Source organism: Dyadobacter frigoris, from assembly GCF_005280585.1.
Taxonomy (GTDB): domain Bacteria; phylum Bacteroidota; class Bacteroidia; order Cytophagales; family Spirosomataceae; genus Dyadobacter; species Dyadobacter frigoris.
Window position 1 is genome coordinate 1 of the sequence record NZ_SZVO01000010.1, and the last position, 230686, is coordinate 230686.

At 38.9% G+C, this 230686-nt stretch carries 210 protein-coding genes (1 of these 210 cut by a window edge); 110 read left to right on the forward strand and 100 right to left on the reverse strand.

Annotation, left to right across the window (positions count from 1 at the left end; translation table 11 throughout):
• The 5 genes from FDK13_RS20450 to FDK13_RS20470 all read left to right on the forward strand — a co-directional run.
• The coding region (locus tag FDK13_RS20450) for a transposase (RefSeq protein ID WP_137341878.1) at nucleotides 1–281 on the forward strand (281 nt) is incomplete at its 5' end.
• Between the two features lie 65 nt (nucleotides 282–346).
• Nucleotides 347–970, forward strand: a complete 624-nt coding sequence (locus FDK13_RS20455) for a DUF6134 family protein (RefSeq protein ID WP_137341879.1) — start codon at nucleotides 347–349, stop codon at nucleotides 968–970.
• Between the two features lie 198 nt (nucleotides 971–1168).
• The gene (locus FDK13_RS20460) at nucleotides 1169–1564 is read left to right on the forward strand and encodes a hypothetical protein (RefSeq protein WP_137341880.1); all 396 of its coding nucleotides are present in this window, start codon (nucleotides 1169–1171) and stop codon (nucleotides 1562–1564) included.
• A 91-nt stretch (nucleotides 1565–1655) separates the two neighbouring features.
• Nucleotides 1656–3224 carry a serine hydrolase domain-containing protein gene (locus FDK13_RS20465; RefSeq protein WP_137341881.1) on the forward strand — a complete coding sequence of 523 codons (1569 nt, stop codon included), beginning with the start codon at nucleotides 1656–1658 and terminating at the stop codon, nucleotides 3222–3224.
• Between the two features lie 3 nt (nucleotides 3225–3227).
• Nucleotides 3228–3593: a DUF1801 domain-containing protein gene (locus tag FDK13_RS20470; protein ID WP_137341882.1), complete on the forward strand. Its 366-nt coding sequence runs from the start codon at nucleotides 3228–3230 to the stop codon at nucleotides 3591–3593.
• Nucleotides 3594–3596: 3 nt separating this feature from the next.
• On the opposite strand, the gene FDK13_RS20475 is transcribed toward FDK13_RS20470, so the two are convergent.
• The 3 genes from FDK13_RS20475 to FDK13_RS20485 form a co-directional block, all read right to left on the reverse strand.
• Nucleotides 3597–5417: a M61 family metallopeptidase gene (locus tag FDK13_RS20475; protein ID WP_137341883.1), complete on the reverse strand. Its 1821-nt coding sequence runs from the start codon at nucleotides 5415–5417 to the stop codon at nucleotides 3597–3599.
• Between the two features lie 73 nt (nucleotides 5418–5490).
• A complete protein-coding gene (locus FDK13_RS20480; protein WP_137341884.1) occupies nucleotides 5491–6216 on the reverse strand; it encodes an esterase family protein in 726 nt (241 codons plus the stop codon).
• 36 nt (nucleotides 6217–6252) lie between these two features.
• Nucleotides 6253–6843, reverse strand: a complete 591-nt coding sequence (locus FDK13_RS20485) for a GDSL-type esterase/lipase family protein (protein WP_137341885.1) — start codon at nucleotides 6841–6843, stop codon at nucleotides 6253–6255.
• A gap of 329 nt (nucleotides 6844–7172) precedes the next feature.
• Here FDK13_RS20485 and FDK13_RS20490 point away from each other — a divergent pair, with 329 nt between their 5' ends.
• The 6 genes from FDK13_RS20490 to lspA are packed head-to-tail and all read left to right on the forward strand — an operon-like array spanning nucleotide 7173 to nucleotide 12993.
• Nucleotides 7173–8693: a glycosyltransferase family 39 protein gene (locus tag FDK13_RS20490; RefSeq protein ID WP_137341886.1), complete on the forward strand. Its 1521-nt coding sequence runs from the start codon at nucleotides 7173–7175 to the stop codon at nucleotides 8691–8693.
• A 28-nt stretch (nucleotides 8694–8721) separates the two neighbouring features.
• Complete coding sequence (locus FDK13_RS20495) at nucleotides 8722–9414, forward strand: 3-keto-disaccharide hydrolase (protein ID WP_137341887.1); 693 nt, start codon at nucleotides 8722–8724, stop codon at nucleotides 9412–9414.
• 28 nt (nucleotides 9415–9442) lie between these two features.
• A complete protein-coding gene (locus tag FDK13_RS20500) occupies nucleotides 9443–10510 on the forward strand; it encodes a winged helix DNA-binding domain-containing protein (RefSeq protein WP_137341888.1) in 1068 nt (355 codons plus the stop codon).
• Nucleotides 10511–10521: 11 nt separating this feature from the next.
• Nucleotides 10522–11535: a phosphotransferase enzyme family protein gene (locus FDK13_RS20505; protein WP_137341889.1), complete on the forward strand. Its 1014-nt coding sequence runs from the start codon at nucleotides 10522–10524 to the stop codon at nucleotides 11533–11535.
• Between the two features lie 35 nt (nucleotides 11536–11570).
• Nucleotides 11571–12476 (forward strand): alpha/beta hydrolase, encoded by a 906-nt coding sequence (locus FDK13_RS20510; RefSeq protein WP_137341890.1) that lies wholly within the window; start codon nucleotides 11571–11573, stop codon nucleotides 12474–12476.
• A gap of 16 nt (nucleotides 12477–12492) precedes the next feature.
• A complete protein-coding gene (gene lspA / locus FDK13_RS20515) occupies nucleotides 12493–12993 on the forward strand; it encodes a signal peptidase II (protein ID WP_137341891.1) in 501 nt (166 codons plus the stop codon).
• A gap of 16 nt (nucleotides 12994–13009) precedes the next feature.
• Here the strand turns inward: lspA and FDK13_RS20520 are convergent, their stop codons facing one another.
• Both FDK13_RS20520 and rluF read right to left on the reverse strand, forming a co-directional pair.
• Entirely contained in the window at nucleotides 13010–14260 is a 1251-nt protein-coding gene (locus FDK13_RS20520; protein WP_170982866.1) for a serine hydrolase, read from the reverse strand.
• A 782-nt stretch (nucleotides 14261–15042) separates the two neighbouring features.
• Complete coding sequence (gene rluF, locus FDK13_RS20525; RefSeq protein WP_137341892.1) at nucleotides 15043–15792, reverse strand: 23S rRNA pseudouridine(2604) synthase RluF; 750 nt, start codon at nucleotides 15790–15792, stop codon at nucleotides 15043–15045.
• A gap of 158 nt (nucleotides 15793–15950) precedes the next feature.
• Here rluF and FDK13_RS20530 point away from each other — a divergent pair, with 158 nt between their 5' ends.
• Both FDK13_RS20530 and FDK13_RS20535 read left to right on the forward strand, forming a co-directional pair.
• Complete coding sequence (locus FDK13_RS20530) at nucleotides 15951–17249, forward strand: acetylxylan esterase (protein ID WP_137342164.1); 1299 nt, start codon at nucleotides 15951–15953, stop codon at nucleotides 17247–17249.
• Nucleotides 17250–17304: 55 nt separating this feature from the next.
• Complete coding sequence (locus FDK13_RS20535; protein WP_137341893.1) at nucleotides 17305–18609, forward strand: Gfo/Idh/MocA family protein; 1305 nt, start codon at nucleotides 17305–17307, stop codon at nucleotides 18607–18609.
• A gap of 91 nt (nucleotides 18610–18700) precedes the next feature.
• On the opposite strand, the gene FDK13_RS20540 is transcribed toward FDK13_RS20535, so the two are convergent.
• Complete coding sequence (locus tag FDK13_RS20540; protein WP_090335811.1) at nucleotides 18701–19057, reverse strand: hypothetical protein; 357 nt, start codon at nucleotides 19055–19057, stop codon at nucleotides 18701–18703.
• 185 nt (nucleotides 19058–19242) lie between these two features.
• Entirely contained in the window at nucleotides 19243–19569 is a 327-nt protein-coding gene (locus tag FDK13_RS20545) for a tetratricopeptide repeat protein (protein WP_137341894.1), read from the reverse strand.
• A 173-nt stretch (nucleotides 19570–19742) separates the two neighbouring features.
• On the opposite strand from FDK13_RS20545, the gene FDK13_RS20550 reads away from it, so the two are divergent.
• From FDK13_RS20550 to FDK13_RS20590, 9 genes are all read left to right on the forward strand, one after another.
• Nucleotides 19743–20480, forward strand: a complete 738-nt coding sequence (locus tag FDK13_RS20550; RefSeq protein ID WP_137341895.1) for an electron transfer flavoprotein subunit beta/FixA family protein — start codon at nucleotides 19743–19745, stop codon at nucleotides 20478–20480.
• Between the two features lie 53 nt (nucleotides 20481–20533).
• The gene (locus tag FDK13_RS20555) at nucleotides 20534–21499 is read left to right on the forward strand and encodes an electron transfer flavoprotein subunit alpha/FixB family protein (protein ID WP_137341896.1); all 966 of its coding nucleotides are present in this window, start codon (nucleotides 20534–20536) and stop codon (nucleotides 21497–21499) included.
• Between the two features lie 275 nt (nucleotides 21500–21774).
• Nucleotides 21775–22374: a bifunctional nuclease family protein gene (locus tag FDK13_RS20560; RefSeq protein WP_137341897.1), complete on the forward strand. Its 600-nt coding sequence runs from the start codon at nucleotides 21775–21777 to the stop codon at nucleotides 22372–22374.
• A gap of 136 nt (nucleotides 22375–22510) precedes the next feature.
• Complete coding sequence (locus FDK13_RS20565) at nucleotides 22511–23395, forward strand: cell division protein FtsX (protein WP_137341898.1); 885 nt, start codon at nucleotides 22511–22513, stop codon at nucleotides 23393–23395.
• Between the two features lie 36 nt (nucleotides 23396–23431).
• Entirely contained in the window at nucleotides 23432–23647 is a 216-nt protein-coding gene (locus tag FDK13_RS20570; RefSeq protein WP_137341899.1) for a DUF3098 domain-containing protein, read from the forward strand.
• On the forward strand, nucleotides 23644–24423 hold the full coding sequence (locus FDK13_RS20575) for an undecaprenyl-diphosphate phosphatase (RefSeq protein ID WP_137341900.1): 780 nt from the start codon (nucleotides 23644–23646) through the stop codon (nucleotides 24421–24423). The genes FDK13_RS20570 and FDK13_RS20575 overlap by 4 nt, the downstream gene beginning before the upstream one ends.
• A 52-nt stretch (nucleotides 24424–24475) precedes the next feature.
• Nucleotides 24476–25177, forward strand: coding sequence for a tRNA pseudouridine(55) synthase TruB (truB, locus tag FDK13_RS20580; protein ID WP_137341901.1), 702 nt, complete (start codon nucleotides 24476–24478; stop codon nucleotides 25175–25177).
• Nucleotides 25174–26109 (forward strand): bifunctional riboflavin kinase/FAD synthetase, encoded by a 936-nt coding sequence (locus FDK13_RS20585; protein ID WP_137341902.1) that lies wholly within the window; start codon nucleotides 25174–25176, stop codon nucleotides 26107–26109. The genes truB and FDK13_RS20585 overlap by 4 nt, the downstream gene beginning before the upstream one ends.
• Nucleotides 26110–26255: 146 nt before the next feature.
• Nucleotides 26256–27599, forward strand: coding sequence for an amidohydrolase family protein (locus FDK13_RS20590; RefSeq protein WP_137341903.1), 1344 nt, complete (start codon nucleotides 26256–26258; stop codon nucleotides 27597–27599).
• A gap of 33 nt (nucleotides 27600–27632) precedes the next feature.
• Here FDK13_RS20590 and FDK13_RS20595 read toward each other — a convergent pair whose 3' ends face one another.
• The 4 genes from FDK13_RS20595 to FDK13_RS20610 form a co-directional block, all read right to left on the reverse strand.
• The gene (locus FDK13_RS20595) at nucleotides 27633–28196 is read right to left on the reverse strand and encodes a hypothetical protein (RefSeq protein ID WP_137341904.1); all 564 of its coding nucleotides are present in this window, start codon (nucleotides 28194–28196) and stop codon (nucleotides 27633–27635) included.
• A 225-nt stretch (nucleotides 28197–28421) separates the two neighbouring features.
• The gene (locus FDK13_RS20600) at nucleotides 28422–30116 is read right to left on the reverse strand and encodes a RagB/SusD family nutrient uptake outer membrane protein (protein ID WP_137341905.1); all 1695 of its coding nucleotides are present in this window, start codon (nucleotides 30114–30116) and stop codon (nucleotides 28422–28424) included.
• Nucleotides 30117–30126: 10 nt separating this feature from the next.
• Complete coding sequence (locus FDK13_RS20605) at nucleotides 30127–33189, reverse strand: SusC/RagA family TonB-linked outer membrane protein (RefSeq protein WP_229216139.1); 3063 nt, start codon at nucleotides 33187–33189, stop codon at nucleotides 30127–30129.
• A 403-nt stretch (nucleotides 33190–33592) separates the two neighbouring features.
• The gene (locus FDK13_RS20610) at nucleotides 33593–35296 is read right to left on the reverse strand and encodes a hypothetical protein (protein ID WP_137341906.1); all 1704 of its coding nucleotides are present in this window, start codon (nucleotides 35294–35296) and stop codon (nucleotides 33593–33595) included.
• Between the two features lie 83 nt (nucleotides 35297–35379).
• Here FDK13_RS20610 and FDK13_RS20615 point away from each other — a divergent pair, with 83 nt between their 5' ends.
• The 7 genes from FDK13_RS20615 (at nucleotide 35380) to FDK13_RS20645 (ending at nucleotide 42316) form a co-directional block, all read left to right on the forward strand.
• Nucleotides 35380–36390, forward strand: coding sequence for a hypothetical protein (locus tag FDK13_RS20615; protein ID WP_137341907.1), 1011 nt, complete (start codon nucleotides 35380–35382; stop codon nucleotides 36388–36390).
• Nucleotides 36390–37544, forward strand: a complete 1155-nt coding sequence (locus tag FDK13_RS20620; protein ID WP_137341908.1) for a glycosyltransferase family 4 protein — start codon at nucleotides 36390–36392, stop codon at nucleotides 37542–37544. Before FDK13_RS20615 ends, FDK13_RS20620 begins: the two co-directional genes overlap by 1 nt.
• Nucleotides 37545–37578: 34 nt before the next feature.
• Nucleotides 37579–38727 (forward strand): glycosyltransferase, encoded by a 1149-nt coding sequence (locus tag FDK13_RS20625; RefSeq protein WP_137341909.1) that lies wholly within the window; start codon nucleotides 37579–37581, stop codon nucleotides 38725–38727.
• Nucleotides 38728–38789: 62 nt separating this feature from the next.
• Nucleotides 38790–39716: a glycosyltransferase family 2 protein gene (locus FDK13_RS20630; RefSeq protein WP_137341910.1), complete on the forward strand. Its 927-nt coding sequence runs from the start codon at nucleotides 38790–38792 to the stop codon at nucleotides 39714–39716.
• Entirely contained in the window at nucleotides 39673–40239 is a 567-nt protein-coding gene (locus FDK13_RS20635; RefSeq protein ID WP_137341911.1) for a WcaF family extracellular polysaccharide biosynthesis acetyltransferase, read from the forward strand. The genes FDK13_RS20630 and FDK13_RS20635 overlap by 44 nt, the downstream gene beginning before the upstream one ends.
• Nucleotides 40236–40979, forward strand: coding sequence for a glycosyltransferase family 2 protein (locus FDK13_RS20640; RefSeq protein WP_137341912.1), 744 nt, complete (start codon nucleotides 40236–40238; stop codon nucleotides 40977–40979). The genes FDK13_RS20635 and FDK13_RS20640 overlap by 4 nt, the downstream gene beginning before the upstream one ends.
• A gap of 170 nt (nucleotides 40980–41149) precedes the next feature.
• Nucleotides 41150–42316, forward strand: a complete 1167-nt coding sequence (locus FDK13_RS20645) for an MraY family glycosyltransferase (RefSeq protein ID WP_137341913.1) — start codon at nucleotides 41150–41152, stop codon at nucleotides 42314–42316.
• A 102-nt stretch (nucleotides 42317–42418) separates the two neighbouring features.
• On the opposite strand, the gene FDK13_RS20650 is transcribed toward FDK13_RS20645, so the two are convergent.
• A complete protein-coding gene (locus tag FDK13_RS20650; RefSeq protein WP_137341914.1) occupies nucleotides 42419–44281 on the reverse strand; it encodes a glycoside hydrolase family 2 protein in 1863 nt (620 codons plus the stop codon).
• 255 nt (nucleotides 44282–44536) lie between these two features.
• Between FDK13_RS20650 and FDK13_RS20655 the strand changes: the two genes are divergently transcribed.
• The 3 genes from FDK13_RS20655 to FDK13_RS20665 all read left to right on the forward strand — a co-directional run bounded on the left by FDK13_RS20655 (nucleotide 44537) and on the right by FDK13_RS20665 (nucleotide 48937).
• Nucleotides 44537–45649, forward strand: coding sequence for a T9SS type A sorting domain-containing protein (locus FDK13_RS20655; protein WP_137341915.1), 1113 nt, complete (start codon nucleotides 44537–44539; stop codon nucleotides 45647–45649).
• Between the two features lie 152 nt (nucleotides 45650–45801).
• Nucleotides 45802–46284: a hypothetical protein gene (locus FDK13_RS20660; RefSeq protein ID WP_170982867.1), complete on the forward strand. Its 483-nt coding sequence runs from the start codon at nucleotides 45802–45804 to the stop codon at nucleotides 46282–46284.
• A gap of 175 nt (nucleotides 46285–46459) precedes the next feature.
• Nucleotides 46460–48937 carry a TonB-dependent receptor gene (locus FDK13_RS20665; RefSeq protein WP_137341917.1) on the forward strand — a complete coding sequence of 826 codons (2478 nt, stop codon included), beginning with the start codon at nucleotides 46460–46462 and terminating at the stop codon, nucleotides 48935–48937.
• A gap of 230 nt (nucleotides 48938–49167) precedes the next feature.
• Here the strand turns inward: FDK13_RS20665 and FDK13_RS20670 are convergent, their stop codons facing one another.
• The 3 genes from FDK13_RS20670 to FDK13_RS20680 form a co-directional block, all read right to left on the reverse strand.
• Complete coding sequence (locus tag FDK13_RS20670) at nucleotides 49168–50574, reverse strand: AcvB/VirJ family lysyl-phosphatidylglycerol hydrolase (protein ID WP_137341918.1); 1407 nt, start codon at nucleotides 50572–50574, stop codon at nucleotides 49168–49170.
• Between the two features lie 5 nt (nucleotides 50575–50579).
• A complete protein-coding gene (locus FDK13_RS20675) occupies nucleotides 50580–53183 on the reverse strand; it encodes a phosphatidylglycerol lysyltransferase domain-containing protein (protein ID WP_137341919.1) in 2604 nt (867 codons plus the stop codon).
• A gap of 92 nt (nucleotides 53184–53275) precedes the next feature.
• Complete coding sequence (locus FDK13_RS20680) at nucleotides 53276–54181, reverse strand: alpha/beta fold hydrolase (RefSeq protein WP_137341920.1); 906 nt, start codon at nucleotides 54179–54181, stop codon at nucleotides 53276–53278.
• Nucleotides 54182–54384: 203 nt separating this feature from the next.
• Here FDK13_RS20680 and epsC point away from each other — a divergent pair, with 203 nt between their 5' ends.
• Nucleotides 54385–55218: a serine O-acetyltransferase EpsC gene (gene epsC / locus FDK13_RS20685; protein ID WP_137341921.1), complete on the forward strand. Its 834-nt coding sequence runs from the start codon at nucleotides 54385–54387 to the stop codon at nucleotides 55216–55218.
• On the opposite strand, the gene FDK13_RS20690 is transcribed toward epsC, so the two are convergent.
• The 4 genes from FDK13_RS20690 to FDK13_RS20705 all read right to left on the reverse strand — a co-directional run bounded on the left by FDK13_RS20690 (nucleotide 55211) and on the right by FDK13_RS20705 (nucleotide 60333).
• Nucleotides 55211–55804, reverse strand: coding sequence for a TetR/AcrR family transcriptional regulator (locus FDK13_RS20690; RefSeq protein WP_137341922.1), 594 nt, complete (start codon nucleotides 55802–55804; stop codon nucleotides 55211–55213). The genes epsC and FDK13_RS20690 overlap by 8 nt on opposite strands.
• 213 nt (nucleotides 55805–56017) lie before the next feature.
• Complete coding sequence (ppk1, locus tag FDK13_RS20695) at nucleotides 56018–58117, reverse strand: polyphosphate kinase 1 (RefSeq protein ID WP_137341923.1); 2100 nt, start codon at nucleotides 58115–58117, stop codon at nucleotides 56018–56020.
• Nucleotides 58118–58343: 226 nt separating this feature from the next.
• Complete coding sequence (pyrE, locus tag FDK13_RS20700) at nucleotides 58344–58985, reverse strand: orotate phosphoribosyltransferase (RefSeq protein ID WP_137341924.1); 642 nt, start codon at nucleotides 58983–58985, stop codon at nucleotides 58344–58346.
• Nucleotide 58986: 1 nt separating this feature from the next.
• Entirely contained in the window at nucleotides 58987–60333 is a 1347-nt protein-coding gene (locus tag FDK13_RS20705; protein ID WP_445438712.1) for a hemolysin family protein, read from the reverse strand.
• A gap of 56 nt (nucleotides 60334–60389) precedes the next feature.
• Here FDK13_RS20705 and FDK13_RS20710 point away from each other — a divergent pair, with 56 nt between their 5' ends.
• Nucleotides 60390–61079: an NUDIX hydrolase gene (locus tag FDK13_RS20710; protein ID WP_137341926.1), complete on the forward strand. Its 690-nt coding sequence runs from the start codon at nucleotides 60390–60392 to the stop codon at nucleotides 61077–61079.
• Nucleotides 61080–61140: 61 nt separating this feature from the next.
• Complete coding sequence (locus FDK13_RS20715) at nucleotides 61141–61551, forward strand: DUF983 domain-containing protein (protein WP_137341927.1); 411 nt, start codon at nucleotides 61141–61143, stop codon at nucleotides 61549–61551.
• A gap of 85 nt (nucleotides 61552–61636) precedes the next feature.
• Here FDK13_RS20715 and coaD read toward each other — a convergent pair whose 3' ends face one another.
• The 4 genes from coaD to FDK13_RS20735 all read right to left on the reverse strand — a co-directional run bounded on the left by coaD (nucleotide 61637) and on the right by FDK13_RS20735 (nucleotide 64268).
• Nucleotides 61637–62122: a pantetheine-phosphate adenylyltransferase gene (gene coaD, locus FDK13_RS20720; RefSeq protein WP_137341928.1), complete on the reverse strand. Its 486-nt coding sequence runs from the start codon at nucleotides 62120–62122 to the stop codon at nucleotides 61637–61639.
• Nucleotides 62123–62242: 120 nt separating this feature from the next.
• A complete protein-coding gene (locus FDK13_RS20725) occupies nucleotides 62243–63148 on the reverse strand; it encodes a DUF3822 family protein (RefSeq protein ID WP_137341929.1) in 906 nt (301 codons plus the stop codon).
• 41 nt (nucleotides 63149–63189) lie between these two features.
• Complete coding sequence (locus tag FDK13_RS20730; RefSeq protein ID WP_137341930.1) at nucleotides 63190–63681, reverse strand: NUDIX domain-containing protein; 492 nt, start codon at nucleotides 63679–63681, stop codon at nucleotides 63190–63192.
• 146 nt (nucleotides 63682–63827) lie between these two features.
• Nucleotides 63828–64268: a CBS domain-containing protein gene (locus FDK13_RS20735; protein ID WP_137341931.1), complete on the reverse strand. Its 441-nt coding sequence runs from the start codon at nucleotides 64266–64268 to the stop codon at nucleotides 63828–63830.
• 140 nt (nucleotides 64269–64408) lie between these two features.
• Here FDK13_RS20735 and FDK13_RS20740 point away from each other — a divergent pair, with 140 nt between their 5' ends.
• Complete coding sequence (locus tag FDK13_RS20740; protein ID WP_137341932.1) at nucleotides 64409–65836, forward strand: ATP-dependent DNA helicase; 1428 nt, start codon at nucleotides 64409–64411, stop codon at nucleotides 65834–65836.
• A gap of 14 nt (nucleotides 65837–65850) precedes the next feature.
• Here the strand turns inward: FDK13_RS20740 and FDK13_RS20745 are convergent, their stop codons facing one another.
• Entirely contained in the window at nucleotides 65851–66804 is a 954-nt protein-coding gene (locus tag FDK13_RS20745) for an L-threonylcarbamoyladenylate synthase (protein WP_137341933.1), read from the reverse strand.
• 286 nt (nucleotides 66805–67090) lie between these two features.
• On the opposite strand from FDK13_RS20745, the gene FDK13_RS20750 reads away from it, so the two are divergent.
• Nucleotides 67091–68830, forward strand: coding sequence for a GMC family oxidoreductase (locus FDK13_RS20750; protein WP_137341934.1), 1740 nt, complete (start codon nucleotides 67091–67093; stop codon nucleotides 68828–68830).
• Between the two features lie 36 nt (nucleotides 68831–68866).
• Nucleotides 68867–69496 (forward strand): gluconate 2-dehydrogenase subunit 3 family protein, encoded by a 630-nt coding sequence (locus FDK13_RS20755; protein WP_137341935.1) that lies wholly within the window; start codon nucleotides 68867–68869, stop codon nucleotides 69494–69496.
• Between the two features lie 80 nt (nucleotides 69497–69576).
• On the opposite strand, the gene FDK13_RS20760 is transcribed toward FDK13_RS20755, so the two are convergent.
• The 5 genes from FDK13_RS20760 to folP all read right to left on the reverse strand — a co-directional run bounded on the left by FDK13_RS20760 (nucleotide 69577) and on the right by folP (nucleotide 75076).
• Nucleotides 69577–71190: an ABC-F family ATP-binding cassette domain-containing protein gene (locus FDK13_RS20760; protein WP_137341936.1), complete on the reverse strand. Its 1614-nt coding sequence runs from the start codon at nucleotides 71188–71190 to the stop codon at nucleotides 69577–69579.
• Nucleotides 71191–71362: 172 nt separating this feature from the next.
• On the reverse strand, nucleotides 71363–72631 hold the full coding sequence (locus FDK13_RS20765; protein ID WP_137341937.1) for a lactonase family protein: 1269 nt from the start codon (nucleotides 72629–72631) through the stop codon (nucleotides 71363–71365).
• 306 nt (nucleotides 72632–72937) lie between these two features.
• A complete protein-coding gene (rpsT, locus tag FDK13_RS20770; RefSeq protein ID WP_137341938.1) occupies nucleotides 72938–73201 on the reverse strand; it encodes a 30S ribosomal protein S20 in 264 nt (87 codons plus the stop codon).
• 183 nt (nucleotides 73202–73384) lie between these two features.
• A complete protein-coding gene (cdaA, locus tag FDK13_RS20775) occupies nucleotides 73385–74188 on the reverse strand; it encodes a diadenylate cyclase CdaA (protein ID WP_137341939.1) in 804 nt (267 codons plus the stop codon).
• A 24-nt stretch (nucleotides 74189–74212) separates the two neighbouring features.
• Entirely contained in the window at nucleotides 74213–75076 is an 864-nt protein-coding gene (folP, locus tag FDK13_RS20780) for a dihydropteroate synthase (RefSeq protein ID WP_137341940.1), read from the reverse strand.
• Between the two features lie 170 nt (nucleotides 75077–75246).
• Here folP and FDK13_RS20785 point away from each other — a divergent pair, with 170 nt between their 5' ends.
• The 3 genes from FDK13_RS20785 to FDK13_RS20795 all read left to right on the forward strand — a co-directional run bounded on the left by FDK13_RS20785 (nucleotide 75247) and on the right by FDK13_RS20795 (nucleotide 77508).
• A complete protein-coding gene (locus FDK13_RS20785; RefSeq protein WP_137341941.1) occupies nucleotides 75247–75792 on the forward strand; it encodes a DUF1599 domain-containing protein in 546 nt (181 codons plus the stop codon).
• Between the two features lie 39 nt (nucleotides 75793–75831).
• The gene (locus FDK13_RS20790) at nucleotides 75832–76926 is read left to right on the forward strand and encodes a BT_3928 family protein (RefSeq protein WP_137341942.1); all 1095 of its coding nucleotides are present in this window, start codon (nucleotides 75832–75834) and stop codon (nucleotides 76924–76926) included.
• A 78-nt stretch (nucleotides 76927–77004) separates the two neighbouring features.
• Nucleotides 77005–77508 carry a shikimate kinase gene (locus FDK13_RS20795; RefSeq protein WP_137341943.1) on the forward strand — a complete coding sequence of 168 codons (504 nt, stop codon included), beginning with the start codon at nucleotides 77005–77007 and terminating at the stop codon, nucleotides 77506–77508.
• Between the two features lie 55 nt (nucleotides 77509–77563).
• Here the strand turns inward: FDK13_RS20795 and FDK13_RS20800 are convergent, their stop codons facing one another.
• Both FDK13_RS20800 and FDK13_RS20805 read right to left on the reverse strand, forming a co-directional pair.
• Complete coding sequence (locus FDK13_RS20800; protein ID WP_137341944.1) at nucleotides 77564–79111, reverse strand: OmpP1/FadL family transporter; 1548 nt, start codon at nucleotides 79109–79111, stop codon at nucleotides 77564–77566.
• Between the two features lie 117 nt (nucleotides 79112–79228).
• Complete coding sequence (locus FDK13_RS20805) at nucleotides 79229–80578, reverse strand: hypothetical protein (RefSeq protein ID WP_137341945.1); 1350 nt, start codon at nucleotides 80576–80578, stop codon at nucleotides 79229–79231.
• Between the two features lie 191 nt (nucleotides 80579–80769).
• On the opposite strand from FDK13_RS20805, the gene proS reads away from it, so the two are divergent.
• Together proS and FDK13_RS20815 are read left to right on the forward strand one after the other, a co-directional pair.
• On the forward strand, nucleotides 80770–82245 hold the full coding sequence (gene proS, locus FDK13_RS20810) for a proline--tRNA ligase (protein WP_137341946.1): 1476 nt from the start codon (nucleotides 80770–80772) through the stop codon (nucleotides 82243–82245).
• Between the two features lie 64 nt (nucleotides 82246–82309).
• A complete protein-coding gene (locus FDK13_RS20815) occupies nucleotides 82310–82741 on the forward strand; it encodes an FKBP-type peptidyl-prolyl cis-trans isomerase (protein ID WP_137341947.1) in 432 nt (143 codons plus the stop codon).
• A 73-nt stretch (nucleotides 82742–82814) separates the two neighbouring features.
• On the opposite strand, the gene FDK13_RS20820 is transcribed toward FDK13_RS20815, so the two are convergent.
• The gene (locus FDK13_RS20820) at nucleotides 82815–83447 is read right to left on the reverse strand and encodes an AlbA family DNA-binding domain-containing protein (RefSeq protein WP_229216143.1); all 633 of its coding nucleotides are present in this window, start codon (nucleotides 83445–83447) and stop codon (nucleotides 82815–82817) included.
• The gene (dprA, locus tag FDK13_RS20825; protein WP_137341948.1) at nucleotides 83448–84587 is read right to left on the reverse strand and encodes a DNA-processing protein DprA; all 1140 of its coding nucleotides are present in this window, start codon (nucleotides 84585–84587) and stop codon (nucleotides 83448–83450) included. It abuts the gene before it with no gap.
• Nucleotides 84588–84733: 146 nt separating this feature from the next.
• Between dprA and FDK13_RS20830 the strand changes: the two genes are divergently transcribed.
• A complete protein-coding gene (locus FDK13_RS20830; RefSeq protein ID WP_137341949.1) occupies nucleotides 84734–86557 on the forward strand; it encodes an alpha-amylase family glycosyl hydrolase in 1824 nt (607 codons plus the stop codon).
• 50 nt (nucleotides 86558–86607) lie between these two features.
• Here the strand turns inward: FDK13_RS20830 and lepB (FDK13_RS20835) are convergent, their stop codons facing one another.
• The 8 genes from lepB (FDK13_RS20835) to FDK13_RS20870 form a co-directional block, all read right to left on the reverse strand.
• Entirely contained in the window at nucleotides 86608–87792 is a 1185-nt protein-coding gene (lepB, locus tag FDK13_RS20835; RefSeq protein WP_137341950.1) for a signal peptidase I, read from the reverse strand.
• A gap of 165 nt (nucleotides 87793–87957) precedes the next feature.
• Nucleotides 87958–89085, reverse strand: coding sequence for a signal peptidase I (gene lepB / locus FDK13_RS20840; RefSeq protein ID WP_137341951.1), 1128 nt, complete (start codon nucleotides 89083–89085; stop codon nucleotides 87958–87960).
• 35 nt (nucleotides 89086–89120) lie between these two features.
• Nucleotides 89121–89834, reverse strand: coding sequence for a 4-hydroxy-tetrahydrodipicolinate reductase (dapB, locus tag FDK13_RS20845; RefSeq protein WP_137341952.1), 714 nt, complete (start codon nucleotides 89832–89834; stop codon nucleotides 89121–89123).
• A gap of 34 nt (nucleotides 89835–89868) precedes the next feature.
• Complete coding sequence (locus tag FDK13_RS20850) at nucleotides 89869–90597, reverse strand: DUF5683 domain-containing protein (protein ID WP_137341953.1); 729 nt, start codon at nucleotides 90595–90597, stop codon at nucleotides 89869–89871.
• Entirely contained in the window at nucleotides 90594–91520 is a 927-nt protein-coding gene (locus FDK13_RS20855; RefSeq protein ID WP_137341954.1) for a ParB/RepB/Spo0J family partition protein, read from the reverse strand. Before FDK13_RS20855 ends, FDK13_RS20850 begins: the two co-directional genes overlap by 4 nt.
• A 33-nt stretch (nucleotides 91521–91553) precedes the next feature.
• Nucleotides 91554–92351 carry a ParA family protein gene (locus tag FDK13_RS20860; protein WP_137341955.1) on the reverse strand — a complete coding sequence of 266 codons (798 nt, stop codon included), beginning with the start codon at nucleotides 92349–92351 and terminating at the stop codon, nucleotides 91554–91556.
• A gap of 162 nt (nucleotides 92352–92513) precedes the next feature.
• Nucleotides 92514–93536: an SPASM domain-containing protein gene (locus FDK13_RS20865; protein WP_137341956.1), complete on the reverse strand. Its 1023-nt coding sequence runs from the start codon at nucleotides 93534–93536 to the stop codon at nucleotides 92514–92516.
• An 86-nt stretch (nucleotides 93537–93622) separates the two neighbouring features.
• Nucleotides 93623–94084: an Lrp/AsnC family transcriptional regulator gene (locus FDK13_RS20870; protein WP_137341957.1), complete on the reverse strand. Its 462-nt coding sequence runs from the start codon at nucleotides 94082–94084 to the stop codon at nucleotides 93623–93625.
• Nucleotides 94085–94269: 185 nt separating this feature from the next.
• Between FDK13_RS20870 and ald the strand changes: the two genes are divergently transcribed.
• Nucleotides 94270–95382 carry an alanine dehydrogenase gene (gene ald / locus FDK13_RS20875; RefSeq protein ID WP_137341958.1) on the forward strand — a complete coding sequence of 371 codons (1113 nt, stop codon included), beginning with the start codon at nucleotides 94270–94272 and terminating at the stop codon, nucleotides 95380–95382.
• Between the two features lie 54 nt (nucleotides 95383–95436).
• On the opposite strand, the gene FDK13_RS20880 is transcribed toward ald, so the two are convergent.
• Nucleotides 95437–95982: an outer membrane beta-barrel protein gene (locus FDK13_RS20880; protein ID WP_137341959.1), complete on the reverse strand. Its 546-nt coding sequence runs from the start codon at nucleotides 95980–95982 to the stop codon at nucleotides 95437–95439.
• 600 nt (nucleotides 95983–96582) lie between these two features.
• Here FDK13_RS20880 and FDK13_RS20885 point away from each other — a divergent pair.
• The 4 genes from FDK13_RS20885 to FDK13_RS20900 all read left to right on the forward strand — a co-directional run bounded on the left by FDK13_RS20885 (nucleotide 96583) and on the right by FDK13_RS20900 (nucleotide 100954).
• A complete protein-coding gene (locus FDK13_RS20885) occupies nucleotides 96583–98409 on the forward strand; it encodes a DEAD/DEAH box helicase (RefSeq protein WP_137341960.1) in 1827 nt (608 codons plus the stop codon).
• Between the two features lie 76 nt (nucleotides 98410–98485).
• Nucleotides 98486–99022, forward strand: coding sequence for a DinB family protein (locus FDK13_RS20890; RefSeq protein WP_137341961.1), 537 nt, complete (start codon nucleotides 98486–98488; stop codon nucleotides 99020–99022).
• A 106-nt stretch (nucleotides 99023–99128) separates the two neighbouring features.
• The gene (locus FDK13_RS20895) at nucleotides 99129–99974 is read left to right on the forward strand and encodes a sugar phosphate isomerase/epimerase family protein (protein ID WP_137341962.1); all 846 of its coding nucleotides are present in this window, start codon (nucleotides 99129–99131) and stop codon (nucleotides 99972–99974) included.
• Between the two features lie 65 nt (nucleotides 99975–100039).
• Entirely contained in the window at nucleotides 100040–100954 is a 915-nt protein-coding gene (locus FDK13_RS20900) for a sugar phosphate isomerase/epimerase family protein (protein ID WP_137341963.1), read from the forward strand.
• Nucleotides 100955–100958: 4 nt separating this feature from the next.
• On the opposite strand, the gene FDK13_RS20905 is transcribed toward FDK13_RS20900, so the two are convergent.
• Entirely contained in the window at nucleotides 100959–101993 is a 1035-nt protein-coding gene (locus tag FDK13_RS20905; protein ID WP_137341964.1) for a zinc dependent phospholipase C family protein, read from the reverse strand.
• A 340-nt stretch (nucleotides 101994–102333) separates the two neighbouring features.
• Here FDK13_RS20905 and FDK13_RS20910 point away from each other — a divergent pair, with 340 nt between their 5' ends.
• Entirely contained in the window at nucleotides 102334–102738 is a 405-nt protein-coding gene (locus FDK13_RS20910; protein ID WP_229216144.1) for a Dabb family protein, read from the forward strand.
• Between the two features lie 73 nt (nucleotides 102739–102811).
• Here the strand turns inward: FDK13_RS20910 and ung are convergent, their stop codons facing one another.
• Nucleotides 102812–103477, reverse strand: a complete 666-nt coding sequence (gene ung / locus FDK13_RS20915) for a uracil-DNA glycosylase (protein ID WP_137341965.1) — start codon at nucleotides 103475–103477, stop codon at nucleotides 102812–102814.
• A 148-nt stretch (nucleotides 103478–103625) separates the two neighbouring features.
• On the opposite strand from ung, the gene apaG reads away from it, so the two are divergent.
• Nucleotides 103626–104012, forward strand: a complete 387-nt coding sequence (gene apaG, locus FDK13_RS20920) for a Co2+/Mg2+ efflux facilitator ApaG/CorD (RefSeq protein WP_137341966.1) — start codon at nucleotides 103626–103628, stop codon at nucleotides 104010–104012.
• Nucleotides 104013–104070: 58 nt separating this feature from the next.
• The gene (locus FDK13_RS20925) at nucleotides 104071–104847 is read left to right on the forward strand and encodes an O-methyltransferase (protein WP_137341967.1); all 777 of its coding nucleotides are present in this window, start codon (nucleotides 104071–104073) and stop codon (nucleotides 104845–104847) included.
• A gap of 11 nt (nucleotides 104848–104858) precedes the next feature.
• Here the strand turns inward: FDK13_RS20925 and FDK13_RS20930 are convergent, their stop codons facing one another.
• On the reverse strand, nucleotides 104859–105944 hold the full coding sequence (locus tag FDK13_RS20930; RefSeq protein WP_137341968.1) for a zinc-binding metallopeptidase family protein: 1086 nt from the start codon (nucleotides 105942–105944) through the stop codon (nucleotides 104859–104861).
• A gap of 91 nt (nucleotides 105945–106035) precedes the next feature.
• On the opposite strand from FDK13_RS20930, the gene FDK13_RS20935 reads away from it, so the two are divergent.
• From FDK13_RS20935 to FDK13_RS20965, 7 genes are all read left to right on the forward strand, one after another.
• The gene (locus FDK13_RS20935) at nucleotides 106036–107004 is read left to right on the forward strand and encodes a DUF2157 domain-containing protein (RefSeq protein WP_137341969.1); all 969 of its coding nucleotides are present in this window, start codon (nucleotides 106036–106038) and stop codon (nucleotides 107002–107004) included.
• Entirely contained in the window at nucleotides 107001–108143 is a 1143-nt protein-coding gene (locus FDK13_RS20940; RefSeq protein ID WP_137341970.1) for a hypothetical protein, read from the forward strand. Before FDK13_RS20935 ends, FDK13_RS20940 begins: the two co-directional genes overlap by 4 nt.
• Nucleotides 108144–108200: 57 nt before the next feature.
• Nucleotides 108201–109193 carry a glycoside hydrolase family 43 protein gene (locus FDK13_RS20945; protein WP_137341971.1) on the forward strand — a complete coding sequence of 331 codons (993 nt, stop codon included), beginning with the start codon at nucleotides 108201–108203 and terminating at the stop codon, nucleotides 109191–109193.
• 454 nt (nucleotides 109194–109647) lie between these two features.
• The gene (locus tag FDK13_RS20950) at nucleotides 109648–110436 is read left to right on the forward strand and encodes an MlaE family ABC transporter permease (RefSeq protein WP_137341972.1); all 789 of its coding nucleotides are present in this window, start codon (nucleotides 109648–109650) and stop codon (nucleotides 110434–110436) included.
• A 6-nt stretch (nucleotides 110437–110442) separates the two neighbouring features.
• Complete coding sequence (locus FDK13_RS20955; RefSeq protein ID WP_137341973.1) at nucleotides 110443–111207, forward strand: ABC transporter ATP-binding protein; 765 nt, start codon at nucleotides 110443–110445, stop codon at nucleotides 111205–111207.
• A complete protein-coding gene (locus FDK13_RS20960) occupies nucleotides 111207–112235 on the forward strand; it encodes an MlaD family protein (RefSeq protein WP_137341974.1) in 1029 nt (342 codons plus the stop codon). The genes FDK13_RS20955 and FDK13_RS20960 overlap by 1 nt, the downstream gene beginning before the upstream one ends.
• Before the next feature lie 211 nt (nucleotides 112236–112446).
• Nucleotides 112447–112815, forward strand: coding sequence for an Hpt domain-containing protein (locus tag FDK13_RS20965; RefSeq protein ID WP_137341975.1), 369 nt, complete (start codon nucleotides 112447–112449; stop codon nucleotides 112813–112815).
• 80 nt (nucleotides 112816–112895) lie between these two features.
• On the opposite strand, the gene FDK13_RS20970 is transcribed toward FDK13_RS20965, so the two are convergent.
• Nucleotides 112896–114068, reverse strand: a complete 1173-nt coding sequence (locus FDK13_RS20970) for a glycosyltransferase family 2 protein (RefSeq protein ID WP_137341976.1) — start codon at nucleotides 114066–114068, stop codon at nucleotides 112896–112898.
• Nucleotides 114069–114071: 3 nt separating this feature from the next.
• The gene (locus FDK13_RS20975; protein WP_137341977.1) at nucleotides 114072–114989 is read right to left on the reverse strand and encodes a glycosyltransferase family 2 protein; all 918 of its coding nucleotides are present in this window, start codon (nucleotides 114987–114989) and stop codon (nucleotides 114072–114074) included.
• A 185-nt stretch (nucleotides 114990–115174) separates the two neighbouring features.
• On the opposite strand from FDK13_RS20975, the gene FDK13_RS20980 reads away from it, so the two are divergent.
• Genes FDK13_RS20980 through FDK13_RS21000 form a run of 5 tightly spaced genes read left to right on the forward strand, consistent with a single transcriptional unit; the run spans nucleotide 115175 to nucleotide 118948 of the window.
• Nucleotides 115175–115726, forward strand: coding sequence for a hypothetical protein (locus FDK13_RS20980; RefSeq protein ID WP_229216145.1), 552 nt, complete (start codon nucleotides 115175–115177; stop codon nucleotides 115724–115726).
• Entirely contained in the window at nucleotides 115723–116880 is a 1158-nt protein-coding gene (locus FDK13_RS20985; RefSeq protein ID WP_137341978.1) for a response regulator, read from the forward strand. The genes FDK13_RS20980 and FDK13_RS20985 overlap by 4 nt, the downstream gene beginning before the upstream one ends.
• Nucleotides 116881–116885: 5 nt before the next feature.
• The gene (locus FDK13_RS20990) at nucleotides 116886–117227 is read left to right on the forward strand and encodes an STAS domain-containing protein (RefSeq protein WP_137341979.1); all 342 of its coding nucleotides are present in this window, start codon (nucleotides 116886–116888) and stop codon (nucleotides 117225–117227) included.
• Nucleotides 117228–117797, forward strand: a complete 570-nt coding sequence (locus tag FDK13_RS20995; RefSeq protein ID WP_137341980.1) for an anti-sigma regulatory factor — start codon at nucleotides 117228–117230, stop codon at nucleotides 117795–117797.
• Nucleotides 117794–118948, forward strand: coding sequence for an acyltransferase family protein (locus FDK13_RS21000; protein ID WP_137341981.1), 1155 nt, complete (start codon nucleotides 117794–117796; stop codon nucleotides 118946–118948). The genes FDK13_RS20995 and FDK13_RS21000 overlap by 4 nt, the downstream gene beginning before the upstream one ends.
• On the opposite strand, the gene FDK13_RS21005 is transcribed toward FDK13_RS21000, so the two are convergent.
• On the reverse strand, nucleotides 118931–120289 hold the full coding sequence (locus FDK13_RS21005; RefSeq protein WP_137341982.1) for a lipopolysaccharide biosynthesis protein: 1359 nt from the start codon (nucleotides 120287–120289) through the stop codon (nucleotides 118931–118933). The two genes, FDK13_RS21000 and FDK13_RS21005, sit on opposite strands and share 18 nt — an antisense overlap.
• Nucleotides 120290–120462: 173 nt before the next feature.
• Between FDK13_RS21005 and FDK13_RS21010 the strand changes: the two genes are divergently transcribed.
• Genes FDK13_RS21010 through FDK13_RS21025 form a run of 4 tightly spaced genes read left to right on the forward strand, consistent with a single transcriptional unit; the run spans nucleotide 120463 to nucleotide 124611 of the window.
• Nucleotides 120463–122118: a glycosyltransferase family 39 protein gene (locus FDK13_RS21010; protein WP_137341983.1), complete on the forward strand. Its 1656-nt coding sequence runs from the start codon at nucleotides 120463–120465 to the stop codon at nucleotides 122116–122118.
• 50 nt (nucleotides 122119–122168) lie between these two features.
• Nucleotides 122169–123038: a glycosyltransferase family 2 protein gene (locus tag FDK13_RS21015; protein WP_137341984.1), complete on the forward strand. Its 870-nt coding sequence runs from the start codon at nucleotides 122169–122171 to the stop codon at nucleotides 123036–123038.
• A 12-nt stretch (nucleotides 123039–123050) separates the two neighbouring features.
• Nucleotides 123051–123827, forward strand: a complete 777-nt coding sequence (locus tag FDK13_RS21020) for a glycosyltransferase family A protein (RefSeq protein WP_137341985.1) — start codon at nucleotides 123051–123053, stop codon at nucleotides 123825–123827.
• Nucleotides 123828–123843: 16 nt separating this feature from the next.
• Entirely contained in the window at nucleotides 123844–124611 is a 768-nt protein-coding gene (locus tag FDK13_RS21025) for a glycosyltransferase (RefSeq protein WP_137341986.1), read from the forward strand.
• 49 nt (nucleotides 124612–124660) lie between these two features.
• Here the strand turns inward: FDK13_RS21025 and FDK13_RS21030 are convergent, their stop codons facing one another.
• Both FDK13_RS21030 and FDK13_RS21035 read right to left on the reverse strand, forming a co-directional pair.
• Nucleotides 124661–125845, reverse strand: a complete 1185-nt coding sequence (locus tag FDK13_RS21030; RefSeq protein ID WP_137341987.1) for a glycosyltransferase — start codon at nucleotides 125843–125845, stop codon at nucleotides 124661–124663.
• Nucleotides 125846–125898: 53 nt separating this feature from the next.
• Nucleotides 125899–126750 (reverse strand): beta-1,6-N-acetylglucosaminyltransferase, encoded by an 852-nt coding sequence (locus tag FDK13_RS21035; RefSeq protein WP_137341988.1) that lies wholly within the window; start codon nucleotides 126748–126750, stop codon nucleotides 125899–125901.
• Nucleotides 126751–126922: 172 nt separating this feature from the next.
• Here FDK13_RS21035 and FDK13_RS21040 point away from each other — a divergent pair, with 172 nt between their 5' ends.
• Nucleotides 126923–127987, forward strand: a complete 1065-nt coding sequence (locus FDK13_RS21040; RefSeq protein ID WP_137341989.1) for an acyltransferase family protein — start codon at nucleotides 126923–126925, stop codon at nucleotides 127985–127987.
• On the opposite strand, the gene FDK13_RS21045 is transcribed toward FDK13_RS21040, so the two are convergent.
• The 4 genes from FDK13_RS21045 to FDK13_RS21060 all read right to left on the reverse strand — a co-directional run bounded on the left by FDK13_RS21045 (nucleotide 127984) and on the right by FDK13_RS21060 (nucleotide 133674).
• Complete coding sequence (locus FDK13_RS21045) at nucleotides 127984–129492, reverse strand: O-antigen ligase family protein (RefSeq protein WP_137341990.1); 1509 nt, start codon at nucleotides 129490–129492, stop codon at nucleotides 127984–127986. The two genes, FDK13_RS21040 and FDK13_RS21045, sit on opposite strands and share 4 nt — an antisense overlap.
• Nucleotides 129493–129650: 158 nt before the next feature.
• The gene (locus FDK13_RS21050; RefSeq protein ID WP_137341991.1) at nucleotides 129651–130829 is read right to left on the reverse strand and encodes a glycosyltransferase; all 1179 of its coding nucleotides are present in this window, start codon (nucleotides 130827–130829) and stop codon (nucleotides 129651–129653) included.
• Nucleotides 130826–133006, reverse strand: a complete 2181-nt coding sequence (locus tag FDK13_RS21055) for an exopolysaccharide transport family protein (protein ID WP_137341992.1) — start codon at nucleotides 133004–133006, stop codon at nucleotides 130826–130828. The genes FDK13_RS21050 and FDK13_RS21055 overlap by 4 nt, the downstream gene beginning before the upstream one ends.
• Nucleotides 133003–133674 (reverse strand): TolC family protein, encoded by a 672-nt coding sequence (locus FDK13_RS21060; protein WP_229216146.1) that lies wholly within the window; start codon nucleotides 133672–133674, stop codon nucleotides 133003–133005. Before FDK13_RS21060 ends, FDK13_RS21055 begins: the two co-directional genes overlap by 4 nt.
• A 95-nt stretch (nucleotides 133675–133769) precedes the next feature.
• On the opposite strand from FDK13_RS21060, the gene FDK13_RS21065 reads away from it, so the two are divergent.
• Nucleotides 133770–134387 carry an acyltransferase gene (locus FDK13_RS21065; protein WP_137341994.1) on the forward strand — a complete coding sequence of 206 codons (618 nt, stop codon included), beginning with the start codon at nucleotides 133770–133772 and terminating at the stop codon, nucleotides 134385–134387.
• A gap of 46 nt (nucleotides 134388–134433) precedes the next feature.
• Here the strand turns inward: FDK13_RS21065 and FDK13_RS21070 are convergent, their stop codons facing one another.
• The 5 genes from FDK13_RS21070 to FDK13_RS21090 all read right to left on the reverse strand — a co-directional run bounded on the left by FDK13_RS21070 (nucleotide 134434) and on the right by FDK13_RS21090 (nucleotide 140359).
• The gene (locus FDK13_RS21070; protein WP_285544266.1) at nucleotides 134434–135657 is read right to left on the reverse strand and encodes a sugar transferase; all 1224 of its coding nucleotides are present in this window, start codon (nucleotides 135655–135657) and stop codon (nucleotides 134434–134436) included.
• A 20-nt stretch (nucleotides 135658–135677) separates the two neighbouring features.
• A complete protein-coding gene (locus tag FDK13_RS21075) occupies nucleotides 135678–136040 on the reverse strand; it encodes a response regulator transcription factor (protein WP_229216147.1) in 363 nt (120 codons plus the stop codon).
• A gap of 538 nt (nucleotides 136041–136578) precedes the next feature.
• The gene (locus FDK13_RS21080; protein WP_137341996.1) at nucleotides 136579–138927 is read right to left on the reverse strand and encodes a PAS domain-containing protein; all 2349 of its coding nucleotides are present in this window, start codon (nucleotides 138925–138927) and stop codon (nucleotides 136579–136581) included.
• A 42-nt stretch (nucleotides 138928–138969) separates the two neighbouring features.
• Nucleotides 138970–139554 (reverse strand): DUF4202 domain-containing protein, encoded by a 585-nt coding sequence (locus FDK13_RS21085; RefSeq protein ID WP_137341997.1) that lies wholly within the window; start codon nucleotides 139552–139554, stop codon nucleotides 138970–138972.
• Nucleotides 139555–139729: 175 nt separating this feature from the next.
• On the reverse strand, nucleotides 139730–140359 hold the full coding sequence (locus tag FDK13_RS21090) for a pyridoxamine 5'-phosphate oxidase family protein (RefSeq protein ID WP_137341998.1): 630 nt from the start codon (nucleotides 140357–140359) through the stop codon (nucleotides 139730–139732).
• Between the two features lie 77 nt (nucleotides 140360–140436).
• Between FDK13_RS21090 and pdxR the strand changes: the two genes are divergently transcribed.
• Together pdxR and FDK13_RS21100 are read left to right on the forward strand one after the other, a co-directional pair.
• The gene (gene pdxR / locus FDK13_RS21095; protein WP_137341999.1) at nucleotides 140437–141906 is read left to right on the forward strand and encodes a MocR-like pyridoxine biosynthesis transcription factor PdxR; all 1470 of its coding nucleotides are present in this window, start codon (nucleotides 140437–140439) and stop codon (nucleotides 141904–141906) included.
• A gap of 230 nt (nucleotides 141907–142136) precedes the next feature.
• Nucleotides 142137–142520, forward strand: a complete 384-nt coding sequence (locus tag FDK13_RS21100; RefSeq protein WP_137342000.1) for a nuclear transport factor 2 family protein — start codon at nucleotides 142137–142139, stop codon at nucleotides 142518–142520.
• 65 nt (nucleotides 142521–142585) lie between these two features.
• Here FDK13_RS21100 and FDK13_RS21105 read toward each other — a convergent pair whose 3' ends face one another.
• The 10 genes from FDK13_RS21105 to FDK13_RS21150 all read right to left on the reverse strand — a co-directional run bounded on the left by FDK13_RS21105 (nucleotide 142586) and on the right by FDK13_RS21150 (nucleotide 152874).
• Nucleotides 142586–143719: a glycoside hydrolase family 5 protein gene (locus FDK13_RS21105; protein WP_137342001.1), complete on the reverse strand. Its 1134-nt coding sequence runs from the start codon at nucleotides 143717–143719 to the stop codon at nucleotides 142586–142588.
• 171 nt (nucleotides 143720–143890) lie between these two features.
• Nucleotides 143891–145819 carry a M56 family metallopeptidase gene (locus FDK13_RS21110; protein ID WP_137342002.1) on the reverse strand — a complete coding sequence of 643 codons (1929 nt, stop codon included), beginning with the start codon at nucleotides 145817–145819 and terminating at the stop codon, nucleotides 143891–143893.
• 32 nt (nucleotides 145820–145851) lie between these two features.
• Complete coding sequence (locus FDK13_RS21115) at nucleotides 145852–146214, reverse strand: BlaI/MecI/CopY family transcriptional regulator (protein ID WP_137342003.1); 363 nt, start codon at nucleotides 146212–146214, stop codon at nucleotides 145852–145854.
• 149 nt (nucleotides 146215–146363) lie between these two features.
• Entirely contained in the window at nucleotides 146364–147479 is a 1116-nt protein-coding gene (locus FDK13_RS21120; protein ID WP_137342004.1) for a redoxin domain-containing protein, read from the reverse strand.
• Between the two features lie 90 nt (nucleotides 147480–147569).
• Nucleotides 147570–147767 (reverse strand): hypothetical protein, encoded by a 198-nt coding sequence (locus tag FDK13_RS21125; RefSeq protein WP_137342005.1) that lies wholly within the window; start codon nucleotides 147765–147767, stop codon nucleotides 147570–147572.
• Nucleotides 147768–148262: 495 nt separating this feature from the next.
• Nucleotides 148263–148844, reverse strand: coding sequence for a porin family protein (locus tag FDK13_RS21130; RefSeq protein WP_137342006.1), 582 nt, complete (start codon nucleotides 148842–148844; stop codon nucleotides 148263–148265).
• 149 nt (nucleotides 148845–148993) lie between these two features.
• A complete protein-coding gene (gene fabF / locus FDK13_RS21135) occupies nucleotides 148994–150256 on the reverse strand; it encodes a beta-ketoacyl-ACP synthase II (protein WP_137342007.1) in 1263 nt (420 codons plus the stop codon).
• A 164-nt stretch (nucleotides 150257–150420) separates the two neighbouring features.
• A complete protein-coding gene (locus tag FDK13_RS21140) occupies nucleotides 150421–150984 on the reverse strand; it encodes a TetR/AcrR family transcriptional regulator (RefSeq protein WP_137342008.1) in 564 nt (187 codons plus the stop codon).
• Nucleotides 150985–151026: 42 nt separating this feature from the next.
• Nucleotides 151027–152262, reverse strand: coding sequence for an alkaline phosphatase family protein (locus tag FDK13_RS21145; protein ID WP_137342009.1), 1236 nt, complete (start codon nucleotides 152260–152262; stop codon nucleotides 151027–151029).
• A gap of 228 nt (nucleotides 152263–152490) precedes the next feature.
• The gene (locus FDK13_RS21150) at nucleotides 152491–152874 is read right to left on the reverse strand and encodes a hypothetical protein (protein ID WP_137342010.1); all 384 of its coding nucleotides are present in this window, start codon (nucleotides 152872–152874) and stop codon (nucleotides 152491–152493) included.
• A gap of 137 nt (nucleotides 152875–153011) precedes the next feature.
• On the opposite strand from FDK13_RS21150, the gene FDK13_RS21155 reads away from it, so the two are divergent.
• From FDK13_RS21155 to FDK13_RS21180, 6 genes are all read left to right on the forward strand, one after another.
• Complete coding sequence (locus FDK13_RS21155) at nucleotides 153012–153686, forward strand: response regulator transcription factor (RefSeq protein ID WP_137342011.1); 675 nt, start codon at nucleotides 153012–153014, stop codon at nucleotides 153684–153686.
• A complete protein-coding gene (locus FDK13_RS21160) occupies nucleotides 153683–154969 on the forward strand; it encodes a sensor histidine kinase (RefSeq protein ID WP_170982868.1) in 1287 nt (428 codons plus the stop codon). The genes FDK13_RS21155 and FDK13_RS21160 overlap by 4 nt, the downstream gene beginning before the upstream one ends.
• A gap of 588 nt (nucleotides 154970–155557) precedes the next feature.
• On the forward strand, nucleotides 155558–155830 hold the full coding sequence (locus tag FDK13_RS21165) for a hypothetical protein (RefSeq protein ID WP_137342013.1): 273 nt from the start codon (nucleotides 155558–155560) through the stop codon (nucleotides 155828–155830).
• 61 nt (nucleotides 155831–155891) lie between these two features.
• A complete protein-coding gene (locus tag FDK13_RS21170) occupies nucleotides 155892–156185 on the forward strand; it encodes a hypothetical protein (RefSeq protein WP_137342014.1) in 294 nt (97 codons plus the stop codon).
• 51 nt (nucleotides 156186–156236) lie between these two features.
• Nucleotides 156237–156440, forward strand: coding sequence for a hypothetical protein (locus FDK13_RS21175; protein WP_137342015.1), 204 nt, complete (start codon nucleotides 156237–156239; stop codon nucleotides 156438–156440).
• 200 nt (nucleotides 156441–156640) lie between these two features.
• Nucleotides 156641–157237: a TetR/AcrR family transcriptional regulator gene (locus FDK13_RS21180; RefSeq protein ID WP_137342016.1), complete on the forward strand. Its 597-nt coding sequence runs from the start codon at nucleotides 156641–156643 to the stop codon at nucleotides 157235–157237.
• A 64-nt stretch (nucleotides 157238–157301) separates the two neighbouring features.
• Here FDK13_RS21180 and FDK13_RS21185 read toward each other — a convergent pair whose 3' ends face one another.
• Entirely contained in the window at nucleotides 157302–158480 is a 1179-nt protein-coding gene (locus tag FDK13_RS21185; protein ID WP_137342017.1) for a Gfo/Idh/MocA family protein, read from the reverse strand.
• A 243-nt stretch (nucleotides 158481–158723) separates the two neighbouring features.
• On the opposite strand from FDK13_RS21185, the gene FDK13_RS21190 reads away from it, so the two are divergent.
• Together FDK13_RS21190 and FDK13_RS21195 are read left to right on the forward strand one after the other, a co-directional pair.
• The gene (locus FDK13_RS21190; RefSeq protein ID WP_137342018.1) at nucleotides 158724–159983 is read left to right on the forward strand and encodes an Hsp70 family protein; all 1260 of its coding nucleotides are present in this window, start codon (nucleotides 158724–158726) and stop codon (nucleotides 159981–159983) included.
• A gap of 176 nt (nucleotides 159984–160159) precedes the next feature.
• Nucleotides 160160–160984, forward strand: a complete 825-nt coding sequence (locus FDK13_RS21195) for an FkbM family methyltransferase (protein WP_170982869.1) — start codon at nucleotides 160160–160162, stop codon at nucleotides 160982–160984.
• A gap of 97 nt (nucleotides 160985–161081) precedes the next feature.
• On the opposite strand, the gene FDK13_RS21200 is transcribed toward FDK13_RS21195, so the two are convergent.
• Together FDK13_RS21200 and FDK13_RS21205 are read right to left on the reverse strand one after the other, a co-directional pair.
• Nucleotides 161082–162824 carry a PQQ-dependent sugar dehydrogenase gene (locus tag FDK13_RS21200; RefSeq protein ID WP_137342020.1) on the reverse strand — a complete coding sequence of 581 codons (1743 nt, stop codon included), beginning with the start codon at nucleotides 162822–162824 and terminating at the stop codon, nucleotides 161082–161084.
• A gap of 205 nt (nucleotides 162825–163029) precedes the next feature.
• Nucleotides 163030–163335 carry a hypothetical protein gene (locus FDK13_RS21205; protein WP_137342021.1) on the reverse strand — a complete coding sequence of 102 codons (306 nt, stop codon included), beginning with the start codon at nucleotides 163333–163335 and terminating at the stop codon, nucleotides 163030–163032.
• 253 nt (nucleotides 163336–163588) lie between these two features.
• On the opposite strand from FDK13_RS21205, the gene FDK13_RS21210 reads away from it, so the two are divergent.
• From FDK13_RS21210 to FDK13_RS21225, 4 genes are all read left to right on the forward strand, one after another.
• Nucleotides 163589–168964, forward strand: a complete 5376-nt coding sequence (locus FDK13_RS21210; RefSeq protein WP_229216148.1) for a S8 family serine peptidase — start codon at nucleotides 163589–163591, stop codon at nucleotides 168962–168964.
• A 190-nt stretch (nucleotides 168965–169154) separates the two neighbouring features.
• Nucleotides 169155–169763, forward strand: coding sequence for an outer membrane beta-barrel protein (locus tag FDK13_RS21215; protein ID WP_137342023.1), 609 nt, complete (start codon nucleotides 169155–169157; stop codon nucleotides 169761–169763).
• A 111-nt stretch (nucleotides 169764–169874) separates the two neighbouring features.
• On the forward strand, nucleotides 169875–170267 hold the full coding sequence (locus FDK13_RS21220) for a glyoxalase (protein WP_137342024.1): 393 nt from the start codon (nucleotides 169875–169877) through the stop codon (nucleotides 170265–170267).
• Between the two features lie 255 nt (nucleotides 170268–170522).
• Nucleotides 170523–170882: a DUF488 domain-containing protein gene (locus tag FDK13_RS21225; RefSeq protein WP_137342025.1), complete on the forward strand. Its 360-nt coding sequence runs from the start codon at nucleotides 170523–170525 to the stop codon at nucleotides 170880–170882.
• Nucleotides 170883–171273: 391 nt separating this feature from the next.
• On the opposite strand, the gene FDK13_RS21230 is transcribed toward FDK13_RS21225, so the two are convergent.
• Together FDK13_RS21230 and FDK13_RS21235 are read right to left on the reverse strand one after the other, a co-directional pair.
• Nucleotides 171274–171747, reverse strand: a complete 474-nt coding sequence (locus FDK13_RS21230) for a Dps family protein (RefSeq protein WP_137342026.1) — start codon at nucleotides 171745–171747, stop codon at nucleotides 171274–171276.
• Nucleotides 171748–171894: 147 nt separating this feature from the next.
• Nucleotides 171895–173274, reverse strand: a complete 1380-nt coding sequence (locus tag FDK13_RS21235; protein WP_137342027.1) for a Gfo/Idh/MocA family protein — start codon at nucleotides 173272–173274, stop codon at nucleotides 171895–171897.
• Nucleotides 173275–173481: 207 nt separating this feature from the next.
• Between FDK13_RS21235 and FDK13_RS21240 the strand changes: the two genes are divergently transcribed.
• A complete protein-coding gene (locus tag FDK13_RS21240) occupies nucleotides 173482–173964 on the forward strand; it encodes a DinB family protein (RefSeq protein WP_137342028.1) in 483 nt (160 codons plus the stop codon).
• Between the two features lie 12 nt (nucleotides 173965–173976).
• Here the strand turns inward: FDK13_RS21240 and ku are convergent, their stop codons facing one another.
• Together ku and tnpA are read right to left on the reverse strand one after the other, a co-directional pair.
• Nucleotides 173977–174750, reverse strand: coding sequence for a non-homologous end joining protein Ku (gene ku, locus FDK13_RS21245; RefSeq protein ID WP_137342029.1), 774 nt, complete (start codon nucleotides 174748–174750; stop codon nucleotides 173977–173979).
• A gap of 167 nt (nucleotides 174751–174917) precedes the next feature.
• On the reverse strand, nucleotides 174918–175355 hold the full coding sequence (gene tnpA, locus FDK13_RS21250) for an IS200/IS605 family transposase (protein WP_137342030.1): 438 nt from the start codon (nucleotides 175353–175355) through the stop codon (nucleotides 174918–174920).
• A 186-nt stretch (nucleotides 175356–175541) separates the two neighbouring features.
• On the opposite strand from tnpA, the gene FDK13_RS21255 reads away from it, so the two are divergent.
• The 7 genes from FDK13_RS21255 to FDK13_RS21285 all read left to right on the forward strand — a co-directional run bounded on the left by FDK13_RS21255 (nucleotide 175542) and on the right by FDK13_RS21285 (nucleotide 185025).
• Complete coding sequence (locus tag FDK13_RS21255; RefSeq protein ID WP_137342031.1) at nucleotides 175542–175853, forward strand: hypothetical protein; 312 nt, start codon at nucleotides 175542–175544, stop codon at nucleotides 175851–175853.
• A gap of 211 nt (nucleotides 175854–176064) precedes the next feature.
• Entirely contained in the window at nucleotides 176065–176403 is a 339-nt protein-coding gene (locus FDK13_RS21260; protein ID WP_137342032.1) for an NIPSNAP family protein, read from the forward strand.
• 178 nt (nucleotides 176404–176581) lie between these two features.
• Nucleotides 176582–177430, forward strand: coding sequence for an aldo/keto reductase (locus FDK13_RS21265; RefSeq protein ID WP_137342033.1), 849 nt, complete (start codon nucleotides 176582–176584; stop codon nucleotides 177428–177430).
• A 406-nt stretch (nucleotides 177431–177836) separates the two neighbouring features.
• The gene (locus FDK13_RS21270; protein ID WP_137342034.1) at nucleotides 177837–178421 is read left to right on the forward strand and encodes an RNA polymerase sigma factor; all 585 of its coding nucleotides are present in this window, start codon (nucleotides 177837–177839) and stop codon (nucleotides 178419–178421) included.
• A gap of 98 nt (nucleotides 178422–178519) precedes the next feature.
• The gene (locus tag FDK13_RS21275; RefSeq protein WP_137342035.1) at nucleotides 178520–179500 is read left to right on the forward strand and encodes a FecR family protein; all 981 of its coding nucleotides are present in this window, start codon (nucleotides 178520–178522) and stop codon (nucleotides 179498–179500) included.
• A 208-nt stretch (nucleotides 179501–179708) separates the two neighbouring features.
• Nucleotides 179709–183227 carry a SusC/RagA family TonB-linked outer membrane protein gene (locus FDK13_RS21280; RefSeq protein ID WP_170982870.1) on the forward strand — a complete coding sequence of 1173 codons (3519 nt, stop codon included), beginning with the start codon at nucleotides 179709–179711 and terminating at the stop codon, nucleotides 183225–183227.
• A gap of 19 nt (nucleotides 183228–183246) precedes the next feature.
• Nucleotides 183247–185025 (forward strand): RagB/SusD family nutrient uptake outer membrane protein, encoded by a 1779-nt coding sequence (locus tag FDK13_RS21285; protein ID WP_137342037.1) that lies wholly within the window; start codon nucleotides 183247–183249, stop codon nucleotides 185023–185025.
• 64 nt (nucleotides 185026–185089) lie between these two features.
• Here the strand turns inward: FDK13_RS21285 and FDK13_RS21290 are convergent, their stop codons facing one another.
• On the reverse strand, nucleotides 185090–185386 hold the full coding sequence (locus tag FDK13_RS21290) for a hypothetical protein (protein WP_137342038.1): 297 nt from the start codon (nucleotides 185384–185386) through the stop codon (nucleotides 185090–185092).
• A gap of 672 nt (nucleotides 185387–186058) precedes the next feature.
• On the opposite strand from FDK13_RS21290, the gene tkt reads away from it, so the two are divergent.
• From tkt to zwf, 5 genes are all read left to right on the forward strand, one after another.
• A complete protein-coding gene (tkt, locus tag FDK13_RS21295; RefSeq protein ID WP_137342039.1) occupies nucleotides 186059–188071 on the forward strand; it encodes a transketolase in 2013 nt (670 codons plus the stop codon).
• Nucleotides 188072–188156: 85 nt separating this feature from the next.
• Nucleotides 188157–189257, forward strand: a complete 1101-nt coding sequence (tal, locus tag FDK13_RS21300) for a transaldolase (RefSeq protein WP_137342040.1) — start codon at nucleotides 188157–188159, stop codon at nucleotides 189255–189257.
• 10 nt (nucleotides 189258–189267) lie between these two features.
• Nucleotides 189268–189897, forward strand: coding sequence for an HAD family hydrolase (locus tag FDK13_RS21305; protein ID WP_137342041.1), 630 nt, complete (start codon nucleotides 189268–189270; stop codon nucleotides 189895–189897).
• Nucleotides 189894–191318, forward strand: coding sequence for an NADP-dependent phosphogluconate dehydrogenase (gene gnd, locus FDK13_RS21310; protein WP_137342042.1), 1425 nt, complete (start codon nucleotides 189894–189896; stop codon nucleotides 191316–191318). Before FDK13_RS21305 ends, gnd begins: the two co-directional genes overlap by 4 nt.
• A gap of 39 nt (nucleotides 191319–191357) precedes the next feature.
• A complete protein-coding gene (gene zwf / locus FDK13_RS21315; RefSeq protein WP_137342043.1) occupies nucleotides 191358–192872 on the forward strand; it encodes a glucose-6-phosphate dehydrogenase in 1515 nt (504 codons plus the stop codon).
• Between the two features lie 89 nt (nucleotides 192873–192961).
• Here the strand turns inward: zwf and FDK13_RS21320 are convergent, their stop codons facing one another.
• From FDK13_RS21320 to FDK13_RS21340, 5 genes are all read right to left on the reverse strand, one after another.
• Nucleotides 192962–193603, reverse strand: coding sequence for an HD domain-containing protein (locus FDK13_RS21320; RefSeq protein ID WP_137342044.1), 642 nt, complete (start codon nucleotides 193601–193603; stop codon nucleotides 192962–192964).
• A gap of 261 nt (nucleotides 193604–193864) precedes the next feature.
• Nucleotides 193865–194305, reverse strand: a complete 441-nt coding sequence (locus tag FDK13_RS21325) for a PepSY-like domain-containing protein (protein ID WP_137342045.1) — start codon at nucleotides 194303–194305, stop codon at nucleotides 193865–193867.
• Nucleotides 194306–194367: 62 nt separating this feature from the next.
• Nucleotides 194368–195198, reverse strand: coding sequence for an HAEPLYID family protein (locus tag FDK13_RS21330; RefSeq protein WP_137342046.1), 831 nt, complete (start codon nucleotides 195196–195198; stop codon nucleotides 194368–194370).
• Nucleotides 195199–195271: 73 nt separating this feature from the next.
• Nucleotides 195272–196537 (reverse strand): sensor histidine kinase, encoded by a 1266-nt coding sequence (locus tag FDK13_RS21335; protein ID WP_137342047.1) that lies wholly within the window; start codon nucleotides 196535–196537, stop codon nucleotides 195272–195274.
• Nucleotides 196534–197211 carry a response regulator transcription factor gene (locus FDK13_RS21340; RefSeq protein WP_137342048.1) on the reverse strand — a complete coding sequence of 226 codons (678 nt, stop codon included), beginning with the start codon at nucleotides 197209–197211 and terminating at the stop codon, nucleotides 196534–196536. The genes FDK13_RS21335 and FDK13_RS21340 overlap by 4 nt, the downstream gene beginning before the upstream one ends.
• A 459-nt stretch (nucleotides 197212–197670) precedes the next feature.
• Between FDK13_RS21340 and FDK13_RS21345 the strand changes: the two genes are divergently transcribed.
• Genes FDK13_RS21345 through FDK13_RS21360 form a run of 4 tightly spaced genes read left to right on the forward strand, consistent with a single transcriptional unit; the run spans nucleotide 197671 to nucleotide 203870 of the window.
• The gene (locus tag FDK13_RS21345; RefSeq protein WP_137342049.1) at nucleotides 197671–198939 is read left to right on the forward strand and encodes a TolC family protein; all 1269 of its coding nucleotides are present in this window, start codon (nucleotides 197671–197673) and stop codon (nucleotides 198937–198939) included.
• Nucleotides 198940–198951: 12 nt separating this feature from the next.
• Nucleotides 198952–200034, forward strand: a complete 1083-nt coding sequence (locus FDK13_RS21350; RefSeq protein WP_137342050.1) for an efflux RND transporter periplasmic adaptor subunit — start codon at nucleotides 198952–198954, stop codon at nucleotides 200032–200034.
• A 4-nt stretch (nucleotides 200035–200038) separates the two neighbouring features.
• Nucleotides 200039–203149: an efflux RND transporter permease subunit gene (locus tag FDK13_RS21355; RefSeq protein ID WP_137342051.1), complete on the forward strand. Its 3111-nt coding sequence runs from the start codon at nucleotides 200039–200041 to the stop codon at nucleotides 203147–203149.
• Nucleotides 203150–203171: 22 nt separating this feature from the next.
• Entirely contained in the window at nucleotides 203172–203870 is a 699-nt protein-coding gene (locus tag FDK13_RS21360) for a hypothetical protein (protein ID WP_137342052.1), read from the forward strand.
• 77 nt (nucleotides 203871–203947) lie between these two features.
• Here FDK13_RS21360 and FDK13_RS21365 read toward each other — a convergent pair whose 3' ends face one another.
• From FDK13_RS21365 to FDK13_RS21405, 9 genes are all read right to left on the reverse strand, one after another.
• Nucleotides 203948–205453 carry a hypothetical protein gene (locus tag FDK13_RS21365; protein ID WP_137342053.1) on the reverse strand — a complete coding sequence of 502 codons (1506 nt, stop codon included), beginning with the start codon at nucleotides 205451–205453 and terminating at the stop codon, nucleotides 203948–203950.
• A gap of 172 nt (nucleotides 205454–205625) precedes the next feature.
• Entirely contained in the window at nucleotides 205626–206207 is a 582-nt protein-coding gene (locus FDK13_RS21370) for a DUF4136 domain-containing protein (RefSeq protein WP_137342054.1), read from the reverse strand.
• A 106-nt stretch (nucleotides 206208–206313) separates the two neighbouring features.
• Complete coding sequence (locus FDK13_RS21375) at nucleotides 206314–207828, reverse strand: Do family serine endopeptidase (RefSeq protein ID WP_137342055.1); 1515 nt, start codon at nucleotides 207826–207828, stop codon at nucleotides 206314–206316.
• A 183-nt stretch (nucleotides 207829–208011) separates the two neighbouring features.
• The gene (locus FDK13_RS21380; RefSeq protein WP_137342056.1) at nucleotides 208012–208440 is read right to left on the reverse strand and encodes a hypothetical protein; all 429 of its coding nucleotides are present in this window, start codon (nucleotides 208438–208440) and stop codon (nucleotides 208012–208014) included.
• A gap of 198 nt (nucleotides 208441–208638) precedes the next feature.
• Nucleotides 208639–209034, reverse strand: a complete 396-nt coding sequence (locus tag FDK13_RS21385; protein ID WP_137342057.1) for a hypothetical protein — start codon at nucleotides 209032–209034, stop codon at nucleotides 208639–208641.
• A gap of 180 nt (nucleotides 209035–209214) precedes the next feature.
• Complete coding sequence (locus FDK13_RS21390) at nucleotides 209215–210468, reverse strand: sensor histidine kinase (RefSeq protein WP_137342058.1); 1254 nt, start codon at nucleotides 210466–210468, stop codon at nucleotides 209215–209217.
• Entirely contained in the window at nucleotides 210465–211142 is a 678-nt protein-coding gene (locus FDK13_RS21395; RefSeq protein WP_137342059.1) for a response regulator transcription factor, read from the reverse strand. Before FDK13_RS21395 ends, FDK13_RS21390 begins: the two co-directional genes overlap by 4 nt.
• A gap of 63 nt (nucleotides 211143–211205) precedes the next feature.
• On the reverse strand, nucleotides 211206–212051 hold the full coding sequence (locus FDK13_RS21400) for a ThuA domain-containing protein (protein ID WP_137342060.1): 846 nt from the start codon (nucleotides 212049–212051) through the stop codon (nucleotides 211206–211208).
• Between the two features lie 173 nt (nucleotides 212052–212224).
• Entirely contained in the window at nucleotides 212225–213130 is a 906-nt protein-coding gene (locus tag FDK13_RS21405) for a magnesium transporter CorA family protein (protein WP_137342061.1), read from the reverse strand.
• A gap of 207 nt (nucleotides 213131–213337) precedes the next feature.
• Here FDK13_RS21405 and adhP point away from each other — a divergent pair, with 207 nt between their 5' ends.
• Both adhP and FDK13_RS21415 read left to right on the forward strand, forming a co-directional pair.
• Entirely contained in the window at nucleotides 213338–214372 is a 1035-nt protein-coding gene (adhP, locus tag FDK13_RS21410; protein ID WP_137342062.1) for an alcohol dehydrogenase AdhP, read from the forward strand.
• A 201-nt stretch (nucleotides 214373–214573) separates the two neighbouring features.
• The gene (locus tag FDK13_RS21415; protein ID WP_137342063.1) at nucleotides 214574–215182 is read left to right on the forward strand and encodes a 2,3-bisphosphoglycerate-dependent phosphoglycerate mutase; all 609 of its coding nucleotides are present in this window, start codon (nucleotides 214574–214576) and stop codon (nucleotides 215180–215182) included.
• Nucleotides 215183–215331: 149 nt separating this feature from the next.
• Here FDK13_RS21415 and FDK13_RS21420 read toward each other — a convergent pair whose 3' ends face one another.
• Nucleotides 215332–217263 carry an AAA domain-containing protein gene (locus FDK13_RS21420; RefSeq protein ID WP_137342064.1) on the reverse strand — a complete coding sequence of 644 codons (1932 nt, stop codon included), beginning with the start codon at nucleotides 217261–217263 and terminating at the stop codon, nucleotides 215332–215334.
• 186 nt (nucleotides 217264–217449) lie between these two features.
• Between FDK13_RS21420 and FDK13_RS21425 the strand changes: the two genes are divergently transcribed.
• Together FDK13_RS21425 and FDK13_RS21430 are read left to right on the forward strand one after the other, a co-directional pair.
• Nucleotides 217450–218352: a helix-turn-helix domain-containing protein gene (locus tag FDK13_RS21425; RefSeq protein WP_374756109.1), complete on the forward strand. Its 903-nt coding sequence runs from the start codon at nucleotides 217450–217452 to the stop codon at nucleotides 218350–218352.
• A gap of 256 nt (nucleotides 218353–218608) precedes the next feature.
• Nucleotides 218609–219457, forward strand: a complete 849-nt coding sequence (locus FDK13_RS21430; RefSeq protein ID WP_137342065.1) for an oxidoreductase — start codon at nucleotides 218609–218611, stop codon at nucleotides 219455–219457.
• Nucleotides 219458–219616: 159 nt separating this feature from the next.
• On the opposite strand, the gene FDK13_RS21435 is transcribed toward FDK13_RS21430, so the two are convergent.
• Together FDK13_RS21435 and cysC are read right to left on the reverse strand one after the other, a co-directional pair.
• The gene (locus FDK13_RS21435) at nucleotides 219617–220444 is read right to left on the reverse strand and encodes a sulfotransferase family protein (RefSeq protein WP_137342066.1); all 828 of its coding nucleotides are present in this window, start codon (nucleotides 220442–220444) and stop codon (nucleotides 219617–219619) included.
• Entirely contained in the window at nucleotides 220434–221021 is a 588-nt protein-coding gene (gene cysC, locus FDK13_RS21440; RefSeq protein WP_137342067.1) for an adenylyl-sulfate kinase, read from the reverse strand. The genes FDK13_RS21435 and cysC overlap by 11 nt, the downstream gene beginning before the upstream one ends.
• 385 nt (nucleotides 221022–221406) lie before the next feature.
• Here cysC and FDK13_RS21445 point away from each other — a divergent pair, with 385 nt between their 5' ends.
• Nucleotides 221407–222765 (forward strand): acetyl-CoA hydrolase/transferase family protein, encoded by a 1359-nt coding sequence (locus FDK13_RS21445; RefSeq protein WP_510185854.1) that lies wholly within the window; start codon nucleotides 221407–221409, stop codon nucleotides 222763–222765.
• Between the two features lie 90 nt (nucleotides 222766–222855).
• On the opposite strand, the gene FDK13_RS21450 is transcribed toward FDK13_RS21445, so the two are convergent.
• Both FDK13_RS21450 and FDK13_RS21455 read right to left on the reverse strand, forming a co-directional pair.
• Nucleotides 222856–223380 (reverse strand): DUF4199 domain-containing protein, encoded by a 525-nt coding sequence (locus FDK13_RS21450; protein WP_137342069.1) that lies wholly within the window; start codon nucleotides 223378–223380, stop codon nucleotides 222856–222858.
• Nucleotides 223381–223497: 117 nt separating this feature from the next.
• Entirely contained in the window at nucleotides 223498–223974 is a 477-nt protein-coding gene (locus tag FDK13_RS21455; RefSeq protein WP_137342070.1) for a response regulator transcription factor, read from the reverse strand.
• Nucleotides 223975–224165: 191 nt separating this feature from the next.
• Here FDK13_RS21455 and FDK13_RS21460 point away from each other — a divergent pair, with 191 nt between their 5' ends.
• Nucleotides 224166–225353: an esterase gene (locus FDK13_RS21460; protein ID WP_137342071.1), complete on the forward strand. Its 1188-nt coding sequence runs from the start codon at nucleotides 224166–224168 to the stop codon at nucleotides 225351–225353.
• Between the two features lies 1 nt (nucleotide 225354).
• Here FDK13_RS21460 and FDK13_RS21465 read toward each other — a convergent pair whose 3' ends face one another.
• The 3 genes from FDK13_RS21465 to FDK13_RS21475 form a co-directional block, all read right to left on the reverse strand.
• Nucleotides 225355–225663, reverse strand: coding sequence for a DUF3817 domain-containing protein (locus tag FDK13_RS21465; RefSeq protein WP_137342072.1), 309 nt, complete (start codon nucleotides 225661–225663; stop codon nucleotides 225355–225357).
• Between the two features lie 2 nt (nucleotides 225664–225665).
• The gene (locus tag FDK13_RS21470; RefSeq protein WP_137342073.1) at nucleotides 225666–226130 is read right to left on the reverse strand and encodes a hypothetical protein; all 465 of its coding nucleotides are present in this window, start codon (nucleotides 226128–226130) and stop codon (nucleotides 225666–225668) included.
• Between the two features lie 70 nt (nucleotides 226131–226200).
• Nucleotides 226201–227115, reverse strand: coding sequence for a helix-turn-helix domain-containing protein (locus tag FDK13_RS21475; RefSeq protein WP_137342074.1), 915 nt, complete (start codon nucleotides 227113–227115; stop codon nucleotides 226201–226203).
• A 173-nt stretch (nucleotides 227116–227288) separates the two neighbouring features.
• Between FDK13_RS21475 and FDK13_RS21480 the strand changes: the two genes are divergently transcribed.
• The 3 genes from FDK13_RS21480 (at nucleotide 227289) to FDK13_RS21490 (ending at nucleotide 229890) form a co-directional block, all read left to right on the forward strand.
• Nucleotides 227289–228614, forward strand: a complete 1326-nt coding sequence (locus FDK13_RS21480) for a cytochrome P450 (RefSeq protein WP_137342075.1) — start codon at nucleotides 227289–227291, stop codon at nucleotides 228612–228614.
• 33 nt (nucleotides 228615–228647) lie between these two features.
• Nucleotides 228648–229280, forward strand: coding sequence for a YiiX/YebB-like N1pC/P60 family cysteine hydrolase (locus FDK13_RS21485; RefSeq protein WP_220417403.1), 633 nt, complete (start codon nucleotides 228648–228650; stop codon nucleotides 229278–229280).
• A gap of 169 nt (nucleotides 229281–229449) precedes the next feature.
• The gene (locus FDK13_RS21490; RefSeq protein ID WP_137342076.1) at nucleotides 229450–229890 is read left to right on the forward strand and encodes an SRPBCC family protein; all 441 of its coding nucleotides are present in this window, start codon (nucleotides 229450–229452) and stop codon (nucleotides 229888–229890) included.
• A gap of 70 nt (nucleotides 229891–229960) precedes the next feature.
• Here the strand turns inward: FDK13_RS21490 and FDK13_RS21495 are convergent, their stop codons facing one another.
• On the reverse strand, nucleotides 229961–230686 hold the 3' end of the coding sequence (locus tag FDK13_RS21495) for a glycosyltransferase family 117 protein (RefSeq protein WP_137342077.1). The gene runs 2253 nt beyond the window's last position; only the last 726 of its 2979 coding nucleotides appear in the window; its start codon lies off the right edge, out of view; it ends in the stop codon at nucleotides 229961–229963.

Below are 230686 nucleotides of genomic sequence, written 5' to 3' on the forward strand. Positions count from 1 at the left end.
CCGATGGCTATTGGGGTTACAAAAAATTAAAAGAGGTAATTGCCAAACACAATGTCGTTATTGAGTCCGATAAAAAGAAAGCAGCAAAGCTGTTTCCGTGGGTGAACCGAACCATTAGTAATGCCAAAAGAATGTTAAATGGGGTGCACCATAACTGTATAAATGCCAAATATGTTCAGAACTACCTCGACGAGTTTTGTTATAAGTTTAACCGAAGATATTTTGGCGATAAACTTTCAGATAGACTAATGATAGCGGCAATGGAAAGCACTTGGTATTAATACCGGATAGTCAAATAAATATAAGTTGTTCCCGTTTAGAATATTATCTTTTCAGACTCAGCATTATGATTTTTAAAACAAACTGTCCATTTACTTCAACCGCCTTTAAACAGCTCTTTATTGTATTAATCTGTTTTCTGACTGTTAATGCATATGGTCAGCAGTATAGAAATTATTCTGTAATCTGGCGGGGAAAAGAGGTCGGATTTTTAAAGGCAACGTCTCAATCCCAACCACAGGGACAATTTTATGCTACCGACAGCGAGATGAATATTAACATGTTGCTCACTTTCAAAATACAGTCTAACACGACAAACCTTTTTTCCAACGCTCAGCTAAAAGATGCTCAGGTGCAGCGTTTTGTAAATAAAAAGAAGAAACTGGCCGCCACAACCCGCTTTACGGATAACCATTATGAACTAAAAAAAGATGATGACGATGTCGTAAAATTCAAGAGCAATATTCCTGCGACAGTGACCTGGCTTTACTTCAATGAACCGATTCAGAAAAGCGAGATTTTTTCAGAAGTTTTCCAGACCTTTTTAAAATTCAAGGAAATTGCTGCATCTGTATATGAAACCACATTGCCTGATGGAGATATTATGACCTATACTTACAGATCAGGTGTATTGCAACGTGTAGAGATTGAGTCTGGCTATGGGGAATTCATTTTTAAGTTAAAAATTTAAAAGATTTACATTCTTCTGTCTATCAATCGGTTGGGTCTAACCCAGCCTTTTTTGTTTAAAACCAACTTAAATTTTAAGTAAATTATTTTTCTAAAAAAAAACAAAATCACTCAAAGAAGCGTTGTATAAGAACCACGAAATTATTCAATAAAGTAATGGAATGATTTTTTAATGGAAATAGTAAACCATCCAATCGTTATGAAAAAATTACTATTAAGCCTTTTTGTTGGGATAGTATTTCTGCATCTCAGTTGTTCAAGAGACAAGGAGCTTAGCAATGATGTTGAAGCTAAAAGCCAGGTTCAGATAAGAATCAGGAATACGAGTTTATTACCTTTTGAAAATATTGAAGTTAATACAAGTGGCGGAGTTAATGAATTTGGCACGGTTGCAGACAATCAATTATCTGATTATAAGACTTTTGATTTCGCTTATCGTTACAGTTTTGTTAAACTCAACATTAACGGCGAGCCGTACATTATTCAGCCGATAGACTACACCGGTGAACATAAGCTGGAAAGCGGCAAATACACTTACGAGATCCACCTTGATCCTGAGAGCAACCAGATTTTCATGAATTTGGCAAATGATTGATATGAATTGAGAAATTTCTTCTGGTAAAAAGATTACACAACTTGTGGATTGGCTTATCTTCACGAAGAAATTTTTACTCAATTACTATCACATGAAAAAATTTTTCCTGGCCTTATCCCTGCTGCTTACACATTTGACTTACAGTCAGCAAAAACTAAATTCAGAGATTGCACCTGCATCTTCTTATAAAACGTACCAGCCACCAATCTTTACGGATCCACAGCGGATTGCGAAAATAAAAGCGGCAATACCAACGCTCGAAAAAATATATAAGGAATACGCCGGGAAAAATAATTATCCGGGTATGGCTTTTGGATTAGTTGTGGATGATCAGGTTTTATATTCCGGAGGTTACGGTTATACCGATGTCGCTAATAAAACAAAAGCTTCAGGGAAATCACTTTTCAGAATTGCGTCCATGAGCAAAAGCGTGACGACAATGGCAATTCTAAAACTCCGCGACGAAGGCAAATTACGATTGGATGATCCCGCCTATTTATATATTCCGGAACTCAAATTGATGCCGCTGTTAACTTCGGATGCACCTGCTATTACTATAAGAAATCTTATGACGCACTCTGCTGGTTTTCCCGAAGACAATCCCTGGGGCGACCGCCAGCTTGATGGCAAAGACGAAGAACTTTTGGCTCTGATAAAAAGCGGAATTTCAGATTCTAACGTTCCGGGTGTACAATATGAATATAGCAATCTCGGTTTTGGAATGTTGGGAAAAATTATTGGTAACATTACAAAGATGCCTTATCAGCAGTATATCAACGAAAATATTTTCAAACCACTGGGTATGGACCATACCATTTGGGAATATACCAAGGCTCCGGCAGATTTGCTTGCACATGGCTATCGCTGGGAAGAAGGTAAATGGAAAGAGGAAGTTTTGCTGCACGACGGTACGTATGGCGCGATGGGTGGAATATTGACTTCCATTGAAGATTTCGGAAAGTATATGGCTTTTCATTTGTCGGCTTGGCCGGCTAAGAACGATAAAGAAACCGGCCCGGTAAAAAGAAGTTCGGTCCGGGAAATGCAGCAGCCCTGGACCTTCAACAATCTGAACTCAAAATTTAAATATCCCAACGGAAGAGAATGTTCTTTGGTAAGCAGCTATGGCTACGGACTAAGAACAAGCAGAGATTGTGAGGATCGCATTTTTACGGGACATACGGGAGGTTTGCCGGGTTTTGGAAGTCAATGGTGGATTATGCCTGAATATGGAATCGGGGTGATTGCAAATGGAAACCTGACCTATGCCAGCATGAATAATGCCAATTTTGCCGTGATGGACACACTTATTTCATTGGCTGGTTTAAAGCCACGAGAGCTGCCGGTTTCTCCTGTTTTAAAATTACGTAAAGATCAAATTGTTAAGCTATTGCCCGACTGGTCTAATACAGAAACAAGTAAAATATTCGCAGTAAATTTCTTTCCTGACCGCTCGGTTGAACTTAGAAAAAAAGCTTCGCAAGCATTATTTACTAAAATTGGTAAGGTAAAAAAAGTAACAGAACTGAAACCACAAAATCAACTTCGGGGAAATTTTCAGATTGAAGGCGAAAATGGTGTGATCGATATCTATTTTACCTTGACACCAGAAAATCCTGCGCTTATTCAGCAACTTGATGTAAAAGAGGTTTTAAAATGACCTATGAAAGAAATTGACAACTTTTATTTACAAAAAGAGGAGCCTGCCAAAAGCTGCCTGATGGCACTCCGGCAAATTATCCTGGATAGAGATAGAAATATTTCGGAAGCCTGGAAATACAGGATGCCCTTTTTCTGCTATAAAGGAAAGATGTTTTGCTATCTCTGGGTTGAAAAGAAAACCGGCTTGCCTTATCTCGGCATTGTAGAAGGAAACAAAATCGCTCATCCCGGATTAATTCAGGATGAGCGATCACGTATGAAAATTATGCGTTTTGATCCGTCTGGTGATTTGCCGTTAGAAACAATTCATGACATTCTGGATTGCGCTATATCACTCTATACGAGCGGATTAATTAAACTAAAATAATTATCACTTTACTTTACTCTCAATCCAACGTTTTCTTATTGCCAGTGCTCCGTCGCCCAAAGGCAAATCGGCTTTCTCATTTGGTACAACAATCAGTTTGGGATTTTCAGCAAGTTTGATCATGCCGAGGATCACATCTTTTCTATGAAGAAATTCCAGTTCTATCTCATCACCAGGTTTGTGAGCATCCAGAATAGCCTTGATATCAGCCTCTTTTTTCACCGATTTTCCATCAAGTTTCAGAATTTGGTCATCAATGTCAACTCCTCCTTTATACAATGGCGTTCCGATCGTTGTATTCGCTGAAATAACTAATTCTGAATTTTCCTTATAGCGCACATTCCCAATCCACGCTTGTCCTTCAAATTGTTTTTTAAGAAAAAATCCTGCTTTTTGAAGCAGCGGAGCATAATCATATGATTCGTGACCGTAAATATATTTCCTGAAAAAACCAGCGGCGAAAGCCTTGTCACCGGTAACAGACTCCAAAACTGCCTGTAAATCAGGAATTACATAAACATTTTCCGTTTTCCCCAGTTTAAGCCAAACTGCCTTCATGTAATCATCCAAAGTTAATTTCCGATTCAGTAATTCCAGTTCCAGTGCAAGGGCAATAGATGCGCCGTAAGGATAGTAAGAAGTGTAGGTGTTTGGATAATTTGTTTTGTCAACCGCAACGCCTGCGTCCACAAAAACGGCCATACAACTTGCATCCGCTGGTGATATACGTTTTGCGCCCGGTGTATTTTCCTTTGTATTGACCAAACCCGTCAATAACCCGTTTGCAAAATCTTCCACGGTAACAAAATCTCCTCTTTTCAAAAGTAGCTCGCCATAATATTGAGTGAAACCCTCCGCAAACCACAATTCCCGGCTCATATTACTTTTTTCGTAATTGAATGGTTCCAGACTTTTTGGACGGATTCTTTCAACATTCCAGGCATGAAAAAATTCATGAGAGAAAACGCCAAGTAAATTATTGGATCCGTCAAATTGTGTGGGCAAGGCAATCATCGTACTATTTCTATGCTCCATGCCGTCGCCTTTCACATAAGGATTGATACTTGCCAGAAAAGTATATTTCCCATAGTCAAAAGCAGGAAATTCACCATAAATGGCCTGAGCTTCCTGCGTTATTTTTTTGATTTTAGCAGCAAAAGTTGTTATTAGTGAATCATTTGAATCGACTTCCAAGGCTAATCTGAACTCATACGATTTCTTGTCAGGATTTGTCAAATTCCAGCTTTTGATAACCAGGGATCCTATCTTTACCGGAGAATCCATAAAATACTGAAGATTCGGTGCGGTAAATACATTAACCTTTTCCGTCGGTTTTAACTGTGTCGCAAATGTCCATTTTTTTCCTTCCGGCAGATTGAAGGTAACGTCCATCGGAGCATTTTCAAGTTCTTTGACCCACATAAAAGCAGCCGGCATATTGAGCTGGATACTGTTTTGATCAACTCCTGCGTAAGTTCCGTCCGGATAATTGGCAAACAAAGTATAGCGTACTTTGGCAAAACCGTTGGAGGTATTAACCTGATAAACATCACCATCAACCCGAAGAACGGATAGAGGTTTACCGGCCTGATCAAATCCTTTGACATCATAAACGTTTTTCCCGAATTCATGCGTTGCATATCTTCCTGGCGAAGAACGGCTCATCCGGAAAAGCAATTGATTCTGTGTTGCGCCAGTTACCGTAACATCAATCTGTGCCTCATGATGTGTGATGTTTGGGAAAGTGACATTATAACTGATTTTTTGGGCAGTGGCAGAATAAAAAGTAAAAAGGAGTGCAATAAAGCCAAGTGATCGATTCATATAATTGGGGTAAATGAATTTAAATATTACCCGAAGATCGAAAAAAAGGAGATTGAAACAACCTTAATGCCTCTTACAAGTATAATTTAACCATTTCACGCCAATAGCGCGGACGGTGTGCTTCTTCATCCCAGATAAAAAAATCATGTGCCACTTTCAGATTTTTCAGAGCCGAACTTAACTCCTTGTTATTTTCCAAAAATGAATCCTCCTGCCCTATTACCAGAATGATTTCGAGTTTTTTCAGCCTCCTGAGAATCCTTTTGTCGGATAACATTCCAATAAAACGGGTTGGCATATTGTAATAAATCGTATCACTGAAATAGCCATCGAAGAGATCTTTAAAAAAAGGAAGAGAAACGGTGAGGTCATAACGTGCACTCATACCCACCACTTTTGTAAATAAAGAAGGGTGGCGAAATGCAATGTTTACTGCATGATAACCGCCCAGACTGCAACCTGCGGAGATCAACTTTTTTTCTGGATTTATCTTATTAATAAAAGGTATTACCTCTTTAAGAATATAATTCTCGTAGTCCAGATGTCTTAAAATCCTGTCTTCGGGTGAACCATCAGAATAAAAACTTTCGTTGTCAATACTGTCAACACAGAAAACATGAAGTTCCCCTGCTTCTATTTTGGGACGCATTGCTTCAATTACCTTCCAGTTTTCAAAATCATAGAAACGTGCACTCCGTGTTGGAAAAAAAATGACGGGAACGCCACGACCTCCAAAAACCAAAATCTCCATTTCTTTGCCTAACATCGGGCTAAACCACTTATGATAAGCTCTTTCCATTACGTCCCCAAATTTTATTATGTTGAGTATTCTATTTTAAATAGCCAGTTGCCGCCTGATTTTTTCCTGCCAAGCAGAATATCCTTTGGGACTAAGATGCAGGCCATCTTCTTCAAAAAGGCTTGAATCAGGAAGTCCTTTTTCGTTTAACATCAGCGGAAAAATATCAATATAGTGCTGAAAATTATCAGTTTCAGTTTCCGCTTTTACAAGCCGGTTTGTCTCAATAATCTGTCCAAGAATTCCCCATCGCTGAACACTTGGTTTGATGGAAATAAAATAACAGGGGACACTTCCAAACTTATTACGGATTTGCCCGATTAATTGCCGATATGAAAGAAGCGCTTCTTCGGGGTGTCTTCCATCGCCAAGATCATTGTCTCCTGCATAAATAACAATCGTTTTAGCGGAAGTTAATGGCCCAATAATCCTGTCAAAAAACCAAACACAGGCCGCGAGGGTTGAACCACCAAAACCAAGATTAGCCGGTTTAAGATCTGCAAAATCCGCATATAAAGTTTCCCATAAAGTGATCGATGAGCTCCCGTAAAAAATCGTTTCCGGCTGGTAAGACAAACTTGATAATTCCTTTTCGACTCTTAAAACTTCCTCTTCGTACCAATGCATAAATCCGGTAAACTTTTAATATATAAATCAGTGTGAAAAGTAAGACAACAACTGAGCCAGAAACTTTTATTTTAAGTCAATACTTGCCACATTACCAAAGATATGTTTTTGATATTAACTCCATGTTAAGTTTATCGAATTAATTCGGCAATAATTTTAAAAATATCGTTAAAAAATTTTACGCATCTGAGAAAATATTTAACATCTGATTTTGAATTGCTGAACAGCTGGTAACGATGTTGACCAAATTGCGCTTTTAATGAAATATTCCTTTTTTTGATAAAAAGTAAAAACCTGTAAATTTCCTTCCACCTGAAATCGTTAAAATTTTGACAAAAAAAACACTTATTCTCTGCCTCTTTATAATCCTAAAATTTGTTCTCCAATATCTGGTCAGCGCTCCGGAATACGAACTGCACCGCGACGAGTTCCTGCATATTGATCAGGGCAAACATCTGGCCTGGGGTTATCTTTCGGTACCGCCTTTTACGTCCTGGGTATCTTATGTGATTTTACTTTTGGGCAATTCTGTATTCTGGATTAAGTTTTTCCCGGCACTTTTTGGCATTTTGACTTTAGTCATTGTTTGGAAAACTATTGAAGAACTTGGAGGTAATTTGTTCGCACTTATTTTAGGTGCTACGGCGGTTACGTTTTCTGTGATTTTAAGAATAAATATGCTCTACCAGCCCAATTCGGCTGATATACTTTTCTGGACCTTACTCTATTTTTCTTTGTTGAAATATATCAATTCAGATAATAGTAAATGGCTGTATGTGATGGGAATTGCACTGGGCTTGGGGCTTTTAAATAAATACAACATCATGTTTCTTGTGCTGGGATTGCTTCCGGCACTTGTATTGACAAGTCAGCGTAAAATATTCAAAAACAGACATTTGTATTTGGCGGCTGGTCTGGCAGTTTTGATTGTCTCTCCGAATTTAATCTGGCAATACCAGAATCATTTTCCGGTAATTCATCACATGAAATTGCTGACAAAAACGCAGCTTGTTAATGTAAACCGGGTGGATTTTATCAAAGAGCAGTTCCTGTTTTTTATGGGTTCCGTTTTCATTATTCTAGCTGCGTTCCTGTCATTTTTCACCCATGAACCATTCCGAAAATATCGGGTTTTCTTTTGGTCATTTGTTTTTACATTATCACTTTTTGTTTATCTGAGAGCTAAGGGATATTATGCAATTGGCTTGTATCCAATATTTTTGGCTTTTGGTTCAGTTTATCTTGAAAGAATATTTACAGCCAGACTTTTGTGGTTACGTTATGCTTCCATTCTATTTCTTCTACTTTTATTCCTGCCGATGTTACGAGTAGGATTTCCAGTAAAAAGCCCTTCCTATATTGCCGCGCATCCGGAAGTATACAAAGCACTAGGCCTCCTGCGTTGGGAAGACGGGAAAGATCATGAATTGCCGCAGGATTATGCAGATATGCAGGGTTGGAAAGAGCTTGCGGAAAAAGTGGATGCAGATTATGAAAAAATCAGTGACAAAAAACATACACTTGTACTTTGTGATAATTATGGTCAGGCGGGAGCGATTAATTTCTATTCAAAGTTTAAAAACATTCGAGCGGTAACGATGAACGCCGACTATATTGACTGGATTCCGCTTGATGAAGAAATTAAAAATATAATTCTCGTCCAGAATGCAGATGACGATGACAAGGAAAGAAAAAAGGAACAACCGCTTTTCCGGAAAATAGCGCTGACCGGTAAAATTGAAAATCAATATGCAAGAGAGCGGGGAACCAGCATATACATTTTACTTGACGCCAAAGTTTCTATCAATAAAATTCTGGAAGGCGATATTCGCGAAAATCGTTGGGATTGACATATCAATTAAATTATTCAAACAAATCATGAAAAAACATTTTCTACTGGCTATTTGTATTTTTATCGCCGCGCCATTGATTTCAAAAGCACAAAAAGCGAAAAATTTACTCAATGGAAAAGACCTAAGCGGATGGCATATCGATGTGCCTGAAATGGACAAAGACCCAAAAATGAAGTCCCCATTTATTATCAGAAATGGCCTTCTAGTTAGTATGGGAACGCCGGGTGGACATTTAATTACGAATGCCGACTATCAGAATTTCAGGTTAACATTCCAATATCGATTTGCGGGAAAACCAGGTAATTGCGGTGCATTGGTTTTCGTTTCTACACCGAGAGCTTTGTATGACATGTTTCCGAAATCAATAGAAGTGCAAATGATGCACGAAAATGCAGGTGATTTTTGGTGTATTCAGGAAGATATCACGACGCCCGATATGGAAAAAAGACGTGGTCCAAAAGCAAACTGGGGTGTTAATGGTGACAAGTTAAGAAGAATCCCAAACCTGACTGACGGCAGCGAAAAGCCACTTGGCGAATGGAACAGCATGACCATTGAATGTGTAAAAAATTCTATCAAGGTTTGGTTAAATGGTGATTTTATTAACTATGGATACAATGCGACGGCACAAAAAGGCCACATTGCATTACAGTCCGAAGGTGCAGAAGTTGAATTCAAGAAAGTGGAAGTGACACCCATCACCCAGCTTACCAAATGATCATTGAAAGAATCCGTTATTCTAAAAAATGACAACTCCCGAAATCATTCATGCACGACTTGTTAACCAACAAATCGCCGAAACGAAATTCTCCAAACCAGAGGAAATCGTAACGCACCTTGTTGCCATGCAAGCGCAGGAATATGCTATGGCGAAATGGGCAATTGGTTTACGATTACCGAATATTTTCGATGAAGATATTGAACAGGCATTCAACGAAGGCAGGATTCTGCGTACACATATCATGCGCCCGACCTGGCATTTTGTATCTTCTGCCGATATTCGCTGGATGATTTCACTTACCGTGCCAAGGGTAAATGCCGTTAATGCATTCATGTATCGTAAATGTGAATTGACCCCGAAAATTTTTAGTCAATGTAATGACATAATCGTGGCAAATCTGGAAGGAAACAAACATTTGACGAGGGCCACTTTAAAATCTGAATTGGAAAAGAAAATTGTAACCGGCGATGGTGTCAGATTAAGCTGCATCATGATGCAGGCCGAACTGGAAGGAATTATTTGCAGCGGCCCGAGAGATGGAAAACAATTCACGTATGCATTGATAGACGAACGGGTACCAAAAACCAGGCCTTTGACAAAAGAAGAATCTCTTGCAGAACTTGTCAAAAGATATTTTAAAAGTCGTGGTCCGGCTCAGATTGAAGACTTTGTGATGTGGTCCGGCTTAACGGTCAAGGACGCAAAAGCAGGAATTTCAATGCTTCCAAAAGATTTTGTCAAAGAAGAAATTGATGGAAAAAACTATATCTATTATCCCGTTCCCGCGGCATCCGGCAAAATACGATCTACCTTTCTAATGCCTGATTATGACGAATATGGAATGAGCTACAAAGATCGCAGTGCGATTTACAGTCTTCCTCCAAAAATTCTGGATAATCCAAAACTAAACATTCCATATAATCGGATGATTGTTGTGGACGGGCAAATTACTGGCAGTTGGAAACGTACGATTAAGGGCAAAGAAATAGCTATCGAACTCGATTTTTTTAAAAAGATAAATAAAAAACAAGAGCAAGCCGTACAACTCGCTGTCAAAAAATTCTGTTCTTTTGCAGGCAAGAACTACACCTAAAAATAATTGTCATGCTGCCTTTTCCTGTTTCTAACTCTACTTTATCTACAAAACATCTCGCCGATTTCCTTCAAAAAGAATATAAGTTTCGGTCAAAAACGGATTGTAAGCTTTTAAAAACAGGAATAAGCCATACGTATTTAGTAACCACGGAATCTGATAAATTTGTTTTTAGAATTTACAGTCTCAACTGGCGGACAAAAACTGAAATTCTTGAAGAAATACGCCTGATTAATCTTTTAAAAGACAATCATATTTCTGTCTCGTACCCGATTGCTGATCCTGATGGACATTATATTAAAGAGTTAAATGCGCCGGAAGGAATTCGTTTCGGTGTTCTATTTTCATATGCCAGAGGTGCAAAAGCACTTAATTATGCTGCTGAAATTCAGTTTAAAGTTGGAGAGACGATAGGAAAAATTCATTCGCTGACACAGAATTTTAACCTTGACCGGGTCACCTACACACCGGAAATTTTGCTTGAAAATTATTTTGATTACCTGAAATTATTTTTAAATACTGAACAGGAAGAAATGATTTACATGGCAGATTTGAAAGAAGTTTTGAAAGAATCATTAAGCAATATTGACAAGCAAAAAGTTAGATTTGGAGCAGTTCATACCGATATCTGGTTTGATAATATGCACCTTTTTGGTAATGACGAAATCACTATTTTCGACTTTGATTTCTGTGGAAACGGAATGCTTTGCCAGGATTTGGGGTATTATATCATGCAGCTTTATAATCTTGAAAAGGACGAAACGCAGTTCAACCTGAAACTTGAAAGTTTTCTAAAAGGTTATGAAAGTATCACCCGCCTTAGCGAGGAAGAAAAACTGATTATTCCTTATATAAGCACGTCCACTTATTTCTTTTTCCTGGGTATACAGTGTCAGCGTTATGACAATTGGTCCAACGTTTTCCTGAATGAAATTTATTTGTCACGTTTTATCAATCTGATCATCAAAAAGTGGTGTGATTATAATAAGATTTACATCAGAGACAAAGTTTCAAAATTATCTTAGAACCAACCTGATTCATGTATAATATGCACTTTCAAATGTCAAAAAAAGTAAAGCTAATCTTGCTTTTCATATGCAGTATCACGTCGGTAAAAGCTCAGATTCCTGAAAAAATAAAAAGCATATTTCCGGTAGGAACGGTCATGCATAACAATCTTGCTTATGCCGGTGATACTTTGAAAAGGCATAAACTGGATATTTATCTTCCCGTAAACGCAAAAGGAAATATTCCACTTGTCATCTGGATTCATGGAGGAGCCTGGAAGTTAAATGATAAGTTTGCGGATATGGGATATATGAAAAATACAGTTAAATCGTTCATCGATGAAGGCTATGCTTTTGCAAGTATTGACTACCGGTATAGTACAGACGCCATTTTTCCGGCCCAAATCCAGGATTGTAACCAGGCAATTTCCTGGCTTTACCAAAACGCCGGAAAATATGGAATTGATAGAAATAAATTTGCAGTGATAGGATTCTCTGCGGGCGGACATTTGGCATCTTTGCTTGCGCTTTCAAACAATAATCAAATCAAACAATTCACGTCTGACGGGAAACCGGTTCCTTTTAAAATTAAGGCGGTAATTGATTTTTACGGTCCATCTAATTTTACGGCGCTGATTCCAAAAATTGAAATAAATGATCCAACTGACGCTGTAACTTCGCTATTTGGTGCTACGATTTTGGAAAGACCGGATATTGCAACTTTGGCAAGCCCTACTACTTACGTAGACGCGAATGATCCACCGTTTATCATTTTTCACGGGGAAAAAGATGAGTCGGTTCCATACACGCAATCGGTTTTGCTGCGCTCCTATTTATTACGGGCCAAGGTAGCGAACGAGCTGACAATTGTGGCCAATGCGCCACATTATGGAGAAATGTTTGATGTGGAATCCAACAGAAAAAAGATTTCAGTTTTTCTTAAAACCTACTTAAAATAGTACTGCTGCCTTAGCAATGAACAAAAATCGGATTGTAACAAATAGTGCCATTTTGCTGACCCTGCTCGCAAACATAGGATGCGACCAGATATCTAAAAATATTGTACGAGAAAAAGTGGATTATTACGAAAGTATTAGTCTGATCAGTAATTATTTCACGCTTACAAAAGTTGAAAACGACGGCGCTTTTCTGAGTTTAGGAAGTGCCTTACCGGAAACGATCAAATTTATTCTACTTTCCGGCATTCCTGTCATGGCTCTTGCGTTTGGCGTGGGATATATGTTTTTAAGAAAAAATATATCTTTCATAAGTATGCTCGCTCTAAGTTTCGCAATCGGTGGCGGTATTGGAAATATTTACGATCGTGTGGTTCATGGCTCTGTAACAGATTTTCTACATATTGATTTAGGGATTGTCCAAACCGGTATTTTTAATATGGCCGATGTTTCTATCATGGTAGGCATGGGTTTGTTTTTTGTTCAATCCTTTTTTAACCGGCGCCGAACAATTTCCTAACAGATTGAAATATCCGTCAGTATTTCATTTTATACTTCGTTAAATCGGGAAGGTATTTTTTCTTTCTCTTTAATTCTGTTTCGTAAATGACTTGTCCCAGATTTTTCATGAACGGGTAACAAACTTCCTTGTACTCATATTTCCCGTCATTATAAATTTCGTCATCATTCGACTGTACGATTGCTGTTAGTAAAAATTCTACCTTATTCTTAAAATCGACGAAGTAAGAATTATCAATAATGAACCCGTAAGAATCGCCATACTTGTTAAAAATACGAATATCAGGATTGGGCGTTACAGTAGAGTCCGCACCATAAAATAAAAATTTAGCACTGGTTGTCCAATTTTCCTTCGGATCATATTTTGGATAATCACTTTCAGTTGGATACTTACTCATATAAGTATATATAAGATTATAATCATCCGGCATCAACTGAAACCGCTCTTTCAATGGAAAAACCTCAGGAAAAATAAGTTTCTTCATTACTTCCTGCTGATCGGTCATACTGAAAGCATTTCGATTGGTCATGTTGAAAGGCTTGTTCACCAAACGGTCTGAACTATCCAGATAGGCTTTCCCCATCACTAGATTACTCAGTTCAATTGGATAATTTGCCGGATCAAATTTTCCCGGTTGGTCGTAAACCATTTTTCCATTAGTATAAAAAGAAACAGGATTTGTGTGCCGGGAAGTGAGTTCCGTATCTTTCACCGCGTAACGATTTAAAATACGGCTTGTGGTCAAACCATAATCTTTCAATCGCTGATTCAATTCTGCTCTTCCTACAAACTCATACAAACGGTTATAAGCGTCATTATCACTTACTAACAGAACTTTCCTGATATAATGGGCTATCGAAGGCAAGCCATTTTGTGCAGTTGAGTCTTTTTCAACAGTCGTTTGTTTGTCAAAATCAGCACCGGTAATCATCGTGCTTTCTTTATTTAAACCGGAAATTTTCAGCTTGTTAATTTTTTCCAAAGCAAAAATCAATGTTGGCAATTTAACGGTGCTCGCAGGAAAAAAATAACGGTGATCGTCCAGATTGTAGCTGTATGTTTTGAAATGAGGAACATTGTCTTTGTCCCGATCAATTTGAGTGTACCGAATCTGAACCTGATTTCTTTGGGGATGATTTAAAATATGTGAAAACTTATCGGGATGGCTTCGGAGAAGCTTTTCCAGGTAAGTTGTATCTATTTTTTGTGCGTGTATTTTAATGCTTATTAATGAAAGCAGTGTTACAGAGAGTATCGTTTTTATCATTTAAGTATGTTGATTTATTTTGTTGAATATTGGCAGCGTGGAAAATAGAAATTATTCGCTCAATTTCCCTACAAATATTGCGGTGCCCTGCACCTCGAATAACCGATATCTCTCGTTCAATTCCTACAAATATTGCGGTGCGCTGCACCTTGGATAACGAATATTTCTTGTCCAATTTCCCTACAAATATTGCGGTGCGCTGCACCTTGGATAACGAGTATTTCTTGTCCAATTTCCCTACAAATATTGCGGTGCGCTGCACCTTGGATAACGGATATCTCTTGTTTAATTCCTACAAATATTGCGGTGCACTGCACCTTGGATAACGAATATTTCTCGTTCAATTCCTACAAATATTGCGGTGCGCCGCACCTTGGATAACGGATATTTCTCGTTCAATTCCTACAAATATTGCGGTGCGCTGCACCTTGGATAACGGATATTTCTTGTCCAATTCCTACAAATATTGCGGTGCGCCGCACCTCGAATAACTGATATCTCTTGTCCAATTTCTACAAATATTACGGTGCGCTGCACCTTGGATAACCGATATTTCTCGTTCAATTCCGACAAATATTGCGGTGCGCCGCACCTTGGATAATGGAAATTATTGGTCCCTTTTCTACAAATGTTGTGCGTTGAAACTTGAATATCTGAATTCTTCGTCCATTTTTCTATAAAAAGGTGCGGAGCACTGAAATATTTGCGGTCCGCCGCGCGGTAGAAACAAAGTACCAATGCAACGCACCGTAATATTTTTCTACCGACAACTGAAATCGAATTTATTCCTCATCCAATCCCTCAACATAAGATCCTTCCTCAGTCTTGGTAGAAGTTTCCACAGCATCATTGATAAATTTCAATTCCTCTGTCGTCAAATCCCGCCATTTCCCAACCGGTAAATTTCCCAACGTTACATTCATGATCCGGATGCGTTTTAATTTCGTTACGCTATATCCCAAATATTCACACATCCGCCGGATTTGTCTATTTAAACCCTGCGTAAGAATAATTGTAAAAACATAATTACTATCTTTCCTGACAAAACATTTTTTCGTAATCGTATCCAAAATCGGAATTCCATTACTCATTTTTTGAACAAAATCAGCCTTAATGGGTTTGTCAACCGTGACGACATATTCCTTTTCATGATTATTACCGGCACGCAGAATTTTGTTAACAATATCGCCGTCACTGGTCAGAAAGATTAAACCTTCGGACGGCTTATCCAGCCGGCCAATCGGGAAGATTCTTTCCTCATGGTTGATGTAATCGACGATATTACCCTTAATCTGTCGCTCAGTCGTACAAGTAATTCCAACAGGCTTATTAAAAGCAATATAGATTCCTGCTTTTTTAACTTTTAGAGGTTTCCCATCAACCAGCACTTCATCTTCATCAGTCGCCTTGTCGCCTAAAACTGCTGTTATGCCATTTAATGTCACACGGCCCTGCTCCACAAGTTTGTCCGCCTCACGGCGCGAACAAAAACCCGTTTCACTTATAAACTTATTTATTCGTATCAAACTAATACTTTATTGATGTTAAAACACGGATTCCATTACATTGATTTAAAGATTGCAAAAAAAATCCGGATTGAAATCAAAGAAATGGTCACTTTGGCTCTTTCTATACCAATACAATGAATTTATAATCTATATCCATGCGAAACGTCACTAATCCTGCATCCATGAAACCACGGTTTTATTATTTTGTCTGTTTCCTATGGCTGGCATTAGCCCCAGCTTTTTCACAACCTATCGAGCGCGCGACAAAAATAATTGTTGCCCCGGACCATGAAGACTGGACTTACAAAACCGGTGATAAAGTGAAATTTACAATTACAGTTTTAAAAAATGGAAATCCAGTAAAAAATGCTTCTGTTCGATACGAAATCGGACTTGAAAAAATGGAGCCGACGATTAAAGAAACCAAAACGGCCGCGAACGGAACAATTACGGTTGATGCCGGAACATTAAAAACACCAGGATTTTTAAGATGCGTTGCCTGGACAACCAATGGTGAAGGCGAATATCGCGGACTTGCAACAGCTGGTTTTGAGCCCGAAAATATTCAGCCAACAGTAACAAATCCTACTGATTTTGATACTTTTTGGGAAACAGCCAAAAAAGAACTGGCAACAATTCCTATGGATGCCAAAATGACTTTACTTCCGGAGCGCTGCACTGAAAAAGTAAATGTATATCACGTTAATTTACAGAATTTCAAGGTTGGTACCCGATTGTATGGAATTCTGAGCGTGCCTAAAAAGGAAGGGAAATATCCCGCTTTGCTGAAAGTACCGGGTGCCGGGGTTCGTGCTTATTATGGAGATCCGGTTACCGCCGAAAAAGATATTATCACCTTTGAAATCGGTATACATGGCATTTCGGTTATCATGGATCCGAGCGTCTACAACGATCTTGGCCTTGGTTCATTGAATGGTTATCCAAATTATAATCTGGATGATAAAGATCGTTTTTATTACAAACGTGTTTACATGGGCTGCGTCCGTGCAAACGATTTCCTGACAAGTTTACCTCAATATGACGGATCAAATCTGGCTGTTACGGGTGGAAGTCAGGGTGGCGCCCTGTCTATTATTACGGCTGGTTTGGACTCCCGCGTAAAATGGCTTGGTGCATTTTATCCTGCATTGAGTGATGTAACGGGTTACCTGAGCGGAAGAGCAGGCGGATGGCCTCATTATTTCGATAAAACAAGCGTTAAGGTAAACAACACCAAAGAGAAACTGGCAACTGTGGGTTATTATGATGTTGTCAATTTTGCAAGACGTGTGAAAGTACCAGGCTATTATATGTGGGGATACAATGATGAAACCTGCCCTCCTACTTCCATGTACTCGGCATATAATGTTACAACGGCACCAAAAGAATTGAAATTATATCTGGAAACCGGCCATTGGACTTATCCCGAAGAACGTGACGTAATGAATAACTGGCTAATCACTAAATTAAAAGGAAAATAGCCGGATTAAGCAATCATTCTCTCATTCAATCATTCTCTCATTCACTAATTAAAAAATGGATCGCAGGAAATTCATTGAACAATCCGTACTCGCGGGAGCAGCATTTTCTTCGCTTCCGCTTTTGACATCATTAAAAAGAACAACGCAGTATAAAACAGCCCTGATCGGTTCGGGCTGGTGGGGAACCAATATTCTCCGATGTGCAATTCAGGCCGGAGAATCCAAGGTCGTTGCGCTTTGTGATGTTGACGAAAACCAATTAAAAATTACTAATACGGAAGTAACAAAACTGACTCCGGACAAGCCTAAGCTTTATAAAGATTACCGGGAAATGCTTTTGAAAGAAAAACCGGAGATCGTGATCGTCGCCACACCTGATCATTGGCATGCGCTATGCTGTATTGCGGCTATTGAATCCGGGGCGCATGTGTATGTTGAAAAACCTATTTGTCATACCATTCAGGAAGGCAGAGCAATGGTGAATGCGACCAGAAAACATGGCCGGATCGTACAGGTTGGCACGCACAGACGGGTTTCTCCACATAATGTTTCAGGCATGGAATTTCTGAAATCAGGAAAAGCAGGAAAAATTGGTATGGCAAGAGCTTTTGTCCATTATGGAGGCGGCCCGGGCCAGAAAGTTGCAGATGAAGAAGTGCCGAAAGGACTTGACTGGGATATGTATTGTGGCCCGGCGCAAATGGTGCCTTATAACAAAACGATCCACCCGAAAGGATTCCGGAATTATTTGAATTTCGCCAACGGAACACTGGGCGACTGGGGAATTCATTGGCTGGATCAGGTCATGTGGTGGTCCGAGCAAAAATATCCGAAAAAGGTGTATTCAACCGGTGGCCGTGCTATTCGTCAGGACAATACCGACGCACCGGATCATCAGGTGGCAGTTTATGATTTTGATGGTTTCACTCTGGAATGGGAACACCGAAATTTTGGAGCAAATAATGCAGAGAAAACGCATCCGCAGCAAGCCGTCGGTGTTTATTTTTACGGAACAGAAGGCACATTTCACATGGGCTGGCTGGATGGCTGGACATTTTATCCTTCCAACCCTAATAAACCTATAATTCATCAGGATGCGCAATTGAATAAACCGGATGATCAGAATATTCAGCAATTGTGGACCAATTTCCTAAGTTCCATTAAAACAAATACGCCACCAATTTGTGAAATTGAGGTAGGCCAGCGTTCAACAAATCTGGCACTGTTGGGAATGTTGTCTTATAAACTTGGAAGAAGCATCGTTTGGGACGGAGAAAAGGAAATAATTCCCGGAGACGCTGAGGCAAATAAATTGTTGCGGAGAGATTATCGCGGAGAATGGAAATATCCGGAAGCCTGATAAGCTTCTGTTGCAACTCAACAAAAAAACCGGATTGAACGTTTAATAACTTTCAATCCGGTTTTTTAATTTCGATTCTGGCTTACAGCAATTAGTCAATTTTAATAACTTCTGCCGGAATGTTATATTGAGTAATTATTTCACGTGTAAAACGGACGTGACCACGTGGTGCCATTAGATACAATTTAGCACCTTTCATTCCTGCCAGTTCGCTCAAAAGTTTCCATTTTGAAACACTTCCCCGAAGCTGATCTGTTTTCATGGACACCTCAAGATAATGTCTGTTGAACATATTCACACCTGTAACATCCGGCGTAAATTTCTCATTATCTGCGGCTCTTTCATAAGATTTAGGTGTTTCGAAGCCTTCCATATTGGCTTGAATTTCCTTAAATCCATGAGCTTGAGCCCATTTTACAACAATGGGAATAAATGATTCCTTTTCCATAAATAACAATGAATGATTTCTTCCCCCGACCGACGGGGAAACTCAACGTAAAATATTAAAAACTAAACTGAGCAGAGTGAAAGCGTCGTAACCTATAATAGTCGCCAAACAAGCCACATTTCTTACCAATTAGGAAAAGTACTATTTTTTCGGCAGACTACAAAATTAATTTATCAGACTAAGTACTAATCATCCAGCTCATCCAGAAAAGAACGATAGGCTCTCAGAAGCTCCTGATGCGTTTTTGTATTGTTATTAAGTAACGCCAGATCAATTCCTTTCTGATATATTATTTCCGCTTTTTCTATTTTTCCTAACTCGGCAAAAAACGCAGCGGCCGGATAATAAGTCGCCAAATAATCGGGATGGTCTGTTAAAAGTTTATCAAAATATTTCTCAGCCTGACCTGAATCAGACTTTAAATATTCCAAAGCTAATGCATATATGTTGAACGGATCGTTAGGATCTTCCTCGTAAAAAGTGATCAGATTTTGAAGCAGTGCGTTTTTCATTTTAATATTGTTATGCTTGCATACTATTTAAGATTTTCTGTATATTCGCCATTATAAATTTATTCTTAAAAAATTATAAATAACGACGGTAAACGGCTTTTGGGAATTATCCGGGTAGCGTTTCAAGATAATTGCACCAATAGCTTTTGAATCAGTCATTTCCGCATTAAATCATGAAAATACTCGTATGTATTACCAACGTGCCGGATACGACGGCCAAAATAACTTTCATCGATAATGACACCAAACTTAATAAAGCCGGTGTACAATTTATAATCGGACCTTATGATGATTATGCACTGGCCCGCGCAGTAGAACTGAAAGAAAAGCTGGGAGGTTCAGTAACTGTCCTTCATGTGGGAGGAGCTGATGCCGATCCGCAGATCAGAAAAGCACTTGCAATCGGTGCCGATGATGCTATTCGTGTAGATTCCGATCCTATTGATTCTTATTTCGTAGCAAGCCAGATTGCGCATGTAGCGGGACAAAATAATTATGATCTTATATTAATGGGCCGGGAATCCATCGATTTTAATAGTGGTGTGGTGCATGGCCTTGTTGGAGAAATGTTGGGAATCCCCTCCTACTCTCCGGTAATGAAACTTGAAATTGAAGGAACAACGGCTACTTTGGCTAGAGAAATTGATGGTGGAAAAGAAACGCTTTCGGCTTCATTGCCATTGGTTTTAGGTTGCCAGGAGCCCATTTCTGAATGGAAAATCCCTAACATGCGTGGTATCATGACTGCGCGTACAAAACCTTTACTGGTGGTTGAGCCAGTTTCTGTTGAAGAATTCACTGTGCCGGAAAACTTTTCACTGCCGGCACCAAAAGGTGCATGTAAAATGATTCCGGCAGATCAAGCCGAAACACTTATCAAATTATTAAGAACAGAGGCAAAAGTTATTTAATCTTATTTTGACAAAGCAGAATTCAGCTTTTCAAATCTTAAAATTGATCAAAAATGTCAGTACTCATATTTGTAGAATTAGATAATGGCTCCGTGAAAAAAACTTCACTGGAAGCCGTTGCATATGGCGCAGAAGTCGCAAAAATGACGGGAACTACTGCCACCGTTTTGGCACTTGGCAAGGCCGACATATCTTCACTTGAACAAGCAGGAGCTTTTGGAGCATCCAAAGTTCTTCATGCTTCGGATGACAAATTAACGCATGAAAACAGTCTGGCTTACGCAGATGTGCTCGCACAAGCTGTAAAACAGGAAGACAGCAAAATTATTATTCTCGCAAAATCCGGACTTGGCGACGCTGTTGCGGCCAGAGCATCTGCTAAATTGAAAGCAGGTATCGTTTCCGGTGTTACGGAATTACCGGTAATTAACGGAGGTTTTACAGTGAAGAGAAGCATCTTTACAGGAAAAGCATTTTCTAATGTTGAGATAAAATCGGACATTAAAATTCTGGTTGTAAAGAAAAACGCTATTGAAGCAATTGAATCATCTGAAAAAGCAACGGTCGAAACTTTCTCCCCGGTTTTGCGTGATCAGGATTTCCAGGCAAGTGTTGGCACTATTGAAAAAGCAAGCTCAGAATTATCACTTACAGAGGCTGATATTATCGTTTCCGGTGGGCGCGGCATGAAAGGTCCGGAAAACTGGCAGCCGCTATTGGATCTGGCTAAGGCACTTGGTGCGGCAACAGGTTGCTCAAAACCGGTTTCGGATCTTGACTGGCGGCCACATCATGAACACATTGGGCAAACCGGAATTAAGGTAGCCCCCAACTTATATATTGCCTGCGGGATTTCCGGAGCGATCCAGCATCTTGCGGGAGTGAATGGTTCCAAATATATTGTTGTGATCAACAAAGATCCGGAAGCGCCATTTTTCAAAGCCGCAGATTATGGTATTGTTGGTGATGTTTTTGACATTTTACCCAAGCTTACAAAGGCAGTGGAAGACTTGAAATAACCAATTGTTTTCGGAGATAACCCGACTTGCATTTTTTTATGCAGGTCGGGTTATTTATTTTTGCATTCGATTACGTTTCCGTAACTTTGAAAATGTAAAAATAACTGTATTATTATTTTTGTAGACCACTGGCTGCTAAGCTTATATCTACAAAAAAACAGTTAAGCCTACATTTTCACTATCAGGAATCGAATCAGAAAGAATCTTAGTACCCATTGCGCAAAATCATCAGAACTGTTTAGAAAACCGTTGCGTTAGCCCATTAAAGTCCAAACGTGAAAAAAATTAAGTTAGAAATATTGGGGCTTTCCCCAAGCCAGTCTCAGGCAGGTTCCTTCGCTCTTGTTTTAGGCGAAGAATTAGGAAACCGCCGTCTTCCTATTATCATCGGCGTGTTCGAAGCGCAGGCCATTGCCGTCCAAATTGAGAACATTGTTCCAAACCGGCCAATGACGCATGACCTTTTCAAATCCTTTGCCGAAGGAATGAATTATACCTTGAAAGAAATCGTGATTTCAGATTTGAAAGAAGGTATTTTTTACGCCAAAATTGTTTGTAAAGACAGTTTACGTGAAGTTGAAATTGATGCACGCCCATCTGATGCAATTGCGATTGGATTGCGTTTTGATATTCCGATTTATACTTACGAAGCCATCTTGTCAGAAGCCGGAATCATTTCCAGTTCGCTGACAGAAGATGAAGAAGACGGGGATGAAGAAGCTGTGAAAGAAACTTTGCAGTCGCGCGGAAGCCTTATGGACCAGTTGAGAGATCTTTCCTTTGACGAACTTCAGCGTATGCTGGACGACGCACTTTCAAAAGAAGATTACGAGAAAGCTGCGAAAATCCGGGACGAAATGAGCAAGAGAAATTAACCAAATTCCTGCCGGAATAGTTAAAAATAGTTAAGACCCGGTTTTACCGGGTTCTTATGTGATATTAATCCTTATTTTTGCCATTAATACTTCGCAAGTAAGTTTTACAAACCTGATTCGCGTAATATTCCTTTTTATGTCTAAAAAAAAGAAGAAGATTGGTAGTTACCCTAACGCAATGATTGTGATGAGCCTTACGGCGGCATTATTTCTGATCGGCTTTTGCGGACTTCTGGTATTACAATCAAAAAAACTGGTTTCGATCATTCGTCAGAATATTGAAGTGCGGGTTTTCATTGACAAGGCGGTAACAAAGGCAGGTCAGGATTCATTACTTACCGTTTTGAAAAGCAAACCTTATGTACTTAATGCTCCGGAAGCTACAAATCCCATCACTTTTGTATCAAAAGAGGAAGCTGCAAAAGAGTTCATAGAAGGCACAAAGGAAGATTTCACTGCTTTTTTGGGAGAAAATCCATTGCGTGACAGTTACCGTGTAAAAATCGGTGAGGATTATTTTGAAGAGTCGAAATTACAGGCGATCAAAAAAGACATTGAGAAAGCCAACGGCGTTTATGAAGTTGTTTATCAGGAAGATCTTGCTGACAACATCAATCGTAACGTGACGAAAATTTATGCCGTACTGGCAAGTTTCGCACTAATTATGCTGATTATCATTGTCTTACTTGTTAACAATACGATTAAACTGGCAATTTATTCCCAGCGTTTTTTAATCAGAAGTATGCAGCTTGTTGGCGCTACGAACGGATTTATCCAGCGCCCGTATATTATCCGTGGTGCTATGCAAGGCACTATTGGCGGCATACTTGCAGGTGGATTACTAATTGGTTTACAGCAAATTGCGGTCCGCAATGTTGAAGGTCTTGCGATGTTGCAGGAATATGATAAGCTTGTTATTTTGATAGCTGTTGTACTTGGACTTGGTATACTCGTTGGCATTGCAAGCACATATCAATCGCTTGCCCGTTATTTGCGCATGGCTTTGGACGATTTATATTAATTGAATTATAAAACCTTACCTGTTAAAAAAATATTTATGAGCAACACAAAAAATAGTCTTCCTTTCGGAGCGTCAAATTACAAAATGATGCTGATCGGATTAGCCGTGATTTTAATAGGATTCGCGGTAATGAGCATGGATAAAGAAGAATTTGGTTTTGGTGCATTGGGTTTAACCGTTGGGCCTATCATTGTTGTGATTGGTTTTGTCGTTGAGTTCTGGGCCATTTTACGTAAACCAGCTAATTCATGACCATTTGGCAGGCTATTATTTTAGCAATTGTTGAAGGAATTACAGAATTCCTACCCGTTTCATCCACTGGCCACATGATCATCGCATCCTCCGTTATGGGGATCAGCCATCTGGACTTCACCAAAATGTTTACCGTTAATATTCAGTTCGGAGCTATTCTTTCCGTTGTGGTTTTATACTGGAAACGTTTTTTTCAATCCACTGATTTTTATTTCAAGCTTTTTGTAGCCTTTCTTCCGGCTGCCGTTCTTGGATTTTTATTGAACGATCTGATCGATTCAATGCTTGAAAATGTTGTTGTTGTAGCAATCTCACTTTTAGTTGGTGGAATTATTTTGATCTTTATTGACCGCATTGCAAACGATGAAACCAAAGAGAGAGAAATATCTTATTTTGATGCCTTGAAAATTGGCTTTTTTCAGTGTATTGCCATGATTCCGGGCGTTTCCAGATCTGCGTCCACTATTATTGGAGGAATGCTTCAGGGTCTTTCGCGCAAGCAGGCTGCTGAATTTTCATTTTTTCTTGCAGTACCAACAATGGCTGCGGCGGGCGGTTATAAGCTTTTAAAAACGTACGATACAATTCAGGCTTCTGATATCCAGACTTTATTGATTGGTAATGTGATCGCATTTATTGTAGCGATGCTGGCCATTAAATTTTTCATTAATTTCCTTACAAAATACGGTTTCAAAGTCTTTGGCTACTATCGTATCATTTTAGGAATTATTCTATTGGCATTATTGGCGTCGGGCTACAAACTTGACATCGTATAATTTTTTGTGACGAAAGATTGAGGAGATTATTTTAAGATAACATTAGCAAAGTTTGAGTAACGAGACGACCATACAAGACGAAGGAGAAGTTCTTTTGATTGACAAACCACTAAGATGGACATCGTTTGATGTTGTCAACAAAATAAAAAGAGCTTGTAAATATAATAAAATCGGTCATGCCGGCACGCTGGATCCTCTCGCGACCGGCTTGCTCATTTTATGTACAGGAAAGAAAACGAAGATTATTGATACCTATCAGGCGCAGGAAAAGGAATATACCGGCACTTTTGTTTTGGGTAAAACAACGCCTTCCGTTGATCTGGAAACGGAATTTGACGCAGAATTCCCAACCGATCATATTACTCCGGAAGTGCTTGAAACTGCCAGAAAAACTTTTCTCGGTCAAATCGAACAGATACCACCGATCTATTCTGCTGTTAAGGTGGATGGTGAACGGCTTTACAAAAAAGCTCGCCGTGGTGAAACTGCTGAAATTAAAAAACGCAGCGTGGAAATTTCACTTTTTGAAATTGACAGCACCAGTTTCCCAGCCATAGATTTCAGGATCATTTGTTCAAAAGGAACATATATTCGAAGTATTGTAAGAGATTTCGGTGTTGCGGCAGGAAGCGGAGCCTATCTGAGCATTTTATGTCGTACCAGAATCGGTGCCTTTGAACTAAAAGATGCTAAAAACCTGACCGATTTCATCTACCAGAAACGTGTTGAATTGAAGTTACCAGTTGACGAATGAACATATACCACAGCCTTGATTCCTTTCACAGATTGGAATGCGCAGTCGTAACCAGTGGCACTTTTGATGGCTTGCATATTGGCCATAAAAAAATACTTTCCCGGCTAAAAGAAATTAGTACTCAATGCGGCGGCGAATCTACCGTGCTCACTTTTTGGCCACATCCAAGAATGGTAGTTTCAGAAGATAGCCAGGATTTACAGTTACTTTCTACCATTGACGAAAAAATAGAATTATTTTCTCAAATGGGTATCCAGCATTTGGCGATCATTCCATTTACCAGAGCTTTTTCTGAATTGTCATCAGAAGATTTCATCCGTCAGATTCTCGTTGAGAAAATCGGGACAAAAAAGCTTGTTATTGGCTATGATCACCGGTTTGGAAGAAACCGGGAAGGAAGTTTTGAATTTCTTCAAAAAAATGCATCCGCTTATGGTTTTGAAGTAGAAGAAATTCCCCGTCAGGATATTGAAGATCTTGCGATCAGTTCTTCCAGAATTCGTCATTCTTTATTGTCGGGAAATGTAGATGAGGCAAAATATCTTTTGGGACGCCCCTACTCGATTACCGGTCTGGTTGTAAAAGGCAAGCAATTGGGAAGGACAATTGGATTTCCAACAGCCAATATTCAGCTTCACGAATCTTACAAGCTGATTCCGGCAAATGGCGTATATGTAATCAAAGCATATTACAATGGAGATGTTTATCAGGGAATGCTTAATATTGGCGTTCGCCCGACTGTTGACGGCACTTTCCGTACTATTGAAGCTAATCTTTTTGATTTTGACAAAGAAATTTACGGCGAAGATTTAACCATTGAATTGCTGCACTATCTTCGTTCGGAACAAAAATTCAATGGTCTCGATGCTTTGATCCAACAAATCAAGATTGACAAGCAGAATACAATCGCATTCTTTAATAATCAGAAATAAGAAAAGATAAATTTGTAAAAGAAAACCCTGAACCGGCTTTAACCTGCCGGTTCAGGGTTTTCTTTTGGTTGGAAATATATTCTGGTAAATTACAATTTCTCAGCTTTGGTATAATTATAATGCAGAGATTGAAAACTGAAAATATTATGAAACAACATTTTCAATACACATTGCTTTTGGCTCTGCTAGTGTTTACAATCAAATCGAAAGCGCAGCAAAACAAATTAATTCTGCTGAAAAACGTAAATCTGATCGACGGGACCGGATCTGTTTCAAAACCCAACGTGGATATTTTGATCAAAGACGGAAATATTGCGGCGATCCGGTCCGGATTGAAAGAACCGGCCGCAACTCAGATCGACTTAAAGGGAAAAACGATCATACCCGCCATCATCAGCGCCCACACGCATATTGGGACATTAAAAGGAAACACTTCAACAGCTGAAAACTATACCCGTGAAAATGTTCTCCGGCAATTAAAAAGATATCAGGATTATGGCGTAGGAACTATCCTGACGATGGGAACAGACAGGCCTTTAATTTTTGAAGGTTTAATCGATTCAATAAAAGCCGGATTGTTACCAGGTGCCAGATTATATTCTGCCGGTTATGGTTTTAATACACCGGAAAAAGCACCAGGCTCGTGGATGAATTTATTGTTGCGGCCAGAATCACCAGAACAGGTTCCTGCTCAAATTGAACAACTGGCAAAAGTTAAACCTACGGTTGTTAAGATCTGGGTTGATGATCACGGCGGAAAGGCCGATAAAATGAAGCCGGAAATTTATAAGGCAATTATTACTGAAGCTCATAAAAAAGGAATTCGTGTGGCCAGTCATTTATACAATCTTGAAGATGCACGTGATTTAACCGCTTCCGGTTTGGATATCATGGCGCACAGTATTCGTGATAAGGAAATTGATGCGGATCTGCTTAAATCTATAAAAGCCAAAGGTGTTGCTTATATCCCGACATTATCGTTGGATGAATATGCCTTTGTATATGCCAGAAAACCGGAATGGATTGAAGATCCGTTCTTTAAAGCATCTTTGGAACCTGGTGTTTATGAAATGATTATTAGCACGAAATACCAGGATCAGGTTAAGAATTCACCCGATTATGAAAGAAATATGACCGGCTTTAAAATGGCTTTGAAAAATTTAAAAAAGATCCACGACGCAGGAATTCTTGTTGCGCTGGGAACAGATTCCGGTGCATTTCCTATCCGCGCACAAGGTTTTTCAGAACATCTGGAAATGGAATTAATGGTTCAGGCTGGTCTTACGCCCATGCAGACTATTACTGCTGCGACCCTGAATTCCGCGAAAATTCTAAAAATCGATAACCTATATGGAACACTTGAAAAAGGAAAAAAAGCAGATTTCATTGTATTAACTGAAAGTCCGGAAAAGAATATTAAGAATACCAGAAAAATAGAATCTGTCTGGAAGGATGGAAGAAAAGTGAGTGACGGGCCTTTGAAAAAATAAATTCCTGTTTCAAAGATCAGTTCGTTGCAGATTTTACATTTTAATATAACCACCTCCATTTAATGAAGGACCAATCACAGTACCTCTGCCTCCATTAGCAACTATTGCCGCCTTGCTAAGCGTTTCGCTTATGCTCATAACTGTTTGCTGCAATAGCTTGAATTCTTCGGGACAACTGTTATCACCATAAAAGGCTCCTCCATAATCAAAATATAAAAATATAAACAGCTGGCTCTTAATACTTTTGTTAGTGTTTGAAATAATCCAATGCCCTTCCGTACTATATATATTTTTTACAATCCTTTCAGAAACTGCGCTTCTCAAATTACCATCATTTGCCAAACTATCTATTTTGCCCAAAGCATTAACTTTAAAGTAAAAAACACCCCATGTAGGTTTACATTCATTTTCCCTAGGGCTTAGAACATGTTTTTCCAGCCAGCCTTTCAGATCGTATCCTATTCCTTGTTCTCTAATTACTGGAAATTCAAAGTCTGCCTTTGGAATAGATTGACCCCATGAATTTGATAACAGAAGAAACAAGCATGGTAAAATGGTAATAATCCTGTGGATTGTAACGGTGTTTTTCTTTGTCATTTGGAATTTAATCTCGGTTTGATATATAATTTTATTATATATAATAAATATAAGTAATTTTAAATTTATTTAACAACTGTGACAATAAATAAATTTTAGAAATGAATAACTCACGAGATAATTCTGTCATCTATATTTAATCAAATCATATTTTACAAAAAAGAGCTCCCAGGAATCCCGGGAGCTCTTTTTTGTAAAATAAGTAGTACGAATCAATTTATCAGATTAATAACCCGTATTCTGCTGCATATATCCCGGCAAGTTGGAAGCGCCATCAATAGCAGTTTGCGGAATTGGAAAAATACGTTTGTGAACGTCCGTGCTTGTTTTCTCAGTCCACGTTCCTTCGTATTTGCCAAAACGTATCATATCCGTACGGCGAACCATTTCCCAGTATAATTCAAAACCTCTTTCGCGGAAAAGCAGATCAAGCGTAACTGAAGTCAAGACTGGCGGTGGCGTTGTAGCTGTTCTTGATGCTCTCACTGTGTTAACATCATCCAGTGCTGTTGCATCACCAGCGCTTTTACGCAATTTTGCTTCTGCACGCATCAGATAAATATCTGCCAGACGCAGGATAGAAATATCAGCTTCACCTTTGTTTCTACCTGTGTCAGAAACGCGGCTAAATTCATATTTCTCAACACGGTATCCTGAGCTGTATCCGCTACCAGCCGTTGTGAAGTCAATTTTCTCTGTAAAGATTACAGGCAAATCGTTACGATTACGACTTAGATTTGTCAATTTTCCTACTCTCAATTTTCCATCAGGGCATCTTAAAAATGCACCGTTTACACGGATAGCTCCGTATTGCTGGCCACGTAAAATTCCACGGTTAACTTTATAATCTGCATCTACCAAACAAGTGTCTGCCGGATTTGTGTACACTGACATGTTTTCTTTATAAAAACGTGGGTCGCGTTTTGGATCAACAGCCCCGTAAGCCTGTACCCAGCTTTGGTAAAAATCAGAAGTAATGGCAGGGCCGTCCGTACCGTTAGCTGCCGGAAAAGCTGCCAAAGGAAACTGATCTCCGGAGAGAGAGAAATAAGCCATACGGTTATGTCCGTTAAGGTCAGGACGCTGATCCACTGCAAAAATCAATTCAGTATTGTCGTGATTGGTATTTCCGAAAATCGAGAAATAATCCGCTGACAATTTTGATTCCCCCGAGCTGATAATACGCGAAGTATAATCAATAACCTTATCCATATCTGTACTTGCAAAGGTAAATTGCGGAGCATAAATATTGCGGTAAACTGCCGCATTAAGATAAAGTCTTGCAAGAAGTCCCCAAACCGCAGCTTTTGTCAATCTTCCTGGTCCAACAGTTGCCTTATTCTGTAAAAGTGGCTCAACAGCAAGCAATTCACTTTCTATGTAAGAAACAGCATCGGCACCACGAATAATTTTTGAGACAGTTCCCGGATCTTCCTTGACGAAAACGATACCAAACAAATCCAGCATCATCATCGAATAATAAGCTCTCATACCTCTTGCCTCAGCCAGGTAAAGTGCAGAAGTTGCATCCTTTGCCGTAGCCAAAGTTGTGATCGCGGTAATCGATCTTGAAATACTTTGAACGATATTATCCCAGGTAGTTTTAATGTTCGGGTCGGTACTTACTGATGTATGCGCGTGCATAGCCAGGTAGATCCCGTTATCGCCCCAGTCCGTTCCGCCGCGGTAAGGTAAAATTGCCTCATCGGTTGAAATTTCCTGTAAAGCGAAATAGTTGGTATGCTTGTGAAGTTCAGGCAAAAGCGCATATACGGGTGCAATAAGCCCGTTGGCAGTTTGCTCATCTGTAAGGGTGGAACCTAACGTTTCATCCAACACTTGTTCCTTTAAATCTGTACAGGCTGTTGTCATCAAAAACATCCCTGCAACTGTAAGTATGATAGGTAATTTCTTATTCATTGTCGTAAGATTAGAAACCAATATTTAAACCAAAAATCACCGTTTTTGCTTTTGGATAGCTCAGGTAATCGATACCGTAGGAAGTAATTCCATTGATTGACCGATCGTTGTTCACCTCCGGATCATAACCGTTGTATTTGGTAGACACAAACAGATTTTGGCCTGTTACTGATAAGCGGATCGAGTGAACCCAATTGTTGATTCCCAATGCCGTGGTATTGAAATTATAACCCAGCGCGAGGTTGTTCAATCTCAGGAATGAACCATTTTTAAGATAACGCGTAGAAACCGGAGCAGAATTATTCGTCGATTCGTTCGGATAAGCAATGGCTTCCGGCGTTACATTTAGTCCTTTGGATAATCTTAATTTATAAAAATTGGAGTTGGCCGTGTTATCATAAAGTTTGTTTCCTGATACGCCATTGAAGTTTGCAACCAGGTCAAATCCTTTGAAACCGATATTTCCGCTGAAATTATACATTTTGGTTGGAAGTGCAGAACCAGCCGCTACACGGTCTTTATCAGTAATAATTCCGTCACCATCCACGTCTTTGAAAGTACTGATTCCCTTGTCGTCAAATCCTGTGAATTCTTTCAAAAAGAAAGTACCAATCGGCTGTCCGCTGATATAACCGTTGATCGTTGCAGAAGTAAGTCCTGAACCTTGCGCAGCTCCGGAAGGAATTACTGAATAAGGAGAGTTTTTTACTTTGTTTTTGATAAACGTGATGTTACCGCTCAATCCAAAACGAATCCCGTTGCCAAGTGTCTTTCTATAAGCAAGATCGATTTCAGTTCCCTGGTTAACGATTTTCATATTTTCAACATTAGTCCAGAAAGTACCTGCTGGCTGAACCGGATCCGAAGGAATTACTTCCAAAAGAATTTTACCGGAAGTTTTGCTGAAATAATCAACCGATCCGCTCAATGCACCTTTGAAAAGAGCAAAGTCAATACCTAAATCCGTTTGAGAAGAAGTTTCCCACTGAATATTTGGGTTAGCAAGACGGGCATAAGTTGTTCCGCCAGGATAAGCACCTGTGTTAAACAATGGATAACTTGTTTTGTCTGTGATCGTTGAAGTAAAGAGAGCCTGGGTAATTTTGGAAGGAATCTCCTGATTACCTGTTTGTCCCCAACCTGCACGAAGTTTCAAGTCTGTAAAGGCAGATGATTTCAGGAATTTCTCCTCAGAAAGTCTCCATCCCAAAGAGAAGGATGGGAAAACTCCATATTTGTTGTTCGCTCCAAATTTGGAAGAACCGTCCGCCCGAACCGTCGCAGTTACCAGATATTTATCTTTAAAAGCATAATTAACTCTCGAAAAGAAGGATTGCAGCTCATTTAAAGTTGCAGTACCGGTTGGCCTGTTGACTGCCAGGGTAAGATCCTGACCAACACCTGGATTATAAATAGGTTCTACTCCACCGACAGGAAATTTATTGATGCTGTAAATTCTTCCTGTTAACGAAATTTTTTGATAAGAATGACCAACTAACGCAGAAAAATTATGATCCTTTTTGTCAAGCGTGTAGGTGATATAGTTTTCGATCAGCTTATTGCTGTTACGCACATCTCTAGTCTCCAACCGGCCAAGGTTTAAAGGAACAGTACTTGCCAGAGACTGCAAATCCCGCGTAGAAGTAGAATTATCGATACCAAAGTTCAGCTTGTAAACCAGACCTTTGATGATAGTCACCGATGGAGAAATGTTACCGATAAGACGATTTGTTGTAGTCAAATCTTTTTCAAGAGCAAGCGTAATAAGTGGGTTGGTTCCATCCACATATTGAAAAGGTGCTCCCTTGGCATCATAAGCCGGATAGGTAGGATTTGCAGAAATTGCACTTCCGACTATCCCCTCGGGTGGTCTTGAATTTTTTGTATTGGTAGCATTCAAATTGATATCAACACTAACCCGGTCATTAAGCAGTTTTTGATTCAGATTAATTCTTCCTGTGTAACGGTCAAGATTACTGTTCTTTAAAATCCCATCCTGTTTCTGCATACCCATGGAAGCATAATAGGTAAGCTTATCCGTTCCTCCACCCAGCGAAACATTATGATTTTGGGTAAAAGCAGTGCGCGAAATTTCCTTCTGCCAGTCTGTATCGGCTTTTCCATCGATCAGCGTTCCGCCTAATTTTGTCACCTCCGTGCGAAATTGATCAGCAGAGAAAATATCCAGAGGTCTGGCCATTTTTGAAATACCAAAACTGCCTGAATAGTTTACAGTTGCAACACCTGATTTTCCTTTTTTGGTAGTAATCAAAATTACACCGTTTGCACCTCTGGCACCATAAATCGCTGTTGCCGACGCATCTTTCAAAACATCAATCGATTCAATATCCTGAGGATTCAAAAAACTAAGCGGATTTGTTGCTCCACCCGTGCTGCTGTTATCCAGCGCAAGCCCGTCTACAACAAAAAGAGGCGTACTACCCGTACGAACACCACCTGGCCCACGAACCGTGATACTTACAGTTCCGCCTGGTTCACCTGTGGCGGATGTTACGTTAACACCTGCCACTTTCCCCTGGAAAAGCTGTTCTGGTGAATTGATAATCCCGGTATTAAATTCTCCCGATTTAAGTGATTTCACAGATCCTGTAATATCCTTTTTTGCTGTACTACCGTAACCAACCACGACAACTTCATTCAAATCCGCAGCTGATTCTTTGAGTGTAATATTGACAGTATTATTGGCTTCTGACAGCACAAAATCATTCAGCGACTGTTTTTCAAAACCGATGTAGCTGAATTCCAGATTGTATTTTTTCCCAACTTCCAGGGCAGTGAAAGAGAATTCTCCGTTCTCATTCGTAGTGGCGCCCTGCTTGTTGCCGCCGACATCTGTAACTAAAACAGTTACACCAGGCAAACCTTCATTTTTTGTTGTTATAACCTTTCCTTTTAGCGGAAGGTCTTTAACTGAAAGAGCGGTGATGTAGGAATAATTGTTTCCGTTGTGGACAGGCCCGGCATATGCACCAGGGCTCAAAACCATCATCGTTGAAAACGACAAAACGCAACAACACAAGCCCATTTTGCTGACTAATAGAGTTTGTCTCATAAGGTGAATTATTTGTTTTAAGATTAAGAAAATACTTTTTTAGAAGATTTAGGAACAATACCGGTGAGTAAGTTCTCCAAAACTACAAATTGTATTATTGATATAAAAAATATAAAATAGCATACACCTAATGCAAACGTTTGAAATTTTTTGCAAACGTTTGAAATAAATAAGGATTAATTAAAATAAAACCGGGACAAGGTTGATTTTAGGTTTAGGAGGGTTAATTCTGTATAAATATTCTTAAAATGCCGTCTTCTTTAACAGGCTGCAAAGCTGCAATGTTAATGTTACCTCATTGTTAATTAAATGTGAACAAGCTATTGTGAATGCCTGAAAAATACAAATGGCCACCCTTTTAAGGATGGCCATTAATAATTTACCTTGATTTTCTATTAAAATTTTACTGAATCCTACTATTATATACGTAATAATAAGCACCTTCATCCTTGTTAAAAATCTTCACCGGCTTAAAACCTTCAAGCTGTAAATCGGTAACCATATATTGATATTTGCCTGCCTTGAATTCGGCAATTGCTTCCTGCGTCTGCACACTGTGACTTGCCAGTTCTATCGAATCAAAGTAGATGTCATAATCGTACATTTTCCTTTTTTCCGTTGATACATACTTTAACAAAATACGGTACTGCGCATCATATTGCTTTTCATCTTCAAAGGCAAAAGCGTTTGCGATGATAGGAAGATTTTTTTCACTCAATTCAGCCGCGCCTTTATTTCCCAACAGAAAATTCAGCTTTTTGATCATTTTCAATGTATCAAGATTCTGTGCTTTTTCACGAAGAAGACAATCCTGTGTTTTTGGAATATAAAATTCCAGTTCAGGATTAAGAAGCATTTTTGTATCAGATGGCAAAGTCAAAATCCACTTCGAGGCGGTATGCATGTTGATTGTTGCGTGCACTCTTTTATGTTGTGCATAGGCTTCATTAAAATGAAACAGAGACATTATAATGACGAGTCCAATAGCAATTTTGAATCCTGTGGCCTTTCCCAATTCCACAACATAACTCAGGCCAAAACCGATAAGAAAAAGCGTAACCACACCAGCGGGTAAAACGTGCGTATCATAAATTTTTGACGAACGTAAAACGAGAAAGAGGAATAGAAACAGATTTCCGATTAGCACAAAGTAAATTATTTTTTTTGTTCTCAGCAGATTGTAAATACCAAGAACGCTTAATATTAAAATGATATAATTAACAGGCTCCGCAAAAAATATCTTCAAATATTCCATGTTGAAAAATGTTCCCATTGGCTTGTCATTCATTTTGGCAATAATCCCGCCAACAAATGATTTCATTACAACCAACGTATCCGTTATTATAAAAGGACAAAAAATAATGAATGAAACAAGGATCATGAGCAGCGAAAACAACACATTTTTAATTTTATTCTGTGCAACCAACAAGAAGATGGACATGACATAAAACGGAATAAAAAAGGCAAAAATGAGCCTCTGGGCCAAAATAAGACCAAAAAATATAGAACATATGGCTACCTCTTTTACAGTAACCGAATCGGTAAAGATAAGCCTTGCCATTAGTAAAATAAATAAGCTTCCCGAAATTGCCTCAGGCCGCAAAACTGGTAAATTGCCAAACAAAATTGTGCACGCGACAAGTACGACCGGTAAAAAAAGCCGCAGCGAGTCGGTTAATAAATAATGATTTCTTTTATGGATCAGCCGTATCGTAATGTACATAATATATCCCACAACAAAAATCTGAACGGCTCGTCCTAATAAGATATAAGGTTCACGATCCCACAGATATTTATACGCTTCCAGATCGAAGGATTCAAAAATGGAAACCAATCCGTGAATACTTCCGCTATTGGCAATAATTGACTTGAAACAGGCAGCTCCAAATACCACAAAATAAAATAACATACTGGGCGACGCTGGCCAATCTAACCCGCGCGGCGTATTTCCATACCACATCCAGACGCCGGAATCTGCTACAAAATTTTCATCTGTGGTATAATATCCATGAAATGGCGGAAAAATAACGCCCGAGATAAGGACTGATAATATAATTAAAGCCAGTAGTGTGTACGTAACAATTTTACGGTTTTTGGAAGAAATCATGCTGTGTATTTCAATAAAAAATCAAAAATGAAAAAGTAATTCTAAATTTGCATCTGCGAACATCGCAAAATTAGAATTACTTTATGCTAAAATTTATTTTCAGGTTTATTATTTTTTTAATAATCGTTGCCGGGGTCGCCGAAGCAGTGCTCCGTTTTGAATATGGTTTTTGCAATGCACCTCTATATGTTTCTGATCCTGACTTTGAATACATCTATGCCCCAAACCAAAATGTAAAGCGTTTTGGGAATGTTGTTCGTACCAACGAGTTTTCAATGCGCAATGATGCAATATCGCCAACCGATACTACGGTTGTATTGCTTGTGGGTGATTCGGTAATAAATGGTGGCAGTATGACGGACCAGGATAGTCTGGCTTCCGGATTTCTTGAAAAAAAGTTAACAACAGCGCTAAAAACACGGGTCCGTGTTCTAAATATTTCCGCCGGTTCCTGGGGGCCTGATAATATCGCAGCTTATCTCAAAAAGTTCGGGCTGTTCCATGCCAAACTTATTTGTCTGGTTACGAGCAGTCATGATGCACACGACATTATGGCTCACGAAAGCCAGGTTGGCATTGATCCAAACATGCCTGATAAACAATACAAGGTTGCCTTAATTGAACTTTGGGATCGTTACAAGTATCTTTATCCTTACTATATAGAGTATTACGCCGGAAAAATCCCCCTCTTTTTCTCAACGCAAAAAGAAATTGACCCGGTTGCGCAAAAGCCAAAAACGGATACTCTTGAAACAGAAAAACCGATTGATACCGGAATTCGTAAAACCGGAGTTGGTTTTAATCCTGGATATGAACAATTGAGAAAAATGGCTGAGGATAATAAAATTCCATTTTTCATTTATCTGCATCCCGAAATTTCAGAAGTTGACATGGGCCATTTTAATGACCAGGGTGATGAGATCATCAATTTTACCAAAGAAAAAAACGTCCGTTTAATTAACGAATTTGATTATCATCCATCGACAAAAATGTATCGAAAAATGGATGTTGTGCATTTCGATAATAAAGGACAGGTTTTTCTGACCAATAATCTTTATCCTATTATTCTGGGTTACCTTAAAAAAGACAAATAATGCGGGTTTTAATAATTCACAATCAATTATGGGCGCATTATAAGTCGAAACTTTTCAGTGAGGTTTACCAGAATATGTTGGCTACCAGTCCGGATAGCGAATTTCTGGTTGTACATATCGCTCTATACGAAGCGAGCCGCAGCGTAATGCAGGACGACGAGGTTGTAAAATATGATTATCCTTACCAGGTTTTGTTTCAAACCAGCCTCGACAATGTCAAATTTGGAGAAAGGCTGAAAGCATTGTTTAAAGCTTTTGACGAATTTAAACCGACTGTTTTAAATGTTACCGGATGGTTTGATTATGCCCAGATTTTGCTGATGATTTACGCCCGGATGAAAGGGGTCAAAATCGTGCTGTCGTCCGAATCTTCGTCAATGGATCATAACCGTTCAACATTGAAAGAAAAAATAAAGAGCTGGATTGTAAATCGGGCTGATGCTTTTTTTTGCTTTGGGAAATCATCGGCGGATTATCTTTTGACTTTGGGAGTGAAACAACCTCAGATTGCTGTCGCAAATGCCGCGGTTATTGATGAAGATGTTATAAAAACGAAGTTTGATCTGGCAAAAAATCTAAGTTTTGAAATAAATTCGTCAAAAAGTACACGGAGTTTCGTTTATGTTGGCAGGCTGGCGGAGGAAAAAAACCTGGAATTATTAATCAAAGCATTTATTGCTGTAAAGGAAAAAAGTAAAATTTCGTTTGACTGGAAACTACTTTTTGTGGGAGACGGTCCGGCAAAAGAAAAACTAACGAAAATATCCGGAGAATACTTGAAAAGCCAGATTATTGAATTTGCAGGAGGACATCCCTGGTATAAAGTGCCTGCCTGGCTGGCAAAAAGCGATGTATTGATTTTGCCTAGTAAATCAGAGCCATGGGGATTGGTTGTGAATGAAGCGATGGTTTGCGCTATGCCTGTAATCGTTTCTGAAAAATGCGGATGTGCCGAAGATTTGGTCAGAAACGGAATCAATGGCTTTTTATTTAACCCTGAAAGTCAGCCAGAACTTGAAACCGCTTTGCAGTTTTTCCTGAAAAATCCTGACAAAATTGATTCTATGGGAAAAGAATCATTAAAATTAATACAACCATTTTCATCAAAAACCGTAGCCAAAGCAATGGTAAACTGTTACAGAAATCTTCGTTAAATTTTTGTATGATTACTGTTAATTTATTGATAATATGCGAATTCTGAATATTTGTGCTTACACGTGGGCAATCGGCGGACCTGCAAGAATTATTTATGACCACACCAACGAAGTGCTGGCGCAAGGCCATCAGGTTGATATTTTAAGTCCAATGACACCCGGCGAAAAAATGTATCCCGTTCCGGAAGGCGCAAGGTTAATAGAATGTAAAAGAACAACGCCGATCAGTAATTTCTACCGGGAATTTTCGATCGAAATGTATGATTATCTCAAAAAGCATATTAACGAATATGATATCATTCATATGCACGGAATCTGGCATTTTGGGAGTTTAGCGCCGTTTTTAATTCCGCACAAAGCTGCATTGGTAATCACCATTCACGGTTTGCTCGATAAATGGGCTGTTGCACACAGCAAATGGAAAAAAGATCTGGTGACTTTACTTTACCAAAAAAGATTGCTGGGGAAAGCCGATTTAATTCAGATCAATAACAGAGATGAGGAAGAAGATGTGATCCGTTATCTGGGATACAGGCCTGCCAATATGGTCATCGTGCCGAACGGGATGAAAGTATCAGAATACATTAATTTGCCTGAAAAGGGCATTTTCCGCAAAAAAAATGGCATAGGTCCTTCCCAACAAATGATCTTGTTCATGGGGCGGCTCAACATAAAAAAAGGACTGGATTTGTTATTACCAGCTTTTCAGCAAATACATGAAAAACTGCCGAATGCAGCTCTTATTCTTGCGGGCCCCGACGATGGTTATCTATCAGAAACAGAGGAATTTATCAAAAAAAACAATTTATCAAAAAAAATAAAACTTGTCGGGATGTTGACCGATACCGTCAAAAAGGAGGCATTATCTGATGCAGATTTGTTTGTGCTCCCCTCCTATTCCGAAGGATTTTCGATTGCAGTTCTGGAAGCGATGACATCCAAAGTTCCGGCACTGGTTTCGGATCGCGTGGGTTTTGGAGATTATATTAAAAAATACAATGCCGCCTATCTTACTCCACTTACAAGTGCAGGTGTTGCCGATGGACTTCTTAAAATATTGCAAGATAAAAATTATGCGGATGAATTGAGAAAACAAGCCTTCACGATGGTGACAGATAACTTTGATATAAAAGTCGTGGCAAACCAATTATTGGAAGAGTACAAGAAAATTAAAAAAATGTAGTTATCTTTGACTATCTTATTAACATACACTAGCTGTACTATTTAACAATACCTGGACACCTTATGGTTGATTTATCCGTCATCATTTTAACGAATAATGAATCAAAACACATCGGGCGTTGTATCAAAAGCCTTCAGTTAATTACTAATAAAATCTTCATTGTAGATTCATTTTCAACTGATAACACGGTATCAATTGCAGAAGACCTAGGTGCTACCGTCATTCAGAACCCCTGGGTCTCCTACGCTTTTCAATTTAATTTCGGAATCCAAAACAATCCTTTTCAGACTAAATGGCTGATGCGGATGGATGCCGATGAATACATCACAGCCGAGCTTGCGGACGAATTAAAAACATCACTTTCAACAATTCCTGAAACTATTTCCGGTCTCTATGTAAAAAGACGGGTGTTTTTTATGGACCAGTGGATCAATCATGGCGGATATTACCCCATATGGCTGCTAAGGATCTGGCGTCACGGATTAGGCGTTTGCGAGGAATTATGGATGGATGAACACATCAAGTTAAGCAGCGGCACAACGGCTCAGCTTCAAAACGATATCGTTGATCATAATCTGAACAATCTGACCTGGTGGACACAGAAACATAATAATTATGCAATACGCGAAGTCATAGATTTATTGAATATTAAATATAACTTTGGGAATAAAGAAACCGTAACGCCGGATTTTTGGGGAAGCCAGGAACAACGGACTCGTTATCTTAAAATAAAGTATGCAAACCTGCCGCTGTTTACACGTCCGTTTTTATATTTTATTTTCAGGTTTATATTTAAAGGAGGATTTCTGGATGGTAAAAAAGGATTGATCTGGCATTTTTTGCAAGGGTTCTGGTACCGTTTTTTAGTGGATGCCAAGATATACGAAGTTTACCAAAGGGCTGGAAAGGAAAAAGAAAATATTGTTTCACATTTTAGGACAGAATATGGAAAAGACCTCCAGAGCCCAAACCAGTCTGTCAAAATATAATAACAGCTGGTATAAACCTGGTAGCATTTTAAAACAACTCGCCTGGCATGTTATTGGGAGGATATTTATAAATACCTATCTACCAATTCCAATGTTTGTAAAAGCATCGGTTTTAAGAGTGTTTGGAGCAAAAATTGGTAATAATGTAACGATCAAGCCAAAAGTAAATATAAAATATCCCTGGTTTCTGGAAATAGAGGATTATGTGTGGATTGGAGAAAATGTGTGGATCGACAACCTGACAACCGTTACTTTATGCAACAATTCCTGTCTATCTCAAGGAGCTATGCTGCTTACCGGAAACCATAACTATACAAAGAGTACGTTTGACCTGATTTTAGGGCCAATAAAAATTGAAAACGGAGCCTGGATTGGCGCAAAGGCGACAGTTTGTCCGGGAGTTACAGTTCATTCACATGCTGTTTTAACCGTTAATTCGGTGGCGACCAAAGATCTGGAAGCTTATGGTATTTATCAGGGAAACCCCTGTTTGTTTGTTAAAACGAGAAATCTGACAAATTGAAAGTAAGTATAATTACTGTTGTATATAACGGAGCTGCAACCATCAGGCATTGCATAGAATCAGTATTGAGCCAAAATTTCGATTCCATTGAATACATTATCGTTGACGGGAAGTCGAATGATGGAAGTATGGAAATTATTGAATCTTTTGGTTCGAAAATTGCTAAGCTCATCAGTGAGCCGGATAAAGGAATTTATGATGCGATGAATAAAGGCATAAAACTTGCAACCGGCGATGTTATTGGCCTATTGAATGCTGATGATTTTTATGCGGATAAAACCATAATATCGGAAGTGGCCCAGGCGATGAGCCAAACGAATGCCGACGGCTGTTATGGTGATCTGAATTATGTTGACGGACAAAACGAAGCTGTAATCAAGAGAAACTGGGTTTCGGGGGAATACAAAAAGAATTCTTTTTTAATGGGCTGGATGCCACCCCACCCTGCCTTTTTCGTAAAAAAGAAATGTTATGACCAGTATGGTGACTTTCGCCTCGATATGGGGAGTGCTGCAGACTATGAAATAATGTTACGCTTTATATTCAAGAATGGAATAAAATTAACTTATATTCCTAAGGTTTTAGTAAAAATGAGAACCGGGGGAGTAAGCAACAGTACTCTAAATAATCGTATTGAGGCTAATAAAAACGATAGGAAAGCCTGGCAGGTCAATGGTCTTAAACCAAGGTTTTTCACTTTGTGGCTTAAACCAGTCAGAAAGATTGTTCAGTTTATTTGAAATGAGGAAATTGGCCTAATAAACGCACACGAAATAAATGAATAAACCTTTAAATAACTATTTTGACTTTCAGGGAGTTAGATTATCAATTTTCCTGAAAATTCGTCAAATTTGAAAATAATCTGATTGAAATATTTAATATCTCATCCGGTCATTCAACAACTATCGTCATGGAACTACAATTACCAACCTATATATTAAGTGAAGGAATCTTCAACAACATGATACACCATGATGTTTATCAGTGTATTCTCTCCTTTCTGATAGCCTGTTTTTTGTCCATTATTTCGATTCCAATCATAATAAACCTTTCAAATCTTCTTCACCTTACTGCAAAACCTGGTTTCAGAAGTTCGCATGAGACGGAAACGCCAACTTTGGGTGGAATTGCTATCTTTGCTTCAACGTTAATATCTTACTTTCTTTGGCCGCATTCCGAAAACATTGTTGATTCCAATCTGATCAGCCTTTCCATGACCGGTGTAATCATTCTGTTTTTCCTGGGTCTTAAAGATGATATTCTGGCTCTTGATTCAACAAAAAAATTGCTTGTCCAGATTTGTGCATCACTGATTTTGGTGGCGATGGGAAATTTCAAAATCGATAACTTTTATGGCATTTTCGGGATTCACCATATTCCCTATTTTGTAAGTATTCCACTTACAGTTTTCGTATTTATTGCCATTATTAATGCCATTAACCTGATTGACGGGATTGACGGTCTGGCTGGCGGAATTAGTTTAATTGCCGGGATCGGTTTCGGGATCTGGTTTATTCTCAACAATCACTTCTCTTTTGGATGTCTGGCTTTTGCTATGTCAGGCTCTTTATTAGGGTTTTTGAGATTCAATTTCTCCAAAACAAGTAAAATTTTTATGGGTGACACCGGCTCGCTCATCATTGGATATTTACTATCAATATTTGCTGTCGAATTTTTATCACTTAATGTTAGCTACCAGAACGACAGCACTGCCTATTTCAATGCGCCAATCATTGTTATGGTTTTGTTGATCGTTCCGATTTTTGATACGCTTCGTGTATTTATTGTACGGATAGTAAAAGGTGGCTCGCCTTTTGTAGCCGATAGAAATCACATGCACCACATTCTGATTGATTCCGGCCTGAATCACTTCTGGGCCTCTTTTACGCTTTGGACGATTACCATTATTAATACAGCCTTATTCTTTACATTCCATGGGGATATTTCCAATACTGCTTCCCTGTACATTTATATCGGGATGTTTATCGCTTACATGGTCATTGCCTATTATTTAAAAAGAAGAGCTGTCACGATAAAGGAGAAAAAAAAATTCCTTAATCATCCATCCCTACATTAGAATAGTTAATAATTTAAAAATCAGACATTGACTTTTAGAGCAATATTACAACAAAGCCGCCCTGATATTCAGAGCGGCTTTGTTGTTAAGAATCATTTTATATCAAGGATTTGAATTACCCCAGGCAGGATTATATAGTTTTTTGTGAATCTGCATCAGTTTCGCCTCCGGCATTTTAATCACCTTGCGGTCGTAAGTCATTAAACCGTTCGTTTCAATTTCTACATCAGTTGTTTGTGTGTAAACTGCGGCAGATAATCCCCTTTTGATCAACGGCTCAAAGCTGTTAATAAAAGAATCATATTTGGCATATAATTCTTCACTATTTTTAAAGCTCTGGTATCCCCAGTTATTTTTTTGCTGCCAGGTATGTTCAGGAACAGGAAGTCCTAACCCACCAAATTCTCCCAGAACGATAACTTGTTTTGCACCAAACAAATCAGGGCGCGGCATTACCGGTGCCGGATAATGATGCAAATCCATAATATCTCCAACAGGGAAAAAGTTGCCACCGCTTGCGCTGTTAACCAACCGGCTTGGATCATATTTCATAGTCCACTCAGTTATTTCCGCGGTTTTAAATTGTCCCCAAGCTTCGTTAAACGGAACATATACCACAATGCATGGGAAATTGTAAGTTTCGTCCAGGATTTCTTTCCACTCCGTTCTGTAAATACTTTCTGATTCTGGTGTACGATTTTGCTCCGTTTCATTTCCTGTAATTCCAGGATTTGGTTCCCAGTGATTTCCAAGATCACCACTCGGCATATCCTGCCAAACCAGCATTCCCAGTTTGTCACAGTAATTGTACCAGGTCGCAGGTTCAACCTTTACATGTTTCCTTATCATGTTAAAACCCATTTCCTTTGTTTTAACAATATCAAATTTCAGCGCTTCGTCCGTTGGTGCGGTATACAGTCCGTCCGGCCACCAGCCCTGGTCCAGAGGTCCGTATTGAAATACGAATTTATTATTCAGCAACATTCTCTGAATACCGTTCTGATCCGGTTTCATAGAGATTTTGCGCATAGCGAAGTAACTTTTTACTTCATCCACAACTTTGCCTTTTCTTACTAACGACACTTTCAAATCATACAAAAAGGGAGTTTCAGGAGACCATAATTTCGGGCTCTTGATTGTTAAAACTCCGTCTTCTTCTGGTGAAACTTCTTTTTCAGCAACAGAATTACCATTGTCAAATGCCGTTATTTTTACTATATCACCGGGCTGTGCATTTTTAATAGCCGTTTTAATAACAACATTTTCCTTATCAATATCCGGTGTATTTCTGGTTGATCTTATATAAGTTAGCGGAACAGTTTCGAGCCAAACCGTTTGCCAGATTCCTGTAACAGGTGTATACCAGATACTATTCGGGTTTTTGATCTGTTTTCCCCTCGGTTGCGGCCCGTCAGAACTTGGATCCCAAACTCTTACGGAAATATCCTGACTATTTCCTTTCACCAGAAATGAAGTGATATCTATTGAAAAAGCGTCATATCCGCCTTTGTGCGCCCCTGCTTTCTGACCATTTACAAAAACGTCACATTCCCAATCCACAGCGCCAAAATGTAACAGTACATTTTCATTTTTTGTTTTTAAGGCAAAATTGACTTTGCGGTTGTACCACAAAACGCTGTCTTTTCCCACCGTTTTCCCAACCCCGGATAGAGCCGATTCAACAGCAAAAGGAACCAGAATATTTCCCTGAAAAGTTGCAGGTTTTGCCTCAGACGATACTTTTGGAACAATGGAATAATTCCACATGCCATTCAGATTAACCCATTTTTCACGAACCAATTGTGGTCGGGGATATTCTGGATGAGGATTAGCAGCGTTTACATTTTGTGCCCAGGGAGTTGATATTTTCCCTTCCACCATCTTCCAGGCTCCTGATTGCTGTGCGGTTGCAATTTGGAGGGACATCGCAGCTGTTAGTGCTATACTGGCAAATAATTTTTGCATTAAATCAAGAGGTTTAAATTATATATTCTTCAAACAAAGATAATAAACGGACTCCTCTACTGTCATGAGCGCAGTGCCCGGATTTGATATGGATCAACAAGCAAATATTAAAGGATGTTGAATGGCTTTTTTATTTATTGTTTCAAATTTTTACCTTGCAAATACTTGGTATTTCCAGGTACAAAATAATACGAATTAATGCATTTCATTCGTTGAAAAGCTATAATATGCTTTGCAACGCAAACCTGATTCCGAATGTCCGCTTTTTACAGAATAGTACTTTTACTTTGCCTTTGTAGTTCAGCCAGTTATGCCACCCATCTTCTTGGGGGTGAAATCAGAGCTGTAAATCTATCGGGCCAGACATATAGAATTACAGCACAAATTTATTTTGATGTCTCACCTCAGGGTTCAGGAGCCGGGGCGGCACAGGATGCTGTCATGATATGTTTTGGTGATGGAAATACTGCTCAGGTAAAGCGTACTAGTTTTGACGTATTATCAGGAGATCAAAACGGCGTTGCCGTTGGTACTTACGATGTTACGTATACCTACCCGTCTTCCGGCATTTTCCAGATTTCCACAAACATAGCTAACCGGACATCGAATTTACTGAATTTCTCAAATTCTGAATTTTCCGAGATGTTTTTGTGGACTGTGATCGACACTCAGGTTTCAAATTCAACTCCTGTGTTACCGCTTCCAATTTTTACTGCCGGATCAAAACAAATATTCAAGATCGATTTAAAATCTACTGTAACGGATTCTGACAGTACCACAGCACATTTACAAAAATTAAGCAAAACATCGCCGGGAACATGTGGTGTTCGCAGTCTGAACGATACATATATTTACCCTAACGACGTAAATAAAAAAGGGACCTTTTATGTTGACCAAACTGCTAAAAAATTAGTCTGGAATGCTCCTGATCTTTTAGGGAAATATATTTATGCCGTTGTGATCGATGAATGGAGAGATGGCATCAAAATATCTGAAACTTATCGGGAAGGCTTGATTACCGTGATCGATAAATCCGGGCCTACCGTTGAAATTCCTCCTTACGTACCCGTAAACGACTCTGGCCTGATTACTTCGTTACCAGATTCCGATAATTTGTCAATGGTTGTTGACGCATTCCCGGTTCCTACAGAAGATTTCCTTACGGTAAGTGTAAAAAGTGTAACCGCTACAACGCTTCGTGTTGAACTGATTAATATGAATGGGCAGATCGTTAAACAGATCAATACAACTGAAAACCTGATTCAATGGAGCCAGCAACTGGATTTACGTCAATTGGCCAAGGGATTGTACATAGTCCGTGTTACGGATCAACTTGGGAAATTTGTTACAAGAAAAATCGCCCGCTAACGTATAGACTTTGAAAATTTGCTAATTTGGCGATTTGCTAATTAAATTTCGTTAGCTTCATTGTATCTTTGCAGAAATAGGGAATTTTACTGCCAGACGGCTAATTGAAAAAGCTTTTATCCATATTACTTTTCGGACTTCTCATCTTTAATATGATGGGCTTTTCCGTATATAATCTGCTTGAAAAAGATGACAACGATGCCCTAAAATCTTCGTTATCTACTTGTGATCTGCTACTTAAAATTCCATTAACACTTCCTTATCTTAGTAATTGGGAAAGTACTTTGCCGTCAAATGAAGAACTGTTGAAAGGTAACGAATATTACAAAATTGTATCAAAACAAATTGTTAACGATACTTTGTATGTTCAATGTGAATTCAGCCAGACTTCAAGAGAGCGTTTTTGGAGTATGGTGTCAACATTTGAAGATCACGCCAAAACAAATTCTGATACTCATAAAGGAGCAACAGGATTAATTCTAAAAAATTTCCTTAAAGAATATATGGCTATCGGCCGTAAACATACATTTTATATTTTCGAATGGTCTACGCCTGCAACTTTTCAGTACAAGGCGCATTCTCCAATAATTCCGGAATCCAGCATTCCATCTCCCCCGCCCGATTTGCTCAGCTGATTATTTTCATGCAATCTTAATTTAAGAAGACCGATAGGTTTTGAGTACTACGTTGTACGATTAAAATTCGTGCATTCAGGTATTCTTTAACATTCTTTCGTGCATTGCACTCTGTTATCCAAAACAGAGACAAATAATTCTGTTCAAATTATCCTAATGAATTTTAAGCAAATTTATGCAGCTAAGAAACTCTACAACTATAAAATCAGTACCTTTTTTTAAGTTAAATTACTTACAATACGCGGTTCTGATCTTTTTTCTTTTTATCTGCCTGAGCTCTCATGCACAAAATTCTGCTATTACCGGGCGAATAATTGGTAGCAATGGTGTTGGTATTGAAGGCGTAAGTGTTAGAATTGAAGACACAAAAAAAGGCGCTGTTACCGATAAAGAAGGTTTTTTCAAAATCGAAAATACAGAGGTAAAGGAGTATATACTTCACATTACTTCCATTGGCTATTTTTCGCAAAAAGTAAAAGTGAAAAATTCCGGCAGTCAGCCGAATCATATTACTGTTACATTAAAAGAAGATATCAACAGCCTTGACGAAGTAGTAATTGAAGAAAAGAAAAACAGCATTCAGGTAGAAAGATTACCGGATGTGCATGATACCTACCTCATTGCCGGAACAAAAAATGAAGTGCTTCAGCTTGGTGGAATCAATGCCAACATTGCCGAAAAAACAGGACGCCAGATATTCGCAAAAATCCCGGGTGTATTTGTTTATGATATGGATGGCAGCGGAAACCAGATAAACATTTCCACCCGCGGTCTTGATCCGCACCGTTCTTGGGAGTACAATATTCGTCAGAATGGAGTGATTACCAATTCCGATATGTATGGATATCCGGCCAGCCATTACAGTCCTGCGATGGAATCTATTGAAAGAATAGAACTTGTTCATGGAACTGCCTCTTTGCAATACGGAGCACAATTTGGCGGGATGATTAATTATGTTTCAAAACAACCTGATACTACAAAAGCATTTACTTTCGAAACTATCAATTCTGCCGGCTCTTATGGTCTTTTCAGTTCTTACAATTCAATTAGCGGAAAAGTTGGCAAGCTGACTTATTCGGCGTATTATCAAAAAAGACATTCGGATGGTTATCGAAAAAATGCGAAGTCGGACGCTCAGTCTCAGTTCGCAAGTCTGTCTTATGAATTTACAAAAAATTTAAAAGTAAAGGCTGAATTCGGACGTTCGTCATACGTATATCAGATTCCTGGTCCGTTAACGGATGCCATGTTTGCGCAGGATCCTCGCCAGTCAACACGTTCGCGAAATTACTTTAATCCGGACATCTACATTCCATCTATCGTTCTTGACTGGAAAATAAGTCAATTTACAAAACTTCGCTGGACAAATTCAGGTGTGTACGGAAGCAGAAATAGTGTGTTGATTGACGCATTTGCCAATGTTCCGGACGTAGTTGACCCGGCAACAAGTCAATATAAACCACGTCAGGTTGATATTGATAACTTTAAAAGTTTTACCTCCGAGCTTCGTCTTGTTCATCAATATCACATCGGCGGCCTGAATAATTTTGTTTCCGGTGGCGTGCAGGTGATGAAAAATCACCTTCGTCGCCGTCAGTTAGGAAAAGGTACAACGGGCAGTGATTTTGATTTATCACTTACCAACCCGGTTTGGGGCAGAGATCTGCATTTGAAAACAAATAACATCGCTTTCTTTGTAGAAAACTTACTGTATATCACACCAAAATTGACGGTAACACCAGGATTCCGAGTGGAAAACGGAGCTACTAACATGACAGGTGCAATTACCTATTACCAGCCAGAAGCGCTTCCTAATAAAATAAAGCACCATTTTCCGCTTTTCGGAATCAGTTCGCAGTACAAGCTTGATGCAGACAGCAGGATTTATGCAGGATTTTCTCAGGCATACCGTCCAATTGTATTAAAAGACATTATCCCAGGTTCTATTTTGGAGCAGGTTGATAAAAATCTGAAAGACTCGAAAGGATATAATCTTGAAGCCGGAATCAATGGAAAAATAGGTAGCGCCTTTTCTTATGATGTAAGTGTTTTCCAGATGTTATATCAAAACAGAATGGGAACGCTGGCCACGAAAGATGCAGCGGGGAAAGATTATATACTTAGGACAAATACTGGAAACAGCATGACCAAAGGTGTGGAATTATATGCCGAGTACAAGCCGTTTTCCTTACAAGGCCAGAACGGAAATAAAACTGAATTCTCAATATTTACTTCAACATCCTATTTTGACGCTTATTACATTAAGGGAAGCTCAATATTGAACAATGATAATCTTAATACAAAAGGAAATAAACTTGAAGGCGTGCCTACCTGGATCACCAGAAATGGTTTGCAATTTGCATATAACACGTTTTTTGCAACTTTGCAGTACAGTTATGTAAGTTCGTTATATTCGGATGCCCTTAACACGGTGGAACCTTCTGCCAATGCTGCCAAAGGAAAAGTGCCGTCATATGGCCTGTGGGATTTTAATGGAACGCTAAAAATTGCGAAAAGATATAATTTGAAATTCGGGGTGAACAATGTCCTGAATAAAAGCTACTACACGAAACGCCCGACAATGTACCCGGGAGCGGGTATCTGGACTTCTGATGGAAGAAGTATTGTTGTTTCGTTAGGTATTAAAATCTGACCCGAAAAGTAATTTTCGGTGTCAGATTTTTTTCTTAGGTTAATTAATTCAGACAAACGGCTGGTCATTGACTGGTCGTTTTCTTTTTTTGGTAAAGGTGAATTTGCAAAATAATTACTTTATAATTCGGGAGATAATTAAGTTCTCTACTAATTCATAAAAATTACAAATTAATCTGTACTTATCAATGTTTTTAATAAGTGTGAATAATACAACTTTAATTCAAAATACTATTTTTCTGACTTTTGCATAATGCTATTTACAAGCTCCTTGTATGCATTATTGTAATGATGCCCACCTGGAACGGTTATGAAGCTTACTTCCGGATTCATAATTTCAGATTTAATTTCTGGCTCTTCCTCTGAGCCGTAAATACAAACAACTTTTAAATTTTTGATCTTATTCACCTCCGCAGATACATCGTATTGTCTTTTCCCACGCGGCAGACTTAGCATATCGGTAATATGTATTTCAAAATCTGCTTCGGTAGCAGGAGAAAGCATCGCTAGCAAGTTTACGCTTTCACGCATTGTTTTGTTCAGGTTGTTGTAGATAAAAGGAAACGCATCAGCACCAAAAGAATATCCGATCAGGATAACCTTGTCACGCTGCCATTTGCTTTTAAAAAAAGAAATAAGTTTTTCAACGTCTGCGGTGGTAGACGCCGGTGTCTTTTCATTCCAGAAATATTTTAAGGCATCCAGCGCCACTACCGGCATACCACTATCAGCTAATTCTTTGCAAAAAGCCTGATCAAAACTTGTATAACCACCATCACCTGTGATTAAAAAAACCATCGGTTTTTCTGGATTTGATGTTGACGAAATAGCATGAATTGGCAATTCTTTCAATTGGCTTTCATTGACTTCCTCGTTACTATTTTTTGTTTGCGTCTGTCTTTTTACATTAATTTCTGTGAAAGCCTCTTTCAATTGCGGCACCCAGTTTTTCTGAACTGAATAACCGTGACCTACTTTTTGAAGCGGTATCAGTTTGGCATTCGGAATTTGTTTTAAATAGCTGGCCGTGGTTTTAAAATCACAAACCTGATCTTGCATTCCCTGTAAAGCTACAAATGGCTCCTGCAAAGTAGTAATCGCCTCCAGATAAAATCCTTTTCCTTTCCCCAGTGGATGAGACTTTAATCCAGATCCTGTGCAAAGCTGCTTATCTATTTGAATATCAGGACAAAAACCCAAGGCAATAGCACCAGAAAATGTGTTTGCCGGAGACTGTGAAAGAATTCCATAAACCAGTGTCGCGCCGGAAGAATACCCGGCCAACAGCGGGCTGACATAATTTTTATAATGATATTGTTTTTGAATGAATTTACTCAGGTTTTCAAAATCAGCCGCCGGATAATAACATGCAGATTTCGTCTTTTGCAGGTTTTTCAAATAACTCCGAATGTCAATCCCCACCACCATGGCGTCCATAGCAACGAAATTAGCAGCCATGTCGATTACGCCCTGGTTCCAGCCACCGTCACCACTTATAAAAAGGACAAGTTGTTTCGGTGCAGTGCCCGACTGATATATTTTTAGTTTGCCAAAAACGCCATATTGTAAAGAATCTGAAACGTGTGCTTTTGCTGAAATCGAAACTATAAACAGCAGTAAAATCAATTTAAATCTCATAAATTCTATTTCATTTTTACAACCTTATTCAAAGCCGATGGAATTCTGATTAACGCGTAGGAGTCGTCGTAAATCAAATATTTACTTTTCCATTCCGGTGAAAATTTGCTTTTGTATTCGCGAAGAGATTTATAATATCCGAATTGCTTCACATTCTGATACGCAAATTTGATGGCTCTTTCCGTTATATCTTTATTTTCCTCAGCTCCTGAAAGCGGTACCATTCCTATATTCAAATAATCGAAATTTTGCGATTGAAAATATCTTATTATCTCGATCATCATCGCATCCAGTGTAGTTCCCGGCGCGTCTTTTGTCTTACGGATCAAATCATAGGTGCCTTCGCCCCGGACATAATCCGGAATAACATTCGCAAAACCTATGATTTTTTCATCTTCGTTTTCCAGCGTGATAATGGTTTGCTGTTTCAATTCATCTTTATCAAAAATCCCCTGCGAGAAAACCATCTCTGTATAACCCGTCGTCTCGATCCATTCATCGCTTACCGCTTTTAAACGCTGCAACACTCCATCCTTTACCGGAGCTGTATATATTTTAACATAAAATCCTTTGTTAGCAATATTTTTTACCGCATTTCGTAAAGACTTTTTGTCGCCTCCGTCCAATGAAAATGTTTTTAAATTCACAACAGCTTCCTGACCAATGATAAGAGAATTTTTACTTAACGAATGAAATACAGGCAATATGTCCTGGTCGCACCGGTAATACGTGCATTCCAAATCATTTTCTTTACAAAACTGATCGAATTCTTTGATAAGTGAACGCATATCATTTTCGTTGGCGCAAACCGGTTTTTCCAACACAACAGCAAAACCAATTCCTACGCGATAAGCAATGAAACCTTCGGTTTCCCTTCCAAAATACAAAAGCTTGTCATGATAGGTCTTGAAATAATCAAGTGAAGAATCTCCAAATCTGTCTACCAGGGCTTTTGCTTTCTCCCAGCTTTCTTCTTCCATTTCCGGTTTGAAGATCAAGGGACGAATACCAATATAAATCAAAAAAGCAATACAAAGGCCACCCAGAAAATTAAGCGAATACAAAAAGTCACGTCCGAAAATCGTTTGCGGATCCAGATCATTTCCGATCATAGCAAAGTATAACAGTGTATTTTTAACAGAAGCCGGAAATGAAAAATCAATATTGAAGTGAATTTTATCCAAAAAATAAAAACCTACAATTCCATAAACCAAAACGGCTCCGACAGCCACCAGAATTGTCCTTATACCAAATAATTGAAATCTTTTATTCCCTTTTCTAAAATATTGCTGTCTTGTGAAGAGTAAAACCAACACCACAAAAGCGGCAGTTAATGATTCTTCGTAATCAATCCCCTTGGTCAGATGACCGACAAGTGAAAGAAAGGATAATCCGACGGAAAGATAATACGCTGTCCGGTACCCTTTCAGTAGAAAAACGGACATAAAAATTAAAACAACGCCCGTGAGAAGAACGAAATAATTAGAAACCGCTATAAAGTTAATTGGAATAAATCCCTGCAATTCCTGGATACGTGAGGCGATTGACGGTGTTAAAACTGAAACGATATCTACAATTCCTAGAATTAAAATCAGAAATGCTGGCAGGATCCTTAATATCAGATTGTTCTTTTTGAACAAAAAAGTAAGCATTCCTGCGATTAAAGGCGCCCAGAATTCAAAGAAACGGTAAATCATGGTAACAGAAATTGCAGCTACACTGTCCATGCCGTATTGAACCAAAAGTACACTTAGCGAAAGTTCAATGGCACCGATTCCTCTTAGAAACGGAGAGAGGATCAGAAAAATAGTTGCTACAAGATAGCCCATGAAAGCGGCTTCGAACGGAGCTGTAACATGGATTGCAAAAAATGCAATATACAAATGAAGAATCCCGGCCAGATCAATGAGCACGGAAAAAAGCAGACAATTTACAATGGCAATGACAGAAAAACGCCCGTCGGACATTTGTTCCATCACAATTTCAAGATCAGGCTGATATTTTAAGAGAAAATTATAAAATCTGCCGCGATCAATAAAGGATTTAATGCCAAAGTAGAGAAGCAAAATCAGGATAAATAATCCGCCAAATGCGTATAATTCACTATTTGACGCCGATTTTTGAAACAACAACCAGATCACCGCCGGAATAGCTATAACAAAAACAGAAACAATTCCGCAAACAGCATATATGGAAGATGCAAGATGAATTTCAGTTTTGGTAACCCCCTTTCTTTCGGTTTTGGATGTAAAAAAAGCCAGGGAAGAAATTCCTCCGGCTGGCAAGAATACGCTGATAAAATTCCTTCTTAGAAATAATTCGGTCAGTGTCATCAGGTCGATGTTTTTTCCAAGTGCTTTGAAAGAAAACTGGTACATCATTCCTTGCAGAAATATATAACCAATCGTAACTAAAAGTCCGAGCAAAATATATACCGGAGAAGCAGATTGTATTAAAACATAAACTTTCCTAACCTCTGCTTCTTCATGTCTGACAAACCAGACGGCCATTAAAATGCAGATAACGGCGATTAAGCCTCTTGAAATTATTTTTTTATTTTCTGTTACAAAATTGAGGCCTGACCTAAACGTATCTGACACTTTTTCCATAGAACGAGCGTAACTTAATATCGGGGGGAGAAATAGAAATTTACTTATAATTATCCCAATAGCCAGAAATACTTTTCAAACCGGGTTCATAACTACTCGTTGCTGATATCAACCGCCGTTATTTTTTCCTTAAACAGCTGACTACGAAGAAGCATTTCTTTAATCATATTCAAATGCGTAAAGGTGATCATATGACCCGCATTGTTAAGAAAAATATATTGAGACCTCTTGCTTTTAATATTTTTCCTGGCAAAATCAAGATTGGAAGGATCAGCAATCCAGTCGTTGCCCCCCTGAATGACGGTTGTAGGAACGTGAAGATTCTGCCAAACGGGTAGCAACTTTTTCAGCTCATCTGAATGAGAATATTTTTCAGCAGTGGCCGTATTGAAATCTCCCGGTAAAAAAAGCTGAACCAGTGAATTTCTTCCCCACTTTGAAAACCAGTAGAATTTTTCCTTGTCGGGATCAATAACCGGAGAAACCATGATCAGTTCTTTTACTTTTTCAGGTACAAGTGAAACCATTTTTGCTGCAATCGGAGCTCCGTAAGAACGGCCCAAAACGATTACCTTCTGATCGGAATGATTGAGTGTAAATACTGGTAGTAAAGCCCGCGCTTGTGTTTCAATTGAAGTAACATATTTACGCTTTTTTTTCATTTTCAGGCGAGATTTCCCATAACCAACCCTGTCAACTGAAACAATATGAAAATGATTTTGCAGGTCCTGGTCATCCATTAGATTCATATAACCCCATAAAGAACCCGGCGCTCCGTGAATCAGAAGCAGCATCGGAAGTGTGTCATTACCCACGCTCGCTATACAAAGTGAAAGGGTATCATTTTTAATGATCTGTATTTCCGGACGGATATCTTTTTTAGCATAATGCCGCCGAACCTGCTTTTCAGAAATAAGATATCTGGAAAAACAAGATGTAAGGGCAAACGCCAGCAATATTATTATAAAAAAGGACTGAAATTTTTTAACACGTAACATAAGTTTCCTGATTACTCCAAGAATTTATAACTTCACAACTCATATTCTATATACGATAGAATGTAGACAAAAAACACATTTACCCCAAGAATTTTAAAAGAATTAACTAAAATATAATCTTTCGGCAGCTTTTTGTGTTTCTCCTATATCAATACAAAAACAGTGCCGTTTCCGATAAAAGAATTACAAAAAAATAAGGAATAATGAACAACCACCAGCAGGAATTATTTTTTCAAAAACTAAATGAACAAAATACTACTTTTCAATACAAACTACCATCCAGGCACGACGCAGGTCTTTTTATTCAGAAATTAATCAATTTTCTGTTTCCTATTAGTCAGGATTGTCAGCAAAATGATAAGGCAAAAGATTTGCAGGGAGCATTTCTCGAACTCAGAAATCGCCTGGATTGTATGCTGGCTCCGTTAACTCCGCAGCTGGGAAGAAGCCGGGAAGAAATTCTGGATTCCGTTTTTGACCGTATTCCGGAAGTGTATGAGATGCTTTTGAAAGATGCGAGATCCATTACAGAAAATGATCCGGCGTCGGTTAGTATTGAAGAAGTAATTGCGCTTTATCCCGGTTTTACCGCGATTGCGACCTATCGTATTGCGCATAGTTTTGCACAGGAAGGCATTCCGTTATTACCACGAATGCTGACAGAATTTGCCCATAGCCAAACTGGCATTGATATTCACCCAAATGCGGAAATCGGTCATTCCTTTTTTATAGACCACGGAACGGGAATTGTTATCGGAGAAACCACGATTATTGGTAATCATGTAAAACTGTATCAGGGCGTTACCCTCGGCGCTACACATGTTTCCAAGTCACTGGCGTCAAAGAAAAGACATCCAACGATTGAAGATAATGTGGTTGTTTATGCCAATGCCACTATTTTAGGCGGAGAGACCGTCATTGGACACGATTCTATTATTGGCGGGAATGCCTGGCTGGTTCGCAGCGTACCTCCATATTCCCAGGTTTATCACCAAAGCAAAATAGAAGTACGCCAGACCAGTTCTGCTGCTACATAATACTTTTTATAAACCTTCTGACACCCTCCATGTAGATCGGTTCCGCCTGAGCGAAAGCGTAACGTGGTTGGGTTGTCATTGTAATTGATATAAATCCATAAGTAAGGCACCACCATTCGTAGTAGGTCTTGGTCACCATTTCTCCCGATTTCGGGCGTAAAATGGCTATCATTTCCCAAACAGGATTATCGCGGATATTCATGGCATGGGAATAAACCCGTTTAGAATCGCAATACGCACCTTCCAGATTAAACATAACCTGAAAAATTTCCGGGTTTTCTACGGAAAAAACCCAAATACACCTTGCAACTTCTGAAAGTTGTTTTTCAGGATTTCTGAAATGACTTTTTATTTTGACAAATTCGGCCTGAAGAAAATCAAAACCTTCAACCCGTATCGCTTCCAGTAATTTATCTTTACTTTCGAAGTATTCATATAAAATAGGCGGGCTATATTCAATAACCTCAGCGATTTTTCGAATCGAAACGGCAGTCCACCCATCCTCCCGGGCAATTTCCTTAGCTGTTTTCACGATATCGGACCGAACCTGATTTCTCAGTCGTTCTCTTCGCTCTACTATTCCCATATTGAGTATTCTTGTTTATTGATTGAGAGACAGTGACATACTTTCAAATATAGTCATATAGTTTTTACATCTCAAGGGGATTTTACCCTGTTAAGTTGAAAAACCCGGATACTTTGAAAGTAATTTTTAAAAAATAATAGCCTGATGAATTCAGAAACGGCTATCTAAGATTATACGTTGGAGGGTAATATTTTTTTATAAATTTAAAATAAATTATTCAGATTTACGAATACTAATATTTCTTTCAAGGCGCTCAGTCAGACGATAATTGGCTTCCTGTGCACGCACTTTGGGCACGGTGGCATCGTAAGGAATTCTCAGATTATTCTGGTACAAATCCAGGCGAACCGCTTTCTGGTTATCATTGACATAGTTTTTCAAAACCTGCCGCATCTGGCCTTTCAAAACTTCATCCAGAATTGGAAAGCAAACATCAATTCGCCGGTGCAGATTTCGATATGTCCAGTCACAGGATGAAAGATAAATCTCGTCATTACCACGATTTCCAAAATGAAAAATACGCGTATTTTCCATGTAACGATCCACGTGCCGGCTAACGGTAATATTGTCACTAATCGAAGGCAGACCAGGAATTACGCCGCAACTTTCACTGACGATGACATGAACCATCACACCGGCTTTACTGGCCTGATATAGTTTGTCAATCAGTGTATGATCCTGAATCTGGTTAAGCTTAATGGTAATAAAGGATTTTAAACCAGCATTGGAATTTTTTATTTCCCTGTCCATCAGGTCTACGAGTTTCTTTTGAATTGTAAATTGCGTTACCTGTAAAAAATTGAAAGGCAGGTACTTATATTTTTTGGGTTCGTCCTGTGTGTACAGATATCCAAATAATAATTCAAGTTCGTTCGTCAGTTCCCGGTGACTGGTAAGCAACGCGTGGTCAACGAACTCCCGGCTTGTCAAACGATAAAAGCCGCCGGTACCCAGAAATGCATACCTCTCCCACCCTTTTTGCACACGTCGTTTTATTAACGCCATTTTTGCATGTACTTTCAGTCCGGGAATGCTGAAAATAATTTTGACACCGGCATCCCTCATTTTCCTGGACCACTGCATATTTTCCTGAATATCCAGCTTTGTGTTCAGTTCCACATAGGTTACTACCTTTTTGCCGTTTCTGGAAGCGCTTATTAGAGAATTAAGGATAAAGGAATTTGCACTTATTTTGTAAAGAGAAACGTGGATTTCCTTAACATAAGGATCTATGGCTGCTTCATTAAAAAAACGTACAATCGGATTGTAGGAATGATAGGGTAAATGAAGTAACTGATCTCCACGTTGAATGGATTCAAAAACAGATTCAGTTTCTTCAAACTCACTATTGAGAACGGGCCTTTGATAGGGATAATCCAATTTTTTAGAGAACGCCGGGAATGTCAGCAAATCCTGCATGTACAGATAATCACCCCGTTCATGAAACTCGTTCATGAGCATACCCGCCCGGTTGGACAAATATTCCCTGATGTACAATGGCATACCCGACTCGTAAAAGAACTGAAGTGGCTGTACAAAATTTCTTTTTTCCAGTTGTTTGATAATCCGCTGAGCCATTATCATCGGATATTCATCTTCAATGGTAAGTTCTGTTTCCTTCTCAGCCCTTAATGTGTAAGAATCGATGATTTCATATCCCGGAAAAAGTACAGGTAAATTCTCACGGATTATATCTTCAAGAAACGCAACATATTTTTTTCCTTCGTATTCAGGCATTTCTATAAACCGGCCAAATGGCTCCGTCGGAATATTTACAACAGCATACCAGTCTTCATCCTGATCTTCTTTAAAAACAAGATGGACGATGAGATAAAGCTCTTTTGATTCGAAAAAGGAAATTTTGGAATTTCTGCGTCCATCCAGAAAAACCGGTTGCAGGTATCTGAATAACTTGTCAATAAAAAACTTTCTTACAAATGATAAGTGTTCAGCGGCAAAAGATTCTTTATAATAAAGATGTACACCCTGATCATTCAATGAGGGCAGAATTCGCGAAACCAGGATCTCGTTAAATTCCCTGAGCTGATTATCTACCGTTTCATAAACATGCTCTAAAAGCGACTCAGGATATACATTTAATTTTGTTCTGATATCCTTGCTAACCTCTCCCATTGCCAGAAGATTGGGAATACGTACCCTGAAAAACTCTTCAATCTGATACGAATATTGGCCCATAAATTTCAATCTTTCACGAACGGGAACGGTATCATCATCCGCTTCCAGGAGAAGTCTGAAATTATTAGAGAGCCAGCTTAAATTCGTATCAAAATAGGGGTAGGAAACGTCAATCATTTAACAAACTAAAAAGGATTCAAATTATGCAACAGGATTATGAAGTTGGGAGGGCGGGAGAATTGGATTGTCACTCGAAATATAACAATGTATTGAAAACATTCAATGTTAAACAATTAATATTTTACCTGAAACTTCCCCTTCTTTTTCAGGAGGACTTTCATTACAACAACAAAAGGCCTGAAAGACTCAGACAAGTCTTTCAGGCCTTCCCAATTTTCATTTATTACTTTCCCCAAACATCGGGTTGTACACGCCACTGGCTCAGGCTTTCGACCTGTTCCATGGTAATATATTCGTGTTCAAGGGCCGAAGCTATCAAAGCGTTATAATTACTGATAACACTTAGTTTGACATCTTTTTCTTCAAAATTATTAGCAGCAAGCTGAAAATCGTAAGTGAAAATTGCAACCATTCCTGCCACTTCAATACCCGCGGCCCGCAAAACATCCACTACTTTTAAAGAACTTCCGCCTGTTGAGATCAAATCTTCTACGATCACCACAGACTGCCCTTTTTCAAGGCGTCCTTCAATCTGATTGCCCATTCCGTGTTTCTTAGGCTCCGGACGAACGTAGGCGAAGGGAAGTTCAAGAATATCGGCCACTAAGGCTCCCTGAGCAATTCCGCCCGTGGCTACGCCAACGATCGCATCAACATCAGGATATTCAGACCTGATCAGATCCGCCAATGCTTTTTTAATAAATGTTCTTGTATCCGGATAAGATAAAGCAACACGGTTATCACAATAGATCGGTGATAACCAGCCTGAACTCCACTGAAAAGGTTTGTCCGGGCTCAATTTAATAGCCTGTGCTTCTAAAAGTAATTCTGCAACTCTGCGGGATATTTCGGTTTCTTCTGCCATTTTATTCTTTTGAATCGTCCTTCTTATTATTAGTAACCAATAACTTATCTATTCTGCTTTTATCCATATCAATCACCTCAAAATCAAAGTGTTTCCATTTAAATGTCTCACCTGTTTTGGGGATATTTTCAAGTACATGAAGTACAAATCCTCCCAGCGTATTAAAACCTACAAATTCCTTACGTTCAGATTCCTGCATGTTGAGATCAAAATACTGGATAAAATCATCAAAAGGTAACTGTGCATCAATCAGATAACTTCCATCTTCTCTTTGAACAATTTCAGAATCATCTTCATCTTCTTCTGAAATATTTCCTACCAAAGCATCCATGATATCGTGCATCGTCACAACGCCCAATAAACCGCCGTATTCGTCTACAATAATCCCGAAATAAACTTTCTGCTCCTTGAATTTTTCAAGTGCCTGATAAGCTCTGTTGCTTTCCGGAAGATAAACCGGATCTTTTAATATTTCTGTCAGATCAGCCAATTGCACTTCCAGATCCGTTGCCAGCAAATCTTTAATATAGATCAACCCCACAACATCATCAACAGTATCCCTGCAAACCGGATAAACAGAATGCCTCGATTCCAGGACTTTGGCTTTGTTTTCTTCAACTGTATCTTCAACATCAAGCCAGACAATTTCCTGGCGATTTGTCATAAGTGACGTTATTTTTCTATCGCCTAATTGAAAAACATTATGAACGATTTCCTGTTCAATTTCTTCAAAAACACCCCCCGTAGTTCCTTCCTGGATCAAACTCTTGATTTCCTCTTCCGTAACAGAATTTTCACTTTGTTTGATATTAAGCAAACGAATGATCAAATCGCTGGAAAAACCTAATAACGAAATAAATGGAGCTGTGGCTACGGAAATTATATTCATGGGTCTTGCCATGAATTTTGATATCGCCTCCGGATTGGCCATACCTATTCTTTTAGGAACCAGCTCACCCAGAACAAGTGAAAGATAAGTTATAACGACCAATACAGTACCCACAGCCAATGTATGGCTATACGGCAACAAAACCGGAACAGTCGCGATCATTTTCTCGAAATCAGACGTGATGTTGTCACCACTATACATACCCGTCAAAAGTCCGATCAACGTAATACCTATCTGAACTGTTGAAAGAAACCTCGTTGGAGAGTTGGCTAAATTTAAAGCTGCTTTGGCACTCGAATCTCCATTGCGGGCGGCGGCCTCTAGGCGGGATTTTCTGGAGGATACAAGTGCTATCTCAGACATGGAAAAAATACCATTGAGAAGCACTAAAAGTAAAATTATAAGGAGTTCCAAGAAATTATTATTTATTATTACTGCAAATTTATCAATAATAATCACTGTCTAAACTAAACTCTTTACTTAATTTTGCTGATCGACATCCGTACCCACATCAAATGATTATTTTTTTCGACGACCGTCCCTTCCGAATTGTACGGACAAATGAATTAACTGCGGCAGAAACTTCTGACTTTGACCATATCGTCGATCTCAGACTAGAGAAGCTGCAAAAGAGTATGTTTACCGGGCATGTACTTTTCCTGAATGCAACATCAACTACTGCTGTTCAGGCAATTAACATACTGGAAAAAGAACTTCCAAAAGAAATGTTATCCGTTACCCTGGCTACCCGTGAGAAGGCAGATGTGGAAGATAAGGTTAAAAGTTTGTATAAAGTCATCAAAGCTTCAGGTGGTGTTGTTGTTAAAGGAGACAAGTGGCTTTTCATGTTTCGGCGCAAAAAATGGGATTTACCAAAAGGGAAATTAGATAAGGGAGAAAACTCCAAAAAAGCTGCTGTCCGTGAAATTGAGGAAGAAACGGGTGTAAAAGCGTTGGTGCGGGATAAAATATGTACAACCTGGCATACGTATACCATGAACAACAGCCGGATTTTGAAAAGAACCAAATGGTATCTTTTCGACTGTCTGGACGACTCCAATATGCAGCCTCAGGCGGAGGAGCAAATTGAAAAACTGGAATGGTATTCGCCGACAGAAGCAAAATCAATTCTGATCAATTCATTCAGTTCAATACGTTACGTAATTGACAGTTTAAAGAAAATTCAAAATCTTAAGGAACAATAGTTGAAAACTGAGGTATGGATTTTTATACCTCAGTTTTCATCATTCATTAGTCCGAAATTCCATGTTCAAGGGTACCAAATTATACAGCATTTTTACCAACACCTGTCCCAAATGTCAGACAGGTGCTTTCTTTAAAACTAACAATCCCTATAATTTAAAGAAGTTTGACAAACTCAATGACAAATGTGCGTATTGTAAAGAGTCATTTACAAGAGAACCGGGATTTTATATTGGCTCCATGTATGTCAGTTACGCACTTTCTGTGGCGCTTATGGTTTCCGTTTTTGTAGGTTTTGTTGTAATCCTGGATTATGATATGAATTACGTACTTGCAGGACTTCTAATTTCCTACGTCATTCTCATTCCGGTTATGTTCAGGCTTGCCCGACTTATCTGGATCAATATTTTTGTAAAATATGATCCTGCGAAATCCAAAATTGCGAAAGAAATAAAGGCTTCTGAAAAAGCATAATATCCAAATCTCGCAAAAAGCCCCTGATAGAATAAGTTTAAAACTTACTTCATCAGGGACTTTTTAATATCGAAACAATAAATATTTAACTCTTTTTCTCTCTCAGCTTATTGAGTTCCGACAGCGAATACGGGAGAAAATCATCTACCGCTTGTCCGTACCTGTGAAGATCTCTGATAATACTGGAACTGATTGGTGCCAGATTGGGGGATGTAATTAAAAACACAGTTTCAATTTCTTCATATACAAAACGATTGACCTGTGCAATACCATTTTCATATTCAAAATCGGTAGTATTTCTAAGTCCCCTCAACAAAAACTTCGCTCCTATTTCCCTTGCAACACGCGCTGTAAGATCGTTGTAAGTAATTACACTGACATTTTTTTCTTTTTCAAAAGTCCTTTCGATCAGCTCCTTCATGACGTCCAAAGGAAAGTAGCGTTGTTTGCTGGAATTGTTTCCAATACCTACAACAACCTCGTCAAAAAGCCTTAAGCCACGTAATATGATATCTTCATGACCCTTTGTAAAAGGATCAAAAGATCCGGGAAATAGCGCTATTCGCTTCATACATTCAAATAAAAAAGAAAAATGTTTCTGAATTCAGATGCGATAATACTGAAATAAGCAGGACTAAACATTATATCATGCAATCTTAATTATTTTCTAACTTAGAATTGCAGCCGGATTTCAGGAAGACACCAAATAGGTATTGAACAGTCCGAAGTAACGATGCCCCGGAATATCTCCGCAATGGGTACTGTAACGCAGCGTTGTCGGGCCGGTACCAATTTGAATATTAGGAAAGAAACGCCCAAGTTCAATATAATTATCCGCCAAAAGACTTACTTCGCCATAACACAAAACCTTCATTTCTTCCGGAGAAAAATTCAGCTCATTTAAAGCAAATAAAATGATATAAGCCAGTTCCTGAGGCTGTGAAAATTTAAAACGATTGCACAAAATCAACTGTTCACTTTCCGTAACAACAAGCGTAAAATATCCTTTTTCCAAAAATACGGAAACGACTTTAATCTCCTGATGTTCTGCATGGCTTACCAATGCACCAATTATTAATGGGCTGGTAAGATGATAAAATGACAGATCGGACGATTCAAAATGCGTGACCATCCAGTTGTACCAAACCTTTGGAATGCTGAAAACATTATTGGCATGTACAAGCGGCAATTCATGATAAAGAACTCTTTCATCATCATTTACAGGATGTCCAAGGGCAAACTCAAGATAACTCGGCGCCGAATCTTTTTCAAATATCAGGCTCGGTATTAAACTGAATGCATGAGAATTGATTGCAATTCTTACATTTTTCCAATGATTTGAAGACCAGAGTAAATGCCCGGTGAAGATTTTTTTCAATCTGTCAAAAACCTCTTCCTGACTTAAAACAACGTCAAAATTATAATCTTCCAGCCAGATGCATTCCATTTTCTCATCCCTGACGATACAAAAACGTATACGCCTGTCATCCACTTCAATGCATAACGTACAAAACGGTATTGCATCTGCATCAAATGAATTATCCCCCACCAAAAGGGTAGGAATTACTTCAATTGCCTGGTTTTCAATTTGTGCCACAATATAATGTTAAAGTATTTGTAATATAAATAACGCTAAGCTTAATCATCTCCAAGATAACCCCGGAGAGCCATAACATCTTCTATGCTATCACAATTTCGGAATAAACTGTGAACATGATTCGCGGGAAGCTGCTTAATTTCTTCCATCGACGTAAAACGTACTTCACGGATAATCTGATTTGCTTCGGAAAATTCCGGATCCGAACCCGTTATAATTGAACCTGAAAAAGCTTTAATTTGAAAGAAAAGCTCAATGGCGTGTAAAGGAGGCTGAATAAATTCATTTACGAAAAGCATTTCACCTGCTTCCACTATCAAACCAGTCTCTTCAAGAAATTCCCTTTTTAAAGTCTCCGGTGCACTTTCTCCAAATTGCATACCACCTCCCGGCGGGCTCCAGAAGATATTTTCATCTCCTACAAACCGATGCCGGACCAATAGAATCCGTGCGTCCGCTATGCAAATTCCGCATACTCGTATGCGTAGCCGGCTTCCGTATAATCCAATTAATTCGTTTTTTTCCGCGTCCAATACTCATGTTTTAGGAAGGGAACAAAGATAGCCAACCTGCCAAAAATGACAAGTTATTCCTTTTATTTGATACAAAAAATCTCTGTTAGTCCTAACAACTGACTAACAGAGATTTAGAAAAGACTTTATTTGATCGCTCGAAAATATCAGGCGTAAGGTGTCCCCGAAATATATCCCTCCAAAGATCTGATATGGGCCTTTTGTTCGCGGATTATAGCAGACACGATATCATTTATAGAGATAATACCCACAAGTTCCCCTTTTCGGTTTACCGGAAGGTGTCGAATATGCTTGTCGGACATAATTTGCATACAATCCTCAATTTTTTGATCCGTTTCAACCGTTATAACACGGGTTGTCATAACGTCCTGAACCAGCGTATCACGTGATGCACGTCCTAAAAGAATAACCTTCCTTGCATAGTCACGTTCAGAAAATATTCCGATCAGTTCCCCGTCTTCAAGAACCAGTACAGCACCGATGTTTTTTTCGGCCATCAGCTCTAAGGCGTGGAAAACAGTTGTCTCTTTTGTGATAGAGAAAATAGCGTCAATAGACTTTTTGGCGAGCACTTGGTATACTTGCATAGACGTTCCGGTTATGGTTTATGGATAAACTCGAAAACTAATATATGAAATACTATGAAAAAGTCCAATTAAATCAAGGTTTATTTTTGTTACTGAGTGTCGACTTTGATAATTGAATTTCATCCAGTAGTTTCGTATCCATGGAATCAGGCCAATTATTACCTTCGCAAAGTTTAGTTAAAAAATTTCCTTTCAGGCCAACAAAAGGCCAGCTTCGCTTCTTTGCGAAAACGGATGATTTTTTAATTGAAGAAAGTGGCCTGGAACGTTACCGCGACTGTTTTTTGCTAAAAGGATACGCGGGTACCGGAAAAACGACAATTATCAGCACGTTAATAAAAGTGCTGAAAAATTATGGCTACAAATCCGTTTTGCTGGCTCCTACCGGTCGTGCAGCTAAAGTGATGTCGAACTATTCCGAGAAAATCGCACTGACAATTCATAAGAAAATATACAAGCAAACTTCCGATGCTTTTTCAGGAAACCTGACTTTTCAAAGGCAAAAAAATTATCATGACAATACGCTTTTCATAGTTGATGAGGCGTCGATGATCAGTGATGATGCCGAATTTGGCAACAGAAGTTTGCTTGCTGATCTGATTGAATTTGTTTTTGAAAATCCCGGAAATAAATTGATGCTGATTGGTGATGTGGCTCAGCTTCCGCCGGTTGGTAAAGAATTGAGCCCGGCGCTGGATAGGCTTTATCTTGAAAAAAATTTCTATATGTCTGTTTTTGAGGAAGAACTGACAGAAGTAATGCGCCAGGATGAACAATCAGGGATATTATTTAATGCAACAGAACTGCGCGACCAGTTACGGGAGGAAAAACCAACTGTCAATATAATTACCAAATCTTACCGCGACACTTTCCGGATGACGGGTGAAAAACTCGAAGAAGGTTTGCGTTATGCGTTTGATAAATACGGACAGGAAAATACGATTATTCTAACGCGCTCGAATAAATCGGCCGTACAGTATAATGAATACATTCGCAGGTCAATTAATTTTTCGGAGGAAGAACTGGACGCGGGTGACCGGCTAATGGTTGTCAGGAATAATTATTCAGTTTTAGACGAAGATTCACCAGCCGGTTTTATAGCAAACGGCGATTTCGTAGAGTTATTAAAAATCAAGAAAACACAGGAAATCCACGGTTTCCGGTTTGCCGATGTGGTTTTAAGATTAACGGATTATGAAAAACAGCCTGAATTTGATGCCAAAATAATGCTGGATACACTTCATTCCGCCTCGCCTTCCCTATCTTCTGAGGATAATAGAAAGTTGTACGACAGCGTTCTGGCGGATTATTTTTATATCACATCAAAAAAAGAAAGATCAGAAGCTTTGCGGAAAGATCCTTATCTGAACGCCTTGCAGGTTAAATTTTCTTACGCGCTTACCTGTCACAAAGCACAAGGTGGCCAGTGGAGTGCCGTTTTTATCGACCAGGGATATTTGCCGGAGGAACAGATCAATAATGAATTTATTCGCTGGTTATACACCGCAATAACACGTGCTACGGATGAAGTTTTTTTGATGAACTTTCATTCTTATTTTTTCAAATAAAAAAAGAAAAAAGCTCAATCCACCGCTGCTGCTCTTTTCAAACGATCATTTATTGCTCTTCCCAAGTTTATATTGGGAACGGATTCTGCCCAAATCTGGCTCAAAGATTGTGCATCCAATTCTCTTAAATAAGCAAATAAATTATGTGCAGCTTCTTTCAAATTTCCAGTCGGACTTAAAATTCTTTGATGTTTTTCATCAATTCCGTCTATGTATTTATCAAAAAGAAGATAACCAAAATCATCTTCGTGAATGGGGAAATTATTTCTTTCTGTCAAAAAGAATGGTTTCTTAGGAGCATAATGACTTTTCAACATACCCGGAGCCTGTGGATTTGATGATGAATGAGCCATCAAAGCTACTTCTCCAACCACACTTTCGATATCCTCAATCGCCAGTCCGCCCAATCTGTAAATGGTAGGAACTCCTTCAACAAAACCAATAATGGTTGACTCAATACCAATTCCACATTCACCTCCATCGAGAATATATGGAATTTTTCCACCGAGCTGCTGATCAACGTGCTTCGCATTCGTCGGGCTGATATAACCGAATGGATTTGCACTTGGTGCTGCCAATGGAAAATCAAGCACACGGAGCAATTCAAGCGTTAACGCATGATTGGGAATTCTGACTGCAACAGTATCCAGCCCGGAAGTAACCAGATCCGGAACCGAAGGTTTTTTTGGTAATAGTAATGTCAAAGGTCCGGGCCAGAATTTCTGAGATAATAAATAAGCGGCATCCGGGATTTCAGAAACCAGTCCGGATAGTTTTTCAACAGAATCAGTATGTACAATTAATGGATCAAAAGATGGACGGTTTTTTACTTCAAAAATGGATAAAACTGCCTTTTCGTCCAATGCATTCCCAGCAAGACCGTAAACCGTTTCGGTAGGAATTCCTACCAGCTGCCCCTTTTGTAAAAATTCTTTTGCAAGACGAATGTCTTTCCCGATGATAGCCAAAATGTTATTTCTGTTTTTTAAAATACAAAGGTATCAAAATCGTTTTTATTACATATTTAAGAGGTCCAATTTGATCAAATTCCAGTATTATTATTTTTGGTAATGCAATAATTTAAGAGGATTGGCAAAATCGCTTTTGCTTTAAAGAACCGGACTATCCCGGCTTACTGTCAAACCATTTAGATTCGTTTTAAATTACCTTCAAAATGATTTTTGACGGGGACGGTTATCTTTTCCGTGTTTATATTTATTGATTAAATAGTATTTTCTAAATCAAACCTTGACTATGTTCCAAATTAAAGAACAACCTGCTGTTTTTGATGTCTGCATTATAGGCTCAGGAGCAGGAGGAGGAATGGCCGCTTATCAGCTAGCAAAGGCAGGTGCAAAAGTTGCTCTTCTGGAAGCCGGCGGATATTTTGATCCGGCTGATCCTAAATATATTACACAATTAAAATGGCCTTGGGAATCTCCTCGCCGTGGCGCAAGTACAACCCGCCCGTTTGGTGATTTTGATGCTGCATGGGGAGGCTGGGAACTGGACGGAGAGCCATACACACATAAAAATGGTACAAAATTTGACTGGTTTCGCTCCCGTATGTTGGGTGGCCGTACCAATCACTGGGGACGTATTTCTCTTCGTTTCGGACCAAATGACTTTAAACGCCATAGCATTGACGGACTTGGCGACGACTGGCCGATCGGGTACGATGACGTAAAACCTTACTACGATCAGGTTGATAAATTAATCGGTGTTTTTGGCACGATTGAAAATATACACAACGAACCGGACGGGATTTTCCTTCCCCCTCCTGCTCCGCGTTTGCATGAACTTTTCCTCAAAAAAGCGGGAAAAGCTGCAAATATTCCAGTAATTCCATCCCGTCTTTCGATCTTAACAAAACCGATAAATGACCAGCGTGGAGTATGTTTTTATTGCAGCCAGTGCGGTCGTTCCTGCCAGGCATATGCCGATTTTTCTGCTTCATCGGTTCTCGTAATTCCAGCGATGAAAACGGGAAATGTTACGCTGATAAACAATGCGATGGCGCGCGAAATCCTGACAGATCCTTCAACAGGATTAGCAACGGGCGTTTCTTATGTCGATCGTAATAAACTGACAGAACATACCATTAAAGCAAAAGTTGTTGTTCTTGCAGCGAGTGCCGGAGAATCTGCACGTTTGCTTTTAAATTCGAAATCAGACAGACATGAAGGTGGTTTGGCCAATTCAAGTGGCGTTGTTGGAAAGTATCTTCACGATTCCACAGGAGCTTCAAGAAGTGCATTTCTTCCTCATTTAATGGATCGTAAACGTTACAACGAAGATGGAGTTGGTGGTATGCACGTGTATACACCATGGTGGCTCGATAACAAAAAACTTGATTTCCCAAGAGGTTACCATATCGAATACGGCGGAGGAATGGGTATGCCAAGTTACGGTTTTGGTTCAGGGATTGAAAATATGAACGGAAAATATCCTACTGCCAGCGGAACAACCAAACCTGCAGGAGGTTACGGTGCTTCACTGAAAGAAGACTATCGTCGTTTTTATGGCGCATATGTAGGTATGGCCGGTCGCGGTGAAGCGGTTCCTAACATCAATAATTATTGCGAAATCGACCCTAATGTGGTTGACAAATATGGTATCCCCGTTCTTCGTTTCAACTATAACTGGACGGATTACGAAATTAAGCAGGCAAAACACATGCATGATACATTTGAAGAAATGATCCATGCTTTGGGTGGCGTTGCGATGGGAACAAAACCTGGCGCAGATACCAATTATGGTATTGCAGCTCCGGGCCGTATCATTCACGAAGTGGGAACGGTTCGTATGGGTGATGATAAAAAAACCTCTGCTTTGAACAAATTCTCGCAGGCTCATGATGCGAAAAATGTTTACGTGGTAGATGGTGGCTCCTTTGTTTCGCAGGCTGATAAAAATCCTACGTGGACTATCCTTGCGCTTTCATGGAGAGCTTCTGACCACATTATTGAGCAGATCAAACAAAAGAATTTATAATAACTGTCAGCCTCGGCCGACTCAAATTATATAAAAATGAAACGCAGAGAATCATTAAAAGCATTAACACTTAGCTCTCTTGGTTTTGCCGCCCTCAATCCGCAGGAATCACTCGCGGAAGCAAGAGAAGTTGAGGCTGCTTTACCACCGGAAGTTCCGTTTAAAATACCAGGAGGCCGCCAGAAAGAAGAAGCCATCCGTGATGCACAATTGATGAAAGAGAAATTTTTCACAGTTCCGGAATTGGCAACGATTAAAATTTTAGCAGATATTATTATCCCTGCCGATTCAAAATCAGGAAGTGCTTCTGATGCTGGTGTTCCGGCATTTATCGAATTTATCGTAAAAGATATGCCGCAGCACCAGACTCCAATGAGAGGCGGACTGGCATGGATCGATCTGGAATCAAACAAGCGTTTTAAGAAAGTTTTTACACTTTGTACAAAAGCTCAGCAGATCCAGATCGTGGACGACATTGCATATCCTGAAAAAGCGAAGCCAGTTTTCAGTCAGGGTGTTGCTTTTTTCAATCTTATGCGTAATTTAACAGCCTCAGGTTTTTATACGACCAGAATTGGTGTGGATGACATTGGTTACGTAGGAAATACGCCAAATATGTGGGCCGGACCACCGGAAGAAGTATTAAAACAATACGGATTTGCCTAGAAAGTGGAATTTATAGGAGTAAAAGAAAAAGGTCATCAGCGTACGCCGATGACCTTTTTCTTTTACGAATTATATCAATATTAATACAAGGCGTTCCGCTGTGCTTTTACGGTTTCGTCTTTTAAGAAATCATCATAAGGCATCAATTTGTCCAAAATTCCTTTTGGCCCGATCTCGATGATACGGTTTGCAATCGTATGCACAAACTGGTGATCATGAGAATAGAACAACAGACAGCCAGAGAAATCAATCAACCCATTGTTAAGAGCTGTGATGGATTCCAGGTCAAGGTGGTTGGTTGGGTCATCCATGATCAGTGCATTGGAACCAGAAAGCATCGTACGTGATAACATACAACGAACTTTTTCACCTCCTGAAAGTACCTTTGCCTTTTTAAGCGATTCTTCTCCCGAGAAAAGCATACGACCTAAAAATCCGCGGATAAAACTTTCATCCTTTTCTTCTGAATACTGACGTAACCAATCAACCAAATTTAAATCCACCTCAAAAAACGATGTCGGATCTTTTGTGAAATAAGATTTGGTAATGGTAACTCCCCAGTTGAAAGTTCCTTTATCTGCTTTTGCTTCGTTATTTAAAATATCAAATAAAGCGCTGATCGACAAAGTATTGCGACTGACAAAGGCAATTTTATCACCTTTGTTTACATTGAAACTCATATTGTTAAACAATGAAATTCCATCATCTGTCTTTTTCGATAATCCCTCAACGTTCAGGATCTGATCTCCTACTTCACGTTCTGACTTGAAAGCGATGTATGGATATTTACGTGACGACGGTTTGATATCATCAATCGTCAGTTTTTCAAGTAATTTCTGACGGGAAGTAGCCTGTTTGGATTTCGAAGCATTTGCGCTAAAACGGCGGATAAATTCTTCAAGTTCCTTACGTTTGTCATCCGATTTTTTATTCTGATCCTGACGCTGTTTCATAGCCAACTGGCTCGACTCGTACCAGAAAGAATAGTTACCGGAGAACATTTGTACTTTGCTGAAATCAATATCAACAATATGCGTACAAACTTCATCCAAAAAGTGCCTGTCGTGAGAAACAACAATTACAGTATTTTTGAAATCTGCAAGGAAATTTTCAAGCCACAAAACCATTTCAACATCAAGGTTGTTGGTTGGCTCATCTAGTAAAAGAACATCCGGATTTCCAAAAAGAGCCTGTGCAAGAAGTACGCGAACTTTCAAGTTTACGTTCAAGTCGCCCATCAAAATATTATGAGAATCTTCACCAATGCCTAAACCGCTCAATAATTGTGCAGCTTCGGTTTCAGCTTCCCATCCATTCAAATCTGCAAATTCAGCTTCAAGATCCGCCGCTTTTTCACCATCAGCATCCGTAAAGTCCTCTTTTTCATAGATCGCTTCACGTTCTTTCATGATTTTGTAAAGACGTTCGTGTCCCAAAATCACAGTTTCCATAGCAGTATAGGCATCAAACTCAAACTGATCCTGTTTCAGGAAAGTCATTCGTTCTCCGGGATTCATGCTAACTATACCAGTTTGCTGTTCAATCTCACCAGAAAGAATTTTTAAAAATGTTGATTTACCTGCTCCATTCGCCCCAATAATACCATAACAGTTTCCAGGTACAAACTTTATATTTACTTCATCAAACAACACCCTTTTACCGTACCGCAAGGATACGTTCTGAACCGTAATCATCTTAAAACTGATTTTTTATGAATGAAAGTGCAAAAATACAAAAAATAGAGGGATTTTTAAGCCTCTTTTCAATAGAAATCAAAAGGTTTACCCTGGTTTCTTTAAACATAACAAACAGAAGAGGCCGATAAAAAACCGGCCTCTTCTGTTTGAAAGATCTAATTGAACAATATCAAGGAATCACACGAAGTGTGTGGGCTCCTTTTCCAACACTGATTTTAGCAATCTGTTTTTTCAAAGCCGGTGCATCGCCTTTTGTAACCGTCCAGAATTCTACCCCGCCAGTTCCGTTGCCATATTCCTGATATTCATAAACAGAAACAGCAAGGTTTGATCCGTCCTTGTCAAAAGCCACACTTGCAGGATAAATTCCTTCAAACGGATAGTCAACAACTTTGGTGAGCGCACCGTTTGCTACTTTGAAAAGAGAAAGAGAACTTCCTGTGGCAGAACCCGCTTCTGTCCAAGGCAATCCACTTTTGCCTGCGCTTACTGTTACAATTGAGGCCCCATCCGGACTGATTGCAAAAGAACCTGTGTTCACGCCAACCGGTGCTTTTCCGGCAATTTTATGTTCGGCTGCACCGTCCATTGAGAAATCAACTACAAATAATTCACCTTCGCCCGTTCCTTTTCCGGCAGGAGCTTTGGAATCCAAAACAAAATAATGTTTTCCATCCGGTGAGAATTTACCAAAAGTTGCCTCTGTTCCCACTTTGATTGGCTTACCTACCAATTCCACATTTTTCAATTTCCCTGCTTCCCGGAGCACCTTGTACAAACCAACTTCATGACTTTTCAATGTAAAAGCGATAAAGTCACCTGATGGGTGCCATGAAATATCAATGATTTTGTTTGTTGAATCCTGACCAAAAGGTAAATTCAAAAATCTGGCCGGTTTTCCATCAGGGGCTGATTCAATGAATACCAATTCTTTGCCTGACTGCATGGTTGAAATGATCAGTTCATTTTTGTTAATGTCAATTGATGTAGGATATTTTCCAACCGCGAAACCAAATTTGGCTTTTGGCGCTGCAAGATTGGCGATATCAACGACGAATAACTTTTCTCCGCCTGGCAATTCGGCTGCTGCATCCTTATATTCTGCAACACCATCATCCGGGCGCAAACGATTTTCAAGAACATAGGCCAATCCTCCGCTAGCCGGAACGGCTATCGTTTTGGCTGATCCCAACAATGAATTTGATACCAGTGCCGTACCTACGGACTTGCTTCCTCTCTCTACCGGAAATTTAATTGATGTTAAAACGTCTTTTGCTGTGTTGTCTCTTAATAGCTTCCCATCAACAAGCGCCGAGGCCGACATATCCGCATCAGAAACAACCACAAGGCCACGGGCGTTAAAATTAACAGGCGATTGAGCAGCGGCAGAAAGAATCCCCAAAGCTGCAAAACCGGCAAATAATACGACTTTTTTCATAGAAAAAGAAAAGTTAAGATAAATTGAATTTTAAGAATAAACAGAATTCAGCTAAGTATAAAATAAACGTTACTGTAACTCAAAACAGGCTTAAAACGTTTTTTTATAAGATTGCAATATATAACATAAAACATTTAATCAGCAAGATTTACTCTTGTTTGACGTCCCATTTTCAACGAATTATTAGTTAGCGTATTCACCTGGCAGATTAATTCAAATTATTCTAAAATATACACCACAAATAGTCATATAGCAGAAAGCCCCGATAGTAAAACTATCAGGGCAAAAAATCATAGTAAAAGCTGCTTACGCTGCTACCGCCAATGAATTAACTAATTTAGCTAATTTTGATTTTTGGTTAGACGCTTTTTTCTTATGGATAATGTTTTTCTTTGCCAAACGATCCAACATAGAAGAAACTGTTTTGAAAACATCTACTGCAACAGTTTTATCAGTCGTTTCTCTCAATTTCTTGATATAAGAACGAGTGGTTTTGTGTTGGTAGCGGTTACGCAAACGCTTCGTTTCGTTGGCACGAATTCTTTTTAATGCTGATTTATGATTTGCCATTTTATAATAATGATATTTTTCAATTCTTGGAATCGGTCTGCAAAAGTAAGTATACCATCTTTAATTTACAAGTATTATTGTGATTATATTAGATAAATAATGACTAATTAGTAGTCTGACAGCTAATAAAAATGGTATAATGACCTGTTTTTCAAACTTATTTAAAATTACAGAGATATAATTTTATTTCACCAAACCCTGCACATCCGACGATAAATATTCAGCAAGACGATTTTCCAACTCAGCCAAAGGAATATTTCCCAATAACTCTCCTTCTACTGCAAGTGATATTTTGCCGGTTTGCTCTGAAATCACAATAACTACTGCGTCAGTTGCTTCGCTCATTCCCATAGCTGCTCTGTGACGAAATCCAAGAGACGACGGCACATCCACGCCGTCAGCAACGGGCAATACGCAGCGAGCAGCTTTCAACCTGCCATCGACGATGACTACTGCACCATCATGCAATTCACTATACTGATTAAAAAGTGAAACAATTAATGGTTTTGATACGCGTGCATCCAGTAATTCACCTGTTTCAATAAATTTGCCAAGATCATCCCGCTTGTTTACGACGATCAGCGCACCGTTAAAATTGGAAGCAATGGTTTTGCTGGCGTCGACAATTTCTTTAAGATTTTTATTTTTCAGGTCCAGTACGGTACTTCCCAGTATTTTCTTTAAAAACTCATTATTCGTATAAATCGTAGATTTCCCTATAATTAATAGAAAACGGCGTATTTCCTGTTGGAAAATAACAATAAGTGCCACCGCACCCACGCCCATGAAATATTGTAAAATCGCTGTAAGTAAACCCAATCCCAGGCCTTTAACGACCAGGTAAAATACGTATACAAACAAATAACCTAAAAATACCCTGCTCGCTATACTGCCCCGGACGAGAAAATAAATCTGATAAAGAAGTATCGATACCAAAAAGACATCCAGAATATCAGTCCAGTTTACATTTAAAAAACCAACACGCATAAGAAACTCAATATTATTTCGGGACTAAATTACTATTTTTTCGTTCACGCCACTAGTAGCCATCCATAGTTTTACGGCTTCAACCGCAGGTTGTACATCATGAACCCTTATAATGGAGGCTCCCTGCTGAAGAGAAATTGTATTTAAAACAGTTGTTCCCGTCAAAGCCTCTTTCGCCGATACATTCAAAGTATTGTATATCATCCCTTTCCTTGAAATTCCAACCAGAAGCGGACAACCAAGCTTATGAAATTCAGTAAGATTTTTCATAAGCTCAAAATTTTGTGCAGTAGTTTTGGCAAAACCAAATCCCGGATCTATAATGATATCAGAAACGCCCTTCTGACGTAAATTAATCAGTTTTTCTCCCAATTCCTTTAAAATCCTTGGTATCAGGAAATCATAATCGGTCAGCTTACTCATCGTTTGCGGCGTTCCTCTCATATGCATCAATATATAAGGAACACCCAATTCGGCAACGGTATCAAACATATTATCATCCAGAATTCCTCCGGCCACATCATTAATAATATGCGCACCGCTTAATACCGATTGCCTTGCCACTTCTGAACGAAAGGTATCAATAGAAATTATAAGGTCAGGAAAATTCTTATTAAGCGCTTCAATAACCGGCAAAACTCTTTCTGCTTCCTCACTCACACTTATTTCCCTTGCGCCCGGACGTGTAGAATATCCACCTATATCTATGAAAGTTGCCCCGTCATTTTGCATACCTTCAGCCCGATCCATAACCTCATCCAAAGAAGCCATGCGGCTATCTGAATAAAAGGAATCAGGTGTAATATTTAAAATTCCCATCACACGCGGCACCGAAAGATCCAGCAACTGCCCCTTAATTTTGATCGTTTTTTTACTAACTTGCGCCATATAATAGCTGATATTGGAGATTATAATACGTGTTTCTCTAAATTACGGGCTAACAAAAAGCTCATCATTTTTAAACACAGATACTAATTTACAAAAAGCATTCTTAACGGACCGTTTTCAGTTATCATACATTTTTGACAATTCATTAAGCCAAAACTTATTAAGTACGCGTGAAATCGACCGAAGCGGAATATCAGGAAATCATTCAGTATTGCCAAGATCTTTTTACAAAAAAAAACAAAGATTACGGAACTTCATGGCGTATCCTGCGCATTCCTTCTATTACAGATCAGATATTTATTAAAGCACAAAGAATCCGTACCATTCAGGAAAAAGGGATGCAGAAAGTAAATGATGACATTTCCGGAGAGTTTATCGGTATCATCAATTACTGCGTAATGGCCCTGATCCAGATTGAGATCGGTAACGATAAAAGTGAAATCGGTGCGGATGCCCTGACAGAATTATATAACAAACAGGTAGCAGCTGTAAAAGAATTGTTGTTTAACAAAAACCACGATTACGGCGAGGCCTGGAGAGATATGCGGGTAAGCTCCATGACCGATATCATTTTAATGAAACTGCTTCGTATCAAACAAATAGAAGATAACGAAGGATTTACGCTCGTTTCGGAAGGCGTTAAATCAGGCTATCAGGATATGATAAATTACTCCGTGTTTTGCCTTATCAAGTCAAATGCGCTGCAAACAAATTAATCAAAATTAAGAATTACGGTTGCCTAACAAGTACTTAAAATGAAAATTCTTGCCCATATTTCCAAGATCATCGTAGGATTGCTGTTTATTTTTTCAGGTTTGATAAAATTGAATGATCCGGTTGGGACACAGTACAAGCTTGAAGAATATTTTGAGGTTTTTGCTACCGATTTTTCTCATTTCCAGCATTTCTTTGAAGCACTGATTCCCTTTGCGCTTTACTTTTCCGTGTTTCTTTGCGCGGCAGAAGTCGTTCTGGGAATTGCTCTTTTGGTAAGTTATAAGCCAAAAACAATTTCCTGGCTGCTGTTACTTATCATCATCTTCTTTACATTCCTGACATTTTATTCAGCCTACTTTAATAAGGTTACTGATTGCGGCTGTTTCGGCGCGGCTATCAAACTGACGCCCTGGACGTCTTTTGGAAAGGACATTTTCCTTTTGGTTTTAATTCTTATTATCCTGTATAAAAGAAAAATATTCAAATCGCAGCCAACCGGTTTCATCGTGGCGCTTTCAACGATGGCGTCTCTGGGAGTTGCTGTTTATTCAATCCGTCACTTACCGATAATCGATTTGCTTGCTTACCGTGTGGGCGCCAGCATTCCGGCCCAGATGAAACCATCAGAGCCATTGCGATATAAATATATTTTCACAAAAGGTGGAAAGGATCAGGAATTTGAACAATATCCGACAGACACGACATTAGTCTTTAAAGATATGATCGTTTTGAATGAAGATGCCAAACCGAAAATCACAGATTACCGTGTATGGAATGATGAAGGAGATTTTACCGAACAGACTTTCAAGGGTAAAAAGCTTTTTCTGATCATTAAAAACCTGACAGATATCAACACTGCTGCTTTCCCTGATATTCAAAAACTTGTCACAGATGTCAAGAAAAAGGGAGTTGAGCCAATCGTACTTACATCTGCAAGCAGTGCTGAAATAACCCAATTTCTAACTTCACATCAATTGTCAATACCATTTTATTATGTTGATGCGACGGTACTGAAAACAATTTCCCGCTCTAACCCCGGATTATGGCTTTTGAAGGATGGAATTGTAAAAGGAAAATGGCATTATAACGATACACCGACAGAAGAAGAAGTTTTGGAAGATCTGGCAAAATAATTAGCAAAGTCGTGTTTCCTTTCCAATCAGATATTAGGTACGGCTTAATTATTAGGCTGATTTCTCTTAAAATTATACATGAAAAATATATTTCTAATCGGCCTCCCATCCTCGGGAAAGTCTACTTTGGGAAAAAAACTGGCACGCCTGCTCGACTATCGTTTTGTTGACATGGACAAGCTGATTGAAAAAGATCAGGAAATGACTGTTCACGAAATTTTTACGCAGAAGGGTGAAGACTATTTCCGTGAGGTGGAAAGCCGGATATTAAAAAATACAATCGAAAACCGAAGCGTAGTAATTGCAACTGGTGGCGGTGCACCTTGTTTTTTTGATAATATGGATTTTATCAAAAAGTCGGGTATCAGTGTTTTCCTGGATGTACATCATGTTGAACTTGCCAAACGTATTCAAAATCATGGAAAAGATGATCGTCCGTTATTATCCGGCGCGACGTCTCTGGAAATTGAACTTGAAAAAAAATATCAACAGCGTCTGCCCTATTATTCCCGCGCTGATTTCACTTTGAGCGGAGATAGTGACGTTTCCAAGTTAGCGGCTATTGTGCAGCCATTACTATAACAAACGAGCCGAAAATCATGATGATTTTCGGCTCGTTTGTTATAGTAAAATCTTATCAGAAGAAAGTACCGACTGTCAAAACTACATTTGTTGTGTGGTTATTGATTTTAGCAGAAGCGTAATCCTGAGCGTTAGTTAACACATAAGGTGTGTAAACCGATTTAAACGCATTATATGTTCCGGAAATATCTGCAAAGAACCGATCCGTACGAACTCCCACACCTGCCGAATATAATAATTTGGCTCTGTTAATTCCGTCAGACTGAATTTTGTAGGGATCAGATAAATAGGCAAATCCTAATCTTCCTCTAAATATCCCAGACCTGTATTCACCACCCAGACGTGCATTGATACCTGCCTTATACGTTTCCTGAATTTCCTGTTTATAACTTTCTTTGAAAGACTGATTATCCGCATCGGACAAATATTTCGTTCTTACACGCATTCCCCCGTAACCAACATATTCCAATGATCCCGTAATAAAACCTTTCTGATTAATGAAAACAGTTGCTCCTAATGAACCACGTAATGGACTGCTCATAGAATACTCAAAATCATTAGGAGCCTGAGAAATATCTAAAAGACTTGGACCTACATCTACTCCCTTATCGTCACGGATTGAACCTACTATATAATCGGCTTGTGTACTTTGATTGAAGGTTTCTCTTAATTTGGTAAAAGTTGGAGATGTCAAAGATCCGCCTAATTGAAATGTAGGAGTTAATTTATAAATAACACCAAAAGTCGCATTAACACCATTTCCGGAAACAGTTAAATCTTCACTTTGTCGCGCTCCCCTAAAAACAGTTCCCGTTGTATAGGTCTCGGTTAAAGTATGGATATAATCATATTTAATTCTGTTGAAACCAATAGATCCTCCGACATACAACTTGTCATCGAAATTACCTGCATAAGTAAAATTCCACTGAGTCTGCGCTCCTTTTGAATCAAACTCTCCAAGCTGCTGTGTGGGACTATTGGCGTCATACCGGTTATAAGGCGCTCCGGTTGCGGTTGTTGGGTTGATCAAAAATAATTGATAATAAGCTGCTGCCTCTGAGTAAGCAAGTTTCGTATCCGAATCAAAATCACCGTCTAGTGTAGCCGACGTAGGTTTTGTACTGTTCACATTTTCAAGAACCTTGTTAACATATGCACTTCTGTTGTTCAATCCCGAATAACTGAACCTGTTTTGAAACGATTGCTGACGAGAATATGAGATACCCAAAGATGAGCTTTTCCATCTCCTTTGGTAACCTGGCTTGTTAGTGATGACCAGGGACGCATTGGAAATCGGAAAAAACTTAGTTTTACCATCTGTTGTCGTATTTCCAATATATTCTGATTTTGTACTATAATTTGTTAGCGAAGGACTAATACTAAATTCAGACCTTGTATAAAATCCTAATCCTGCCGGATTTCCGCTAATTGAACTTGCATCTCCTCCAAGAGCAGCGTGGTTTCCGCCAAGTCCCTGAAAACGAGCAGTTCCGGTTTGGTTAATTTCAGAATAACGAAAGGCGTCAGAAGCGTATTGGGCAAACGTTGGAATGGACAGCGTTAAACTGCAAAAAAGTCCAATCCATTTTACTGATTTTGTCATGGCTGGTGTAAAGTTTTTAATAATTGAACATACTGGTTACTAAACGAAGACCCCGCAAAATTATGACATTTTGCAGGGTCAATTTATAATTTAATCTATAAAAATCATTCCTGATTATCAGCGTGGACCTCTTGAACCACCACCTCCGCCGCCTCTTGAACCGCCACCACCACCACCTCCTCCGCTTGGAGCACTGTAACTAGGGGCGCTGTAAGATCTTGCTGGGGCACTGTAATTATTACTGTTGCTTCTTGATGGAGCACTGTAATTATCATAACTTCTTGTAGGAGCCTGATAAGATTCAGTACGTGCCGGAGCAGAGTAATTAGACTGGCTTCTTTGCAAGTTGTAAGAGTCAGAAGAACTTCTTGTTCCGGATGAAGAAGAGCGAGGCGTGTAAGAATTCAAATTACCGTCCGAAGTGTAATTACTTCCTGAAGAAGTTCTTGGGCGCGAGTAATAAGTATTTCCGTCACTTGCCGTATTTCCTGATCTTGAATAACCGCTGCTGCTTCTGGCATTTGCATTTCCGGTTGTACCGTCAACGCCTGTTCTGCTACTGCCTGAATTACCACGGCTGTTTGCTCTCGGAGAAGAATAATATGAATCTCCTGAAGATGAATTCCCGGATGATCTCAAATTACGTCCGGATGAATTATCAACAGAACGTGGTGAGTTTACAAAACTTGAATTGTAACGTTCGCTGCTTCTTGGGCTTCCACCTGATTCGCGTGCGCCATAAGTTCTTGCAAATCCTCTTCTATCATTAACATTGTTTACCACAATTACAGGACTGTTGTAAGCCCAAGGACTGTAATAACCTCCGTATCCGCCATAACCACCACCGTAGCCATATCCGCCGTACCCACCATACATACTTCCGTAAAATGGATCATATCCATAAGCACTGTAACCATATGGATTATAACCATACATACCACTTCCGTATCCGTAAGGTGAAAAACCATAGGAAGAATAACCCATGCCAAAACCGGAAAAAGGATTCATGCCAAACATGCTTCCAAATCCTATGCTCAAACCAAGTCCGCCCATGCCCATTCCACCCATGTAACTACCTGGATAATACGAACCAAAACCATTGTTCATCCCATAACCCGTATTATAGGGATTGGAAAAACGTGTAGCCTGATTATATCCATCGGTAAATCCGGCGTTATACCCTACGTCACTTGATACGTTGCGCTGAATACCACGTGCCGAAATATATGAATCATCATAATAATCCCCGTTTCCCGCAACGTCCTGATCCTGTGTGTCCACATAATCAGGATTGCTTGAACGAGTCATATTTTGAGCTGAACGACTATTTTTAGTAACAACTCCCGTATTTGGATTCCCTCCGTAAAGGTCATCATATCCTCCTCCTGAACGCGAAGCATATTGATTACTGGTACATGCACCAGCTCCCAACAGCAGCATCAAAGAAAGATATTTTATATTATTCATGCTCCTCATGGCTTTAGTTGTTTATAATGTTGTCTCTAATATACATAAAATTTTTGTACCAGACTGTGAATAAAACATCATTAGTATGACATTAATTCCAAAGTTAACATAAAAAACTATCTTTGCAACTTCATTAAAAAGCGAAGTGACAAACCGTCATACTCCTTTCCATTACATAATATTTTCGTAGAATGAGTAAAGCCTTACCAACCCGCAGTGAAAATTACTCCGAATGGTACAATGAACTAGTAAAAAGAGCCGATTTGGCTGAAACTTCCGCTGTCAGAGGCTGTATGGTAATCAAACCTTACGGCTATTCTATCTGGGAGAAAATGCAGCGTGCATTGGATGACATGTTTAAAGAAACAGGCCATCAGAATGCTTATTTCCCCTTATTTATCCCAAAATCATATCTGAGCAAGGAAGCTTCCCACGTTGAAGGTTTCGCAAAAGAGTGTGCGGTTGTGACGCATTATAGATTAAAAGCAGACCCCAATGGCAATGGTGTGATTGTGGACCCGGATGCCAAACTGGAAGAAGAACTTATCGTTCGTCCAACCTCCGAAACCGTCATTTGGAGTACCTATAAAAACTGGATCCAGTCGTATCGAGACCTTCCTTTGCTGATCAATCAATGGGCAAATGTGGTGCGTTGGGAAATGCGTACCCGGTTATTTTTAAGAACTACTGAATTTCTATGGCAGGAAGGCCACACGGCGCATTCCACCTCAACAGAAGCAGTAGCAGAAACAAAACAAATGCTTGAAATTTACGCTCAGTTTGCTGAGGAATGGATGGCATTGCCGGTTGTAAAAGGTGTTAAAACGGCGAATGAACGATTTGCCGGCGCGGTGGATACTTATTGTATTGAAGCCTTAATGCAGGACGGGAAAGCTTTGCAGGCTGGAACTTCTCATTTTCTTGGACAGAACTTCGCTACGGCTTTTGACGTTAAATTTCAGGATAAAGAAGGCAAACTGGAATACGTCTGGGGAACTTCATGGGGCGTAAGTACGCGTTTGATGGGTGCGCTTATCATGGCACATTCGGACGACGCCGGGTTGGTATTACCTCCTAAGCTTGCCCCTATTCAGGTTGTAATTGTTCCGATTTATAAAAATGAAGAACAATTGACATTGATCTCCGAAAAAGTTGCGGCGATCACAAAAGATCTTCGTAAAAAAGGAATAAGCGTTAAGTTTGATAACAACGATGCTTATAAACCCGGCTATAAATTTGCTGAATATGAGTTGAAAGGTGTTCCGGTACGTTTGGCAATGGGTGCCCGTGATTTAGAAAACAATACGGTTGAAGTAGCACGTCGTGATACTAAAACGAAAGAGACTGTTTCTCTTGATGGAATCGCTGATTTCATTGGCACGTTATTAGACAACATTCAGGTATCAATCTATAATAAGGCTCTGGCTTTCCGTGAAGAAAACACGGTGAAGGTTGATACTTTTGAAGCGTTTAATAAAGTACTTGATACCAAAGGCGGCTTCATTCTGGCGCATTGGGATGGAACTTCTGAAACGGAAGAAAAAATTAAAGAGGAAACTAAAGCAACGATTCGTTGTGTTCCTTTGGATTCTGTGGAAGAAGCAGGAATTTGTATTTATTCAGGCAAACCTTCAAGCAGAAGAGTTGTATTTGCAAGAGCATATTAATACAAGGTCATCATTTAATGACCAGCATGTTAAACTTATTTTTTTACCAATAGATTCTAACAAAATGAAACAAGCACAAGCAGGTGATACTGTCCAGGTACACTACACAGGCACTCTTCCGGATGGCCAACTGTTTGATTCCTCGGCAGGACGTGAGCCGTTGTCTTTTCAACTGGGAAGCGGACAAGTAATCAAAGGCTTTGATGACGGTGTTACCGGCATGGCAGTTGGAGATAAAAAAACGGTACATATTCCAAATGAAGAGGCCTATGGCCCAATCAACGAAGACATGATCGTCAACTTTGAACGCAACCAGATACCGTCTGACATTCCTTTGGAAGTAGGAATAACTTTGAATATGCATCAGGACGGAAACGGCCAGGTGATTCCGGTTATCGTGAAAGAAGTTACAGAAGAATTTGTAATTCTTGATGCCAACCATCCATTGGCTGGTCAGGATCTGATTTTTGAATTGGAACTTGTAGGTATCGAATAAAGTAAATTTTTATAAAAAAAACCGGCTTAAATCATGATGATCTAAGCCGGTTTTTTAATGTTGAACAATAAAATTATTCAACCCATTTAAGACTAAACATTTCAGGTTTTCCTTTTTGCAACTTTAATAAAACTTGCTTATCGGCCAGATCATTCAGCAAACGTTCCGCTCTCTTTTCAGAGATATTAATTATTCGGGAAAACACTTTTGCGGTAACCGAATCATATTCTTTCAAATACTGGATTAGCGATCTTACATGCCTGGATTCAAGCAGCGTTTTAGTGTCAAAATCACTTTGCCCTTCTATAAACAATCTCAACGTTGGTACGCTTTTGTCTTTGACACGAATATAAATCATCCGCTGACCTTTTTCATTGATTGCATAATGCGGTCTTTCCTGACTTTCATCAATTTCCACACGCAGCAAAATCCTGTTATCGAGTTTTTCAGATTTAAACCGGATTGATAAGGCTTTGTCTACCAATTCGGTACAAGCTCTTTCGAGTTTTTCGAGTTCACCCAGTTCTGAGGTTATTCCAAGGACTTCTCTATTATCACCCACACCAATCAACAAAACCCCACCCGAAGTATTTGCAAAAGATGCCAGCGTTTTAGCAATTTTATATGGATTGTCGATAGTCCGTTTGAACTCTACTGTCAATCCCTCACCCTGTTTGATTATTTGTATTGTGCTTTTAATCATCATTTAAATTAAACCGTATTTTTTACCAGGCAACGATTTCACCATTCCCTGAAATTCAAGATTCAATAACAAGGTGGCCAATTTATTCAAATGTAAACCACTTTGCCACGACAATTCATCCAGCTGCATATTTCCCTGTCGTTTCAAAAGAGATAAAATCTGACCTTCATCCTGCGTGAATCCATCAAAGATAAATGTTGATTCATTCGGGACTTCTTTATCTTGAACATCTAAAATCCTCTCTTTGTTCTCCAAATTCCATCCAATCGAATCCGCCATGTCCTGAACGGAAATAAATATGCAGGCTTTATTATCTCTGACCAACTGATTACAACCTTCTGACTGTGGATTAAAAATATTTCCCGGCACCGCAAAAACTTCCCGGTGATAATTTTGAGCGAAATCTACGGTAATCAAACTGCCGCCTTTTTTTGCCGATTCCACAACAATAGTAACATCACTTAATCCGGCAATGATACGATTTCTTGCTGGAAAGCGCATAAAATCAGGTTTAGTAGCCAGTGCATTTTCTGTGACCAATCCCCCCTTTTCCAACATTTCTGCCGCTGTTTTTTGATGTACAGCCGGATAAATCACATTCAATCCGCTCGCCATCACACCGACCGTCGCCAGATCATTTTTAAGACAGGCCCTGTGTGCCGTAATATCCACTCCATAAGCAAGACCGCTGATAACAAGTGGATTATACGGAATGAGATCTTTGATAATATTTTCGGTAACACTTTTTCCATATTCCGTCACTTGTCTTGTTCCGACAATACCAACAGTCCGGTAACTGTTATAATCAAAATTTCCTTTGGAATAAAGTACAACTGGCGCGTCATAAAGCGATTTCAGGCGATTGGGGTATGTGCTGTCTGAGAAAAAATGAAGCCGTGCACCGCTTTTTATACAGTTTTGCCACTCCTTTTCAGCTTCTGCCAGGCCGTCTTTTTTGAGAATAGAACGGGCTGCTTTCTCTCCAATCCCGGGTATTTTAATGAGTTTTTTGTAGTCGGAGCTGAAAACTTTTTCTGCACTTCCACAATAACTTATAAGTTGGCGAATGGTTACTGAGCCGATTCCAGGCGTGTTAACCAAAGCAAGCGTACAAAGTTTTTCACTTTCGGGGTTTTCTGACATAAAGTTTATAGTGTGTTATGAGTATGCAAATTAAAAAAATATGCTTCACATTGTTCTTTTATGGCTTAATATCTTCGTTACGTATGGTCTTGGCATAAAAATTGTATTTCAACAAAAAAAGTATAAATTTTAACCCCAACTCCTTTATGGAAAATATAAATACTGATGACACCGCAACTTTACAAAATTTTGAAGGTATGGGCGCTACCTCTCACCCGGAAGGAGTGCATTATCGCGTTTGGGCTCCTAATGCCGAAAACGTTTCGGTTGTTGGAACGTTTAATAATTGGAACGACAAGGCCAGCCCGATGCAATCCGAAGAGAATGGAAATTGGAGCTTGTTAATAGAAAATTCAAAACAAGGTGATGAGTATAAATTTTCAATAAAAACGAAAAACGGAGTTTTGATGCGAAATGATCCTTACGCCTTAAAAGTTACAAACTCTGCTGGAAATAGCGTCGTATATGACCATTCAACTTTTGACTGGCAAGATTCAAATTATCAAATGCCGAGTTGGAACGAGGTTGTTATCTATGAACTTCACATTGGAACTTTCAATGTGAAAGAAGAAAATCACGTAGGCAATTTTTATACTGCCATAGAAAAGCTGGATTATCTTCAAGAACTCGGCATTAATGCTATTGAACTTATGCCAAGTTCTGAATTTCCGGGAGATCGCTCCTGGGGATATAATCCTTCCAATCCTTTTGCAATTGAATCAGATTACGGCGGGCCAGAAGGGCTGAAAGCTTTTGTGAAAGCTGCTCATGAGCATGGTATTGCGGTGATACTCGATGTGGTTTACAATCACTTTGGTCCATCAGACCTTGATTTATGGCAATTTGACGGCTGGTCTGAAAACGGCGGCGGCGGGATTTATTTTTACAACGACTGGAAGGCCGAAACGCCATGGGGCGGCACACGTCCTGATTTTGGCCGCGGTGAGGTGAGACAATATATTCACGATAATGCCTTAATGTGGTTGAGAGACTACCGCATCGATGGTCTAAGGATGGATATGGTTGTTTACATAAGAAATGTTAAAGCAGATGGAAATCCGGGAAATGACCTGAAAGACGGGATTTCTCTGATGCAATGGATTAACAAAGATATCAAGGAACAATTTCCGAACAGAATAACGATTGCAGAGGACATGCATTCACTTGATTTTGTAACAAACTCTGTGGAAAACGGCGGGATGGGTTATGGTTCTCAATGGGATGCTGAATTTGTACATTCTGTTCGTGATGCAGTCATTACTGCCAATGACCAGAACAGAGATATGCCAAGTGTTGTTGACGCCATTACAAGCAGGTATAACACGGATTCTTTCCAGCGAATCATTTATACAGAATCTCATGATGAAGTTTCGAATGGCCAGGCCAGAGTTGCGGAAGAAATTGCGGATGGCGATGTAAATAACTGGTATTCAAAAAAACGTGCTGCACTCGGCGTTGCACTGGTTATGACCTCACCCGGAATTCCAATGATTTTCCAGGGCCAACCACTTTTGGAGGATAAATGGTTTTCAGACAGCGATCCGATCGACTGGTCGAGACTTGAAAAATTCACGGGATTTGCTAATTTACACAGAGATTTGATTCATTTGCGCAGGAATTGGTTTGGTGTAACAGAAGGTTTACAAGGCCAGGATGTTCAGATCATCCGTGCTGATAACGACAAGAAAGTAATTGTGATGCACCGTTACAAAGATGGAGGACCAAAAGATAGCGTAATCGTTGTTCTTAATTTTTCAACTGAAACTTTCGACGATTATAAAGTTGGTTTTCCAAGAGAAGGTTCGTGGAAACTTCGTTTTAACAGCGATAAGGGAGATTACGATTCTGATTTTTCAAATCTTGGCGTTTTTGATATTGATACTATGAAAGGTGAGTTCGATGGTCTGCATCAGTTTGTTTCATTACAAATTCCACCTTACACAGCCCTGATTTATTCACAGGAAGATTGATTTTTGAATGCGTATACAAGCAAAAAGGCTTCCCAAAAGGAAGCCTTTTTTTATCTGATTATACTGAATAACCTCTTCCAACGAATTTTGCTTATAAAACTCTCAGGATCAGGATCAATAGACATCCATACAAATACCGCTTTTCCGACAATATGGTCTTTGGGAACTAGTCCCCAATATCTTGAATCCGCTGAGTTATGACGGTTATCACCCATCATAAAATAATAATCCTGTTTGAAAGTATAGCCATCAAGCTCTTTCTCTTGTTGAAATATCTTTCCGTCTTTAAAAACGACGTTGTGATTGCCCTCATAATTCCGGATTACTTCAGCATAAAAAGCACTATTTTCTGGTGTTAACTTAACTGTCAGTCCTTTTTTAGGAATAATAATAGGCCCGTAATTATCTTTATTCCAATCAAGTAAATCTGAATTCGGATACACATTTGATTCACGAATCCCTTTTGCTAAAACCATCATATCAATGTGTTTTACAAAGTCGTATCCTTTTAATTTTAAAGCAGTTCCTGCTGTTGTTTTCACTATATAGCCGGATTCATCATTATTTGTCAGCGTATCGTCGTGTGTTTCTGTATAAGACGAAAATTCTGTGATACCATTCTTTTTGAAAATATTCGTTTCATTAATAGCCGTAGTGACAGCCATAAAATACTCATTCTGCATTTCAGGCGGGTTTTCGCTTTTTAGGCCATTTACATATACCTGGGCATTTCTAATTTCAAATCTGTCACCAGCTCCGGCAACGCATCTTTTGATATAATTGGTCCTTAAATCGATCGGATATGGTTTCAAATTTGGCAAAACTGCATCGTAGTTTTTATATAGATCAGGATGTTCTACCGGTAAATTAAACACTACGACATCTCCTTTTTTTACCTCCGAAAAACCGGGCAATCTGAACTGAGGCAATGAAATCCAATCAAGGTAAGAGGGAATTTCGGTTCCCCATATTTTTTGATGCGTTAACGGCATTTGCAAAGGTGTAACCGGCGTGCGGGTACCATAGTGTAATTTGCTCACAAAAAGATAATCACCAACAAGAAGCGTATGTTCCATTGACGAAGACGGAATCACAAATGCTTCGAAGAAAAACCAGCGGATAAGTGTTGCCGCGATCACAGCGAATAAAACGGAATCAAACCACTCACGGATGGCTGATTTTTTCTTTGGTATTTTGGGAGAATTTAAAGTATCCTTTTGAACTGTACTGATCATGGCTATAAATTTTTGCTCTGCAATATTGCATTTTTAATTCATAACAAACAAACAGATATATATAATTTTACTATATATAATAAAAAATTAATCTGCCTAACTAAAAAGGGAGAAAATATACATGACTGCATATCTTCTCCCTTTCAAATTTTTTTTCTTTTTCTTTTAATTGATAATGCGGAACAATCTGCTCCAGCGGATTTTACCAAAAAAGCTTGTCGGTGCCGGATCGATAGACATCCAGACAAATACCGCTTTCCCAACGATATGATCTTTTGGCACAAAACCCCAATAACGTGAATCCGCTGAGTTGTGGCGGTTGTCTCCCATCATGAAATAATAATCCTGCCCAAAAGTGTAGCTCGTAATTACTTTACCATCCACTTTAACCGTATTATTATCGATCTCAACCTTATCATTACCTTCATAGCTTTTTATCACAGTACCGTACAAAGCCACATTTTCAGGCGTTAATTGTACAGTCATTCCTTTGGCTGGAATTGTGATGGGCCCGTAGTTATCACGGTTCCATTTGAACAAAGGCGAATTCGGATACAACATCGGTTCACTGATCTCTTTGGAAGCCTTAACCACAGTTACTCCTTTAACGAAATCGTATTGTTTCAATTTTGCAGCCAATTCAACGGTTGTATAAACCAGATAACCCGGCTGATCATTTGTTGAAATAGTATCATTAAATGTTTCAACATAAGAATTGAATTCAGAAATACCATTATCCTTAAAAACCTTCGCTTCGTTTACGCTCGTAGAAGTTGCTACGAAATATTCATTTTCCATCCGTGGCGGATTTTCAACAGCTTTTCCATTAGCAAAAACCTGAAGATCACGAACTTCCAGTTTATCTCCGGGAAGGCCCATACATCTTTTGATATAATTGGTTTTAAGATCAACCGGATGCTGCAATTCAGGTGGGTAATTAAATACCACCACGTCACCGCGTTTCACATCACTAAAACCTGGCAGGCGAAATGAAGGTAATTGAACTGCGTCTGTATACGAAGGAATATTGGTTCCCCAGATTGTCTGGTGTGTTAATGGAACCTGTATCGGCGTTTTTGGAGTACGTGTTCCGTAATGTAATTTACTCACGAACAAAAAATCACCAACCAAAAGACTATTCTCCATGGATGGAGTTGGAATCGTAAAAGCTTCAAAAAACAACCAACGGATCAAGGTCGCAGCAATTACCGCAAAAAGAACAGAGTCAAACCATTCACGTACAGCAGATTTTTTCTTTGAAGAACTAGGGGTTTTTCCCTGATTAAAAGCCATGTTTTATTCTAATTGAGAGTTACAGTAATATCAGTCTAAATTTTCAAAAGATCGTCCATTCCAAAAACACCTTGTTTGCCTGGCAGCCATTCCGCAGAAATTACGGCGCCTAATGCGAAACCCGCCCTGCTATGAGCCGTATGCGCAATTTCAATTTTATCTACCTCGGATTCATAACGGATAATATGGGTGCCGGGCACTTCCCCTTCTCTTTCTGCTCTGATCTGAATCAAACCACCCTCTTGTTCCGGCGCTAATGTCCACCCTTTAATACTGCTATCCTCAGCAATCACGCCTTCAGCAAGCGTAATTGCAGTTCCGCTTGGTGCATCAAGTTTATGAATATGGTGAATTTCCGTCATGGAAGCCTTGTAGCCGTGGCCGTTCATCAAATGAGCCAACTGACGGTTAAGACGGAAAAACAAATTAACACCAATGCTATAATTTGATGCGTAGAAAAACGCACCTTTTTCCGACTGGCATAATGATTCAATTTCTGAACGATGTTCAAGCCAGCCCGTTGTGCCGCAAACAATTGGCCAACCTTTTTTCAGGCAATACGTAATGTTATCATAAGCAGCTTCCGGAGAACTAAATTCAATGGCAACATCTACATCCGCTTTTTCAAGCTGGTTCATTTCGCTGCGATTGCTGAGATCTATTTTTCCAACAATACTATGTCCTCTTTCCAGGGCAATCTTCTCGATTGTTTTCCCCATTTTCCCGTAACCCAGCAACAATATTTTCATTGTAAAAACTTAAATTTCAATCTATACTTAACTCTTATTGTTTCCGCCTGTGCAAGTTAAAAACCAAACTCACGCCTGGCGTAGGCAATGTCATATTAGGCTGTTGAATTTTCGGAGAAACTTTCATGCTGATATCCTCCGACAAGTCAAAAGTTTTCAAATGTGCTGCCACATTTGCTTCTATAATTGACAAAGCGTATAAAGCGACGGTAAACACTATGGCCGTTTCTTTATATCGTCGATAGGTATTTTTCTCACGTTTTACCTGGTCAATCGTTAACCTCAACGAATCAACTTGCTTTCCATTCAAAACACCTCCGCGATAGAATATTGGTAACCGTGAATCCGCTGTCAAACCTGTTTTTATCTTGCCATAATTAGTGCTTGAAGGATCCAGATCGTAAAACGTTTTATACCCTTTCAAAAAATCATGGTAACGTACATTCCAGTAAAGTGCCGTCCAGGTCCCCCCGGCAAAAGCTGCGTAAACCAACGGAACTTTCCAATAATCCCGGTTATAAATCTGCCCCGACCCCGGTATTAAAGCTGCAAGTTTTGTAGCCCTTCCCGGATTTGGAATAAATTTCTTTTTCTCAACCGCAATCTGTGGTTTTACGGAATCTCCCTGGATAAAAGCGGTGCTGTCAAAAACAACAGTTTTTTCAGGTTTCTTCCTTTCCTTCTCCTCAACCTTTCCTGTCTTCTGGGCACTTACCTTACCTGCGATAAGAATAAACATCCCAATCCAAAACCACTTTTTCAAGCCTTATTATCGAATTTTAATGTTTCCAAAATCTTCTTTAATTCATCCTGCGATTCAAAAGGGATCTTGATTTCCCCCTTATGATCATCGCTGCTTTTCACAGAAACCTTTGCACCAAAAAATGAAGACAATTGGAATTGCAGTGATTTTATTTCCTGGTTGAGTGTTACCGGTTTTTTCGTTTCAAAAGACATACTGCTCATCATACCAAGCTTGCGTACTTCTTCTTCCACTTTACGAACGGACCAGCCTTCTTCAATAATTTTATTGAAAATCTTTAACTGTATCTGATCACTGTTGATAGTAATTATCGCCCGTGCATGCCCCATACTGATACGATTATCGCGCAAAGCAGCCTGAATAACGGGAGGTAATTTCAGAAGACGAATATAATTATTCACAGTCGTTCTGTTTTTACCAACACGTACGCCCAGCTCTTCCTGTTTCAGATTACATTCCAAAATCAGGCGCTGATAACTCAGTGCAATTTCTATCGAGTTAAGATTTTCGCGCTGGATATTTTCTATAAGTGCCATTTCCAGCATTTGCTGGTCATTAGCCGTACGCACATAAGCAGGAATACGTACCATCCCAAGAGACCGAGAGGCCTGAAGACGTCTTTCTCCCGAGATCAACTGGTACTGATCCTGACCCAGCTGCCGAACCGTAATAGGCTGGATAATTCCCTGAACACGAATAGAATCCGCAAGTTCCTGAAGTGCTTCCTGGTCAAATTTGGTCCTCGGCTGATAAGGATTGGCCTCAATCTGATCCAGATCAATTTCATTCATCGAGCCGACCGCATCAACGGATGAAGGCCGCGAACTAGGACGCGAATTATTACCCTTATCCGAGTCCTGAAGCAACGCTCCCAAACCACGGCCGAGACCTGTCATTTTTTTATTTTTATTGCTAGTTTCCATTCTGCGCTATGATCTCCCCTAAAATACAATGAATCAATTTACTCCCTGATGTGTATCTGTTGAAAGCAGTCCGTTTTTGGTAAGAATTTCTCTTGCCAGATTTAAATAACTGATAGCACCTTTACTGTCTGCATCCTGAGCCAAAACGGGAATACCATAACTTGGCGATTCACTTAAACGTATGTTTCGGGGGATGATCGTATTAAAAACCAGTGATTCGAAGTGACTGGTAACTTCATTAACAACCTGATTTGACAAACGTAAACGCAGGTCATACATTGTTAATAAAATACCTTCTATCGCTAGGTTCGTATTCAGCCGGGACTGGATGATCGTGATCGTATTAAGAAGTTTGCCCAGACCTTCCAATGCGAAATATTCGCACTGAACCGGCACAATCACAGAATCTGCCGCTGTTAAACTATTGATCGTTATTAGACCCAGTGAAGGTGAACAGTCAATAATAATGAAATCATAATCATCCTTAACTTCCGCAATCGCATCTTTCATACGATGCTCACGGTTTTTAAGATTTATCATTTCAATCTCTGCTCCCACCAGGTCAATATGCGACGGCAAAAGATTAAGATTAGGGAAATCTGTTTCCAGAATCACCTCGCCCGTTCTCACATCTTCGACCATGCACTCGTAGATACTGTTTTCCATTTCCTGCGGATTAAATCCAAGTCCGGATGTGGAATTTGCCTGCGGATCTGCATCAATAATAAGTGTACGAAACTCTAACGCTGCCAAACTTGCAGCAAGATTAATTGCGGTGGTAGTCTTACCTACTCCGCCTTTTTGGTTTGCAATTGCAATTACTTTGCCCATGAATTTTTGAATTACCAATGCCAAATTTCAATTATTCAGAGCAAACCACCAAAAAATGTTCCACGGAGTTTGAATAAAAAGTATTTACATCCTCAATATCAATAAATTAACCAATATTAATATTTGTTAAAATTTGGAATAAAGGTCATAAAACCCAATGTTTCACGCCCAAACCTGTGTTCCCTCAGTACAATTTTTACACATTTCAATCTCGGAACGTGACCGGATTAATGAAGCGCGGAAGTCATTATATTTTTTACCACGCCAAAGCTGCCGGAAGCTTGTCTTCTTCATATCGCCCAGTTGGTATTCGGCATCCTTATCAAAACAACAGGGAACAACGCCCCCATCCCAGGTAATCACACAGGAATGCCACATTTTCCAGCAATGGTCTACAAATTTATTTTTGATAGAGAAACGGCCGCCTTCCTGTTTTTCATAACGGGAATATTTATCGATTGTAGGAATAAGATCATTTCCTTCTTCGTAATCATAAATCTGTGCAGTTTTCAAACCAACCTCATCCACACCCATTTCTTCTGCCAATCTTTTTACATCTTCAATCTGATGTTCGTTAGGCTTAACTACCAAAAACTGGAAAATAACATGTGGCGTGCTTGATTTAAGCTCCTTTTTCCATTTGATAATATTGCGGGTTCCTTCTAACACTTTTTCAAGATTACCGCCAATTCTATACTGCTCATAAGTTTCCTGAGTTGTTCCGTCAATAGAAATAATCAAACGATCCAAACCAGACTCAACGGTTTTACGCGCTTTTTCATCATTTAAATAATGCGCATTGGTGGAAGTCGCTGTATAAATTCCTTTGTCATGCGCATACTGAACCAGCTCAAAAAATTTAGGATGAAGATAAGGTTCTCCCTGAAAATAAAATATCAGGTATAACAAGGTATCGGCTAATTCGTCGATGGTTTTCTTGTAAAGTTTTTCTTCCATCATACCCGTTGGCCGGGTGAAAGAACGCAATCCGCTCGGACATTCCGGACAGCGTAGATTGCAGGAAGTTGTGGGTTCAAATGAGATAGCAATCGGCATACCCCAGTGAACGGGCTGGCCTGTTGTTTTGGAATAAAAATAACTGCTTAATATCTGAATGGCATTCCACGCACGTCTCGGCGTTACCTTAGACATCAGGTTTAAACCATCTTTAAAATTTTTGTTCATTTTGTTGATTTTTGGCCGTCGAACTTCAAAAAATTTGCGGCTTAATAATAGTAAAAAGTATTTTCCCGGCTCCGTATCTGCTTTTCTTAACGAACTGAAATACCTGTTGAGTACTTTATTTCCGAAATTACAAAATAGCTGCTGATGTGCAACACACTTTTTAGGGCAGAAAGTTTATGCTGGTAAAACTGATTGTAAGCTTCACCATCTTCAACAACCACTTTTAGCATATAATCGAAGTTACCAGAGACTACCGAACATTCCAAAACTTCGGACATATCTACAATGGCCTTGTTGAAATCTTCAAAACTTTCCCGTTTCTGTTTGTCAAGGGTAATATTACAATAAACAACCAGAGATTTCCCAAGCTTTCTCCGGTTTAACAAACAAACATATTTATCGATAAACCCTTCACGTTCAAGCTTTCTGATACGATCATGTACGGGCGTTACAGACAGATTTATTCTGCTTGCAATTTCTTTCATGGTGAATTGAGAATTCTCCTGAAGCAGTTCCAGTATTCGTTTATCCGTCAGATCAAGTTGCATGAAAAGTATTTTTTTGTCGAAAATGAATATTTCTGTACAAATGAAAGAATTAATTTCTTCCCTGAAATCCTTAAACAGTTTTTTTTTCTGAATTTCGATTAAACAAAAGAAAGTTTTTCCCTGATCTGGTATTTTTACAATTGTATTTATAAAACAACCGTTTTTCAAATCAAACTCTTATTACTATGATTATCGGCGTTCCGAAAGAAATTAAAAATAACGAAAACCGCGTGGCTGTTACGCCTGCCGGAATTACTGAATTCCGCAAACATGGACATACCATTTACGTGCAGACAGAAGCGGGAAAGGGAAGTGGATTTTCAGACGAACAATATACCGAAGCTGGCGCAACTATTCTTTCAACAATTGAAGAAGTATACGCCATTGCTGAAATGATCATTAAAGTAAAAGAGCCTATTGAAAGTGAATATGCTTTGATCAAAGAAGATCAGTTATTATTTACCTATTTCCACTTTGCATCCTCCGAGCCGCTTACAAACGCGATGATCGAACGCAAAGCGGTTTGTTTAGCCTACGAAACGGTAGAAAGAACAGACAGAAGCTTGCCTCTACTCATTCCAATGAGCGAAGTGGCGGGACGCATGGCTGTTCAGGAAGGTGCGAAATATCTTGAAAAACCAATGGGCGGATTCGGAATTCTGCTTGGCGGTGTTGCCGGTGTTAAACCCGCAAATGTTTTGGTTCTGGGTGGTGGAATTGTAGGAACCCAGGCTGCGAAAATGGCGGCAGGTTTAGGTGCTAATGTAACGATTGTAGATATCAGCCTTGCACGTCTTCGTTACCTTGAAGACATTATGCCTGCGAATGTTGATACTGTAATGTCAAACGAATATAATATTCGCGATCTTGTAAAAAGCTCTATCCTTATTATCGGTGGTGTATTAATTCCTGGTGCAAAAGCTCCTTCATTGATCACACGTGATATGTTGAAGTTAATGAAACCGGGTACAGTAATGGTTGACGTGGCGATTGACCAGGGAGGTTGTTTCGAAACTTCTCACGCTACCACGCACGAAGATCCTATTTATGAAGTAGATGGCGTTGTGCATTATTGTGTAGCCAACATGCCAGGTGCGGTTCCCTATACTTCCACACTAGCGCTTACAAACGCTACGCTGCCTTATGCCTTGTTATTAGCTAATAAAGGCTGGAAAGAAGCTTGTGCAAGTAACGAAGAATTGAAAAAAGGACTTAACGTAGTAAACGGAAAAATCGTTTTCAAAGGTGTTTCGGACGCTTGGAACCTACCATATACAGAAGTGAGCGAAGTACTTTAATATAACATTTGAATCCAGAAAGCCGGATCGAAAATTTCGATCCGGCTTTTCTTTTTATAATCCGAAATTTTTAGAAATACCGAATCCTGCGCCACTGCCAAAGTTCAGACCGAAACTGCTGCTTTTATTTTCACCCTTAACCTTGCTTGAAGAAAAGCCAAGGCTTCCAAAGTTGAAATTCAACGCAAAACCGTTTTTAAGATTAACACCGATAGCCGGAAAAATAGTTGATTCAAAACCGTTCATCTTAACGCCAGCTGTTTTGCCAGACAGGAAGTTTGTATTCAACTGTCCGTAAACTGCAAAAATGTCGGACAAAGGATAAGCATAACGAATGAACGGACCTGCACCGAATGATGTCGTTTTGATTTCGGGTGAACCCGTTTTAGCAGACGTTGTTTTTAGATTCACCCCACCTGTCCAGTGATCGTTCCACTGATACCCCACGGCCGGTGTGAAAGAAAAACTGTTTGTTTTTACATCCGCTGAGGACTTTGAACTGTTAATTCCCAGCCCTCCATAAACTAAAATAGAATTACTTTGAGCCTGTGCAGCGATGCCCGCCAATGCGAACATCATGCTAAAAAAAACTTTTTTCATGATGCAATGTATATAGTTGTGAAATTTCAAGTCACCAACTTTGGTGATTTGTTCCTTTATACGGGCTAAATACAAAAAAGTAACTATCTGAAAAATTCGCGAAGAAAGCCTTCTGAGGCTATCAGGGATACTATTTTAATTTCTTTGTTAAACAGGTTAAATTTTATTTCTGAAAATATTACAATTATTTTTCCCCTACTTATTGATTGTTCAAATATTTTTTGTACTTTTGTAAAAAATTAGAACGAACATCCGTTCGCTTCTCTGCTTCATACACGGTTCGGCGATTTATTTTAGCGCCACCAACCTTTAAAACGCCTGGTTGGTTTTTACCCGTTTCGTCATGCAGAGCCCCACGGATGTCTTGTGGTGGGCTTAGCGCAATCCCTTAAATTTAAATTACTGACAGTCATCAGCGTTGTTGTACCAAACCGGTTTTTCGCGGTTTACTTTAACAATCAGACATGATTTCAAATTGTGCAGGTTTTCAATATTGTATTTGATATTCGTCATGAAGGATATTGGATTGATATTGCTGGCAACCTACTGACTTCTAATTCTTAAAAATCATTTTTAAAGAATTTAACAATAACAAGATAGATGACTACTGAAACAATTGAGACAATTGAAGATTTTGAGACCTTCGCTGATTTAGGACTCTCAGAAAACATCCTTAAAGCCTTAACTGAAATGGGGTTCACCAAACCCTCACCAATACAAGCGCAAGGTATCCCTGCTGTTATGCAAGGATCTGACGTAATTGGTCAGGCTCAAACGGGAACCGGAAAAACTGCTGCATTTGGAATACCTGTACTTGAACGTATTGACACATCTAGCAATGCTGTTCAGGCACTTATACTTTGCCCTACAAGAGAATTAGCTGTACAGGTTTCTGAAGAAATCGGAAGACTTGCTAAATTTCAACGTGGAATTAAAATTGAAGCTATATACGGTGGTGATTCTATTGATCGCCAGATACGTTCATTGAAAAAAGGTGTTCATATTGTTGTAGGAACTCCTGGCCGTGTAATGGATCACATGCAGCGTCGTACTTTGAAATTTGACGAAGTGCGTATGATGGTTCTTGACGAAGCGGATGAAATGCTTGACATGGGTTTCCGTGAAGATATTGAAAGCATTTTGGCTGACATGCCAGAAGATCGCCAGACGATCCTTTTCTCGGCTACAATGTCTAAGCCAATTATGTCGATCACAAAACGCTTCCTTAACGATCCGATTTTGATTAAAGTAGTTCGTAACGAACTTACTAACGTCAACATCGAACAGGTTTGTTTTGAAGTAAAACCTCAGGCGAAAGTTGAAGTAATGACTCGTCTGATTGATATGTACCATTTGAAATCACTTCTTGTATTTTGTAACACAAAACGCAAAGTGGACGAAATCGTTGAAGAATTACAACTTCGCGGTTACGCATCAGAAGGTATCCATGGTGACTTGCGCCAGCAACAACGTAGCAATGTAATGAGCAAATTCAAGGCAGGTGTTACTACCATCCTTGTTGCGACTGACGTAGCTGCACGTGGTATCGACGTAAGCGGACTTGATGGGGTAATTAACTTCGACATTCCTTTGGACGAAGAGTATTACGTACACCGTATCGGCCGTACAGGTCGTGCCGGTATGTCCGGAAAAGCTTTCTCATTGGTTGCACGTGATGAAAAATTCCGTATCAAAACCATTGAAAACTATACAAAAGTAAAAATCGAAAAAGGCGTTATTCCTTCTTACGAAGATATCGTTGGTGTTCGTAAAGCTCGTTTTGTAGAAAGTATTTCTGCTTCAATTCAGGAAGGCGATACAGATCTTTATGAAGATGTATTAGAAATGTTGCGTCACAGCGGTTTCTCTACTGAACAAATCGTGGCAGCTCTTGCTAAACAAATTATGGGTGTTCAGAAAAACGAATATTCAGACAGCAATTTGGCATGGGAAGAAAGACGTGGCGGAGAAGGTCGTCGTGAAGGCGGAAGTGACCGTTTCGAACGTCGTTCATCTGGCGGATCAACTGGCGGACGTTTTGACAGAGGTTCTCGTGATGGCGGAAGCCGTGAAGGGGATCGTCGCGGACCAAGCAGCGGTGGTGACCGTTTTCCAAGAGAACGCAGCAGCAGCGAATCACGTGCACCACGTGAACGTGATGGTGAAGCAAAACGTACAGCAGCACCAGAACCTGGCATGACTCGTTTGTTCCTAAGTCTTGGACGTAAAGATCATATCATGCCTCGTGATATCGTTGGAGCAATTGCCGGAGAAGCAAACATTCCCGGTAAAACCATAGGAGCTATTGATATTTATGACAAATTCACTTTTGTTGATGTTCCGGAACGTGATGCACGCACAGTATTACGTGCCATGGATGGTAACACAATCAAAGGAAAAGCGGTACAGATTGATATTGCAAAATAATCAGTCGGACTTCTGACACCATATATGAATTGAAAAGGGACTTGTAAAAGAGTCCCTTTTTTTGTTACTTTTCCAAATGGAAAATAATGAAAAACCGGAAGTCTGGCTCTGTGGGCCGCTTCCCAACATACCTTCCCTTTTGCAGCCCGCAGCTCATGCACTTTTGCAGGCGCAGGAAGAAATTAATAAACTCGGCCAAAATTTCCCTTCTGATTTATTATGGGTTAAACCTGCCGGATTAGCTTCTGTTGGTTTTCATATGCAACATCTTGCAGGTGTGCTTGACAGGCTTCTTACCTATGCACGAGGCGAATCTCTTTCTAATGAACAACTGGAATATTTAAAACAAGAAAGTAAATCACCCTTTCCCGGTTGTAGTTTTAATGATTTATTACAAAATCTGAACCGCCAGTTTACGATTTCAATCTTTCAAATTGAACGGACTGACTCTTTAACACTTTTGGAAGTTAGAACAGTTGGCCGTGCGCAAATTCCATCTACACATTTGGGTTTAATATTCCATGCTGCTGAGCATACGATGCGGCATTTGGGACAATTATTAGTCACTATCAAATTTCTCGAATCAGATACTTTTAAAAATATCAAAAGTTAAAACGTTCGCCGCCAAACATTTTCGAATTCATTATTTGTATTATCGAGTAGTTCACATTGCACTTTATCTTTTTTAAGTGTTTATTTCCGAACTAATTTAAATTGATATGCAATTCTTAAAATCTACTTTGCTTTTCTGTTTACTCGCCTCCTGCGCTTTATCAGCTTCGGCACAAAATGCGCCGGAAGACAAATCCGGATGGAAACTTGGCTCCCAATCCTATACATTCCGCCTTTTTACTTTTGCAGAAGCGCTGAAAAAAATTGATAGCTGCGGTTTAAAATATGTTGAAGCATTTCCAGGCCAAAAACTGGGAGGCGGCGTGGAAGGTAATATGGATTTTAAAATGGACGCTGCAAAGCGCCAGGAAGTAAAAGCGCTTCTGAAAAAATACGGCATTACACTGACCGCTTTTGGTGTTGTAAATGCCAAGGATGAGGAAGAATGGAAAACGCTTTTCGAATTCGCAAAAGATATGGGAATTCTGAATATTGATACCGAGCCGAAACCTGAGCAATTCGCTTACATTGCCCCACTTGCAGATAAGTATAAAATTAACGTAGCACTTCACAATCACCCGAAACCGTCACATTACTGGTCTCCGGATTCTGTGCTTAAATATGCGGCAAAAAGTAAATTCATCGGTTCTTGTTCAGATATTGGCCACTGGGTACGGTCCGGTTTGGATCCGGTCGCTTGTTTGAAAAAATTAAACGGTCACGTTCTCGGGTTACACTTTAAAGATGTGGTAAAAGATACGCCAGACGGAAAATATCATGACGTAGTTTGGGGAAAAGGTGACAGCAAGGTAGATGGCGTTATCGCGGAACTAAAACGTCAGAAATTTAAAGGCCCTATCTCGGTTGAATATGAATATCATTGGGAAAATAATGGCCCGGAGGTTGCTGAAAGCGTTAAATATTTCAGGGCTACTTTTCAAAAAGTGAAATAAAACGGCCCAAAAGCCAGTTTAAAAATTGAATAAATTATTACCTTTTCATATTAACAACAGCATTTATGACTTATAACCGCCGGTTATTTTTAAAATCAGCAGGAGCCGCAGCCGCTGGCTCATTGGTTTTGACACTTGCGTCTTGCGGAGGATCAAAAGAAAAATCTTCTGAAAGTACTGACTCTACGGGTGTTGCAGCCACAGAAGGTGCAGGAGCTCCGTCAATTCCCGATTTTGGATTACAATTATATAGCGTACGCGACATTATTGGTGCAGATCCAAAAGGGGTATTAAAACAAATCGCAGGTTTTGGATACAAAAAAATTGAAAGTTATGCCGGCGATAAAGGTTTCTTATGGGGGATGACGCCAAAAGAATATAAAGCTTACATGGATGAGTTGGGCATTGTTACCGTGAGTACACATGCCGATACAACCAAAGATCTTGAAAAAATCGCCACAGAAGCTAAGGAAGCCGGTTTGTCTTATATTTTACAGCCTTACATTGGTCCGCAAAAAACGCTGGATGAATGGAAAAAACGAGCAGAAGAATTCAATAAGCGAGGAGAAATCTGTAATAAGGTGGGTATCAAATTTGGATATCATAACCATGACTACTCGTTCAAAGAACTGGATGGAAAAATTCCGCAGGAAATTCTTCTGGATGGAACAGATAAATCGCTCGTTCACTTTGAGCTGGACCTGATGTGGATCGTTGCTGCAAAGGCAGATGCCGCCGCACATTTGAAAAAATATGCAGGCCGTTACGAACTTTGCCATATCAAAGACCTTGTCAGCAATCCGGAAAACCACTCAACGGACTTGGGTAAAGGAGAAATCGACTTTGCAAGTCTTCTAAAAGTAGCTTCGGACAGTGGAGTAACCCAATTCATTGTAGAACAAGAAGAATATCCGGGACCAGTACTGACAAGTATCGGCAATGATGCAGAGTATATGAAAAAACTGGTTTTCAAATCATAATACTTTACTGATCACTTTCTGATCTGATATTCAGAAGTCGCCGCCACCAGCTTTGCTGTTCGGCGGCTTCTGTTTTTTTATCCTTATCGTCAAAAGAAAAGTTCGAGATTTCTTTTAAATCCGGTTGTCCTGCATTTATCCAACAGGTAAACCACAGATCACTCACCATCTCAATTGAATTTTTCATTTGCATTTCCACTTGTCCTTTCAATTTCAAATGATATTGTTTTGAGAATTCCTCGGAATAAGTTCTTACCAAAAGATTGTTCCGCAACTCATAACTAAATTTCTTATCCGTTTCGAAAGATTCGGTAAGTTCCTTTTCAAACAGAAAAACCGAATCACTGGCTAAATGTGCCCGATTTACTGAAAACCAGATCTGATCCGTCAGGTTTTCTATGTATTTCGCTTCTCCCAGCCATAAGTCGTAATCCTTCGCATAAAGCTCAGGTAACCTTGATTCCCATAATCCGTGAATACCTTCCTGTTTGGTAAGTTGCCCGTTGTAATTTCTCGTCGTATGCAAGGGAACATTAGAATCTGCAACATAATGGCCAAGATCAGCAGAGATCCTGAGTATCCGTTTAGGATCTCTGTCTTTGAAAGCTTCGGTTAACTGAAATGCAGCTGTTTGAACATACCAGGGTACGATACCATGTTTTCTTAAACTATCCTCTCCTATTTTTTTTACTGCCGCTGGCCAATAATGCGGTAGTTTTTGTAATGCACTATCACCGTAAACATCCAGGTCAATGAAATGCCTTTCTGCTTCGCCGACCACTGCATATCTGCGGCGATCGGGATTTACTGCATTTTCCGTCAGGTAATCAATATGCTTTTTGTAGAAATACTGCATATCAACAGGTAATCTATAAACTGCTAATCTGTTAATTCGTTTGTGTGCCCAAAATCCCCAGGTTGAAGAAAAACCTTTCTGTTGTCCTAAAAAAAACGCCAACAGAAAGAAAATCAGCTCTTTTTTTAAAAAAAAGTGATTTTTTTTTAAAAATATCTTACCAAAATGACGATCGGTTTCCATAGATAATTTGGGAATCAGAAAACAAGCTCTAAATCCTATTTATACTTGGTTTTGCAAAAAAAGTAACCCGCATCGGTTTTTGACAAACCTATTTTCCAGCTTTTTACATTTTTTTTTGAACTCCATCCATTTATCAAATCACCAATGTAAATTTTGAAAAAATATTGTAAAAAAATACTTCCAAATAAAATATTGTCAATGCAAATTTCACATAGTATATATTTTAAAAAACACCCAAAAAACAATATTATTAATATTATTTAAAGAAATAATACAATTTAAAATAATTGTTTTACATTTGTTTATCAATAAGAAATGACTGTAACAAAGTCCCCAAAAGATGAGAACTAAAAATAAAACAATAGGATATTTAGTACCGGTTTTTATGCTAAGCGTATTTATGCTTATCATTTATGGAGCTTACGTTCCTCACAAACCAGCTGAAACGCAGCGCATCGTTTGTATCAAATTTAAAGCTGGTACAACAAGCGCAGAGATGGAAAAAGAAATGCGTGATTTTGCAGTTTTGAAAAACAATGTGAAAGACGTAGTTGCTTATTCAGCTGGCAGAGTTCAAAAAAACGATGGAAACAAAAGTGAATACGATGTGATTCATTATTTGACTTTCCGTACAGATGAAGCTGCGAAACAATATGCTTCTAACGCGTATCGCAGTGACTTTGTTAAAAGCAATGAGTCCCACTGGGACAAAGTATTGGAGATGAATTCCGATATCGAAAAGTAATTATTTAATAGTAATAGGAGTGAAAATTATTAAAAAGAGCCGGGTTTCCCGGCTCTTTTTTTTCTTTTATTCACTACCAGTTTATTGTCTTCAATCCATTTTCTTCAAGGTAGGCATTTGCCTTGCTGAAATGTTTTGTTCCAAACCATCCGCCATAATTCGCGGCCATTGGGGAAGGATGTTTCGCTTTCAAAACGTAATGTTTGCTTTCATCTATTACTTTTCCTTTATCCTGGGCGTATTTACCCCAAAGCATAAAAACGACATTTTTCTTTTCATCAGACACACATTTGATAACGGCGTCTGTAAATTGTTCCCAACCTTTCCCCTGATGCGAACCTGCTTTTGCGGCTTCAACGGTTAAAGTAGAATTTAATAACAAAACTCCTTGTGAAGCCCAACGTTCAAGATTTCCCGTAGGCGGGATTGGTTTTCCAAGATCATCTTTTATTTCTTTGAAAATATTAAGCAGCGATGGCGGCATTCTTACACCATCATTTACCGAAAAACATAGTCCGTTTGCCTGTCCTAAACCGTGATATGGATCCTGTCCCAAAATCACTACTTCACAATCATCAAAACTGCAATAGTTAAAAGCGTTGAAAATCTGTTTGGCAGGCGGAAATATCTGTTTGGTCGCATACTCACTTTTTACAAAATCTGTGACCGTGGCAAAATAAGGTTTTTCAAATTCAGCCGCCAGTCGCTTTTTCCAAGACTCTTCTATTTTAACATCCATATTTTTATTATTAATTAAAATCCAAATTAATTGATTTTTGATTTGCTTTTATCAGTAAATGATGACTATTTTCGTTTATATTGAAGTTTGACAAAATACATACCAAAATTTTTGTTGATCAAGATATTCAACACTATCCTCAATCCGTATGGTTTCGAAAGTGACAGATGGCGTAAAAGTCACAGTATTGACAGAATATCAGCCTGATTACTCAAATCCAAGGCAGGATCACTATGTATTTACCTACAAGATTCTTATTGAAAACCATAGTGAACACACCGTAAAATTATTACGCAGACATTGGCTTATTTATGATGCAAACGGAACAGTGCGCGAAGTAGAGGGCGAAGGAATTGTAGGATTGCAACCGGTTTTAGAACCTGGTGATATCCATGACTATGTTTCCGGATGTAATTTGCGTACAGATCTGGGCAAAATGGCCGGCACTTATTTAATGGAGCGCGTACTGGATGGTCGTCAGTTTCGTGTTATTATTCCTGCTTTTGCTCTGGTAGTTCCTTACCGTTTAAACTGACGAACCTTAATTTTTTGCAGTGCGTTGTGCTGCTAATAATTCATTAAAATTTCTTCAATTGATTACTGCTTATTTTAAGTACCTTTTTCGTTCAGGAAATGAACATTCCATTCACTCTCCTTTTCTTTTTGATTTATATACCAAGGTCATAAAAGATAAGAACGAAAAGCATCCTGACTATTCTGCTTTAAAGTTATTAAGAAAAGAGCTGCTTGCTTCCAACGAAGAAATTGAGATTCTGGATCTCGGTGCCGGATCGCGTATAAACAAATCTAATCTTAGAAAAATAAAAACGATTGCTAAAAATGCGGAAAAGCCTGAAAAGTTTGGGAAGCTTTTTCATCGTTTGATTCGTCATTTCCAACCCGAAAGTTTGCTGGAATTAGGTACATCGCTTGGCCTTACCACACTTTACATGGCGAAAGCCAAACCTGATTCACAGATTATTTCATTTGAAGGATGCCCGGAAACTGCCAACATAGCTTTGCGCAATTTCAAAAAGTCGGGTTCAAAAAATATAGAAATAATTCTGGGAAATATTGATGAAACATTGCCAGCTAATCTGAAAAAATTTACTGACGGATTGGATTACGCCTATTTCGATGCCAATCATCGCTACGAGCCGACTGTGAGATATTTTGAAGATTGTCTTCCTTATGCAAAAAACGATTCCGTTTTTATTTTTGATGATATTTATTGGTCCGAAGAAATGACACAGGCCTGGGAATATATCAAGGCTCATCCTCAGGTGACGCTCACTGTTGATTTATTCTGGATCGGGCTCGTATTTTTCAGAAAAGAACAGGTTAAGGAAGATTTTGTATTAAGATTTTAAAAGCAAGATGTTTAATTGAATTGTTTTCTCCCACACGCTTCTCTTACAATTTCGTGGATAAATCGTAGTTTCTCTTTAATTGAACGGCTTATTACAAACGGATATAGATCACGCAGACCCATACTGCGGTTAAGGCTGTTCATAGCAAAAGTCAGTGGAAGCCACATATCAATAATCTCATCAAAATTGGTGACGGTATAAGGATCAACAAAGGAAGTGTTCATATCATCTTCCGGCCTCACTACACGTGGCCTGACGTTCAGCCCAAAAGAATCAGCCGTTTCCAGCGTATCAACAATGTGCATATAATGTGCCCACGTTTCTGCCCAGTCTTCCCATGGGTGCGCACTTGCGTATTTACTAATAAATTGTTTTTTCCATATTTTTGAGGAATTATTTGAATAATACTGTTGCAAGGCGAAACCATAATCTGCTCTTTCGTCGCCAAAAAGATTTCTAAAAAGGAATAATTTATTTGTCCTTCCAATTAAAACGTCCCAGTAATAATGTCCGATTTCATGTCTAAAATGACCAAGTAAGGTTCTGTACACTTCATCCATCTGATTTCTGGACATTTCCCGATAAATATCATCAGCCTCTGCTATATTGATGGTTATCAAACCATTATCATGTCCGGTGAGAATTCGCTTACCATCGGTAGAATTTCTGTCAGATAGAAAATCAAACATGATTCCTCCGGGCCCGTAAGAATTTTTACTTTTTACTTCCAAACCAAACCTCAGCAAAGAATGAATAAGCCTGCGCTTGGCTGTTTCAACCCGGTACCATTTATCGTAATCATTCTTTTGTCCTAAATAAGGAATGGTTCTGTTCAATTCACAAGCTACACAAAAAGGAGAATTGCTGCCAGATGGTACCAGCCAGTTGCAAACATTGTGTCCATGATTCTGGCAATATTTATAAGAGCTCAGATTTCCGTTTTGATTGATAAGCCTGAATGATTTATTATTTTCTGGTTTAAGTGCATAGAGTTTAAGCTCCTGCGTTTCGAAGCCCAGGGAAGAGTGGCAATGCTGACAATAAATATTTTCAAAATAAACGGCATGACCGCAATTACTGCATTTAAATAACTTCATACTTTACTACTTATTAACTGGCAATATACAGATTCCAAGAATCAATTATCTTTAAAAATTATTTCTACACTTTCCCTCATTTTCTACATCAATGACTACTAAATCAATTCTGGAAAGTTTCACTCAGAAAGGAATTTTGCCTGAAGAACAGGCTGTCCTTATTACCGAATATGAACGTACCAAATCATTTTCCATCCACCGCGAACTCCGGGCTATTCTCTACCTTGGCATCACACTTCTGACTACCGGCCTGGGAATTCTGATTTACAAAAACATAGATACAATTGGGCATCAGGCGATTATTGCGCTAATCGCTGCGTCGATAATAGCCTGTTTTTATCACCTTTTCAAAAACAGACAACCTTTTAGCCGGGGAATGGTAATAAACACGGATCAGTTTTCAGAATATATACTTATTCTTGCCTGCACATTATTCCTGACACTTGAAGGATACCTGCAATATCAATACCAATTTTTTGGCACCCGTTACGGCATTGCAATATTCATTCCAACCGTACTTTTCTTTTTCCTGGCATACAGATTTGATAATAAAGCTGTGCTTTCCATGGGCATTACCGGACTAGCTTCCTGGCTTGGTCTGACGATTTCTCCCCTATCGGTTTTGGAAAAAAATGATTTCACCGCACCGGGAATTATCATTACAGGCATCGTTCTCGGTATAGCGTTAGTGGTAATAAGTTGGCTTTCAGAGAAAAATGATATAAAAAGTCATTTCGGATTCACTTACATGCTTTTAGGAGGAAATCTGGCAGCAATTTCGGGATTAGCAGGGCTATTTAATAATGATCCAAAAATCATCTATTTCCTTATTACAGCTGCTTTGTGTACATTTCTAATCCAAAATGCCAGAAAAACGCAGTCTTTGATTTTTTTACTGATGGGCGTGATTTATGGATATATCGCCGTAACGTACGCTGCCTTTGTGTTTTTGCCCGACTCAGTTTTGGCGGCTTTAAGTATTTTCTACTTTCTCTTTACAAGTCTCGGCGTATTATTTTTCCTTTTGAACGTTAAAAAAATCCTCGGACTAAAAAAATGAAAAAGCCCTATAACGAAACATGGATTATCAATCTCAATATTCAAAACATCAGTCAGTCGTGGCTTAAAAAGAATTTGATAACCTTAAAACAATTAGAACAGATAACGACTGATTTTCCCGAGTCATTTTACAAGCCCGGAATATTTGTAAAAACCGGCCTTTTTCTGTTTACGATTTTGGCTGGATCATTCTTTTCGGGTTTCATTTCTCTGTTTTTTCTCGAAAACAGTACCGATAAAATTTTCACTGTAATTAGTATTGTGTGCGCCATCTGTTACTTTTTTGCTTTGGAATACGCAATAAAAGACCGTAAACTTTTTCACTCCGGCATCGATAATGCGTTGCTTTACATGGCCGCCGTTGCAGCGCTTGTTCCTGTATTTTTGACTTTTGATCATTTGAAAATCTGGCAGTATTGTTTGATTGTATTGATCGTGAACAGCTTTCTAGTGATTCGCTATGCTGATATTCTAATTGCATTTATTAGTGTGGCTGCATTGTACGTGATGTTTGCTAATATCATTCTTGCCTCTCCGCAACTGAAACCGATATTGCCCTTCTGCCTCATGCTAATTTCGGCTATTATTTATTTCCTAAACCAAGCCGACTACGGTTTGTATTACAAAAATTGTCAGCTCGTTATAAAAACCGTAGCATTGATGGTTTTTTATCTGGGAGGCAACTATTACGTTGTCAGAGAAGGAAATGCATTGTTGGCGGATTTACTTACTCCAATTGCTCCGCAGATTCCGTTTTCTGCATTGTTTTACATATTAACCACTACCATTCCACTGACTTATATCTATTTCGGACTGAAAAATAAAGATAGAATTTTGTTGATCACTGGCTTGTTAACAACCGCCTTTTCAGCTTTTACTTACAGGTATTATTTTGACATAATCCCCATGGAAATTATCCTGATCCTGGCGGGTTTTGTATTGATAATTCTCACTATATCTTGCATTTATTATTTCAAAACGGCCAGATTCGGACTTTCTGATGAAAAAAGTGAAGGCCAAAATATTGCAAACCTGGAAGCCTTGCTTATCGCCCATCAGTTTGGGCAAGCTCCAACCGGAGATCATTTAAATTTTGGTGGTGGCGACTTTGGTGGTGGTGGTGCAGGAAATTCATATTGAGAGGCCGAGAATTTGATTTCCCTCCTACTCCGCTTAACTTGCAAAAAAAACTTATTTATGAAAAAACAGCTTCTTCTATTTTCTCTTTTAGTAGTTACTGCAACCGGTTACGCTCAGAACACAAAAAAAACTTCCGGAAACCCCTTATTTCCAGGATGGTATGCAGATCCGGAAGGAATTATCTTCAACTCAAAACCACACGGAAATCAGTACTGGATCTATCCAACCTTTTCCGCCCCTTATAAGGATCAGGTTTTTATGGATGCATTTTCTTCCAAAGATCTCGTAAGCTGGACCAAACACGCAAAAGTTTTAGACACGTTAAATATAAAATGGGCGAAAAAAGCGCTCTGGGCTCCATCCATTATAGAAAAAGATAAAAAATATTATATGTTCTTTGGAGCCAACGATATCCAAAGTGACAATGAATCCGGAGGAATTGGTGTAGCAGTTTCTGATAAACCGGAAGGACCTTTTAAAGATTATCTGGGGAAACCACTGATCGATAAATTCCACAATGGTGCCCAACCAATAGATCAATTTGTATTTAAAGACAAAGATGGCCAATATTATCTTTATTATGGCGGCTGGAAACATTGCAATGTGGCCAAACTGAAAAATGATTTTACCGGGTTCATCCCTTTTGAAGACGGAAAAATCTTCAAGGAAATTACCCCGGACAGTTATGTCGAAGGTCCATTTATGTTTATCCGTAACGGAAAGTATTACTTCATGTGGTCCGAAGGTGGCTGGACAGGACCTGACTATTCAGTAGCTTATGCGATAGCAAATTCTCCATTTGGACCATTTAAAAGAATTGGAAAAATTTTACAGCAAGATCCGCGAGTGGCTACCGGAGCCGGGCATCATTCCGTAATTCAGGTTCCGGAAAAAGATCAGTGGTATATTGTTTACCACCGCCGTCCACTTACTGAAACAGATGGAAATCATCGTGTTACCTGTGTTGACTTAATGACATTTGATGCTAAGGGAATGATAAATCCCGTCATCATTACACGAGAAGGCGTAAAATCACAGCCTTTGAAATAAGTGAATTAAAAAGGGTGGGCACACTCATTTTTTTTCTTCCAAAATCAAATACAACCGTCCTGATTAAACCAACCTTTTTTAAGCTGGCCTTAAAAAAGGTTGGTTTAAATTTTAGCTTTCCAATCATTCCTGAATTCTTCACAATCATCCGGTTGAATTTGTTGTAATATAAATTTAAAACAAGATTTAGACATCCGGAATTTCATTATTTTGGAACGCTAAATAATTGCTGCTGTTATTAAGAATATACGTTTTTTAAATTTAAAATTCCTTTTATTAAGTTAATTTCAAAAAAACTGTGTTCAAACCCATTACATGGAATGCTTTTTGCTATTACCATTCGACAAAGAGTAAATCGGGGAAAAGATGTTTAATTAAGAGGTTAAAAAATGAAACCACAGAAAAGTCGAAACATTTATACAAATACGTCATTTAAACTTTGCAATTATTTTTAATGAGCACGAAACAAAAAGATCATGTTTTCACGAAAAATATAGACCATGCCCTTCTATCCGTATTTAATGGCTATAAATTTTTTATCCGATTTTTCAAAGAGGCCTTCCGGGGCCGCATGGAATTCCAGGAACTGGTTAAGCAATGTTACGCTATCGGCTATAAATCTTTAATGCTTATCGGCATGACAGGTTTTATCACCGGGATGGTTTTCACAAAACAATCAAGGCCATCTCTTGCAGAGTTTGGCGCTACTTCCTGGCTGCCTTCACTAGTCTCCATCGCGATTGTCCGCGCACTTGCTGCTTTGGTAACAGCGTTGATCAGCGCCGGAAAAGTTGGTTCCAGTATTGGCGCTGAACTTGGTTCAATGCGCGTAACTGAACAAATTGACGCGATGGAAGTTTCTGCAATCAATCCATTCAAATTTTTGGTTGTAACCAGGGTTTTGGCTTCTACGATCACAATTCCTCTTTTGATGTTCTATTGTACGCTGGTAGGCTTAATGGGTGCTTTCTTAAACGTATACCTTAATGAGGGTACAAGTGCAAGGTTGTTCATAGAAAAGGCTTTTGAACAAATAACCTTTCTGGATCTTGGGACATCGGTTGCCAAGGCGGTTGCTTACGGTTTCACTATTGGAATTGTGGGCTGCTATCAGGGTTACAATGCAACAAAAGGAACTGAGGGCGTTGGAAAGGCTGCTAATACTTCGGTGGTTTTATCCATGTTCCTGATCTTTATTGAGGAAGTGATCATTGTACAGGTATCAAATTATTTCAGGGCTTAGGGATATATGCAAAACGATAAAGAAAAAGGAGATCCGATAATTTCGATAAAAAATCTTTATAAATCTTTTGGTGACCTGAAGGTCCTCAATGGCGTGAACCTTGACGTATACAGCGGCGAAAACGTGGTTGTCCTCGGAAGATCCGGAACAGGAAAATCCGTTTTGATCAAGATTATAATAGGATTATTACAACAAGACAAAGGTACCGTCGAAGTACTGGGAAAAGAGGTTTCAAAATTAAATCAAAAGGAACTGAATGATCTGCGAAGAAAAATTGGTTTTTCATTTCAGAACAGCGCCTTATACGATAGTATGACGGTTCGTGAAAATCTCGAATTTCCTCTTGTCCGAAATGTAGCCGGTTTAACAAAAGCACAAGTTAAAGAACAGGTTGAATCAGTTCTGGATTCCGTAGGGTTATCCCAGACAATTAACCAGGTTCCTTCACAACTTTCAGGTGGACAGAGAAAACGGATAGGTATTGCGAGAACGCTTATTTTACAACCTGAAATAATGCTGTATGATGAGCCTACCGCCGGACTTGATCCGATAACTTGTATTGAAATCAATGAACTGATCAATGAGGTTAAAGAAAAATATAAAACAACCTCCATCATTATAACACACGATTTGACCTGTGCAAGACAAACTGGTGACCGGGTAGCTATGCTGCTCGATGGGCAATTTCAGCAAACAGGTACATTTGAAGAGGTATTTGCTTCGAAAGAAGAAAGAGTTAAAAGTTTTTACGATTATAATTTTATTCAATAATGGAAACAAGCAATAGAAAACGCTCCATCGTAGTAGGTCTTTTCGTAATATTAGGATTGGCTATTCTACTCGTCGGGATTCTCACGATAGGAAGTATGAAAAAAGTTTTTTCATCGAATATAACCGTCAAAACTATTTTTGAAGATGTAAACGGTCTTAAAGCCGGGAACAATATCTGGTATTCCGGTGTGAAGATCGGAACAGTAAAATCACTCCGCTTCCTTCCCAATTCTCAGGTAGAAGTGATGATGAACATTGAAGAAAAATCACAGCAGTTTGTCAGAAAAGATGCACTGGCCAAAGTTGGTACAGATGGACTTATTGGAAATAAAATTATAGTAATTTATGGCGGAACTCAAAAAGTGCCATCCATAGAAGACGGTGATCAGCTGGCCGTTGCAAAAGTAGAAAGCACGGACGAAATGCTAAGTGTACTTTCCGAAAACAATAAAAACCTTTTGTCAATTACAGATGCGTTCAAGAAAATCAGTAAAAATATTCTGGAAGGAAGAGGTACCGTTGGTATGTTGCTGAATGATGAAAAATTGTATCGTGATGTGGAATCAACTTTGAAGGGATTGAATAAAGCATCTTCTAACGCACAGGCACTTACAGCTTCACTTTCAACCTATACTGCTAAACTGAATCAAAAAGGCGGTCTTGCAAATGACCTGGCGACCGACACAACCATTATGCATAGTGTGCGGGCAACAATGGTGCGTCTTGATCAAACGGTAAGTTCTGCGAATGCGATGGTCAACAACCTGAAAACTGCCAGTGCTGACATTAATTCAAATTCCAAAAGTCCGATTGGCGTATTACTTCACGACGAAGTAACGGCGTCAAATCTTAAAAGCACGATCCTGAACCTGGAAACGAGCACATCAAAACTGGATGAAAATATGGTCGCTTTGCGCTCAAACTTCCTGTTCCGCAGATATTTTAAGAAACAGGACAAGAATAAAGCCAAACAGGAAGAAGAATTAAAAAAGCAGGAGATGAAGGCTGATACCGGATCTGTTAAGTAGAAATATTTGAAATAATTAAGTTAAATACTAAGCTATCGCGGGCTAATTTTTAAGAAAAAAAAGATAAATTAATTTATACTACAAATTAATAAAAGAACTCCATCTAAATTTGTATTTGGTAATGACTTTTAAAAAGCTCGGGTAAGGATCAGTTATGGTTCACCGATTCAAGTATAAATTAACTCTAATTTTAACCCGTAATAATATCTGAATGGCACTCCAACTGAATCCTGCACTCGACGTTAATTACCTTAATCAGGTATATGGTGATGATGCGTCAATTGTTCAAATTATTTTCGAAGCATTCTTATCCGATTCTTTGCCTCGCTGGCAGGGTTTGCAGACAGTTTTAGAAGACGAAAATCTGACAGAGGCAGCTAGTATCGTTCATGGAATCAAGCCTTCCTTTACGATGGCAGGTCTTACCGGCATCAGGCCAAAAGTTGAAGAACTTGAAAAAGCCATTCACGCCGAAACCGATATTAATGATCTGATCGCTCACTATCACAGAATCAGCAAAGATGTTTATTCGATGACACCTATTTTGGAGCAGGAAGCTGAAAGATTGGGGAAGCTTTAAAGATATTTAATATAAAAAGACCGCATAATTCCTGGAAATGGATTATGCGGTCTTTTTAGTGATATAGCTTTCAAGAAAACTCAGGCAGTTTTCCTTTTTGACTTTTCCCAGGCAGCACTTTGGCTCCCTTTAAAATATCGGACAATTCCGGCTATAACCGCGTAATTCATCACACAGAAATAGTATGGAACAAATAAAGCCTTAATTTTAATCTTCCGTTTTTCAAGCAGCCATCCGGCCAAGGATGCACCATAAAATACTACCTGACCAAAAAGAATAAGAATATAAATGGGATTCCCGGATCTCAGACAAATAATAAAATTCAAAATAAACACCAAAATCATCAGAAAGGGCGTTGCCGTCCAGCGCAAAACACGATGACTTACATATTGAAACCAGAGTAGCGGATGCTCAAAAGGAGTCATCAGTTTCTTGAGACGCAAAATAGATTGAATCCCTCCTGCCGCAATGCGGACTTTTCTTTTCAATTCTTCTTTAATATTGTCTGACGAAAGTTCGGAGGCGTATGCTTCTGGTTCATAAATAATGCGATAACCCTGCTGAGCAATAAGCATGGATATCATGAAATCATCAAGAATTGTATCCGGCTCAACTTCCTTATAAAGCGATCTTCTGACACTGAACAACTCTCCTGCCGCACCAACGACTGAATATAACTCAGAATCCCATTTTTTTAGCATGGACTCATATTTCCAATAAAATCCCTCTCCTGCTGTGGCATCCGAAACGTCGTCCTGTAAAACCCTTTTTTCTCCCGAAACAGCACCAACTGTCGGATCAGCATAATGACGCGCAATGAGTAACAGGGCATCTTTGTTCAGAAAAGTATTGGCATCTGTATAAACCACGATCTCCGTATTAACTTCATGCATCGCCCGGTGAATGGCCATAATTTTTCCGCTTCTGGCAGCAGAATGCATCAATTTAATTTCAGGATGTCGGGCAATCAAATCAGGTGTCCGGTCTGTTGAACCATCCGTAACAAAAAGAAGGTTTAATTTCCCCTGTGGATATTTCAGGTCAATCGTGTTCCGAATTTTTTCTTCAATCAATGATTCTTCATTATATGCAGCTACCACAAGTGTTAACGTAGGAAAATCCTGATCAAGGCTCGGGTAAATCCGCTTTCCTTTCACGATCCTTCTGATTCTCACCAAGACATAAAGCACAATTCCGTAACCCAGGAAAGTATAAAAAACGATAAATAAACTGATCCAGAAAAGAATTTCCATTGGTTAAGGTTTTACGGTATAGCCCAGATTCGTGCTGTCTGTGTTATTAGAAAAATGCCAGGTAATGGCGCTGATAAATACGGGAATAAATTTGTATTCTTTATGCATCAGATAATGAATGATATTTCTCGGAAAAACCGTCGCCATGAAATAGCAACAAAATATAGCAAAATTTGCTGTCGAAGTATTTTTACGAATAAATAGAATTCTGTTTCTTGTCATAAAAAATTCTTTCAACGCCGATCTTTTTCCAACTGAGATGGATTCCTTGTGAAATATCAGCGCCCGAAGGTCAACATGTATTTCATATCCGGCTTTTCTGATACGTTCGCACCAGTCTAATTCTTCGAAGTATAGAAAATAATTTTCCGCCATTAAACCTGCTTTTCCGATTGCTTCTTTTCTGATCATCATGGCAGCGCCATGCGCATAACCGGTCGGTCCTGTTAGAGAATCATACTGGCCTTTGTCTTCTTCAAACTGACCGATACAGGAGTTGCGCCCCGTGTAATAATTCATTTGCGTGTAACCGGCATATTGCAGCATTCCCGGCTGATCAAAATAGTGTATTTTTGGAGAAACAACACCGATAACAGGATTCTCATCGAGTGCATTAACAAGAATTTCTATAAGTGTTTCAGTAACTTCGGTGTCATTATTTATTAGAAAATAGTAATCCCCCGCAGCCTGTTTTATTCCAATATTATTACCTCCGGCAAACCCGGTATTTGCATCGGAACGAATAAAAATAACATCAGGATATTTCTTTTCCCAAGCTGGCACCGGATTCTCCTTACTGCCGTTATCAACAACGATTATTTCCAGGTTCTGATACGAATTGACTTCCTTTAATGACCTTAACAGATCTTCTGTAATTTTTGGCTGATTAAAATTTACTGTAACAATGGAAACTTTTTTCATCACAAATAAGACGAGTAATTTTACAGCAAAAACAAGAATTTATTTTATCAATTTTGTAGAATTATTTCAAAATTAACAATAAAAATATAGCTTTAAACAAAATATAACTTTTGAAAGAAATTTTCAATTAAATATTATTTCAAAAGTTACCACATGTGGTTAAAACATAGGTTATCATAGATAAAGTGAAAATTCCCCGATTACTTGATTCTAATAAAATTTCTATAAACAATTCAGGCGAGCCGCATCAGGCTGGTCATGAGCATCAGTTATTGGAAAAAAAGATTCAGGAACTCATTGAAGCTATTGAAGTTTCCAACATATCCAGCCAAAGTTCCAGACACTATCAGAAAAAGATTTCTGATGCATTCCAAAAATCTCTGCTTATACCCAAAGAACTGGCACCTTTTAAAGAACTGGATCAGGATAACAATTTGTCAAGAGAAGAGCTGCTTGAAGGACTGGAAAAACTGCTTTCGGAAAATACATTTGACAGTGACGTAAGCAAGACATACCTTCGCAAAAATACAATTCAAAAGGGCGTAATGTTTATTCTGGCTATACTGCTTATCATTGTGGGATTCGCTATGATCATTATGCCGGCGCCACCAAGCTTTGAAATTTTCACCGTTTTTTATTTTAATGCAAATGATGGAGTCACGATTATGGATCTGGTTTCATTACTCATTATTTTTGGTGGAGTACTTGTATTTGTTCTAAATTTCAACAAAAAATGATCACCCTTCCGGAATCTCCTGCATCTGTAAAAAAAATACTTCTGGTAGAAGACAACCTTCTTTTCAGAAAGGTTATGGAGGCATCTTTAAAAAAAGCCGGCTATACCTGTGTATTGTGCGATTCTGCTTCGGCTGCCTTGCTTTTGTTGCAACATGAAATACCAGACCTGATACTATCGGATTATGATATGCCGGAAATAAACGGTTTCGACTTTCGTCAGGCAGTTTTGCTGAATCCCAATATTCGGGATATTCCATTTGTGTTCCTTACTTCTTTTACCGACAATTCATTGGTTCTGGAAGGCCTGAATATGAACGCATTGGATTATATCAACAAAGAAACACCTCTGCCGGTTATCATTTCGAAGTTAAATAATATTATAAAATCCCTGGAAAACGAGCACATCAGATCCATCCGTGAATTACGAATTGCAGCTGAAACGCTTAATGTAAAGTCTATTCCAACCTCAAGCCCAACAGTTCCGGGATTCAGGATTTATTTCTGGCATAAAGGTTACCGTGGTTATCCGGGAGGCGATTTTATAGATTTCGTTCAGGTCGATCAGCGGTATTGCTTTGCTTTTCTTGGCGATATAATGGGAAAAAAATGGAAGGCCTGGTTTTTCACTTTCGGATTTCTGAGCTATATACGTGCAGCGATCCGGTTTTGCGTTCTGGATAATGATTTCACACTGGATTCTATCGTCACTAAAATTAACAAACTGGTTTACCTGGATGAAAGTCTTCAGAATATTCTGTCGAGCCTGTCTCTTATATTGCTTGACAGTGAAACCGGCGAAATTCATTATACCGGTGCGGGTGACCTGCCTCTGATTTACTTCAAACCAGCCGATTTAATTCCCAAAATGCTGCTTTCTTCTGGTTTGTTACTCGGCCTGCTTGAAGACGGAATGTATGACAAACAAATCATCAATATGAAAAGCGGCGACCAACTTGTTATTTTTACAGATGGGATGATTGATATACCCTCCAACGGATCAAAGAAAAGTGATTATCCTTTCTTTGTAGAAAAAATCAGCCCGTTTTTAGGCGATCCGAATAGTTTTGAATTAATAAAATCTAACGTTTTAGAAAGAATTGATGATAGTAACCAAATGGACGACGCCAGCATCATTTTTATAGAAAAACAATAACCCTCATGATACTTCAAGTTAACGACCTCGAAAATATTGTACAGGCAACTATTTTGCCGGAAGAAGCAAGTCTCGCAAATGCCGACATGTTTAAAGAAGAAATGATAACACTTATTGCCAACGGCGCCAGGCTTATCATCGTAAGTTTTGAAAATGTGAACTACATAGACAGTTCCTTTCTTGGGAGCCTGGTGGTAGCTTTAAAATATGCAATGCCCAGAAAAACAGATATTTATCTGGTGGCATTGAAGCCGGATGTCAAAAATCTTCTCACATTGATCAGAATGGATAAAGTTTTTAAAATTTTTACAAGTTACGAGCAGGCCATGGAAACATTTAATTTGTAAATGAAAAAATATAGTCACACGAAGTCATTTATATTCCATAATAAAGCAGAAGGGTTAGCTTCGGTTGTGAGAAGCTGTGTCGAGTATATTGAGGAACAAAATGAGTTCTTGGGTGTGCCGGTCGCTATTCATTCAAAAATAAAATGGGCGATTACAGAATTATTGATCAACGGGGCCAAACATTCCGGCTCAGAAAAGAGCCGCCTGAACCTGAATTTCAATAAAAATAATCTGACTATCGAAAAAGAAGATTCCGGGACCCCACTTACCTTGAAAGTTAATTCAGGTACTTTGAAATTGTCGTGGCCGTTGGATGAAAATCTTGTAAATCAGCATTTTGAAGTATATCGAAATGGAATGGATTCGTTACGTGTTTTCACAGAAAATAAAAAAAGCGCTTTTTTTATCGTTGTAGAAGTTGAAGATGAAGAAATGCCCTTACTACTGGTAAACACCAGTGAGCATTTTGGGTTAATGATTATTGCGAAAGCCTCGGACCGGTTTACGTATTCTTATGAAGGAAAAACGAGGAAAAATGTATTTAGTATTAGTTTTGATTATCAGGCATGAGCGATTTAAAAACCCAAAGGCACCGGTTCGAAGTTTTAGATATGTTTCGCGGAATATTCGCCTCGTTGGTATTTCTTTTTCATCTTGGCCCCTTTGCGGATACACGTATCCTTAACAACAGCTTCGTAGAAAATTCTGATATGTTCGTGGATTTCTTTTTTGTGCTAAGTGGCTTTGTAATCGCATACAGCTATCAGTCCATGCCTGATTTGCAATCATTAAAACTGTTTTTAACCAAACGGATTTACAGAATTTATCCGCTTCATTTCGTAATGTTATTAGCATTTGCAGGAATGGGAATAGCAAAAAATTTACTTAATCCTTATGTTAAAGTAAACAATCTTGTCAATCCGGCTAATACAGTTTATACCTTTTTCACTTCATTATTTCTGATTAATTCTACACCTCTTCCTGGCGTTAAAGATGTAAGCTGGAATATTCCTAGCTGGTCCATCAGTGCTGAGATGATCGCATATCTGGTATTTGGAATGCTGGTGGTTTTTATCTGCTCTTCAAAACAGATATCGAGGCGCAATTCTTATTACCTTCTTGTGGTGGTGATATCCCTGACCGGATTGTGGTTTGTATCGGAAAGTTTTCAGATCAATTATAGTTTTAATTACGGATTTCTGCGAGGGATTCTTGGCTTTTTCACAGGAGTTCTTTGTTTTAATCTTTTTAATCAAACAAACGAAGCGCTTAGGAAACTACCGGCTTATCTATTTTCTATTTCTGAAATAGTGACGATTACTGTGATCACAACTTGCATTTGCAAGGGAGAAGAATTAAAACCGCTGGGAGCGATTTTTGAAGTTTTATTCTTTGCCTGTATTTTTATTTTTTCGTTCGAAAAGGGAATTATTTCTTCCGGTTTAAAAAACATTGGGCTTTTGAAAAAACTGGGACAATACTCCTATTCCATTTACATGACCCACGCTTTTCTGATCAGTATATTCAATGTCTTGTTTATTAGAATAATTAAATTACCTCCGACTTCCTATTCGTGGTTATTTATTCTGAATTTTATATTGATCTACTTCGTATCCGCGTGGATGTATAAAAATGTTGAAATGAGATTTCAGTATAAAAAGTCAAAAAACACAAATGGCGGAAAGGAGAATGCACAAGTTGAATTAAGAGGAGATATTTGATTTTTTTGAAACAAATTTCAGCCAATATGTTTTTACTATTATTACTGCTTCTGTATAACCGGTAGTAAAAACACTTAAAATACCAAATGGTTGAAAACGGTTAAGTCCCCAATATCCGATACTTATTCCGATAAAAGTAGGCACAATATTAGCCAACGCAACGCCATAAATGTTACCAGTTAAATATATACCGGTAAATGTTGCCGATACACTACCAACCAGCATTAATATTACCTTAATAAAGTTAATCTTAGGCTGATGAATAACATCGAGGGTTAATGCAAAAAATCTATCCAGCGGATACAACAAAGCAAAAGTCATAAAAAGACGCATGATATTGGCAGCTTCGGTACCGACATATTTACTACCTCCTATTATTTGTATTGCAACATCAGCCAAAACTACCGCCCCCAGGCAAACTGGCAAAAGTGCCACAGTAATAAGGCCGGCATACCGCTTCATAGTATGAATAACCAATTCCTTATTTTCCGCATTATATGCAGCAGAAAGTTCGGGCATTCCGGTTGCAGCAAAACTTCTTAAAGGTATCTCTATAATTTCCATAAGGCGCTGGCCCAGATTGAACACCGCCAAGGCTGCCGGCCCGAGCATGAAATTTACAATCATAGTATTAGATGTACCGAACAAATTTGAGCTCAATGTTGTGCCAACACTATATTTACCGAAGTGAAAGATCTCACTAATACACGTCCAGGTTCTATATTTAAAATCTGAAATTCTTGACCAACCTATAAACATTGTGAAAAGGCTTGTAAACGAAGCTCCGGCCAAATAAGCATAAATAATGTTTTGCAAACTAGCTGTTTTTGTGAGCGTCATTACAATTACAAAAAAAATAAATATACCTTGAGTTAAAAATCGAATGTATAATAAATGATCGAATCGCTGTTCAGCCTGAACCACACACGAGGAAATAAAGGAAGGCAATGAGGCAACGTATATTATGCCAAACCATTCTATGAACAACAACACAGATGGATTCTCAAAATAAGATGACAAAAGATATGCCGGAATATTTAATAAAACCAGAATAGCAGTTATTGCCCCTCCAATAAACCAGGCCGATCCAACCACTTCCCTTTTTCTCTCAACTGTCGCCCCTGAGTAAAATTTGATAAAAGCAGTAGTTAGAAATCCAGATCGAAAGGTATCTACAAGAAGAAGAATTGAGAGAAAAAACACCCACATACCTATGCTGGCCACAGAAAGTGCCCTGTATAAAATAATCATATTCAGCATTCCCAATACTGACATTATTCCGTTTCCTGCAAGCGAAAGGAAATGTTTATTTCTTAATTTTTGTAAAAGTTGAGAAGCCATTTAACATTGAGGAGTAAACCAATTTTTTGCTGAGAAAAAAGTAAATATGACATTTTTTATTGATCAATTTTCTGGTAACTCTAATTATTTCAACGGTTCATTCAACTAATTTAATTTTTATTTAGAATTTTTGCCACAAAAGGCGTTAATTTATATGACAGTTTACTCAACTTATGATAAAAGACTTTACTCGATTTTCAGCCTTATTTAAACGCATATCCCCAATACTAATAATAATCCTGTTGGCAGGTGTTTTCTTTCGCATTTTCCATTACTTTGATAACCGGTCACTTTGGGAGGATGAAGTATTCCTTGCATCAAGCCTGGTCAGAATGTCTTTCCATGATCTTGCCACTCTCCCATTAGATTATCAACAACGTGCACCTATTGGTTTTTTATGGTTAGTTCGATTAAGCGTCATTCTCTTTGGGAATAAGGAAATGTCTTTAAGATTATTTCCTCTTATTTGTGGAATATCTTCTATAATCTTATTTGTACCTGTTGCAAGGTATTTCGTTCGAAGTAATCATGGAGTGATGGCGGCTGTCTTTATTGTTGCTATAGCGCCTCCCCTGATTTACCATTCTGTGGAAGTAAAACAATATGGTACAGAATTTCTGGCATCAGTATTGTGTCTATTTTTATATGTTCATTTTTATCAGAAAAACGGAATTAAAAACTTGCTTGTCTGGGGGATCACAGGGGGAGCTATTTTGTGGATCTCCTTCTCGGCACTATTTATTTTAGCAGGAATTGCAATTGCCGTTTCGCTGACATTTTTAATAAAAAAGGAGTGGAAAAATTTGTTTCTCCATTTAATTCCTTTTTCCATTTGGCTGTTCAGCTTTGCTGTTCAATATGTTTTTTTTCTAAGCAAGTTTCCTGAGGAAGAATGGCTCCTCCAATTCTGGCGGAACAGAGAGGCGTTTATGCCTATTCCACCAAAGTCTTTACATGATATTTTATGGCCGTTTATTCAAATTTACTCTTTAATTAGATATCCTTTGGGGTTAACCTGGATCGATCTGGATTATAAACATGAATATAATCCTATATTACGCGTCATGTTGAGACAACCCTTTTTACCAATTCTGGTTGGCCTTCTCGGTCTAAAAGAATTATTTGTCCGTCAAAAACAACATTTACTTCTATTCGCATGCCCGGTGATCCTGGCTCTTATTGCATCGTCATTGGAGCTTTATCCGTTAAAAGAAAGATTAACTGTATTTCTTGCTCCAATATTTGTAATTGTTGTTGCAAAAGGGGTGGACGCGGTCTATCGGCTTCGAACTCATTCCACCATGAAAAATATACTAATTATAGTCTTAATCGGAGCTCCGCTTTTTAATTCGACACGTCAGATTATTAATACTTCTCTGTTTGGCGATTACAAAAAATCAAGACAACGAGAAGCCATGCAATACATTCAGCAACGGTACAAAAAAGGAGATGTTGTTTATGTTTATTGGAATAATCTGCCTTCTTTTCTTTATTATGTCCAAACTTACAACTTTTCCTTCAACACCATTTATGGAAAGGATTTCAGGAAAACATCAACTGACTTTAGAAGTTATTTTAACAGCCTGCAAGCTGATTTTAGTAAAATTAAGGGGAATGAAAGGCTCTGGTATGCCTACAAACCCTACAATAGTCTAAAAATTGGGGATATCGAAAACCGTCCCAACTGGTATTATTACAATGTAGATGCAAATTCGAAAGTGCTTGATGAGTTAGCGAAATTAGGTTCGGTTAAAGTCTCGTATCCTTCATCAGATCAGGAAACAGATATTCGGCTCATCTTATATGAACTTCCACTACAAAAAAAATAATCCCCCGGTTTTGATTTCATTTATATATTTTCCAACGTTATCTAACAGACATGAGTTTATTTGGTTTACCGAAATGGATTTTACCACACCTATTTAAGGATAAACAATTTCAGGATTTAACCGATTTGGAAATTGAAAATCTTAAATTGTCAATCAGCCGGTTTAAAGAGGAGCAGCCTGAGATTTCTGTCGTGATTCCAGCGTGGAACGAGGAAAATAATATTTATCGTACCCTTTCTTCTTTGTCAAATAGCACAACAGGCTATAAAGTTGAGTTGGTTGTCATCAATAACAACTCCACAGACGCAACTCAGCTGGTGCTTGACAGACTAGGTGTTCGAAACTATATGCAGCCTATTCAGGGAACACCATTTGCCAGACAAATGGGCCTGGAGCTGGCTCGCGGCAAATATCATCTTTGTGCTGATTCCGATACGTTCTATCCACCGGACTGGATCGACCTTATGGTTGCACCAATGGTTAAGGATTCTGGTATTACAGGGGTTTATGGAAATTATTCGTTTATTCCTCCCGAAAATCAAAGCAGATTTGGCCTTTGGCTATATGAACAATTCGCCGGCATAATGATTCAAATCCGTAAAAAGAACAAAGAATATCTGAACGTATACGGTTTCAATATGGGATTCGTAACTGAAATTGGCAAATCCACTGGTGGTTTTAAAGTAAGTGGTTCGAGGGTTTATGCGAACATTGTTGGAAGCGATTATCAAAATGAAGCGGAAGATGGAAGAATGGCACTAAATTTAAAAAAGGCAGGTAATCTAAAAATGGTTACATCCTCCCGGGCCACGGTCTTCACATCTCCGCGTCGACTTTTGGATGACGGAAGTATTGCCAAAGCTTTCTTGAACCGGGTAAAAAGACAATTAAAAGGAATGCGTAACTACCTATCCAAATAACTAAATTAACCCATGGAGCATATTTTTCCGGATACTACTTTGCTTATAACGCACTATAACAGAAGCGGATCGCTAGAGCGTTTGTTGTCAACCTTTGAAAATCTAAACTGTAAATTTTACGAAATTGTAGTTTCAGATGATGGCAGTCGCCCAGAACATCTAAACAAGGTAGTTGCCATCAAAGATCGTTTTAATTTTAACTTGGTCACTACACCAATTAATAAAGGACTCGGCAATAATATTAATAAAGGGCAGGACATGGTACGGTCACCCTACACGTTGTACGTTCAGGAAGACTTTCAGCCGTCGGATATTTTTCCAACTCATTTTGAAGATGCACTGACCTTTATGCATGAAGATTCAAATCTGGATATTGTAAGATTTTATGCATACTTCATTTATCCAAATTTAAAGCCTTTCAAAAAGGGTTACTCAGAAATGGTATTTTCAAAATGGGACATGAATCATATTAAATTTTATTATTACAGTGATCATCCACATTTACGGCGCAGCAATTTTTTAGACAAATTTGGCAGATATCCGGAAGGTTTAGATGTAAATGTTACAGAGTACAAAATGGCAATCAATTTTTTGAAAAACAGAGGCAAAGGCCTGTTTTATAACGAGTTCACAACATTATTTTATCAAAAAAATTCACCTGATGAACCTAGCACCTTTGACAGGCCAGATTGGAAATTAAGTAAAAACCCATTGGTAGTTATTTCAAGGCTTATTTATTTGCGCTACCGCTGGTTAAAAAACACGATAGATCTGGCATTAGCGAAATAGAATGACTTTCTAGACTATGGAAAATAAATATTTTTTTAAACAGGTCACCCTACTTATTACTCATTATAACAGAAGCCAATCATTAGGGCAACTTTTGGAATCATTTAAAGATCTGGATTGCAATTTTGAAGAAATAGTTGTTTCTGACGACGGAAGTAAGCAAGAGCATCTTGAGAACTTAAAATCGTTACAGCAAAATTATAATTTTCGTCTTGTCACAACCGCCAAAAACAAAGGGCTTGGTAATAATATAAACAAAGGGCAAGATGCGGTAAAAACAGCATTGACACTTTATGTTCAGGAAGATTTTACCCCAACTTCTATTTTCCCAAAAAGCTTTCAGAATTCACTGGAACTTATCAATTCACACCCTGATATAGATGTAATACGTTTTTACGCCTATTTTGAGTATCCTTTCTTAAAATACCTGGAGCACGGATTTTACGAAATGACATTTAAAGTTTGGAAACCTGGATATAAAAAATTCTATGTTTACAGTGACCATCCACATTTGAGGAGAAGTAATTTCTTTAAGAAGTTCGGGAGATATATTGAAGGCGAGAAGGGAGATGTTACTGAATACAGCATGATGATGTCTTTCCTTAAAAAAGGCGGCAAAGCTCTTTTTTATAAGGACTTCACCGGTTTATTTGTTCAAAAAAATTCAGAAGAAGAGCCTAGTACAATGAAACGGAATATGTGGCGTGAAAGTAACAACTTTTTTCTTTCGCAATTGAGGCATTTATACCGGCATTTAAAGTTCAATTTAGACTATCTAAAATAGCAATTGACTGTAATTAAACCTCGTTCAACTATAAATATGGGCTTGGTATTCAGGAATGATTCTCAACTGCATTAATAGCATTATAAATTTCTTTAACACTGTTTTCCCAAGTGTGTGATGAAGCAAATCTCCGTCGGGCATTAACTTTTTCCGAGGAGTTTTCATTCAGAGCTAGTTCTATAAGTCTAATATAATCTGATTGCGTTTCTCCAAGATAAACGTAATCAGCAAACACACCCATAGCATCTGTTTTTGTTGCCACTACGGGTTTCCCAACTGCAAGGTATTCGTCAATTTTCCTGGGATAGTTGCCTATAGTTACCTCATTAAGCAGTTGCGGATTCAAACAAACATCAAAGGATTTAATATAAGCCGGCAACTCCGAGGTATCCTTAGATCCCAAAAAAATCACATTCAATAATTGGTGTAAACTACTTTTTTTAAATTCATCATCTTCCGGCCCCACAAGCACTATGCTCCAATGGGGTCTGGATGTTGCAATAAAATGAAGAAGATTCATGTCAAGCCTCAGGTTTTGCAAGGCACCCACATACCCAATTCTTGGACCGTTGATCGAACGGATATCCTCTGGCTCTTCGTCAGAGGCATTCATAAAAATTTCCAGATCGCAGCCTTGCCCAATGTAAAAAGATTTGCTATTATATTTTTTACAATAATCTGCCAAGTAAGTTGAATTTGCTACACAAAAATCACTTTTGGCAATGAGTTTAGGTTCTAACTCAGCACCATGTTTTTTCCAATAATCAACTGCCAGCATAAAATCCCTCGAGTAATAAATAGAAAGTCTAGGCTTAAGATATTCTTTCATATAAAAACTCCGGAACATGTCATTATCATTGAAATGAATGTAATTCTTAAATCCCAATTCCACAGTTGCTTCAGCAATCGAAGTGGCGAATACCCGGTTATTCCACTTATTAAATATATTAAAAACCCAATCGAAAGAAAGCCAGTTGATCGATTCTATAATACTGTCAGGATAGAGCACCCAAAGGTTTTCTTGTATTTTTTCCAACCCCGGCCGTCTCTTTTTAATCACATCCAGCCGTTTGGTAACTTTTAGATCGTTACGATTAGACATCAGGCTGATACGGTCCAGCGGCGAGTTCACATATAAAACCCTATTTTTCTTAGCGAACTCTAAGGCAATGTTTTTACAGTTACTCCCAATTTCTACGTCCCATGCCTGTTGCCCGGTGATTACGATATCCATTTTTTTTATTAAGTTGAGTAAGGTACTTTAAAAATTTAGAGGCTAATTTCTCGCTAGATTAAATCATGGACAGCATGGTCAAGATAATCAAGTATATCAGGCTGCTTGTCCATGTCAAATTTACGAGCAAAAAGGGCAGAAGAAGTCATCAGAGCATCCTTATCTTCTATCGTCAATACTTTGGGACTTGCCTTATGAGCGGACCAGTCAATATATCTCAAATTATTATTAACCAATTGATCCCTAAAAACAGAATTATACAAAATGGTTTGAAAAAATATTTCATCAGGAGCCCATGTCAATTTAAAAAAGCGGATCACTTTAGAATTGGATTTTAGGTATTTAAGTATATAATCAGCTGCGTGTTTTGTTATACTAAACCATTGAGACCGGCCAACGGCTATCAAACCGTAAGGCAACTGCCTTACAGGTGTTAGTTTGTTCAGCCACTTTTGAAATAAATAACGACCTGGAATTGAAAAATTGGTTAAATGATATTCCGTTAAGCGCGGTATTGCTTCTTGCCATTCTTCAAAAACAGAAAAATATTCCATGAAATTATCGCCATTATGTGCCTGGAAAAAATCATGAATACTGTTGGCATTTTTTATCGGATAGTCTGAACCACTTAACAAGTTAACGTAATTGATGTCTATATCCGCTTCAATAATTTCTTCCAAGCCATTAATTGTTGCCTGAACAATACTATAAGCACCCCAATTCACTACAACTCTTTTCCTTACAAGAAAAACGTTATCATAATTTAGGATCGTTCGAAAAGATTCGAGATTAGTTTTTTTATCGATATGTATGAAAAAAAATGCATCCTGATGCCTTAATCTTTCTATCAGTCTCTCCAATTGCTGAGGTTCAGCGTGAGCAAGAATTAAATGTGCAATTTTCAAAAGGATCTATGTTTAAAACGCATCAGGCAACTTAATTTTTCAGATTAAAACAGTGAATTTTTTTCACCTAAATATTGCTTAAATTAATTTTGACCTGATAACTTGTTATGGCAGGAAATTTATAAATTTGATTTTAAATCAACGTTATCAATTATTTTTATTTTTACCTACAATGTCGGGAACTTCTAAAAGAATACACTCACTTGATTATCTCAGAGGCTTAGCCGCCTGCGGAATAATGTTTTATCATTTTCATCTTTTGAGCTTTGGAGAAGTTGACTCAGCAAATCCACTTGCAAAAATCAAAATATATGCCGTCGCAATTTTTTTCATTCTCAGCGGGCTAACACTTTTTAGGGTTTATAACAATAAGCTTTCAGTTGATAATGTTAAAATTTTTTACTTTAAAAGAATCCTTAGAATTTTACCATTGCTTTGGTTTGTAACAATTTTAACCCTTTTATTAAATTTTCAAACCGAGCCTGTCAACCTAAAAAAAATAATAACAAATTTTACTATACTTCCAGGAATTCTCAAGCCAGAAGTTTACATTGCCAACGGTGCTTGGTCAATTGGGAATGAATGTGGATTTTATGTATTATTCCCACTATTACTTATTCTAGCCAATAAAAACAGCATTTACTTATGGCTAAGCTTTTTAATTGCGATAATTCCCTTTTGCATCTATACTTATATCGTGCTTGATCCAACGATACCTCTTGGTTTGCAGTGGAGACATTATGTAAGCCCGTTTGCGCAGTTTTTATTCTTTATAATTGGCATGCTACTGGGGACAATCAAAACACCATCTGTGCTAATATGTAAACTTGCTCCGTTTGCATCTATCATACTGGCCGCGATAATTATATTTTATCCTATAAGCGGTGAACCTATAGTCCTAACCGTTGGTAATCAAAGAATAATTTTCACCCTGCTCACTACTCTGCTTTGCTACTTTATGTACATTGGTGACTTTTCGTTTCTGCATTCCTCAATTGCCAATTCGTTAACGTTTCTAGGAGAAATTAGTTATTCGGTATATCTTTTACATCCTATTATTTTTGAATGTTTTAAAATGACAATTAATCCGTCTTCTCATCGTGAGAAAATTATTGTAATTGTCCTATCCGTATTGGTTACTCCGATTGCAAGCTATATTGTATACAATTATTTTGAAAAATACTTTATTAATCTGATGCCTGCTAAACAAAAAGTAATGACTAAAATCCCAGTTTAGAATGATATTTCATTGGAAGAGGCTATCCTATCATCTATTTTTTTTGTAACATTTATCAGAGCAACAGCCAGATAAAAATATATATTGGAAGGGAATTGCACCAAAGCCTCTTGCGGGTAATTCCCTATGTTATAAGCAAATATGATGAGGAGTACTGCCATACAGTATGTTTTAAGCTCTTTGTTTCTGATAGTATAATAATTGTCTATCCCTGTGCGCATAATACTAAACATCAAACAGCAGAAGAGTAATAAACCTATCCAACCTAATTCAACTGCAACGCGTACATACCCACTATCAGGCGGAAAATGGGCGAGATAAGAATTGGGCGCAAATCTTTGCCCCCATGCTCCAGTAGCTCCTAAGCCTCCCCCCATAGGGTGAGACCAAATATAGGGTTGAATTCGTTTTTGGTTTACAGTCCTCGCTTTAAAAGATACATCTTCCGATGGTTTGAACGCTGTTTGAAAACGAAGAATATTCTGGTCAGAGGTTGGTACGAAAATTAGAAAAACAATAAAGACAGCTGCAATTGCAGAACCTATTAATACTTGCCTGCTAAAGCGTAAAATTAAAAATAGAACCATCGCGGCGGGCAATAAAACATAAGCTCCCCTTGTTCCTGAGAATAACATGGCAGTCAATAACAAAAATATAAAGAAGATTAACACTGCCTTTTTCCATGTCTTTTTTGTGTTTGTTATAAGACATATACATAGAATACTGCTTACAACCATATTATAGGAAAAAGCCACAGGATCTGAAAATATTGAAAACTTTCTCCAATGCCCTGCGATGTATAAAAGATCAGCAATATTGGGATCCGAATCTAACCAAGCCTGCTCCGCATCAGAAAATCCAAAGTACTCTTGCTTGTAAGCGTATAAGGCGGCCAGAACAGAAAGAAAAATCCATATCTTAAGAATAATGCGAATCGATTTTACCGTCTTAATCTGGTACATAAACACAAAATACATCAACATAACAATGGCTACCGATCTGATCGTATACACCCAAGCTAACCTTGATTCTGCAGTTGGATTAACAATTTCTACAAAATTATATCCTATCCAAAGTAGTATCATAAAACTAATTGATCCCTTTAAGCTGTCCCAATCCGGTTTTTTTTTCTGATGAATAAAAAAACCGAGAATAAGTAATCCTTGAATGCCATCCATTGCGGTACCTAGCGGAAAATCTATACCTGTTTTCATAATAAAAAACAGAAAGTATGCCATGACCATAAGAATTGATATTCCGAACAACGGATACATAACAATTCCATATATTACCGCTGGCACTATTATAGATAGTAAAATAAAAGCTCCGGCAACGATTCCCTTAAATACAATCAGAGTGCCAAAGACCAATGAAATGAAAAGTAAGATAAGCAGACCTGTTTTATTACTTAGCTTCTCAATCCAAAAAATCTGTCTAATTCTACTTTGAAAAGAGGAGTTATCCGCCCTTTTATTCTGAAAAAAAATCTGAGTATCTTTCTCCATTTATAAAAATAAGATTTTAAAGAAGAAAATGAATATACTCAAGAAGGCCAATAACAAAGCTGCCTGCCTGGTCTTCTTTTCCAAAGGAGTTAAATGGTTAAAATTTACTTTTTTTTTCTTCTCAGATTTGACAGGATATACTCTCATAGATTGGTAGTTTATAATTTCTTTTCTGAACTTCCATGCTGCGTTGCCACTGAAATCTGATTAGCCTTTCCAGCCTTTAAAAGCGCTAGTATTTGAAAAAAAATGAATTTTGGAATGTTAACAAGAGATCGATAAATTCTCGGATCAGTTTTGGAGCGCCATAAAGAAATATAAAACCCGATTACAAATACGGCTAAAGCCAAAAACCATAACAAGGAGATAAATAGGTTCAAAAACAGGTTCACAAATAGAAATAAGACGGAAAGCAATAAGAAAATAAACAGCGGTGGTCTTAACAATACAAGCCCAAAAAGCACCTGATTTAAACTGAAAGTTTTCATACCGTTAAAAAAAAGCCCGAAACCATAAGAAAAATATTTGAACCAAGTATTAATCCATCGGGCTCTTTGATTTACAAGCTGGTCGGCGCCAGTTGTTTTCTGATCATACACAACGGCTGACTCGCTAAACGCAATCCGATAATTGCGTTTCACTATACCTTCCTGGAGAACTTTGTCAAATCCTGCTCCGGTAACATCCAAATGCTCCAGGCATTCTCGATAAAGAGATGTCGTAAATGCCATTCCCGAACCTGAAAGTGTGGCCGAGGAGCCAGCTCCAAACAAGACTTTTCCATCGTAAAAATGATAGTATATATCTCTTGCTGCATCCAGACATGCATAAGTACTGTCAAGATTTTTTGCATCCCTTAAGCCTTGCACTGCCTGAAAACCTTGACTAAAATACCTATTCAATTCACGCAAATATTCCGGATCTGTCAAATTGTCACTATCAATAATTGTTAAATGCGAGTGTGGCCGGATGAAATTACTTATGGCGTAAAAATGGGATCTGGTATTACTGCCTAATACATTTTCCGGACGAAACAGCGAAACCTTATCAGACCCGAAACTAAGTTTGCTGATATCACATTTGTCTGCAACAATATAAATATGGTAAGCTGAATAATTTAAATTCAGCAGAGAGTTAACTACGGCTGGTAACTGCTGTGTTTGCTCATATGCGGTCACGATGATTCCATAGTCCGGAATACCAGCAATAGTGGCTTTTACAGCTTCCTTGTCTATAAATTTTCTTAAATGATAAATTAACAAAAGCAATACAGGAAAAATCAGGTTATACCCAATTAAGATCTGAATTGCTCCCCAAACGAAGACGATCACTTTCATACTTCTACAAGTTTGCTTATTTTACCTGACTGCTCCGGGATATTTTCAGTATTCGTTAGAATCCAACCCGAGAATTTATTTTCTAAGCTGTTTAAATATTGGATCTTAGAGTCATCTCCCTGTGAAATCGTCTTCCCGGCCGCGAAAACGGCTACCACCACATCTGCAAAGGTTACCCATTCTTTTGCTTTATTCATAGCCGTAAGAGAATCTGTGTCAATCAGGATAACATCAAAATGGGTTTTTAATGTTTGTAGCTTTTGTGAAATAACCTTGTCCTCCGACAATTCCAAAATAGAAATATCTCCACCTTTATTGCCTAAAATACTAATTTGTCCGGACGTTGCACTCGGTATAACATCCTCTTTAATAAAATCTTCAAAAAAGTCTGACCCTTTATTTAATTTCGAAATATCGGGTTGGCTGAAGTTGCCATCAATGATCAAAACTGTCTTGTTGATCTTTGAAAAAGCCCACGCAAGAGCCACGGCAAATGAAGTTTTACCAACACCAGGGGAAAGACTGGTTATAGCAATAATTTTTGGATCTTCGGTTTCGCTGTCTATTTCATACCTAATAGACCTAATAAGATTCTTGTAAAGCCTCATTGATTTCTCATCTGTCGCACTCGTAAAAAAAATGCCCGGGTCAGAGTCATTGTCAAGACTATTGAGATATCCTAATACCGTATGCTGCGTAGCATTGGCTAATTGAAGAGGATATCTGATTGATTTATCAAGATAATACAAAATGAAAAATACAAAAATGCAGAACACAAAGCTTATAACACCTGACAAAATAACAAGTACCATTTTTTTAGAAGCCTGAATTTCTCCCGGCATTGCCCGCTCTATCAGACGAAGATAAACCGGAAAACTAAATTCGAGGCTCGCTTCATTATACCGCTGCAAAGCCTCAATATACTCTTTACTTGCTATATCGATGCCAGTTTCGTATTCTTGTATAGTAGCCTCGTTAGGTACCAATCCATCAAATTTTCTATTCAGTCGATTCAGTTCGCCTTGAATTGAAGAAACACTGTTTCTGGCTAATTCCAAGGACATTTCCATATTTAGCTTTTGTGTCACTAAATCCTCTTTTACAACCATTGGGTTATAGACGTATTTGTCAGAAGCTTCGCCTATTTGCTCCAGAAGCTTGGTTTTTAAAGAGTCCAGACTTCCTTTCAGTTTAGGGTTGAAGTTGCTTAAAATATATTGTTCATTTAATTCATTTAACTGCCTTTTACTGGTAACAATACCCTGATTAACTTCTGTAAGTGCACTTTCAAAATATTTTCTGTCAGCAGGATTAAACCTGTTATCTATATTTTTAATGGCAGCAGAATATGCAATGATATCTTTTTCAGCCATTTCTCGTCTTGTTTCGAAGTCAGCCATTTGGCCATATATGCTTTTCGCTTGTTCATTTAGGTTCAATACTCTGTTTTGAATCTTAAAATTCCTCAAAGTATTCATTTTCTGATTTAGAGCAGAAAGCTTTTGCTGCATAAAACTGTGCAAAAAATCAATAGTCTTCTTATTGTTATCTACAACTCTTGACGAATTGTAAGAGATGAACTCCTGGCAAAGCGTATTGATAACATAAGCAGATAAATCAGGATTTTCTGCCTCATATTGAATATCGATGTAATCACCAGTTCCGGTTCTATAAATCAATAATTTTTCTCTTAGTCTATTCGCATCATAGCCCATATCCTCGATTAGTTCACTAAGATTACGCTCACTATTATTCCACAAAAACAATTCTTCCCGCACCTTATGTTTTTGGGTCAACAAAGCGATAGCCTTGATCTTATCTGACTTAGTCATGTTCTGAATTGCCTTAACCGGTTCTCGCCAGGTTGAGTCCTTCACGTTTTTTAAATCATTTAGTATTAGGCGATAAGAGACCTGGTCAAGGGTCTTCTTCGATCTCATCATTTGGATAAGGGTTTCAAATTTCCTGCTTATCTCTGAATCTTGTTCCTCCTTTGACTTAGTGATTACCTGATCCGTTTTATCAACGAGTCCTGTTGCTATCTTAGCTTTTGATTCATAGGTATCAGGAAGCTTTTTCACCAAAAAATAGCAAACGATAATGGTAATAAGAGGAACCACAATAAGAGTAATCCTATTTCTTTTGAGCAATCGTAAAAATTGTAAAAATTCACTCATTTTATATCTTCCAGTTTTTGTCCTAACAATTCTTCCAGACTGCTTTTAGCTATTAAAACTTCACTTTCAGCAATAATTATATTTTGTGATTGCGAGGAAAGCATAATTAGAACCTCATTATAATTTTTGAGAGTTTCCTCTCCTTTTTCAAACCTATGTTTTACATTTACAAGCATACTTTCTATATCAAGTAAAGCGCTGTTTCGCAACCTTAGTACCGATTTTTTTTGTACATAAGTGAAATATCTCTTCTTAACCTCTGCCTCAACATTCAGATCATTTGTTAACTTTTCAAACTCGGCAGTGGCCAACTCTCCCTTCGCCTGTTTGATTACACTTGGCTTTTGTAAAAGAGACCCTACGTTTGCAAAAAAACCTAATTGATACCCACCCAAAAAGCTGGCAGCTCCTGCCGTTCCTTTACTGCTATTGGGGCTATACAAATAACCGGCAGAAAAAATATCGAAGTATGACAACTTTGCCTTTTTTATTCCATATTCCGCCATGGAAATACGGGTATCAAATATTTTATTTTTGGGATAATTCGATTTGCAAATAGCGATAAGTTTGTCCAGATATTCATACGAAATATCCTTACTCAAGGATTCCTGCGCATGCGTCTTTTGAATTATTAAAAAGAAAAAAAACAAAAACACTGCGTATTTCATTTGCATTAATTTTTGAAAAAAATATATTATTAAAAACTACTTTTGCTTTTAGTCAGGTGATCTATAACTCAACGTTCCCAAATAAACCTTCCATTATGTCTGTTTCTGAAAAGATAAAAAGTAATCCCAAGCTTAAAAAATTTATTCACTGGCTATTAATCCCAACAAATCAGGCTCGTCCGCGTCTCTGGGTAAGATTATTTTTAAATCCGTTTTATCATCAAAAAGGAAAAGGCGTTATAATCCGTAATCGCGTGAGAATGGATGTGGTGCCGTTCAATCCTTTTTCAATCGGAGACAATTCTGTGATTGAAGATTTCAGCACCATTAATAACGGCGTTGGTGATGTTCATATAGGAAATAATTCTCTGATTGGGCTCGGCAACGTCATTATTGGCCCGGTCACGATTGGTAATAATGTTATTCTTGCCCAAAATATCGTAGCCAGCGGTCTTAACCATAATTACCAGGATATCACAAAGCCGATTCAGCAGCAAGGAGTAAGTGTAGCTCCAATTATCATTGAAGACGATTGCTGGATAGGTGCTAATACGGTAATTACAGCCGGCGTAACGATTGGAAAACATTCTGTGGTGGCGGCTGGTGCCGTGGTAACCAAAAATATTCCGCCGTATTCTGTCGCCGTTGGAAATCCCTCCCGCGTGATCAAAAGATTCGATGAGACGCAAAATAAATGGATTAAAACCATCTGACATAGTGAGTATAATGAAGCTCGTAACTGACTAATTAACTGATAGATCAAACGTTTTCAGACTGAAACAAAGCAGGGAAAGTCATCAGGATAATCTTTAAATCCATTTTGAAAGAAAAGTTTTTGGCATAGGTAATATCCAGCTCTGTCCTTTCTTCTTCTGACATATCCGATTTGCCTTTCCCGCGCTTGGTTACCTGCCATAGGCCGGTAAGGCCTGCCGGGCCTGCAAAACGCAGGATTGCGTGGTCGGTAGTTAATTTTTCTGCTTCATAAAGCGGTAGCGGACGATTACCAACGAGAGACATATCTCCTTTGAGAATATTGATGAGCTGCGGCAATTCGTCAAGACTTGTATTTCTAAGAAAATTACCAATTCTTGTAATTCGCGGATCATTCTGAAATTTCATGAATGCCGCTTTTTGCTCTTTTTGGCTTTGGTAAACTTTTTCACATATTTCTTTCCCATCCAAAAATAAACGATGATTACAAAAGCCTCCGCTATTGCATTCTTCGCAAAAATTAGAATTTTCAGATTTTATTTCCTGTTCTGCAGGTTTGACATTGTACATGTTTAATGCAGCCATTTTTCTGATCATCTGGTCTGCATCCGTACGCATCGTTCTGAATTTGTACAGGTCAAATATTTTGTATCCACTCCCTACCCTTTTGGATTTGTAGAAAACAGGCCCTTTTGAATCAAGACGGATAAGAATGGCAACAAGAATAAAAATGGGAGACAGCAGAAGCACTGCACCGCCTGTGGACACTACATCAATAGCTCTTTTCCAAAACGGAGTTTGATTCTCTTCTGCCTGCACTTTTTTAGAAGCTTTACTTGCAACGTACCACTGCCGTTTCGCGAAATAACGGAGCCGTGTTAGCAAGTCGCCTTCACTAAAATCGGTAGCAAATATATCATCCGCCTTTTTTGCTCTGGCATTCCGGATCACTGCCTGATTCAGATTCTCAACCAGAACAACAAAAGGAATATTACCAAAGCCGGGACTACTCCGAACCTGGTCAAGCAACTCCCAGGCACCACTTTTAACGTGCGCCAGAATCGCATCCGCAGGAAAATATTCCTGCAATGCTTTTAGAAGATCATCTTTATCTTCAAAATATTCAATTTGCAAATAATTACCATAGTTGGCCGAGAACCAAAGATATTGTTCAAAATCTTTGCTCAAATAGGCAATACGGTATTGGGAAGAAGGCGGGACTTTAGAATCAACCGAAGGTCCTTCAGACTGGCTTGTCCACTCCATCATGCTAAATAGGATTTATAGTATCAGGAATATCTTTTGCTTCGTCTTAAAATTGCATTAACCTTGGCCTGGACTTCAACCGGATTAAACGGTTTAACCATAAAGTCATCCGCCCCAAGATTCAGGCATTGAATGCGCTCGCTGCTTTCATCAGATCCCGATAAAATAATCACCGGAATATCCGCGTACAAATTGCTGGCTCTTGCGATTTTTAAAAACTCTTTGCCATTAAGGTTCGGCATTTGCAAATCCGCGATAATCAAATCAACTTCATTACCTTCTTCAAGCCAAAGCATTCCCTCTGCGCCATCACTCTTGACAAATACATTAAAATCTTTTTTTAGAAAATGCTCTAGTATTTTACAAATACTAGGTTCATCATCCATTATAAGTAGAGTTTTTCGTGGGTTCATATGTTGAGTAAAATAGGATATACGTAACTGTCAATTCTAATTAATGCGTGTATAGTCCTTAGCACAGCTAAAATTTTGAACTGTCGAGAAATTATCAGTTCAGGTATAAAAAAATTATCTTGATTCTGTGCTTCTGTCAAAATATGGAAGTATTGAATGTGTCGGGGGTTAGCTTTAAGCGAATATAAACCTATTTCGTAACTAATTTGTAACAAAATCTATAATATTCTTGTCGAAAAATTGCTTAGTAAAATTACGAACAATAGCTACAACCACCAAAAACCGACAGATAATATTTAATATATGTCGCTAATATAGCATTTAGAACGATACAAAGCACATTTCAAAAAAAACGTATAACTGGCCTCGTTAAGAAATTCTACTGGTGGATTTCACTTTTTTTGAAATTATATCAGAAGCAGCAAATTAAAAATTACTATGTAGAATCTGTAACCGTGATTCCATTACAAGTATTTCGACAGAAGTATCCGAAATTAATGAGTAATATGACTTAATTCGCCGATTGTCTGTAATAAGAAATTTTAGAATACAACTCGTTAGGATTGAATGGTTTGCTTAAATAATCATTCATACCGACATCAAATGCTTTATCTTTTATATCAAGCATTGCAGAAGCTGTAAGTGCAATAATTGGTAAATTCGCAAATTTCGCTCCTTCCAGCATTCTGATTTTGGCTGTTGTTTCGTATCCATCCATTTCGGGCATTTGAAGATCCATTAAGACAAGGTCGTAATCGTTGGTTTGTACAAGTTCGTATGCCAAAAGCCCATTTTCTGCTACATCACACTCCACATCCCACTGTTTAAAAAATTGCTTGGCAAGAATCACGTTAATCTGATTGTCTTCCGCGATCAGTATTTTGGTACCCTTCAAACTTTGAATTTCAGGCAGATCAGCTTTTCTTTGATCAATTAATTGTTTTGAACTAATCTTAAATCGCATACTGAAATAAAATACGGACCCTTTTCCGATCTCACTTCTCACTTCAATTTTACTTCCCTGCAATTCCAAAAGCCTTTTAGTGATCGTAAGCCCCAATCCCGATCCTCCGAATTTCCTGGTCGTATCCGAACTTGCCTGTGTGAAACTTTCAAAAATATTATTGATTTTATTGGCTGCTATTCCAATACCTGTATCTGAAATTTCAAAATCAATTATAATATGTTTCTTTTCCTGCCTGGCCAGAGACGCAGAAATAACAACTTTTCCGTCATTTGTAAATTTGACAGCGTTACTTATAAGGTTTGTCAAAATTTGTCCCATCCTCACAGGATCACCGATCACAGCGCGATTTAGATCACTGTCAATCATTAATTTCAGCTGAATTCCCTTTTCTTTCGCTTTATGAACCATGCCCAGCCGGATATTCTCGACAAGGTTATGAATATTAAAATCAACTTCTTCAAACTCGATCTTGCCGGCCTCGATTTTACTGAAATCCAGAATATCATTAATTAACACCAAAAGATTTTCAGCCGAAAATTTGAGAATGTTCAGATATTCCATTTGCTCAGGACGTGGATTTTGCTGCAAAAGCAAATGTGTAAATCCAATTACCGCGTTCATCGGCGTCCTGATTTCATGGCTCATAGTAGACAAAAACTGAGATTTCGCAACTGCAGCCAATTCTGCCTGTTCTTTTGCCTGTACAAGTTCTCTTTCCGCTTTTTTGTGCTCGTCAATATCAAGAATCGCCCCGTAGAGTTTTATAACTTTCCCCGATTTATCGGTTGCCGCTTTTCCTATTGCATGAATATATTTTACCTGCCCCTCCGGTAACACAATTCGTAAATCGAAACTGGATGATATCTTTTCTAATAAGGCTTTCTGAATCTGGGTCCGGTAAAGATCCCGATCGCCAGGATGTATTTTTTTTGTAAATTCTCTCGTCCTTGGTGCGGTATCGGTCGGCTCCATCCCAAAAATCCTAAACGTTTCAGCTGACCAGTAATTTTTCCCTGTTAGTAAATCGGCCTCCCAGCTACCACTATGCGTAAGCTCCTGGGATTCGGCTAGCATAGCTTCATTTCGTACTATTAATTCTTCTGCGAGTTTTCTTTCCGTGATATCATGCCACACAACCAGCAAAACAAGCTTGTTCTCAATACTTACCGGATTAAGCGTTACTTCCACGGGAAATTCTTCACCATCAATTCTACTGTGAATCCACTCAAACTGATTATATCCGGTTTCGTAGGCGATCCTGTCCATTTCCTTTGATTTCTCGTCAGACCGCCTGCCATCTGGCTGAAATTCCGGAGAAAAAATAGCGGGATGATAAGACAACAAATCAGATTTATCCTTACAGCGAAGCATTTTAATTGCGGCCTCGTTACAATCTACTATTCCGGTTTCGTCAAAAAGTAAGTGTGCATCCGTTGAATATTGGAAAATCACCCGAAGCTTTTCCTCAGCGAGTTTCTGATCTTTCGTTTCGCTTTCCGACAACTTTTCTTCCAGAAACCGGCGGTCCTGTATATCATGGATAGAACCGGCCATTCTTACTACTTCCCCATTTTCAAATTTGGCAATGCCCGAACATTGAAAATATCTATATTCTCCCTTTTTGGTCTTTAAACGAATTTCTACCTTGTAAGGAATATGATTTTTAAGTTGTTCATCAATACCTTTTTCAACGATTTCCCGATCCTCTGAATGAACCAGTAAATCCAAAAATATTTGATAGCCGGGTTCAAACTCACCCGGCTCGTATCCTAAAATTGTATATATCCTATCGGACCAAATTTGTTGGCCTGTGATTAAATCCCAATCCCATATCCCGGCGTCAATGCCGGAAATAACCATTTCCAAAGATTCATTGCTAAAGCTTGTTTTCATTTTTTATAGTAAAAGCCCAAGTGCGTCCTGATTTTTTTAGCGTTAACCGGCGTTGAGTGCTTTCTTTAAAAGTGTGCTCCCCTCTTCACTATATTGCATGGCCAAGGCGGCGTCCTGTCCCGGAGTGCTCATTTTGGCCCAGGTTTTCTGCAAAATATCTATCATTTTCTCTTCACTTAGCTTTTGAATCAGATCGTCAAACTGAAATTCAAGAAATACAAGGCAAAGTGCATTTTCGATTGTTTGCACATCGTTATCTGCTTTTATTCTTTGTTTTAGTATAATTTGCTTTACCCTATTGATTATTGTCTCGTCAAATCCCGCTTCCAATAACAGTTCGGAGGATTTCTGAGCGTGAAACTTCGCAAGATCACTTCTCCATTTAAGATAACCTACGCGACCATCCGGGTAAGATTTTCTTGCTATTTCCCAACGCCCGATATGCTGACTTCTTGAAGCGAGCAATAATGCTTCCGGTGCATCAGGTTCAAGTTTATTTACCCAATCGTACAACTTTAATGCGTAAAAATATTCAGAGGGAAATTCTTCACCTTTCCAGGTTATATGCTCCGGTGATTGTTTATTATAATTGTCAAAAAAGGTGAAAGCTTGTTCTAATTTGTCCATGGTGGGTCGTATCTATACTACAAGATAGCAAAGAAAGAACAAAAACTTAAAATTTTTCTATTTTAACCTTAGGGATTACAGCATTTGTATTGAATCAAAATAAAACGTTCACCATTATCCGTTTGAGGATCTTGATGAACGTGAAAGAATAGTGCTTGCGGCCTGCCTATTCTGGTTAGAGCAAATGCTCCGGCAATAGTATATTTTCGCTCGAACTATCACTTATTGGCTCTAGACGGCTTGTTTTTAAAGGAATAAGACCAGACCAAATCGGCAGATCCTGATCTTCTTCTTCGTCGATTGGCATGCCTGATCTCATCTTGGCAGATGCCTCATCCAGTGCAAATGCCAGTGCCGTTGTTTTCTTTACTTCATTCCCCTTTACAGGTCGCAGGTATCCCCAGCTTCCCGGAACAATCTTATTCGTCAGCCATTCAAATGAGGCTGTTTTCAGATCTATATCATCTATTACTTCGGCTTGCGCAAAAATGACTACTGACCTATAATTAACAGAATGGCTAAATGCCGATTTTGCAACCACGAGCGCGTCGACGAGCATGACTGTTATACAAACTGGAATTCCTTTTTCAATTTCCCTTATAAAATGACTTCCCACCGATCCATGAATGTAAATTTTGTTTTCATGGCGCACAAAAGAAGTAGGAATGGAGAACGGCTGATTATCTACCGAATAACTTATTGTACAGAAAAGTGCTTCATCGAGAATCGGATAAATTGATTCAGGATCAAAATGAGCACGTTTTGCTGACCGGCTCGGAATAATTTTAGATTTCGGTGCTGACATATTTTGTTTTTTTACAAATTTGTCGGATTATTGGATTACTGTAATCATCCAATTCTAACAAAACAGGTAGTCCACTCATGGAACCATTTTCCTCATTAATAACACCGGATAAGAATTCCAAACAGCCCGTTTACATACAGATTGCCAATCAATTGATGGAATTAATTCGAAAAGGTTTTTTACAAACGGGCTATCAGCTGCCAAGCAGCAGACAATTGGCTGACTCATTAAATGTACACAGAAAAACGGTCGTCCGTGCTTATGAAGAATTGCTGGCCCAGGGTTGGCTGGAAAGCCGTATCGGAACGGGTACTTTTATTGCCGCCCATTTTCCCGAAATTAAACCACAATCTTCATTAACAGAGCCTTTGGGAAATAATAATTCAAGTAAAAAGGCAGGTTTTACATTTGAAGAAAAACCTCATTTGAACAGAGCTGTAATCAAAAATAACATAAAATTACATTTGGATGATGGATTCCCGGATCCAAGACTTGCTCCTTTGGAAGAACTCTCAAGGGCATACCGCACCCAATTGCTAACCGGAAATCCGTATGTCAGACTTGGCTATGGCGACACAGCCGGATCTTATTGGCTGCGAAAAGAATTGTCGGCATATTTAAATGAAACAAGAGGATTGAAAACTTCTCCTGAAAACATTCTGATCACACGCGGAACGGTGATGGGACTTTATCTGGCAAGCACGGGATTACTCAAAAAGGGAGATTCCGTTGTTTTGGGAGAATTGAGCTGGTCCAGTGCTACGGGTAATTTCTTGCAGGCAGGAGCCAATGTCGTAAAAATTCCTGTTGATGAATTTGGCATTGATGTAGAAGCACTGGAAAAAATCTGTAAAAATCAAGCAATCCGGATGGTTTATGTAACTTCTCATCACCACTACCCTACCACGGTGGCACTCCGGGCCGATCGCCGGATACAATTACTACATCTTTCGGAAAAATATGGTTTTATTATTTTTGAAGATGACTACGATTACGACTTTCATTATTTAAGCAAACCTTTGCTGCCGCTTGCAGGTGCTGACCGGTCGGGAATGGTTTTGTACTGTGGCTCGTTTACCAAAGCAATTTCACCTGCATTTCGGGTTGGTTATCTGGTTGGGTCTGAAAATGTAATAAGTTATCTGGCTCAGCTGCGTAGAATCATTGACCGCCAGGGTGATACGATGTTGGAAAATGCAATGGCAGAGCTTTTACAAAATGGTGTTATTCAGCGCCATCTACGAAAATCATTACGGACGTACCGTAATCGAAGAGATTATTTTTGTGGTCTTTTAAAAACTGAATTAGACAATTACCTTCATTTTCAAAAGCCGGATGGCGGAATGGCCGTTTGGACAGAATTTGACAAAAAGATTAAACTCAAAGATTTATCAGAAAAAGCATTAAAAAATGACCTGTTTTTTTCGGATGGTTCAGAAAATAATTCACCGACCGAAATTCGTAATGCAACCCGATTAGGTTTTGCTTCCTCAACAACCGAAGAACTTGAACAGTGCGTTGGAATTATGAAAAAATTGTTATCATAATAAAACTCACCGTTAAAAAGTCAATTCGTTTTTGCATTGTAGAAGAAAATATTATGGCCAGAATGCCCCCCAATAAAGTCCATTTCACACCTGCAAAAATTAATATCTCCGCGTTAATTTTGTATTGTATTCATTGAAAATGAAATCAAATAAGAATTGACTTTCTGTCAACTTTGAAATTTCAAAATGCAATGAAAAAACTTCCCCAATTATCACAAACCAGGAGTAAAATGGCTACATCAATAACAGGTAAAACATTGACAACGCATGAAATTGCTGCTCGTTTCAATGAACTTGCGAAACAGGAACTGTGGTTTGAGATCCAGGACAATTTTTTTTCTGATAATGTAAAAAGTATTGATCCTGCCAATTCGCCCTATTTCGGGTATGCAGAAGGCAAAGCTGCTGTTCGAAAAAAAGGTGAAGATTTTATTGCAAAAATTCAGGATTTTCATGGAGCACGTACGACAGAACCAGTTGTCAGCGGAAATCATTTTGCAGTGGGTAGAGACGTGGATATTACCACAGAAGAATTTGGAAGAATACAGATCAACCAGATTATGCTTTACGAAGTAAAAGACGGTCAGATTGTATCAGAGCAATTCTTTTATTGATATTACATAATATCAGCAATCCGCTTCAAATTTTCCGAAAGCCGATTGCTGATAGCCGACACCCGTTAATATTTTAACATCAGATTCAATAATTTTCTGTCCAGCTTATGGCCATGAAAGTCTTCATAAGCAACATCTGTCCGTTTGGAATCCAGTACGCCAAAATCACCTATAAATTCCCAAAGCGAAAAACCAATTCCGTTGGACGATAAAATATCGAGCACATCTCCAAACCAGGCAAGAAATACATCGTGTGGCGTTTTGTTCCAGCTCCCGCATTCACCACAGTGCACACCCACTCCCTGATTGACCAGATCAATCCACGGTTTGTAATATTTTTCCAGCATTTCACGGCTCAAATATTGATTCCCAACCTGCCCCGGCCATTTTGGATCAGGCAAGTGTTCCGGATCTTTGTTAGCCCAGGGAGCTTTATAGTGAGAAATAATGCCCGGATGGTAACCACGACAACTCTGCCCAATATCCAGATCCGTGATTTCAGGAATCACACTTGATCCCACATCATTCCCGTCTGCAATAATCAAATGTTTAGGATTTTCTTTTCGGATAGCTTCCGAAGCGGCAATTGCTACCTTCCGGTAAATAACACCGGGAACCGAACTTCTTTTCGAAAGCTGATCGTTCATATCCTCCCGCAAACTAGGCTCGTTTAACAAATCAAAGCTGATCAGTTTCGAAGAAGTATTTTTGAAACGTTTGGCCCACATATTCCAGTGAAAACAAAAAGCGTCCAGCGCTTCCTGATCTGTCCATAGATTATAAGGCTCACGAAAACCGGCATTAACACAATATCCAGGTGCTCTGTGCAGATTAAGGCTGACATGCATTTTATATTTGTGAGCCAGAAAAACCAGTTTTTCTATATTTTCAACGGCTTGCTCGTCAATGTTATATACCTCCGCCGGTGTAATATTTTTTCTTCTGTCAAATTTAATATAAGAAGGATAAGCCATCGGCAGCCTCACAAAATCAAAACCCCAGTCGTGCATCCATTTGAAATGCTCTTCTACCGTAAGACGTCGGTCTGGCTTAGGATCCGGAGAGAAAAAATCAAGTAAATTAAATCCTTTCCACTTTGGCAATTTATTTTTAGCTTTTGGTTCGGCAAACGCTTCGGGAGCTACCATCCCAAGTGCTGTGATCAGTCCGGTATTTTTAATAAATGTTCTTCTGTACATAAAGTTAAGTTTTAGGATGTTGTTTGTTTAAAACAGCATTGTCACTTATTTTACTGCACAGAACATATTAAAAAATTAATGCCTGCCAGAATTAATATCTGACAGGCATTAATTTTTTCTACAGTTCAAATTCCAGGATTTCCCATAACATGAAACTGAAAATCCACTTTACTATTTTGTAATAACCAACCCGGTCCTTCCATTGAAATTATAAACCGTTTCCCAGCCCGGGCCTTCTACATATTTAGCCTTCATTTTCTGGTGTAGTGCCGTCGGCTGTTTCACTCCGTTTACAACCAGTTCTTCACTGTTCAGTTTATACGAAAGATCCGTTTTGCTCTTTATCACACCTTCTTTTATCAAATCTTCAATAAGCCCGCTCTGCATTTTCTCATAAACCACTCTGGACTTATCTGCTTCTTTTCTTAAAACATCAGCCTGCTTTCTGGCTTCATCAGCAACTTTTCTGTTATCATCTGCTTTCAAACGAAGAACATCAGCTTCTTCTCTTAATTTTTCCGCAGCTGCTCTTTGTTTATCAGCGTCAAGTCGGTTTGCCTCACCCGATTTTCTGGCTTCGTCCGCCTGCTTTCTACTTGCATCGGCTAACAGACGGGACTTGTCTGCCTCCGCGCGCATTTTATCAGCAGATTCTCTCATTTTTTCGGCCTCTTTTCTATGTACATCGGCTTCCTTTCTTAACACATCCGCCTGAGCTCTGGATTTTTCTGCCTCTTCGTGTGCCTTTTTTATGTCCAGCATAATCTCATCAATTTCACCTTTATGAGATGCAATCTTATCTTCCGAAATTTGCTGTCCATCTATTTTGAGCGAAGTAATTTTCCCGTTGACATTTTCGATTTGATAACGTTTGTCATTTTTTGTTGTCTCAATCGAGCTGCTCCCCGATTCAATATGAACACGGCTCTGATGATTCTTAGGCAAAGTATCTTCCTTTGTAACCGGAAGTAAAGTGGATTTGGGCCTGCTAACTTCTAAAACTCTTTCCAGCTTCGGTTTAAGCAATTCAAGATCCTTTTTTACGGCCGGCGAAAACGCGGCAGTCATCAAAGTGGCAGTAATTAAACTGGCTGTTACAAATATTTTTTCCATGGCGTTTAACGGTTTATTATGTTTATAGATAATGCGTTTTATTCTATCGAGCAGGAAATTTCGCTTTCCTGGAAATGCCATAGCAAGCGACTGATCGGATAATTTATATTCCTGAAATGACACCAGTGCCTCAACAAAGGAAGTCCTGTTTTCCATGACCGATATCGCCAGGTCATCGCAGCAATGTTCTCTTTCTTCCTTGATCAAAGCTGAAATCCAAAGTACGGCGGGGTTGAAAAAGAATACATTTTCGCAAAAATTCTGGATCAGATTTATCGCATAATCCCTGCGTTTGATATGGGCAAGTTCGTGCAGTAAAATAGCTTCGATCTGTGTAGCTGGCAGATGGGTAAAAAAGCTGACTGGAACGAAAATCACCGGTTTTAAAATCCCTGCTACCATTGGCACCAAAACCTTTTCAGATTCGAGCAACTGTATGTTTGTATGAATATTAAGTTTGCCTGCCAATTCTTTTATCAACGCCGTCCAAACCTGATTTGGAATTACATTTTGCCTGCGTTTGAGTTGATTGATATATAAAAGTCCTCCCAGCGCTTTCAGTGATTTTAAACTAAAAATCAATAGCCAGATTGCTACCAAAATTGTTGCGTTTTCTTTCAGGAACTGATCTGAAAATCGCTCAATATTTTCCAGATTTGTTATTTTCCTAAGCGCATTAAATGATGTTTCCAGTAAAGGCTGCGACGGTTTGACTGTTCTAAAAGTGATAACAGAGGAAGCTGATTTAACCTTCTTTTGCTGATCAAATGCCGTATAAAATGTAAAGAAGGCAGCTACTACAAATGCTAAAAGAGACAGCGACAAAAGATTGTAGCGCAACGCCGGTTTTGACTTTTTGGTACTCGTTAAAATAATTCCTGTAACCACCGCAAGAATTAATCCCTGCCAAACAGAATGCAGCAAAGTGCGGCAAATGGACTGAATAATTACTGAAATAAATCCGGAATCCAAAACGAAAAATTTCATGGCTAATAAGTTAAAAATTTGAATTTCAGTAGTTAATCCAATTTTTTCAGAAAATCCCTTATTTCCTGTAAGTCCTCCTGCGAAGAATTTTTGTTACCAAAAAGCTGCATGACAAGGCTGCTTGCCGAGCCTTTGTACATCGTATCCACAAATTTTTTCAGCAATACTTTTTTAGTCTTGTCTTCTTCCTCGGCCGGACTATATATATGTTTCATACTGGTTTCGTCCCGTTTTACAATGCCCTTTTCAGCCATGATCTGCATAAGCTTCAAAGTGGAAGAATATTGAACAGACCGTTTCTCTTCATTTAATTTGTCATTAACAAAACGGACTGTCGACGGTCCGTGCTGCCACAACACTTGCAATATTTCTAATTCCGATTTTGTTGGCTCCATAAAAACAGTTATTTCCTTATCACAATTCAAAGGTAGGAAATTTTTCGTACGAACAAATGTTTAGGTATTATTTTTTAAAATTTATTTCAAAAAACAAAAAAAGCCGCTTTAATAGCGGCTTTCAATTGTGATTAACAAATCGGATTATTTCAATAAAAACGGCCCATATATTTATTTTCAACAATGGCCTTTTTCATCTTTTTGGCATCAATCGGCCCTTGTTTTGCATAAACAATTTTTCCGCCAGGTTCCACCAAAATGGTATAAGGCAATGCCCCTTGCCAGTTTGGATCTATTGACTCAATTAATTTGTATTTGTCTTCAATATTAAAGATGTAATTTTTGTTTGAGGCCCGCTTTCCCTGAAGAAATTTCAAGGCCTTTTCCTTTTTGTCAGGATTATCCGCACTTACTGAAACAAACTCAAAATCGCGGTTACGATACATATGCTGCATCTGCATAAAATCAGGGAATTCCGTTACGCAGGGGCCGCACCAGGTAGCCCACACATTAATAAGCCTGAGTTTGTCGGTTTTATTTGAAATAAGTTCTTTTAATCCCGATTCATCAATAGTTTCAATACTTACCGGTTCCTTTGTCCAGGCCGCTTCCTCGTCCTGCACACCATGCTCTTTTGTAATCCACTTCATAGAACATCCAAAAGTTTTGGTTGTTGGTACGCTAACCGGCTTATTACTTACCAATTCCAGAATTGCATTATACGCATCTTTACTTTTTGGCGTTCCGGTAGGTTTCTCCACATCATCGATTCTGCCGTTGTATTGGAGCTTACGATCTTTATCAAAAATAAAAATATGTGGCGTCGCAACCGGTCCGTAGGCCAACGCCGTCACCTGATCGTCCCCATCATACAGATAGGGGAAATTATAACCTTTATCCGTTGCCCTTAATTTCATCTCATCAAAGGTGTCACTCATATCCGTGTAACCAAGTTCGTCCAGTCTAATAGCTTTCGGATCATTGGAAGAAATGACAACCACTGCTACTTTCTGAGACTTAAAATCAGAAGATAAAGCCTTTATCCTATCCTCGTAAGCCTGAGCTGTCGGGCAATGATTACACGAAAACACAACCGCAAGTACAGGCGATGCGTCAAAACTTTTCAAAGAATAAAATTTTCCGTCCACACCTTTTAAATGAAAATCAGGCGCAGAAGAACCTATCGGCAGTGTTTTAGCCCCCTGTGCCACTGAAATATTTGACAGCAACAAAATGAATGCTGCAACGTGAAGGTATATACGCATAAAGCCAGAATTTTAGTTAGATACAATTACAACAGTAAACACCTTAAATTAAAGTATTTACTGCTATAATTATATTAAAATTCTAACTTTTTATCTGGCTTTCAAAGTCTCTTCCGGCCATTTAACCGGCTCCGGATCTGATTCTAAAAAAGGTTCTGTAACGAGAGCGTTATTTTTATTAATCCAGTTACACCAAACCTTTCCGTTGTACTTCCTGGGTGCGGTTTTTATTCCCCAACCAGTACTTCCACCTTCTGTTATTTCTGTTTGATATTCTTCAATTTGCATTAACTGGCCGCTGCCTCTCTTTTTTACCTAATCGTCTTTTATGTACTTAGGATTAAACATTATGCTGTTAGCGTTTTAAGAAAAAATATCATACCAGTAACGGTAGATTTTTCTGGTTTTTAAAATTAATTCTAAGAATTTATTTAACGCAAGGCTTCAATGTGTAGCAATATGAAGGAAAAAAAATTTTTATACCAAATGAAGTAATTACGAAGTATTTTCATAATTTGAATCAAAAAATACAATTAATATTACATATTGGTAATATTAATTCTACATTTTTCTTTGTTTTTTAGATTTCCTGTTTTACTTTTACAACACTTATTTTACAAGTGTAGAGGAGGGTTAAAATGAGCAAAAAGGCCTTGATATTATCAAGGCTTTTTATTTTTCCATACGCTCCTTTCCACGCTGGTCAGGTGATAATTTGTGGTCTAAAAACGAAAAAAGTGGACCATATGCCCACTTTGTATGCTTGATATTTACTGCTAAATTTTATTTTACCACCGGAATTGCCCAAAATAAGCTAACCTGGATTACACTGCTTTTAAAGTTCGGATCAATATTATTACCTGAAAAATCCCCAACCTTGGACAAACCCGCTATATAACGGGCACCTATGCCAAGTCCTATTGGCGACTGATAACCTAAACCCGCTGCTGCTGCCAGATCAAGATTTTTTGCAAAGTGGTCAAAAGTCTGGTCAGGAATATCTTCGCTTGTCCGGAATGAAAATTGCGGGCCAGCCTCAATATAAAATCCACCGGTAGTTCTTAACTTGAACATCACCGGAACTCCGACATAATTAGTCTTATATTTTACACCATCCAGATTACCATTATTAAGCTTTGCTCCTTGTGTTGAAAAAAGTACTTCTGGCTGAATAGCAAAATGTTGTCCTATCCCAAATTGCAAAATTCCACCCAAATGGAAACCTACAAGCGCATCGGATTCAATATTTCCTCCTGTGTAATTGCTGACATTGACTCCGACTTTCGGACCGAAACTAAAAGATTGCGCAAAGGTAAATGTACTTACAGCACAAAGCATCATCAGTGTTAACGATAATTTTTTCATGTGGTTTTTAATTAAAAAGTGTAAAAAATAATGGTTTTGTGACTACACCAGAAAAAAATTATGCCAACACAAAAAATGGATGCAGGTCAAGGAAAAATCCTTTATCCCTACATCCATTTTTTATTGTTCAATCCCGTTTCCCGGATAATCTATTCTACAAATTTCTTAAAAACACTTGTGGCAATATGTCCACCAAAACCAAAAGTGTTGCTCATCGCATAATTAACCGTTCTTTTCTGCGCCTCGCCCAAAGTCAGATTGAATTTCCCTTCCAGTTCTGGTTCAATTTGAACAGTATTAATCGTTGGCGGAACGATATCATGGATTGTCGCCATGATACAGGCAATGGCTTCAACAGCTCCGGCACCTCCAAGCAAATGACCTGTCATAGACTTGGTTGCGCTAATGTTCATCCCCGAATTAAAACCAAAAACTCTCTCAACCGATTTTAATTCGCTTGCATCACCCATCGGCGTCGAAGTAGCGTGAACGTTAAGATAATCAATTTCATGTGGCTGCAAATTCGCTTCCGCAAGTGCTTCCAGAATTCCAAGATAGGCCCCCTCGCCTTCCGGATGAGTACCGGTCAGGTGATACGCATCGGCAGCCATTCCTCCGCCAACTACTTCGCCAAGAATTGGCGCGTTACGTTTAATCGCATGCTCGTAGCTTTCCAAAACCAGTGCTCCTGCGCCTTCGCCCATAACAAAACCATCTCTGTTTATATCAAACGGGCGGGAAGCTTTCGCAGGATCTTCGTTATAAGTTGATAAAGCTTTTGACGCATTAAATCCACCGATCGAAGTCTCATTAATCGGTGCCTCCGAACCTCCGGTAATGATCATGTCGGCTTTTCCCCAACGGATATAATTGAAAGCGTCAATAATGGCCGTATTGGAACTTGCACATGCCGAAACCGTCGTAAAATTCGGGCCTCGCAAGCCGTATTTAATAGAAATGACACCGGAAGCAATATCCACAATCATTTTTGGAATAAAATAAGGATTGAAACGCGGCGTTCCATTTCCTTTGGCAAATTCTGATACCTGTTCCTGAAAAGTCTGAATACCACCATTACCGCTTCCCCAGATCACACCAATACGATTTCTGTTCAGTGTTTCAAAATTGATATTTGCATTTTTAACTGCTTCTTCAACGGCTATTAATGCATATTGGGTAAAAGGATCATATTTTCTGGCTTCATTTCTTTCAAAAAAATCCTGGGCATTAATGCCTTTAAGCTCACAGGCAAATTTTGTTTTAAAATGCGTTGTATCAAATTTCGTAATATTCGCTGAACCGCTAACACCGTTTATTAATGATTTCCAAAAATCATCCACGTTGTTTCCGATTGGTGTTAAAGCCCCAAGGCCCGTAATTACCACCCGGTTTAATTCTTTATTAATCTTCATTTTTGGCCTCGATTGATTAAAATATTAGCTTCCTGGTTAGTTTTACAATTTCAAAAGGCGAAATTAAAATTTGTTTGCACTAATACCTCTTAAATATTCCTGATAAAATAAAAAACAAATTTACCGAACGATCGGTAAAATAAAAATTATTTGATATTTTTCTTTTAAGGTAACCCCAGAAGCTGAGGGATAGATGCAATACTGGTCTTGAAAATATTGTTATCATTCATAGCTCTTGAAAGTACGAGCGAGCCTTGAATATTGATAATAGCCTGCATTGCTTTTGCCGTTGCAACGCTTTCAGTCATACCATTTTCAATTGCAACTTTTGTAAATGCATTGCTTATTATCGTAAAACAACTTGCGATGGATACTTGAAAATATGGAGTTTCCGAGCAGGCAGATAACATTCTGAGCGAACAATTTCTGGCTCCGTCTTCAAATAAACTACTGATAGCCAATAACGCTTTTTCAAGCCGCTCTTCAACAGGGATATTTTCCTGTTCAATTACGAACTGAAAATTATCTAAAAACCACTGCTCCACATTTTTTAAAACATGCGCAGCCATATCTCTTTTACCACCTGGGAAACGGTGATAAAGACTGGCTTTTTTTAATCCCGTAGCTTGCGACAACAACTCCATAGAAGCACCGTCATAACCGAAACGCGTGAAAACTTCGGTTAACTTTCGGTCTACATCTTCCGGAAAAACTTTTGTGACTGGCATAATTATTCCTTTTACCGATTGTTCGGTAAAATTAAATAAATTTTATTCTACAATCCAGCGGTTCACAGTATTGTACTTTCCTTCCAAAACGATTTTATAAAATTTCGAAGGCATTTTTGATATATCCAGATCAGCCTTTTCATTGGCAGCAGGTATTTCATCCATCAAAAAATAGAGATCTCTTTCCCCCCTTTCAAAATGATTCGTCGTCGTCAGCCAGATTTTTACGGTTCCATCTTTATCAGCGGACTTCCACGAGACATTTATTTTACCAGATTCCTTTTTGGCAGCCGGATTTAGAATAGAAATTTTTCCAGTTAATGAAACACCATCGATTTCAAAAGCTTGTTCTTTTGGAAAATTTACATCCATATGACGGGCAATGGTTGGCATGATATCCACAATACCCGGATTCGATTTAAAATTAGAATTCAGATCACTGGCATTGGTAACGATCCAGGTGCTGCGTTCACGGTCAGATTGTCCCCCATGTCCTTTTCCGGTTTTAGGATCCCGGCCATGATCTGTTGTGATCACGATCAGCCAATCTTCTCCGAAATTTTTCTCACGATATTTTATTGCTTCCCACAAACGTCCCATCTGGTTATCCATCATTTTAATCGCTTCGTGAAACTGGTTGCTGTCGCCATACCTGTGGCCCATATCGTCAGTATATTCCAGATAAACCCATGACAAATCCGGTGCATTGTTTTTTATAGTTTTTGCGGCCTCATCCACTACTTTTTCATCAATCTGATGCATATACGCTTTTAGCTTGTCATGTGGAAAGTGAATGGTATCAAGCTCAAATCCGTCAAAAGTAAAATCAGTTCTTAGTTTATCAGTTTGCGGCAAACCATTACCAACAAGCTTTGTTCTATTGTCAAGCCAGGAAGAAAAAACTGCGCTGCGTTTGTTCGGAAACTGCTCTTTGAAAAACCTGAAAATAGTCCAGTAATTATAATTCGGATCTTTAATATCATTATCCCAGACATTATGTTTATTGACCCAGGTACCTGTCAGCAAGCTGTTATATCCTACTGCGGAGATTGTCGGTGTTTGCGAGTAGGCGTTTTTATCCCCGCCGACATGCGCATGTGTGTAACCTCCGGCTTTTGAAATTGCATCAAGATTTGGTCTCGGGATACTTTCCAGCGCATCTGCCGAGATTCCGTCAACAATAACAAAAACCGTTTTTTTTACCTTGGATTGAGCGGAAACTGAAAAATTTTGAAAAGTTATTAGGAGCGAAAAAACACCAATGTATATTGACCTCATGTTAGATTTTGAAGATTAAATTTAGGACATCAGCCGAAATTAATCAATAAAATAACAGCGTAAAAAATCCCGGCATGAAATACAATTAATTTTATGATAACATAACAAACGGGGAAACTTATACGCACCAACCGGTAACATATAAATTTCCCCGTTTTACTTTTCACCTGCCTGAGTTCAAAAAAATCTGCACACAGTTTATTTTATTCTTATGGCTAAATCTTAGTATTAAACTTCAAAAATCAATTGCTCATCACGATCCGAAATCGGGATTTTTCTAATAAAATTATCGTAACCTTCCTCTCCGCCATGATCACTATATACACCATAAGTATCCAGGCTGTAACCGGTTAAGCCATCATTGGCTTCAATTATAAATAGAATAGACGAATCAGCAGGATCTGATTCTCCCTCAAAACGATAGGTTTTAATAATGGTTAAATCTTGCGGATTATAACTTTTTCCCTTTCCGGCTGTAAAACCACCCTCTGTCCATCTGAACTCATTATCAAGTTTTTTCAAACGTAATTTTTCCAAAACATGGGAAAGCGTAGCCATTTCTGTAATCCTTGGGGAAGAATCCGGCTCGTTGGTGGTTATGTTATTTTCCATAATGCTGTTTGGTAAGGATGTCGTAGATTATTAACTTGATTTCATCTTGTGTATCATGTATACTTCAAATATTATGCCATGATAGGTAAGGAATGATCTTCTAAATTAATTCGGAATTCAATTTGTAAATTAGCCATATGAAAATCCTTATAATTGAAGATGAAAAGGAGCTTGCACATAATATTTCCGCTTATTTATCGGATGAAAATTATTTGTGCGAATTTGCCGAAACCTTTCAACAGGCTTTGGAAAAAATTGAGGTATATAACTATGACTGCATTTTGCTCGACCTGATGCTTCCTGGTGGCGACGGTTTGAAAATTCTGGAAGAACTGAAAAAGCAAGATAAACAAGATGGCGTTATTATTATTTCTGCCAAGGATTCTTTAAAAGATAAAATTGCCGGATTACAAATTGGTGCGGATGATTATCTTGCTAAACCGTTTCATTTATCAGAATTGGCAGCTCGAATTTATTCTGTTATAAGAAGAAAACAATTTGGCAATTCAAACATCATAAAACTGCACGAACTTCAAATTGATTTACTGGCAAAAACAATTCTGGTCCACAATGAGCCTGTGATTCTGACAAAAAAAGAATTTGATCTGCTTTTGCTTTTTATAGGCAACAAAAACCGGGTAATTTCCAAAAGTGCTTTGGCGGAACATTTATCCGGAGATATAGCTGATATGCTTGACAACCATGATTTTGTATACGCTCATATCAAAAATATGAAAAAGAAACTTGTGGACGCCGGATACCAGAATTACCTCAAAACAATCTATGGAACGGGCTACAAATGGGAAGCATGAATAAACTTTTAAACCGGCCTCTGAAAGCATTTACACTTTACGCATTGCTTGTGCTGGCCTGTAGTATCCCGGTTTATTATTTCATCGTGGATTACATCTGGCGAAATGAACTGGATGAATATAACGAAATTGTAAGAAACAGAATTGAGTCCGGACTGAATAAACTGAGCCTTGACAAAGAAGAATGGGCGCAAACAATTGCCCTCTGGAACAAAACGCAACCGGGTACGAAAATAGAAAAATCTCTATTTCAAGAAAGTCGCTCAGACAGTATTTATACGATCATCCGTCAGAAACAAAGTGCAAATGACGAAGATCTGGAACGGTTTCGTGGATTATCCTCCTACATAAAAGTGCAGGGAGAACTTTACCACCTTACTATCGAAATTAATGTCGAAGAAGCTCATGAAACCGTTTTTGCCATAGCGGCTGTAACTGTGTTATTTTTCATTATTCTTTTGGCCGGTTTTGTTATTCTGAACAGAAGAATTGCCACTCAAATCTGGAAGCCATTTCATTCGACTCTAGACAGGTTAAAATCATTTGATCTAAATAGCCAAAACAACATTAATCTGGAAAAATCTGATATACAGGAATTTGAGCAGCTCAATCAGGCATTGTACCAATTAATTGCAAAGAATATTTCTGTCTTTCGCCAACAAAAAGAATTTACTGAAAATGCTTCTCATGAACTGCAGACACCACTTGCGGTTTTGAAATCGAAAATTGATTTACTGATGCAAAACGAGTCGCTTACAGAAAGCCAGTCTGAACTTATTGCCTCTTTGAACATACCTCTTTCAAGGGTTTCCCGAATCAATAAAAATCTGTTATTGCTGGCTAAAATTGAGAATCAACAGTTCTCCGAAGGTGAACTGGTAAACATGAGTGAGCTTGTGAACCAAAATCTTGATTTTCTGGAAGAGCATTTGAGAGCCAGGAATAATACGGTAGAAATGGAAATCTGTGAGCATTGTTATATAACAGCCAACAGAAGTCTCGTGGAAATTATGCTTGTTAATTTACTTCTCAATGCAATTCGACACAATTATGAAAACGGCGCCATCAGAATAGAATTAACAGATAAAAGTCTGACAATAAGCAATACTGGCACTGAGCCATTGATTTCTGAAACTTTGTTTAAGCGATTTATCACTTCTTCCACCAGTACACCAAGCAGCGGATTGGGCCTTGCTATCGTGCAGGAGATTGCACACCGATACGACTGGAAGGTCGATTACCACTTTATCAATAATTTTCACCAGTTTTCAGTACTATTTTAAATCCCGACTTAATTTGGGATAAAAAATAAAGTTTTAACCATTAGAAAATTTAATGGATTACCTAATTACAATTGGGAAAAGAATTCCTGAACTTATGATCCATTTTCAGGCAAAGTCAGGATCAGGTATTTAAAGATTGCTACTCTTCGAAATCCCTGGCTGCGAAGAATTATATTGTACACTCGAAAAACTTCTATCTTCCTGAACCTTGTTGCTGACAGGTTTTTTAAAAGCAAGTGCTATGATCATAACCATAGTCAATAGTGAGATAATAAAAACCCTATCTCCGTATTGTTCAATTCTCTTGTATATATTTTTCAATATAAAATAACGTTATCGTGGTGGTATAATTCTGCATTATGAACAAATATAGATTTATTTTTTGTAATTAAACAAATCACCTATCAAAAATATTCAATTTCAAACCAAATACAGAATTATATAGTTTCTTGGGCAGCATGAGTAACCCGTGCAAATCTTAATCATTATTTTATATGCATTCCTTTCATGGTGGCATTACTTTTATAGTAAAAAACGTTAAATCATTTCCACGTAACCGTAACATCCATTAACAAAAACTTGTAGAAAATGGAAATTAGCTATGAAAAAATTCTACACCGTCCGATGGGCGGTAAATTGAAAGTAATTGTATTTGCAAATGTAAGCCCGGATGGTTGCGACTGGTCTTACCGCGTTGAAAGTTATGAACTGGATGGCTGGGTAGATCCCATTATCCGGGCAAAAAGCCAGGGCAGAGAAGAAAATTACGTAGATTATGTAACTCCCGAAGAAGCCTTTGAAGTTCAGCAGGAGTTTTGGAAAAGTTTAAAGCCTAAGCTTATAAAAAATGAGGAAGCATGACTAAATTGCCCGACTAATCTCGTTTTTTGCTTTGTACCAAATTTCTTAATAAACCGGCAACATGAGCTATTTTGATATTTTTCGCATAGATTATGAAGATCTGAAAATGATAGCAGACCATCCCGAATCAATCATTACCAGAATTATTGAAAGTGATTCGGGCTATATCGGCGAAATTGCGCTTTTAGGCGAATATCCCGGGAGAGCGAGCAATATCCTTTTTTTCCATGAAGATGAATTTAAAACTGAAAAGGAAGCTTCAAACGATTTGAAGCAGATCATTGAAACAGTTACAAAAGCTTCCGAAAGTACAAGAAACAGTGAAGCGTTGAGGAAAAGTAATCTGTCAGAATAGTTTTCTTTTTTGTTAAATTAGAGAAAATTATCCCTTCACGATCGTTACCATATGGAAAAAACATTCAGTATTTTTATTCTGGACCCGGAAAAAGGTATACTTCCCAAACCAATCGATGTTCAGAACGAAGTGGGAAAGTGGTACAAAGAATTTCTATCCGAACGCCATGCAGAAAAAGTAATTGAAAGATTGATGAATGAGTACGATTACAATGGATCTCAATATGTAATTCTTGGAGTTTACAGCAAGGAGTAATTTTTAATCCGATTCCACATGGTTGGATCTTTCATTACATTGGCCGATTGAATATGGAGATTCAAGCGCAACCTTAGTGGGAAAATAAGATGTAGTCCAAAGTGAAAATTATATAGACAATGCTAAAAGATTTGCAATATGGCAATATAAAACTTGACAAATAATACCGAATGGTATAAATTTGCAAAAAGAAAATAAATATGTCAAAAGCTGAAAAAACGAAAGCATTCATCATTGAGAAAACTGCACCTATTTTTAATAGAAAGGGTTATGCCGGAACTTCAATCAACGATATGACCGATGCAACCGGACTTACAAAGGGAAGTATTTACGGAAATTTTTCAAATAAAGACGAAGTGGCATTAGCCGCATTTGACTATAACCTCCAAAAAATCAGCACTATTTTTGCGACAGAAATGAGTCAGCAGGATACCGCCAAGGGGCAATTGCTGGTCTTCGTTCATGTCTATATGAATTTTTTATCTCACCCGTTCCCATCCGGAGGCTGTCCTATTTTAAATACGGCAGTTGAGGCAGACGATACACATCCGGAATTAAAGAAAAAGGTTGTTTTGGGAATTATCAACTGGAAAAATAGAATTACGAATGTGATCGAAAAGGGAATTGAACAGAAAGAATTTTCGTCTACCACTGATCCTGAACAGATTGCGCTGACGATCATTGCTACTATTGAAGGCGGAGTAATGATCACGCAGGCAACAGGAAAACTGAATTATTTGAAACTGATCATGAAATCAGTGGAAAAACTTATCAATGGACTTGGTATTGAAAACTAAAAAAAGCTGAACATGCCAGTTTCATATGGCATATTCAGCTTTCACTTTTAATATCTGGTATGCCTTAAACTGTAATTTTTATCATTTGAGCCTGTTTTTGCGCTTTTAAAGATAATTCCGTAGCCAGGAAACAATGTTCCTGAGACATGGCAGTTTCGGTCCGGTTGAGCACGTCGTCTACCAATTGTTTTCCGTAGGGCAAAGGCTCTTTACTACAATCTATATACTGCGTTTCTTTTTGATTAACAAGGAATAAATGGTTTCCGCCCTCACGTCCTGCAATATCAACATTTTTTCGAATTTCGATATAACCTTCTGTCCCTAAGATTGTTAAGCGGCCATCACCCCAACTTTTCAGTCCATCCGGCGTAAACCAATCAACACGGATATAACCTGTGCCGCCATTTCCACGGATCATACAATCTCCAAAATCCTCAAATTTCGGGTATTGCGGATGACTCACATTTCCAACCTGCGAGGCCACAACCTCTGCCTTGTTGGATCCTGTAAAAAACAAAAACTGGTCAAACTGGTGTGAAGCAATATCACAGATAACTCCTCCATAGCGCTTTGCATCAAAAAACCAGTCGGGACGTGAGCTGGCCGACATCCGGTGTGGGCCCAAACCAATCGTTTGAATTACTTTTCCTATCGCCCCGGATTTAACCAGTTCACCCGCTTTCACGGTAGCACGGTTTTCAAGTCTCTCACTGAACATAATAGAATAAATTCTACCTGTTTCCTTCTGCACTTTTCTAACCTGGGCCAATTGTTCCAGAGAAGTAATGCCAGGTTTGTCGGCCATATAATCCTTTCCGGCCTTCATTACCCGAATCCCGATAGGTGCGCGCTCATCAGGAATAGCAGAACTTAAAACAAGCTGTATCGATTTATCGTCAAGAATTTCTTTTTCACTTGCAGCAAGTTTCGCTTCCGGAAAACGTTTTGCAAAGGCTGCGGTAAGATCTGCTTCTTTGGCATAATACGCAACCAACTGTCCTCCTCCTCTGGTCACAGCTTCAACCTGACTATAAATATGACCATGATTCATACCGATAACGGCAAATTTTATACGACCAGGCTCTACTGCAAAATCATTATTTTTGTCTTCTTCAATATTTTTTTTGCCAGCAGCCGAAGCATTCATAGCCTCGCCAGGAAGCGCTGACATCATAACAAGACCAGCTGCGGTACTCATCGTATTGCGTATAAATTGGCGACGATTATCTTCTGTTTTTTTCATCTTTTTAAATTTAAGGACTAAGCTCCTGCTCAGGTTTGTTCACTTTTAATTGAAGACTTCATTCTGGCTTACCTACCCTTAAGTGCCATTTCCATTAATAATACTGACATATTGAAAGGAATCTCCTAACATATTGAAATATTTACAGGCTCATTTATGATTACTTACAGATTACTGTCGTTAGAAATTGCAAAAGACCGCAAATAATCTGAAATTGCGCCCCCAAATTTTCAGAAATTAATAATGACCAGTATTTCCTGCGGTATCGATTTTGGAACTTCCAATTCAAGTATAGCAATAGCAAACCAGGGCCACGTACACCTCGTAGCCGTTGAAGGTTCAAGTACCACCACACCAAGTGCCATGTTCTTCCTTCGCAAAGGGAACGTTCCGTTTTACGGAAGAGCTGCAGTAAATATGTTTTTGGAAAGAAATCCCGGACGTTTTATGAGAAGTTTGAAACGCGTTCTCGGAACACCCGTTATGCGTCAGGGGACTATGGTGAATGGTGAACTCATGCGTTTTGACCAAATCATTACCGCGTTTTTGAAAAACCTGAAAGATAAGGCTGACGAAGATGCAGGCCTGGAAATTGAGAGTGTGGTTATGGGCCGTCCTGTTCATTTTGTAGATAACGATCACGCAGCCGACAGCAGAGCAGAGGCTGAACTCAAACTAATTGCCAAACAATTAGGCTTTCAAAATATCGATTTTCAGTTTGAACCTATTGCTGCTGCTTTTGCTCACGAAATTAATATCACCGGAGAAAAACTTGCAATAGTAGTGGATTTGGGTGGCGGGACTTCTGATTTTACAGTGATCAGGCTTTCTAATAAGTATATTAACAAAGCTGATCGTGCTTCGGATATTCTGGCCAATACCGGTATTCGGGTTGGCGGTAATGATTTTGACAAAGATCTGAGTTTGGCGGCAATTATGCCTGAGCTTGGTTACCGCAGTACTTATGGTACAAAAAACCTTGAAGTTCCGCTTTATCATTATTTCGATTTGTCTGAATGGAGTAAGGTAAATTTCCTTTACACGACAAAAATCATTTCCCAAACCAAGCAAATCCTTTTTGAAGCCCATGACAAAACGCGGTACAAAAGGTTATTGCAAGTGCTTGAACAGGAAACCGGACATACCCTGCTGGCGGCCACGGAAGAAACCAAAATCGCTTTAACTTCTCAGGCTGAATATGATGCGCCTTTTGATTTCCTGGAAGACGGACTTACAGCACGAGTAACACGTGAGCAGTTTGATGAGGCAATTATTCAAAAAATTGATAAAATTTCCGAGTCGGCACTTCAATGTCTGCGTGATGCAGGTGTACAAAAAGAAGATATTGACCTTGTGATTCTTACCGGAGGCTCTACCGAAGTACCGCTCATACAGACTGAATTTAAAAAACTGTTTCCCAACGCTGAACTGGCTGATGAAAACAAACTTTCAAGCGTAGGGCTTGGATTGGCTTATGATAGTCAGAATAAATTTGGCAGATAAAATTATTTGCAAAGGTAACATTAAATTATATTTGTTACCTCTTGATAACCAATCCATTTTATGTCAAATTTGTAGTTTTAGGTATTTGGTCATGCAATACCAAATACCTATATATAAATTTATTTAGCTTACTTTGAAAAATATCAATAATTTTACTCACGCCTAATAAAATTAATGTGTTAGATTATCTAAAGAAATCCTTCGCAAGAAAAAAAGCACGCCGCCAGTTTCAGGAATATTCTCATACCGTGGATAAATTTGTTTTACCGGAAGAAGGTGAAGTTGAATTTGCTAATTGGGACAATCCTTTGGTAAAACCGGTAACCTTGACTCAGGACGAGATAAATTTCTTCAAGAAGTTTATACCAAGAGGTTCTTTTTGTATAGATATTGGCACAAACATTGGTGACACAACAGTTCCTATGGCTGTTGCTGCGGGTAAAACCGGAACAACATTAGGTTTTGATCCTAATCCTCACGTTTTCAAAATTCTGGAAGCGAATGTGACGCTGAATAAAGAAAAAACGAATATCATTCCTTTCAATTACGCTATTACAAAAGAAGACGGTGAGTTTTATTATAGCTCTTCGGAGGCATCTTTCGGTAACGGAGGTATTTCTAATGAAATAATTTCTGAACAAGGGGAATTTCAGCTTCCCCAAAAAATCAAAGGTATAAATCTTCAAAATTTCCTGGAAAAAAATTACGCCGATTTATTACCTAAATTATCTTTTATTAAGGTAGATGTTGAAGGCGCTGACAAGGAAGTAATCCGTTCCATCAGTGAATTGCTTATTAAATATAAACCGGTATTGATAGCAGAAGTATTTTCAAAATCATCAGCAGAAGACAGAACCGAACTGTTTGACCTTGTAGCCAGCCTGGGTTACACGCTGTACTATTTCTCTGATTTTGTTGCGAATGCAGAAATTATAAAACTGGAAAGCGGAAAAGATTTGATGAAGTGGAAAATGCTTAATTTTTATGCAGTTCCGAATTAATTCCAAAAAAGTATAGCTTAAATTTTTCTTAAAAATCCTTTATACTTCATTCGTATAAAGGATTTTTACATTTTCAACCCGGTATTGGTAAAAATAATTATCTGGTCAAAGAGCCCATCGCATTTTTAATCCGTCTGATCCTCCCATCGCTTTTAGTCATTATATACATTTCCTTCGTGAATGGATTGTATTCAATTCTGAGATCCACTCTTTTGGAACCAGACATTTGCTGCAAATCCGCAGGTTTTGAATCCTTTACAATATTGATCTCATAAACTGTCGAGTCTGAAAGTTGTTTGTTGATGTTAACACAAAAAATCCTTCCGTTTACAATATCACCAAATATGTATTTGTTTCTCAAAGCTTCCAGATTTCCTTGGTACACATATCCTCCGCTGATCGCATTTCCGTCCTTATGGTCGTATGCCACAAAAGGTTTAATAAAATTATCCTTTTCAGTTTTATTGACTTTATAGACATTTTTCAAATCGGATGGGGAAATCCCAAAACTCCCTTCGCGCGTATTCCAACCATAATCTCCGCCTTTTACAATAACGTTCACTTCTTCAAAATTAGACTCTCCCACCTCGGCGCTAAACATAATTTTTCCATGCGTCAGATCCCAGGACATACGGTGCGGATTCCTGAAACCAAAAGCATAAATTTCCTTAAAGGTCTTAGGATCAGTATTATTTACAAAAGGATTATCCGCTGGAATTCCATAATGCCCGTTGCGGCTATTGTTTCCAATTGGATCAATACGAATTATAGTACCTAAAAGTGAATTTAAATGATGCGTAATTTCGGGATGTTTTCCAATCGTAGATCCACCGTCACCTGTTCCGATAAATAACATTCCATAATCGGGATCGTTTTTGCCAATGCCGGGAACAAATCCAATATCCTGTGTTCCGTGGACGTTTCCAGGCACGTTGATGCGAAGCAATTCTCTTCTTGTACCTTCAAAAGTTTTGCTTTTTACATCATTAATTTTCCACTCGGATACTACCCATTGCAAAGCTACTTTAATAGAATCGGGAAATTCATAATCCGCTTTTTTTCCTGTAAATTCCTCGGTATGCGTGATATAAATCAGGCCATTGCTCAAATAGTCCGGATGAAAGGCAAAACTTCCAAGTCCTGTACCCAAACCCGGCGTATTGATAAATTTGTCTGCTTTGGGCCTGATATCAAAAAAAACAGCTGCCTGATTATTTTGAATTCTATAAATAATTCCTCTCTGATCACTTACGTAAAGCGTCCCATCGGAGGAAGGATGCGGCCTCATATTGGCAATTCTTGTAAGCGGAGGTTTGTCTGATGAAGCAGGAATCTGTACAAAGTCTTCCAGTTCAATCTGAATTCCCGATTTTTTTACCGGTGTCCCAAATCTTTCGTTAGTCTGTGAAATGTTATTATTTTCAATCTTAACAAGAAGTGGTTCAATCGGATGCAGTTTTGTTTCGTTATCGATATAAGCTAAAATCGAGTTTATTTCAGCTGGTTGCAGGAAGTCATATGATGGCATGACCATCTTATATTTCCGGCTTAAATTTACAGCTCTTGGCTCTCCCGATTCAATTACTTTTCCGGGATTTCGAATAAATTCCGTCAGTGCTTTTTCCGGTAACAAATGTGTAATTCCGCCCAGTCTCGGACCTATTTCTTCATGATCAATAGCGTGACACGACGCACAATTGGTATTAAATAATTCCTTTCCGATAGCAAGCGTCTTTTTGTCATCCGCATAACCGGTAGAAGGTTTTTTGCTGCCAGCGCAGTTTATCAAAATAGTAACTGAAATTAAAAAGCAAAAGGAAGAAAGAAGAAATTTAAGCATATTTGAATTATCTGAGCGTTTCAATTGGCAAGGCCGGTTTTTAGTAAAATCTCATTTTTAGAAAACTCTACTCAATATTTTACAGACAAGACGATTTTTCTATTCATTTGCCCCATTATCGTGACCGTATTTATTATTGGTATAGCACAAAAAAACCGGAGCCTAAGCTCCGGCAATATTCACGTTGAGTAAAGTAATGCACTATTTATTCTACATTCTTACCATTTTTATCCAGCTTTACTCTTGCGTTTTCACTGCCTTTTTTAACTGATAAATCATAGTATTGAGTTTTGTCATCATTTGTGACCAGATAAGCAGTGGTTACTTTCCATCCTGCAAATGCGTCACTATTAATTGTTGCTTTTATAGCTGCTGGTAAATCTTCCGGTTTAACCGAAACTTTTTCCTGGGTAACTGTTATAGCATGATTAGGTTCCGTAACCGGAGTGGCCTGAACAGAGGCGAAAGAGATAAGAGTTAAGGCAACTGCCGACATTATTAGCTTTTTCATAATCTGTGTTTTTAATGAGAATCTGTTTTCCGTGCCTTCGCACAATTAATAAGTAACTGACTAGTATCATGCCAAACCTTCAAAACACTCAATATCAAAAGGTTTAAGTAATGTAACAATTGCCCGAAATGTTCGTAACGTCCACATCTTGTTGAATAAATCTTCAATTTTAGGTTATTTTCATGCATGGAAAAATGAAATAAATTATAGAAATTACACTTTTGTACCACTATACCTCACTAATATGAAATTAATGCTACTCTTAAAAATTTTTGTACTGTTTCTTCTTCCGCTGACTGTTTTGTCTCAGAATAAAAAGAATTATCAGATCGAATTAAAAAGTGGTTCTTTCACTCCTGAAAAAAATGTCGGAATCGGCAAAACCGATGCTGTTAACAGCAGACTTTTACCTGATAAAAAGGTTTTTGTTGTCATACAATTTGAAGAAATTCCCGGCTCAGCGGAACGAGAGCGGCTAAAAGCAGATGGAATTGACTTGCTGGAATATATCCCAAACAATGCTTATGCAGCAACCATTACCGGATCTCTTTCTGACATTTCCTTAAAAAGATCCGGGGCGCGTGCGGTAATTTATTTGACGGCGAGTCAAAAAATTCATCCATCGCTATTAAAAAAGCCATTTCCTGAACATGCCAGAAAAGTAAAGGGGCAAATTGATGTCTGGATTAATTTTCCAAAATCTTTTTCTTTTGATGAAATAAGAGAACAATTAAAAACCGACCACTTCGAAATCATTTCAAATGTTTACCAGGCATATCAGGTTCTGGAAATAAGAGTAGCCGAAGACCGCTTAAATGAGCTGGCGCTAAAAAACTATGTCCAATATGTGGAACCCGTTCCTCAACCTGATAAACCCAACAATGTAAACAGTACAGCCAATGGACGGGCAAATGTCCTAAACTCATCTCTTATTTCAGGACGGAATCTACATGGAGAAGGCGTTGTTGTGGGTGTAGGTGATGAAGCAAATCCACTGCTTCACATAGATTTAAGTAACCGGATCATTAACCGGGCAGCGATAGAAGCCGGTGGACATGGAATCCATGTAATGGGTACTTTGGGCGGGGCAGGAATTTTAAATGAAAAATTTACAGGCTATGCTCCAAAAGCCAAAATCGTTTCTCAGTATTTTTCCAATATACTAGCCTATGCGCCAGTTTATGTGCAGGATTTCGGAATGGTTATTACTAATAATTCCTACGGAAATGACCTGACAGATTGTTCTACGTTTGGGGCATATAATCTGCAATCCTACATTCTTGATCAGCAGGCTTTTCAAATGCCCTACCTTCAACATGTTTTTGCAGCAGGAAATAGCGGATCAATTTCTTGCAGCCCTTATCCTTCTGGTTTTGGCAATGTAGTTGGCGGGTTTCAAACAGCAAAAAATATTATCAGTGTTGGGAATACAACAGTTGAAGGTATTATAGCACCAAGTTCCAGCAGCGGGCCTGCAAAAGATGGCAGAATTAAACCTGAGATCAGTGCGCAGGGAACGAGTGTAGTTTCCTCCTATCCCGTAAATCTCTATGGAAGTTTGTCGGGAACCAGCATGGCTTCTCCGGCTGTGGCAGGAGGCCTTACCTTACTTTATCAGCGCTACCGCCAGCTTCACAGTCAGCAAAATCCCAAAAATGGGTTAATGAAGGCCATTCTATGTAATGGCGGGACAGATCAGGGAAACGATGGCCCGGATTACAAATACGGCTTTGGATGGATGAATCTTCTGCGTTCGGTAAAAATGATTGAAAGTGAAAGTTACAAATCAGCTTCAATCGCAACTTCGGCCACACCTGACACTTACCCGATTGAAATTCCTGCAAACACCGCAAGAGTTAAAGTAATGTTGTATTGGAATGATCCTGCTACATCCGTTTTGTCGGGAAAAAATCTTGTGAATGACCTTGATCTGACTGTTACAAATCCTGGCGCCACCACCGTTTTTCCAAAATTGCTGGATCCAACTCCTGCAAATGTGAACAATCCCGCTACAACCGGAGCCGATCATATCAATAATATTGAGCAGGTTGTTATTGATTCGCCCGTTGCAGGCACTTATCAAATCAATGTGAAAGGAACTGCCATCAATCAAAATGGAACACAAGAATATTTCGTAGTGTATGACATTATTCCCGTTTCAACTACCATTACAAACCCTATTGGGAAAGAACGTTACCGGGGAACAGATTCTATCTATGTAAGCTGGGATTCATTTGGAAATTCATCGAATGATTTCTCCGTACAATATTCAATAAATGATGGTGCGCAATGGAATCCAATTCCGGGAAATCTGACGGCAAACGGCCGCCAGCTCAAATGGCATTTCCCGGACGTTTCAACCGACAAGGCAAAGGTCAAAGTAATTCAGAATGCAACCGGAGCAGAAAGTATCAGTCAGGCATTTACAATTACGGGGCGCCCGGCTTTAAGCCTTTCTTCCGTTCAATGCCAGGGTTATGCATCTTTGGAATGGACGCCCGTAACCGGCGTAAGTAATTATGAAGTTATGGTTTTAAAAGGTGACGAAATGATTTCGGCCGGCATCACGTCAAATACCAATTTCACCCTTGGCGGATTAAGCAAGGATTCTACGTATTGGTTTGCTGTCCGCGCTTTGGTTAATGCAAATCCGGGAATACGATCCGTCGCTGTTCCAAGAAAGCCTGATTCAGGAACCTGCTCAGGAAACATTTCGGATAACGATCTTCTGTTGGAAGCAATCGTCAATCCTATTTCTTCTGGCCGGTTGTTAACGTCAAAAGCATTATCAAACCAAAATGATGTTACCATAAGAATAAAAAACCTTGATGACCAACCTTTTGCAGGTCCGGTTTCTATGGGTTATTCTTTAAATGGAACTGCGGCATCTTCCGTTTCTGTATCGTTATCAATTCCTGCACAAGCATCAGTTGATTATACTTTTACGGATAAAGCGAACCTGGCTGCGGCGGGTTCTTACGTCATTGAGGCATTTGCCAATGCAGAGGCAGATACTGCAAAAAGCAATAATAAAATTTCAAAAATATTTGATCAGTTAAACAACGCACCTGTTGCGCTGCCTTTTCTTGATAATATTGAATCCGCATCTGTTCAGGAGATTATTACTGATAAAACCGGACTTCAAAATGCAAGTCGCTACGATTTTACAAACTCAACGAACGTAGGTCGTATCCGTACATTTGTCAACACCGCGATGGCATATTCCGGAACCAAAGCACTTACACTGGATACAGACCGGTTTTATCCGGATGGCAATACCAATTATCTTGATGGAACTTTTAATCTTACGAATTACAATATCTCACAAGATATCCGTCTCAATTTCAGGTATAAAAATCATGGACAAAAAAATCATCCTGATAATTCCGTTTGGTTAAGAGGAAGTTACAGTGATTCCTGGATTCCAGTTTATAACCTTTACCAAAACCAAAATCCGGTAGATCAGAATTATAAACTATCCTCTAGTATTGAAGTAAGTAATAAACTGTTTGAAAACGGACAGACGCTTTCAAGCAGCACCCAAATTCGCTGGGGACAATATGGAGACATCATTACAGCAGATCCTCTAAGCGGGGCAGGTTATTCCTTTGACGATATTCAGTTAAGTATTGTAACTGATGATATTCAACTGCTAAGCCTGGTCAGCATTACGCAATCCAGCTGTGGACTGAGCAATGATCAACCTATTACGATTTCTATCAGAAACAGCTCCGACCATTCCATTTCTAATATTCCTGTTAATTACAAACTGGGAAACGGCTCGGAAATCCATGAAACAATTGCGTCAATTGCTGCCAGAACAACGGTTAATTTCACGTTTTCGGCCAAACAAAATATGGCTGCATTTGGCTCTTACCATCTTAAAGTATGGAGCAGCCTGTCGTCCGATACTTACGCTGATAATAACACAATCGAACTTGATATTTACAACAATCGCCAGATCGCAGCCTTCCCTTATCTTGAAAATTTTGAAAATGATAATGGCAGTTGGCATAGTACCGGAACGTCAAGTTCCTGGGCTTATGGAACGCCTGTTTCCAATAAAATAAACAAAGCGGCAAGCGGCACAAAAGCCTGGAAAACGAATTTGTCAGGAAATTATAACAATGGGGAAACATCTTATTTATATTCGCCTTGTTTCGATTTAACCGGTATGACCAATCCAACAGTCAGTTTTAGCCTCGCGCTGGATATTGAATACTGTGCTTCGGAAGATTGCGATTTTGCCTATCTTGAATATTCCACAGACGGAAACACCTGGATCCGCCTCGGAGATAAGGGCCAGGGAACCAACTGGTATAATAAAATAACAGAAGACACACAAGGATGGAGCGTTCAGGATTATACACGATGGCACGTTGGCACGATGGCATTGCCGGCAGCGAATAATAATATTCGTCTGCGGTTTGTTTTAAAAGCCGATCCCGGAACAACCAGAGAAGGAATAGCCATAGACGACATCCATATCTATGATAATAAAAATGGTATTTATGCAGGTACCACTACCACGTCACCGGTAACCCAAAATGCTGCCAACAATGCCGGCTGGATTGATTTTGTGCAAAATGGCCAGCTTGTAGCTTCGATAAACCCCAATAGCCAGGACCTGGGAGCTACCAGCGTACAGGCTTTTATCAATTCAAATCCGGTGCGTAATAATCAGCTGCAATATTACATGGATAGGAATGTGACGATCAAACCAACAAACCGTACGCTTGCCGCGAACGCCGCTGTCAGAATTTATTTTCTGGATTCCGAATCGGAGAAACTTATCAACGCTTCGGGATGCGGAAGTTGTTCCAAGCCTGCCTCAGCTTATGATCTTGGAATATCAAAATATACCGATACCAATAAAAACAATGAGGATGGCATTATCAGCAATAATACCGGCGGGATCTGGGCCTATCTTACTTCTGCCAATGTAACAAAAGTCCCCTTTGATAAGGGATATTATGCAGAAATTCAGATCAAGGATTTCTCTGAATTTTGGTTTAATACGGGAGGAGGATTGCAAAACGGAGCACTTCCGGTCGAACTGCTAAGTTTTACCGTAACAAAAAAACCGGGCAATGATAATCCCGATCAGGTAATTGCGGGCTGGATTACTACCTCCGAAACAAATACTGATTATTTTGAAATAGAACGTGTACAGGGAACTGGCGCATTCACCCGGAATCAGTTTAAAAAAATTGGTGAAGTTACAGCAGCCGGCAACTCCACTAACGAGCAGCAATATAGCTTTACAGATATTTCTCCCGACCTAAGCAGTACCAACTATTACCGGTTGAAAATGATTGATAAAGACGGTAGTTTCCAATATTCAAGGATACAGTCCGTCTACTTCGATACAAAAGCAGACTGGCGTACTTATCCCAATCCTACGAATAGCATTGTCAACGTCATTTTTCAGGCAGATGTTTCAACATTAGTACAGATCAAAACTTTCGACATACATGGTAATCTGGCTCTCCAAACGAATTTAAATGCAATTGGTTCTGAACAAAAAATGCAGATAGATTTATCAGGACATCAATTTGCGCCGGGATTATATCTTATTGAAGTAACTTCACAACGACAAAAGAAAGTTTTCAGAATTATGAAATTGTAATATATAAACACTTCTTTTTCAATAATTTACGAATAAAAACTTGCCCGGCTGGAGATTAGAATAATATTATAAAAATCAAAAGTCTAAAAAAAACGGAATTTTCCAGAACAAAAAGCTCTAATTTTCCACAAAACAAGACCTTTATGCGTATGGGATCTTAAAACAGTCCGAGTAAATAAAATTAAAAATTATGAAAAAGTTATTAGTCCTCTTTTCCTTAACCCTGATCAGTCTCCTCTTTTCCACCAAAACATTTGCACAATCCACGCTTACTTTGCAAGGTACTTACGGTTTTACCAACCAAAGTTACATATCTAAAGGAATCTATGGCGGTGGGGCACAGTATCGCTATTTTGTTAAGCCAAACGTGGCCGTCGGGATATCAGGAAGATATTTGATGGAAGAATTAAAGCGAGACTTATCTACAAAGAGCATTAGAGGAAAAGCGACGAATATACCCATCAATTTGCTCGCAGAATACTATTTTAAAACAGAAGGAATTCGTCCGTATGCAGGTATAGAAGCAGGTTTAAATATCTTAAAAATCGAAGGTTACAACATTGTAATTGATCAGACAGTTTTACGTCCTGGTGTTGCTCCAAAAATCGGGCTTGTACTCCCCTTGGGCAGAAGACTGAGTTTTACAGTTGAGGCTGCTTACAATGTTATCATCGGCTCGGCAAACTCGATTCTTATGGATCCATTGAAACCAGGCAATGAAAAATATGAAGTAAAAAACAGCAACCAGGCTGTTACAGTAAGCGGTGGAATTACTTATATTTTTGGAAAGAAAAAATAGTTATCAATACATATGATCGGGCGGATTCCATTATGACTTGGAATCCGCCTGGTTTGTTTAATAAGCAGGAGAATAATTCGAAATAAATAAATTACTAAATTTTGTATTATAATGCCTGATAAAACCACCCTTTTACTTTCCTTACGGCCAAACATTTCAATAGAACCTGCCGCGGGAATAGCAGAACGTTTCCAGAACCTGACCCTAAGACCAATACTTAAACTTCAGAACAGTCTACTGATCCGTGTTTTCAAACAATATATTCATCAACGGAAAGATACATTTTATAAGTTGGGTGAAACTGATCAACGATCATATATTACTCAGGCATTAAAACTGGATCAGAAATTCCAGCAACTTTTAAAAGGTATAATTATTGGTCATTTCACGGATGAGGAATTTGATCAGTTTATATCAAATGAACACGAAATCAGCCGGAGATTATCGAGCCTCTTAGAACAGCGTCTCCTGAGTAATCTTTCAGAATTTAAATCTATCGTTTAAAAGCATACTTTTTTTTAAGAAATGATAAGTAGGAAATATTCGTGCACACTAATGATTAAAACTTAGCTGGCTTGATTTTAATGATAAACAGCATTCAATTCCGAACCTAAGTTGCCAATAATAATCCGCCAGTTACAACTATAAACTACTGTTAAACAAACAGATACTATAAAATTGAATAAGATTTTGCATTCAGGAAACTATTTTTTGAATCAGCTAGTTTTTATTTAGTCTAAGATTCACATAACCCTAACTATGAATACCGTACAAATTAAGAGAATCTATGAACCGAAGGATGAATCGGATGGTTTCAGGATACTTGTTGACCGTTTGTGGCCACGTGGATTAAAGAGAGAAGAGGCAAAAGTTGACGAATGGCTCAAAGCGGTGGCACCGTCAACGGATTTGAGAAAATGGTTCGATCACGATCCCGAAAAATGGGAAGAGTTCAGGCAAGATTACACATTTGAGTTAAGACACTGTATGTCAGCTGTTCATGATCTGATTGACAAAGTTAAAAAACATAAAAAAGTAACTTTGTTATACGCGGCGCAGGATGAGAAATACAATCATGTTGTTGTCCTGGAGAAGTTCATCAACAATTTACTTCAATAATAAAATATAAGTCAGAGAAATAAAGAGCTTGAATACTTTAATTTCCTGGTTGTAATGTTTGAACTGTTAAAACATTACGAGTAAAGGATGGTGACTATCAAAAAAGTCACTGATACACCATAATGAGTTACTTAAACAATTTGTTACACTACAAATTCCATTGCCAATTCTTCTGATATTTCCTTTTTAGCACCTAAAACGAAATATTTTTCTCCATTTTTGAGTGTTATAATACTAAATCAGAAATCCGCGTCAGGTGTTATTTCTTATTTTGAAAACTCCACTTTACCTGAGTTGCTATCTTTCAGCCTGAATTTGCTCATTTTCATTTTTAAAATAAAAAAAGACACCCGAACATATTCGAGTGCCTTTTCCTGGATTTCTTTGGAGACTATTGAACGTGTGCTCTTAGCATCCATGCAATTTTTTCGTGCTGCTCCATAAGCTGCGTAACGTAATCGCTCGTACCGGCATCCTTATGTTCATCAGCAAATGCATCCACATTTCCGCGGATAAATTCGATGATACTTTCATGATCTGACAAAAGGTATTTAATCAGACTTAGACTGTCATTCCCACCTTCATACTGTTCGGTAAGGTGTGTGATCTGCAAATAATTTTTAAGCTTCGCAGGTGCAAAGTGTCCAAGCTGACGAATACGTTCAGCAACGCTGTCCAAAATCTCAGCAGATTCTTTATAAAGATCTTCAAAATACAAATGCACCGAGTGAAAATCAGGACCTACAAGGTTCCAGTGTGCATTTAATGTTTTCGTATATAAAATGAATTCGTCAGCCAATAATATGGCCAGTTGATCTGATACTACTTTTCTGTTTTCTTCAGAAATTCCGATTCCTGGTTTCATTTCTTATCAATTTTAGGTTTAAACTTAAATTATATTTTTCCAACTATCAGAAAAAATCTTTGCAGAACAGTTTTGGCAAAAATACATAGATACAAACTACTATAATTGTACCAATCGTGTCCATTGATGTACTTATTACCGTTATTTTTAACCTTTCTTAATTTTCATTGCAACCGGATCCCAGGTTACTACTTTCTTTTCAAAATAACTTTTGTTACAAGCCAAAACCGGTGCAGCAGCGCGGAAAGCAAAAACCGGATCTTCAACAGTGCCCAAAGTCCCTTTACTTACATTTTCAAAAAAGTCCCGAAAATGTTGTGCATGAGGATCGTCTTCTTTTGGAGCTTCAAATCTTACCTCCTTCACCGGATCTGCTTTCCGGGTGTCAGGCGGATATTGTACATCGTATTTCTTTTCAAAATCCTTTTGCTCGCTAGCAGAAAAGGTTCCAAAACTGTCGTATCCTCCATATCCCGGGGCTTTGGCCAATTTTTTCTTTGTCAAAATCAAATTGTCGTCCGTAAAATCAATTTGCCCTTCAGTACCAACAATTCGGGTATTGTTGTTGATCGCACCCGCATTTGCAAAATTTACGCGCAGCACCATTTGGAACTTGGCGTGCAAATCTGTTTTGGGATAATCAAGAATTGAAACCATCATATCCGGCACATCCCGGCCGTCGTTCCAATAGCTGAGCTCACCCGAAGAATAAATCCTTTCCGGCCCCAAAGAATTTGTTACAAAATGAACGCCGGTTATTAGATGGACGAATAAATCACCTGCCACGCCAGTACCATAATCCTTGTAATTTCTCCAACGGAAAAAGCGTTTCGCATCGAAAGGCACTTTCGGAGCATCACCCAGAAAAGTGTCCCAGTCAAGCGTTGTTAAAGAAGCATCACCCGGAATGGAATAATTCCACGCACCAAGCGAATTAAAACGATCATAATTTGATTCAACAAAATTGATGTCCCCAATTTCCCCGGCCAGAAATAATCTTTTGGCTTCCCTGAAAGATGCTGAACTGACCCGCTGACTTCCTACCTGCATCGTCTTACCAGATTTTTTCCACGCTTCAATAACCGAGGCGCCTTCATCAATATGCTGAACCATAGGCTTTTCACAATATACATGTTTTCCAGCCTGGAATGCAGCCTTTGTAATATGGTCATGCCAGTGATCCGGGGTAACGATCAAAACGGCGTCAATATCCTTACGTTCAAGGATTTCCCGGTAATCTCGGGTTGTAAAAATATCTTTTCCGTAAGCCTCTTTTACGTGTGTCAATCGCCCGTCGTACAGATCCGCCGCTGCAACAAATTCAGCCATGGGTGTACTTCGCAAAGCTGCTTTTGTGTCCTGATTTCCCTGAATCCCCATACCAATAGTGGCAAAACGTATTTTATCATTGGGGCTTATTTTTTTCAGATCACGGATAATGTTGAAAGGTTTTGCAACGCTTCCGGTAGCAATGAGCGCAGAGGCCGCTGTTACACTTTTAATAAAATTCCGGCGTGTTGGATTCATAAGATTCAGGAATAAGGAGTAAAAAATTTAAAGCCCTAAAATAAGGAATAATAAATAGGATATGAAGATCCGATAATGAATATTCAGCTCCAAAATGTAATTCTATTCAAAAATTAATAGCCGATAATGGCTTTTTATAAACCGAATGGCCTTAAAATTGCAATACCACTAAAGTACCGGGAATTAAAAAACCAAAACGCCGATCCAATGCAAGCCAACGAAAGAAAAACCATCGTTTCAGAACTGATAACATTAATAGAAACAGGAAACGCACATGTTTCCCTGGATGAAACCATCAACGATATACCCGCTGATTTCAGAACTGTGATTCCTGAAAATCTGCCTTACAGCATTTGGCAGCTGCTTGAACATATCCGCATCACACAATGGGATATTGTGGAATTTTGTCTTTCACCTGACCACAAATCGCCAAAGTGGCCGGATGAATACTGGCCTGAAAAAACGGATTCAATCAGTGATGAAAAGTGGGAAGAAACTTTGGAGCAAATTAAAAAAGACAGAAATCGCTTTTTTGACTTGTTAAACAACGACAAGACAGATCTTTATTCTCCCCTGCCACATGGCGACGGACAAAATATTTTCAGGGAGGCGCTGCTCATTGCAGATCACACCTCCTATCATCTCGGCGAAATCCTCGTACTTCGCCGCTTGCTAAAATGCTGGAAATAAATAATTTGACAATCAGGAAGCTTTACGTTTCCCCGATTCAAGACTGGCTTTCAATTGTGCCATCAAATCGCTGCTGCGTGAATGAACGATTTTCATTGGCGCGGCAGTGCTTTTTTTGCCTTTCGCCTTTGCCTTAATCAGTTCAAGCAACTTATCCGTATAGGAATCTTTAAAACGGGTAATATCAAAATCGGTTGTTAGCTGTTCAATTAAATGAATGGCCATTTTCAATTCAGCCGGTTTAATTTTTATGTCCGGTATTTCAAGTTCATCCGTAGTCCGGATTTCATCATGGAAACGAATTTTATTCAAAAGAAGAATATCATCCAAAGGTTTTATTACAACCAGACTTTCACGATTTCTAAGCACATAGGTTCCCAAACCAACTTTGTCAGTTTTTTTTAATGCGTCACGCAGTAAAGCATAAGCACGGGTTCCTGATTTTTCGGGTTGGAGATAATACGGCGTTTCGTAGTAAATACTGTCAATCTCGGATTCATCAACAAACTCAGCTATTTCAATAATTTTGCTTTGTTCCGGACTGGCTTTTTCAAAATCTTCGTCTTCCAGGATTACATAATTATCGTCAACCTTGTAGCCTTTCACAATATTTTCCCAATCCACTTCCTTACCGGTATTGGCATTTACGCGCTGAAACTTAATATTCGCGTGATCTTTTTTGTCCAGCATATCCAAATCGAGTTCACTTTGCTGTGTCGCACTAAATAACCTGACCGGAATGTTGACCAGTCCAAACCCGATAGCGCCTGTCCATATTGCCCGCATATAATTTCAGCTTAGTTGAAAAATTGAAAACCTTTTTAAGACATGTCAAAAACCTGTGCCGTGTTGATTAAAGGATCTCCATTATGAATAATTTTTTCATTTTTTAAATAAAACACTATGGACTGCAAGTCCATAGTTTGAAAACCAGACTGAAAGTCTGGCAACCCTCAGTCCTCAATAATGAAGTTGCCATGGTTATTATCATTCGGATTTCTATGGTGCTCTAAGTATTCGTTAACCATTTCATCAGTAATATTTCCTGTGCTCCAACAACCAAATCCAATTGCCCAAAAATGACGACCCCAGTAACGCTTCTTCAATTCTGGAAATTCTATCTGTAATTTACGTGAACTACGCCCCTTTAATAATTTCACCAAAGTACTCACATCCTGAGAGGGACGATATTCCACATGCATATGAACATGATCTTTCGATACAACGCCTTTTAATATTTGAACACCCTCTGCTTCGCAAATTTGTATCAGCAGACTACGGCAACGAATCTTTATATCGCCCTGCAAAACAGCATAACGATACTTGGTCGCCCAAACTATATGAACCGAAAGACGAGAAACTGTGTGACCATTTACCCTTTGAAAATCCATGGCTCAAAGTAACAATTTTTAGAAGCTAAAGCGAAATGCAATAAATTGCATAGTTTTAACTATCCCTGAGACCAATAAAACCACTCCAATTAGTGTTCAGAAAATAGGCTATTCGCTGATGACGAAAGGTTATAAGATCCATAATCGCTATCTCTTTGAAAGTTAGTTATTCATCAAACATTTAACATGAAAAGTAAAAAGTTTTTTATCCTCTCCGGCTTCGCTGCCTTTGTATTATTTGGTCTTACCCTTTTGAATTCTTGCGCAGGAGGTAAAACCTATTCTCGAAAAGGCACCATTCAAAACATTGAATATCGAAAAGACGGCTATACCGCCTATTTAAAAGATAAAAACGGAAAAGATTTCGATGCAGTGATCAGCAGAGTACGTATGCAAAAAGAATATAAGTTACTAAAAGCGGGAGACGAAGTTGCGCTGTCGGGAGACACAATTCATCTTGACAATAAAGTAAGAGTTTTGGTAAAACAAATCAAATAATGAGAATGAAAAGGTACTTTGCTTTAAAACAGAGTACCTTTTCATTTTGAGACAAGATGTATTTGCACAATTTGAGAAAATTTGTACACGGGAACTTTTTGTGATAGTACGCTAAGTTTTTTCTCTAAATGATATGCTGCGGTTTTCTGTCAGTATTAATTGCCGGTTTATCCTTTTATATAAGTGATGATATTTAAATATTCCCTAAACTATGAATACAAACGCCCGCCTGTTCGAATTAAGAACGTATACAGCTTTTGAAGGCAAACTTGACGATTTGTTAAGTCGTTTTGAAAATTATACCATCAGGCTTTTTGAAAGCCACGGCATGAAGGTCGAAGGTTTCTGGATTCCGGTAGAAAATCCGGAACAAAAACTGGTTTACCTCCTTTCTTACCCGAGTACGGAAGCACGGGAAGAATCCTGGGAAAAATTCCAGAATGATCCTGAATGGATCGCAGCACGGGATGCCAGTAATCTTAACGGAGACTTATTGGCAAACAAGGAATCAGTTTATTTAAAAGCCACCGACTTTTCACCATTAAAATAGTCGTTTGAAATTTTACCAGGCCACCACGAGTTTCAGTTAATTACCAAATAAAAATTCTTCCGTTGGCACAAAAATTGAACTGATTGATCCAATTATCAGTTAAAAAAAATCATAAACCGATTATCTTAAATATTTAAGATAATAAATCTTTTAATCACTAAGTCAAATAAGGATTAGAATGGAAACGAACACAACAAATTCACTGACTTTTAAGCTGGGTAGTGATATTGAAATTAATCGTCTGGGGTACGGAGCCATGCAATTAACAGGTTATGGCGTATTTGGAGAAGTTGAAGACAGAGAAAATGCTATTAAAGTTTTACAGGCTGCGGTCGCTGCGGGTGTAAATTTCATTGATACCGCTGATGCTTACGGCCCTCATTTGAATGAAAGTCTTATTTCTGACGCTTTGCATCCCTACAAAGAAGGATTAATTATTGCGACAAAAGGTGGATTTAATCGTCCGGGACCAAATCAATGGGTTCCCAATGGCGATCCAGACTTTATTCGCCAGAATATCGAGGGAAGTTTGAAAAGATTAAAAGTTGATACGATTGATCTTTGGCAATTACACCGTTTTGATCCGAATGTTCCGGTTGAACAAACGCTGGCACCTGTGGCCGAAGCTGTAAAAGCTGGAAAAATTAAATATGTCGGTCTGTCCGAAGTAAATATTGAACAGATTGAACGTGCGGAAAGAGTAGTTCCAATTGTTTCAGTACAAAACCTTTATAACCTTGGAAACAGGCAATGGGAAGAAATTGTAGATTACACTGCGAAAAAAGGACAAGCCTTTATTCCCTGGTTTCCGTTGGCTTCCGGCCCTCAAAAACTGGCAGAAAAATTAGGAAAAATTGCAGCAAATCATAAGGCAACTACCGCACAAATTGCTCTGGCGTGGTTGCTAAAACGTTCTCCAAATATCTTGCTTATTCCGGGAACCAAATCAGTGGACCACTTAAATGAAAATTTAAAAGCAGGAGAAATTGAACTAAGCGACGAAGAATTCGCCGAACTTTCAAAATAATATCTTTTACTGAAACCGCTGGATATTCTGGCGGTTTCTTTTTGACATATTTTTTGGTCTAAGTAACATCTTACCACAAATATGGCAGGTAATTTAGAATATTTGTTGACCTGACCAAAGCAATTCCCAGATTTCTATGTCCCTTCATCAGTAAACCCACTTGACCTTTTGTGACATTAAAAATACTGTTTCACAGGCGATAATGAAAAATATAGTTCAAATAGAAATAATTATAAATTATCGTATACCAAATAAAATATTAGATTTACCATCTTTTAAGTTAACTTTATTTTGAAATAAATTAATAAGTCCAAATTAAAATACAAAGTCATTTTATCCCTTCCTGTAAATTATTTACTTTATCTTTAAAAACCTAAACTGAACACTTGCTAAATAAATTATCGGCATGGTAGATTACGACGAACTTTCTGACGACGAATTAACTACTTTGTTGAAAACAGGGGAAGAATCGGCTTTTGAAGAAATATATAATCGCTATTGGGACAAAATGTTCTATATGGCGCACCGTATTGTAAAATCTTCGGAAATAGCTGAGGAGATCACCCAGGATGTTTTTCTTCTTTTGTGGGCGAAAAGAGAGACATTGAATATTGTGAGCCTCAAGCAATATCTGGCTGCCATGCTAAGGTATGAGGTCTACCGGTCACTCGCTAAAATGAAAAAAGAGGAGGTTTACGAAAACGAGATCAGAAACACCTCAACACCTTTCGTTTCGATTGAAAAAGACATTGAAAATAAATTGTTACTGGAAATTATAACAACACTAACCAACCGGTTATCAGAAAAGTGCAGACTTGTTTTTCAGTATAACAAATTGGAGGACAGATCTCTGTCGGATATTTGCGAAGAACTCCAAATATCTCCAAAAACAGCAGAGGCACACCTGACAAAAGCGCTTAAAGTAGTTCGTGCCAGCCTGAGTGGCTCGGTAAATTTTATTCTGCAAATAATGGTTCTAACACAATTCTGAACGGTGTTTAAAAATAAATATAAAATTTTCAATTAGCACTAAGGGGTTTTACTTACTTCCCTACTCTATGCTTAACAGAGGATTAATCCCGGATAAGCATGAATCAAGAGTATCTGAAAATACTGGCTCAAAAATTTCTTGACGGCACGGCAAGTGAGGAAGAAAAACATCTACTGCACAGCTGGTATGATAAAACCGCGTTATCAGATGAGTCAGAAATTATTGTTTCTGAAACCTATGAAACAGCTGAGCAATTAAAGCAAAACATTTTACGCAATTTAAAAGATAGCCTGCCCAAAAATGAGGCTGACGAAATACCGATTTCCTACGGTTTATTTCGCAGGCTTAGTATATGGGCTGCTTCTGCCGCGGCCGTTATAACACTTGCTTTATTCGCTTGGAATAAAATACATCGGGTTCCCGAAAACGTCATACAAATGGTTCATGCGCCATTTGGCCAGACAATTTCCATTCAACTTTCCGATGGCTCAAAACTTTGGCTTAACTCAGGATCTACGGTTCGATTCCCAAAAACTTTTACCCAGAAACTTCGGGAAGTAACACTGATTAACGGACAAGCATTTTTTGACGTCGTTCATGAATCTAAACGTCCTTTTGTGGTACGAACAAAAACACTTGATGTGACTGTTCTTGGAACTTCATTTGATGTAAAAGCTTATGACAACGACAGACAGTCCAAGGTTTCTGTAAAATCCGGAAAAGTTGGCGTAACACTTCACAACCAGCCCGGAAAACCAGCCGTAATGTTACTTCCGGATAAACAGATCATTGTTCAGAACAAAAAATCAGAGATTACAATCAACGAAATTAGTTCTCCGGCCATCGCACCTTGGAAAGACAATAAGAATGTACTAGAAGACGAGTTACTTTCAGAGGTTTTCCATGCACTCGAAAGAAAATATAACCAACATATTATTGTGGAAAATAAAGCACTGGAAGAAGAGAAAATATCCATTACGCTTGATAATCAACCTTTAACAGATGTACTGAAAGTTATCGGTTTTTCTAAGAAATTTAACTATTCCCAACTAAACGACAGCACCATCGTAGTCAGATAACAACTAAAATCGGGTTGGCTTTCAAGGAAAGTACAATCAACAAAAACCGGGAACACTGCAAATGTCCCCGGAATGAGATCCTCTCCTGCTGTGCAATGCTTCGAACCATCAACAGTCAGAAGGGGTAACGTTTAACAGGTTAATCATTAAACATCAGACAAATATGGTGAATTATTATCGTAAGGGACTCCCCTTATTGAAAAAATGTATGCGCATTTCTACGCTAACTTTAGGCATTAACCTATTGACCGCGGCATTACTGGCGGCCAGCCCCAGTGAAGCCCAGCACGTACATATGGATGTACGGCAGACACGGGTCAAAACTGTGTTACGACAGATCGAACAACAGGCCCACGTTACTTTCGCTTTCGATGAAAAGCTGATTCGAAATACTCCGCAAGTCACGCTTTATGCAATGGGGCTGCCGCTGAATGACATATTGAAGTTAATTGAAAAACAAACTTCTCTGGAATTCAAGCAGGTAGGCAGCATGATCGGTATCACTGAGAAGACAAAAGCTGAAAAGATCCAGGAGGCAAAAAATCTTTCACGAGAGGTAAACATCCGTTTGGTAAAAGGAAAGGTAACCGATGAAAAGGGAGAATCGCTTCCTTCTGTCGCCATCCGATTGAAAGGTTCCAATGAGGGAACCATGACCGATGTGGAAGGAAATTACCAGATCAATATTCCGGGCGACGAATCGATTTTGATTTTCAGTTTCATCGGTTTTATGGGTCAGGAAGTAATGGTCGGATCGCGCGGGGTTGTGGATATTATATTGAAACCGGATGTTTCGACACTTTCTGAACTTGTCGTAACCGGTTATAGTTCGCAGCGTAAAAAGGATTTGATCGGTGCAGTTTCGGTAGTTGATGTTGAACAATTGAATCAAACACCAAGTGGAACAGTAACGAGCCAGTTGCAGGGACGTGCTTCCGGAGTTACGATTTTAGGATCAGGTCAGCCGGGAGAATCTCCTCAAATCCGTATCCGTGGGATTAATACTTTTGGAAATAATGCTCCTCTTTATGTAGTAGACGGAGTTCCAACAACTTCGATCTCGGATTTGAACCCAAATGACATCGGTTCTATGCAAGTTTTGAAAGATGCGGGATCAGCTTCTATCTACGGTTCCCGTGCCGCAAATGGTGTCATCATTATTACAACCAAAAAAGGAAAAGATAAAGTAAAAGTAAATTATACTGCCTATTACGGAATGCAAACACCTCCTGGCGGAAATGTCTGGAACACATTGTCTCCGCTTGAACAGGCACAACTTAAATTCAAGGTTCAGAAAAATTCTGGTTTAACTGTTGGTGACGATCAGTATGGTTATGACGCTACGCCTGTTTTACCAGACTACATTCTGCCAACCGGTGCCAAAGAAGGAGATCCCGGGACGGATCCGTCACTTTATTATGTAAATCCAAATTATACTTCCGTTGACGATTTTAATACGTTTAACCAGATTGTTAAAGCAAATAAAACAGGAACAGACTGGTTTCATGAGATCTTTAAAAAAGCGCCGTCAACGAGTCATAATATTTCATTGAGCGGCGGAAGCGATCAGGGAAATTATCTTTTCTCTTTGAATTATTTCAACCAGCAAGGAGCACTTACCAATACATACCTGAAAAGATATACTCTTAGATCAAACAGTCAGTATAACATCGGCAAGCATATCAGAATTGGTGAAAATCTGGCTTACTCTATCAGCGACAATCCGCGAAGCACTTTATCGGACGGTGGTTCTGCCATTGCCTTTTCATTCAGGATGCAGCCTATTGTGCCAGTTCACGACATTATGGGTAATTATGCCGGAAGCCGCGCTTCAGGCATGGGTGATGCTTTTAATCCGGTAGCAATGCGTGAACGCACACGATACAACAAAGGATTAAGCAACAGGCTATTCGGAAATGTTTTCGCTGAATTTGATATGTTCAAATATTTCACATTCCGTTCCAGTTTTGGTGGTGAAAATTATTCAGGAAGATCCAACAGCTTCGACTTCCCAACTTACGAAAACAAAGAAAATAGTAATACAAACACGTATTCGGAAGACGCTTATTCGGGCTACAACTGGACCTGGTCAAATCTTGTTACTTTCCACAAGAGTATGGGCAAACATGAGCTTACAGTCGTAGCAGGTACTGAAAGTTACAACAGTAAAGGTTATGATGTAGGTGGAAGTACCCAGGGATATTTTTCTTTCGATCCAAATTACATGAACCTTTCGACCGGTTCCGGAACAAGAAGTAATAAAAGCAGCCGTTCTGGCGATGCATTATATTCATTGTTAGGCCGTGTTGATTATATTTATGCAGATAAGTATCTTTTTGGCGCAGTAATTCGCCGTGATGGTTCTTCCAAATTCATCAATAAAAGATATGGAACGTTTCCGGCCATAAGCGCAGGCTGGCGCATTTCCCAGGAAAACTTCATGAAAGGAATTTCCTGGCTGGATGATTTGAAACTACGTGTCAACTACGGTGTCATGGGCAACCAGATCAACGTGGGATCAGGTAACGCTTTCACAACTTATGGCTCCAATCGCCGCAGTTCTTATTATGACTTGAACGGAACCGGCGGCTCAGGTGCTTTGGAAGGTTTTGAAAAATCGCAGATTGGAAATCCGAATGCCGTTTGGGAGAAAAACGTAAGTACCAACATTGGTGTTGACGCCACTTTCTTCAAGGGACGACTGGACATCATCGCCGATTATTATATCAAGGAAGTAAAAGATCTTCTTTTCAACCCATCTTTGATAGGAACTGCCGGAGGAGGAAGTGTCCCTTTTGTGAATATCGGACAAATGAAAAACAAAGGAATTGATCTTCAGGTTAATTCACGATTTGATCTGGCCAAAGACTTGAAACTGAATGCGACTTTAACCTTTACAACCTATAATAATAAGATCTTAAAAGTAACAAACAGTGCGAATTATTTCGATCTGGAAGGTCGTGGATTTGACGGTGCTTCGATTGTCAGAAATCAGGTCGGCAATTCTATTGGACAGTTTTTTGGATACAAAGTAGATGGATTCTGGAATTCGCAGGAGGAAATTGATCAGGCAAATGCAACAGCAATCAAGCAAACCGGAAACCCGGATGCGGTGTATCAGGAAGGTGCAGCCTTAGGACGTTTCCGTTACGCGAACACCAATGGCGATGGCTTGATTTCTTCTGCCGACCGGACCATGCTGGGTAATCCAAATCCTGATTTCAGTTATGGTTTAAACCTGGCATTTAATTACAAAAACTTCGATTTCAGTATGTTCCTTTACGGCGTTCAGGGAAATGAAGTGTGGAACCAGACCTTGTGGTGGACAGACTTCAACTCATCGCGTTCAGGAGCAAAAAGCAAAACGGCTCTCTACAACTCATGGACGCCTGAAAACCATAACGCAAAAGCACCGATCCAGGAAAACGCCAGTTCTTTTAGTACGATCAATGTTCCTAACTCTTATTTTGTTGAAGATGGATCTTATTTACGCGCCAAGAACATTCAGATAGGCTATACATTTCCGCAAGGACTTTTGAAAAAAATCAAGGTTCAGCAACTTCGGCTTTATCTTCAGGCGACCAATTTGTTTACAATCACAGGTTATTCGGGACTTGACCCGGAAATAAGCAGAAACAGCGACAATAGCCAGACTGTCATTGGTCTGGACGAAGGTTCTTACCCTTCATCACGCCAATATACTGTGGGTATTAACCTAACTTTTTAACTTGATCAGAGCGACAGATATGAAAAAAATATTCAACTATATAGCCACTCTTTGTTTGATCATTTCTCTGCTTTTCTTGCAGGCATGTCAGGACGATTTTCTGGATAAGCCAGTCCAGGGAGCATTGGGAGATGATGTTTTGGCAAATGCAAAAGGACTTGATGCACTTTTAACAGGCACATATGGTGCCTTGGACGGTCAGGGAGATTTCACCGGAGGCAGCGGCTGGGAGTCTGCACCTGACAACTGGATATATGGCGCAGTAGCCGCAGGCGACGCGCACAAAGGAAGTGACGGCGGCGACCAGACACCGATTGCGGCGATTGCGACTTTCACCTCGGGTGCAGACAATGGTTTTTTTAATACTAAATGGAAAGCTTTGTATGAAGGTGTTACCCGGGCCAACACGGTCCTAAAAGTTTTGGCATTGGTGAAAGATCTTCCGGAAGCAGAAAAAGCACCCGTTGAAGCACAGGCACGTTTTCTTCGTGGACATTATTATTTTGAATTGAAAAAAATGTGGAACATGGTTCCCTGGATTGATGAAACCACTACGGATTTCAACCAGCCAAACGATGTCGATATCTGGCCGATGATTGAGGCCGATTTAAAATTTGCTTACGAGAATTTACCGGCAACACAATCGCAGGTTGGACGTGTAAACAAATGGGCTGCCGGTGCCTATCTTGGCAAAACTTATCTTTATGAAAAGAAATTTGCATTGGCCATTCCTGTTTTTACTGATGTCATCGCAAGCGGTGTAACATCAAACGGATTAAAATATAGTCTGGTGGAATTCAAGGACAACTTCGACGCCTCAACCAAGAACAATGCAGAATCTGTTTTTGCTATTCAAATGGTGGCAAATGACGGAACACTTGACATTTACAGTGCGAATATGGGCGGAATGCTTAATTTTCCATATGGCACCGGAGCTCCTTTTAGCTGCTGCGGATTTTATCAGCCATCCCAGGCTCTTGTAAATTCATTTAGGACAGATGCAAACGGATTGCCCCTAATTGACGACTCCAACAGCAATCCGGTAAAAAATGACATGGGCCTAACATCCTCCACTCCTTTCACACCTGATGCCGGAACGCTTGATCCGCGTCTGGACTGGACCGTTGGCCGCAGAGATATTCCTTATCATGACTGGGGACTTTATCCTGGAATGGACTGGGTTCGGGATCAGGCTTATGCAGGACCATATGCTCCTAAAAAAAATATTCACAGACAGAAAAATCAGGATATTTACGCAGATCTTAGTTCCTGGGCACCGGGAAATGCGATCAATGTACTGGTGATCCGTTTTGCTGATGTTCTGCTGATGGCGGCGGAAGCAGAGGCAAACGCAGGAAGTCTTGAAAAGGCAGAGGATTATGTTAATTTGGTAAGAGCAAGAGCGGCAAAACCATCAGGATGGCTTTATCAATATCTTGATGAATCGAATCCTATGGCAGGCTTTTCCGATAAACCGGCAGCAAACTATTCTATTAAAACATATCCGGCAGGTAAATTTTCTGGCGGAGGTAAAGATTATGCTTTGAAGGCAATCTACTTTGAACGGGGCATTGAACTTGCTATGGAAGGACACCGCTTTTTTGATCTTGTGCGCTGGGGAATTGCTGACCAGAAGTTGAACGGTTTCTTCTCTTACGAATCTAAAATTACAACTGATTTAAACGGAGCCAAATTTACCAACAGCAAAAATGTTTACTACCCTATTCCTCAATATCAGATCGATATGAGTGTAGTGGGTGGAGTGGCTAAACTTAAACAAAATCCGGGGTATAATTAAGTTGAAGTGATTGAGACAAAAATCCCCTTGTCAAATTATTGACAAGGGGATTTTTGTCTCAATACTATCCAGCCTTTACAGCTTTTAAATTATAAGGTATAGATTTAATAAGCCTTGTGTTGTTAAACTCTTCAATTACTTTAACATTTTCAGCCGGCACAATTCCACGATTTATCCAGTTGATTACCGTTTCAATATTTTTTATGTTAAACCGGTTACAATATTCCTTAATTGTTACCCAATCCGACAAATCAATAACTTTCCCCTGACTAATCAGGTAAGACTGAGCTTGTTTTATAGCGACATCCCCAGAAGACAAAAGCTCTTCAATTTCCTTGGATAATTCGGTTTTTGATTCCATACAAAGAGTTGTTAAACGGGAAAATTAAATTATAAACAGACTCACTTCAATTTTTCTAATTCTTCAATAAGGTCCTGGATTTTTTCTATTGCAGTCCAGACTCTTAATCGTTCACTTTCACTCATCTCCTCAGTTTTATCCCGAAGAAGTTGCCTCAAAGCTGCCAGATACATTCACACATTAAATAAATCCATTCTTCGATATGTGAATTTACATATTTCCTTTTGTTTGCTAACCAAACAAAAGGAAATTTTTTCATAACTATTTTTTTGACTCAAAAATCAATACAATCGATTAACCAAACGAGGATATATACATCACATTCCGTCAATCATCTATTGGCCTGATCTTATTAATACGGCAATTTTGAAATTGGTAACTAATGAGCTTTTAACGGTCGCCGGAGATTTCAAATATTTAATGACATTATAATCTGTAAGAAAAAACTTATTTGATTGATTAGCAGCATCGATTCTCTGGCATGTTAGTTATACATAAAGTCTTTGCAAATTATGATAGGAATTCCGTGGCAAGTCTGGTAAATTGATTTTTTATTGACAACATAACTAAAAATAAACTTAAAAATGATGAATACGGGACGTTGAAGCACTTATTGCTATAAGCGTAAAACAACCATTTCATCGATTTATTTAACCAATAGAATAGTGTAAAATGGGATCAGATACAAAGGAAATTGAACAGCTAGGCATTAATACGGCCAGACTTTTATCCGTAGATGCAGTACAAAAAGCGAATTCAGGGCACCCTGGAATGCCAATGGGCGCAGCGCCGATGGCACACGTATTATGGGCACATTATATGCACTATAATCCCAAAAATCCTGACTGGGCAAATCGTGACCGGTTTATATTATCAGCAGGACATGGCTGTATGCTGCAATACAGTTATTTACACCTTACAGGTTACGATCTTTCCCTGGACGATCTTAAAAATTTCAGACAACTTAATAGTAAAACCGCCGGACATCCGGAATACGGACTGGCTCCTGGAATTGACGTAACTACCGGGCCGCTTGGACAAGGTTTTGCCAACGGCGTAGGATTTGCAATAGCACAAAAACATTTGGCTGCCCGTTATAATAAGCCGGGTTATGAGATTTTCGATTATAACGTTTACGCAATCTGCAGTGATGGAGATATGATGGAAGGCGTTACTTCGGAAGCTGCTTCCCTGGCAGGTCATCTGGAACTGGGTAACATCATTTATTTATATGACGATAACCATATTTCGATAGAAGGCGCTACCGATATAGCTTTTACCGAAGATGTAGGAAAACGTTTTGAAGCATACAACTGGCACGTTCAGGCTGTGGAGGATGGAAATGATGTCGATGCATTAATTATTGCAGTAAGAAATGCAAAGGCTGAAAAAAATCGTCCATCATTGATCAGAGTAAGAACTCAGATCGCTTACGGAAGTCCAAATAAAGTAAATACTGCTGGTTCTCACGGATCTCCGCTTGGGCCTGACGAAGTAAAACTCGTTAAAGAATTCTTTGGTTTTGATCCGGCACAATTCTTTACAATTCCTGACGAAGTAGCCGTTTACTATAAAGCTGTGGGAGAAAAAGGAACCGGACTAGAAAAGAAATGGGATACACTTTTCAGTGAATACAAAGAAAAATTCCCTGAGCTTGCTGCCGAATACGAATTGGCAAAAACAGGAGAATTACCAAAAGGCTGGAAAGACAATCTGCCGGTTTTCGAAGTTTCTGATAAGAAAATGGCAACCCGCCAGGCTTCCGGAAAAGTGTTGAACGCTATTGCGTCTAGTCTTCCTAACTTCATTGGAGGTGCCGCGGATCTGGCTCCGTCAACTGATACCAATCTGAAAGAATTTGATTCTTTTACTCCTGAAAAAAGAGACGGGCGCAATTTCCATTTCGGAATCAGGGAACACGCGATGGGATCTGCTTTGAACGGAATGGCTTTGACAAAAGGGGTAATTCCATTCGGAGCAACTTTTTTGATGTTCTCCGAATACATGCGCCCTCCTATCCGTCTGGCTGCGATTATGAAAATCAGACCGATTTTTGTTTATACACATGACAGCATCGGACTGGGAGAAGACGGAACCACGCACCAGCCCGTTGAACAATTAATTTCCCTGCGTTCTATTCCAAATATTACCGTAATTCGCCCGGCGGATGCCAATGAAACGGCTGAGGCATGGAGAGTTGCATTGGAACATAAAGACGGACCGGTAGTACTCGTTTTCACCCGCCAGGGATTAACAATTCTTGATCAGACAAAATATGGCAAGGCTACACAGTTAGAAAAAGGTGCTTACATCCTTTCTGATTCAGATGAAACGCCGGAAGTGATTTTGATTGCCACAGGTTCAGAAGTCGAGCTGATTATGTCCGCGCAGGCCAAACTAAAAGAAGAAGGAATTGCAGCGCGCGTAGTGAGTATGCCATCATGGGAATTGTTTGAAAAACAGGACGATGCATACAAAGAGGAGGTTTTTCCAAAAGCAATTAGAAAACGTCTGGCAGTTGAAACGGGCTCGCCTTTGGGATGGCACAAGTACGTTACCGACGAAGGGGATATCATAGCAATGCATACATTCGGCGAGTCGGCACCGGCAGAAGAATTGTATAAAGTTTTCGGTTTTACGATTGAAAATGTAATTAATAAGGCGAAAGCTTTGTTAGGCAAATAAGCTAAAACATCAAAAACAGTCGATTTGGGCTGTTTTTGATTATATAATTGAACAGTAAATTTAATAATTCAAATAAAAGTTGGTTATGGCTACTAATAAGGTAAAACAAATACACGACTTCGGTCAAAGCATCTGGCTGGATTTTATTGATCGCAAGATTATTTTTTCAGGTGATTTAAAAAAACTGGTTGAAGAAGATGGCGTGAGAGGTGTTACTTCCAATCCTGCAATTTTCGAAAAAGCGATCAGCAGCAGTTCTGACTATGATGCAGATATCAGTGAATTATCAAAAGGCGATAAAACAAATGAAGAAATTTTCTTCGGTATTGCCGTAGCGGATATTAAACTGGCTTGTGATTTGTTGAGACCGGTTTATGACGAAGAAGTTGTTGGTTCGGATGGATACGTAAGTCTTGAAGTTTCTCCTTTCCTTGCCCTGGATACAGATGGAACGATCAAACAAGCGCTGGAACTTTGGAAAGAAGTTGATAAAGCGAACGTTATGATCAAAATTCCCGGAACTGAGCCAGGACTTGCCGCGATCAAAAAAACAATCAGTGAAGGTTTGAACATCAATGTTACTTTGCTTTTCGGACTTGACCGTTACGAAGCAGTTACAGAAGCTTACATTTCAGGTTTGGAAGAAAGAGCTGCAAAAGGTTTACCTGTTGATAAAATTTCTTCTGTTGCAAGTTTCTTCCTGAGCCGTATTGATGTTTTGGTTGATCCGCTATTGGATGAAAAAGGTCTTGGTGATTTGAAAGGCGAAGTTGCAATTGCTTCGGCTAAAAAAGCATACGAAATTTACAAAAGAGTATTTAGTACTGAACGCTGGAAAAAATTGGCTGATTTAGGTGCGGTTCCACAGCGTTTGCTTTGGGCAAGTACAAGCAGCAAGAATCCTGCATTCAAGGATACAAAATATGTTGAAGCATTGATCGGTCCTGATACCGTTGATACTATTCCGTTGGAAACATTGGAAGCATATCGTGATCACGGCGATCCTGCAAGCCGTCTGGAAGATGATCTTGACGGAGCGACCGAGATCCTTGAAAAAATTAAAGTGGCCGGTATTGATATCGATGCCATTACAAAACAGCTGGAAGAAGAAGGAATTGATAAATTTAATAAGCCATTCCAAAAATTACTGGAAGCTATTGAAGAACAAAAATCCAAAGTCAGCTAATTTGTAACTAATGGAAAGTACTGATCTTAAAATACTGTTTTTTGATATCGGTGGCGTGCTCCTCAGCAATGGCTGGGGGCACGAATCCCGCAAAATGGCAGCAGAAAAATTCGGGCTGGATTATGACGAAGTGAATGTGCTTCATAATTTCATTTTCAACGTATATGAAATCGGCAGTATTACATTAGACGAATATCTAGACACCGTAATTTTCAATCATCCCCGCGATTTTGCACGCGAAGATTTCAAAGCATTCATATATTCGCAATCTGTCGAACTGCCTTATATGCTGCAATGGCTTAAAGAATGGAAAAAAGACTGCGGCTTCCGTGTTATTTCCATTAATAATGAAGGAAAAGAATTAAACGATTATCGTGTTCACAAATTTAAATTGCACCAGTGTTTTGACGCATTCATTTCTTCCTGTGAAGTGAAAATACGCAAACCTAATCCTGGAATTTTCAATATCGCGATGGGTATAGCCCAGGCAACTCCACAGCAATGCGTCTACTTTGACGACAGGATCATGTTTACCACCACGGCACAGAAATTAGGAATACGGGCCTTTCACCACACTGGTTTCGAGTCCACGAAACAAATTCTTGAAGATCTTAAAAAAGAAACATTTCCACAATCATGAGTGATCAGCAAAAATATAATTTTGGTATGATCGGCCTTGGTACCATGGGCCGTAACTTACTTCTTAATATTGGCGACCATGGCTTTGCCGGCGCAGGATATGATAAAGATGCAACAAAAGGTACCTTGCTTGAAGAAGAAGGCAAGGATATAAAAGTGAAAGGATTTAGTGATGTCAAAGAATTCATCGCCAGCCTTACCACGCCGCGCGCTGTGATGATGCTGGTTCCGGCCGGTAAAATCGTTGACAGTGTAATTGAAGAACTTTTGCCCCTTTTAGACAAAGGCGATATATTGATCGATGGAGGAAATTCACACTTTGTTGATACCAACCGCCGCGTCGATTATCTTGAAAATCTGGGTTATCATTTCTTCGGAATGGGGATTTCAGGTGGAGAAGAAGGTGCACGCAGAGGACCAAGCATTATGCCTGGCGGTGATAAGGAAGCTTACAGTGTTATGAAGCCCATTCTGGAATCGATAGCTGCAAAAGTGGACGGCGCACCTTGTGTCACGTATATCGGGCAAGGTTCAGCTGGCCATTTTGTTAAAATGGTTCATAACGGCATTGAATACGGCTTAATGCAGTTGATTTCAGAAACTTACGAAATCCTGAAAACCGGTTTGAAACTGGATGACGATTCGATCCAAAAACTTTTTGAAAAATGGAACGAAGGCCGTCTGCAATCATTCCTGATTGATATAACAAAAGACATTTTCAAATACAAAGCACCTGGTACTGATCATTTGCTTTTGGATGATATCAAAGACGAAGCCAGAGCAAAAGGAACCGGAAAATGGACTTCCCAGGCTGCAATGGATTTACAATCGCCAATTCCTACAATTGATACAGCGGTTGCGATGCGTGATCTATCAAAATACAAAGCACTTCGTGAAAAGGCAGCGACTCTTTATAGTAATGCTGAAACTGCGAAACTGGATGTAGATCAGGACGCATTTTTAGCTGAACTTGAAGAAGCATTTTATTTCGCCATGATCATCACCTATGCGCAAGGTATGCAAATGCTTTCCAACGCGTCAGTTGAATATAATTATGGTCTGAATCTTTCAGAAATCGCTAAGATCTGGCGTGGTGGATGTATTATCCGCTCGGCTTTCTTGAATGATATTTACAATGCTTATGAAAAGGATAATGAGCTTGCTCATTTGCTTTTGGACGAAAGTGTTGCTAAAACTGTAAATGAAACAATTTCCGGTGTTCGGTCTGTCATTTCCACTTCGGTTTCCAGTGGTATTGCTGTTCCTGCTTTTGCTGCTTCATTAAGCTATTTTGATGCTTTCCGCAGCAAAAGAATGCCTTCAAACCTGATTCAGGCACAGAGGGATTTCTTTGGCGCACATACCTACGAACTAATTGGGAAAGAAGGTGTTTTCCATACACAATGGGTTCCAAAAAACTAACCGGAAATTTTAAAATTAGTCCGTTAAACTAACGACATCATGTATTCAACTATTAAATCACAACCGACCATATTCATTATTTTTGGCGGTACCGGTGACCTGAATTCACGAAAACTGGCCCCCGCTTTATATAATTTATACCTGGAAGGTTGGTTGCCCGACCAATTTTCTATTATAGGAACTGGCCGTACTCCGCTTTCTGATGATGATTTTAAAGGAAAACTTCTTGAAGGAATAAATTCATTTTCAAGAAGTGGTAAAGCAAAAGATGATAAGTGGGCTGATTTCTCTCAACATCTTCATTACCAGGTTTCTGATATTAACAATCACGAAACGTATAAGGAATTTGGTTCAAGAATTACTGCGCATAATGCAGAGTGGGGAACAGAGGCGAATGTAATTTATTACCTGGCCGTATCTCCAAATTTCTTCCCGATTATTGCTGAAAATATTTCAAAAAGTAATCTGGCCGAAGATCCTGAAAAAACCAGAATCGTTATTGAAAAACCATTTGGCCATGACCTTGACTCTGCTGTTTCATTGAACAAATTGCTTTCGGGCATTTTTGATGAAAAACAGATTTATCGTATTGACCACTATCTGGGTAAGCAAACGGTTCAGAATATTATGGCTTTCCGTTTTGCCAATGCAATTTTGGAACCAATCTGGAACCGGAATTATATCGAGCACGTACAGATTTCTGTTACCGAACAATTGGGCGTTGAAGAACGCGGTGATTATTACGATGGTTCAGGCGCGATGCGTGACATGATCCAGAATCACTTGCTTCAATTGCTTTGTCTGGTTGCGATGGAATCTCCTGTAAGTTTTGATGCGGACGAAATCCGTAACCGGAAAGTAGATGTATTGAAAGCGATGCGGAAATTTACAGCGGAAGATGTACGTTTATCTGCTGTTCGTGGACAGTATGGAAGCGGATGGATGAAAGGAAAAGAAGTGCCCGGATACCGCGAAGAACCAAATGTAGACAAAGAATCTAATACTGAAACTTTTGCTGCGATCAAGTTTTTTGTAGACAACTGGCGCTGGCAGGGCGTTCCTTTTTATGTGCGTACCGGAAAAAGATTACATCAGTCTGCTTCGGTAATTACCATTCAGTTCAAGGATGTTCCTCACATGGTTTTCCCGAAAGAGGCAAATGAAAGCTGGCAGCAAAACCGTCTCATCATCAGCATTCAGCCCGAAATGAGCATTCGTTTGCAGGTTCAGGCTAAACGCCCGGGACTGGATATGTATCTGAATGCCGTTGATATGGTTTTTGATTACAAAGGAACGTACACAACCGAAGCACCGGAAGCTTATGAAACGTTGCTTTTGGATACGATGCTTGGAGACCAGACTTTGTTTATGCGCGGTGATCAGGTGGAAACCGCCTGGGAACTGATCATGCCAATTCTAAATGCGTGGCAGGGACGAAAAAGTTTGAACTTCCCGAATTATTCAGCAGATTCATGGGGACCGGAAATCGCAGAGGCACTGATCGCACGAGATGGCTTTCACTGGTTTACTTTGCCTATCAAGAGCAAAAAATAAAATAATAATTAGTCAAAAAGCAAATAGGGGAAAGCTGAAATCAGCTCTCCCCTATTTTTCTATTATTAAAAAAGAAGTTTATCCACCAATTATTCAGCACATCGGTTTGGATGGTGAGACATGGCCATCATGCCTCTTAATTCTTTACGTTTTAGTCTTTCAAGATTTTTCTTTTTCCCGAATTCAAGCAGTTTCTGACCGTAATCTGTTTTGAAAAAATGCGATTCCAAAAGACAGATCGTTGCTTTTCTCCAATGACTGCTATCTATTTTACATCCGGTTTTTCTTTCAACCTCTTCATGCATCAACATATCACGCGCAGAAAATTGTTCTGTCCCAAAATGATATAAATCCGCGTCACACATAATTTGCTGTAATAGATTCTCAGGTTTTTGAGGCATCACCGTTGCCATGATACATTTTTGTACTTCCAGGATTAGTAACTCTTCAATTCCCATTTTTGAAAGGAAACTACGCGCCATATCAGCTCCTCTTTGCTCATGCCCGCAAGGTTCACCTGTGTAATAGCCAGTATCATGAAACCAGGAAGCAGTCGTAAGAATAAAAGTTTCCTTTTCATCAAGCCCATAATGACGAGCCATTTTGGTAGCATGCATAACAACATCCCGCGTATGCGCAAAGTTGTGGAATGTTAGCGTTGTATCCTCTTTTGCACCAAAAAAAAGCCCCACATAGTGCTGAACATTTTCAAGAATTTCCGAATACCTCATATGCTGGAAATAAAAATTGTCACTTTTGATAAAATCGGGTTTGACACGAATTTCAATAACGCTTACAAAACCTGTACCAATTTACAGATCAATTTCGAATTCATTATGAATTTACAAATAGAGAACGGACTTTCCGAAAAAAAATTTCCCATTTCTTTATTTACAACTCAAAATTTTGACAAAAAGACGAAATGCCATAGAAACTCTTCCCGCGGTTACCATTTTGTCTGATAATATTACAAAAAACAGACCAAAGAAAAGTTAGTCTTCTTTCTTTTTGCTGACAACTTTTCCTGTTTTGTCAAACGTCAAGTGCATTTCTGATCCCGCCGTTTCCAATTCAACTTTGTATGTAACCACACCCGCATTATCCGTCTTTTTCGGATCATGAATTGTGTAACCCTTATAGTCCTTTGCAATTGCAGCTGTCACTTCTTTCGGCAATTGATCTGCTTTAATTTCCTGCTTATGTTTTACAACTTTACCCGTTTTATCAAGCCAAAGTTCATGGTCATCTTTTACGATTTTAAATTCCACTTTATATAGTCCCGCTTTCTGTTTCCACTCAACTTTTTCCGCTTTGGCGTATTGTTGTTTAAATGTATTGAGCACTACCGATGGCACGTCTGTTTCCTTGATATCCTGGCCAAAACTTACAGCAGCATAAAACATCATACAGACTACAAAAATCAACTTTTTCATAATAGTTTAAATTTAGTTTATAAAATTAAAAATCCGGTTTCAAGCAAAATAACCAGTAAAAATTACCTTTTTCGTCTTGGAAGTTCATAAATAACACGGGCAAGAATGCTGACACCATGATCTTTTAAATTTAATGGAATTCCGGTCACTATTCCTAACGCAAGATTGGGAGTTAATGCCAATTTAATTTGTGGACGAATTACCGTTTCAGCCTTCATTCCCAAATATTCCTGATTCACTTCCACACCCAGCAAATTCCCGGTTCCGCCAAATTCATAATGCATACTGGCATTGACCTGATAATATCTTTCCGGCTTGCTTTCCCCGGAAGTAAATTCCCACTCCGGACCAGTGTAAATCATCGAATGAACATGTTTCCCCCATCTTTTTGCAACAACAAAAAACGGACTCATACTGTGTCCTTTCAACGGAGCCGAACCATGACTTAACGAATAAAAAGAATGTGCCTTGAACTCATGAATATATCCAATTGCCATAGACATGCCATATTTTGGCGCCACCAGAAAAGTATATTGCGAAGCAAGTTTTACGCCTTCCATTCTGTTTCTCGGCATTTCGTCACCTGCTTTGTGTTCAAATGCAGGTTTATAAAAAATAAATGGTACTTCAACTTCCAGGCCTAAACGGTTTGCCGGAGAAAATTCATATTCAAAGAAACCTGTGTTCGCTACGTATCCGCTTTTGTTTTCCATTCCCCAGCCCAGGTTCAATTCCTTTTCGCCTTTTCGAGCACCAAGGTCACGTATCAGATCCATATAAATCGGTTCAGCGTGATGGATTTTCACTGGTAGTCTCTTTGTCAAAGAATCAGTTTGGCTAAATGCAATAGAATTAAAAGCCAGGAATATGAGTGTTGTGATGATGTGTTTCATACTTTTAACGTTTGTTGATACAATGTTAAAAGTCAAAACCGGAAAGACTTGGTAATAGCCGACCCTGATTATTTCATTTGAAAGAAACTGTCATCTGATGTCCATTTTCATAAGAATATCCTATAGACAAATCGTACAGATTTGCTATCGCCTTAACAATGGCCAAACCTAAACCGGTGGAGTTTTTCTCATTTGTCTTTTTGTGAAACCTTTTGAAAATATATTCCTGGTTCAAAGGCACTTCACTTCCCGAATTGTGAATAGTGAAGGAAGATGGATTTATAATTATTCGTACAAATCCATTTGGAATGTTATGAACAATGGCGTTTTTGATAAAATTGGTGATCAGAATTTCGGCCAGATTTTTATTCATTTCAACCAACAACTGACCATTTTCCCGAAACGAAAATGAGACGTTTTTATAGTCGGCAAAATCTGTAAATTCCTCGATGATGGTTTTGAAAACAGAATTGATATTAACCTGTTCATTATCCTGAAATTGTTTATTTTCAATTTTTGACAATAATAATAACGACTTATTAAGCTTCGTTAGTCTCTCCAAAGTCTGGATAACCTGGCCAATCGCAATAAGATTTGTTTCGGTTTGATCTTCTTTTTCCGCAAGCAATTCTAACTTATTAATACTGATTGCAAGAGGCGTTTGTAATTCGTGGGATGCATTTTCAATAAAATGCTTTTGTCCGTTATAAGCTTCCAAAGAACGGTTAATCAGCAACCCAACCGCTTCATTTAGTTCCTTAAATTCTTTCACCTCCGTTTCTGCTGGTGTTATTACAGGATCTTTCCCAAGTTTGAATTGTTTCAACTGTTCAAGCAAAAGATAGAACGGCTTCCAGGTTTTTTTTAACAAAAAATTATTGACAATAATAATACTTGTTATTAAGGCGACATAAAGCCAGATCAGAGAATAAAATAAATCCTCGATTAGGTCATCTTCCTCCACCATCGACGAAATTACCTTCAATTCATAATAACGGTTATTGAGTCTGAAAGCGGAAGTAAGCATACGAACCGGTTCAAAATCCTCTTCGTTCAGCATGTACATAAGTGTGTCCATGTGAATATCTTTTTGCGGTAACGCCAGGGTTTCCGGAATTTCCCTGATTTCATAATTACTTTCTGCAAACTCGTTCCGCGTCAAAATTGTAGAATCTTCCTGTGCCTTCTTGATAATTAACAGTTTGTAATTGTCCAGCCCATCATCCAGACTATCATATACTTCATCAAGCATATTGATATAAAAAATTGCCGCCCAAACGCTTATAATTACAAACAGCGTTATAGAAAGATATTTTAGTGTGTGGTTGAGCAGTTTCATATTACCATCAGTTTATAACCCAGGCCGTAAACCGCCTGGATTTCCACACCCGCCTGGCTCTCTTTCAATTTTTTGCGAAGATTTTTTATTTGAGAATAAATAAATTCAAAGTCATCCGCCTCGTCCATATGATCGCCCCAGACGTGCTCAGCCAGCGAGGTTTTATTGACAAGACGGTTTTTATTAACAATCATATAAGTCAGAATATCAAATTCCTTACGGTTTAAGGCAAGCAATTCATTTTCAATATGAAGTGTCCTGTCATCAAGATCCAGTTTCAAATTAGCAAGTTCAACCGTGTTTTTTCCTCCAAAAGATTTCCTCCTTAGTACTGATTTAATTCTTGCATTCAACTCTGCGATGTGGAAAGGTTTAGTCAAATAATCATCCGCACCAAGTTCAAGACCAGCCAATTTATCATCCAGGGAATCTTTTGCTGAAATAATAATGACATTATCGGATTTATCAAGATCTTTCAACTCCTGAAGAATGTCCAGTCCGCTGCCGCCAGGAATCATTATGTCAAGTAATATACAATCGTAGTTAAAAGAAATAATCTTATTCAGCGCACTAGTATAGTCGCTGGCGGTTTCAACAAGAAAATTTTCCTTTTCCAGCGACTCCCGTATTACTTCCTGTAATTCTGGTTCGTCTTCAATTATCAGTATTTTCATAGGAAACAAAGGTCAACAACAAAACTGGAAAGAAACGGGAATTTGTTCAATGATAGAATTTTGAATGAGTGAATGAGTGAATGGGGTTTTAGAAATTTCCGGATCAACTAGTCATTATAGTGGATTAAAATTGTGCCTATTTTATTACATTTTCGACTATGATTGAGTCAGCAGTATTTGAACTCTTAGTTTTAATTAAAGTCGATAAACATCTTTTCTCACACCCATTTTTAAATTAACGATGTTAGATAACCGTTAAAATCAACGCCAGGGCCAATTTTACAAATTTTGGTCAACATTTTATTCGATGCATGTTCTTATTAATGGGCTATACAATTTACTCTTCTTTCAAACGGACAATTGCTGAAAGATTTCAACGTAACCACCTAATTAATAAAGTACACTTAAACTATGAAATAATTTTCTATTTTAGGTTCAGATTAACTATCTCACCTTGATATGAAGCATACATTACTATTACTAGGTTTAAACCTGATTTCCATTCTTCCCTGCCGCGGGCAGGATACATTAAGGCTAACACTGGAACAGGCCCAGGAGCGGTTTGTACAAAAAAACTTTGCGCTGATCGCCCAAAAATTCAATGTCAACATTGCCGAGGCTGGGGTCGAGCAGGCCAAACTGTGGTACAATCCAAATCTGTTTGTAGAGACAAACCTTTACAATGGTTACACCCACAAATTTTTACCTTACGGCAAGCAGGAAGATTTAATTAACCCAACCGGCGGCGTTATTAATTTACAGCTTCAACAGGTTTTAAGTCTGACGGGAAGCCGAAGCAAACTGGTTAAACTCGCCCAATCCAATGTTGCTCTACAGCAGTCCGCTTTTCAGGATGTGATGCGAAATGCGCGTTACACCTTATCGCGGACTTTCGGTAATCTTGTCAATGAGCAAGCCAAACTACGGATGCTTAATGAAGAGCGTACGCGTTTGGAAAATCTTCTGGAAGCTTTTCGTGCACAGCTGAAACTGGGTGTTATCGCACCTTATGAAGTGACGCGACTTGAACTCGAACAAAAGAATTTCGAGCGGGATCTTGCCGGTCTCAACGTCCGGATTTCCCAGGACGAATCTATCATGCGGGTGTTATTGTCGGAAAGCGGAACGGTTTATATTGTGCCTACTTCTTCAGCCACAACGAATACCACGCCGGCTTTAATACAGCTTCTTGATCTTGCTTACGCAAACAGACCCGATTTGCAGGCCGCTCAGTTACAGATTCAATACAACCAAAACAACCTGACTTATCAGAGATCGCTGGCAACGCCAAATTTGACCATCGGAGCGGATTATCAGCGTGTTGGTTCTGCATTTCCTCATTACGTAGGCGTACAGGCACTTATTGATCTTCCGGTTAGAAATAAAAATCAGGGAAATATTCAAAGTGCCAAGGTAGGCATTGATCAATCCAAAACCACTTCTGATTTAGCACATTTGCAGGTTGAACAGGACGTTGTCGCCGCCTCACAGCAATATCAGCAAGCACTTATTCAGCAACAGCGGATCTCGCAGGCATATCTTCAAAGCATAGAAGAAATTTCTAAAAATGCGACCGAGGATTATGCAAAAAGGATTATTGATCTCGTCAGTTTTATAGATAAAATCAGGGCGTACAGGGATGCTCAGGTCAATTTAATTGATCTTCAAAATGATCTTTTCCAGGCACAGCAACTACTCAATTTTGTCACAAATACAAAAACCTTCTAAAATTCTCACCTTATGAAAATATTAATAGGATTCGTCCCACTGGCCTTTTTGTGGCTGGCAGCATGCAACCGTTCTGAAAAACCTAAGGAAGCAGAAACAAAAGATACAGGCTCGACATTCAGAACCGATACCGTAGCATTGAGAAATTTTGAGGAAGAACTGCAATTCACCGGACAGGTTTCTTTTGACCAGAAAAAAGTGGATAAAGTATTTCCAATCGTAAGCGGAAATGTGCTGGAAGTAAAAGCTGATCTTGGTGCATATGTTAAAAAAGGACAAGTTTTGGCTACACTTCAAAGCGGTGATGTGAGTGATTTTCTGAAAGATCAGAATACAGCCAAAGCCAATTTTGATATAGCAAAAAGAAATGCAGATAATGTAGAACAACTATATAAAACCAAGTTTTCTTCTGAAAACGATTTGGTAAACGCCAGAAAACAACTGGAAATTGCCAGCTCTGAATTGGAACGTTCTAACCAGGTTTTGAAACTTTATGGAGGAACCGGCGGACCTGGGAAACAACCGGTTTTCACTGTTAAGGCACCAGAAAATGGTTATGTTGTTGAAAAAAATGTCAATGCAGATATGCAGATTCGTTCAGACAATTCAGATCCTTTATTTACCATTTCTGATTTAACTGACGTCTGGGTTTTGGTTAATATTTATGAATCAGATATTCAGTCAGTAAAACAAGGTGCCCAGGTCAATATCACGACATTGGCTTATCCTGACAAAGTTTTTACAGGGTCCATTTCAAACATCAGTCAAGTTATTGATAATGACAGCAAAGTTTTGCAGGCAAGAGTTGTTCTGGCAAATCCGGGTGGACTTCTGAAACCTGATATGTTTTGCAATGTAAAACTGCATATTGAAAAGCCGGAGAAATTGCTGGCGGTAAATCCTATTTCGGTAATTTTTAGTCAGGATAGTTATTTTGTGATTAAAGAAGTGAAAGCCGGTGAGTACAAAACTATCCCGGTTGAAATCCTGAAAAACACTTCCAAATATATGTATGTAAAGGGCGCTTTGCAGCACGGAGATAAAGTGGTCACCGAAGGTGCGTTAATGTTATTCAGCGAATTAACCAATAATTGATTCTATGGATAAGCTCATAAAAAGTATCATTGGATTTTCGCTTAAAAATAAGGCGATAATCTTTTTCATAACGCTGCTCGTGGTTGTGGCCGGTGCAGTAAGTTTCTATTTTACACCAGTTGAGGCCTATCCGGATGTAACGAATACGGAAGTTGTTATCATCACGCAATGGCCCGGAAGAAGTGCCGAAGAAGTGGAGCGTTTCATTTCGGTTCCTATTGAAACAGAGATGAATTCGATCAGTCATAAATCTGCATTGCGTTCCATCAATTTGTTTGGATTATCATTTATCAAAATCGTTTTTGAGGATGGGATCGATGGATTTAATGCCAGGATGGAAGCTTCTCAAAAGCTTGCAAACGTAAATCTGCCGGATGGTGTTGATGCAGAAATACAACCTCCCGCGGGGCCAACCGGTGAAATCTACCGATACACGCTGGAATCAGAAACGAAAACAAATACAGAACTGAAAACTATCCAGGACTGGGTTGTTGAAAAAAGTCTGAAAGCGGTTTCCGGTATTGCAGATGTGGTAAGTTTTGGAGGTCATATCAAAACCTTTGAGGTAAGTGTAAATCCGAATTTACTTGCCAAATATAATCTGACGGCACTTGATATTTACAGCGCGTTGCAAAGAGCCAATGTGAACGTAGGCGGAGATGTTTTACGACAAGGCCAACAGGCTTTCGTTGTTCGTGGAATCGGGATAGTGACAAGTGTTGCAGACATTGAAAAAATCATTGTTAAAAACCTTAACGGTGTTCCGGTAAGGATGACGAATATTGGTACCGTTCATGAGTCTGCATTACCTCAGTTAGGAATTGTTGGCCGCGACAGCCATGATGACGCCGTGGAAGGAATTGTATTGATGAGAAAAGGTGAAAATCCGGGCGAAGTTTTACCGGCATTAAAAGCAAAGGTAGATTATTTGAATAGTATCGTTCTTCCATCCGATGTTAAAATCAAAGTATTCTACGACCGGACAGAACTGAACAGCCATACGCTAAGGACCGTTGGAGAAAATGTGGCTATGGGGATTACGTTGGTAACGGTGATCCTTTTAATTTTCCTTGCTGACTGGCGCACAACAGTAACCGTTGCGCTTGTAATTCCATTGGCTTTATTATTCGCCTTCATTTTGATGCGCGCAAAAGGTATGAGTGCAAACTTACTTTCTATCGGCGCTATCGACTTTGGGATCATCATTGACGGAGCCGTTGTAATGGTTGAAGGACTCTTCGTAATGCTCGCTCATTGGGCAGAAACGGAAGGCATGGAGAAATTTAACAAGCGGGCCAAACTTGGAAAAATTCTCAAAACCGCGGTAGAAATGGGTAAATCCATTTTTGTTTCCAAACTGATCATTATCACTGCATTACTGCCAATTTTTTCTTTCCAGAAAGTTGAGGGAAAACTTTTTAGTCCGCTTGCATTTACAATGGGGTTTGCACTTTTGGGAGCTTTGCTGCTGGCGCTGACTTTTGTTCCGGTGATGAGCAGTATTTTGTTAAATAAAAACGTTCGGGAACGTCATAACCCGATCATTGAATGGCTTAACAGGAATTATTCGCCCTTGTTAAACCACGTGATGCTGCATCCAAAAAGAGCTGTCATTACAGCCGTAGCAGCACTTTCTATTGCGATATTTTCTTTCCGCTGGGTAGGTTCAGAATTCCTTCCGCATTTGAATGAAGGTTCTATTTATGTAAGGGCGAGTATGCCTCTTTCGGTAAGTTTGGAAGACAGCTATCACTACACCAGGAAATTCCGGCAGATTTTCGAGCAGTTTCCGGAAGTAAGAGGTGTCATTTCCCAAACCGGAAGACCAAATGACGGAACGGATGCAACAGGTTTTTTCAACCAGGAGTTTTTTGTTGATTTATTTCCAAAAGAAGAATGGAAACGGGATATTTCCAAGGAAGAACTGATACGTCAGATGCAGGCAAAACTTGCGGTTTATAAGGGAATTGATTTTGGCTTTTCCCAGCCGATTTCTGATAATGTGGAAGAAGCAGTTTCGGGTGTTAAGGGTTCTATTGCTGTCAAAATTACCGGAAACGATTTAAATCTGCTGGATAAGAAATCCGATGAAGTTTTTGCGCAGCTAAAAACTGTAAGCGGAATTGAAGATCTTGGAATTTTCCGAAATCTCGGTCAGCCGGAACTCCGAATTACTTTAAATCCCGATAAAATGGCGCAGTATGGCGTGGATGCGGCAGATGCGAATGCAGTAATTGAAATGGCAATTGGTGGTAAAGCTGTTAGCCAGGTGTATGAAGGTGAACGGAAATTTGATTTACGTTTACGGTATGATCTTCCGTATCGTTCTTCAATCGACCAGATCGGAAATTTGCTTGTCCCGACTTTAAATGGAGGAAAGATACCGTTGAAAGAAATTTCTGCTATTAAAAATCAGGCAGGTCCCGCATTTATTTACAGAGAAGACAATGCACGTTTTATAGCTGTGAAATTCTCAGTCCGTGGTCGTGACCTTGGAAGCGCGGTGGATGAGGCGCGCCAGAAGGTTAAAGATCATGTCAAACTCGAAAAAGGCTATGAAATAAAATGGAATGGCGAATTTGAAAATCAGGAGCGCGCAGAAAAACAATTAATGATCGTTGTTCCAATTAGTATTTTATTGATATTTTTTATACTTTTCGCATCATTCGGAAATACACTGGATTCGGTGCTCGTATTACTAAATGTTCCCTTTGCGTTAATAGGCGGAATTGCAGCTTTACTGATTACAGGTGTCAATTTCAGTATTTCAGCAGGCGTGGGTTTCATTGCTTTATTTGGTGTGGCAACGCAGGACGGTGTAATTCTCGTAAATAAGTTTAGACATAACTTACAAGCCGGAATGCCGTTGGTGGAGGCAATAAAAGACGGAGCAAGATCACGTCTACGACCGGTGATTATGACTGCTTTAATGGCATCACTCGGACTTTTGCCAGCCGCCCTTAGTACAGGAATTGGCTCTGAAACGCAAAAACCTTTGGCCATTGTAGTAATCGGAGGATTGATCACAGCGACCTTATTATCGCTTTTGATACTGCCAACCATTTATGAATATATTTACAGCAGCAGAGAAAAACGAAAAAATCTTTTAAAATAATTAAATAGAGGAAGTATCGAGTATGAAAATCAGAAGGCGCAAGGCTGGTTACGTTACAGGATTTAAATCCATTTGTCTTTGCTTTTTATTCGTTTTCATTTCATGCACGCTTCGTGCACAGAAAGATACTTCCTCTACTCCAAAAGTAGGGCTGCTTTTTAATTTTGATTCCCGCAATACCTACATACATAATAAACACTTCAACATTTGGGGACTACGTGCCGGTATGAGTTTTGGAAAAAAATCACACCGCATAACTTTGGGTTACTACTGGATGGGTTATGACGCATCCAAATCCATTTTACGCTGGCATAAAATGCTGTCTCCAAGAATCAACATGTCTTCCATCACCCAGACTGATGTGCAATTTCTTAGTCTGGCTTATTGGTATCCTGTCTTAAAAACGCCAAAATGGACATTATTGGCTCCCGTTGAATTTGGTATTGGAAAACAGTCTTCCCATTATAAAGATTTTTTTGAAGACATTTTTATGAGAAGGAAAGAACGGTATTTCCAGCCATTTCAGATTGGTATTTATGCTGAGCACCGGCTTACGCCCTGGGCTGGACTTTACTTACAGACTGGCTACCGCAATGCTATAAAAAGTGGAAACATTGACCATCATTTCGGCGGCATGTATTACAGTTACGGATTGTCATTATATCCTGAAACAATTTACAAAGATTTGAAAAACTGGCGTTTGAAAAGAAAGAAAATATAATCTGTTTCAATAACAAAAATAGGCAGCCTTTATGACTGCCTATTTTACTTTCAAACTATATAAAAACACATCAACTATTAACGACGTCCACCGCCACCACCTCTCATTCCACCACCGCCTCCGCCGCTACGGAAACCACCACCACTAAATCCGCCACCGCCTCTGCTGAAACCTCCGCCGTTGGATGGTCTGCTAAAACTGTTTCCGCCGTAACTTCTGTTGCCATTACTTTGGCTTGGTGCAATTGAACGGGATCCTTGTGAGTAAGTCCGGCCTTGGCTAAATCCACCGCCACGATTTGGAGAAGACAACCAATTTGAACGAGCACTACCCATATTTGGACTGTAATGTCTTCCGGCTGCTCCTATGAAACCGTTGCTGCGAGGGGAACTAAAACGTCCTCTTGACAAATAGTTGTTGCGGTAAAAATTACCATAAGTCCGGTACAAGTGAGGATAATATCTGTAAGCCCCACCGAAGAACCAGCTTGAAAATCCAAAACCAGGAAATCCGTATAATCCCATGCCGTAATACAAACCGCCACCGAAACCATAAGCGCCAGGATACCACATGGCTGAACCGTACCACGAAGGATAACCAAACCAGTATGGATAAGGATTGTTATAAACGTTAACAACTTTATCGCCGGTTGGTGCAGGATAGCTATATCCGTTGTTAGCCGATGCGTATTGTTGTTGGGCCTGATTATATTCTTGCTGAGCTTGGGGATCTTGTGACAAATCTTTTTGATAATCAGCAAGATCCTGTTTGTTTTGAGCTTCTTGTTTGTCATGAAGATCTGCCAAATCCTGACGTGTACCATCCGGGTCATTTCTGAACTCACGGCCTAAACGTGTTGTAAGATCACTATGATCATTCAAAATTGACAATACATCCGGCATTTCCTGCAAACTTCTGAAAGCATTTTGAGCATCTCTGTTCAACGGACTAACCATATCTTCAAAAGAATTTATGGCTTGTTGGTTCAGATTGTCAACAGTTACCAAATCACTGTGGTGATTATTATAAAGTTTCCATGCGGCTTCTTTTAAATCCGCCGAAGCATTGGGAACATTTGCTACCATTCCGTCAATCTGTTCATTGGATTGTCTGCGTGGCAAAGTTGCAAGCTGATGCATCAAATCAGGATAACGGGAAACCTCGTAAAACCAGTTTTGTTTTTTTTGAGGGTAATCCTGAATTGTAGACTGAAAAGCCTGCGTTGTATTGTCACGGATTTGCGCAAGTTTGGTTAAAATGTCAGGATACTGCGTTGCAATCAAAATATCATTTCTGACATCATCATTGTACTGAGCGACCATCGACTCAAGACTTTGTTGCGCCGGAGCCGACTGTCCGTTATTATATGATTGTTGCTGGTTACCATTTTGCTGCGGACTGGCATATTGTTGCTGGTTGCCGTATTGCTGATTGCCATAATTATTTTGATAATTTTGGCTGTAACCTGTAATCGATGTAGTTACTAAAATGGCAGCTGCAAAGACTGTTATTGATAAGCGAGGTTTAAAGGTATTAACCCCGTTTGTTACAATATCGGAATTACCTTTTCTAAGCGATTTCATGAGCTGATGTGTTAAATTTGAATAGTTTCTTAAACTTTAACATTTCAAAATTACGATGACATTCTGTTGAAATATTGTAGTTAGAGAACAAGATTGAAATAAAAATAATTTATTTTTTACTTATAAAACGGGCACCTTTCCGATGCCTGTTTTAATGATTTTATTCAGCAACTTATCCCTGACGAACCGGGAAATCTTTCATTAATTTTTTCACTCCTTTATTAATTCTTTTTTCCAAATGGTTCGGATTGGTCACATCCCCGGAAATTGCTTTTTGCCAGATAATATCTCCGGTTTTTGCATCAACAACATCCAGTATTAATGTTCCGTCGGTATTATTGCTGGAAGATGGATAGCCACCGTAACCGCCGTAACCATATCCTCCATAGTAAGGCATTCCATAACCGAATCTGCCAAAACCCATCATGGGATAGCCCATCATTGGATAACCGCCTCCGCCATAATAATTTCTGCGAACGCGCTGGGTGTAGGTATGAAATTGCAGTAATAAATCAGGATGCTGCGTTTCTCTTACTAATCCTTTTCCGTTTAACGCGGCATCAAATGCCTGCTGAATGCGCTGGCGGGAATAAGTACTGCTGTACATCGGATTCTGATTTTTTTTCATATCCGGTACAATCCAGTTGTAAGTGTGCGCTGCCACGCCACTCATTGTTTTTGGTTTCGAATTATTTGCAAAAACCATTGTGCTGAAAACACTTAGCACTCCCAATAGAATCAGGCTCTTTTTCATTTTTTTACGATGATTAAATTTTTAATAACTAAAAACTGGGTTTTTTATTAAAAAAAATAAACGTTGCATCTGTTTGGGCGGACACGAGGCCCGCCCCTACCAATCCTTACAAACCAATCGCATAATATTGTGTGTCCTGACTTCCAGGATATACTCCTTCAATCATTACCCCACCCTTTTTACCTTCTAATGCTTTCATAGCTTGCTGCACATTTCCAACATGTGTTTTATCTATTTTAGTAATAACGAAACCATCCTGCATATCCGTATTCTGACGGACTTTTCCTGCATTAATTTGGCTCACAATTACACCTTGTTCGACATCCCAGTTTCTTTTTTGCTGAGTCGTTAAATCTTGCAGTTCGATTCCCAGATTATCAAGTGTCTGAGCTGATTTTTCAGCAACCAGCGTCCCCGTATTACTTTTTAGTGTAACGGTCAACTCTTTGTCTATACCTTCACGATTAACATTCACTGTCACTTTATCACTTGGTTTATGTTGAGCAATAGACTCTTGTAACTGAGGGACACTTTCAATGAGATGTCCGTCAATTTTTGTGATCACATCACCGATTTTTATACCTGCTTCGCGGGCAGCACTTTGCTCTGCAAAACTTTCCACACGAACACCTTCATTCACTTTCAAATCGTAGGATTTTACTTTTGCACCATCTACTTCACTAATTCCTACCCCCAGATAACCACGTTGTACGGAACCGAATTTAGAGATATCTTCTACAACTTTATGGGCTATACTTGAAGGAACAGCGAATGAATAACCGGCAAATTGCCCTGTCTGGCTGGCAATTGCGGTATTAATTCCAATCAGATTCCCATTTAAATCAACCAGCGCTCCACCAGAATTTCCAGGGTTTACTGCCGCATCCGTCTGAATAAATGACTCAACCGGTGCTTTTGAATTTTCTCCTAAAATATTGATACTACGGCCTTTGGCACTTACTATACCTGCTGTAACGGTTGAAGTCAGGTTAAATGGATTACCAACGGCGAGAACCCACTGTCCTACTTTTACATTTTCCGAGCTACCGAAAGACAGAGCTGGTAGGTTTTTAGCTTCAATTTGGATCAAGGCAATATCCGTGTTTGGGTCAGAACCGATAACTTTTGCTTTAAAAACCCGCTTGTCTGCCAAAGTTACTTCCAAGGATTCTGCACCCTGGATCACGTGATTATTTGTTACAATATATCCGTCCGGATTAATAATTACGCCCGAACCGGAAGCCTGTGCTTTTTCACCTCTTTCCTGTCCTTGCGGACCATCCTGACCAAATGGACTCCGGCCTCCGAAAAAATCTTTCAGTTCATCAGGAACCTGCATCTGACTTACATTTCTTTCTGGTTTAAGTGTTGATTTTATGTGTACTACCGCCGCAGTAGCTTTTTGAGAGGCGAAGGAAAAATCGGCTGGGATCATGGGGACATTTGCACCGGTACTTTTTTCGTCCAAACGGGCCTTTACAACAGGCATATTGCTTTCTACCCAGTTTGAAATGGTATCCGGCTTACTAAAATGCTCGTACGCAGCAAATGAAGTCCCTCCTAAAAAGGCAAACGCCAAAGCAACAGGAGCTAGTTTTTTGATATTTTGTTTTTGAAACATGACTATAAAGGATGATTAAGTTGAATGATGGACTAACCGACGATAAAAAGTGCCTGAAATAAGACCAGCTGAAAACCTTATCAACCACTTTGATTCGTTTGTTAATTCAAAATTGCAACACGATCCTGTTGTAATCTTGTGGGAATTCTGAAGAGATTCTGAAGTTTCAAAATTTGTGTTGACTTAAAAATTAGCCACGATAAATGAAGAAGCTAAACTGGAAAATTCCGGAAATAGCAGGCGCTTAGCAGACCAATTATTATAAGCACACATGTTAGGAAGTTCTTTTTGAAATAGGCGATATTTTGCCATGAGGTATGGAAGGTGTGCGATCAGATCAGGCTCACTGGATTTTGAAGTAAGCCAATCCCTGACACAGCCAATTACCGCCATTACTTTAAATTCATGTGCCATAGGATCCTGGCCTGCTAAATCAGAGAGATATATTTTGGATGAATATCGCTTTCCTTCCAGTATAAGATAGCTTTTATTCTTCTGCTTACCTGCTCCATATTTTTGGCAGCCAATAAATAACCCAAGTTCAAGCGGCATATTAAGTCTGCCATCCTTATGAGAAACGTCATGAATACCAAATTGACATTCCCGAATCAAGTTTGTTATTTTTTGTAATCAATCTGGTTCACCCTCAAATTCCAATGCACATCTCGGAGTAAAATCACAGGCATGAATTGTGAAAATAATGGCATGGAAGATCTTCTTAAATTGTGTATCAAAAGGACAATTAATAAAGATACTTTCCTCAAAAACCGGTGCTTTAGATATTCTGTTTTGCGTAACTGGCACCGTGACTTATTTTGTCAATGATCTGTTTAAAATAGCCAAAACTGCTTTTTCAGCCATTTCAGCAGTTTCTTTGCTTATTGATGGATTTGGTGCAGCTCTAAATTTTCTTCTGACCACAACTCCTGCAAAAGGCCTTGTTCCATTACCAATTATTAATTCCCCGGAAATTTCGTTTCTTTTTATCCAATGCCCGGTATTAGAATTTCTCGTTTGAGAAACCGTAAATCCTTTATCAATCTTGACCGCTTTTTCCATAGGAGTAATCGTGTTATCTAATTTCCTTAAAACAGGTGTTACGTACTTAATACCCGGCACTTTCCTACTTCTTACAGAAATCGGTTTCGGAGAAGATGGTTGATAAAAAACGCCATCTTCATTTAATTCTTTTACGTCTTTACTCATAGCTTTCAAGCATTTATTTATAATAAGCCAAAAACTACAAAATAATTAATCAATATAAAAACACTAACGCTCCCCTAACTCTTATTTGATTAAAATATTCATAATCAGCATAAAACATAAAAAAAGGAAGGTCATAAACCTCCCCCTTTCTCTTTTTATTAGCCATGAAAAATCTTTATATTACCAACTTACGGTCAGTGTATGCCACTCGTTGTCTATATCATATTTTAAGTTTTGTCCATTCACCTCACAAATGGTTTTAACAAGTGCAAGTCCCAACCCCAACGAAGCAGATGCTGTGCTTTCTTTTCTAAAACGTTCAAACAGCCGCTCCGGGTTCAAATTCAAAATTTTTCCTGTGTTTTTTACCGAAAAAAATCTTTCACGTAAGGTAATAATAATCTTTCCGTTTTCAACGTTATGGCGGATTGCATTTGTCAATAAATTATTAACCAATATTTCTGCGAGCGCCGGATGTATAACCAAACCTACCGGTTCAAGGTCTGTTTGGATATTTATTTTGCGTTGAACTATCAAATCTTCAAGATCACGCAGCTTTCCATTAATAATAGGCACCAGATTGACAGGGTCCGTTCCTGCCAAAAACTGCCTGTTCTCAATCTTTGTCAGCAATAATAATGCCTGGTTCAAACGCCCCAGCCTATTAGCTGCTTCACTCACACTAGACAATGTAACAAGTTGTGATTCCGTTAAAGTTTCATCCTGAAACAATCCTTCAATTTTTGAAAGGATCACTGCCAGAGGTGTTTGTATTTCGTGCGATGCGTTTTCCGTAAATTCTTTGAGATTTTGATAAGCCGCAGCAATCCTTTCCGTAAGCTGCGTCACCGCATGATTAAGCTGATCAAATTCCAAAGTTTCTTCTTTCTTGAATTGCAATGTTTCATGTTGCTGAATCTGATAATGATCCAGCTTACCCAGCGTTTTATAAAATGGCTTCCACAACCTCTCTGAAAGCCAACTATTTAACAACAAAAGAGAAATCAATAACAATGCAACAATGAATGTAATCGTCATGACTACCGTTTCAAGCAACCGCTGTCTTTGCAAAAGCATTTTACTGATCGTGATCCGGTACCATTGCCCCAAGGCTCTTTCATAAAATACAAGTTGCCGGTAAGGCTGGTATTCATTTTCTGCAAGATTTAACATCGAAGTCTCCCGCATAAAAGGTCTTCCCGGATAAGCAACCGGCTGAAGCTGCAAACTGTCACCCAATTGTAAAATATAAACCGGCAAAGTATCCAGATGCCTCAGTTGCCAGCGTACTTTAACCTGACTTTGAAACAATTCCTTATTAGCTTCCCTATCAATCAGATACCTTACCGAAACATAGAAAAGTCCGGCCCCTAAAAAAAGAACGATCATCGAGGTTACCAGTTGGTAGCGAAGTATCCGCAGTAATAATCTCATTGCTCACTGAACTTATAACCTACCCCATAAATTGATCTTAGATAATCCGGACACCCTTTATCCATCAGTTTTTTCCTGAGATTTTTGATATGAGTGTATATAAAATCAAAGTTATCCATCAAATCAGCGTCATCACCCCACAAATGTTCGGCGATAGATTCCTTGGTTAAAACGCGGTTTTTATTCGCAATTAAATAAATCAAAAGATCATATTCCTTTCTAGTCAGAATTATTTCCTGACCATCCACAGACACAAAATGTTCCTGAGGCTCTACATTGATCTTACCAAAGCGGATTTGCTGATTTCCCTGAAAATTTCTCCTTCGGATCACAGCCTGCACTCTTGCGTTAAGCTCTGAAAGGTGAAATGGTTTCGTCAAATAATCATCAGAACCCAAATTGAGCCCTTCAATTCTGTCATCCAGTGAATTCTTGGCAGAAATAATAATGATACCTGTTTCCGGATTTTTTCGTTTCAATTCCTTAACCGCATTCAATCCATCACCGTCTGGAAGCATAATATCAACCAGCACACAATCATACTTGTATATATTTATTTTTTCAATCGCCGATTCGTAATCAGCGGCCCACTCGCAAATAAAATTTTCACGCTGAAAATAATTCTGAATACTTGTTGCCAGCGCCTTTTCGTCTTCAATGAGTAATAGTTTCATACCCTTATATTTTCTACAAATGAAACTATGAATTTTGTTGCAATTCTGTACTTCTGTGTAAAATTACTTTTTACCCGATCCCAACCACAACAGACCATCAATAATCAACTGATTCTGCGTTTTATTTGCGAAAGTATAAGACAAAGTTTTGTTGGTTTTATTTTCATAGTCAATGTCATTATGCCCCATATTTAAGTAAAGCATTTTAAAATTCTTGTTTGTCCAAACAACCGGATAGTAACCACTTTGCCATATTTCATGCTGTTTTGGCCCCGTTCCCAACGGGAAACTGGTGGAATCAATGGATAAAAGAATTTTAATATCCGGGTTTTTCCGAAGATCATGTTCCCAGCGATACCATTCATTAGGAGAAGATTTAAATATTTCCGGGAGGTTTTTCGTGGCCGGATGTTTTTTGTCTTCAACCCGTAAAACAGCAGAAGTCGGCCGCCAGGTATTACTTGCGTACTGACCTGATCCCAGAAACTTTTCATGATACCAATCCCAGTCCTGATTAAATGCCGAAGGTGTTAAGGCAAAAGCTGCAAAATGAAAACCTATCCAGGCTCCCCCATTTTCCATATATTTTTGAAATACTGCCCTTTGTTCAGGCTTTTCTGGCCGAGTATCTAAAAAAAGTACTACCTGATATTGTGAAAGAAATTCAGCATTCAGTTTAGTCCAATCAGTTGTAGAATCGTATGCGAAATTATACTGAGCGGCGACCTGAGGAAAAAACTTATTTGCCTCATGCACATAACTGATGTGTGCCTGATCATTTTTACCCGTATAAAAAGCGATTACTTTAAATTTGGGTTTTGTTTTCTGTGCAAAAACAGGAGAAATAATGAAGAAAAAAAGTATCAAGTATAGAATGACTTTTCTCCCTCCTTTTAAAAGAGATGACATATTTAAAGAATTAATGGTTTTAGGATCAGGATACATTTCCCGCTGAAAAATCAAATATGATTTAACTTTCCCGGATTTACAATTTTTGCAGTCCGCTTACCGCGATTGCCAGAAATCACAAAACAGAGATTTATTGAAGAATAATATTCGCCATTTAGAGAACGGCATTTACCTCAAAGCCATTCCCGTTTTTTAAACCAGTAATAAATGCAACCAGTCACACCACCCATCAAAAGCAGAACTCCGGGATAACCGAACTTCATTTTTAACTCCGGCATAAATTCGAAATTCATTCCATAAATACCCACAATAAAAGTAAGAGGCATAAAAAAGACAGAAAAAATAGTCAGTACCCGAATAATTTCATTGGTGCGCTGGGAAGAAAGTGAAAAATAAATCGTCAATAAATGATTGGTATTTTCAAAAAGCGTATCGTAAATATTATGCAGTTTTACATAAAGATCACGTGTATCGCGGGTGTACGTATTACCCGGCTGATTATCGATCTTATCTACAATTTCATAAGTCAAAATAAGGATGCGGCGCGTCACGTCCACTTTTCTTTTTAAATAATATAACCCTTCCAATAGCGACCGCTTTCTGTTTTTCAAAAACATGTTGGTTTCAAAAAATTCTATTTCCCTATTCAAATGTGCGGCATGGCTGTCGTAAGTTGCCAGGCCGGTTTTTATTATTTCATTGAGAATATGATGAGCCGATTTACAATAGTCAGATTTTATATATTCGTCTTTGATCTTTTCAGACTCCGGCCACGGCTTTTTATGAATCGTAATCACACGCTCTTCTTTCATAAAAATGGCAATTTTATCCGTCAGTTCTCTTACAGTATCCGCCTGGTTTGCCACCTCACTGGTATGCAATCGTAAAATAATAAATATATCACCCTCAGTTCCCACAATTTCATACTTGGGAAGATGATCCGGCTGAAGACAGTCATTTACCGAAGATTCATGCAAATTGTATTTCCTGGCAATTTCGTGCAATTCGTCCGCAGTAGGATCGGTAACATCCAGCCACTCGAATGGATGTTCTGACTTATCCGCAAATGTTTTAATCATAAACTAATTCAATTTCAAAATTTAAAAGCAGTTTTCAGGAAGAATTCCATTCCCTCCCATTACTTACAACTTTTATTCCAGCACAGAATAAAATACAAAAACACCTGGTTCAATGTCATAATTACAAATGACAATAATCATAAAAATGAGGCCTTGGTAAGTCGAACTTTACAATTCGATATTAAAAAATCCTTAAATCAATCCGTTATGTTACCAAAGAAAATGAAAGCCGCCGTTGTCCGTGAATTTGGGAAACCGCTTCAAATTGAAGAAATGCCGGTCAAGGAACCGGGAAGAAATCAGATTTTGGTCAAAGTAATTGCCAGCGGTGTTTGTCATACGGATTTGCACGCTACCGAGGGCGACTGGCCAGTAAAACCAAAGATGCCGCTTATTCCCGGACACGAAGGAATTGGTTATGTAGTAGCACTTGGTCCGGATGTCAACCAGGTTAAGGAAGGAGATATTGTGGGTGTGCCCTGGCTTTACAGTGCCTGCGGATGTTGTGAATTTTGTATAACGGGTTGGGAAACTTTATGCGAAACCCAAGAAAATGGTGGATATAGCGTGGATGGCAGTTATGCAGAGTATGTTATTGCTGATGCAAGATACGTGGCTCATTTGCCTTCCCATACAAATATGATTGAAATGGCGCCAATTCTTTGTGCCGGCGTTACGGTTTACAAAGGTTTAAAAGAAACGGAAACAAAAGCCGGCGAATGGGTCGCCATTTCTGGTATTGGAGGATTAGGACATTTAGCAGTTCAATATGCCAAAGCCATGGGTATGCATGTGGCCGCGATCGATATTAGCAAAGACAAACTGGATCTTGCAAAAAAATTGGGTGCTGATTTAACAGTAAACGCTCTGGAACAGGATCCCGGCGAATTTCTAAAAAAAGAAACAGGTGGCATGCACGGCGTATTGGTTACTGCCGTCTCGCCTATTGCGTTCAAACAGGGAATTTCAGCACTGAGAAGAAAAGGAACAATCGCCTTAAACGGATTACCCCCGGGAAGTTTTGATTTGCCGATTTTCGAAACCGTTTTAAACCGATACACAGTAAGAGGTTCTATCGTCGGTACGCGAAAAGATCTTCAGGAAGCTGTTGAGTTTGCCCTCGATGGTAAAGTAAAAGCAACTGTGCATACTGCTAAACTGGAAGACATTAATTCTGTTTTTGACAAAATGAAAGCGGGTAAAATTGATGGAAGAGTGGTAATGACCATTGCGAATGCATAAATCATCAGTTCGCCTGATATCTTTTGGCGAACTGATTTTCGTTTTTTGACATTTTCAAGTCAAAACAATAAGCACACCGAAAAATAAGAACACCGGAAGCCGGGCTTTTGCGTTACATTTACAAGAGAGCGTTTCCATTATTACTAAAAGGTTTTAATGTGAGGACTTTATAGATGATTTCTGCAACCCTAATTATAATTTATGCCAAATTTAATAATCGTAAGACATGGTCAATCCGAATGGAATTTACAGAACAAATTTACCGGCAGTACCGACATTGAGCTAACTTCTACCGGCGAAATGGAAGCAAGAAATGCTGGCAGATTAATAAAAAAATATCCTCTGGATGAAGCCTACACTTCGGTATTGGTCAGAGCCATTCATACACTTACTATTATTCTTCAGGAGATCAACAAAACTTCAATTCCAGTAACCAAAACGGCTGCTTTTAATGAAAGAAGTTATGGCGATTTGCAGGGACTGGACAAACTTGAAATGACCAAAAAATACGGTTCTGCTCAGGTGCAGACCTGGAGAAGAAGCTATGATGTAGTGCCTCCAAACGGAGAAAGTCTGAAAAATACTTACGACCGGGTTGTGCCTTATTACATCAAAGAAATTGAGCCAAAATTGAGAGCAAACAAAAACATCATCATTGTGGCTCACGGAAATAGTTTGCGGGCACTGATGATGTATCTCGAAAAAATAAGCGAAACTAAAATTTCGGATGTTAACATTGCTACGGGCGTTCCGAGATTATATGAATTTGATTCGGGCTTAGGACTTTCGCAGGTTTCCTATATCCATTAATCTACATTGCGTAAAATTGTGGCATAATAATATTACAGCAGCAATTGTGATTGGCGGTATGGCAGGCACATTGGCGACTTATCTTTTGGTGTTGTGGGAGAGATAAATTGAGAGCGAAACTACCTACGGTGAGAGAGAATATTTCTCTTTCATAAATCAGCAAATTCCCAGGCACTCTGATAAGCATCCAACTTTTCAGCGTAGGTAATAAAATCCGAATAAAAAGGTAATTGAGATAATGTTGCGCTATCACCGATCACGACCAGCTTTTTTCTGGCACGGGTCATAGCTACATTCATTCTTCGAATATCTGATAAAAATCCAATTTCTCCTTCGGCATTACTTCTTGTCATGCTGATATATACAACGTCACGCTCCTGCCCCTGGAAACTATCAATAGTGTTGACTGAAATTTTATCACCATAAATCTGAAGAGCCGGGCTATGAAGCAACTGCTCCTTCAAAATATAAATTTGCTGTTTATATGGAGAAATTACCGCAATACCCGGAAAGTTTTCGATTGTATATAACGACTTTCCATCCGCACCTGTTTTGGCTGCAAGTTCGGCAACCAACTGACCAAGATGCTTGAATAGAAAGGCTGCTTCTTCCGGATTTGTTGAACTTGTTCCTTCCGGTTTTTCATCAAAACCACAGCCCGCGGTATCAATAAAAGCGAGCGGAGCGGCTTCCGGAAATAATACATGATGAGCAACTGAGATATTCGCTTTCAGTTTATCCTCATAAAATACTCTTGAAGAATATCCCATAATCTGCTCATTCATACGGTATTGCTCTTCCAAAAGCGTCACTGATTCAGGGTGCTGAGCTACGCATTTTTCCAGTAAGGTAGTCGCCAGACCTTTTTTCGCCGCTTCATTTGATTTAATGGTTGGCGAAAGCTGACAATGATCACCAGCCAAAATTACTTTCCGGGCTTTTAAAATCGGCACCCAGCATGCAGGTTCCAATGCTTGTCCCGCTTCATCAATGACAACGGTGTTATATTTCAAATTACGAACGGTGTAATGATTTGAACCAACAAGCGTCGCCGTGATCACCTGGGCTTTTGCTACCAAATCATCAATAATATATTGCTCGGATTTTCCGACATCTTTCATTATTCTGTGTGCTTCATCAAAAAGTGCTTTGCGCTGATCCCGTTCCGCTTTTCCAAAACTCCGCTTGTACTTATGAGCCATGTTTTTATACTCATTTGCCTGCTTTTTGAGCGTTTTCATATCTTTCATTCCCGGATGGGCAGACATTTTACTATCCAGCGTCAAGGACATAAGTCGCTCCGAAACTCGGGCCGGATTTCCGACACGAAGTACATTTAAACCCTGATCAGAAAGTTTTTCACTCAATAAATCCACAGCAGTATTACTTGGCGCAACAACCAGAATTTGCTTTTTATCCTGTTTGATTAAAGCCTTAATCGCTTCAACCAACGTCGTAGTTTTACCCGTTCCGGGAGGACCATGCACAACAGCAAGTTCATTGGCTGCCAAAATTTTATTAACCGCAGATTGCTGGGAAGAATTTAATTTTGGAAAAACATAAGGTGGAATTTCCTTTTTGAAAGTTGGCTCTTTTTCTCCGGTGAGGATTTTCACCAAACGCCCTTCATCCGTTTTTTCGTCAACAGCAGATGCAGTTTTAAGCGCATTTTGCATTTCATCATAACTGTTGTCATCAAAAAGTAAATCAATGCCCAGTTTTCCGTCGCGGGACCAATCAGGTAATTCATCCGTGCGCAGTGTGATTTTCAGCCGGTTACCGCTTTGATGCGTTATCGTTCCCTCAACTCTGTCCTTTTTTGGTTCATGATTGGAAAACAAAACCGCTGGCATTCCGAATCTCAGCTGATGTGAAATATCCTGATGCGTTGTCCGCTCCACCTCAACGGTAACATAGTCTCCCCGGCTCATTTCCTGTCCGCGAATTGCAATCGGATACCAGGCAAGTCCGTTTGTCCTTCGTTCAGAAACGGAAGTTGATTCAGTAAGTTTAAGATAAGATTGACGGTCTTCCTCTCTTTCTATTTTTAATAAATCAAGCAGCTTTTTAAAATATTCCATGCTGCAAAGGTAAACAATAGCAAAAGTAATGCGAGTAATTTAGGTTGATATGATAAATAATGTTTGAATTTCGCAATCTTCTGTTTGTTTTCAGCAATTTATTAATCCTGTTTGCTATTACTTTTGTATTGATGAAATGACTTAAAATATCAATCTAAATTTTGTCAGATAATTCTAAATCCGGCCATGATAACAAGCACTGAATCCATCGAAGAATTTTACAAAGGAAAATTCAATTATTTGCCTGAAAATCTGCAACAGGAATTGGGGCATTTCAATGTTTTCCGACTGGAAGACTGTATCGGCCACCCGGTAAGATACAGTCGAAGGGATTTTTATAAAATCAGTTTGATCAGAGGTAAAAACATATACCATTACGCCGACAAAAGTGTTGAAGTTGAAGGTAGCACACTGATATTTTTCAATCCACAAATTCCTTATACGATACTGACTGAAAACTCTCACGAAGATCTGACAGGTCATTTCTGTATTTTCAAGGAATTCTTTTTTACAGAAAAGATGAGAGGCGGGATTGGTGACCTTCCCATGTTTACTCCCGGAAACAAGCCATCCTATTCGCTGACGCCGGAGCAGGATGTACATGTAACGCAGATCTTTCAGAAAATGAGAGAAGAACTCGATTCGGATTACCGATTCAAATATGATTTGATCCGCAACTATGTAACGGAACTGATTCATTATGCGCTAAAAATGGAGCCGACTGAAATGTTATATCAGCACGCTGATGCCAACACGCGAATTACCTCTATTTTCGCTGAATTACTGGAGAGACAGTTTCCGATCGAATCGCCGTCACAGCGCTTTACAATGCGTTCGGCTCAGGATTATGCCGAAAAACTTTCGGTTCATGTCAACCATTTGAACAGAGCATTAAAAGCAACGACCGGAAAAACCACTTCCCACCATATTGCAGAAAGAATTACCAACGAAGCAAAAGCGCTACTTAAACATTCGAACTGGAATATTTCAGAGATCAGCTATTGCCTGGGCTTCGAAGAAGCTGCGCATTTCAATAATTTTTTCAAAAAGCAGACAGAAATTACCCCAACTGCTTTTCGTTCGATTTAAATACGAGAAAATCATATATCAAATTGCCAGTCTGAAATATCGGGCTGGCAATTTTTAGTTGGAATTAGTAATAAAGAGAAACGCTGACTACACAATAAATCTGAAATTGCATTTACAAACAATTTCAGATTTCCTGGTTCAAACATTCAAGCAAAAACCAATTGTTTGAATTTCGTAATCATTGGTTTGCCATCCGCAATGTCTCGCTTGAAACCCCACATTACCTTTGTTTCATCAAATTAAAACATCGAAACAAATGGAAAATCAAAAAGTATGGTTCGTAACAGGTGCTTCAAAAGGCCTTGGACTTTCACTCGTAAAACAATTATTATCAGCCGGATACAACGTAGCAGCAACATCCAGAACTGTTGATTCACTTAGCAAAGCCGTTGGGACAGAAGAATCTGAAAACTTTCTTCCTCTCGAAGTCAGCATTACAACCGAGCAAAGTGTGAAAGATGCAGTATCAAAAACAATAGAAAAATTTGGAACAATTGACGTTCTGGTAAATAATGCCGGTTACGGTTTATTTGGTGCTGTGGAAGAATTAAGCGACGAAGAAACCCGCCGGAATTTCGACATTAATGTCTTTGGCTCACTGAATGTGATTCGCCAGATACTGCCGTATATGCGAGCGAAAGGTTCTGGTAAAATCTTTAATATCTCTTCAATTGGAGGATTCACAGCTGATTTCCCGGGCGTTGGAATCTATTGTTCAACCAAATTTGCAGTCGCTGGTTTCACAGAAGCGCTTGCTTCGGAAGTGAAAGAATTAGGAATCTCTGCCACAGTTGTTTATCCAGGTTATTTTCGCACAGACTTTTTATCAAGTGAGTCCATGGTTGCTCCTAAAAATGCAATCGAGGATTATGCCGGAGCACGTGCATCTGTACAAGCGCATGAAAATGAAATCGCAGGAAATCAGCCTGGAGATCCTCAAAAAGCAGTTGCTGTTTTGATAAAGATTGCTTCGGAAGAGAATACGCCCGTACACCTTTTCCTTGGCAAGGATTCGTATGAAATGGCTCAGGGAAAAATCCAAACAATGACTAAAAATCTTGAAGAATATAAAGCCATTACGGTTTCGACAGATTTTGATTCCTGAGAAAAAAAACACTATCGATATAGATGGAAAAGAAAGAATTTCATATGGGGATGTGGGTTATAAAACGTTCTGATTTCAAAGACGGCATTCTTTATCATGCCCGAATAATATTATACAAAGAACAATAGCCGTACTTATTTTGCAGAAAAAAACCACCTCTCAAAAGGTGGTTTTTTTCTGCAAAATCGTCTCAATTTTTTCAGCTTCCTCCATCAGCGCTTTATCTATAAACCGGCTTGTATTAATTTCTTTACTTATCAGTTTCGGTTTGTAAATCTCTTTGAATCCGACGTAATCCAGGTTAAAATTCCAATGCTTGGTTAACTTTTTAAAAACGTCCTTATCAGAATCTAACAACGCACCAAAGTTTACTACTGTATAGTTTTCCTTTGACAGACGTGACATTGATTTCAATATCTCTTTGTTATACAAAATCCAGATTTTCAAAAAGTTAGTGGCCCGTTCTTTGCACAATTCCTGGATTCTTCTTTGCACTTCCAGCTTCTTGCGGTAGCCTTTAAACAATCCTTTTATAACGATATCATCCGACGGATAGATAACTTTATACGTTCTGCTGATTAATGAACTTACAGTAGATTTCCAATCCCGGAAAACGACCAGATAATACGCTTCCGGTAATAAATCTTCGTAATCTCTGAGAAAAAGACAGGTCCTTGGATCCTTCCATCCCCATTCTTTTGACGAACTGTTTTTCTTTGAAATAATACTTTGTAAAAACTCCCTTTCTTCCAGCACTAACCCCGGAACCGGCGTTTCGGTAAAACCTGAATCTTCTATATTTTTATTTCTCAAAATCTGCTTCTGCGCCTCATAAAAGTCTATATCTTCATAATGCCCATCGTCATTGCCTATTCCCGCACCCAAAAGATTTTCACCAACATTTAAGCCACAACGATATAACCACTGCGTTGTCAATGACGTACCAGACCGGTGCATTCCGGCAATAATCAGTGTTTTATTTTGCATAAGTCAGGGTTTTGAGAAAAGAATCATTGAATTTCCGGGTTTGGGGATTTTTGGAATTGATATGTTTCAGAATCAAATCGCACAAATCTCTCGTACTTTCTTCGATTGTTTTCTCCGAAGTATTAATATAAAGATCGGGCTTATCGGGCTTTTCAAACATATCATTTATGCCGGTAAGATTCCTGATTTTCTGCGGATCATCATCAGCCAGAAGTGTTCTTTTGTACAAACCTTTGGTATCGCGCTGATACAAAACTTCAATAGGACAATCAATAAAAATGGTTTTAACATTAGGATATTCCCGGATCAATTCCGCTCTTGTTTCCTCATAAGGATTGATTACGCTCATGATGGCCACAATTCCCTGAGCCGAAAACCGGCTTGCAATGAAACCAAGTCTCCTGATATTTTCCTGCCTGTCGGCCTTCGAAAAACCCAGATCTTTACAAAGTTTACTCCGGTAAACGTCTCCGTCAATGATCTCAGCCCGTATCCCGTTTTCCAGAAGCTGGTTCTTCGTATTTTCTGCAAGGGTTGTCTTACCTGCTCCTGATAAACCGCAAAATTGAATGATCATAAGTCTGCTATTTTATTTCGGGGATGTGCTAACAAAATTTAAAAGTATTCCCAAAGGCGTTTTATACTAATGAGCTATACAAAAATCGTGCAACCCAAAATTTACAATTTCATAATAACCTCTTCTTATTAATACTCTTAAAAATACCAGGTTGTTGCATTAATTTTCCATTAAGAAAGCGAAAAGTAACCATTATTAACTTAAAAACAGGAATGTAATTGTTAGTAATATACAACATAAATTTTTCAGTTACTTAACCATTAGCCTGGGGATAAACTGATTATGGTCATATTCCCGGCATACTTCTATCATTTCGGTACGGATGCAAATGGATGAATTTTACATCACAAAACGGATTTCAAAATCATGATTCGATTTTGAAAAAATGGAAAAACGACATAAAAAAACACAAGTTATGAAAACGCCAACATACGTTTCAGCTGATGAAGCGGTCAAACATATCAAATCAGGAAACCGGGTTTTTATTCACGGAAGTGCCGCTACTCCGGTGCATCTTGTAGAGGCGCTGCAACACCGCCACTGGGAGTTGAAAAACGTCGAATTTATCAGCATTACAACTTTGGGAGATATTGATTTCAACAATCCTGTTCACCATAGTAGCTTCTTCTATAATTCCCTTTTTGTTTCGGCCAATACGCGTGCTGTGGTCAATAGTGATTATGGAGACTATGTTCCGATTTTTTTAAGCCAGATACCACAGCTTATCAAAAATGGAAAACTGCCGGTTGACGTGGCCCTGATTCAAGTTTCCCCGCCTGACGCACATGGCTTTTGCTCACTTGGAACTTCGGTCGATATTGCCCGAGCAGTTGTGGATACGGCCAAATATATCATTGCCCAGGTAAATCCGAATATGCCGAGAACGCACGGCGATGGATTTGTTCACATCAGTAAAATAAATGACCTGGTTTGGCATGAATCCTGGTTACCGGAAGTAGATTATTCACTCAACGTTAAAAATGCCACCGTCCAGATCGGAAAAAATATTGCTTCTCTAATCGAGGATGGTGCCACTTTGCAGGTTGGCATTGGTGCGATTCCTGACCAGGTTTTGAAAAATCTGAACCACCTCAAAAATCTGGGACTGCACACCGAAATGTTGTCTGATGGGGTAATTCCTTTGATTGAAAGCGGAATCATCGATAACAGTCTTAAAAAGCTGAACCGCGGAAAATCGGTGACGTCCTTTATGTTAGGCACAAAAAAATTGTATGATTTTGTAAATGATAATCCTGCCATCCGCGTAATGGATATTGGCTATGTAAATGACACAAGCATTATCCGTCAAAATCAAAAAGTCACAGCCATTAATTCAGCATTGGAACTGGATTTAACAGGACAGGTTTGCGCAGATTCACTAGGAACATATCAATATTCCGGTATTGGCGGACAAATGGATTTCATTCACGGCGCATCACTTTCGGAAGGTGGAAAACCGATTATTGCATTACCGTCCATAACATCATCAGGGGCTTCCAGAATTGTCCCTTTTCTAAAAGAAGGTGCAGGCGTTGTAACGACCCGGGGCCACATTCACTGGGTTGTAACAGAATTCGGGATTGTAGATTTATTTGGGAAAAGTCTGAAACAAAGAGCGAGAGCACTGATCAGCATCGCACATCCAAGCCATCGGGAATCTTTGGAACAGGCATTTTGCGAGCGTTTCGGAAGTTACAATCGTCCTGCCATGACCGGAATTTCTGAAAGGGTTTTTCACGGGTAGTTTTTTAACCGCAATGGGCGCAATAGAATTACGCAATGGATGCAATAGAATTTTGTCCATTGCGTAATTGGCTTCTTGATAGAAATAATTTTATTTGCTTACAGTTTTTCTTTTCAAAATCAGCGCGCAGATTAATGAAACAATTAACCCTACCGGGAGAATTTCGGTATAGGTTAATAAAATTACAAATAATGGATTTTTATACATTTCCTTATAACCGTTCATTTCAGCCACTGTTTTATTTATTTCGGTTAACGTACTACCCTCCTCTCTTACTTTTTTGATCATGGCCGCCGAATATTTATCCATAAAATCCGGAACAAATAAATAATAATCGACCAGCCAGACAAGGACATAAATCGTTGAAGCGATCAACGAAATGTACAACCCGATTTTAAAAGCTTTTCCAAAAGTTACAGTACCGCCATTGAATTTATCCCTGAAATTTTTCACCGCAACATAAATCAGAGAAAAAGCAAGGATCATAGATACATAACCTACAACCATGCTGCCTTCGAAGTCTCCGCTTGTATAACAAAGGCTCGTTGAGGTTACCGTCATGATCGAAACAATGGCCCCTGCAATTAATCCGCAAACAATAATATTCCGTTTCATTTATTCAAATATTTTGAGATGTGACATGCTGCAAAGGTGATAATCTTTGTATTTTTTCAATTCATACTTTTGAGTGATTTTGCCCGATAAACGACATTTTCACACGAAAGTATGATTTCATTTTTCAATGATATTCAGCCTCTTGGCTTTATCCGTAGCCTGAGTCCGGCTCTTTACTTCCATTTTCCCAAATAGATTTGAAGAATGCGTTTTGATTGTATTCAGGGAAACAAATAAATGATCAGCAATTTCCTGATTACTAAAACCTGCTGAAATTAGTTGTAAAACTTCCAGTTCACGTTTGCTGATCCCAAGTTTTTCTATCTCCTTCTCATTTGAAAAAAAAGTATTTTCTGATTGGGTAAAAACTTCCTTTTCAACAACGATTGTTTTGGGGCTGGTTAATTTGAGTGCCAGCCATATTCCCAAACTTGTGAACAGAATTGCAATAGCAGCGATATAAATTTCAAGAGCGTAATTAATAATGACAAAGCGAATTTCCAGCCATTTTAACAAAAACAGTAGTATCGCCAAGGAAAAACCATAGCTTATCACATGCTTATGTTTTGAAAAGAAATTCACCGCTCCCGTCATTTTGTTTTTAATTTTATTCTACCAAAAAAAAATATTTTGACGCTGGTAAGTCATTGAGCCGTTAAATAATAATTCAAAATGATGAAAAGTAAAACTTGTTATGATTTTGTGAGTATTGTGTCTCTTCCACCTACTTTTTCCTATATACGACAAATCTATTTCTTTCAATTAGCAGTCAACATAGATATAAAATGAGCATACTAAAAACCGTTTCCATTTTTACTTATACAATTTTTTCGATCACAACGCTTTCATTGGCACAGCAGGCAAATGTAAACCTGGATTGGAATCCGCAGAAAAATACGCAAAATCTTGTTCCTTATGGTGGTAATGTTGTATCTCCGGATGTTCGGGATGATCATACAATTACTTTTCGTCTAAAAGCACCAGATGCCCACGAAGTAATGTTAACCGGCGGACCGATATTGCTCGCACTTGGCGTAAAAGATCCTGTTCCTTTCAAAAAAGGCGATAACGGGATTTGGTCGATAACGGTGGGCCCGGTAAAACCGAATATTTATGTCTACCGTTTTCTGCTTGACGGCGTTGCCATTGTTGATCCAAATAATACGATAACCGGTGCCTCGAATCAGCCGGGATACAGCAGCGTAGTAGTTCATGGAAATGGCCCAGCTTTCTATGATGCCAAAAATGTTGCCCATGGAAGTGTAACCAGAAATATTTATCATTCGAATGTACTGGACGGAGAACGGGAAATCTTTGTTTACACGCCGCCAGGATATGATCCGAAGAAAAAATATCCGGTTTTATATTTACTGGGCGGCAGTGGTGAGCTAGCTTCGGGCTGGATGCTGGATGGACGTGCCAACTTTATTGCCGATAATCTTCTGGCAGAAGGCAAAATAGCTCCGATGATTATTGCCATGCCAAACAATCAGGTTTTACACCGAAACGATCCCAATCACATAGAAAAAACTTATGTACTTTTTGAGAAAGAACTCAGGTCACAAATCGTGCCTTTTGTAGATAAAAATTACAGCACCATTCAGGATAGAAAAAGCAGAGCTATTTCCGGACTTTCCATGGGCGGGCGTCATACGCAAGTTGTTGGTATGAATGACCTGGATATTTTCAGTTCTTTCGGAATTTTAAGTGCCGGTGATCTGGAAACGGAAAAGATGAATGCTGCTTTTTTCAATGATCCAAAAGTGAAAGAAAAAGTTGATTATTTATTGATAGGACACGGGAGCGCAGAAGTTGATTTTGTAGGAAAACGATCAGCAGCAACGCATGAAGCTCTGGAAAAACACGGCATTAAACATGAATACTTCATCGGCGGCGACGGTGCGCACGACTGGGGAACCTGGCGGATGCTGCTGAACGATAAGTTGCTGCCGAATTTGTGGAAGAAGAAATAAATTATTTTTCCATCTTGCTCAAAATCGTATAATCAACATAAAATGTTCCGAAAGGAATAACACAGGCAAGCAAAACTTTCCAAGTTGTTTCCTGAAATTTCCAGTTGTATTCCACGCCAACACTGATCGTATTAATTACAAAAAACAGAAATAACATACCATGAATCGGGCCCATCGTTTTAACCAGTGACGGATCGTGATACGCATATTTTAACGGGACGGCTAATAGAACTAATACTAGTAAAGACAATCCTTCAAGCAAAGCCACCAACCTCAGCCTGCCGACTTTTGTTTTCAAAAACTTCATCATAATTAAAAAGATCGTAAATACGGCCGGTTGGCCAAAGGTGAAAAAGGCCATGGAATAGCCATGAAAATGATTAAAAGCGCAATCGCAAAATAAACGGTCATCGTCCTGAACTTATCTTCATCCGTTTCCTGACGTTTGGCTGCCGACGAACCAATGGTGATCAGAATGATGGAAATGGTCATCAACGTAATGTGGATCATCCCAAAAAACATAAAATCAAATTGTTTGATCGCCTCATGGTAATGTGACCGAAAATAAGCAATGAACGGACTGTTGAAATACAACAAGTATCCAATCGTGAGCTGGACATGAGAAATGGTCGCGATAATATGCCTGACGCTATCATCAGATTTTGAAAACGATAATTTCCCGCTCCGTCCGCGTATTCCTCTAAAAATCGCATAAAGCAAACTTAACAAAACAAGCCATCTGAATATTGAGTGAAAGAATAGTAAATAAGAATACATCGGAATAGAAATTTGATACCGCAAAGGTCAAATTAAACTTAAATGGAAGTTAGGACAGACACGAACATTTTTAGGATATTTCAATCATTTTGCGAAAATCTGACGGCGTCACACCTTCGTACTTTTTAAACAAACGGGTAAAATATGATTGATCCTCAAAACCAACTTCCTGAGCCACTTCACCGATCGGCAGATCAGATTGGCACAGTAAAACCTTGGCCTCTGCAATAATGGCTTCGTCAATCCATTTCGTTGGTGATTTTGAGGTGACTGCTTTGACGGTTTTGTTCAGATGATTTGGTGAAATATTAAGAAGAAATGCATAGTCAGAGACCAGATGTTTATTTTTGATATTGGAAAAGACGAGCTCCTTGAACTTGTTTGCAATTGAAACAGAAGAAGCTTTTCCGGTACTTGCTAAGGGCTGATACGCGTTTTTGACTTCGCAAAACATCGCCAAAAGGTAAGACTGAAAAATATCCTGATTGCTCAACCCATTCTGAACATATTCAAGAAGCAGCCTTTTCAAGATATGGTGAATAAATTCGGAAGTACCTGCATCAAAACTAACCATCGGATTGCCCCAAACTCTTAAAAATTCAAACTCTTTCAAGGGATCTGTTTTTCCGAATTTCCCAATCAGCATGTCATTGTGCATCCCACAGATATACCCTTTATTTACATCTCCGGTTTGGAAAGAAAACACTTGTCCGGCTGGAACAAAAAGCATTTCATCTTTTTTTATTTTATAAACTTCGCTACCAATTTTCATCTCGGCTTCTCCTTCCGTGAGATATAAAACGCTGTGAATTGTTGATCGGGAAGCAGGCACATGATGCGTGACCAGCTGATACATTTCTTCTATCCGTGTGATGAAAAACTTATGCTCTTCAACCCGGACAATGTCTTTTAACTTGTCGGAAGGCATAAATTTCTTTGTAAATGACTTCGCATCGTAAAGTTTTATTTTACCGAGACCTGACATAGTAAGCTGGTTAAAAGTATAGTGGTTCTTTTTTCATTTTCAATCATTATTTTGTGCGGACAATTTAGGAAGGAAAATTTTACTGATTTCCTTTTAGTTTATATTTACTTTTATTACCGGTTCGGAGTTGAAACTTTTCTCCTGGTAACCGACACATAAAACGCAGCTTTTACATGTCCGAAATTCCTTTATTTAAAATTGCAAAATTCGATATACAGGCGCCTTTCATTTTTGCAAAAGATCCACTTCTTGCATTGCGCACAGGATTCGATACTTGCGGAGATACTTTTCGAATCAAACTTTTCCGGGAATTTATAGTAAGCCGTGATCCTGCTTTTTTCAGGCATATTTTAGTATCCAATAATAAAAATTATAAAAAAGGAAGTTCTTCAAAAATGCTGAATCCTGTATTGGGAAACGGTTTGGTAACGAGTGAAGGAGAATTCTGGCTGCGTCAGCGCAGGTTGGTTCAACCCGCTTTTCACCGGGAAAGATTACAGGAATTGTTTGTGACAATGGGCCAGATCACCTCTGATTTCCTGGACGAAATGGAAGCTTTTAAGGGAAAAGGCGCCGTCGATATTGATGCCAAAATGATGGGAATAACGGCAGATATTGCTTTAAAAACCCTATTTGGTAATATTTCCAATGAAGACAAAATGCAGATCTTTCATCAGGTCAACCGAACGCAGCGTTATCTGGTGACTCGTGTCCGCCGTCCTTATCGAATTCCTTTGATGTATGTAAATGGAGAAAGAACACGATTTAAAACGGATCTGGCCTATTTCAATAAACTGGTTTTTGAATTCATTCATGAAAGACATGGTGTGAAAGAAAAGCCTAATGATTTGCTCCAACTGCTTCTGGATAGTATTGATGAAGAAACCGGGGCGCAAATGAATGATCAGCAAATCCGTGATGAAGCAATCACGATGTTTGCTGCCGGACATGAAACTTCTGCAACCGGCCTTAGCTGGTTACTTTTGGAACTGGCAAAACAACCTGAAATTGTTACAAAAATCCGTGAAGAAGCGAAAATATTCGATACTGTTCCGGGTTTTGAGCAATTAATGAAATTACCCTATACCCGACAAGTTGTGGAAGAAGGTCTCAGACTTTTCCCGCCTGCCTGGACCATGACACGCGAAGCATTGGAAGATGATGACGTTGAGGGACAGCTTATACCAAAAGGGACTTCGGTTTTTATGTCTGTTTATGAACTGCACCGGAATCCAAATATCTGGAAAAATCCTCTGGTTTTTAATCCGGAAAATTTCAGTGCTGAAAATGTTAAAAACAGGGCAAAATACAATTATCTGCCCTTTGGTGCCGGTCCCCGTTTATGTATCGGACAACAGTTTGCGATGATGGAGATGCAGCTCATTCTGGCATCGATTGTAAAACGGTTTGACTTTGAAATTGATCCAAAACATAAAGTTGGAATTCATCCCCAGATTGTATTAAAATCAACAAACGGAATCAAATTATTTATTAAATAACAACCTCATTATAAATATCTTATTAAACAAAACGTGAAAAAATTTCTCGCAATATCTTTCGTCTTATCTTTTTTATCAGAAATAACATTTGGACAAATACCGTCTGAAATCAAACTTAAAACAGGTGATTTCATATTTCAGGATCTTGACTGCGGGCCGCTTTGTGACGCCATTGAGCAGGTAACCACAAGTTTTGGAGGCCGTCATTTCTCACACATTGGTCTGGTTTATGTTCAAAAAGACAGCATTTTTATTATTGAGGCCATCGGAAAAGATGTACAGCTAACACCGCTAAAAATCTTCCTGAAACGAACACCAAATCCTATGCTTGTTGGGCGGGTAAAAAAACAATATGCATCAATAGCCAAAACGGCCGTAACATACGCACTTGAAGAAAAGGGCGTGCCTTACGATGACGAATTTATTTATAACAACAAAAAATATTACTGCTCCGAGCTGATCTATGACGCTTTCAAAAAAGCCAATGCCGGAAAGGATTTTTTCACACTTCAACCGATGACTTTCAAGCAGCCGGGAAGCGATCAATTCTTTCCTGTCTGGATACAATATTATGCAAAGCTCGGAATCCCTATTCCGGAATCCGAACCTGGAATTAATCCTGGCGGAATTTCTACGTCACCTTATATTGAGATATTGAATCCATAAGAAGGAGCGGTCGGCTGTCGGCAATCGGCTGTCAGTTAATGATAATTAGCGTATTATTTGGTTTAAGAAGATTTTAAAAAGTTACAAATAAGTTTCCAACCGGACAAAATGTGAACTCCTTCGGCGATTTTACGCAGCAAATAATCTTAAACCAAACACTTTACCAAATATGAAAATAGAAAAAGAAGAAACCGAACCTTTTGTCATTGAAAGAACATACAATGCCACGGTGGATAAAGTCTGGCAGGCAATTTCTGACAACGGAAAGATGAAACAATGGTATTTTGATATCGAAGATTTCAAGCCGGAAGTTGGTTTTAAATTTGTCTTTTATGGTGGCAGTGAAGGCAAATCTTTCAAACACCTATGCGTTGTTACGGACGTAATTGAAGATGAGAAACTGGCATACAGCTGGCGTTATGACGGGTATCCCGGAAACTCGATTGTGACTATCGAACTTTTTCCCGAAGATGACAAAACCAGATTGAAATTAACGCACGAAGGACTGGAGACTTTCCCGGCAATTGACGATTTCAAAAAGGAAAATTTTGCCATGGGCTGGACAGAAATCATTGGAAATATCCTGAAAGAGTTTGTTGAAAAACAGTGATATTATTAAAACTGCCCGTATCAATAAGCTTGTTTAGGTACGGGCAGTTTTCACAGAGGGGATTTACATTTTACTCTTCTTCTTTACTATATAAATTAAAGGCTAACAGATGCTTTCTAAAAAGGGTATCGTATTCCACTGCCGCCGCTTCCTGTTTCGCCTCCCTGCATTCATGCACGATCGTTTGTAAAATATAGAGATCGGTATTGATATCGCGGCTTTTCGAAACATCATTCTTTTTAGCAAATTCAAGATTTTCATTTGCCCGCAGAGCCATGGTTTTAGCCGTATCCAAAGCCTTTTTATTTTCTCCCAATTCAAAAAGTAAACCGATATAGTTTGAAGAAATCTGGTCATAAGGAATACTTTTATCCGGCATCACGGCGAGTGCCTTATTGATCACTTTCCTTGCCTCTTCTTTTCGGTTTTCTGCAATCAACTGATTCGTCAGACGTAAAAATGCAATTCGCGCGGTTGCAACGGGAGAACCCAGATAAGTCGGATCATAATAGGTATTTTCATTGTCCAGTTCGCGCCAAAACATCTTGTTCATCATGTTGTTATACATCACATCCGAGTTCACATACCCATCGGCGGCACCCGGAATACGCACGGGAAGCAATCTGTACGTGTAACCTTCAAGTTGCATATATTCCTTCAAACCAAGATTATTGGAATTGCCCATGGTACTTGAAAAGTAAACCGGCCTTTTCCAGTTGTTGCTGGCAATGATGTCAAGCATAACCAGGTCGCTCTTGTACAAATCTTTTTCACCGATTTTCCAGCTCATGGAATC

Excerpts from the sequence above, each read along its gene's own strand:
- FDK13_RS20455 (WP_137341879.1), top strand. The coding sequence starts at position 347 with ATGATTTTTAAAACAAACTGTCCATTTACTTCAACCGCCTTTAAACAG.
- FDK13_RS20460 (WP_137341880.1), top strand. The coding sequence starts at position 1,169 with ATGAAAAAATTACTATTAAGCCTTTTTGTTGGGATAGTATTTCTGCAT.
- FDK13_RS20465 (WP_137341881.1), top strand. The coding sequence starts at position 1,656 with ATGAAAAAATTTTTCCTGGCCTTATCCCTGCTGCTTACACATTTGACT.
- FDK13_RS20470 (WP_137341882.1), top strand. The coding sequence starts at position 3,228 with ATGAAAGAAATTGACAACTTTTATTTACAAAAAGAGGAGCCTGCCAAA.
- FDK13_RS20475 (WP_137341883.1), bottom strand. The coding sequence starts at position 5,417 with ATGAATCGATCACTTGGCTTTATTGCACTCCTTTTTACTTTTTATTCT.
- FDK13_RS20480 (WP_137341884.1), bottom strand. The coding sequence starts at position 6,216 with ATGGAAAGAGCTTATCATAAGTGGTTTAGCCCGATGTTAGGCAAAGAA.
- FDK13_RS20485 (WP_137341885.1), bottom strand. The coding sequence starts at position 6,843 with ATGCATTGGTACGAAGAGGAAGTTTTAAGAGTCGAAAAGGAATTATCA.
- FDK13_RS20495 (WP_137341887.1), top strand. The coding sequence starts at position 8,722 with ATGAAAAAACATTTTCTACTGGCTATTTGTATTTTTATCGCCGCGCCA.
- FDK13_RS20500 (WP_137341888.1), top strand. The coding sequence starts at position 9,443 with ATGACAACTCCCGAAATCATTCATGCACGACTTGTTAACCAACAAATC.
- FDK13_RS20505 (WP_137341889.1), top strand. The coding sequence starts at position 10,522 with ATGCTGCCTTTTCCTGTTTCTAACTCTACTTTATCTACAAAACATCTC.
- FDK13_RS20510 (WP_137341890.1), top strand. The coding sequence starts at position 11,571 with ATGTCAAAAAAAGTAAAGCTAATCTTGCTTTTCATATGCAGTATCACG.
- lspA (WP_137341891.1), top strand. The coding sequence starts at position 12,493 with ATGAACAAAAATCGGATTGTAACAAATAGTGCCATTTTGCTGACCCTG.
- FDK13_RS20520 (WP_170982866.1), bottom strand. The coding sequence starts at position 14,260 with ATGATAAAAACGATACTCTCTGTAACACTGCTTTCATTAATAAGCATT.
- FDK13_RS20530 (WP_137342164.1), top strand. The coding sequence starts at position 15,951 with ATGAAACCACGGTTTTATTATTTTGTCTGTTTCCTATGGCTGGCATTA.
- FDK13_RS20535 (WP_137341893.1), top strand. The coding sequence starts at position 17,305 with ATGGATCGCAGGAAATTCATTGAACAATCCGTACTCGCGGGAGCAGCA.
- FDK13_RS20540 (WP_090335811.1), bottom strand. The coding sequence starts at position 19,057 with ATGGAAAAGGAATCATTTATTCCCATTGTTGTAAAATGGGCTCAAGCT.
- FDK13_RS20545 (WP_137341894.1), bottom strand. The coding sequence starts at position 19,569 with ATGAAAAACGCACTGCTTCAAAATCTGATCACTTTTTACGAGGAAGAT.
- FDK13_RS20550 (WP_137341895.1), top strand. The coding sequence starts at position 19,743 with ATGAAAATACTCGTATGTATTACCAACGTGCCGGATACGACGGCCAAA.
- FDK13_RS20555 (WP_137341896.1), top strand. The coding sequence starts at position 20,534 with ATGTCAGTACTCATATTTGTAGAATTAGATAATGGCTCCGTGAAAAAA.
- FDK13_RS20565 (WP_137341898.1), top strand. The coding sequence starts at position 22,511 with ATGTCTAAAAAAAAGAAGAAGATTGGTAGTTACCCTAACGCAATGATT.
- FDK13_RS20570 (WP_137341899.1), top strand. The coding sequence starts at position 23,432 with ATGAGCAACACAAAAAATAGTCTTCCTTTCGGAGCGTCAAATTACAAA.
- FDK13_RS20575 (WP_137341900.1), top strand. The coding sequence starts at position 23,644 with ATGACCATTTGGCAGGCTATTATTTTAGCAATTGTTGAAGGAATTACA.
- FDK13_RS20585 (WP_137341902.1), top strand. The coding sequence starts at position 25,174 with ATGAACATATACCACAGCCTTGATTCCTTTCACAGATTGGAATGCGCA.
- FDK13_RS20590 (WP_137341903.1), top strand. The coding sequence starts at position 26,256 with ATGAAACAACATTTTCAATACACATTGCTTTTGGCTCTGCTAGTGTTT.
- FDK13_RS20595 (WP_137341904.1), bottom strand. The coding sequence starts at position 28,196 with ATGACAAAGAAAAACACCGTTACAATCCACAGGATTATTACCATTTTA.
- FDK13_RS20600 (WP_137341905.1), bottom strand. The coding sequence starts at position 30,116 with ATGAATAAGAAATTACCTATCATACTTACAGTTGCAGGGATGTTTTTG.
- FDK13_RS20605 (WP_229216139.1), bottom strand. The coding sequence starts at position 33,189 with ATGAGACAAACTCTATTAGTCAGCAAAATGGGCTTGTGTTGTTGCGTT.
- FDK13_RS20610 (WP_137341906.1), bottom strand. The coding sequence starts at position 35,296 with ATGATTTCTTCCAAAAACCGTAAAATTGTTACGTACACACTACTGGCT.
- FDK13_RS20615 (WP_137341907.1), top strand. The coding sequence starts at position 35,380 with ATGCTAAAATTTATTTTCAGGTTTATTATTTTTTTAATAATCGTTGCC.
- FDK13_RS20620 (WP_137341908.1), top strand. The coding sequence starts at position 36,390 with ATGCGGGTTTTAATAATTCACAATCAATTATGGGCGCATTATAAGTCG.
- FDK13_RS20625 (WP_137341909.1), top strand. The coding sequence starts at position 37,579 with ATGCGAATTCTGAATATTTGTGCTTACACGTGGGCAATCGGCGGACCT.
- FDK13_RS20630 (WP_137341910.1), top strand. The coding sequence starts at position 38,790 with ATGGTTGATTTATCCGTCATCATTTTAACGAATAATGAATCAAAACAC.
- FDK13_RS20635 (WP_137341911.1), top strand. The coding sequence starts at position 39,673 with ATGGAAAAGACCTCCAGAGCCCAAACCAGTCTGTCAAAATATAATAAC.
- FDK13_RS20645 (WP_137341913.1), top strand. The coding sequence starts at position 41,150 with ATGGAACTACAATTACCAACCTATATATTAAGTGAAGGAATCTTCAAC.
- FDK13_RS20650 (WP_137341914.1), bottom strand. The coding sequence starts at position 44,281 with ATGCAAAAATTATTTGCCAGTATAGCACTAACAGCTGCGATGTCCCTC.
- FDK13_RS20655 (WP_137341915.1), top strand. The coding sequence starts at position 44,537 with ATGTCCGCTTTTTACAGAATAGTACTTTTACTTTGCCTTTGTAGTTCA.
- FDK13_RS20660 (WP_170982867.1), top strand. The coding sequence starts at position 45,802 with ATGATGGGCTTTTCCGTATATAATCTGCTTGAAAAAGATGACAACGAT.
- FDK13_RS20665 (WP_137341917.1), top strand. The coding sequence starts at position 46,460 with ATGCAGCTAAGAAACTCTACAACTATAAAATCAGTACCTTTTTTTAAG.
- FDK13_RS20670 (WP_137341918.1), bottom strand. The coding sequence starts at position 50,574 with ATGAGATTTAAATTGATTTTACTGCTGTTTATAGTTTCGATTTCAGCA.
- FDK13_RS20675 (WP_137341919.1), bottom strand. The coding sequence starts at position 53,183 with ATGGAAAAAGTGTCAGATACGTTTAGGTCAGGCCTCAATTTTGTAACA.
- FDK13_RS20680 (WP_137341920.1), bottom strand. The coding sequence starts at position 54,181 with ATGTTACGTGTTAAAAAATTTCAGTCCTTTTTTATAATAATATTGCTG.
- epsC (WP_137341921.1), top strand. The coding sequence starts at position 54,385 with ATGAACAACCACCAGCAGGAATTATTTTTTCAAAAACTAAATGAACAA.
- FDK13_RS20690 (WP_137341922.1), bottom strand. The coding sequence starts at position 55,804 with ATGGGAATAGTAGAGCGAAGAGAACGACTGAGAAATCAGGTTCGGTCC.
- ppk1 (WP_137341923.1), bottom strand. The coding sequence starts at position 58,117 with ATGATTGACGTTTCCTACCCCTATTTTGATACGAATTTAAGCTGGCTC.
- pyrE (WP_137341924.1), bottom strand. The coding sequence starts at position 58,985 with ATGGCAGAAGAAACCGAAATATCCCGCAGAGTTGCAGAATTACTTTTA.
- FDK13_RS20710 (WP_137341926.1), top strand. The coding sequence starts at position 60,390 with ATGATTATTTTTTTCGACGACCGTCCCTTCCGAATTGTACGGACAAAT.
- FDK13_RS20715 (WP_137341927.1), top strand. The coding sequence starts at position 61,141 with ATGTTCAAGGGTACCAAATTATACAGCATTTTTACCAACACCTGTCCC.
- coaD (WP_137341928.1), bottom strand. The coding sequence starts at position 62,122 with ATGAAGCGAATAGCGCTATTTCCCGGATCTTTTGATCCTTTTACAAAG.
- FDK13_RS20735 (WP_137341931.1), bottom strand. The coding sequence starts at position 64,268 with ATGCAAGTATACCAAGTGCTCGCCAAAAAGTCTATTGACGCTATTTTC.
- FDK13_RS20740 (WP_137341932.1), top strand. The coding sequence starts at position 64,409 with ATGGAATCAGGCCAATTATTACCTTCGCAAAGTTTAGTTAAAAAATTT.
- FDK13_RS20750 (WP_137341934.1), top strand. The coding sequence starts at position 67,091 with ATGTTCCAAATTAAAGAACAACCTGCTGTTTTTGATGTCTGCATTATA.
- FDK13_RS20755 (WP_137341935.1), top strand. The coding sequence starts at position 68,867 with ATGAAACGCAGAGAATCATTAAAAGCATTAACACTTAGCTCTCTTGGT.
- FDK13_RS20760 (WP_137341936.1), bottom strand. The coding sequence starts at position 71,190 with ATGATTACGGTTCAGAACGTATCCTTGCGGTACGGTAAAAGGGTGTTG.
- FDK13_RS20765 (WP_137341937.1), bottom strand. The coding sequence starts at position 72,631 with ATGAAAAAAGTCGTATTATTTGCCGGTTTTGCAGCTTTGGGGATTCTT.
- rpsT (WP_137341938.1), bottom strand. The coding sequence starts at position 73,201 with ATGGCAAATCATAAATCAGCATTAAAAAGAATTCGTGCCAACGAAACG.
- cdaA (WP_137341939.1), bottom strand. The coding sequence starts at position 74,188 with ATGCGTGTTGGTTTTTTAAATGTAAACTGGACTGATATTCTGGATGTC.
- folP (WP_137341940.1), bottom strand. The coding sequence starts at position 75,076 with ATGGCGCAAGTTAGTAAAAAAACGATCAAAATTAAGGGGCAGTTGCTG.
- FDK13_RS20790 (WP_137341942.1), top strand. The coding sequence starts at position 75,832 with ATGAAAATTCTTGCCCATATTTCCAAGATCATCGTAGGATTGCTGTTT.
- FDK13_RS20795 (WP_137341943.1), top strand. The coding sequence starts at position 77,005 with ATGAAAAATATATTTCTAATCGGCCTCCCATCCTCGGGAAAGTCTACT.
- FDK13_RS20800 (WP_137341944.1), bottom strand. The coding sequence starts at position 79,111 with ATGACAAAATCAGTAAAATGGATTGGACTTTTTTGCAGTTTAACGCTG.
- FDK13_RS20805 (WP_137341945.1), bottom strand. The coding sequence starts at position 80,578 with ATGAATAATATAAAATATCTTTCTTTGATGCTGCTGTTGGGAGCTGGT.
- proS (WP_137341946.1), top strand. The coding sequence starts at position 80,770 with ATGAGTAAAGCCTTACCAACCCGCAGTGAAAATTACTCCGAATGGTAC.
- FDK13_RS20815 (WP_137341947.1), top strand. The coding sequence starts at position 82,310 with ATGAAACAAGCACAAGCAGGTGATACTGTCCAGGTACACTACACAGGC.
- FDK13_RS20820 (WP_229216143.1), bottom strand. The coding sequence starts at position 83,447 with ATGATGATTAAAAGCACAATACAAATAATCAAACAGGGTGAGGGATTG.
- dprA (WP_137341948.1), bottom strand. The coding sequence starts at position 84,587 with ATGTCAGAAAACCCCGAAAGTGAAAAACTTTGTACGCTTGCTTTGGTT.
- FDK13_RS20830 (WP_137341949.1), top strand. The coding sequence starts at position 84,734 with ATGGAAAATATAAATACTGATGACACCGCAACTTTACAAAATTTTGAA.
- lepB (WP_137341950.1), bottom strand. The coding sequence starts at position 87,792 with ATGATCAGTACAGTTCAAAAGGATACTTTAAATTCTCCCAAAATACCA.
- lepB (WP_137341951.1), bottom strand. The coding sequence starts at position 89,085 with ATGGCTTTTAATCAGGGAAAAACCCCTAGTTCTTCAAAGAAAAAATCT.
- dapB (WP_137341952.1), bottom strand. The coding sequence starts at position 89,834 with ATGAAAATATTGTTGCTGGGTTACGGGAAAATGGGGAAAACAATCGAG.
- FDK13_RS20855 (WP_137341954.1), bottom strand. The coding sequence starts at position 91,520 with ATGGAAACTAGCAATAAAAATAAAAAAATGACAGGTCTCGGCCGTGGT.
- FDK13_RS20860 (WP_137341955.1), bottom strand. The coding sequence starts at position 92,351 with ATGGGCAAAGTAATTGCAATTGCAAACCAAAAAGGCGGAGTAGGTAAG.
- FDK13_RS20865 (WP_137341956.1), bottom strand. The coding sequence starts at position 93,536 with ATGAACAAAAATTTTAAAGATGGTTTAAACCTGATGTCTAAGGTAACG.
- FDK13_RS20870 (WP_137341957.1), bottom strand. The coding sequence starts at position 94,084 with ATGCAACTTGATCTGACGGATAAACGAATACTGGAACTGCTTCAGGAG.
- ald (WP_137341958.1), top strand. The coding sequence starts at position 94,270 with ATGATTATCGGCGTTCCGAAAGAAATTAAAAATAACGAAAACCGCGTG.
- FDK13_RS20880 (WP_137341959.1), bottom strand. The coding sequence starts at position 95,982 with ATGAAAAAAGTTTTTTTTAGCATGATGTTCGCATTGGCGGGCATCGCT.
- FDK13_RS20885 (WP_137341960.1), top strand. The coding sequence starts at position 96,583 with ATGACTACTGAAACAATTGAGACAATTGAAGATTTTGAGACCTTCGCT.
- FDK13_RS20890 (WP_137341961.1), top strand. The coding sequence starts at position 98,486 with ATGGAAAATAATGAAAAACCGGAAGTCTGGCTCTGTGGGCCGCTTCCC.
- FDK13_RS20895 (WP_137341962.1), top strand. The coding sequence starts at position 99,129 with ATGCAATTCTTAAAATCTACTTTGCTTTTCTGTTTACTCGCCTCCTGC.
- FDK13_RS20900 (WP_137341963.1), top strand. The coding sequence starts at position 100,040 with ATGACTTATAACCGCCGGTTATTTTTAAAATCAGCAGGAGCCGCAGCC.
- FDK13_RS20905 (WP_137341964.1), bottom strand. The coding sequence starts at position 101,993 with ATGGAAACCGATCGTCATTTTGGTAAGATATTTTTAAAAAAAAATCAC.
- FDK13_RS20910 (WP_229216144.1), top strand. The coding sequence starts at position 102,334 with ATGAGAACTAAAAATAAAACAATAGGATATTTAGTACCGGTTTTTATG.
- ung (WP_137341965.1), bottom strand. The coding sequence starts at position 103,477 with ATGGATGTTAAAATAGAAGAGTCTTGGAAAAAGCGACTGGCGGCTGAA.
- apaG (WP_137341966.1), top strand. The coding sequence starts at position 103,626 with ATGGTTTCGAAAGTGACAGATGGCGTAAAAGTCACAGTATTGACAGAA.
- FDK13_RS20930 (WP_137341968.1), bottom strand. The coding sequence starts at position 105,944 with ATGAAGTTATTTAAATGCAGTAATTGCGGTCATGCCGTTTATTTTGAA.
- FDK13_RS20935 (WP_137341969.1), top strand. The coding sequence starts at position 106,036 with ATGACTACTAAATCAATTCTGGAAAGTTTCACTCAGAAAGGAATTTTG.
- FDK13_RS20940 (WP_137341970.1), top strand. The coding sequence starts at position 107,001 with ATGAAAAAGCCCTATAACGAAACATGGATTATCAATCTCAATATTCAA.
- FDK13_RS20945 (WP_137341971.1), top strand. The coding sequence starts at position 108,201 with ATGAAAAAACAGCTTCTTCTATTTTCTCTTTTAGTAGTTACTGCAACC.
- FDK13_RS20950 (WP_137341972.1), top strand. The coding sequence starts at position 109,648 with ATGAGCACGAAACAAAAAGATCATGTTTTCACGAAAAATATAGACCAT.
- FDK13_RS20955 (WP_137341973.1), top strand. The coding sequence starts at position 110,443 with ATGCAAAACGATAAAGAAAAAGGAGATCCGATAATTTCGATAAAAAAT.
- FDK13_RS20960 (WP_137341974.1), top strand. The coding sequence starts at position 111,207 with ATGGAAACAAGCAATAGAAAACGCTCCATCGTAGTAGGTCTTTTCGTA.
- FDK13_RS20965 (WP_137341975.1), top strand. The coding sequence starts at position 112,447 with ATGGCACTCCAACTGAATCCTGCACTCGACGTTAATTACCTTAATCAG.
- FDK13_RS20970 (WP_137341976.1), bottom strand. The coding sequence starts at position 114,068 with ATGGAAATTCTTTTCTGGATCAGTTTATTTATCGTTTTTTATACTTTC.
- FDK13_RS20975 (WP_137341977.1), bottom strand. The coding sequence starts at position 114,989 with ATGAAAAAAGTTTCCATTGTTACAGTAAATTTTAATCAGCCAAAAATT.
- FDK13_RS20985 (WP_137341978.1), top strand. The coding sequence starts at position 115,723 with ATGATCACCCTTCCGGAATCTCCTGCATCTGTAAAAAAAATACTTCTG.
- FDK13_RS20990 (WP_137341979.1), top strand. The coding sequence starts at position 116,886 with ATGATACTTCAAGTTAACGACCTCGAAAATATTGTACAGGCAACTATT.
- FDK13_RS20995 (WP_137341980.1), top strand. The coding sequence starts at position 117,228 with ATGAAAAAATATAGTCACACGAAGTCATTTATATTCCATAATAAAGCA.
- FDK13_RS21000 (WP_137341981.1), top strand. The coding sequence starts at position 117,794 with ATGAGCGATTTAAAAACCCAAAGGCACCGGTTCGAAGTTTTAGATATG.
- FDK13_RS21005 (WP_137341982.1), bottom strand. The coding sequence starts at position 120,289 with ATGGCTTCTCAACTTTTACAAAAATTAAGAAATAAACATTTCCTTTCG.
- FDK13_RS21010 (WP_137341983.1), top strand. The coding sequence starts at position 120,463 with ATGATAAAAGACTTTACTCGATTTTCAGCCTTATTTAAACGCATATCC.
- FDK13_RS21015 (WP_137341984.1), top strand. The coding sequence starts at position 122,169 with ATGAGTTTATTTGGTTTACCGAAATGGATTTTACCACACCTATTTAAG.
- FDK13_RS21020 (WP_137341985.1), top strand. The coding sequence starts at position 123,051 with ATGGAGCATATTTTTCCGGATACTACTTTGCTTATAACGCACTATAAC.
- FDK13_RS21025 (WP_137341986.1), top strand. The coding sequence starts at position 123,844 with ATGGAAAATAAATATTTTTTTAAACAGGTCACCCTACTTATTACTCAT.
- FDK13_RS21030 (WP_137341987.1), bottom strand. The coding sequence starts at position 125,845 with ATGGATATCGTAATCACCGGGCAACAGGCATGGGACGTAGAAATTGGG.
- FDK13_RS21040 (WP_137341989.1), top strand. The coding sequence starts at position 126,923 with ATGTCGGGAACTTCTAAAAGAATACACTCACTTGATTATCTCAGAGGC.
- FDK13_RS21045 (WP_137341990.1), bottom strand. The coding sequence starts at position 129,492 with ATGGAGAAAGATACTCAGATTTTTTTTCAGAATAAAAGGGCGGATAAC.
- FDK13_RS21050 (WP_137341991.1), bottom strand. The coding sequence starts at position 130,829 with ATGAAAGTGATCGTCTTCGTTTGGGGAGCAATTCAGATCTTAATTGGG.
- FDK13_RS21055 (WP_137341992.1), bottom strand. The coding sequence starts at position 133,006 with ATGAGTGAATTTTTACAATTTTTACGATTGCTCAAAAGAAATAGGATT.
- FDK13_RS21060 (WP_229216146.1), bottom strand. The coding sequence starts at position 133,674 with ATGAAATACGCAGTGTTTTTGTTTTTTTTCTTTTTAATAATTCAAAAG.
- FDK13_RS21065 (WP_137341994.1), top strand. The coding sequence starts at position 133,770 with ATGTCTGTTTCTGAAAAGATAAAAAGTAATCCCAAGCTTAAAAAATTT.
- FDK13_RS21070 (WP_285544266.1), bottom strand. The coding sequence starts at position 135,657 with ATGATGGAGTGGACAAGCCAGTCTGAAGGACCTTCGGTTGATTCTAAA.
- FDK13_RS21075 (WP_229216147.1), bottom strand. The coding sequence starts at position 136,040 with ATGGATGATGAACCTAGTATTTGTAAAATACTAGAGCATTTTCTAAAA.
- FDK13_RS21080 (WP_137341996.1), bottom strand. The coding sequence starts at position 138,927 with ATGAAAACAAGCTTTAGCAATGAATCTTTGGAAATGGTTATTTCCGGC.
- FDK13_RS21085 (WP_137341997.1), bottom strand. The coding sequence starts at position 139,554 with ATGGACAAATTAGAACAAGCTTTCACCTTTTTTGACAATTATAATAAA.
- FDK13_RS21090 (WP_137341998.1), bottom strand. The coding sequence starts at position 140,359 with ATGTCAGCACCGAAATCTAAAATTATTCCGAGCCGGTCAGCAAAACGT.
- pdxR (WP_137341999.1), top strand. The coding sequence starts at position 140,437 with ATGGAACCATTTTCCTCATTAATAACACCGGATAAGAATTCCAAACAG.
- FDK13_RS21100 (WP_137342000.1), top strand. The coding sequence starts at position 142,137 with ATGGCTACATCAATAACAGGTAAAACATTGACAACGCATGAAATTGCT.
- FDK13_RS21105 (WP_137342001.1), bottom strand. The coding sequence starts at position 143,719 with ATGTACAGAAGAACATTTATTAAAAATACCGGACTGATCACAGCACTT.
- FDK13_RS21110 (WP_137342002.1), bottom strand. The coding sequence starts at position 145,819 with ATGAAATTTTTCGTTTTGGATTCCGGATTTATTTCAGTAATTATTCAG.
- FDK13_RS21115 (WP_137342003.1), bottom strand. The coding sequence starts at position 146,214 with ATGGAGCCAACAAAATCGGAATTAGAAATATTGCAAGTGTTGTGGCAG.
- FDK13_RS21120 (WP_137342004.1), bottom strand. The coding sequence starts at position 147,479 with ATGCGTATATACCTTCACGTTGCAGCATTCATTTTGTTGCTGTCAAAT.
- FDK13_RS21125 (WP_137342005.1), bottom strand. The coding sequence starts at position 147,767 with ATGCAAATTGAAGAATATCAAACAGAAATAACAGAAGGTGGAAGTACT.
- FDK13_RS21130 (WP_137342006.1), bottom strand. The coding sequence starts at position 148,844 with ATGAAAAAATTATCGTTAACACTGATGATGCTTTGTGCTGTAAGTACA.
- fabF (WP_137342007.1), bottom strand. The coding sequence starts at position 150,256 with ATGAAGATTAATAAAGAATTAAACCGGGTGGTAATTACGGGCCTTGGG.
- FDK13_RS21140 (WP_137342008.1), bottom strand. The coding sequence starts at position 150,984 with ATGCCAGTCACAAAAGTTTTTCCGGAAGATGTAGACCGAAAGTTAACC.
- FDK13_RS21145 (WP_137342009.1), bottom strand. The coding sequence starts at position 152,262 with ATGAGGTCAATATACATTGGTGTTTTTTCGCTCCTAATAACTTTTCAA.
- FDK13_RS21150 (WP_137342010.1), bottom strand. The coding sequence starts at position 152,874 with ATGGAAAATAACATAACCACCAACGAGCCGGATTCTTCCCCAAGGATT.
- FDK13_RS21155 (WP_137342011.1), top strand. The coding sequence starts at position 153,012 with ATGAAAATCCTTATAATTGAAGATGAAAAGGAGCTTGCACATAATATT.
- FDK13_RS21160 (WP_170982868.1), top strand. The coding sequence starts at position 153,683 with ATGAATAAACTTTTAAACCGGCCTCTGAAAGCATTTACACTTTACGCA.
- FDK13_RS21165 (WP_137342013.1), top strand. The coding sequence starts at position 155,558 with ATGGAAATTAGCTATGAAAAAATTCTACACCGTCCGATGGGCGGTAAA.
- FDK13_RS21170 (WP_137342014.1), top strand. The coding sequence starts at position 155,892 with ATGAGCTATTTTGATATTTTTCGCATAGATTATGAAGATCTGAAAATG.
- FDK13_RS21175 (WP_137342015.1), top strand. The coding sequence starts at position 156,237 with ATGGAAAAAACATTCAGTATTTTTATTCTGGACCCGGAAAAAGGTATA.
- FDK13_RS21180 (WP_137342016.1), top strand. The coding sequence starts at position 156,641 with ATGTCAAAAGCTGAAAAAACGAAAGCATTCATCATTGAGAAAACTGCA.
- FDK13_RS21185 (WP_137342017.1), bottom strand. The coding sequence starts at position 158,480 with ATGAAAAAAACAGAAGATAATCGTCGCCAATTTATACGCAATACGATG.
- FDK13_RS21190 (WP_137342018.1), top strand. The coding sequence starts at position 158,724 with ATGACCAGTATTTCCTGCGGTATCGATTTTGGAACTTCCAATTCAAGT.
- FDK13_RS21200 (WP_137342020.1), bottom strand. The coding sequence starts at position 162,824 with ATGCTTAAATTTCTTCTTTCTTCCTTTTGCTTTTTAATTTCAGTTACT.
- FDK13_RS21205 (WP_137342021.1), bottom strand. The coding sequence starts at position 163,335 with ATGAAAAAGCTAATAATGTCGGCAGTTGCCTTAACTCTTATCTCTTTC.
- FDK13_RS21210 (WP_229216148.1), top strand. The coding sequence starts at position 163,589 with ATGCTACTCTTAAAAATTTTTGTACTGTTTCTTCTTCCGCTGACTGTT.
- FDK13_RS21215 (WP_137342023.1), top strand. The coding sequence starts at position 169,155 with ATGAAAAAGTTATTAGTCCTCTTTTCCTTAACCCTGATCAGTCTCCTC.
- FDK13_RS21220 (WP_137342024.1), top strand. The coding sequence starts at position 169,875 with ATGCCTGATAAAACCACCCTTTTACTTTCCTTACGGCCAAACATTTCA.
- FDK13_RS21225 (WP_137342025.1), top strand. The coding sequence starts at position 170,523 with ATGAATACCGTACAAATTAAGAGAATCTATGAACCGAAGGATGAATCG.
- FDK13_RS21230 (WP_137342026.1), bottom strand. The coding sequence starts at position 171,747 with ATGAAACCAGGAATCGGAATTTCTGAAGAAAACAGAAAAGTAGTATCA.
- FDK13_RS21235 (WP_137342027.1), bottom strand. The coding sequence starts at position 173,274 with ATGAATCCAACACGCCGGAATTTTATTAAAAGTGTAACAGCGGCCTCT.
- FDK13_RS21240 (WP_137342028.1), top strand. The coding sequence starts at position 173,482 with ATGCAAGCCAACGAAAGAAAAACCATCGTTTCAGAACTGATAACATTA.
- ku (WP_137342029.1), bottom strand. The coding sequence starts at position 174,750 with ATGCGGGCAATATGGACAGGCGCTATCGGGTTTGGACTGGTCAACATT.
- tnpA (WP_137342030.1), bottom strand. The coding sequence starts at position 175,355 with ATGGATTTTCAAAGGGTAAATGGTCACACAGTTTCTCGTCTTTCGGTT.
- FDK13_RS21255 (WP_137342031.1), top strand. The coding sequence starts at position 175,542 with ATGAAAAGTAAAAAGTTTTTTATCCTCTCCGGCTTCGCTGCCTTTGTA.
- FDK13_RS21260 (WP_137342032.1), top strand. The coding sequence starts at position 176,065 with ATGAATACAAACGCCCGCCTGTTCGAATTAAGAACGTATACAGCTTTT.
- FDK13_RS21265 (WP_137342033.1), top strand. The coding sequence starts at position 176,582 with ATGGAAACGAACACAACAAATTCACTGACTTTTAAGCTGGGTAGTGAT.
- FDK13_RS21270 (WP_137342034.1), top strand. The coding sequence starts at position 177,837 with ATGGTAGATTACGACGAACTTTCTGACGACGAATTAACTACTTTGTTG.
- FDK13_RS21275 (WP_137342035.1), top strand. The coding sequence starts at position 178,520 with ATGAATCAAGAGTATCTGAAAATACTGGCTCAAAAATTTCTTGACGGC.
- FDK13_RS21280 (WP_170982870.1), top strand. The coding sequence starts at position 179,709 with ATGCGCATTTCTACGCTAACTTTAGGCATTAACCTATTGACCGCGGCA.
- FDK13_RS21285 (WP_137342037.1), top strand. The coding sequence starts at position 183,247 with ATGAAAAAAATATTCAACTATATAGCCACTCTTTGTTTGATCATTTCT.
- FDK13_RS21290 (WP_137342038.1), bottom strand. The coding sequence starts at position 185,386 with ATGGAATCAAAAACCGAATTATCCAAGGAAATTGAAGAGCTTTTGTCT.
- tkt (WP_137342039.1), top strand. The coding sequence starts at position 186,059 with ATGGGATCAGATACAAAGGAAATTGAACAGCTAGGCATTAATACGGCC.
- tal (WP_137342040.1), top strand. The coding sequence starts at position 188,157 with ATGGCTACTAATAAGGTAAAACAAATACACGACTTCGGTCAAAGCATC.
- FDK13_RS21305 (WP_137342041.1), top strand. The coding sequence starts at position 189,268 with ATGGAAAGTACTGATCTTAAAATACTGTTTTTTGATATCGGTGGCGTG.
- gnd (WP_137342042.1), top strand. The coding sequence starts at position 189,894 with ATGAGTGATCAGCAAAAATATAATTTTGGTATGATCGGCCTTGGTACC.
- zwf (WP_137342043.1), top strand. The coding sequence starts at position 191,358 with ATGTATTCAACTATTAAATCACAACCGACCATATTCATTATTTTTGGC.
- FDK13_RS21320 (WP_137342044.1), bottom strand. The coding sequence starts at position 193,603 with ATGAGGTATTCGGAAATTCTTGAAAATGTTCAGCACTATGTGGGGCTT.
- FDK13_RS21325 (WP_137342045.1), bottom strand. The coding sequence starts at position 194,305 with ATGAAAAAGTTGATTTTTGTAGTCTGTATGATGTTTTATGCTGCTGTA.
- FDK13_RS21330 (WP_137342046.1), bottom strand. The coding sequence starts at position 195,198 with ATGAAACACATCATCACAACACTCATATTCCTGGCTTTTAATTCTATT.
- FDK13_RS21335 (WP_137342047.1), bottom strand. The coding sequence starts at position 196,537 with ATGAAACTGCTCAACCACACACTAAAATATCTTTCTATAACGCTGTTT.
- FDK13_RS21340 (WP_137342048.1), bottom strand. The coding sequence starts at position 197,211 with ATGAAAATACTGATAATTGAAGACGAACCAGAATTACAGGAAGTAATA.
- FDK13_RS21345 (WP_137342049.1), top strand. The coding sequence starts at position 197,671 with ATGAAGCATACATTACTATTACTAGGTTTAAACCTGATTTCCATTCTT.
- FDK13_RS21350 (WP_137342050.1), top strand. The coding sequence starts at position 198,952 with ATGAAAATATTAATAGGATTCGTCCCACTGGCCTTTTTGTGGCTGGCA.
- FDK13_RS21355 (WP_137342051.1), top strand. The coding sequence starts at position 200,039 with ATGGATAAGCTCATAAAAAGTATCATTGGATTTTCGCTTAAAAATAAG.
- FDK13_RS21360 (WP_137342052.1), top strand. The coding sequence starts at position 203,172 with ATGAAAATCAGAAGGCGCAAGGCTGGTTACGTTACAGGATTTAAATCC.
- FDK13_RS21365 (WP_137342053.1), bottom strand. The coding sequence starts at position 205,453 with ATGAAATCGCTTAGAAAAGGTAATTCCGATATTGTAACAAACGGGGTT.
- FDK13_RS21370 (WP_137342054.1), bottom strand. The coding sequence starts at position 206,207 with ATGAAAAAGAGCCTGATTCTATTGGGAGTGCTAAGTGTTTTCAGCACA.
- FDK13_RS21375 (WP_137342055.1), bottom strand. The coding sequence starts at position 207,828 with ATGTTTCAAAAACAAAATATCAAAAAACTAGCTCCTGTTGCTTTGGCG.
- FDK13_RS21385 (WP_137342057.1), bottom strand. The coding sequence starts at position 209,034 with ATGAGTAAAGACGTAAAAGAATTAAATGAAGATGGCGTTTTTTATCAA.
- FDK13_RS21390 (WP_137342058.1), bottom strand. The coding sequence starts at position 210,468 with ATGAGATTATTACTGCGGATACTTCGCTACCAACTGGTAACCTCGATG.
- FDK13_RS21395 (WP_137342059.1), bottom strand. The coding sequence starts at position 211,142 with ATGAAACTATTACTCATTGAAGACGAAAAGGCGCTGGCAACAAGTATT.
- FDK13_RS21400 (WP_137342060.1), bottom strand. The coding sequence starts at position 212,051 with ATGTCATCTCTTTTAAAAGGAGGGAGAAAAGTCATTCTATACTTGATA.
- FDK13_RS21405 (WP_137342061.1), bottom strand. The coding sequence starts at position 213,130 with ATGATTAAAACATTTGCGGATAAGTCAGAACATCCATTCGAGTGGCTG.
- adhP (WP_137342062.1), top strand. The coding sequence starts at position 213,338 with ATGTTACCAAAGAAAATGAAAGCCGCCGTTGTCCGTGAATTTGGGAAA.
- FDK13_RS21415 (WP_137342063.1), top strand. The coding sequence starts at position 214,574 with ATGCCAAATTTAATAATCGTAAGACATGGTCAATCCGAATGGAATTTA.
- FDK13_RS21420 (WP_137342064.1), bottom strand. The coding sequence starts at position 217,263 with ATGGAATATTTTAAAAAGCTGCTTGATTTATTAAAAATAGAAAGAGAG.
- FDK13_RS21425 (WP_374756109.1), top strand. The coding sequence starts at position 217,450 with ATGATAACAAGCACTGAATCCATCGAAGAATTTTACAAAGGAAAATTC.
- FDK13_RS21430 (WP_137342065.1), top strand. The coding sequence starts at position 218,609 with ATGGAAAATCAAAAAGTATGGTTCGTAACAGGTGCTTCAAAAGGCCTT.
- FDK13_RS21435 (WP_137342066.1), bottom strand. The coding sequence starts at position 220,444 with ATGCAAAATAAAACACTGATTATTGCCGGAATGCACCGGTCTGGTACG.
- cysC (WP_137342067.1), bottom strand. The coding sequence starts at position 221,021 with ATGATCATTCAATTTTGCGGTTTATCAGGAGCAGGTAAGACAACCCTT.
- FDK13_RS21445 (WP_510185854.1), top strand. The coding sequence starts at position 221,407 with ATGGAAAAACGACATAAAAAAACACAAGTTATGAAAACGCCAACATAC.
- FDK13_RS21450 (WP_137342069.1), bottom strand. The coding sequence starts at position 223,380 with ATGAAACGGAATATTATTGTTTGCGGATTAATTGCAGGGGCCATTGTT.
- FDK13_RS21455 (WP_137342070.1), bottom strand. The coding sequence starts at position 223,974 with ATGACGGGAGCGGTGAATTTCTTTTCAAAACATAAGCATGTGATAAGC.
- FDK13_RS21460 (WP_137342071.1), top strand. The coding sequence starts at position 224,166 with ATGAGCATACTAAAAACCGTTTCCATTTTTACTTATACAATTTTTTCG.
- FDK13_RS21465 (WP_137342072.1), bottom strand. The coding sequence starts at position 225,663 with ATGATGAAGTTTTTGAAAACAAAAGTCGGCAGGCTGAGGTTGGTGGCT.
- FDK13_RS21470 (WP_137342073.1), bottom strand. The coding sequence starts at position 226,130 with ATGTATTCTTATTTACTATTCTTTCACTCAATATTCAGATGGCTTGTT.
- FDK13_RS21475 (WP_137342074.1), bottom strand. The coding sequence starts at position 227,115 with ATGTCAGGTCTCGGTAAAATAAAACTTTACGATGCGAAGTCATTTACA.
- FDK13_RS21480 (WP_137342075.1), top strand. The coding sequence starts at position 227,289 with ATGTCCGAAATTCCTTTATTTAAAATTGCAAAATTCGATATACAGGCG.
- FDK13_RS21490 (WP_137342076.1), top strand. The coding sequence starts at position 229,450 with ATGAAAATAGAAAAAGAAGAAACCGAACCTTTTGTCATTGAAAGAACA.